This window comes from Halomonas sp. MCCC 1A13316 (assembly GCF_014931605.1).
Lineage (GTDB): Bacteria > Pseudomonadota > Gammaproteobacteria > Pseudomonadales > Halomonadaceae > Halomonas.
In genome coordinates this window covers 3,235,414-3,463,627 of sequence record NZ_CP053382.1, presented here as the reverse complement: position 1 = coordinate 3,463,627, position 228,214 = coordinate 3,235,414, and the positions used below count along the sequence as shown (strand labels likewise).

The window sequence follows — 228,214 nt, the reverse complement described above, 5'->3', positions numbered from 1 at the left end:
TATTGCCATAACCGCAGGCGCCATCGTACTCGACCTGTGGCATTGGTTGTTGCCACTGGTGGCGGGGTTCATGTTCCTGGGGCCGCTGGTGGCGGTCGGCTCCTACGGTATCAGTCGCGCACTCGAGGAAGGCCGCGCACCGAATCTGGGTGATGCCTTCGGTGCCTGGCGCCTGCACGCAGGGCAGTTGGCGATGATGGGCGTAATGATGATGATCTTCTTTCTCGCCTGGATTCGTCTGGCCACGCTGCTCTTTGCGCTTTTCTTCGGTTTCGAGGCGCCTGGGGCGGTTGAGCTCTATGCGTCGCTCTTGACGACTCCGGACGGACTCGGCTTGATCGCGGTAGGCACCGCTGTTGGTGCCGTACTGGCATTCGGTGCCTTTGCCATCAGTGTGGTCGCCATTCCGACCTTGATGGACCAGGACCTGACCTTCATGGAAGGCATCGAGGCCAGTTTGCGCACCGTTTCACGCAATTTCCGGCCTATGCTGCTGTGGGCCGTCATCTTGACCGCTTGCGTGCTGGTTGGTGTGCTGACCTTCTATATCGGTCTGGCGCTGATCCTGCCGGTGCTGGGGCATGCCAGTTGGCACGCCTACGAGGACCTGGTGCGCTGTGAACAGAAGGACATGAATGTGTAATGTGCGAGGAGTGGTAGCACAGCAGGGGGCTTCCCCTGCTGTTCGGTATCTCGATCCCACTAACTGAACTTTGCTCGAGATTCGCGTAGGCTTGGGCTTTGCAACGAACACGGAAGCCTCTCGATGCCTTCATTGTGGCCATGCCGCGCCGTCCTTACCTTCAGTCTGCTTCTCATTCTCAGCGCTGCGTTGCCCGTGATAGCCGAGCAGCTACCGCCTCCGGAAGGCGACGTGCTGCTCAAGGTGACGGGTGATATCGATCATCCCAACGTAGGCGATGAGCTGCATCTCGATCGGGAGATGCTGATGTCGCTCCCTCAGGGAGAGATCGAGACGAGCACTCCCTGGACCGAGGGAGTCGGTCGCTTCGAAGGGCCGCTACTGAGCGCCTTGCTGGAGGTGGCCGGGACACAGAGCGAGCATGTACGGATCCAGGCGCTGAACGATTACGAGTCCGAGGTTCCGGTTTCCGACTTTCATGACCATGGCGTCATCCTGGCCCTTGTACGCGATGGAGAACCCATTGCCGTGCGTGACCTGGGGCCAATGTTCGTCCTCTACCCCTTCGATGAGCGTCCCGAGCTGCTCAATGAAACCATTCGTCACCGTTCGGTGTGGCATGTGGGCAGCATACATGTTCCGTGACTTCTCACGAGCCCAGGCGCGAGGTATCGCAGCATGCTGCGCTATCCGCTACGACTGAAGCTTGGGGCGGCGGCGGCTCTGGTGTTCTTCACCGCCGCTCTGGTAGTGGTGGGGCTGGCCGCCTGGCGACAGGAGCAACTCCATCACAGCGTGGCCGGCAACGCCACTTGGCATGCCTACAAGCTCGATCGCGACATCACTCAGTTGCGTAGCGACTTGGCATTGCGCGCGGAGAGCGCGCACTCACTCGAATCACTGCGACTGCGCTTCGAAATGATCTACAGTCGCGTCAACCTGCTGCAGCGTGGCGACGTCAACCAATTGCTTGCCAAGATCCCCATGGCCGAGCGGCTCCTGCCCAACCTGGTCGTGTTCATGGATGACATCGATCGTCTGCTCGAGGAGATCGTGCAACTGGGGGAAGGTGAGAGGTGGGTGTTGTCCGACCGTCTGGAACGGGTGGCAGGGCTGACCGAACAATTCATCATCGCTCTCAACAGCCACCTTGCCGAATCGGCGAGGCGTGACCGGGAAGTGCTGCAGACCCTCTACGCCCTGCTGTTGGCACTAATCCTGGCCATGAGCCTGGCCGCCCTGATGGTGATCGTGTTCTTGGTACGTGAGGCGCGTGACAATGCCGAGGCGCGTCGATCACTCGAAGCACTGAGTCGTAAGCTTCAGTCCACCGCGCAACGGGCCGAGGCCGCCAGTCAGTCGAAATCGGAGTTCCTGGCCACGGTCAGCCACGAGATTCGGACACCACTCAACGGCGTCATCGGCATGAGCGATCTGCTGCTGGATCAGCCGATCGATGCTCAGTCGCGCGAATATGCCCGCACGCTGCACGTCAGCGCAGCGCGTCTGCTGGAGTTGATCAACGACATTCTCGACTTTTCCAAGATCGAGTCGGGCAAGCTGGAACTCGAGCGGCGCTCCTTCCGCCTGACCGCGTTAATCGAGGATGCCTGCGAGCTCTTTGCGCCTCGCGCCCGAGACAAGGGGCTGGAGCTGGTGATCCAAGTGTCGCCGGCCCTGCCCGAGCAGCTCTTGGGAGATCCGACCCGGCTGCGACAGGTACTGCTCAATCTTCTCTCCAATGCCATCAAGTTCACCGAACATGGTGAGGTACGCGTCGAGGCAACGCTGAATGCTCAGGGGCAACTGAACCTGGCTGTCTGCGATACCGGCCCGGGTATCGCCGAGGACAAGTTGGCCCGGCTCTTCGAGCCATTTCGCCAAGGTGACGCTTCGACGGCAAGACGCTATGGCGGTACCGGGCTCGGGCTTGCCATCAGCCGGCGGCTGGCGGAAGCCATGGATGGCTCCATTGGGGTGGATAGCCGACCCGGTCAGGGGAGTTGCTTCTGGATAGAGCTGCCGCTGGAGCCGGCGCATGACGACCATGAGGCGGAAGTGCCCGAGCCGACACGGATGGAACCTTCGGTAGGTGGTCGGGTGCTGCTGGTCGAAGACGACCCGGTGAACCAGCAGGTGGCGGTGGCCTTGCTCGGGCGCCTTGGCTGCGAGGTCGACGTGGTGGAGAGTGGAGGAAGAGCGCTGGCGCTGGCTGGCCGGGACGCTTTCGATATGATCTTCATGGACGTGCAAATGCCTGGCATGGACGGTTTGGAAACCACCCGCCGCTTGCGGGAGGCTGGCGGCTGGTGCGCCAGGGTGCCTATCGTGGCAATGACCGCAGGTGGACCGGGGGCCGAGCGCGAGCGCTGCCTGGCAGCCGGTATGACCGATTACCTGGTGAAACCGCTGCGCCGCACTGAACTGGCGACCTCGCTGAGACATGGCTTGCAGGGAAGGGCGCAGGCCGCCACCTCAGGCCTGCCGGCGAGGGAAAGTCCACTGCGCGGGATCGTGGAGGAGAGAGTGCTTGGCGAGTTGCGGGAGACGCTGGGAGCGGAAGCGCTCGCGACCCTGTTTGGCGTGCATCGCGAACAGTTGCAGCAGCATGCCGAAAACCTGCAGGCGGCACTGGAGCAGGGCGATATGGTGGCGTTGGCAGAAGGGGCACATCGCATCAAGGGCGAGTCGGGCAGCCTGGGTGGGCGCCGGCTGGCCGAGACTGCCGAGCGTCTGGAGCGACTTGCGCGCGGTGGGCATTGTGAGGAGGCAGCCATCCAACTCAGGATCCTGTTGGCCAGCATTCCCGCTACACTCAAGGCGCTGGAAAGCTGGCTCACTGAACGCCAGCACGAACGCTAAGCTTTGTGATGTCGTCCGGTGCCGCCCTAAACTGAAACTAAACTGCCGAGGGTTGTCATGGATCTGCTTTGTGCCACGCCTGCCGAGTGGGAAAGTCGACATGACGGGCCAGCCGTTCGAACCGCATTCAGCGAGCACTGTGATCCTGCGGCTGCGGCGTGCGAGCTGGCTGAGTCTCTCACCCCGTTCGATCTGGGCTTCGTGTTGTTCTTCTGCAGTGCAGAGTATCCGCTGGACGCGCTGGGCAGAGCGCTGAGCGAAGCTTTTCCCAGCGTGACGACGGCGGGATGTACCACAGCGGGGGAGATCACGCCGAAGGGCTACTGCCGGGGTGGCGTGGTAGCCCTCGGATTTGGTCACCGCAACTTTTCCGTGGCCTGTGAGCTTATCGACGATCTGGCAGGCTTCGACCTGATCCAGGCCCAGCGTCTGTCCGGCAGGCTGCTCGAGGAGTGTCGGCGATCGGCCCCGCCAGGCACTGGCAGACAGCATTTCGTCATGACCCTGCTGGATGGGCTATCCAGTAGCGAAGAGCAGGTGCTAGCCACCCTGGATACCGCCTTGGGCAGTATTCCCAGCTTCGGCGGTTCGGCCGGAGACGACAATCACCTGGCACACACCCATGTCTTCTGCGATGGTCGCTTCCACAGCGGGGACGCCGTTGTGGTGATGTTCCATACCTGCCTACCCTTCGAAGTGTTCACCACGCATCATCTGCGCTCCCAGGCGATGAAGCTGGTGGTGACTCGGGCCGACTGCGAGCGTCGACGTGTGCTTGAACTCAATGCCGCGCCTGCGGCCGAAGAGTACGCCCGGCTGGTCGCAACATCCCCGGCCGCCCTGACGCCCGAGATCTTCGCTCGACATCCGCTGGCCGTACGTATCGGTGAGCAGCACTACGTTCGCTCCATTCAGGGGGTCAACGAGGATGGCAGCCTGAGTTTCTACTGCGCCGTCGAGAATGGCATCGTGCTGACCGCCATGCGGCCCGCCCCGCTGTTGGAAGAGCTCGAGGATGTTCTGGCCGGGTTGCGCCAGCGTCTGGGTGAGCCGGCCTTGATACTTGGCTGTGATTGCTTTTTACGACGGCTCGAACTGGAGAGCTTGGACCAGGTCGAGGAGGCGTCGCAACTGCTGGGGCGTGCCGGTGTCATTGGCTTCAATACTTATGGGGAGCAGTATCATGGCATGCACCTCAACCAAACCTTCACTGGGGTCGCCATTGGATCTCTCTCACCCCCATGAGCCTTCGGGTACTCCTGCGGAAAGAGTTTCTGCTCTGCAGGAGGAGAACGAACGTCTGCGGCGCATCTGCGCTTCGCTTATTGATCGGGTTGAAGCCGGCGGTACCGTTGGCGGCGCGCCTTATGCCGCCTTCGAGCACACCGTCTTGCTGGCGGAACAGGTACGCGAGCGCACCGAGACCCTGCAGCAGACCCTGCTCGAACTGCACCAGGCCAAGGCCGAGGCCGAGGCGGCCAATCACTCCAAGACGCGCTTCTTGGCAGCGGTCAGCCATGATTTGTTGCAGCCGCTCAACGCGGCACGCCTTTTCACCTGTGCCCTCGAAGAGCACGACTTGCCTGGACCCACGCGTCGCCTGGTCGGCAACGTCGGCCGTTCGCTCAAGGACGTCGAGGCCCTGTTGGGAACGCTAGTGGATATTTCCCGCCTCGATGCGGGACTGCTCCGGCCCGACAGGGCGTCATTCCGGGCCAGTGAGCTGCTCGACGTGCTGGCGGAGGAGTACTGCCAGATGGCGGCAGCTCGTGGTCTCGAACTGCGTTATGTAGCCAGCCATACGGCGATCGAGTCGGATCTGGCGCTGTTGGCACGCGTCGTGCGCAATTTTCTCTCCAACGCGATTCGCTATACCCAACAGGGGCGCATTCTGCTGGGCTGTCGGCACCGGCGCGAAGGACTGGAGATCGTGGTGGGAGACACCGGCCCGGGCATCGAGCCGGCCCTGCAGCAGGCGATATTCCTCGAGTTTCGACGGCTCGGCAGCAGCCCGGACGAGCGCGACCGCGGCTTGGGGCTAGGGCTGGCCATTGTCGATCGCATCAGTGCCATGCTGGGGCATTCGATACGATTGGTATCGCGCCCAGGACAGGGCGCTCTGTTCTCGATACTGGTTCCCTATGCCGTACCGGCACGGCGCATGACGAATCGAACGGCGCTCGAACCTCGACAGGACACGACGGCACCGCTGTCAGGCGCTACGGTATGGGTGATCGATAACGACCGTGCGATACGCGAAGGCATGCAGGCGTTGTTGAGTGGCTGGGGATGTCGGGTGATCACGGCAGCGTCGTTGGGCGGGCTTGAAGCTAAGGTCGACGCCCGTCGACCCGATGCGCTGTTGATCGATTACCATCTGGGCGAAGATGCCGGCGCCGAGGATGGCATCGCAGTAGCGAGCCTTTTACGCAAGCGCCATGCGGAACTGCCGGTCGTCCTGATCACCGCCAACCACGACGCAGCCATCAAGGCCAGGGCCCGCCGCGAAGGTTTCGACTGCCTGCTCAAGCCCCTCAAGCCGCTGCGCTTGCGCATGATGTTGCAGCAACGCCTCGCGTCGGGTCCTGGCCAGGCTTCGGCCAACGACAGGGCTCAGCCGTGTTGAGGCTCCCAGGCGCCGGCCGCCACGATCGCTTGCACACGGCTGGCGACGCCGAGCTTGCGCAGGATGGCCGAGACGTGAGTCTTGACGGTGGTCTCGGCGATATCGAGTTCGCGGGCGATCTGCTTGTTGGAGTGTCCGCGCACAATCAGCCTCAGGACTTCCCGTTGCTTCTCGGTCAGCGAGCCGATGTGTGTGGCGAAGGCAGGTGCAGGCTGGCGCGGGGATGCCGCAGAAGGGGGGCGGCGCATGATATCGGGAGGAAGATAGACCTGCCCCTCAAGCATATGAGCCAGGGCATTGAGCAGCGCTGTGCGTGGAGTGGATTTGGGTATGTAACCCACCGCACCCAGGCCGATGGCGTCGAGCACGACCCGCCGATCCTGCTCGGCCGACACGATGGCTACCGGCAACTGGGGCAAGGTCTCGCGCAGCTGCGCCAGGCCTGAAAGACCCTCTGCATCGGGTAGGTCGAGGTCGAGCAGCAGCAAATCGATGTCGGGATGACATTTAGCTTCATGCAGTGCTCTTGCCAGGCTATCTGCCTCCAGCAATCGGCAACCCGGCAGCCCTGCCTCGATAACGGCAGCGATGGCTTCACGGAATAGTGGATGGTCGTCAGCAACCATCATGGTATGTGTCGGGGGCATTGCGGCCCTCCCTCTTCTTTCGCTCTCTCCTCCCAAGGGATGAGACCGTCTCCTGCCACGGCAGTATGTCGTAATTTGCATTTCTGACCAACACTGGAGGAGCACCTATCCATAACGATAATTTAAGGAGCTTCGCCATGATCTATTCCAATCCGGGCACCCCCGATTCCGTCGTTACCTTCGAATCGCGCTATGGTAACTACATCGGCGGGGAGTTCGTGCCCCCGGTACAGGGTCAATACTTCGACAATGTCAGCCCGGTCAACGGGGAAGTCTTCTGCGAAATTCCTCGCTCCACCGCCGAGGACATCGACAAGGCGCTGGATGCCGCTCATGCCGCTGCTCCCGCCTGGGGCAGGACCTCCGCCGCCGAGCGTAGCAACATCCTGCTCAAGATCGCCGACCGCATCGAACAGAACCTGGAAATGCTGGCGGTGGCCGAAACCTGGGACAACGGCAAGGCGGTGCGGGAAACCATCAACGCCGACCTTCCGCTGGCCGTCGACCACTTCCGCTATTTCGCCGGTTGCATCCGCGCCCAGGAGGGGACTGCCGCCGATATCGACGCCAATACCGTCTCCTATCACTTCCACGAGCCGCTGGGCGTGGTGGGACAGATCATTCCGTGGAACTTCCCGCTGCTGATGGCGGTATGGAAGCTGGCCCCGGCGCTGGCTGCCGGCAACTGCGTGGTGCTCAAGCCCGCCGAGCAGACCCCGGCCTCGATCCTCGAACTGATGAAGCTGGTCGGCGACCTGCTGCCGCCTGGTGTGGTCAACGTGGTCAACGGCTATGGCGCCGAGGCCGGCCAGGCGCTGGCCACCAGCAAGCGCATCGCCAAGATCGCCTTTACCGGCTCGACTCCGGTGGGTTCGCACATTCTCAAGTGCGCCGCCGAGAACATCATTCCCTCAACCGTGGAACTGGGTGGCAAGTCGCCCAACATCTACTTCGCCGACATCATGAGCGCCGAGCCGGCCTTCATCGAGAAGGCCGCCGAGGGGCTGGTGCTGGCCTTCTTCAACCAAGGCGAGGTGTGCACCTGCCCGTCGCGGGCGCTGATCCAGGAGAGCATCTACGACGCCTTCATGGCCAAGGTGATGGAGAAGGTGGGGCAGATCAAGCGCGGCAACCCGCTGGACACCGACGTCCAGGTCGGCGCACAGGCCTCGCAGGAGCAGTTCGACAAGATCATGTCCTACATGGACATCGCCCGCGAGGAGGGCGCCGAGTTCCTCACCGGTGGCAACAAGGAGAGCTTCGATCCGTCCTACGACAAGGGCTACTACATCCAGCCGACGCTGCTCAAGGGCAACAACAGCATGCGCGTGTTCCAGGAGGAGATCTTCGGCCCGGTAGTGGCAGTGACCACCTTCAAGGATGAGGAAGAGGCGCTGGCCATCGCCAACGACACCGAGTTCGGCCTCGGCGCCGGCGTGTGGAGTCGCGATATCAACGTTGCCTTCCGCATGGGACGCGGCATCCAGGCCGGTCGCGTATGGACCAACTGCTACCACCAGTACCCGGCCCATGCCGCCTTCGGCGGCTACAAGAAGTCCGGCGTCGGCCGCGAAACCCACAAGGTGGCGCTCGAGCACTACCAGCAGACCAAGAACCTGCTGGTCAGCTACGACATCAACCCGCTCGGCTTCTTCTGAGCATTTGCACAGCCCGGCCATTGCCGGGCTGTGCAACCCTCCCCAATTCGTGAGCGCCAACGCTCCATGGGCGGCTGGGAGACCCTGTGCGAATCGCAGCAGAACACCGGCTATTCGGTCAACGGCGGCTTCGCCGACTACACCCTGGCGGTAGCCGACTATGCCGGCCATCTGCCGAGCAATGTGGGCTTCGTCGAAATCGCCCCGGTGCTGTGCGCCGGCGTCACCGTCTACAAGGGGCTCAAGGTGACCGACACCCGCCCCGGCCAGTGGGTGGTGATCTCCGGCCGGCAAGATCGAGGGGCGCGTGGTGCTGGACATGGCGAGCTGAGGGTTGCTCTCTCGTCGTCAGCGATGGCGACTTCAAGCGCGGCGATTGCCGCGCTTTTTTTATACGCATTTCTGCATGGCTCATTGCTCGCCTGGTTTCCTGTCCGTCAGTCCGAGCACTCTGGCCTCGTGCCGTCGACGCTCGCGGATATCCCAGGCCACGGCGCCAGCCAGTAGTACGAAGCCGCCCAGTTCCACCAGCACGGAATAGTCGACGAAGAGTGCATACAGCACGAGAAACGTGCCGGCCAGGCCGACAAGCACGGGCCAGGGGCGACGATGCATACGCAGGCCGCTTGCCAGCACCACCAGGGTGAGCAATACAAAGGTCGCGATGGCGCCGGCCCAGAGGCCTTCGTCGAGCGCCAGGTGTACGCCCAGCAGTGGCATCAGGACGGCCAGGACCAGGGTGCCGTAACAGCTCAGCAGGGCCAGCGCGAAGGCCAGCAGGCCGAGCAGGCCGCGGCGATACCACCGCCGCAACCAGCGCCGTGGATCGAGGCGTCGCCCCCAGCGCTGCAACCCACTGGGAGTGCTGCCGCCGCGGCGCATGCCGATCTCGACCGAGTGGGCACCGAAGCCGGCAGCAACCTCTCGGGTCTGGTCGCTGGGGCTCAGAGCGAAATAGTCGTGGCTGCCCAAGACGCTGACATCCTCGAAGCCGGCCTCCTCGAACAGCGCTATCAGCTCCTCCTTCACCGTGGCCCCTACCACACACTCGACCCACAGGCGCGGGTCTTCGTGACAGTCTACCGATACCGGACGATGGATCACCACGTCGGCCAGCTGCACGCGCCCATGGGGCTTGAGCACACGAAACATTTCGGCCACTGCGCGGCGCTTGTCGGGCACTAGGTTGAGGGCACCGTTGCTGGTGATGCTATCGATACTGGCGTCGGGTAGCGGCAGTTGTTCGGCGGAGCCCTGGACTACGCCGAGCCGGTCGATGGCATGGCGTTCGCTGGCCTGTTGGAGCCGACGCGTCATGGCTGCCGTCAGATCCAGCGCGATGACACGCCCCTGCGGGCCAACCAACTGACATGCGATCAGGGCGTCGTTGCCAGCCCCGGCGCCGATGTCGAGCACCCGGTCGCCGCGGCGGACGGCTTCTGCACGAAAGGGATAGCCGACACCGGCGAAGGCATCGCGCACCTCGGGCGGCAGTTGGGCTAGCTGCTCGGGCGGGTAACCCAGGCGGCGGCTGGCCTCGTCACCGACGGGAAAGTGAAAGGGGGAGGCAGGGGAATCCGCCACGGCTGTGTACATCTGCTGCACCGCCGCCAGTATCTGCGGGCGGGAGTAACCGAGAATGGCCACCATGAGGTATTCTCACGGGTTAGCGGGTGGAGTCGGACTCGTCGTAGCGGTCGAGCAGGGTCCGAATGCGCTGGTGCAGCTGTGGCGGCGCCTTGGCCGTGCCGGTGGCCGCCACCTTTGCCCGTAGTCGTCGTTCGAATTCGGCGCGTGTAAAGCAATCCCGGCAGCGGTGCAGGTGCCATTCGACGTCGCTCGCTTCCTGCGGGTCGAGTTCCCTGTCGAGGTAGTCGAAGAGACGCTCGATGACCTCCTCGCAGCTCAGTGGCTTCGGGTTCATTCCTGCGCTCCTCCCGTTCCTCTACCGGACACCATGCCCGCTTCCCTAGCCTGCTCCCAGAGCATTTTCTGCAGCTGTGAGCGCGCCCGGCTCAATCGCGAGCGCACGGTGCCTAGCGGGACGCCGAGCAGACTCGCAACCTCTTCATACGTATAGCCCTGCACTTCGATCAGCACAATCGTCACCCGGTAGGCATCGGGCAGAGCATCCAGCGCTCGCTCCAGATCCTCCTGCAGCAGGCCGTTGAAGAATTGATCCTCCAGGCTGCCCCACCACAGCAAGAAGGGTTGATGCAGTTGCTGGAACAGTGTGAAGCGGGCGCTATCCAGCTCTGCAGGTTCGGTGGCATCACAATCGGCTCCCTGCGGGCGGCAGCGCTGCCGGCGCCACTCGCTGACGAAAGTATTGGTGAGAATGTGGAACAACCAGCCTTCGAAACGCTCGGGATCTCGCAGCCGGCCGAGCTGCGTCCAGGCCTTGGTCACCGCCTCGGCCACGATGTCTTCGGCGTCGGCGGGATTGCGGGTGAGCCGCAGCGCCGTGCCGTAGAGCCTGTCCATCAGCGGTGCCAGGCGCTGCTCGAACCACTCCCGCCGGCGGGCGGTTTCGTCGAAACGCATGCTGGCCCCCGTGGCGTCCCGGTACCGGGCGCGTGGCTGTAACCGAGGATGGTAAAGAAGTGAATTTGCCAGCGTCATGGCGACACCTCTTCGAGCATGGTCCGCTCGCCCTCGCTGGGCAAGTGGCTAGGCATGGCAGGGACGCGGCGATGCCCTTTTCGGTTCCCGGCGGGAACACTCGACGCCATCGCTGCGTCCTGGCACACACGGCATCGTTCGGTGTCGTCATGAGCAGCCAAGAGGAGAGCGACAATGACAATCACGGCAAAGCCTGCCATCGCTGGTGTCGATAAGCAGGAGCTCGAAGCGCGCGTCAAGGCGATGTATCGCGAGGTGGCCGAGTCGCCGCAGGAGGAGTTTCATTTCGAGATGGGCCGCGCGTTAGCCGAGCGTCTAGGTTACGGCCCCCGCGCCCTGGATCGCATACCGGCCGCGGCCATTGATTCCTTCGCCGGCGTCGGCCATTTCCTTGACCTGGCCGCCATCCAACCCGGCGAAACGGTACTCGACCTGGGCAGCGGCTCCGGCATGGACAGCCTGCTGGCGGCCCTGGCGACAGGCCCCAATGGCCAGGTGCTGGGGCTCGACATGACCGCGGCTCAGCGCGAGAAGGCCGAGCGGCTGGCGCGTGAGGCGAACTTCGGCCAGGTCACTTTCCATGCCGGCTTCATCGAGGCGCCGCCTTTCGCCGATGAACGCGTCGACGTGGTGATCAGCAACGGGGTGATCAACCTATCGGCCGACAAGCCGAAAGTCTTCGCCGAGGCGGCGCGGGTGCTTAAACCCGGTGGGCGCCTGGCGCTGGCTGATATCGTCACCGAGAAGCCATTGCCGGAGCGCGTCTCCTGCAACGCCACCCTGTGGGCCGCCTGCATCGGTGGCGCCCTGCAGCAGGATGTCTACCGTGCGGCCATCGAGGCGGCAGGCCTCACCATCGAGACCTGGCGCGAGCACCCCGAGTACCGCTTCCTGACCGACTCGGCCCAAGGCGCCAGCGCGACCTATGGCGTCAAGAGCATTTCTCTGCTGGCCGTCAAGCTCTGAGCGCTGCGTGGTCAGCTCCACCACAATCACAATGAAGGAGAGCCAACATGCAATGCCAAACTGCCACCCTGAACGCTACCCTACTGGCCCTGGCGGTGACCGTCGCTTCTGGTGGGCTATGGGCTGAGCCCTATCATGGCGATGGCCATCTGCTCGGCACGCCGGATGAGCTCGACTGGGGGCCGGTCGGTTCCATGGGCGAAGGCGCTGAGATCGCCGTCATCGAGGGGGATCTCTCGGCCGAGACGCCGTTCACCTTCCGCCTGCGGATGGAAGATGGCTATGAGATCAAGCCTCACGTACATCCCGCCTACGAACGGGTGACGGTGTTGGAGGGCACTTTGCACTTCGCCCATGGCGAGAGATTCGACCGCGAGGCTACCCAGGCCTTGCCGGTGGGTGGCTACGCTATCATGTCGCCGAGTGATGCCATGTTCGGCTATGCCGAAGGGGACACCACCATTCAGCTGCATGGTACCGGCCCGTGGGGTATCGAGTATCTTGATCCTGCGGACGATCCACGCCAGTGAGCTCCGAGCCGTGCGGCGGCAAGCCGCGCGGCTCAGCACTACAAGAAGGCTGAGTATTGCTTCATCATCACTCTCGTAACGGGGAGAGGTGATATGGAGCTGGAAGAGTATGATCTTCACCAACAGCGATGGCTGCGAGTCGCATCCATGCTGAAGGGGAGCGGCGCGCGCCGGGTGGTGGATCTCGGCTGTGGCTCCGGGGGGCTGCTGCAGTACCTGCTGCGCGAACCTCAGTTCGAGCAGGTGGCGGGTCTTGAGCTGTCGGGAGAGTTACTGGCGCAGGCCAAGATGCGCCTGGAGCGACTGCCTGCGGCGTGCCGCCAGCGGCTCACGCTGATCTGCGGTTCCTACGCCGAACCTCACGCTGCGCTGAGCGGCTTCGATGCCGCCGCGATGGTCGAGACCATCGAACACGTTCCTCCGAGTCACCTATCCCTGGTGGAGCGGTCCGTCTTTGCTGGGCTGCGCTCCCGCCTGCTTGTGCTGACCACCCCCAATCACGACTACAATCCTCTTTTCGGGCTCGCCCGCGGCGAGTACCGCGATCCTGACCACCGCTTCGAATGGACGCGGGATCGCTTTCGCGACTGGGCTCGTGGCGTCGCCTCTCGCAACGGCTACCGTGCCTCGCTCTCGGGTCTCGGGGAGTGGCACCCCGATCTCGGCCAACCGACGCATCTGGCTCTGTTCGAACGCCAGGATTGAACCATCGAGGAGGGCACATTATGTGGCACCAGCAGGAACTGCGCCTGGCCCCGCGCTCGCGCGGTTTTCACCTGATCACCGATGAGGTGACCTCGGCGCTGACGGAGTTGCGTGAGGTAAAGGTGGGGCTGCTGCACCTGCAGCTGCAGCACACCTCGGCTTCGCTGACCCTCAACGAGAACGCCGACCCGGACGTGCGCCACGACCTCGACGCCTTCCTGCGCGAGCGTATCCCGGGCGACCTGCCCTACTTCCTCCATACCCTGGAAGGGCCCGACGACATGCCGGCTCACGTCTGTGCCAGCCTGCTCGGCACCCAGCTCACCCTGGCGGTGCGCGACGGCAAGCTGGCACTGGGTACCTGGCAGGGCATCTGGCTAGGCGAACACCGCGAGCATGGCGGTGCGCGGCGGCTGGTCGCCACCCTGCAGGGAGAATAGACCGCAGTTCAGGCGGTCGGCACGGCCAGCCAGCGCTCGGCCAACTGCCTGGCTCGGGCCGGCTTACTAACGACGGCCAACTGGCCCACCAGTCGTCTGACACCGGCGCGCTTGAGCTTGAGCACCATGCGCGCCGGCATGCCGATGAAGATCAGCCCTACCTGGCGCGAGCGCAGCTCCTCGACCAGCGACTGCAGAGCGACGATCGCCGTAGCATCCAGGCTCGGCACGTCGCGCATGTCGAGCATCACCACACGCACCTCGGGGTCCACCACCCGCAGCGACGACACGGCCTTCTCGGCGGCGCCGAAGAACAGCGGCCCGTTGACGTCGTAGAGCGCCACCTGGCGGGGCATGTTGCGGCTTTCGTCGTCGTTGTCGGGTTCGAGGCGGCGGGCGTGGGTCAGGTCTGCCATGCGGCGGATGAACAGCGCCGCAGCAAGACCGATGCCCACCGCTACCGCCAGCACCATGTCGAACACCACCGTGAGCAGGAAGCAGATCACCAGTATCGCCACGTCGCTGCCCGGCGCGCTTTTCAGAACATGAACGAAGTGGCGCGCCTCGCTCATGTTCCAGGCAATGATGAACAGCAGGGCGGCAAGCGCGGCCATCGGCACCAGGGCAAGTACGCCGGCCAGCGCCACAACGGCCAGCAGTACCACCAGTGCATGGACTACCGCAGCCACCGGCGAGAAGGCGGCGCTGCGGATATTGGTGGCAGTACGTGCCAGCGCCGCGGTGGCGGTAATGCCGCCGAAGAAGGGCGCGGCGATATTGCCGAGGCCTTGGCCGATCAGCTCGGCGTTGGGGTCATGGCGGGTGCGGGTCAGGCCATCGGCCACCACCGCGCAGAGTAGTGATTCGATGGCCGCCAGCATGGCGATGGCCAGCGCCGGGCCGAGCAGCTCGCGAATCAGGGCGAAGTCCACCGTGAGCGGAGTCCCGTCCGCACCCGGCAGGCGCCAGGGCAACAGCAGCTCGGGAGCGAAGGGCGGAATGCCGCTGCCGGCCTGGCCCTGGTATTCCCAGCTGAAACGCGAGGCGATGGTCTCGATCTCCACACCCAGCGGGGCGACGGCGAGTGCCGCCAGCGTTCCCACTGCCAGGCCGACCAGCGGCGCCGGTACCGGCAGCTTCAAGCGCGGCCACAGGATCAGCGCGGCCAGCGTGAGCAGCCCGATGCCCAGCTCGGCCGGGGCCAGCGTGGGCACGGCGCGGACGATCTCCGCCAGGTTGTGCAGCGTGCTGTCGCCGAGTGCGACGCCCTCGAGACCGAGGAAATCAGGTAGCTGCAGCAAGGCGATCACCACGGCGATGCCCGCCGTGAAACCGAGCACCACCGGGTAGGGTACGAACTGGATCAGATTGCCCAGCCGCGCCAGCCCCAGCGCCACCAGAATCAGGCCCGCCATCAGCGTGGCGAGCAACAACCCGCCGAGTCCATGGCTGGCGACGATGGGAAACAGGATCACCACGAAGGCGGCGGTGGGGCCTGAAATGTTGAAACGCGAGCCGCCGGTCAGCGCGATGATGGCCCCTGCCACGATGGCGGTGTACAGCCCGTGCTGGGGCGGCACACCGGTGGCGATGGCCAGCGCCATGGAGAGCGGCACCGCGACGATGCCGATGGTCAGGCCGGCGAGCAGGTCACGCTTGAGTTCGGCCAGGCCGTAGCCCTGACGCCAGGCGGCCAGCAGGGCGCTGCCGGGCAAGGGTGGCCGGTAGCGAGAACGGTGACGTGGGCGGGACATGGCGATACCCGAACGAGGCGCAAGGTAACGAGAACGTTACTCCTGCATATTGCGTTGCCACAAGTCGGCCAAGGTCGATAAACAAAAAACGGCGACACCCGAAGGGTGCCGCCGTGAGTGGAGCAAGAGAATCGATCAGGCCGGGCTGGCATCCGCCGGTGGTTCGCCCACCGCACCCGGCATGGCCTGTACGTTGCCGCCCTGATCGGCCAGGGCCAGGAAGTGCAGGTGACGCTCGTACTCCGAGAGTACGTCGGCAATCACCTGACCGCGGGTGAAGCCGTTGAGGTCCTTCTCCTGGCCGCCTTCGGCCAGGTAGACATCGAGCCGCACATAGTAGTCGTCGTCCGCCGGCAGGAAGCTCGGCGTGCGCATGCGGTGCGGGCATACTTGGTAGACGAAGCTTGCCGCATTCTCCAGGTCGACCTGCAGCGTCAGGCAGGGAAGGGATTCACCCTCCCTCTGCTCCTCGGTCACGCTGGCCTCCTGGCCACGACTCTCCAGTTCCTGGGCGAACTGGGTCAGCGCCGGGCGAATGGAATGCTCGATGGTTGCCGCGGCACCCGCACGGTTGGAGATGTCCAGGGCACGGTCGAGGCGCTCGCGCCAGTCACCGCCCGGTGCAGTGCCGGCGATGCGACGGCGCGCCTCGGCCTTGCTACCCTCCAGCTTGAGTGCCTTGTACATGCCCAGCATGATGGCAAATATCACCACCGAGAAGGGCAGGGCGGTGATCACCACTGCGCTTTGCAGCGCCGCCAGGCCTCCCGCCATCAGCAGCGCTACGGTGACCAGCCCGATCACTGCGGACCAGAAGATGCGCAGCTTAATCGGCGCGTCGTGGTTCACGTCCGACAGGATCGAGGTGAAGTTCGCCAATACCAGCGCACCGGAGTCCGCCGAGGTGATGAAGAACACGATGCCCAGTACGGTGACGACGGCCGCGGTGACGCCGACCCAGGGATAGTATTCGAGCAGCGTGTACATGGTGGTCTGCGGCGTATTCAGCGCCTGTTCACCGAGCTCGGCGATGCCCTGGTTGGCCACCAGTTCGATACCGCTGTTACCGAATACCGACATCCATACCATCATGAAGGCCAGCGGAATGCCCAGCGCCCCGGCGACGAACTGGCGTATGGTGCGTCCACGCGAGATGCGGGCCAGGAACAGGCCGACGAATGGCGTCCAGGCAATCCACCAGCCCCAGAAGAAGATCGTCCACCACATCTTCCACTGGTTGGCCTCGTCGCCGGCGAAGGCGTAGGTATCGAAGCTCCTGGCGACGAAGCTGGAAAAGTAGTCGCCAGCGTTGTTCACCACCATGTCGAGCAGTTGCAGGGTGTGGCCCTGGAACAGCACGAACAGCAGCAAGGCCAGCGCCAGCAGCATGTTGAACTCCGACAGCCGGCGAATGCCCTTCTCCACGCCGCTGACCACCGAGATGGTGGCGAGCACCACCACCAGCACGATCAGGATGACCTGCACCGAGAGGCTCTCGGGCACGTCGAACATGTAGGCTAGACCGTAGTTGAGCTGCATCACGCCGATACCGAGGCTGGTGGCGATGCCGAACACGGTGGAAATCACGGCGGTGATGTCGACCGCGTTGCCGATGGGGCCGTGGATGCGCTTGCCGAGCAGCGGGTAGAGCGCGCTGCGGATGGCCAGCGGCAGGCGGTGGCGGTAGCTGAAGTAGGCCAGTGCCATGCCCATCAGCACGTAGAGCCCCCAGCCGGAGAGCCCCCAGTGCATGAAGGTCTGCACCACGGCGTTGCGCATCGCCTCCTGGCTTTCGGGCGTCAGGTCCGGCGGCGCCAGGTAGTGGGCCACCGGCTCGGCGACGCTGAAGAACAGCAGGTCGATGCCGATGCCGGCGGCGAACAGCATCGCCGCCCAAGACAGCGTCGAGAACTCCGGCCGTGAATGGTCGGGGCCGAGACGGATGCTGCCGTAGCGTGACAGGCCGATGGCAATCACGAAGACGAGATAGGCTACTACGGCGAGCATGTAGTACCAGCCGAAGGTTGTGCTGACCCAGGCCAGGCCGGCATCGAAGAAGGCGCCGGCCTCCTCGGTGAAGGTCATGGTGAGAACGAGAAACACCAGGATACCGGCTACTGAGCCGTGGAATACCACGGGGTTGAGCCGGTCGCGTCGCTCGGTAAGGGGTAGGTTACGCGCCATGCAGGCGTACTCCTTTCAGAGGTGAATGACCCTTCCCGCCTATTCCTTGCCGAGACGCGCTGAGGATTGTTCCTCACAATCGAAAGCACGCCTGAAGATTACCCAATGTTTCAGACCTGACGCAGCCATTCACGGCCAGGGGGCTCGCAGTGGAATGTGCAACGGGAGAGTCAGGGCTGACGACTCCGGCGGGAAGCCGTTCCTTGTTTTGTTGAATGAACGTTCAAATAAAATACGCACTTTACCCCGGCCCTTCAACCCTGCGTTAACAGATTTGCAAGCGATGCTTGCGCCTGCGGTTACCCCAGCTATGCCTGATATAAGCGACGGCACCCTAAGGGAAGGGAACACGCTGAGCCAGTACTGGCAGGGAGGCATCGGTATGACTTCGAGATCGGCCGGTGCCGGTCGGGGCTGCCAGAAGTACAACGACAATATTTTCTGGAGAATCCGACGGTTCAAGACAAGAACACGGCCAAGGGCGAAGGGCAGGCCGCCAGCGACAGCAAGTCCACCGATACCTCGCGCCGCCGTTTTCCTACCAGTTCGGCGGCCGCCGTGGGGGCGGGTGTTGTGGCGGCGGTGGACTTTCCCAGCATTGCCGTAGCTCAGACCACCACGCTGATCTTCCAGAGCACCTGGCCCAACCAGGACATCTTCCACGAGTTCGCCGCCGACTACGTGCGCATCGTCAACGAGATGTCGGGCGGGCGGCTGCGCCTGAACCTGCTGCCTGCGGGCTGAAGTACCGTACCGCGGGACTGGCAGCCGATGTGATGCGTGAATTCGGTGAGGCCGTGACCATCATGGGCGGTGGTGACATCGTGCCGGCCATGGACCGCGGTCTGCTCGACGGCGCCGAGTTCAACAACCCCTCCTCGGACTGTCTGCTCGGCTTCCCCGACGTCAGCAAGACCTGGATGCTGCGCAGCTATCATCAGGACTGTGAAGCCTTCGAGATCATCTTCAACAAGACCAAGCACGACAGCCTGCCGGAGGAGTTCCAGGCGATCCTGGATAGAGTTGGCGCTTTACCTGCTGTTCTTCTATCACGGCATCCTGGCGCTGGTGTGGAGCGGCTGGGACTTCTTCACCGTTTCATTCCGCCAGGACGAGCACAGCCCTTTCACTCCCGGGGGGCCGCTCATCTGGCCCTACAAGCTCGTGATACCTGCTTGCGCTTCCTTCCTAGCGATCCAGGGGACAACTGAGGCGTGAGGCAAGGTGGCGACGAAACGCATCGGGCCCGGCGCAATGCCGGGCCCGATGCCGTTACGAGGTGTTGCGGATCAACCGCGATGAGGTGCGCTGTGATGCCCGCCGTGCCCCTTGGCGTGACGGGGCTGCATGAAGGCCTCGAGGACGGCGAGCTGCTCGTCGGTCAATACCTCGCCGAGGGCCTCCCGATGCTCGTCGTGCAGCGACTGCCACGCCTCGCGGCGCTCCTCTCGGGAGTCGAACTGATGGTCGCGCAGTTCCTGCATGTCGGCGTACAGGGATTCACGCAGCTCGGTGAGCCGCTCGCGTTCCTCGTCGGAGAGCCCCCAACTGTCGACCAAGGTGGTCAGACGCTCCTGCATGTCCTGGCGGCGTTCATCGCGGCGTTCACCGTGCATTTCCTGACGCATTTCGCGCTTGGCCTCGCGTAGGGCTTCACGCTGCTCTTCGTCGAGGATCTCATCCATGCGCTCGCGGTGCTGCTCGTGCAGTTCGCGCATGGCCTGGTAATGCTCGTCGTGGGCTTCTTCCAGGGCGCTGCGGGTCTCCTCGTCGAGGCCGGCGCGCTCGAACATGGCTTGGCGGCGCTCTTCGAAGCGCTCCTGGTGCTGTTCATGCCAGCTTCCGTCGCTCTTGCCGGGAAACGCGACGGCCGTCAGCGCCATGGGTGCGATGGCAGCGGCGAGCAGGGCGGGAATCAGCAGATTGCGGGTAGTGTTACGACGCATGGGGGCACTCCTTGGCTTGGGTTGATGCTTGCAGTGTCGTACTCCCCTGTGCAACCAACTTGCAGCAATCGTGAAAGAAGCAAGGTTCACTCTTCGGGCTGGTACTTGTAGCCGACGCCGTAAACCGAGCGGATGATTTCGCGCTCGGGCCAGACGTCACTGATCTTGCGCCTGAGCTTCTTGACGTGGCTATCGACGGTACGCTCGGAGACGATGCGGTGGTCGCGGTACATGCGATCCATCAACTGGTCGCGGGTGAATATCCGCCCAGGCGACTGCATCATCACCTTGAGAAGCTGGTATTCCACAGCGGTGAGTCCCAGATCCTGGCCATCGGCCAGCGCCCGCCAGCCCTCATCGTCGAGTGCGAGCTGGCTGCCGTTGACCGAAGCGGGGTCACGCAGCGCCTGGCTGCGCCGCAATACCGCCTTGACCCGGGCAACGACCTCACGCGGGCTGAACGGCTTGCAGATGTAGTCGTCGGCACCAAGCTCCAGGCCCAGCAGGCGGTCCACTTCCTCGACCCGTGCGGTGAGCATGATGATCGCTACGTCGGGCCAGCGCTGGCGAATCTCCCGGCACAGAGTGAGCCCGTCGATGCCGGGCAGCATCAGGTCGAGCAGTACCAGCGCCGGCAACTGCTCGTCGACGTGCTGCTTCTGCAGCCAGGGCAGAACCTGATCGCCGTGGTCGATATGCTGGGTGGCGAAGCCGCTGCCCTCCAGATAGTCGGCGACCAGGCGCGCGATCTTGGGTTCGTCCTCGACGATCAGCAGGGTGTCACGTGGGGTGTCGGAATCTTGCATGGGCGCCTTTCCTCATGGGGTCCGTTCTTCGGCATCCAGAGCTGGAAACTCGAGAGTCCAGCATAACCCACCCAGGGGGGAGGGGGAGGCCCGCATGGTACCGCCGTGGCTCTTGACCAAGGCACTGACAATGGAGAGACCCAGGCCGCTGCCGCCGCTGGCACGGCTGCGCGAGCCCTCGACCCGGTAGAGCCGCTCGGTGAGACGGCCGAGTGCGGTTTCAGGCACCCCCGGCGGGCTGTCTTGCCAGACCACGCGCACTCGGTTCGACTCCTGCACCAGGCGGACCTCGAGCAGCCCAGGTGAGGAAGAGTAGGCGCAGCTGTTGTCGAGCAGGTTGGTCCATAACTGGCGCAGACGCGGGGCATAGCCACGGATCCAGGCCGGCCCGTCGATCGAGGTGGACAGGGCCATGCCGCAATCGTCGAGCCAGCCCCGGGCTTCCTCGAGACGTGAGGTGAGGCTCGCCGCCAGGTCGAGCGGCGCCAGTTGGACTTCGAGCGCCCCGTCATCGCTCTGCGAAAGCAGGCGCAGGTCGGCCACCAGCCGCTCGAGCTGGCCCACTTCCTGCGACAACGAACGCAGGTTGTCTTCGTCGAGCGGACGGATGCCGTCCTGCATGGCTTCGATCTCGCCACGCAGCACCGCCAGCGGTGTGCGTAGCTCGTGAGCAATGTCGGAAACCCAGCGGCTGCGCGCCTCACGGCTGGCTTCCAGGGTGGCCGCCAGGATGTTGAAGTCGCGCGCCAGGCGCGACAGCTCATCGCGGCCGCGCTCCGGCAGCCTGGCGCTGTAGTCGCCTTCGATCAGGCTGCGCGTGGCGAGTGCCATGCTGCGCGTGCGTCGTCCTAGCCACCAGGCCAGGCCTCCGGCCAGCAGCAGCGAGGCCAGGCCCAGGGCGGCGACGATGATGCCCAGGTTGCGCTGCTGGCGAGACAGAAAGATGCGATCCATGCGCGCCATCAACTGCTGTGGCGGACGATAGCCGAGGGTGCCGACCCGCTGACCCTGGTACTCGATGGGCAGCCAGTGCAGTTCCGCGGCCCTTTCGCCATCGTCCGGGGGCAGGCCGATTACCGGCAGGCCTTCGGCATCGTGCAGCACGAAGTCACGGGCATCGCCCAGGCGGCGCTCGATGCCGTGGGGCGGCCGTTCGCCGGGCCACAGCTGCTGGCGCACCAGGCGCTCCCAGGCCGGCGGCGAATCGCGCAACCACTGCCAGCCGTCGCGGCGCGCCCACTCCTGCCCCAGGCCTTCGGCCAACGTCTCGGCGCGGTTGGCCTGGGTTGTCTCGAGATATTCGAGGAAGCCACGATCGAGGCTTCGCGACACTGCCAAAAACACCAGCCCGGCGATCAACACATTGACCGACAGAATGATGACGAACAGCTTGATGCCCAAGTGGGAGAAAGGCGGGCGGGGGAAGCGAAACCTCATCGAGTCGGCTCCTGTGGTGGACCCGCACAGCATCGCGCAAGGCGATGCAGTCAATGGTCACGAAGCGTGCAAGCAATGTGCAAGCATCGACTCAGGGGCAGGTTTCGCCGGGAATCAACTGGGTATCCAGCAGGCGAGAATGAGCGGGCTCCAGACCCAGGATCATGCGCGCCGCCAGGCGGCCCTTCTCGCCGCTCTCCTGGCGCACCGTGGTCAGGCGCGGTGCCCGGAACTGCCCCTCGGCGATGCCGTCGAAGCCGATCAGACTGATATCCTCGGGGATGCGCAGGCCGCGTCTCTCGGCCAGGGTCAGGGCGGTCAGGGCGGTGCGGTCGGACATGCACAGCAGCAGGTCGGGGCGTTCACCGTCGGGCTGGTCGAGGATTTCCTCGATCACCGGAGCGCACACCTCGAAGGTATTCTCCTCCACGTTCCACATCGGCACCCGCTCGGCGGCAAAGCCATGCTTGGCCAGAGCGCGATGGTAGCCGGAAAGGCGTGAACGGGTGATGGTGCGCTCGGGCGGAAGCAGGGCGTAGTCGGGGTCGATGCGACCGTTGCAGGGCTCGCGCGTGAGACGCAGGTTGATGATGGCCGGGCGCTGGCGAGGCGAGATCGTCAATGCGCGATCGGCGATCTCGAAGCAGGCCGGTTCATTGTTGACGTGCACCGAAGGGTGGCCCGACACGTTGAAGTCGACCGCCACCAACGAGGCGTTGAGCGGAAGTGAGTCGAACAACTCGTCGGAGGGCATCAGACCGTAGACGATGAAACCGTCGGCCATGCTCGCCGAGTCGACTATCTGACACTTGGCCTGGCGTGCGGAGAGCAGCAGTAGGGTATGTCCCTGGGTATCTAGCACCTCGGCAACGCCCGAGAGGAACTCGCTGGAGACGGCGTCGTTGAGGCTGTAGGTGAGGCTTTCGGCCAGAATCACCGCAATGATGCGCGAGCGTCCGGTACGCAGGCTGCGGGCCTTGGCGTCGGGGCCACGATAGCCCAGTCGCTTGGCCTCGGCGAGGATGCGTTCGCGCAGTTTGGGCGAGAGCTGGTCCGGCCGATTGAAGGCGTTGGACACGGTGGCAGTGGAGACGCCGAGCTCGCGAGCCAGATCCTTGAGGGTGATGCGGCGGGCCGGTGGCGACACTTTTATTTTCCTGCTAATGAGTACGCTCTCAAGGATACCGTCCCGGACGTGGCCGGGACAGTCCCGCCGCCTGTTTTTACGACGCTGACGTGGCTTCAGGCCGCGGCACGTGTCGCCTTGGCCGGCAGCGCGCGGTCGTTGCCATCGAACAGATGGACGTGCTCGGGGTCGGGATCCAGCGCCACACGCTGTCCGATCGACCACTGGGAGGGAGCTTCGCTGCGCTGGATCAACAGGGTGTCGCCCTGCTTGGGTTCGAGATAGACGTATACCTCGTTGCCCAGGTACTCGACGTTGACGATCTCGAAGCCCTCGTTGCCCTGGGCTTCGGTCAAGCGCAGGTGCTCGGGGCGAATACCCAGCGTCAGGTCATCTCCCTGGGCATGGCCCGAGGCGTCCTGGGGCAGGACCAGTTCGGCCAGCCCCGCGGCATCGACACGACAGCCGCTGGCATCGGAGCCGAGCAGCCGGGCGGGCAGGAAGTTCATCGTCGGTGAGCCGATGAAGCCGGCAACGAACTTGGTCGCGGGGCGCTGGTAGAGCTCCTGGGGGCTGCCGACCTGTTCCACGCGACCGCCATTGAGCACCACGATCTTGTCCGCCAGCGTCATTGCCTCGACCTGGTCGTGAGTGACGTAGACCATGGTCGAGCCGAGCCGCTTGTGCAGGCGGGCGATCTCGTTGCGCATCTGCACCCGCAACGAGGCATCGAGGTTGGAGAGCGGCTCGTCGAACAGCAGGATGCGCGGCTCGCGGGCCATGGCACGGCCCATGGCGACGCGCTGCCGCTGGCCCCCGGAGAGCGCCTTGGGCTTGCGCTCAAGCAGTTCTTCGAGCTGCAGGATGCGAGCCGTCGCCATGACGCGCTCGTGCACGGTCTCCTTGGCGGTCTTGGCCAGCTTGAGGCCGAAGGCCACGTTCTCGTACACCGTCATGTGGGGGTAGAGGGCGTAGGACTGGAACACCATGCCCACGCCGCGCTCCCTCGGCGGCAGCTCATTGACCACCTGTTCGCCGATGGAGAGTTCGCCGTCGCTGATCGACTCCAGCCCGGCAATCAGGCGCAGCAGGGTGGACTTGCCGCAGCCCGAGGGACCGACGAAGACCACGAACTCGCCTGCGCCGATCGCCAGGTCCACGTCCTTGATGATATGGGTGCTGCCGAAGACCTTGTTGATTCTGTCGAGGGTGACGCTTGCCATTTGACCCATCCTCGGCCGTTCGCGGCCGGTCGTTGTTGTACGGAACTACCCTAGAGACGAAAAAAGGCCGCTTGATAGGGTGGCAAATGCAGCGTGCCGCCGCTGACCTCGTATTGGAAACCGTGTTGCTGCAGCGCTTCGCGCGCTTCGGGCAATACGGCGGTCTGGGGTTGTCCGGTGAGGTTGAAGACGCACAGCAGTTTGTCGCTGCCCCGCTGACGGGTGAAGGCGACCAGCGCTTCGCCCAGCTCGATCAGGGTCATGTCGCCATCGAACAGTGCCGGGTGCTGGTTGCGGAAGCGCAGTAGGCGGCGGGTGGCATTGAGCATCGACTCGGAGTCGTCCTGCTGGCGATCCACCGACAGCCGCAGATGCGGTTCGGCCACCGGCAGCCAGGGCTCGATGGACGAGAAGCCGGCCAGCGGCGTATCGTCCCAGGGCATCGGCGTGCGGCAGCCGTCGCGGCCCTTGAAGTCGGGCCACAGCGGCAGGCCGTAGGGGTCCTGGATGCGCTCGAAGGGAACGTCGGCCTCGGGCAGGCCGAGTTCCTCGCCCTGATAGAGGCAGACGCTGCCGCGCAGCGAGAACAGCAGGGCCAGCGCCACCCGAGGATAGGCGAAGGCGCACTCCTCGCTGCCCCAGCGAGTGGCGCTGCGCACCACGTCGTGGTTGGACAGCGCCCAGCACGGCCAGGCATCGCCGGCGAACTGCTGGAAACGCTGCAGCACGCCACGAATGTACTCAGGCGAGCGCGGTGAGTTGAGCAGGTCGAAGGTATAGGCCATGTGCAGCTTGTCGCCACCGGACGTGTATTCGGCCATGCGCTCGAGGGGGGTGTCGTCGCCGATCTCCCCCACCGTGGTGGTACCGGGGTACTCATCCATCAGTCTGCGCAGTTCGCGCAGGAACTCGACGTTCTCGGGCCGGCTGATATCGTACACATGACGCTGCCAGGTGTAGGGGTTCTCCTTGGGTGCACCCAGGGTGCGCGTAGCGTCGATGGTCAGTGCCGGATTACTGCGCAGGTGCTGGTCGTGGAAATAGAAGTTGACCGTGTCGAGGCGGAAGCCGTCGACCCCCAGCTCCAGCCAGAAGCGCATGTTGTCGAGCTGGGCGGTGCGCACCTCGGGGTTGTGAAAGTTGAGGTCCGGCTGGCTCGACAGGAAGTTGTGCAGGTAGTACTGCTGGCGCCGGCTGTCGAAGGTCCAGGCCGGCCCACCGAAGATCGACAGCCAGTTGTTGGGTGGCGTGCCGTCCGGGTTGGGGTCGGCCCACACGTACCAATCGGCCCGCGGGTTGCCGCGGTTCATGCGGCTCTCCTGAAACCAGGGGTGCTGGTCCGAGGTGTGGCTGATCACCTGGTCGATGATTACCTTGAGGCCGAGTGCGTGGGCACGACCCAGCAGCGTCTTGAAATCATCGAGAGTGCCGAACAGCGGGTCGACGTCGCGGTAATCGCTGATGTCATAGCCGAAGTCGCGCATCGGTGAGGTAAAGAAAGGCGACAGCCAGATACCGTCCACGCCCAGCGAAGCGACGTAGTCGAGGCGCTCGGTAACGCCCAGCAGGTCGCCGACGCCGTCCCCGCTGCTGTCCATGAAGCTGCGCGGGTAGATCTGGTAGATGACGCCGCCGCGCCACCAGAAAGTGTTGTCTTGCATGAGAATCCCTTGTTCAAACTGCGATCGAAGCGTTTCAGCGAGTGCGAGGCCGCAGCCGCGTTCGCATCGGGTTCAACCCTTCACTGCACCGGCCGTCAGCCCTGAGACAATGCGGCGCTGGAAGATGATCACCAGCACCACGAGCGGCACCGTGACCACCACCGAGGCGGCCATGATCGGCCCCCAGGGCAGCTCGTAGGCGCTACCACCGGAGAGCAGGGCGATGGCCACCGGCACCGTGCGCTGGCTGTCGGTCAGGGTGAAAGTCAGGGCGAAGAGGAATTCGTTCCAGGCGGCGATGAAGGCGAGCAGTCCGGTTGTCGCCATTGCCGGCCACATCAGCGGCAGGAATACCTTGGTGATGGTGACCCACGGCGTGGCGCCATCCATGATTGCGGCCTCCTCGAGTTCCATCGGCAGCTGGCGCATGAAAGTGGTCAGCACCCATACGGTGAAGGGCAGGGTGAAGATGGTATAGCTCAGGATCAGCCCACCGGGGTTGTTGTAGAGATTGAGTGCGCGGATCACCTCGAACAGCCCCGACAGCACCGCCACCTGCGGGAACATGGAGACGCCGAGGATCACCAGCAGCACCATGGTGCGGCCACGAAAGCGCACCCGGCCCAGGGCGTAGGAGGCGGTAATGCCAAGCAGCAGGGCGATGAACACCACGCTGGTGGCGACCACGACCGAGTTGAAGATCGCCTGCAGAAAGCTGCGCTGTGAGAAGATCTGCAGGTAGTTGGCAAGCGTTGCCTGCGTCGGCCACAGCTCGACCCGGAACAGCTCGCTCGACGGGGTAAAAGAGGTCTTGATGGCGTAGTAGAACGGGAACACCGCGACGACCACGACGAATGCCACCAATAGCCAGAAGCCGAGGCGAGCGGTGAGCTTGGAGAGTTGGCGGGAATTCATCACTCACCTCCCAGTTGCAGTTGCTTGCGGCCCAGATAGAGGTAGGCAACGGTCGCCAGGGCGATGATCAGGAACAGCAAGGTCGAGGCGGCGCTGCCGTAGCCTACGTCCTGGAACTCCACCAGTTGCTGACGGGCGTAGACCGACATCGACATGGTGCTGGTGGAATTTGAGGTCAATACGTAGATGACGTCGAACACGCGCAGTGCATCGAGCAGGCGGAAGATCACCGCGACCATTAGTGCCGGGGTAATCAACGGCAGGGTGACCTTGAAGAACACCCTGACGGGATGAATGCCGTCGACCTCGGCGGCTTCATAGCAGTCCTTGGGCAGCATCTGCAGCGCGGCCAGCACCAGCAGGGCGACGAACGGTGTGGTCTTCCACACGTCGACCATGATCACAGCCCACATGGAGTAGCTGGCATCGGCGGTCCAGGCGATGGGACTCGCGATGATGCCGAACGTCATCAGCAGATGGTTGATGATGCCGAACTGGTCGTTGAGCATCCACGCCCACATCTGAGCCGAGACGATGGTGGGAATCGCCCAGGGAATCAGTACCGCGGCGCGTACCAGGGTACGGCCCTTGAACTCGGCGTTGAGGATCAGAGCCACGATGACGCCGAACACCACCTCCAGCGACACCGAGACCACCGAGAAGTAGGCGGTATTCCACACAGCCTGCCACCATGTGGGGTCGGCCAGTACGCCGAACCAACGGCCATTGTCATAGACCAGGTAGTTCTCCAGGCCGATGAACAGCGGGTCGCCCATGTCCGACAGCGAGGCGTCGGTGAAGCTGAAGTAGAGTGTGCGCAGCAGCGGCCAGCCGGCCACCATGCTCAGCGTCACCAGCATTGGTGTCAGAAAGTACCAGGCGGCACGCACCCGCTGGCGACGCACCTTGGTGCTGCGGTAATGGGCTGGCAGGGGGCGCGCCGGAATCGGCGCGCTTTCGGTCACGGGGGTCGACATCTCGGGCTCCGGGGTTACCAGTTGCGGCGCTTGATGCGAGCCAGTTCGCGGTCGAGGTCGCTGACCGCCTGTTCACCGCTCCGGTTGCCCGAGAGCACGTCGTGGGTGGCGCTGAAGAAGGCGTTGCTGACCCGGCCGTAGGCGTCGCCGGTGGGGGCCGATGGGCGTGCCACGGCGTTGACGAAGGTCTCGTAGAGTTCGCCGAAGAAGGGCACGGCCTCGAGTACCTCGTCGTCCTGGTAGAGCGACTCGAGGGTCGGGTTGTAGGCGCCTTCGATGGCGCGTCGCTTCTGCTCGTCCTCGCTGGTGAGGAAGGCCACCAGCTCGGCGGCGAGCTCGGCGTTCTCGCTGTAGCGCGATACCGCCAGGTTCCAACCGCCCAGCGTGGCGGCGCTGCTGCTCTCGCCGCTGTAGGGCAGTTGCGTCACGCCCACCTTGCCGCGTACTTCGCTGCCTTCGCTCTGGGCCAGCGCCCAGGCGTAAGGCCAGTTGCGCATGAACACGGCGTTACCGCCCTGAAACACGCCGCGTGCCTCTTCTTCGGTGTAGTTGAGCACTCCATCGGGGGCGATCTCGCCAATCCAGGAGGCGGCCCGGTCGAGTGCCGCGGCCGCCTGCGGGTTGTCGATGGTGATCTCGCCTTCGCTATCGACGATGGTGCCGCCACCGTGGCTCGCCACCCACTCCAGGGCGTTGCAGGTCAGCCCCTCGTAGGCACGACCCTGGAACACGAAGCCGTGCATGCGGTCGTTGCCCGCCTCGCGTTCGGCATCCTGAATCTCGCGGGCGATCTCGGTGAGCTCTTCCCAGGTCTCGGGTACCTCGTGGCCATACTGCTCGAGCAGGTCGGCACGGTAGTAGAGCACCCCGGCATCGGTGAACCAGGGTATGGCCACCAGGCGATCGTCGATGGTGTTGTTCTCGACGATGGCCGGGAAGTGGCCTGCGCCGGCATCGTCACCCAATACTTCGCGCAGATCGAGCAGATGATTGGCGAGCAGGCCCGGCCACACCACGTCGATCTGCATGACGTCGATGTCAGTGGAGTTGGCGGAGAGGATCTGCTGATAGAGCGACAATCGTTCGGTGGAGGAGTTGGGCGTCGAGACGACGTCGACGCTGTGGCCGGTCTTCTCCTCCCACGCCTGAACGCCTTGTTGGCAGAGCTGGAGCTCGGCGCCCACCGCGCCGCAGGAGATGGTCAGGTCGGCTGCCTGGGCATGTCCGAGGCTGGCGGCTCCGGCGACGACGAGAGTCGGGATCAACGACTTCTTGAACATTGGGAAATCCTTGTCGGCTTGTTGTTATCGAGACCTGAAGAGAACGAGTAGCAACTTAAACGATTAAGTCGGTACGGCGCTCAGTTAGCCGTTTCTTCGTTTCGAGATCAACCTAGACTTTTGGCTAAGGCGTGCAAGGCCGAACATGTCGTGCGCATAGCCGAGGCATTGGCTGGGTCTTACAGCGATAGGAAGAACAGGATCAGCGGCGGCGACAACAGCGAAAGAATGAAACCGCTGACCACGGCGATGGGTACGCAGGCCACGCCGCCGTGCTGCTGGATCACCGGCAGGGTGAAGTCCATCGAGGTGGCGCCGCCGTAGCCGATAGCCAGCGGGGCATGGCGGTAGATGGTCAGGGGAATCAGGATGAAGGCCAGCAGTTCGCGGGTGAGGTCGTTGAAGAAGGCCACGCCGCCGAACAGCGGGCCGAGCTGATCGCCGATCAGGATTGCCGAGAGCGAATACCAGCCGAAACCGGATGCCAGAGCCAGGCCCTCGTTCCAGCGTAGCGTGAGCAGGGGGGCGGCGAGCAATCCGCCGATCAGCGAGCTGACCGCCAGTACCGTGGCAATGGCCAGGCCGTGTCGGTTGAGCAGTATCTGGCGCAGCGGCATGCCCGAGTTGCGCAGCTGGCAGCCGATCAGCGCCAGCAGCAGGTAGAGTACCCATTCGGCCCACTGCTCGGCATGCCGGAAGACGACGTCACCACCCAACCAGGCAAGCGCTAGGCCAAGCAGCACGCCGCCCGCTACCACAGCCACCAGCGACAGCGAGCCGAGCAGTGCGGCGAGCTTGGTCGTGGGGGCATTCGCCACCACCGGTGAAGGCCCCATGCGCAGGCTCAGCCGGCGCGACAGCCACCATAGCGCGAGCAGGTTGCAGGCGGAGATCACCGCGAACAGCTTGAGGGCCTGGACGCCCATGCGCGACAGCTCGCGGCCGAGTTCATCGAGGCCTGCCAAGCCAATGCCCATCAGCAGCAGGATGACGTAGACCGAGGCGTTGACGCCGTGGTTGATGCCGGCCATGGCGCCCGAATGGCGTACCGGCACCAGATAGCCCAGCACCAGCGGCAGCAGCACGATCAAAAGCCCCGACAGCATTGTGATTCCCTTCACCGAAGCCGCCCATGGCGGCGAAAGCCGCCAACTCTACCAGGCTTTGGCTCGGTGCGCCCGGGAGGTGTCTCTGGAAGAGTTCAAGGCGCCTCGGTTGTCAGCGAGGTGAGCGTGAGACGACTCCTGCGTTCGCCGTCGCGGCGGTAGTCCACCGCCAGCAGCAAGCCGGGGTAGCGGGGATGAAAATGGAACAGCATTGTCTTCTCGGGTGTTTCCGGGTCGTTCACCTCGACTCTGACCGCCTCGAACTCACCGGCGGGCAGGCTAAGCGTCTCCACTCCCAGCAGCCGATAGTCGAGGACCTCCTCGCGGCCGCGATGATCCTGATAGACCAGACGGCAGGCGTCATTCTCGCAGCCGCCATTCAGCGCACGTCGCGAGAGTTCGACCAGGGCCGCCTGACGGTCGGGCAGGCTGGCCAGCTCGTTGCCGCCCAGTCGGTAGTTATCGCCCACCCCCAGCAGTGAATAGGCGCTCGAATAGTTCACCGAGCGCACGCCTTCCGGCGTGACGATGAAGCGGCTGCGCTCGTTGCCGCGGGCCACGGAGATGGCGGCCTGCATGCGGCTCTGCCAGTGGCCGCTCTCCCGGGTCAACCGATGCTCGATGGTGGCGTTGGGCCAGCCCTTCACCTCTAGACGATAACTGGCGCTGAAAGGCTGCATGAGGGCTTCAGACCCCGGCACGGCTGCCACGGTCGTGCCGGGGATCCCAGCCAGCAGCATGAGGAAGAGGGGGAGGCGGGCAAGCGCTCGCAGGGATCGGTTCATGTCGGGCACCGCTTGGCTGAAAGGCGACAGTAGCTGTGAACCCGGCGGACCCGGTGGGTTCCACGCTGCACGATTATTCCTCGGTTGCGGCAGGCTGAATCAACAGATTGCCGCAGTCACGGCAACGCTATCGCGGGTCGAGGGGGGCGTAACGGACGAAAGCGTGACATCGATCAAAGATAGGGCAGAAGCCGAAGGGGCGAGCTCAAGCTTTGCCGCGCGTGGTCGTAAAAGGAGAAGCGCGATACAACACATTCGCCTCAAGGCCGACGGATATCACAACAACAACGGCACAGCCACGCCAGCCATGTCACGACACTCCGATATCACCTGAGCTCGGCAGGAAAAATGAACATGAAAAACTTTCTCCACCGTATTCCAGTGTCACGCAAGTTCATGCTGGCACTGGCATTTCCCCTCTGCATCATCGTCTGGCTGGCCGGCAGCGGCATCATGGAGCGTCAGCGGCTGGCCAGCGACATGCAACAGGTCGACCGCTTCACCGGGCTGTCGGCGGAGCTGGGCGGTCTGATGCACGAACTGCAGGTCGAGCGTGGACTCTCGGTTGGCTTCCTCGGTAGCCGTGGTGAGAACTTCGGCAATCGCCTTACAGCTCAGCGCGAGCGGGTCGATGAGCAACTCATCGTCTATCGTGACGTTCGGGTCGGGCTCGATGCCAGTCGCGACGACAGCATCGGGCAGCGTCAGCAGGAGATCAGGGCGCTGCTGGACGAGATCGCCGGCATGCGTCGCAAGGTCGATGCGCTGGAGATTAACGGCTTGGAGGCGCTCGACTACTACACCGAGATCAATTCGCGCCTGGCCGCGGTGGTGGGTAGGTTGAGTACCCTTGGCAGCGCTGGGGAGCTGTCCCGCAGCCTGGGTGCCTACTACGCTCTGCTGGAAATCAAGGAGAGCGCCGGCATCGAGCGGGCGCTGCTGGCCAGCGCCTTCGCCGCCAACCGCATGTCGCCGGACGTCTATTATCGCTTCCTGCGCCTGTTGGGTGAGGAGCAGGCGTTCGAGGAGAGCTTCACCGTCCTGGCGAGTCCGGACATCGTGACGAACTACCGTACCGCTACCACGGAGCACGAGGCGAACAGCGGCCTGTACATGATGCGCCAGATCGCCATGCACCAGGGGATCGACGGTGGCTACGGCATCCGACCTGAGCGCTGGTTCGAAGCCCAGACCGGCAAGATCGAACGTTTGCGCGGCGTCGAGCTCGCCATGGCCGGTGACGTGCAGGAGCGTGCCGCTGCGCTGGCGGCTGAGGCTCGCCTGGGACTGGCGACCTTTGCCGGGCTGGCGGCATTAGCCATACTGGCGGCCGTTGTGCTCTCCATTGCGTTGGTGCGCAGCATGGTGAGGCCGTTGCGTCTCGCGCTAGCCCAGATCGAGGCGCGGGGCGGTGACCTTACCCAGCGCCTGGTGGAGCCCGGCAGCGATGAGCTCTCCCAGCTCTACCGCGCCTTCAATGCTTCCACCGCCAGCATGGAGGCGCTGGTGGCCTCGATACAGCAGGGCGCGCGCGGCGTCGGTTCGGCCAGTGGCGAGATCGCCCAGGGCAACGAGGACCTGGCGAGCCGCACCGAGGAGCAGTCCGCCTCGCTGGTGGAAACCGCCACCAGCATGGAGCAGATGACCTCCACCGTACGCCAATCGGCCGATCATGCACGCCAGGCCAGTACCATGAGCGAGCAAGCCGTGGCACAGGCGGAGCAGGCCAGTCGGGTCGCCGAGGAGGCGCGTCAGGCCATGCAGCAGATCTTCGAGGCCAACCGTCAGGTCACGGATATTGTCGAGGCCATCGACGGCATCGCCTTCCAGACCAACCTGCTGGCGCTCAATGCCTCGGTGGAGGCGGCGCGAGCCGGTGAACACGGGCGCGGCTTCGCCGTGGTGGCCGGTGAAGTACGCAAGCTGGCCAGCCGTAGCGCCGAAGAGGCCGAGCGCATTCGTCGGCTGATCGGTGACACCACCCAGCGCGTGGAAGCAGGTAACGGGCTGGTGGGCCAGACCTTCGAGGCGCTGACGGCGATCTCCCAAGGCGTGCGGCGGGTCGCTGACCTGGTGGCGGAGATCTCCTCTGCCAGCGGAGAGCAGTCGACGGGCATCGAGCAGATCAACCAGGCCGTGGCCCAGCTGGAAGCTACCACGCAGCAGAACGCGGCGCTGGTCGAGCAGGTGGCGACAGCCAGCCGCTCGCTGGACGACCAGGCTGGCGAGATGGCCAGGTTGATTGCGCGCTTCCGCGTGAGCGACAGCCACGGGCAGCACGACCTGATCGAACTCACGGCCGTGCCCGTGTTCGGTGGTCGGGAGGTCAGGCGACTGCCGCAGCCGGCGTGACGTACGACGAGGGCATGACGATGACGCGGCGGACCCTGGCTCGCCGCATTCTTTCGTGCTATCGAGTCGGCCTCACCTGGCGCAGGGGGACAAGGCGACCTCTGAGAGCGATCATTGCACGATTCGTGAAGGACGCCATACTTCACGTCAGGACTTGGAAGTGACAAGCCTTGGAAGGCTTCGACAGGTCCCGTTTGTTCACGCAGGCCATCTGACAAGGAGAGTTGCATGACCCAACGCGACGGCGCTCTTTTCCAGTCCTATACACTCGGCGATTTGACCCTGCCCAATCGGGTGGTGATGGCGCCCTTGACGCGATCGCGGGCGAGCCAGCCCGGCGATGTGCCCAATGACATTAATGCTGAGTACTACCGACAGCGGGCTGGTGCCGGGCTGATCATTGCCGAAGCCACGCAGGTATCGCCACAGGGCAAGGGTTATGCCTTTACGCCCGGTATCCATTCCGAGGCTCAGGTCGAGGGCTGGGGGAAAGTCACGGACGCGGTGCACGATGCCGGCGGACGTATCTTCCTGCAACTGTGGCATGTCGGCCGGATCTCTCACCCTGAACTGCAGCCCAACGGCCAATTGCCGGTGGCCCCCTCGGCGTTGCGCCCTAAGGGAGCCAAGACCTATATCAGCACCGACTCGGGCATGGTGGACATCCCCACGCCAAGAGCGCTGGAAACCGAGGAGCTGCCCGATGTCATCGAACAGTATCGTCAGGGGGCCGAAAACGCCAAGCGTGCCGGCTTTGACGGTGTCGAAGTGCATGCCGCCAACGGCTATCTGCTCGACCAGTTTCTCAAGAGCGGGAGCAATCAGCGTACCGATGCCTATGGTGGCTCGCTGGAGAACCGCATGCGTCTCCCCTTGGAGGTCGTCGAGGCGGTCGCCGAGGTTTGGGGCACTGAGCGCGTCGGGGTGAGGGTGAGCCCTACTGGAAGCTTCAATGCCATGCAAGATGACAACCCTCGAGAAACCTTCGGCGCCTTCGCAAGGGCGCTCGATGAGCGCGGAATCGCCTTTCTCGAAGTGGTGGAAGATTCCTTTCAGGGCAATCACGAGTCGGGCCGCCCTGAATCGGTGATAGACGCGATCCGTACCGGCTTTTCACGTACCTATATCGGCAACGGTGCCTATAACGCTGACGAGGCAGGCCAACGCATCGATAACGGCCAAGCCGACCTGGTCAGTTTCGGACGACCCTTTATTGCCAATCCGGACCTTCCTGAGCGCTTCCGCCGCCAGGCGGCCCTCAACGAATGGGACGACACCACCTTCTATGGAGGTGACGAGCGCGGTTATACAGACTACCCGACGTTGGCCGAGCATCAGCCGACCTGATCCCCATTGCCACCGGCAATGGCCCAGTGTCGACATACTTTTCCAGTGGAGAACTCGATGTCCAATATCCAAGAGAAAGTCGTCATCATTACCGGAGCCAGCAGCGGCCTTGGCGAAGCCACCGCCCATCGTTTGGCCAAGGCAGGTGCGAAACTGGTTCTCGGCGCCCGTCGCGAACAGCGGCTTAAGGCCCTGTGCGATGCCATCGTGGAGCAGGGCGGCGAAGCCATCTACCGAATCACCGACGTGACCGACCGGGCCCAAGTTGATGGGTTGGCCGATGCGGCGAAGCGGGAATATGGCCGTATCGATGTGCTTGTCAATAATGCCGGTCTAATGCCTTTATCGCCGCTCGATCAACTCAAGGTAGATGAATGGGAGCAGATGATAGACGTCAATATCAAGGGGGTGCTGTACGGCATTGCCGCGGTCTGGCCAACGATGCGTGAGCAGCACGCGGGCCATATCATCAACCTTTCCTCCGTAGCCGGCCATGTGGTCTTTCCTTCGGCGGCCGTCTACTGCGCCACCAAGTATGCGGTCAAGGCGCTCAGTGAGGGTGTTCGTCAGGAAGGCGGCGATGAAATTCGCTCTACCAACATCTCGCCAGGAGCGGTGGCTACCGAATTGACCACCACCATAACTGACGTCGAAACCGCTCAGGGGGTGAACGAACTCTATGAGCTGGCGATCGATGCTGACGCTGTCGCTCGCGCCATTGCCTTTGCGATCGAGCAGCCGGCCGACGTGGACGTGAATGAGATAATTATTCGTCCTACCAAGCAGCCCCTCTGATGGCTCTCGCAGAGAATTTCCCCGTTCACGTTAGATCAATGACCATGCCTCCTCCAAGGAGGGGGCATGGCGTCGGATTCATTAGTCATTCACCAGGCTTTGACGATGCTATTCAATAGCCCGCCTCGGGGTCGACGGTCTCGAGTTCGTCACCTGCTTCGAAGGCGTGGATCGCCTCGACTACCTGTTCGACGGCTTCTGTCAGCGGCGTAGGGCCGGCCATGTGCGGGGTCACCCAGATGCGCGGATGCGCCCAAAGTGGACTCGATTCGGGCAGCGGCTCGTCGGGGAAGGCGTCGAGCAGAGCGCCACGCAGGCGGCCTTCCTGCTCGTCGTCACCCAGCGCCTCGAGCAGTGCCGACTCGTCGATCAGGCTGCCGCGGCCGGGGTTGATCAGACTGGCGCCCTCGGGCAGCTTGGCGAGCGCCTCGGCATCGATGATATGACGGGTCGCGCTGGTGCCCGGCAGCAGCAGTACCAGAGTGCGCACCCGGCCGAGCAGCTCGGCAAGGCCGGCGTCGCCATGGTGGCAGGTGATGTCGTCGAGCGACTTGGGTGAGCGGCTCCAACCGTGCACGGGGAAGCCGTCGGCGGCGACCATGGCGGCCACCTTGGCGCCGATGGCACCGAGGCCCAGCACGCCCACCGGCCAGTCACGCTTGTCCACGAGGGTGTGCTCGCGCCATTCGTGACGAGCCTGCTGATGCCGATAGCGGTCGAAATCACGCTGGAAATGCAGTACGCCGTAGCGCACGTAGTCGCCGATCAGTTCGCTCATGCCGGCATCGCGCAGCTTGACGATGGGCACGCCCTCGGGGCGAGCGGGGTTGTTCAGCAGGGCGTCGACGCCGGCGCCCAGATTGATGATGCCGCGGGCGCGGCTCTGCTCGCGCAACAGTGCCGCGGGCGGCTTCCACACCGCCAGGTAATCGGCGTCGCGGCGCTGCTCGGCGGGATCGTCGGCAGTGACGATCTCGGCGTCGGGCAGGCGCTCGGTCAGCGCGTCGCGCCAAGCCTCGATGTCATCGTTGTGCAGCAGTATGCGCATAGCCGTTTTCTCCCGTTGGCTGTATTCAATGTTAAGCGTATCAGTAGACGATCTGCATCATCGGCGGCGGTGCTTCGTCGAGTAGCAAGCCCAGGCGCTTGAGCCCCTCCTCGAGGCGGGCGATATCCTGTTCGGCACCGAGACTAACGCGAATGCGCCGCGGCGGCGGCGTCTGCTCCACCATGAACGGCACCGCGGTGGTGATGGCCAGTCCCTCCTGCTCAGCCTGCTGCTGCAGTTCTTCGGCGCGCCAAGCGTCGGGCAACGTGATCCACACGTGCAGGCTGGTGGGGCGGGACTCCAGGGCGTGGTGCCCCAGCAGCCTCTGGGTGAGCAACTGACGTTCGCCGAGCAGGGTGCGCTGTTCGGCGGCCATGGCCTCGACGGTGCCGTCGGCCAACCAGCGGTCGGCGATCTCGAACATCAGCCGGCATCGCGCAGCTTGACGATGGGCACGCCCTCGGGGCGAGCGGGGTTGTTCAGCAGGGCGTCGACGCCGGCGCCCAGATTGATGATGCCGCGGGCGCGGCTCTGCTCGCGCAACAGTGCCGCGGGCGGCTTCCACACCGCCAGGTAATCGGCGTCGCGGCGCTGCTCGGCGGGATCGTCGGCAGTGACGATCTCGGCGTCGGGCAGGCGCTCGGTCAGCGCGTCGCGCCAAGCCTCGATGTCATCGTTGTGCAGCAGTATGCGCATAGCCGTTTTCTCCCGTTGGCTGTATTCAATGTTAAGCGTATCAGTAGACGATCTGCATCATCGGCGGCGGTGCTTCGTCGAGTAGCAAGCCCAGGCGCTTGAGCCCCTCCTCGAGGCGGGCGATATCCTGTTCGGCACCGAGACTAACGCGAATGCGCCGCGGCGGCGGCGTCTGCTCCACCATGAACGGCACCGCGGTGGTGATGGCCAGTCCCTCCTGCTCAGCCTGCTGCTGCAGTTCTTCGGCGCGCCAAGCGTCGGGCAACGTGATCCACACGTGCAGGCTGGTGGGGCGGGACTCCAGGGCGTGGTGCCCCAGCAGCCTCTGGGTGAGCAACTGACGTTCGCCGAGCAGGGTGCGCTGTTCGGCGGCCATGGCCTCGACGGTGCCGTCGGCCAACCAGCGGTCGGCGATCTCGAACATCAGCGAGGTGGCCATCCAGGTGGTGGCGCGCATGCGCGGTAGGACATGATGCAACTGACCGCGTGGTACGGTGAGGTAGCCGGCGCGCAGGCCCGGCACGGTCACCTTGGTCAGACTGGTAACGTGAAAGCTCTGTTGCGGGATGCGCGCCGCCACCGGCGTGAAGCCCGGCGCTTCCAGCAAGGCGTGCACGTCGTCCTCGATCAACCACACCCGATGGCGTGCCAGCACCTCGGCTACCGCATCGCGACGTGCCTCGCTCATCGTCGCTCCGGTAGGGTTGAGTTGGGTCGGTGTCAGGTAGAGCGCCCGTGGCTTGAAGCGATGGCAAGCCAGCTCCAGGGCTTCGGGCACGATGCCTTCGTGATCGATGGCAATACCGCGCAGCTGGAAGCCCAGCGTGCGGGACAGCGCGATCAGGCCGTGATCGGTCAATGCCTCGGTCAACACCAGGTCGCCATGCTGGACCACGCTCGAAATCGCCAGCATCAGGCCGTGGGCGGCACCGTTGCAGAGGATCCGGTCATCCAACTCGCCGGGTACGTGCAGGCGTGACTGTAGCCAGGCGCTGGCGCGTTCACGCTGATGAACGAGTCCGGCAATCGGCCGGCAGGCAGTGATCACCTCGGGGCTGGCCTGCTCGGCCAGCTCCGCGAGGGCCTGGCGAAAGCGCAGGTGATGGCCCGGGGGACATACGGGGTGGGCGATCGACAGGTCGATGAGTGGACTTTCCTGACGCGCTTCGTGGCCACGCAGGTAGGCCGATTCGCGAGCATCGTCCAGCGCGTTGATCCAGGTACCGCTGCCGACTCGGGCCTGCACTAGCCCCATTTTCTCGGCTTGGGCGTAGGCCCGCGACACGGTCTGCACACTGACGCCGAGACTTTCGGCGAGCTGTCGGTGTGGCGGTAGTCGCGTACCGGGCGAAAGCTCGCCCTGACGCACCGCTTCCGAAAGGGCGCGAGCGATAGCCAGGTACTTGGGCCCCGTATCCGTCAGGTACGGGGTTAGATCAATTGTCATGATTCAATAAAGCCTTTGACCGCCTGCCAAGGGTGGGTGCTACTATCAGCTTAGCGGTATTGGCTTGGTATTGTCATGCTTTTGACTTGCATGAATCATGACAATTTCTGGCGAAGATCCCTTTCCAGACCCAACGGCCGACTACCCTTTGGCCCGGCCCTCTCCTGGGGAGGTGGCTGGCTCTTGGTGATGCGATGGCGAGTGGCCCAATGACTCAGGTATCCCTGCCCTTCACTCGTGAAGAATACGCAAGCCGGCTCTGGAAGGTACGTGCCGAAATGGCCAGCCGCGGGATCGACGTGCTGGTCATCAGCGATCCTTCCAATATGGCCTGGCTGACCGGCTACGATGGCTGGTCCTTCTATGTGCATCAGTGCGTGCTGGTGGGCCTGGAAGGCGAGCCGGTCTGGTATGGACGTCGCATGGATGCCAACGGGGCGCTGCGCACCTGCTGGATCGATCCCGACAACATCACGTACTACCCCGACTACTACGTCCAGAATCCGGACATGCACCCCATGGACTACCTGGCCCAGTCGATCATGCCCGACCGCGGCTGGCACGAGGGGGTGGTGGGGCTGGAAATGGACAACTACTATTTTTCGGCCAAGGCCTACCAGAGTTTGCTGCGAGAGCTGCCCCATGCGCGTTTCATGGATGCCAACTCGCTGGTCAACTGGTGCCGGTCGATCAAGTCTCCCCAGGAGATCGCCTACATGCGCGTCGCCGGCAAGATCGTCGAGGGAATGCACTCGCGCATTCTCGAGGTGATCGAGCCCGGCCTGCCCAAGAGCAAGCTGGTCTCCGAGATCTATCGGGTGGGAATCGAAGGTTGGGTCGACGAACACGGCAAGGTCCATGGTGGCGACTATCCCGCCATCGTGCCCATGCTGCCCACCGGCAAGGATGCCGCCGCACCACACCTGACTTGGGACGATACCCCCTTCCGCAAGGGCGAGGGCACCTTCTTCGAGATCGCCGGGGTGTTCAAGCGCTATCACGCGCCCATGTCGCGCACCGTGTTCCTGGGCCGCCCCCCGCAGGAGTTCGTGCGCGCCGAATCGGCACTGCTTGAAGGCATCGAGAACGGACTGGCGGTGGCCAAGCCCGGCAACCGTACCGCCGACATCGCCATGGCGCTGGGCGCGGCCATGGACAAGTACGGCTTCGACCGCGGCGGTGCGCGCTGCGGCTATCCCATCGGCATCAGCTACCCGCCGGACTGGGGCGAACGCACCATGAGCCTGCGTCCCTCCGACGAGACCATTCTCGAACCCGGCATGACCTTCCACTTCATGCCGGGCATGTGGCAGGACGAGTGGGGACTCGAAATTACCGAGAGCATCCTGATCACGGAAACCGGCTGCGAATCGTTGGCCAGCTTCCCGCGCCAGCTATTCGTGAAATGAGGAGAGAGCCAAGATGAGCAAGCGACCCAGCCCGATCAGCGCCACCGTGGACTTCGACGCAGACGGCGTCCAGCATGGCTTCCTCAAGCTGCCGATCTCCACCGACGAGTCGGCCTGGGGGGCGGTGATGATCCCGGTCACCGTGATCAAGAACGGTGAGGGGCCTACGGCGCTGTTGGCCGGCGGCAACCACGGCGATGAGTACGAAGGCATCACCGCGTTGATCAAGCTCACCAGCGAACTGCGTGCCGAGGACGTGCGCGGGCGGGTGATCATCGTGCCGATGATGAATCTGCCGGCAGCCATGGCCGGCAGACGTACCTCGCCGATGGATGGCGGCAACCTCAACCGCAGTTTTCCCGGCGACCCCGATGGTACGGTGACGCAGAAGATCGCCGACTACTTCACCCGTGTGCTGGTGCCGATGTGCGACGTGGTGCTCGACCTGCACTCCGGTGGGCGCACCCTGGATATCATTCCCTTCGGCGCTTCCCACGTGCTCGACAATCCCGAGCAGCAGCGTCAGGCGCTGGAGGGGGCCAAGGCGTTCGGCGCCCCCTACGCCATGATGATGTTCGAGCTCGATGCCGCGGCGCTGTTCGACACCGCAGTGGAGAGCCAGGGCAAGGTATTCGTTGCCACTGAGCTGGGCGGCGGCGGCACCTCGACGCCCGAGAGCCTGGCCATCACCGAACGCGGCGTGAGCAACTTCCTGATTCATTTCGGCCTGGTCGAGGGCGAGGTGAAGATGCCCGCCGAGCCCCAGGTCTATCTCGACATGCCCGATGCCAGCTGCTACGTGCAGAGCGAACATACCGGCCTGCTCGAGTTGACGCTGGCGCTGGGCCACAAGGTCGAGAAGGGGCAGGTCATTGCCCGGATCTACGACATGACCCGCAGCGGCAGCGCGCCGGTGGAATACCGCGCAGGCCGCGACGGTATCCTGGCCGCGCGGCGCTTTCCGGCACTGGTCAACATGGGCGACACCATCGCGGTGATCGCCGAGGTGGTGGATTCGCTGGGCTGAAGGCGATGTTCCGGCCGCGCCCGATTGAATAAAAGAGAGAACGATGAAGCTTGATCGCTATGACCTGAAGATACTCGAGATCCTGTCCCGCGACGGGCGCATCACCAAGTCGAAGCTGGCCGAGGCGATCAACCTCTCGGTCAGCCCATGTTGGGAGCGGGTCCGGCGGCTGGAAAAGGCCGGCATCATCGAGGGCTACAGTGCCCGTATCAATTCCCATGCGCTGGTCAAGCGTACCCCGGTGTGGGTACAGATCGAACTCAAGCAGCACAATGCCGAGAGCTTCGCCTGCTTCGAAGCCTTGGTTCACGACACGCCCGAGGTCACCGAGTGCGTGGCCGTGGGCGGCGGTGTGGACTACCTGCTGAGAGTCGAGGCCGACTCCGTGGATGCCTACCAGCGTCTGATCGACGAATGGCTGACCTCCGACGCCGGTATCGAGCGTTACTTCACCTATATCGTGACCAAGGCGGTCAAGCGCCCCGCCCCAGGCCTGGAGCAGGGCGATTTCCTTCCCTCCTGATGCTCCGCGAGGCTTGCCCAGCGCGGCGGCCAACGAGGACTCAACGTTGATACCCGAGCGGCAACATGGCATAAGCTAAAGGCGAGGGTGAGCAAGAGCTCACTTGGCCGGGCGATCCCTCCGGCACGATGCAGCGGTGCCGGACGAGATGAAGCGCCCTGAAACGAGATCGCCTGACGCAGAGAGATGCCCATGTCCTACTTCACCATCGCTGGTGTGCAGATGCAGGCCCTGCATCACGGTGACAACACCGAGGCCATGCGCCACCGGGTCGATGTGCTGATGAGCCGCTTCCCACAGGTGCAGATGGTCCTGTTCAGCGAGCTGATGCCGTTGGGTTCCTCACCACACCATGCCCACCTGCTGCCGAGCCACGTCGAGCAATTCTTCTGCCAGCTGGCCGAGCAGTACCGTATCTGGCTGATCCCGGGCTCGATGTTCGAGCAGACCGAGCTTGGCATCTACAACACCCTGTCGGTGATCGACCCCCACGGCCAGGTAGTGGCGCGCTACCGCAAGATGTTCCCCTTCCGGCCCTACGAGGCCGGGGTGGAGAGCGGCAGCGAATTCGTGCTCTTCGACGTTCCCAACGTCGGCCGCTTCGGCGTGTCGATCTGCTACGACATGTGGTTTCCCGAGACCACCCGAACCCTTGCCGCCATGGGCGCCGAGGTGATCCTCCACCCGACCATGACCGATACCATCGACCGCGACATCGAACTCTCCATTGCTCGCACCAATGCCGCGGTCAACCAGTGCTACTTCTTCGACATCAACGGCGCGGGGGCTCTCGGCAATGGCCGTTCCATCGTCGTCGGGCCCTCGGGTGACGTCATTCACCAGGCCGGCACCGGTGAGGAGATCATGCCCATCGAAGTGGATTTCAACCGCGTGCGGCGCGAGCGCGAGACCGGCCTGCGTGGCCTGGGCCAGCCGCTCAAGAGTTTCCGTGACCGCCAGGTGGATTTTACCGTCTACCGCGCCGAACGAGACGCCTTGCCCTTTCTCTCGAGCCTGGGGCCGCTGGCCAAGCCTCAGCGCACGGATATCGAGGAGTACTGATCACCACCCATACCGCCTGCCATCGATGGAGCGAACACAATGAACAAGATCAACAACATTGCCGATGTGCGTCGCCACTTTCGCAACAACAAGGAGCCCGTCTACTTCATCTCCGCCACCAACTTCAATCTGCTCGGCATCGGCGACTGGGTGGGCGGCTTTCGCCATATCAACTACATCGACTGCTTCGACGGCCAGCAGCGCAACGTCTTCGTGCCCAAGGAGAAGTTCCCGCGCGACTTCGAGAGCATCGAGGACATCAACAACTACCTGCTCGAACACAAGGAGGTGATCGATTTTATCCAGTCCAGGGCCTCCGGCGACAGCGCCGGTGTGGCGGCGTTCCTGATGTTCGACGAGTACACCGAGGAAATCTGCCATCAACTGGGGCTGCGGGTCGCCTTTCCGCCGGCGGCGCTGCGCAGCCGGATGGACAACAAGATCGAGACGGTGCGTATCGGCAACAAGGCCGGCGTGCCCAGCGTGCCCAACGTGCTGGCGAAGGTCGGCAGCTATCAGGAACTGCTCGAGGTGAGTCGTGAGCTGGGCGACGATCTGGTGGTACAGACCGCCTACGGCGACTCCGGGCATACCACCTTCTTCATCGCCAGCGAGGACGACTACTACAAGCATGCCGAGGAGATCGAGGCCGAACCCGAGGTCAAGATCATGAAGCGCATCAACTGCCGCGGTTCGGCGATCGAGGCCTGTGCCACCCGCTGCGGCACTGTGGTCGGCCCGCTGATGACCGAACTGGTCGGGTTCAAGTCGTTGACGCCTTACAAGGGCGGCTGGTGCGGCAACGAGATGTTTGCCGGCGCCTTCAGCCAGGAAGTCCGCGACAAGGCGCGCGAGTACACCTTCAAGTTCGGCGAGGCGCTGCGCGAGGAGGGCTATCGCGGCTACTTCGAGCTCGACTTCCTGATCGACATGGACAACGGCGAGGTCTTCCTGGGCGAGCTCAACCCGCGCGTCACCGGCGCCAGTTCGCTGACCAACGTGGCGGCCTTCGCCCACTCCGACATTCCGCTGTTCCTCTTCCATCTGCTGGAGTTCTCCGAGGTCGACTTCGAGCTGGACATCGAGGAGATCAACGAGCGCTGGTCGCATCCGGACAGCGTCGATAGCTGGAGCCAATTGGTGATCAAGCACACCGACGAGAGCGTCGACCTGTTGACTCAGGCACCGCGCACCGGGGTCTGGACCATGGCCGAGGACGGCAAGATCGGCTACGACCACTACAGCTATCATCCCCATTCCGCCGAGAACGATCGCGAAGCCTTCTTCCTGCGCATCAGCGGGGCGGGTGATTTCCGCTACGAGGGAGCCGACCTGGGTATCCTGATCACCCGCGGACGCCTGATGGACGACGACTTCCAGCTCACCGAGAGGGCCCGCGCCTGGATCGAGGGCATTCGCGGCGAATACGCCGGCCAGCCGCTGCAGGACCCGGCGGTGGAGGAGGTTGCCGTGACCCACGCCATCGGCGGCAGCAACTTCAAGATACTGTGAACGTCGAGGTCGAAGGGCAGCACGAGGCGCGGCAGGTGAAAATGGAGAAATCGCTGGTGTTCCGCTCCCTGCACGAGGAAGTGCCGGGGCCCAAGTGGCAGTCGCTGTTCGACTACCACTGGCCGGCCTATGAGGCGTGGTACCTGGCCGAGGGCGAACGGGAGCGGCCGGCGTACCTGAGCTGCTACAACGCCCTGCGCCGGCACATGCCGGAACTGCTCGAGACCTACGGTGCACTCTGCGCGCTGGCCGGCGGCGGTGACCTGGCGGCGCGTTTCCTCAGCCTCTACCAGCCGCCACCCTACATCACCGGCTGCTCCCAGGCGGTACTGGCCCGGCATAGCTCCAGCCTGCTGGCGCGCAACTACGACTACCCGCCGGAACTGTGCGAGGGCACCGTCCTGCATACCCGCTGGAACGGGCGCGCAGTGATCGCCATGACCGACTGCCTGTGGGGGGTGTTGGACGGCATGAACGACCGCGGGCTCGCCGTATCGCTGTCCTTCGGCGGGCGCAAGGCGGTGGGAGAGGGCTTCGGCGCCCCCATCATTCTGCGCTACCTGCTGGAGTTCTGCGACAGCGTCCCCGAGGCTGCCGAGGTGCTGGCCCGGGTCCCCACCCACATGGCTTACAACATCACCCTGACCGATGCTGCCGGCCGCTACGTCACGGCCATGATCGGCCCCGATCGTCGCGCCAGCATCCGGCGGGTGCCGGTGGCCACCAACCACCAGAAAAAGATCGAGTGGTACGCCCATGCGCTGGCCTCGGAAACCCTCATCCGCGAACGCCAGCTGTCGATCCTGGTGGATGACCCGGCCACTACCGAAAGGCGCCTGCTCGAAGCCTTTGCCGCACCGCCGCTGTTTCGCCGCGACTACGGGCGCGGGCTCGGTACCATCTATACCGCGGCCTACTGGCCCACGACGGGGCAGGTGAGCTACCGCTGGCCGGGCGAATCCCTCGATCTGGCTTTCGACCACTTCCCCGAAACGGAAATACGGGTCCGCTACGGCCCCAGGTAGCCGGTACTGCGGCTGTGAGTCGTCGCCGGCGGAAAGACGATAACAAACAACGATGGAAAGGGTGCCGCCATGCACGAGAGCAGCCATACCGAAACGCCCTATACTGCGCTGGGCTTCTATCACAAGATTTCCCAACTGCGTGCCGATACCTGGAACGCGCTCAAGCGCGACCTAGGCCAGCTGGTGCGGCTTGGCGACGAGAGCCGGGCGCGTAATCTGGTCAAGGCGATCGACGTCAAGCTGACGCGGCTCGAAATCATCGAGGACTACCACGCTTTCCCCTCCAAGGAGGACTTCCGCCATTTGTGGTCATTGTTCGACCGCGAGGAGTACATCCTGCTGGAGAAGGTGGTCAAGCGCCTGGTGCGGGCGTTGATCAGCGAATCCTATCGGCGTCGTCACGTGGATCTCTCCGAGACCGATGCCAACGCCGAGGATCTCGAGGCCCTCGACGCCCTGGCCCAGCTGCGGCGCGGACATCCCGCCTCCAACAGCTCGGCGCAGCCCTACTTCGAGCTGTTGATCGTCGACAACCTGTCGCCCCAGGAGGAGGAGGTCGTCCGCGAGGCTTTTCACAACATGCGGCGGCCGGAGGATCGCTTCGTCTACGACGTAGTGACGGTGCGCAGTTTCGAAGACGCCCTGATCGCGGTGCTGGTCAACCCCAACATCCAGGCCTGCCTGATCCGCTACGAGTTCCCCTACAAGTCGAAGTACAACCTGAGCGCCCTGCGCAACTACCTCGAGGGCCTGTCGGAGAAGGAACTGGAACACCAGACCGAGGCCGAGCGCAGCATCCTGTTGAGCTCGATGATCCACGAGCTGCGCCCCGAGATCGATCAATTCCTGGTCACCAGCGGTGATGTCGAGGCCACGGCGAGCCGCGACATTCGCTACTTCAACCGCATCTTCTATCGCGAAACCGACTACATCGAGCAGCACCACACCATCCTGCGTGCCATCGACAGCCGCTACCGCACCCCGTTCTTCGACGCCCTGCGCGAGTACAGCCGGAAGCCCACCGGGGTCTTCCATGCCATGCCGATCTCGCGCGGCAAGTCGGTGACCCGCTCGCACTGGGCGGGTCACATGATCGACTTCTACGGCATCAACATCTTCCTTGCCGAGACTTCGGCCACCTCCGGCGGGCTCGATTCGCTGCTGCAGCCCTACGGGCCGATCAAGAAGGCCCAGGAGTATGCCGCGCGGGCCTTCGGCGCGCGCCAGAGCTTCTTCGTCACCAACGGCACCTCGACCGCCAACAAGATCGTGGTGCAGGCGCTGGTCAAGCCGCGCGACATCGTACTGATCGACCGCGACTGCCATAAGTCGCACCATTACGGCATGGTGCTCGCCGGTGCCCACGTCAGCTATCTCGACTCCTATCCGCTCAACGACTACTCGATGTACGGTGCGGTGCCGCTGCACGAGATCAAGAAGACCCTACTCGAGTACAAGCGAGCCGGTGAACTCGACCGGGTCAAGATGCTGCTGCTGACCAACTGCACCTTCGACGGTGTGGTCTACAACGTGCGCCGGGTAATGGAGGAGTGCCTGGCGATCAAGCCCGACCTGGTGTTCCTGTGGGACGAGGCGTGGTTCGCCTTCGCCACCTTCAACCCCACCTATCGGCCGCGCACGGCCATGCACGCTGCGCGTACGCTGCGCGACCGCTATCGCAGCGAGGCCTACCGCGAGGAGTACGCGGCGTGGAAGGCGGAGTTCGACAAGCTCGATCCCGACGACGACGCCACCTGGCTGGAGCGGCGGCTGATGCCCGACCCGGATGCGGTGCGTATCCGTACCTATGCCACCCACTCCACCCACAAGACCCTGACCTCGCTGCGCCAGGGTTCGATGATCCACGTCTACGATCAGGACTTCCGTCAGAAGGTCGAGGCTCCCTTCCACGAAGCCTACATGACGCATACTTCCACCTCGCCCAACTACCAGATCGTCGCTTCGCTGGACGTAGGTCGCATGCAGGCCGAGATGGAGGGCTTCGAGCTGGTTCACGCCCAGGTGGAAACGGCTCTGTCGCTGCGTGAGCAGCTCTATACTCACCCGCTGCTGCAGAAGTACTTTCGCGTGCTGAAGAACAGCGACATGGTGCCCGCCGAGTATCGCGAATCCGGCGTGGAGTCCTACTTCGACCCGGTGACCGGCTGGAACCAGATGGAGGAGGCCTGGGCGCGGGACCAGTTCGTCGTCGACCCCACCCGGGTGACCATTGCCATCGGCACTACCGGGGTCGACGGCGATGCCTTCAAGAACGAGTACCTGATGAACAAGTACGGCATCCAGATCAACAAGACCTCGCGCAACACCGTGCTATTCATGACCAACATCGGCACTACCCGCGGCTCCATTGCCTACCTGCTCGACGTGCTGATCAAGCTGGCCAAGGAGTTCGAGTACCGCTGGGAGGAGAGCAGCCGGCCGGAACGCAAGATCATCGAGCGCCGGGTGCACTCGCTGACCCAGGAGCTGCCGCCGCTGCCCGATTTTAGCCGCTTCCACGACGCCTTCCGCCAGTGCAGCGAGACGCCCCAGGGCGACATCCGCCGCGCCTATTTCCTCAGCTATGACGAGGAGAACACCGAGTACCTGCGCTTCGATAACGGCGAACTCCAGGTCGAGATGCGCGCCGGTCGCGATGTGGTCTCGGCGAGCTTCGTGATTCCCTACCCGCCGGGCTTTCCGGTGCTGGTGCCGGGACAGGTGGTCAGCGAGGAGATCCTCGCCTTCCTGCAGGCGCTGGATGTCACCGAGATCCACGGCTACCGGCCCGAACTCGGCCTGCTGGTATTCACCGAGGCGGCACTGGCCGCCCCGCCGGAGACATGAGCGGCGCGCACAGAAAAAAACGCAACTTCCCCTTGGAGGACAAAAAAAAGCGCACTTGTTCTGTGGGCTAACGAAAAGTCCCGCCCAAGCTTTGCCCTTACCCTGTACCCATCGAGCAGCCGCCGGCTGCTCTCTCGTTTTTGCCAAAGTCGGCCCTGCAAGTGAGCCGATGTCAGGGGAGGTGCCGCATGAACATGAAGCTGACCAATACACTGTCCACCATGCTCGACGATCCGCGCCTGTTTCGTCAGCACGCCTACGTGAATGGCCAGTGGACCCACGGCGACGGCGGCCGTGAGGAGACGGTCTTCGACCCCGCCACCGGCGAGGTCATCGGCTACATCCCCTGGCTCGAGGCGCACCAGATCCGTGAGGCGGTGGATGCCGCCGATGCGGCTTTCGGCCACTGGCGCGCACTGCGTGCCGACGAGCGCTGCGAGCGCCTGCTGGCCTGGCACGACCTGCTGCAGGCCCACCGCGAGGATCTGGCCACCATCATGACCTTGGAGCAGGGCAAGCCGCTGCCCGACGCCCGGGGTGAAGTGGAGTACGGTGCCAGCTTCGTACGTTGGTTCGCCGAGGAGGGCAAGCGTACCTTCGGCGAGACCATTCCTAGCCACATCCCCAACGCCGCGCTGGGCACGATCAAGGAGCCGGTGGGCATCGCCGCGCTGATCACGCCGTGGAACTTCCCGCTGGCGATGATCACCCGCAAGGCCGCCGCCGCCATGGCCGCCGGTTGTCCGGTGATCGTCAAGCCGGCCGGCGAGACGCCGTTCTCGGCGCTGGCACTGGCCGAGCTGGCCGAGCGTGCCGGCGTCCCCGCCGGGGTGTTCAATGTGGTGCTGGGCGAGCCGGCCGAAGTATCGAAGATTCTGTGTGCCGAAGAGCGCGTCAAGGCGCTATCCTTCACCGGTTCCACTCGCGTCGGCCGGCTGCTGTTGGAGCAGAGCGCGAGCACCGTGAAACGTGTGTCGCTGGAGCTGGGTGGCAATGCGCCGTTCATCGTCGGCCCGGACATGGACCCCAAGGAGGCGGCCTTCGCCGCGGTGGCGGCCAAGTTCCAGACCGCCGGCCAGGACTGCCTGGCGGCCAACCGGATCCTGGTGCACGAGTCGATCCATGATGAGTTCGTGGCGCACTTCGCCGAGCGCATGGCGGCATTGACCGTGGGCAACGGCATGGAGAGCGAGATCGACCTGGGACCGCTGATCCATCGCCAGGCGGTGGACAAGGCTGCATCCATCGTCGACGACGCCATCTCGCGTGGCGCCACGCTTGTGGCCGGCGACCAGACCCAGGCGCCGGGCGAGAACTTCTTCATGCCCGTGCTGCTGACGGGTGTGACGCCGCAGATGGAGGTGTGGCGCGAGGAGAACTTCGCTCCGGTAGCGGGGGTGACAGCCTACCGCGACGACGATGAAGTCATTGCCATGGCCAACGACACCGAGTACGGCCTGGCGGCCTACGTCTATACCCACGACATTCGCCGCATCTGGAAGCTGCTGCGCGCACTGGAGTACGGCATGGTCAGCGTCAACTCGGTGAAGATGACCGGACCGCCCGTGCCCTTCGGCGGCGTCAAGCAGTCGGGGCTGGGCCGCGAAGGTGGCATCACCGGGATAGATGAATACCTGGAGACGAAATATTACTGTCTGGGAGCTCTAGGTTCAGTTTCCGGGAGCTAGCCGAGCAAGCGGCCGGGATGGACCATCGAGCGATATTTACCCAAGGGCGCTGGGTCAAGCGCAGCGGCGCGCGGCGATCGACAGGGAGGTCGATCGAGGACGTGCGCGTTTGCGACCGGCAAGAGGGACCTTGTTCCGGTCCGACGCGCAAGCCGCAAGCGTAGCCCCAGGGTTTCGTCCTTGGGCATCGCGAGAGGGCGCATGCCGGCCCCAACTGCGACATACGAATTTGAACATCTCCCCGCTGCGGCGGGAACCTGAAGAGAAGAGAGAACATAATGAGCCAGCAGCACCGCGATCTGATCGAGCGCGACCGCAAGGTCACCTTCCACGCCTCCACCCACCTGCGTGACTTCGCCCATGGCGACGCGCCGGGCCGGGTGATCACCGGCGGCAAGGGCATCCACATCGTCGACAAGGAAGGCCGAGAATTCATCGACGGCTTCGCCGGGCTGTACTGCGTCAACATCGGCTACGGCCGTACCGAGGTGGCCGAGGCGATCTATCAGCAGGCGCTGGAGCTCTCCTACTACCACACCTACGTGGGCCACTCCAACGAGCCGCAGATTGCGCTCTCCGAGAAGATCATCGAGCTCGCCGGCCCCGGCATGTCCAAGGTCTACTACGGCCTCGGCGGCTCCGACGCCAACGAGACCCAGCTCAAGATCGTGCGCTACTACAACAACGTGCTGGGGCGCCCGCAAAAGAAGAAGGTGATCTCGCGCCAGCGCGGCTACCACGGCTCGGGCCTGGCCACCGGCTCGCTGACCGGACTCAAGGCGTTCCACGACCAGTTCGACCTGCCGCTGGCCGGTATCCTGCACACCGAGGCACCGTACTACTACCGCCGTGCCGCCGAGCAGGAAGGCATGAGCGAGCGTGAGTTCTCGCAGTACTGCGCCCGGAAGCTCGAGGAGATGATCCTGGCCGAAGGCCCCGACACCGTGGCCGCCTTCATCGGCGAGCCGGTGCTCGGCACCGGCGGCATCGTGCCGCCGCCGGAAGGCTACTGGGAAGCGATCCAGGCGGTGCTGGCCAAGTACGACGTGCTGCTGATCGCCGACGAAGTGGTCTGCGGCTTCGGCCGTGTCGGTGCCGACTTCGGCAGCCATTTCTACGGCATCAAGCCCGACCTGATCACCGTCGCCAAGGGCCTGACCAGCGCCTATCAGCCGCTCTCCGGCGTGATCGTCGGCGACCGCGTGTGGAGCGTACTGGAGCAGGGCACCGCCAAGTATGGCCCCATCGGCCACGGCTGGACCTACTCCGGCCACGCCCTGGGCTGCGCCGCGGCGCTGGCCAACCTGGCGATCATCGAGCGCGAGGGGCTGACCCGGAACGCCGCCGAAACCGGTGCCTACCTGCAGCAGCAGATGCAGGCCGCCTTCGGCGACCATCCCATTGTCGGCAACGTGCGCGGCGTGGGCATGCTGGCGGCGCTGGAGTTCTCCGTCGACCCGGCCAAGCGCCAGCACTTCGATGCTGCGCACAAGGTCGGTGCGCGCATGTCCGCAGCGGCGCTGGACGAGAACCTGATCGCCCGCGCCATGCCGCAGGGCGACATCCTCGGCTTCGCGCCGCCGCTGGTGGCCACCCGCGCCGAGGTCGACGAGATCGTCGCCCGCGCCGAGCGCGCGGTCAACAAGGTCACTGACCAACTGGTCCGCGAAGGTGTCGTCAAGGCCAGCATGTCGGTCGGCTAATCCGTCCAAGCGGAGTCCTAAGGCCGCGGGGATCGAACCCGCGGCCTTTTTCTTGGCCCTTGTCGGCAACCTTTTCTAGTCTGGAATAACCTCTCTCCTTTGCCACGAGCCGCTGAGACAGCATCGCATGTCGCAACCCCAGCACGGTGTTTCCCTCGCTTCCGTGTATCAAGCGCGTCGCCGCATCGCCGGCCAGGTGGTACGTACGCCGCTGATCCGTTCTCATGCGCTTTCCGAGCGTTTCGATGCCGAGATTCTGCTCAAGCTGGAAACCCAGCAGCCGACCGGCGCCTTCAAGCTGCGCGGCGCTGTCAACATGATCGCTGCGCTGATCGAGCGCCATGGCCGTGAGGCCCTGGCTGCCGGCGTGACCACGGCATCCACCGGCAACCACGGCCGTGCGGTGGCCTACGCCGCGGCCCGGCTCGGCGTGCCGGCGACGATCTGCCTGTCGCGTCTGGTGCCGGGCAACAAGGTGGCCGCCATCGAGGCACTGGGCGCCGAGGTGCGGCGCGTGGGTGAGAGCCAGGACGAGGCCTTCGACGAGGTCGAGCGGCTGGTGGCCGAGCGCGGCATGACCCTGATCCCGCCCTTCGATGACCCGCTGATTGCGGCCGGTCAGGGCACCATCGGCCTGGAACTGATGGAGGACGCGCCGGACCTCGACCGAGTCATTGTCGGGCTATCCGGCGGCGGGCTGCTCGGCGGAATCGGCGCGGCGGTAAAGGCGATCTGCCCCGAGACATGCATGACCGGCGTGAGCCTGTCACGCGGTGCGGCGATGTGGGAGAGCCTGCAGGCGGGCCGGCCCGTGGCAGTGGAAGAGGTCGAGAGCCTGGCCGACTCGCTGGGCGGCGGCATCGGCCTCGACAATCGTTGTACCTTTTCCTTGGTACGCGACGTGATGAACGACCATTTTAAGGTCTCGGAGACGGCCATCGCTCACGCCATGGTCGACATTCTCGAGCATGAGAAACTGTTGGTGGAAGGCGCCGCCGCGGTGGGGCTGGCCGCGCTCGCCGAGCATGGCCTGGACGTGAGCGGCCAGCGGGTGGTGCTGATCCTTTCCGGCAACGGCGTGGCCCTGGGGACGCTGGATCGGGCGCGGGCCATGAGCGGCAGGTAGACGAAAAAGGAGTCGAGGATGAAGTTCTTTCAGCGCGACGAAATCGAGGCAGTAGTCGGTATCGACGAGCAGGCGCTGCGCCAGGTCGAGGCGGGTTTCGCTGCCCTGGGTCGCGACGAGGCCATACAGCCGCCAATCCTGTCGATGTCGATGGAGGAGTTTAATAGCGAGGTCGACGTCAAGACGGCGCACATCAAGGGCTGGGAGCGCTTCGCCATCAAGGTCAGTACCGGCTCCTTCGACAATCCCAAGCGCGGCCTGCCGAGCCTCAGCGGCTTGATGCTGCTGTTTTCTGCCGAGACGGGGCGGGTCGAGGCGGTGCTGTTCGAGGATGGCTACCTGACCATGGTGCGTACCGCCGTTGCTGGAGCCATCGCCGCCAAGCATCTCTCCCGCGAAGACAGTCGTCGGGTGGCGGTGATCGGTGCCGGTGAGCAGGCCCAGCGCCAAGTCGAGGCACTGCGCCTGGTGCGCAACATCGATACCCTGGACGTCTGGGCGCGCCGTCCTGAGGGTGCCGAGGCCTACGCCGACCGCATGCGCAGCCGGGGACTCACCGTCAGCATGCACGACAGCGTTCACGCCGCCTGCGCGCAGGCCGACATCATCGTCACCGCCACGCCTTCCCGGGAGCCGCTGCTGCAGGCCAGCGACCTGCCCGACGGCGTCCACGTCACCGCCATGGGCTCGGACAGCCCCGACAAGCGTGAGCTCGACGAGTCGGTACTGACTCGTGCCGATGCCTTCGTCTGCGATACCCGCGCCCAGAGCGAGCACAACGGTGAACTCAAGGTTTTCGCCAATGAGGGGCGTGAGCCCCCGTTCAAGGTCCATGAGCTGGGGCGGGTGATCGTGCGCGGCGAACGACTGCGGGTTTCGGACACTGCCATCACGGTGTGCGACCTGACCGGCACCGGGGTGCAGGACACCGCCATTGCCAGCTTCGCGCTGTCGCGGTTGGCAAGCGAGTGAAGCCGATAATGCTGCCGCGTTGCTTGAGCCCGGGAGCGGCAGTGCCCATGCTGAGGACTGGCCAAGTGAAACGAGGAGCACAGCAGATGGCAACGGTACTTGCCTTCGATGTCTACGGTACCCTGATCGATACCCACGGCGTGGTCACCGAACTGGAGGAGCGGCTCGGCAGGAGCGGCAAGGACTCGCTCGCCGTGGAGTTTTCGCGGCGCTGGCGCGACAAGCAGTTGGAGTACAGTTTTCGCCGCGGTCTGATGGGGGCCTACGTCCCCTTCGGACAGTGCACGCGTGAAGCGCTGGACTTCACCGATCGTGCGCTGCAGTCCCAGCTGTCGGACGTCGACAAGGATCACCTGATGGCGGTTTATGCCCGCCTGCCGGCCTTTCCCGATGCCGCCGACGCTCTGGAGCGGCTGGCCGCGTCCGGCATGCGCTGCGTCGCCTTCTCCAACGGTACCTCCGATGCGGTCAACGGCCTGCTCGAGCAGGCCGGTATCCTCGAACGCTTCGAGGCGGTGATAAGCGTCGACGAGGTCAAGCGCTTCAAGCCCGACCCCGCCGTATACGCTCACCTGCGTTACCGGCTGGAAGTCGCCCCCGGCGATACCTGGCTGATCTCGAGCAATCCCTTCGACGTGATCGGCGCCCGCCATGCCGGGCTGCACGCTGCCTGGGTGCGCCGCAGCCTCGACGCGCCCTTCGACCCCTGGGGCGTCGAACCGGACCTGACCGTCACAGACCTGGGCGTTCTCGCAGAGCGGCTGGGCTAGGGGGGTTGACTCAAGCCGGCTCGGCAGGGCGGAGCACCACCACCCCTAGTGGCGGTAGCGTCATCGCCAGGCTGGCGGTCTGGCCATGAAGTGGCGAATCTTCGGATTCCAACTGGCCCAGATTGCCCAGGTTCGAGCCACCGTAGCACTCGGCATCGCTGTTGAGGATTTCCTCCCAGCGTCCTGGCCGTGGCACGCCCAGACGATAGCCCTCGCGGGGAACCGGCGTCAGGTTGGCGACGATCAGCAGCGGCTCTCCCTTAGCGCTCCACCGCAGCCAGGCGAAGACGCTATTGGTGTCGTCGTTGCTCACCACCCAAGTGAATCCGTGAGGATCGAAGTCGCATTCGTGCAGGGACGAGTGCTCCACGTAAAGCTGGTTGAGGTCGGTGAGCAGTTGGCGTACGCCGCTATGGCGCGGCTCGTTGAGCAGGAACCAATCGAGTTCGCGGTCATGGCTCCATTCTCGCCACTGGCCGTATTCACAGCCCATGAACAGCAGCTTCTTGCCGGGCTGTGTCCACATGGTGGCGAGATAGGCGCGCAGGTTGGCGAACTGCTGCCATTCGTCGCCGGGCATCTTGCCGATCAGCGACCCTTTGCCATGCACCACCTCGTCGTGGGAAATCGGCAGCACATAGCGCTCCGAGAAGGCATAGACCATGGGAAAGGTCATGTTGTGGTGATGGTACCTGCGATGGATGGGGTCCTCGCCGATGTAGTTCAGGGTGTCGTGCATCCAGCCCATGTTCCACTTGTAGGCGAAACCCAGGCCGCCCTCGGCGGTGGGCTGGGTGACCCCGGGCCAGGCCGTGGACTCTTCGGCAATTACCACCGCACCGGGGGCCTCTTCGCTGACGACGTCATTGAGGTGGCACAGGAAGTCGATTGCCTCCAGGTTTTCATGCCCGCCGTGCTTGTTGGGGATCCACTCCCCCTCGTTGCGCGAATAGTTGCGGTAGAGCATCGAGGCGACGGCATCGACGCGCAGCGCGTCGACATGGAAATGGCGCAGCCAGTGCACCGCCGAGGCCAGCAGGAAGCCGTGCACCTCGCGCCGCCCCCAGTTGTAGATGAAGGTATCCCAATCCTGATGGAAGCCCTCGAAAGGGTGCTCGTATTCGTATAGCGCGGTGCCGTCGAAGCGCGCCAGGCCATGGGGGTCGGTGGGGAAGTGAGCCGGTACCCAGTCGAGTATCACGCCGAGTCCCGCCCGATGGCACTCATCGACGAAATAGGCGAAGTCGTTGGGTGTGCCGAAGCGACCGCTTGGGGCGAACTGGCTCAAGGGCTGGTAGCCCCAGGAACCGCCGAACGGATGCTCCATGATGGGCAGCAGTTCGACATGGGTGAAGCCCATTTCCAGGACGTAGGGAATCATATGCTCGGCCAGCTCGCGCCAGCTGTAGAGCTCGCCGTTGTCGCCGCCGTGCTTGCGCCATGAAGCAGCGTGTACTTCATAGATGCTGATCGGTCGGTTCGGTGCGTGCCTTTCGCCTCGATGGGCGAGCCATTCGTCGTCATGCCAGGGGAAAGGCCGGGTGTCGGCCACTACCGAGGCGGTGTTCGGCGGGGTCTCGGTGGCGAGCGCCACGGGATCGGCGCGCAGGCCGAGGGCGCCTTGCGCATCGAGAATCTCGAACTTGTACGATTCGCCGGGTCCGAGGCGCGGCACGAACAGCTCCCACACGCCTGCGGGATGGCGCAGGCGCATCACGTGGCGGCGCCCATCCCAACTGTTGAAGTTGCCCACTACCGAGACCCGCCGGGCATTGGGCGCCCAGACGGCGAAGCGCACGCCCTCCACGCCATCCACTTCCATGGGCTGGGCTCCCAGACACTGGCCCAAGTGGCGGTGAGTTCCCTCGCCGATCAGGTAGAGATCCATTTCACCGAGCAGCAGGCCAAAGCTGTAGGGGTCCTCGGTCAACTGTTCCCCGCTGGGCCAGCGAATGCGCAGGGAGTAGGGCGCCGCATGCGGCAGGCGGCCGGCAAAGAGGCCGGGAATCTGCACACCCGTCAGGCAGCAGCGAAAGCTGCCGTCCTGGCGATCGAGCACGTCGACGCCAAGAGCGCCGGGAAGGAAAGCTCTCAGGAAAGGGCCATCATCGCTCTCGTGAACGCCGAGTACCGAAAACGGATTGCCATGGCTGCCGCACGCCAGTGCCTCCGCTTCTTCCTCGGGGAGCCACAGGCTCGGGTCCGGCATTGGCCTGGCGGTAAAGTCATTCATCTGGCTCTCCTTTGTCCCATTGCTCGACCAGCGCTGCCAGACCACGCAGCGGCACGCCAAGCCAGGCAGGACGATTGGAAATTTCGTAGGCGATTTCGTAGGCGGTCTTCTCGAGGACGAACAGGTCGACCGCCGCGGCGGCGCCGGCCGGATGCTTCCACTCGTGCGGCAGGTCCTGCGTGGCGTACCAGTAGGCGTTGAGGAAGGCCTGACGAGCGTTAAGCAGGCAGCGCTCCGCCACTTCATGGCCACTGCCGTCCTGCCACTCTTCGCTTTCGCTGCCGGGGTGTATCTCCTCCACTCGGGCGAAGGCGTAATCGAAGGAGCGCAGCATTCCCGCCACGTCCCGCAGCGGGCTGTCTTTGGCGCGGCGCTCCTCCAGCGGACGGTCGGGCTCACCTTCAAAATCGATGATGTAAGCGTCGTCATGCGCTACCAGCACCTGGCCCAGATGCAGGTCGCCGTGAATACGTGTCAGAAGGCTGCCCTCGGCCAGCTCGGCGATGGAGTCTATGGCGGCCGAGAGCGAGTCACGGCTGGCCAGGATCCGTTCGATCAGCTGCCGCTCGGCCTCGCCGTATTGCTTCGCATGGCGCTCGAGAAGCGCCAAGGCTTCCTCGACGCGCTCGCGCACCCGGCGTGTCCACTTCTCGACATGGATGTCTGAAGCGATTTGAGGGCGAAAGGTCGGTTCGTCGCTGGGCGAGGCCAGCACGGCATGCATCTCGCCCAAACGCTTGCCCAGCGTGGAAGAGAAAGTCTCCAGCTCCTCGCAGGCGCCATAGCCCGTCTCTTCGTAAACGCCGCCATGTCTCTTATCCTGCTCGGTCATTGCCTCGCGGACTGCACGTCCCAGCGTGGCACGGAACCATGCCCAGGCATCGCCCTGGTTGTCGATGAAGCTCTGCAGAATCATCAACGTCTGGGGCGTTCCCTGTTCGTCGAAACGGGTCACCTCGCCCAGCAGTGCCGCGCAATGGCTGAAGCCGCGCTCGGTGAGATAGCGGCCGACCTCCGCCTCGGGGTGGGATCCAGGCTCCACCTTGCGGAATAGCTTGAGCACCAGTTGACGGCTGATGATGACTGAGCTGTTGGACTGCTCCGCGCTCTGCTGCTCCACGTCGAGAGTATCGGGCAGTTCCAGTTCGGTGAGCACGGCCGTGGGCACGAAGCGGATCTCACCCTCACCGCTGCCGCAAGGCAATTTGACGCTTTGGCGTATGGCATTGAGAACCGCCAGGGCAAAGGCATCCAGCGCCAGCGCATCGGTCAGCAGCCCTACCTCGTGGAAGCGGCGAACGCGGGCCATGGCGAGTTGCTGGGGCAGGGCGCTGGTGTGTTCCTCCTCGCCCAGAAACGCCAGCGGCAACTGGTAGCATTCGATGCCCTCGGCGTGTTGCACCTCCAGTTCCGTGAGTAGCATGGCGTGCTGGCTGTGCTCGAGCCGGGCCATGTAGAGCATGCGCACCTGATCGATATGGGCCTGCTTGGTGGCGAACCAGCGCCGCTTGGGCAGGTAGCTGGGCAGGGTTTCACGTTCGAGCAGATGCCGCGCCGGGGCCTGGAAAATCTCCTCGAGTTGTCGCTTGATGATCAGCGTGACGTATTCCGGCATGGGCTCGGGTGCCGGCACATGCCATTCCGGCATGGCGGACTCCGGCGCCAGCAGGAACCAGAAGAAGCCGTAGGGCGGCAGGGTGAGAAGATATGGGGTCCGTCCAATCGGCGGAAAGGCACTGCCGCCGACCATCTCCACCGGCACCTGGCCGGCGAAGGCTGAGAGGTCGAGCTCCACTGCCTGGGCGGTGCGTGCCATGTTGGCCACGCACAGCAGCGTCTCAGTGTCACCACTGTCGAGCGTCATCTCACGCAGGTAGGCGAGGATATGCCGATTGGCCGGGTAGAGTGGCCGCATCGTGCCGCGGCTGAAGGCCCGGTGTTGGTCGCGCACGGCGAGCAGGCGCCGCATGGTGTTCAGCAGCGAGTGCGGGTCGCGCAGCTGAGCTTCGACGTTCACGGCCTGGTAACCGTAGAGGGGGTCCATGATAGCCGGCAGCACAAGGCTTGCCGGGTCGGCACGGGAGAAGCCGCCGTTGCGGTCCACTGACCACTGCATGGGCGTGCGCACCCCGTCGCGGTCGCCGAGGTAGATGTTGTCGCCCATGCCGATCTCGTCGCCGTAGTAGAGCACCGGTGTGCCCGGCATCGATAGCAGCAGGCTGTTGAGCAGTTCGACTCGCCTGCGGTCGCGCTCGAGCAGCGGCGCCAGGCGACGGCGTATCCCCAGGTTGATGCGCGCGCGGCGATCGGCAGCGTAGTGATTCCAGAGGTAGTCGCGCTCCTTGTCGGTGACCATTTCCAGCGTCAGCTCGTCGTGGTTGCGCAGGAAGATGGCCCATTGGCATCTGGGGGGTATTTCCGGTGTCTGGCGCAGGATGTCGGTGATCGGGAAGCGATCCTCCTGAGCCAGGGCCATATACATGCGCGGCATCAGCGGGAAGTGGAAGGCCATGTGGCATTCGTCACCGTCGCCGAAATAGGGGCGGGTATCCTCCGGCCACTGGTTGGCCTCGGCGAGCAGCATGCGGTCCGGATAACGCTCGTCGATTACCGCGCGAATCTTCTTGAGTACTTCGTGGGTCTCGGGCAGGTTCTCGTTGTTGGTGCCTTCACGCTCGACCAGGTACGGAATGGCGTCCAGGCGCAGGCCGTCGACGCCCAGGTCGAGCCAGTACTCCATCACCTTGAGGACCTCATCCAGCACCTGGGGGTTGTCGAAATTGAGATCGGGTTGATGTGAATAGAAGCGATGCCAGTAGTAGGCGCCGGCCACCGGGTCCCAAGTCCAGTTGGACGCTTCGGTATCAAGAAAGATGATGCGCGTGCCGGGATACTTCAGGTCCGTGTCCGACCATACATAGAAATCCCGCTCCGGTGAGCCGGGCGGCGCCCGCCGGGCGCGCTGGAACCATTCATGCTGGTCTGAGGTGTGGTTGATGACTAGCTCCGTCAGCACCCGCAGCCCACGACGGTGCGCTTCATCGATGAAGTGCCGTGCATCTTCCAGGCTGCCATAGTCCGGGCTGACGCCGGTGTATTCGGCAATGTCGTAGCCATCGTCGCGCCTCGGCGAGGGGTAGAACGGCAGAACCCAGACTGTATTCACGCCGAGGCTGACGATATAGTCGAGCTTCTGGATCAGTCCCTTGAAATCGCCGATACCGTCGTCGTTGGCATCGAAGAACGACTTGACGTGCACCTGATAGATCACGGCGTCCTTGTACCAGAGGGGATCGTCGAGGAAATCGAGGGTCTCGACGGCGTGCGATTCGCTGCTGGCATCCATCATGGCCTTGCTCTCCCTGCTTGTGTCGGTACGAAACCCAGTGGCTAATGAATCGGGCGGATGCGCCAGATGGCGAAGGGCTGATGCCAGGGTTCGAGTCGTAGCGATTGCCACTTGCCGTGCCAGGTCCAGCGAAGCCCACTCATAAGGTCTTCTCCCTGCAGGCCGGCGTCATCGGGCAGACCGAATTCCCACAGCGGTAATTCGAAAATTCCCTCCTGAGCCTCGAACGGGTCGAGGCTGATGGCAGCGAGAATGAAGTTATCTCGCGTTTCAGTGCGCTTGCCGAAGAGCAGGATCCTATCGTTGTATATCGTGTAGAAGGCCAGCCCCAGATGGGTCTGCAGCGCCGGGTTTTCCCGTCGGATGCGGTTGAGCTGAGCGATCTCGTAGGTGATGTTGCCGGTCGCAGTGTAATCACGCGGCCGGATCTCGTACTTCTCCGAATCGAGGTACTCCTCCTTGCCCGGCACCGGCTCTCCCTCACACAGCTCGAAACCGGAATACACGCCCCAGGAGCCTGCCCCCAAGGCAGCGAGAGCTGCTCGCAGCAGGAAGCCGGGCCGCCCCGAGGACTGCAGAAAGTAGGGGTTGATGTCCGGTGTGTTGACGAAGAAATTGGGCCGGTAGCCCTCGCGCAGCGGCGATTCGTGCAACTGGGTGAAGTACTCGGTCAGCTCCTGCTTGGTATGGCGCCAGGTGAAGTAGGTATAGCTCTGGTTGAAGCCCAGCTTGCCGAGTCGCAGCATCATCGCGGGCCGCGTGAAGGCCTCGGCCAGAAAGATCACCGACGGATCGCGGCGGCGAACATCGCCGATCAGCCACTCCCAGAAGGGCAGTGGCTTGGTATGGGGGTTGTCGACGCGAAATATCTTTACGCCTTCACCGATCCAGCCCTGGACGACGTCGCGAAGTTCGATCCACAGCGAAGGGATCGCTTCCTCGGCATAGAAATCGACGTTGACGATGTCCTGATATTTCTTGGGCGGGTTCTCCGCGTAACGGATAGACCCATCGGGACGCCATGAGAACCAACCGGGGTGTTCCTCGAGCCAGGGATGGTCGGGCGAGCACTGGATGGCGAAGTCCAACGCGATTTCCAGGCCATGATCGTCTGCAGCGCGTACCAGATCACGGAAATCGTCTCGCGTGCCAAGTTCCGGATGTATCGATTCATGACCTCCCTCCTTGCTTCCGATGGCGTAGGGGCTGCCGGGATCGTCCGGCCCTGCTTCAAGTGAATTGTTGGGTCCCTTCCGGTGCGTGCGCCCGACGGGGTGAATGGGCGGAAAATAGAGGACGTCGAAGCCCATGTCGCGAATCATGGGAAGGCGCGCTTGCACGTCGCGAAAGGTACCGTGACGGTGCGGGCTGTCCGTTTCCGAGCGGGGGAACAGCTCGTACCAGCTCGAGAAACGTGCCCGAAGACGCTCCACGTCGACGGCGTAGACCACGTCGCTGCGGACCAGATGCGGACGTGCATCCGCCGCCTCCATCAGCTTCGCCGTATCGCCGTCGAGTAGCAGGGCAACCCGTTCGGCATCGGACTCGAGCCGTTGGAAGCGCTCATGGGTGGCCTCGAGCGCCGCTCTGAGATCGCCTTCGCTGCGCTCCGTCGCTTTGACGACCAACCGGCGGCCCTCCTCGAGTTCGAGTCCGACCGCCACGCCTGCCCGGTATTTCGTGGCAAGTTCGTGGCGGTAGGTGGCGTAGATGTCCCACCAGGCTTCGATGAGAAAACGGTGTGTGCCAATATGACGGGGTGTGAAGCGTCCTTCGAAGTTATCCAGGCCCAGCGGCAGAACCTGATGCATGGACTCGCGGTGCTGGTGGCCTTCGGTGTCGAACCAGCAGATCGCGGCGGCCAGAGTGTCATGGCCGTCGGCGAAGATCTTCGCCCTGACGGTGATCGGCTCGTCGACGATGGATTTTGTGGCGAAGCGACCGTGATCCAGTGACGGCTGCACCGATTCGATGGCGATGCGAGGCGCATGGATGGCCGCCATGACATGACCCTGTTCCGGCTCCTGCGTCGGGTCGGCGACCGGCGCCGAGTACGGAGTTGAACTCATCGCATGCTCCTTTCTGTTTTGTTCCTTGGCCAGTCACCTGGCCTTCAGGCCGCCCCTCATGCCTGAATATCCAGGGGGCCGGTTTCCTGCAGCAGCTCGAACAGGACCAGCGAACGCTCCTCCATCTCCAGTTCGTCGCCAAAGGCGCAGTAAAGGGGGGCTTCGTCGAGGGGGCGGCTGGTATCGAGCCGACACACCCAGCCGACGCCGCGCGGCACCTCGGGCAAACGGAACGTGATCTTGTCGGGGCTGGCGTTGAACAGGATCAGCAGCGAGCGGTCGTCGCCGCTGCGTCGAATGCCCGAAAGGCGGGCACGGCCGTCCAGCAGCACGCCGAGGCTGCGCGCTTCGGGATCCTCCCAGCGCGCCACGTCCATCTCGCTGCCGTCGGGGGTGAGCCAGGTCACTTCCTTGAGTCCCATCTCCTCGTTGTATTCGCCGGACAGGAAACGGCCGCGACGCAGGATGGGGAAGCGCATGCGCAGCTCGACGAGCCGGCGCAGGTACTCGATCATGTCATGGGCGTCGCCCTCCAGGTTCCAGTCGAGCCAACTGGTCTCGTTGTCCTGGCAGTAGGCGTTGTTGTTACCGCCTTGGGTACGCAGCAGCTCGTCGCCGGCGAGCAGCATCGGCGTGCCCTGGGAGACCAGCAGGGTGGCCAGCAGGTTGCGGATCTGGCGCAGACGCAGCGAGTGGATGGCCGGGTCGTCGGTGGGGCCCTCCTCGCCGTGGTTCCACGACAGGTTATGGTCGTGGCCGTCCTGGTTGTCTTCGCCGTTGGCCTCGTTGTGCTTGTCGTCGTAGGCCACCAGGTCGTGCAGCGTGAAGCCGTCATGGGCGGTGACGAAGTTGACCGAGGCGAAGGGACGCCGGCCGCGTCGATCGAACAGATCCGCCGAGCCCATCAGACGCGAGGCAAGTTCGGCCAGTTGGCCTTCGTCGCCACGCCAGAAGGCCCGAACGGTATCGCGAAAGCGGTCGTTCCACTCCGCCCAGCCCGGCGGAAAACCGCCCACCTGGTAGCCGCCTGGACCGCAGTCCCACGGCTCGGCGATCAGCTTGACCTGGCTGAGCACCGGGTCCTGGCGGCAGGAGTCGAGGAAGCCCCCGCCCTCGTCGAAGCCGTGGGGCTCGCGGCCGAGGATCGTCGCCAAGTCGAAGCGAAAGCCGTCGACGCGCATCTCGGTGGCCCAGTAGCGCAGCGAGTCGGTGACCATCTGCAACACCCTGGGGTGGCTCAAGTTCAGTGTGTTGCCGGTGCCGGTATCGTCGATGTAGTAGCGCGGTTCGTCCGGCAACAGCCGGTAGTAGGAGGCATTGTCGATACCCCTTAACGACAGGGTCGGGCCGAGTTCGTTGCCTTCGGCGGTATGGTTGTAGACCACGTCGAGGATCACCTCGAGGCCAGCGGCGTGATAGCAGGCCACCAACTGCTTGAATTCGCTGATGCTGTCGCCCGAGAGATAGCCCGAATGAGGGGCGAAGAAGCCCAGGGTGTTGTAGCCCCAGTAGTTGCGCAGCCCTCGCTCGAGCAGGTGTTGATCGTCGACGAAGGCGTGGATCGGTAGCAGCTCGATTGACGACACGCCCAGCGAGCGGATGTAGTCGACCACCTCGTTGACCATCAGCCCCGAGAAGGTCCCGCGCAGCGCTTCCGGCACCGCCGGATGGCGCATGGTGTAGCCGCGCACATGGGTCTCGTAGATCAGCGTTCGGTTCCAGGGCAACTGGACGCCGTGCGCACGGCCCCAGGTGAAGGCGGGGTCTATGATTCGGCAGCGTGGCATGAACGGGGCGCTATCGCGCTCATCGAAGCTGAGGTCGCCGTCGGGATGGCCTATGGTGTAACCGAACAGGGCCTCGTCCCAGGTCAGCTCGCCGACGATCTGCTTGGCATAAGGGTCGAGCAGCAACTTGTTGGGGTTGAAGCGATGCCCTTTCTCTGGATCGTAGGGGCCATGCACCCGGTAACCGTAGAGCTGGCCGGGACGCGCATCGGGCAGGTAGCCGTGCCACACCTCGTCGGTGAACTCGGGGAGCTCGATGCGCTCCACTTCCTGAGTGCCGGTATCGTCGAACAGGCACAGCTCGACTTTGGTGGCGTGGGCCGAAAACAGCGCGAAATTGACACCCAGCCCATCCCAGGTCGCGCCCAATGGGAACGGCCAGCCCTCACGAACCCGCGAGCGGCGGATGACGCTGGGCGGCTCGGCTGTCGTGGCGGGTTCGGTCTGTTGCGGCTCCTGCCTCATATCGTTCATCAGCTCGTCCTTGAATGGTGTGGGTCTCCTGTTCCATGCCGATCACGTCTCGCGTTATTTGCGCGTCTTCGTGCGGCTGCTGCTTGCTGTGCTGTTGTCACTCTTGGTGGTGGAGGGGGGCGTCTTCGACGTTGCGCCACGGCTGCGCTTGGTGCCGCTTGCTGCGGTCTTGCCCGGCACCTGTGACGTATCGGCGGCATCGGGTTGTGTCAGGCCATCGTCGGCGCGCCGAGGCTTGCGGGCGCGCTTGGCCGTGGCCGATTCCGGCGGCAGCGGCTCCAGCGGCCCCGGACCGGGCTCGGGTGAAATGGCCGGGGCATCCGGCCCGCCACGGTTGGCGGTATCCTGCTGCTGAGCCCCGGTGCCGGTGGCCTGTTCGGCCGGCAGCGGGCGGGTCGAAGCCGCCGTGGGCTCGGGCTCGTCCGGGGCCGGCCCCGGGCTGGCGCGATCCTGTACCGGCTCGTCCTGGGCCACGTCGCGGTCGTCGCGATAGGGCAGTTCGTCGAAGTCGGGTTCACCGTCGGGGGAATCCAGCGGCAGTCGATTCTCCTGGATGCCGGTCTCGTCGTCCTCCAGCGGCAGGTCGTCCTCGAGAATGGGCGGTTCATCCACCGGTTCGCCGACCTCGTCGAGCTCGGTGTCGATGCCTTCTTCCTCTTCGGCGATGACGATCCGCAGTGCCATGTCCCAGTGACGCTGCTGCTGTCCCTCGGGGCGTCCTTCCGATTCCCAGATCTTGTAGGCCAGGTTCCGTACACGCTCTTCGTTAGCCATCCTAGCTCTCCCTATGCCTGCGCATGTTTCGTATATGGATACCGACGGGAAATGCCGACAGCAGTTCCTCGGCGGCAAGGCTTTCATCCGTTACTCTCAGGGTGGTACCGGTCAGCGCACTTTGCCAAGCGGCGCACGACTCTTCGCTAACTCGCAACCGGGTATTGCCCCAACGCGATGAAGGGACATGGAGCCGTTCGGTGCCTTCGAGTAGTGCCGTGCACAGGCGTGGCACCGTCACCAGCAGCTGCTGGTCGCCATGTTGGCGGAGAAAGGAGACGAGCATGTCGCCGTGTTCGCCCTCCACCGTCACGGGGTGGTAGTCGCCATGGGTGAATAGGTCGCGATGGGCATGGCGCAGTGCCAGCAGGCGGGCAATCATGGCCTGCTTGACGCTGCCGTCCCGCCAATGTCCCAGCGCCTCAGCGGGCTCGTGGTCTTGCTCCAGAGCGGCTTGGCGCGCGACATGGTCGACCGGGCGGCGGTTGTCGGGGTCGACCAGGCTGTAATCCCAGAATTCACAGCCCTGGTAGAGGTCGGGCACGCCGGGCACGGTCAGACGAAGCGCCGTCTGCGCCAAGCCGTTGAGCGCTCCCGGTAGGTCCAGCTCGCGGGCTGCCTGTTCCAGTTCACGGCACAGTTCGGGCGTGGCCAGCACGCCATGAAGGTATGCGCGACAGGCAGTCTCGTAGGCATCGTCGGGCCACAGCCAATGCGTGCGCAGCTTGGCTTCACGTAGCGCCTTCTGCTGCCACTGGGCCAGTCGTTCGGTAAAGCGCTGCATGGCATCGGTGTCGTCGCGCTGAAGCGTGGGCGGCCAGGCGCCGAGCAGAACCTGAAAGAGGATCAGCTCATCGCCCGGCGCGGGGGCGGGCCCTTCGGCGAGCGCCTGGCGCAGCGGGGCGGCCAGGCCGCGCCAGCGCTCGACCCGTGTGGCAAAGCCGCTGGCACGCTCGCTCAGTGCGGCCAGACGGGCACGTACGTCTTCACCGCGCTTGTGGTCGTGGGTGGCCGTCGCGACCAGCCCATGGGGAAAATGTCGCGCCCGCCAGGCGTTGGCAGCGTGAAACTGACGAGGCGAGTGGCTGAAGTGCTCGCCGTCGAAGCCCACGTCGTTGCGCGAGATCAGCACCGCGCTTCGATAGCCGGCGGTATCTTCCACGGCCTTTGCCGCCACCGGCGAGGTGAGCTGCTGGAAGCGTACGATGGCGCGCTGGCGCAACCAGCGCTCTTCGGCATCCGCGGCACCGGCGGGCGCCTCGCCGCCCAGCCAGTGTTCCAGCCATTCCAGCACGCTGGCATCGGGCGGGCTCAGCTCGCCGCGGGCACCGGCCATGGCCTGATCGAAGAAGGGCGCATCGAGCTCGGGGCGGCCGCCGTCGTCGGCGTAGGTGCGGTAGACCGGAAAATGCACGATCAGCGCCGTCAACGCCCGGCGCACCGCGGCCAGGGTAATGTCACGGCTCGCGAGCGAATGGCGGGCCACCGCATGCAGGGCGCGGGCGCAGGCCTCGAATTCGCTGCTCAGCAGCGACGAGAGCACCTCGCGCCGCGCCCGGTGCACCTCGGCGGGAAAGTCCGGTTCACGGCCGCTGACGTCGCGCCATAGATCGCCTAACGGCTCGGCGCCGGCCGGGTCGTGCTGCACGGCGGATATTGCGTTCATCAGCTCGTAGCCGGTGGTGCCGTCGACCCCCCAGTCGCGATGCAAGGTTTCGTCGCCGGCCAGGATCTTCTCGACGAAGATTGCCACGTGGCGCACCGCGTCCTGCGGCCGGCGTTTCTGGATTTCGCCCAGCCGGGCTCGCAGTCGGCGGCAGTAGCCGCGCGGGTCGGCCAGGCCGTCGACGTGATCGACGCGCAGGCCGTCGATCCAGCCTTGCTCCACCAGGCGCAGCGGCAAGGCGTGAACCGCCTCGAACACCTCCGGCTGCTCGATGCGCAGCCCGCCAAGTTCGGTAATGTCGAAGAAGCGCCGCCAGTTGATCTCGTCGGCACCGCTACGCCACCACGCCAGGCGGTAGTGCTGGCGCTCGAGCAGGTCATGCAGGCGGATGGCGCCGCCCCGGGTGGTGCCGTCGAACAGCGCCAAGGCCTGCATGAGCGCCTGCCGAGCCGACGGCTCCGTGAGCGCCTGGCGCAATTCTCGGCGGCACTCGGCGACAGCGGTGTAGGCGTCGTCGCGTTGCTGCAGGGCGTCGAAGCGTGGCGCCAGGTACCACAATGTCGCGTGCTCGGCAAGACGCAGCACATCGCCGTAGCGACATGGGTCGAGCGGAAAGCGGTGCTCGTGATAGGCGACGTGGAAGCTCGTCGTATCAGGGTCGTGGCGCAGCACTAGGTCGGCCGAATGCAGCGCCTCGGCATAGGGTTCTCCGAGGAAGGGCAGCAGCAGCTTGCCGGCCAGCCGTGGGTCGGCCGAGTGCCAATCGATATCGAAGTATTCGGCGTAGGGGCTCGCCTGGCCCCAGGCAAGCACGTCCTGCCACCACGGATTCTGCGAGCCGCCCACCGCCACATGGTTGGGCACGATATCCAGGATCAGGCCCATGTCGTGTTCCCGCAGCCGTGCGACCAGACGTTCCAGCGCTGCCTCGCCGCCGAGTTCGGGGTCGATGCGGGTAGGATCGATGCCGTCATAGCCGTGCGGTGAGCCGGCCCGCGACATCTGTAAAGGCGAGGCGTAGACATGGCTGATGCCGAGCCGGGCGTAGTAGCCCACCCACTCCGCGGCATCGTCGAGGGTAAAGCCGCGGTGGAATTGCAGGCGAACGGTGGCGCGAATCTCACTCATCGTTTGCCCCTCCCTGGGCGTCTTGGCGAGCTTGCCGGCGAGCCTTGGCGAGAGCAGTCAGGCGACCTGCCACTTCGGGCGAGGCGAGCAGACGTTCGGCGTCGTCCGGCAGGCGCCGCCGCCAGTTGGGATGCTCGTCGAGCGTGCCTGGCAGGTTGGCCTGCTCTTCCAGCCCCAGGGCATCCTCCAAAGGTAGCAGCGTGAGCGGTGCCGGCGTGAGCCCTAGCTGGCGCACGCAGGCATCGAGCACCTGCGAGGCGGGCAGGGCGGCAGCGTCGAGCGGCGACTCCGGCACGTGGTCATCGACCAGATGCAGCGCACGAACCAGTCGCGACCGCTCGACACGGCGCTCGGCATGCTCGTCGTCGGCATCCCGGTCGTCGGCCAGCAGGCCGAAGCGGCTGCGCCATTCGATGTCGCCCCCTGCCCACCAGCCGGCCAGGGTGGGCAGGTCGTGGGTCGAACTGGTGGCGATGGCGTCGTGCGACCACTTGCCCGGTGGCAGAAAGTCGCCTTCCTCGTCGCGCTCGAACCACAGCACACGCATGCCGAGGATGCCGTGGCGTGCCAACTGTTGGCGAAAGCCCGGGGCGACGGTGCCCAGGTCTTCGCCGATGACGATGGCGCGGTGACGCCAGGACTCCAACGCCACCAGCCGCAGCAGATCGGCCAGCGGGTAGCGCACGTAGCCTCCCTCGGTGGGCGCAGCGCCATGAGGCACCAGCCACAGGCGCATGAGTCCCAGCACATGGTCGATACGAAGCCCTCCGGCATGGGCGAAACCGGCGCGCAACATGTCGATGAAGCTGCGAAAGCCCGAACGTACCAACCCTTGAGGCGAGAAGGGGGCGAGCCCCCAATCCTGGCCATGCACGTTGAAGGTGTCCGGTGGGGCGCCGATCGACAGGCCCTCGAGCATCTCATCCTGGCGGCTCCAGGCCTGGCTTCCGGCGGCATCGGCCCCCACGGCCAGGTCGGCGATCAGCCCGATCGACATGCCGGCCTCGCGGGCCGAGGTCTGGGCGCGGGCGAGTCCTTCGCTGGCCAGCCACTGCAGAAAGACGTGAAAGACGATTTCATGCGCATGTTCCTCGGCGAAGCGGGCCACATCGGGATTTGCCGGGTCGCGCAACACCGCCGGCCAGCGGTGCCAGTCGCGCTCGCTCAGGTGCTGCATCAGCGCCTCGAAGCGACAGTGATTCTCGAGCATGGCCCCGCCCGCCTCACGGAAAGCCGAGAGTGCCTGGCGGGTTCGCCGTGCGTCGCTGTCTTCGCGCTGCATCAGCTCGTCGAAGAGGGCGCGCAGCCAGGCGAGCTTGGTCTCTGCCGCACGGGGCCAATCGATCAGTTCCTGCGCTTCCAGCTGTGCCTTGACCTCGCCCAGGCCGCAGCGATCGACGGCCGCTGCGACCGCGGCCTCGCCGAGCAGTGCCTCGGGGGCGGCGTGCAGTGCGTGGTAGAGCAACCGGCTCGATGGCGAATAGGGGCTGTAGTGCGTGACGTCGGCGCTGAACATGGCGTGCATCGGGCTCACGGCCAGCGACGCGGCGCCGGCCTGGGCGGCGTGCCGCACCAGTTGCTCCAATGCCAGGACATCGCCAAGACCGCCGTCGCCGGGGCGGCGCAGGGCGTAGAGCTGTACCGCCAGGCCCCACAGGCGCGGCGCTTCGCTACCCTCGGCATCGGCCGGGGTATAGCAGCGCGGCGGGGCCACGGCCAGGGTCACCTCGCGATTGGCGACCTGTAGGCGATGGTAGCCGGCTACCCCGATCGGAGGGAGGCGGCCGCGCTTGTCGAGTCGATCGTGCAACAGGTCGCCCTGTTCGAGATGCAGGGTAAACTCGGTGCCGGCAGCAAGCGCAGACGGCAGCTCGGTGGCGGTGCCGCGCTCGGCGGTGATCAACGGCGGCCACTGCTCGGGTGACGCGGGAACCCGCAGTCGTTCCAGGCTCGCCGCGAGCTCGTCCGGGCTGTCGGCAGGATAGCCGAGCCGGGCGAGCAGCTTGCGTTGGGTGGTGGCGTCGAGCCGCTTACGACGTCCCTCGCTGTCTTCCCATTCGAGGATCAGGCCGGCGGCATCGGCCAATTGCGCCAAGCGTTTCTCGCTCATGCACTGATCTCCTCGTCCCCGGGACCCGACCTCAGCCAGGCCACAGCACAGCGCGCCGGCAAACTGCCGCTCTCGGTGGCGATAGCCGCGCCCTCGCGGGTCTCGTACAGGTGTCGTCCGACGCCGAAAGCGCTGGTGGCGGCGGGCCGCTCGCTCAGGTTCATGGCGATGACCAGTTGAGTATCGTCGCTCATCTGCCAGCGGGCCACGACGGCGCCGTCGTCGAGAACTTCTGCGCCCAGGGCGCGGGCGCCATCCAGGCGCGGCACGATTTCGGCGTGGCGGATCGCCAGCAGGTGGCGGACGAAGGCCAGCCAGTCGGCATGAAGGGCGTTATCACGTGCCTCGACATCGGGCCGAGAGGCCTCGAATGTGGCAGCGTCGTTGGGGTCGGGAATGGTGGCGCGCAGGTCAGGGTCCTGAAAGGCGCCGAACGCGGCGAATTCCGCCCGGCGGCCTTCGCGCACGGCCGCAGCCAATTCGTCGCGGTGATCGGTGAAGAAAAGAAAGGGACGCTCGCTGGCCCACTCCTCGCCCATGAACAGCAGCGGCACCATGGGCGAGAGCAGCAGCGTCAGCGTGGCGGCTGCCAATGTCTCCCTTTCGGCGAGCAGGGTCAGACGCTCACCCATGGCGCGGTTGCCAATCTGGTCGTGGTTCTGCAGAAAGGCGACGAAGGCCGTCGGCGGTAGGTGAGCGCTCGGGCTGCCGCGGGGCGTGCCCTGGCGGGTTGCGTCTCCCTGAAAGATGAAACCCTCTCCCAGGCAGCGTGCCAGCTTCTGCGTCGCGGCCTCGGCGAAGTCGCCGTAGTAGCCTTCGCTCTCGCCGGTGAGCAGCACGTGCATTACGTTGTGCCAGTCGTCGTTCCACTGCGCCGTGAAGCGCCCTGGCCCGAGCAGTTCGGCGTCGTTGTGCTCGTTTTCCAGCACCAGATGCACGTGGCGTCGCGGATCGATGTGGCTGCGCAGGGCCTCGGCCATCTCGAGCAGGAAGTCGCGTTCGACGATGGCATGCACCGCATCGAAGCGCAGGCCATCGAGGCGGTATTCATCGAGCCACATCAGGGCGTTCTCGATGAAGAAGCGGCGCACCATGGGCTGGCGGAAATCGATTGCCGGCCCCCAGGGGGTCTGGCGATCGCCGCGAAAGAAGGCGCCGGCATAGCGCGGCAGATAGTTGCCGTCCGGACCGAAGTGGTTGTAGACCACGTCGAGAAAAACCATCAGACCGAGGCCATGGGCGTCGTCGACGAAAGCCTTGAGTGCTTCGGGGGCGCCGTAGGTCTCGTCCACGGCGTAGGGCAGCACGCCGTCGTAGCCCCAGTTGCGCGCGCCGGGGAAGACCGCCACTGGCATCAGCTCGACTGCCGTGATGCCGAGCTCGGCCAGATAGGGCAGCCACTGGCGCGCCTGCGCCAGGCCGCCCAGCGTGCCCAGGTGCAGCTCGTAGAGCACCGTCTCTTGCCAGGGGCTACCCCGCCAGTCGGCATGGCGCCAGGCATGGCGATAGGGATCGACCACCACGCTCATCCCTTCGATACCGCCAGCCTGGGCGCGGGAAGCGGGGTCGGGTATGGCGAGGCCTTGCACCGCATCGTCGAGATAAACGCGATAGCGGTAGCGGGCGCCATGATCGCAGGGCGCCTCGCCGACGAAGCGCCCTTCGCCAGCGTGGGTCATGGCAATGGCATCGAGACCCTCGACTTCGAGCTCGACCCGGCTGGCACTGGGCGCCCACAGTGCGAACTGGGTCCACTCCGGCCCCATCACCTGGGCGCCAAGCGTGTACTGGAATCGCTCTGCTTCGTTCATCCCGACGCTGGCACCTCCACACCGGCTTCTTCGCTGATCTTTTGATAGAGTCGCGTATAGGGGGCGATCGACTGGCGCCAGTGATAGCGTCCGGTCATGGCTGCCCGACGCATGGCGTAGAACAACTCCGTGGAGTGATAGACGGAGAAGGCCTGCTGAATCGCCTGCATGAAACTGGCCTGACTGACCTCGTCGAAAAGGAACCCGGTCACGCCATCCTCGATGGTATCGGCCAGACCGCCGGTACGGTGAGCGATGGGCAAGGAGCCGAATCGCTGCGCGTACATCTGGCTGAGACCGCAGGGCTCGAAGCGCGACGGCATGAGAAGAAAGTCGCTGCCCGCATAGATGCAGCGTGCTTTCTCCTCGTCGAAGCCGATGTAGGCCCCCACGGCGCCCGGGTAGCGCTCCGCCAGCCGATCCAACTGGGCCTCCACGCGGTGTTCTCCACTGCCGATGAAGACCAACTGGCCACCAGCCTGGACGATGCTGGGAGCCGCCTCGATGACCAGGTCGACGCCTTTCTGGTGCACCATGCGCGACACCATGGCGAACAGCGGACCGGAACTGGGCGCCAGCCCGAAGCGATGGCGCACGTAGTCGGCATTGGCTCGCTTGCCGCGCCAGTCGTTGGCCGAGAAGGCCTGGACCAGGTGGGCGTCGGTGCGTGGATCCCAGGAGTCATCGATGCCGTTGGGGATTCCGCTCAGTCGGCCCTGCTCTGCCTTGCAGAGCAATAGTCCTTCCAGGCCACAGCCGAACTCGGGGGTAGTGATCTCCTGGGCATAGGTCGCGCTCACGGTGGTCACGTGTGACGCGAAGACGATGCCCGCCTTCATGAAAGAGAGCTTGCCGTAGTATTCGACCCCATCGATATGAAATGCCGATTCGGGAATCCCCAGTGCCGCGCAGCGTGTCTTGTCATACAGGCCCTGATACGCCAGATTGTGGATCGTGAACACGCTGGGTACTTTGATCCCCAGCCAGGCGAGGTAGGCCGGCGCCAGGCCACAAGCCCAATCATTGAGGTGCAGCAACTGGGGCAGCCAGTCGAGCCCAGCGTTACCGGCTGCGATTTCGGCGGCAGCCAGCGACAAGCGGGCGAAGCGGATGTCGTTGTCGTCCCAGCCTCCGCTGCCGTAGCCTCCCGGCCCGGTTCCGTAGGGCCCTCCCTCGCGTTCATAAAGCTCGGGACAGAGCAGTACGTAGATCACCAATCCGTCGGCGCAAGTCATTTCGCCCACATCGCAGGCCGGGAGGTCTGCCCGGGCCGGCAAGTGGCCGACGCGTCGGATGTCCAGTGGCGAGTTGCACACCTCTCGGTACGCCGGAAGAAGGATGCGAATGTCGTGATGGGCTGCTAGCGCCCGTGGCAGCGCCGAAGAGACATCGCCGAGCCCCCCGACCTTGACGAAATCGGCGATTTCGGGAGTCACGAACAGGATGCGTTGCGATGGATGGCTCGAGGTGCCCGTTCCTGGCGGCTTGCGATGGGCGTGGCCCCGCCTCGCAATTTCGGGATCCTCCAGCGTCAAAACGCTGGCAATTGCATGACTATGACCGGATCTGTCACTTTCTGTAGCTGAATCGAAACCCTTCAGTGCTACATTGCCCATAGTTTTTGACCTCCCTGTATCGGCAATGATGTCGCTGCCCTTCTGACACCTTCGACTGCTTGATTCGCCTACTTTCGGGCTTTCCTAGCCGCGAGGGGAGTCGTAAGCAAAAGGTGATGTTGCCTAGGTATAGTCGATGAAGCCTACTTCGGCGAAGGAAAGTAATCACATAACTTGGGTAAAGTATCGAAGGCGAAACGGTGCTCGATAAAGAGTTCTCTATCAGAGTTAAATCTTTATATATGGCTTATAGATAGAAAACTTAATTAACACATCGTCACGAATAAGCGGTATAAAGGCTTCGTATGGAATAGGTAAGGGGCGGGGCGTTCTCATACCGATACAATGAAAAAATTGGTGAAATCGGGAAACTTGCCATATATTTCAGCCGCCCGGCTCAGGGCGGCAACGAGACAAGGATCGAGCCTTCGAGAAGGGGACACCTCACCAGGCGGTTATCGGGAGCGTTTGCCGTCGCGTTCAGGGTCGAAGCGAAAAGCGGCACGGTGAAGCAGCTCGAATTGTCGGCTGCACTGGCTGCAAGCGCCGCACATGGCGAGATGAAAGCGCAGAGAGGCTCGCTCCGGCCATGACAGTCGCCGATCGAGGCGCTGCGACATCAGCTCCGTGGCGCGTCGACACATGATCATGGATGGCCTCCCGTTATCCATCCCTGTTCGATGCAGGCCCGCAGCCGCAAGCGGGCGCGGTGCAGGATGATCCAGCAGTTGTTCTCCTTGATCCCCAGCTCATGACAGATCTGCTCGGTCGTGAGCCCCATCAGCTCGCGTAGCGAGAAGATCCGGGACTGATTATCCGGCAGTACGATCATGCAGGCATCGAAGACCTGCCAGAAACGCTCATTCTCGAATACCGCTTCAGGTTCCCCCCAGCTGCTGGGGCGGGCTTCCTTCTGCCATCTGCCGCTCTGCTGGAACTGGCGGTCGATGGCGTCGTCATCGCTTTCGTCCTCGAGCGGCTGCCATTGGCCATGGCGCTTCTGGGCACGCATGAGGTCGAGGATCTTGTGCTTGAGAATGCCGAAGACCCAGGTTTCGTAGCCGGAGCGGCCCGAGAAACTGGCATCCTTTTCGATGGCGGCTTCCAGCGCATCCTGAACGGCGTCTTCCGCAGCGGCGTTGTTGCGCAGATGCAGGCGCGCGAAGGAGACCAGCCGCGGACGGACGGCGGCCAGGCGCTGCATTCGGTCCTGCTGATCGCTTGCGAGCGATGCGTCCGCCGAAGGAACGCCGCGCCCCTGCGCTATCTCGCCCTCGCCGGAAGCTTCCGCCGGCTCACTGTTATTCATGGTTCACCCCCTGTGTTGCTCTCAGCACAGCGAGGCGCCGGCTATTTCTGCCCCGGTATTCCTGATACCAGGGCAGAAATTACCCGAGCGCCTCAACCCTGCCAGGCATGGCCAGCAAAGGCTTCGTCAAGCTCGGGATGGTTCAAGTGATTCGAATAGTTGCTGAGCGTCTTCACCGCGAGCGCCAGCACGATCTGAAGCACTTGGCTCTCATCGTAGCCGGCCTCGAGGAAGGCTTGCACGTCCTTCTTGTTCGGCTTGCCACGGGTATCGAACATCGCACGGGTGAAGGTGCTCAGCGCCGCCAGATGCGGATCGGGGATTGCCTGGTCGTTGCGGATGGCATCGATCACGTCGGCGGGCACCTGAGAGGCCTTCTCGGCCAGCATGCTGTGGGCCGACATGCAGTAGCCGCAGCCGTTGAGACGGCTGATGGTCAGGAAGACGACCTCCTGCTCGGGGGGTGTAAACCCTGAATCCTGACGGAATAGCTCGTAACCATGCAGATAGGTATCAAGTACACCGGGCGCCTTGGCCATGTGGGTGTACATGTTGGGTACGAAGCCCAGCTTTGCATTGGCCTTGTCGAGCAGCGGCCGTGCTTTTGCGTCGGCATTGTCGAGGGTTTGGGGCTCGAGCTGGATCTGGTAGTCGGCTGTCATGAAACCTCCTGTCGTTCATCGGTCTAGCGTTTGGCGTATATATGGAACTAATGGTCCATATATGGCGAAGCGATCCGTCGCGGGCGCGCTGTGTTAGCGTAGCGCGCGAATGATCAGTGCGGTCGCGGCATCGATCTGGTGGCGCTCTCCCCCCGACTTGAGCAAGGTCCGCAACCCCGCCATGCTCATGGTCAGGTAGGTGGCAAGTACCTCCGGGTCCTGATTTGCAGAGATGCTGCCCTCGGCCTGGCCACGTTCTACTGCCGACTGGAATAGCTCGGTAATGGCCGCCACGCTGCGCCTTGCCTCGGCGGCTGCAAGTTCATTGCGCTGTCCCAGCTCGGTAGCCGAATTGAAAATCAGGCAGCCCAGCGCGGCGCGCTCGCTGCCGGCATCCTCCGCGGTGTCACGAAAAAGCTCCTCGAAGAAGGCGTGGGCCGTCGGGGCGCGTGACTGACGCTGGCGCAGGCGGCCGAGCAGCGATTCGCGATAGCGTCTCAAGGCGTCGACGAACAGCTGTTCCTTGTTGCCGAAGGCCTGGTAGAGGCTACTGCGCGACAAACCCATGGCGGCCAGCAGGTCGCGGGTGGAAGCGCTGTCGTAGCCGCGCGACCAGAACACCTGCATGGCGGCTTGCACGGCCTGGTCGGGGTTGAATGTCAGGGGGCGTCCTCGTGTCATGCGTCAAATTTAGTACCACCCGTTCCATAAAACAAGCCCTGTTTCTCCCGCCATGCCTCGATGCCGTCGTACAGGCGTCACAACTCGGCACACCTCATTCGAGTAGTTCGCCCACCGTCAGGACGCCGCGGTCGGCCAGATGCACGGGGCGGGAATCGTCGCGGGTCCAGGCGGCCATGGAGCCGTCGTACATGGTGGCGTTCGCGAAGCCGCCCACTTCGCTGAGCTGGAACCAGCCGCTTGAGGCCCAATGCCCGGTATTGCAGAAGGCGACGGTAGGGGCCTCTCTATCCAGCTCCAAGGCATCGATGGCAGCCGTCAGCCGCTCGGGCTCCAGATACCAGGCGCCGTCGCGTTCGACCAGTGCATCGTGATGGGGCAGGTTTGCTGCGCCGGGGATCGTGCCCGGCACGCGAGCGGCGGGTGACTGCTCCTCGCCCCGGTAGAAGCCAACGGGGCGGGCATCCACCAGTTGCTCACCGGCCTGACGTGACGCATCGACCTCCTCGGTGGTGGCCAGCAGCTCTTCGCGCAGCGATGCCGAGAAGTCGGTCGCCTCGGAGTCGCTCGCAGGACCCTCTGCGACCTCGAAGCCTTGCTGCTCCCAACCGGCAAAGCCGCCGTTGAGGATCGCCACCTCGTCATGGCCCAGTGCCTTGAAGGTCCAGTAGATTCGGGTAGCGCTGGCGAAGTCGGTAGGGCCGGTGCCGGCGGGCACAACGATTACGGTGTCGTCGTTGCCGATACCCAGGCCACCGATCAGTTCCGCCAGGTCGTCGACGTCCGGCATCAGCCCGGCCACGCCATCGCGCTCCTCGCGCCAGCCATCCTCGGCGTAGTTGCTGTAACGACTGTCAGGAATGCGGCCGGCCTCGAAGTCGGCGCGGTCGCCGCCGTCATCGATGGTGGAGCGCACGTCCAGTACCACTAGGTTCTTGCTGTCCAACTGGCCATCGAGCCACTCGGCGTCGACCAGGGGAGAGGGGTGCATCGCCTGGGCGGAGCCGGCAATCGCCAAGGCGCCGGCCGCCACGATTAGAGGGATTCGCATGAGTCTGTCCTCCACGCTGGGATGCCCTGAGCCTAGGTCGGCCACAGGGGGGAGGCAACATATCACCAAGAATGCTTTCCTTCCGATACATTCCCCGCGGTAATAAGACGTCGCATGCCCATACCGTCATCAGAAGCAAACGGAGCGGAGCTCGACGACAGAACGGTAATCGGCTGCTATCGGTGTAAGGAGCCGGCGGGCGATACGACACAGTTGGCAGTCGAGCCCTACCGCCGGGTCCAACAACAAGAAAGAAATGACAAGACACAGGAGATCGCGAGCATGACGGAACAGCAGCCGCCCCCACGGCGATTCTGGTTGGCAGGCAAGCGAGCCGCCGAGCAGGACAGGTTCTTTCGCGAGGCCCTCGAATCACGAGGCTGGGAGGAGGGCGACGAGCGGCACTGGGACGCCGCCTGGGTCACCGGCATGCCCGAGCACGGGCAGTTTCGCCGGGTCTCGCCAAGATGTCGGATCAACCACTTTCCCGGCAATGCCGCACTGACCGTCAAGAGCCGGCTGTACGAAAGCCTGGCCGGCCTCATGGCACGCATGGTCGACGGCTTCGGGGCGCAGCATCCCTTGACGTCGCGGCTGGATTTCTTCCCCCGCGCCTATGTCATGCCGCACGACTACCATGCCCTGCAGCAGGCCGCACGGGACAACCCGGCGCAGCGCTGGATCCTCAAGCCCACCAATGCCTCCAAGGGCAAGGGCGTGCGGGTATTGCAGGACGTCGGCGAGGCGCCGCTGGCCGCCGACTGGCTGGTTCAGGAGTACCTCGATCATCCGCATACCATTCGCGGGCACAAGTACGTGCTGCGGCTCTACGTGCTGATCGCTTCGCTCGCGCCGCTGCGGGTCTATCTGTATCGCCAAGGCTTCGCCAAGCTCGCCTCCGAGCCCTGGGACCCGGACGATGCCGACAATCCCTACAGCCAATTGACCAATCCCGACATCAACGCCCTCAACACCAGCGCCGAGGTACCGGTGGAGTTCATCGATTTCGACCGCTACCGCGCCTGGCTGCGCGAGCAGGGGCACGACGACACGGCGCTGTTCGCACGCATCGAGGACCTCATCAGTCTCACGGCCATTGCCGCTGTCGACGCGATGCGAAGCCGCACCGCCGCCGTGGGCGCCGACCCGCGCGGCTGCTACGAGCTGCTGGGTCTCGACTGCCTGATCGACGATACCCTCAAGCCGTGGATTCTCGAATGCAACCTGAGCCCGTCGCTTGGAACCTGCGCCGCGCCCGAAAGCGGCGGGCTGATCGAGGAGCAGATCAAGGGCGACCTGGTGCGCGACCTGATCGCCCTGACCGGCCTGGCTGATGATGAGGCTGACGAATCATCCGATCCGCTGGCCGAAGCCGAGGCGGAACGGGCCCGGGCAGGCGGCTTCCGCCGCCTGCTGCCCGCCGCCGATCCGCTGCGCTACTTGCCCTACTTCTCGTTGCCCAGTGAGCAGGATCTGGCCTTGGCCGATGGCCTGGCCGGCCAACCCATGCCACGTCCCAGGTTGATGCGTCGCCGCGTCAGTGAGGTCTACGACGACCAGCAACTGGCCCTTTACGAGGCTGCCACCGGTCGCCTCTATCGCCCCAACGACACCGCAGCTTTGATCTGGCTGCTGGCCACCGAGGGGCTCGAACCCGAGGCAATCATCGAGGCGCTGGGGGCGGCAACCGCGGAGACGGGCGACGTCGACACCAATGCGCTGGGCCGTGAGGTCTGGTCCGCCCTCGCCGAGTGGTGCCGCCTGGGCCTGCTGTGTCAGCGCGGCAACGAAGGCTCGGTGCTTCCCGAAGTCGACTCGGTTGCTGGCGAGCCTGGAGCAAATCACGAGGCACAGACGGTGCTGCTGGAACACGAAGAGCGGCGCTGGGCGCTGGAAGTGGCCGATAGCGCGTCCTTCGCTCGCTTGCAGGCGGGATTGTGGAAGCGGCTTTCACCGCTTTCCCGCGAAGTTGCGAACGCATTGCCGCGGCTGGCATTGCTGAAGGCATCGGCGGGCTATGCCCTGGCCTCCGACGAGGCGCTCATCGCCTCTCGCCTGACATTGCCCGCTATCGCACCGGCTCTGACGGAGTTCCTGCTGCGCCAGGCCGCGGAGCCCGGGCAACCGGTAATCGATGCCCATCTCGTGGTGACGCCGGTGGGCAACACCGCGCTTTGTATCGCCAGCGATGCCCACGCGAGGGAGGCGTTTGACGCCCTGTCCTCGAATCTCGACGGCACGCTCTCCCGAGGTGTCAGGCTGGTGCCGGAGGGTGAAGCGGTATGCCTGGAGCCGCTCGGACTGCCTGCACGAGGGGCTGGCTCACCCGCGGCGGAAACGCTTCCGGTACTACTACGCAAGCTGCCGGTCTGGATCATCACCAGTGCCGAGACCACTTCCGCGACCCCAACACCGCTGTCCCGGCTCGATGCCCTGGCGGCATTGCTGCCGGAGTGTCGCACGGCCGGCGGTGAGCCGCCCTCTGCCGATGAGGTCCAGGTGTTGGATCGCTGGCTGGAAGGGACCGCTTGCTGGACGATTGGTATCGAGCTCACCGCCACGCAACTGGACACTTGGCTCGATAGGTCGTCGGAGGACGCCTCACAACCGACAATCCCGGCCGACTCCATGACGGCCGGGAACTGAGCAGCGGTGGCCCTTGCAGGTGGGCCACCGACCGGAGCGGGCATCACCGGCCCGTTTCGCAACCAGGCGGTTTGCGAATGCATCGTCGCATGCCGTTGAACGACAACGACCCAGATGGAGTACATGACATGACAGAGCACGAGGAGAAGCGCCGCACGCTACTGAGCCGGCTCAGCCGGCGACTTGGCTACGCGGCTCCCGCCATGGCGTTGGTCGCCAGCGGTATGGCAATGCAGGCCGTTGCCGACGAAACCGACACCCAACCGGGCTATACCAGCGGGCAGGAAGCGCCGCTGATGCTGGCCGAGGCTCATGAAGAGAAGAAGCCCGAGGCGGAAGTGGAAGCCGAAGGAGAGGCCGAAGGCGAAGCTGAGGGAGAGGCCGAAGGCGAAGCTGAAGACGAGGCAGAAGCAGAAGGGACCTAAGTGTTCTCAGTAACGATCCTGTTCCGTGCCGGGCACTAGCGTGTCCCGGTACGGAGCCGGCAATACGAGGCACGTCCACTCAAGAAGGGGAAAGGCGCATGAGCGAACAACAAGACACTGCCTGCCTCGACAGCCTCATCGAGGAGAACCGGCTGGCCCTGCACCAGTTGCAGGCGTTACTGGAAAGGCTGACTCCGTCCGCCTATCGGCACGCCTTCGGCCCGACAGAGCGCCAGAGCCTGGGCAAGCACGTGCGTCATATTCTCGATCATTACGACGCCCTGCTGGACGGTGCGGGAGTTGGCAACATCGACTACGAGAATCGCCAGCGGGACGAGCGGCTCGAAGTCGAACCGGCAGAGGCCGTGGCGCGGGTTGTCGAGATCAGCGGCGCGCTGCCATGCCTGCATGCGCATCGCTCGCTACCATTACAAGTTCGATACCCCGTCGAGGGTGCCAGCGTCAGCCTGGCGCTATCGACCAGCATGGCGCGCGAGTTGGCTTTTCTGACCAGCCATACCGTGCATCACATGGCCCTGCTGGGCTTCATGGCGGAGCAACTCGGCGTGGCCCTGCCCGACGATTTCGGGGTGCACCCCTCGACGCTTCGCTTTTGGCACAAGCAGACAGTCGAAGAGAACCTGACAAGGAGGGAAACGGCATGAAGCTGATTCACAAGATGGCGATGGCAGGGTTGGCCTTGATACTGGCCGCCCCCCTCGCCGCTGATGTTGACTGGCCCCAGGAAGGGTGGGAGGTCAGGTCCACCGAGATAGATTATGACGAACTGCTCTCGGCACTCAAGGAGGCCGTCGAGGCGGAAGAGATGGCCGTCGTGACCGAAGCCGGCCCCACGGAGGCCGCGGCCAATCGCGGCGTCACCATTCCCGGCAACCGTGTGGTGGGAGTGTTTCGTAACGACTACGCGGTAAAGATTCTGAAGTTGAGCGTCCCGGCGATGATCGAAGCACCGATACGTTTCTACGTCACCGAAAACGAGAATGACAGCGCCACGCTCTCGTGGAAAACACCGAGTCATGTCTTCGCCCCCTATGCCGAACAGGCGGGTCCCGAGCTCGAGTCGGTGGCGGAGGAGCTAGACGCCATCTTCAACGCTATCGCTGATCGGGTGGAGGCTGCTGCAGCTCAGTGACCGAGCTCGATGATCCGCCCGCCGGCTGCTGCCGCATCCTCGTGGTCGTGTGTCACCAGCAGGCTGGGCAGCCCCGCTTCGCTTAGCCGGCCGAATACCAGCCGGCGCATCTCCTGACGTAGATGCGTGTCGAGGTTGGAGAAAGGCTCGTCCAGCAACACGGCCCGGGGCGATGACAGCAGCAGGCGCATCAATGCCACCCGCGACTGCTGTCCACCGGAGAGGGTGGCCGGGTCGCGCTCGCCGAAGCCAGTCAGGCCGATCGCCGCCAGTGCCGCCTCGACCCTGGCAGCCTTGCCGGGCACGGCGCGAGGCAGGCCGAAGCGCAGGTTGCCTGCGACGGAAAGGTGCGGGAAGAGCAGCGGGTCCTGAAACAGCAGACCGATGCCGCGTTGCGCCGCCGGCAGCGCCGTGATGTCGTTCCCTCCCAACAGGATACGTCCCGAGGCCACGAACTCCGGCGCCAGAAAACCGGCGGCGAAGGCCAGCAGAGTCGACTTCCCCGAGCCGGAGGGGCCCATGATCGTGAGCACCTCGCCGGGGCCGATGCGCAGATCGAGATCCAGCAGTTTCCTGCCGTGCAGGGCGATGTGGACCTTGTCGAACTCGAGGCAATCGTCGGTCATGGGGCTCCTCGCATTCCGCGGCGGTTGGACCAGAGCAGGCGGGGAACGCCCACGGCGATGATGAAGCCCACCAGTGGCAGGCTGGCTTGAATCAGTGCCCAGACACCGATCAGTCGACGGTTACCGCCGCCGGCCAGGGCCACCGCCTCGGTGGTCACGGTGGGGACCCGCCCAGCCCCGAGTAGCAGGGTAGGCAGATATTGCCCGATGCTGACGGCCAGGCCTACCGCCATGGCGGTGAGCAGCGGTGCCAGCAGCATCGGCAGGCGCACGCGCCAGAAGGCGCCGTTGGGCGTGGCTCCCAGTGTCTGTGCCACTCTCGACCAGCGCGGGTCGAAGCGCCGGTAGGCCTCCGAGAGCGAAAGGAACACGTAAGGCAGCACGAACAGCAGGTGCCCGAAGATCACCAACCAGAGAGTGGGGCGGGTACCCACCGCTTCCATCACCACCACCAGGCCGAACAGGAAGGCAATCTGCGGCACGATCAGCGGTAGATAAAGCAGCGTCAGCGCTGAGAGCAGCCTTCCCTGAGCCGGGTGGCGTCCGCTGCGCTGCTCGTTTTCCAGGGCGGCCAGGGCCAGCCCCAGGGCGAGCAGCGTTGCCAGTGTGGCAATCACCAGCGTGGTGACAACCGGCCCGGCCAGCGAGGGCAGGGCTCGCTGCCAGTGCTGCAGCGTGAAGGTGTCGGGCAAGCTGTCGGGAAAGCGCCAGAAGCCGGCCAGGGAGTTGATGGCCAGGCCGACGATACCCACCAGCGCCGTCACGGCGGCCAACAGGATCAGCGCCTTGCCGGCCACGTGCAACGCCTGCTCGCCAACGCGCCGCTGGCCACCCTCCACCCAGCACCGGCCCAGGCGTCGGGCCAGGCACTCCAGCCCCCACCACAAGAGCAGCGCCGTCAGCGTCACGCCCAACTGCAGCAGGACACCGGCCGAGGCCATGAAGCGGCGTGACAGGTCCGGGTCGTTGAACCAGGTGAGGATCGACACCGCCAGTGTGGGCGGTAGGGTCGGGCCGAGAATCATCGCCACGTCCACCACCGAGGAGGCGAAGGCGATGACCGCGAAGACCGGTAGTCGTACCAACGGGTATAGCGATGGCGCGACTACTTTCAGCCAGGCGATGGCCGGGCGATAGCCCAGCGAGCGGGCCATGGCCACACGCCGCTCGACGTCGAGCTGGTGCAGCGCCGCCAGGCTCATCAGCAGCAGGAAGGGAATCTCCTTGAGGATGAGGCCCGCCATCAGCGAAAGCCCCCACGGGTCCTGGACGATCAGCGCATCCGGGGGGCGCTCCCAGCCGGTCAGCCCGGGAGAAGCCAGCCGTGCCAACAGCCCCGAGGGAGCAATGAGGAAGGCCAGCCCGAAAGCGGCGGCCGCATGCGGAATCGACAGCAGCGGCGAGACCAGGCGGTGAATCCAGTGATGCACGCGACTGCCGGAGGTACCGGCCAGAAACAGCAGCACCACCGCCAGCGACACTGCGGTGGTCACCAGGCCGCTGGCGAGGCTGACTCCCACCGAGCGAGCGAGGCCCGGCTGGGCGAACAACTCCCGCCAGGGGGTCAGGCTCAGTGTCTCCCCGCCCAGTGCCGGTAGATAGCCGAAGGCGGGCAGGACGGCCATGACCAGGCCGGCCAGAATCGGGCCGACCAGCAGGGTGACGATCACCACCGGAGCAAGGCGCAGCATCAGGGCCGGTCACCTCTCTCCACAAGGAACCATTGGAAATTGCAGGGCATCTCTCGAGCTTCCCTAGCGGCCGACGTAGCGCGCCTGCCACGCCTCTTGCAGCGCCGTCATCCAGCTCGGGTGCGGCTCCGGCAGGGTCTCGGCCAACGCCTGCGGCTCCAGCAGGGCAGGGTTGTCGGATGTCTGTTCGAAGAGGGCGCGGCTCTCTTCGCCGAGGCGTGCTACGTCGAGCACGGTGGGGTCGCCCCAGACTGCCAGGTCCTGCTTGTGCGCCTGGGCTTCGGGCGATAGTAGAAAGTTCGCTACCACCATGGCCCCTGCCTTGTGGGGCGAATTGTAAGGAATGGCCACGAAGTGCACGTTGCCCAGCGTGCCTCCGTCGAGAATATAGCTGCGGGTCGATTCGGGCAGCTCGAAATCGGCTACGGCGGCGGCCGGCTCTGCCGGGTTGAAGGTGAAGGCCAGCGTCAGTTCTCCATCACTCATCAGGCGGCGCATTTCGGGGCCGCTGGCGGGAAACTGACGACCGCTGCGCCACAGGTGGGGGTGCAAGGTGTCGAGATACTCCCACAGCGGCACGGTAACGGCCTCGAAGTCGCTCTGTTCCACCGGCTCATAGAGCGCCTCGGCCTCTTCGGCCAGTGCGATCAGCGCCTGCTTGAGGAAGGTACTGCCGAGGAAGTCGGGAATGCGCGGGTAGGTGAAGCGCCCCGGGTTGGTCTCGGCCCAGGCGAGCAACTGCGCCATGCTGCGTGGCGGCTGTTCCTCGAGCAGTGCGGCATCGTAGTAGAAAGTGATCTGCGCCTTGCCCCAAGGCGACTCGAGTCCTTCGGTAGGTAGTGTGAAATCGGTGACCACTTCGGGGTTGTGCTCGGGATGGGTCAGCGCAAAGTTCGGCAGGCGCTCGGCAAAGGGGCCGTAGAGCAGGTCGTTCTCCTTCATGGCGGCGAAATTTTCGCCGTTGAGCCAGACCAGGTCGACGCTGCCGTCGTCATGATTGCCCGCGCTGCGCTCTGCCAGTACGCGGGAGACGGCGGAGCCGGTGTCCTCGATCTTGACGTGCACCAGTTCGACCTCGTGCTCCTCCCTGACTCGCCGCTTTACCCAATCGATGTAGTCGTTGATACGCGTGTCACCGGCCCAAGCGTGCCAGTAGACGGTCTGGCCACGGGCTTCGTCTGGCACGTCCTGCCACTTTTGCGTCGATGGGGTCGCATGGAGAGGGAGGGCAAGCATGGCAGCCAGTGGCAAGACACGAAGTAAACGCAGCGGCATCGACTCATTCCTCAATGGGGGTGGATTCGAACATGGCCCAGTGCAATGAGTCGCGGCCTGTCGTCGGCAGGCGCGATGACTATCGCTCGGGATCGTACGCTCATGACGTACCCACATGGTCGCGAAGCTACTGCCATCCTTACACATTTTCTCTTATTCCCGCCAAGTACTGTAAGGAGAGGCTGGGACTCGCGACGAAGTCTTGTCGCTGGCACTCAGCGGCAAGAGGCGAGAAGTCCCGACATGTCATTCACGGAGGCAATCACCATGCCTTACAACAAAGACGACAAGAGACGGCAGCTGCTGGGTTGCCTCAGCCGTCGGTTGGCCTATACGGCACCGGCACTGGTTCTGGCGGTGGGCGGGGTTGTCGCCCTGCAGGCCAGCGCCGGCGATGCCGTCAGCCAGGCGGGCCAACTGGCGATGGCCGAGCTGAGCGAGGAGACCTTCCTGCTGGCCAGCAATCACGCCGAAGGCGGCGCTGAAGCCGAAGGGGAGGCAGAAGCCGAAGCCGAAGCAGAAGCAGAAGCAGAAGCCGAAGCAGAGGGCGAAGCGGAGGGCGAGGCGGAGGGCGAGGCGGAAGGAGAAGCTGAAGGAGAAGCTGAAGGAGAAGCTGAAGGAGAAGCAGAGGGCGACGTTAGCGATGTCCAGCGCCCCGAAGGGTACTCGCCGGCCTATAGCGAGGAGGGAGACAACGAGGCGGAGCTGCTGGCTCGTGGCGAGGAACTCTATTACGACACCTCGCTGAGCAGTAACGGCCTCTCATGCGCCAGCTGTCACGGCAGCGAAGGTAACGATCAGGGCTATGCCGCGACCTTCGAGCAGCCCTTCCCGCATCAGGTGACCATGGCCGAGAACCAGTTCGGCATGGCCCAGGTTCACGCTGACGAGATGGTACAGATCTGCATGGTCGCGCCGATGGCCGCCGAGCCGCTGGAGTGGGGTGGCGATAAGCTGACGTCGCTGGCCGCCTACATGGTCGAGGTGCAGCGTCGCTTCGCGGGAGAACCGCACGACCTCTGAACGCGCAAGCACGGAGCGGGCAGGGCGCTTGTTACAGCCAATCCGCAGAAGTCGGCACGGCGTCGTATGGTGAGGCCTGCTAACCTGAATTCAGAAGTTGCTGAATCAGCAGCAGGCTCTCCAAGCATACCCTCATCGACTCGAGGCCAGGTCACCATGAGCGTACGCCGTGTCGCCTTCTTTCATCGCTTTGTGCTATGGACGAGCCTGCTTTTGTGCCTGGTGGCGGGGGGCATGCTGGCGTGGCAGAGCCAAGCCCAGGAGGGCGAGCGCATCGCCCTGGTCGTCACGGTGGAGGGGGCCATCGGGCCTGCCACCGGCGACTACTTCGAGCGCGGCCTGCGGCTTGCCGCCGAACGCGATGCCGAAATCGTGATCGTGCAGATGGATACCCCGGGTGGGCTCGACGCCGCCATGCGCGGCATGATCCGCGCCATGCTGACATCCGAGGTACCCGTTGCCATCTACGTCTCCCCCAGCGGGGCGCGCGCCGCCAGCGCCGGCACCTACCTGCTCTACGGCAGCCACGTGGCGGCCATGGCGCCAGCGACCCATTTGGGCTCTGCCACTCCCGTGCAGTTGGGTGGCGGCGGACTGCCCGGCATGGACCCTCCCGAGGAAGAAGCGCCCGGCGATGACGAGGCCAGCGGTGATGAGGCGAGTAATGACCCCGAGGAGGCGGCGGATGCCGAGGATGAGCCGGCCGATACACGCCGTCGCGGCGAGACCACCATGGAGCGCAAGGTGCTCGAGGATGCCGTCTACTACATCCGTAGCCTGGCCGAGCGCCACGGTCGCAATGCCGATTGGGCCGAGGAGGCGGTGCGCGAGGCGGTCAACCTGACCTCACGCGAGGCGCTCGAACAGAATGTGATCGATGTCGTGGCAAGCGATATCGAGGATCTGCTCGCGCAGATCGACGGCCGCGTTGTGGTGATGGAAAACGGAGAGCGGACCCTGGACACGGCCGAGCTTGCCATCGAGCGCTTCGATCCCGACTGGCGCACCGAGTTGCTGCAGGTGATCACCAACCCCAACGTCGCCTACTTCCTGATGATCATCGGTTTCTACGGACTGATCTTCGAACTCGCCAACCCCGGCGCCCTGGTACCGGGCACCATCGGTATCATCTCGCTGCTGCTGGCGCTTTTCGCCTTCCAGCTATTGCCGATCAACTACGCCGGCCTGGCGCTTATCCTGGTCGGCCTCGGGCTGATCGTCGGCGAGGCGCTGATGCCGAGTTTCGGCATTCTCGGCATGGGGGGCATCGTCGCCTTCGTGATCGGCTCGGTGATGCTGATGGATTCCGACCAACTGGCCGTGTCGCTGCCTTTGATCGGCGGCATCGCCCTGCTGGCGGCGGGGATCATGCTTTGGGTCGTGGTGCGCTTCGTCGGCCTGCGCCGACGGCCGGCCCGGACCGGCCAGGAACAGCTCGTCGGTAGCCAGGCGATAGCACTGGAGGACTTTCAGCACGAAGGCCACGTGCGTCTGCGTGGCGAGCGCTGGAACGCGCGCAGTAGCGCCGCCTTGAAGCGCGGCCAGGAGGTCCGGGTGGTGGCGGTCGAGGGGCTGACGCTCGAGGTCGAACCTGCTGAAGGAAGCGCAGTAAACGTGACGGATTCGTGACAAATGCCAACCAGCCGATGACACATCGTAGCCCGACATATCGAGGAGAGTGCCCATGATGATTTCCTATCTCGTGCCGGTCGTCCTGCTGTTCATGCTGATCGCCGCGTCGATCCGCATCCTGCCGGAGTACAAGCGCGGCGTGATCTTCTTTCTCGGTCGCTTCCAGGCGGTGAAGGGGCCCGGGCTGCTCATCGTGGTTCCTGGCATCCAGAAGATGGAGGTCGTCGACCTGCGGGTGGTGACGATGGACGTGCCGGAGCAGGACGTGATTTCCCAGGACAACGTCACGGTCAAGGTCAACGCCGTACTCTACTTTCGCGTGGTCGACCCCGAGAAGGCCATCATCCAGGTCGAGAACTTCACCATCGCCACCAGCCAGTTGGCCCAGACCACGCTGCGCTCGGTGCTGGGCAAGCACGATCTCGACGAGATGCTCTCCGAGCGCGACAAGCTCAACGACGACATCCAGGAGATCATCGATACCCAGACCGAGGAGTGGGGCATCAAGGTGGCCAACGTCGAGATCAAGCACGTCGACCTGGACGAGAGCATGATCCGCGCCATCGCCCGCCAGGCCGAGGCCGAGCGCGAGCGGCGGGCCAAGGTGATCCACGCCGAAGGCGAACTGCAGGCGTCGAAGAAGCTGGTCGAAGCGGCTAACGTGATGGCCGAGAACTCCGCCGCGCTCCAGCTGCGCTATCTGCAGACCATGAGCGACATGAGCAACAAGAACGCTTCGACCATCGTCTTTCCGCTGCCGATGGACATCATGGAGGCGTTCCGGCACATGAAGGCCTCGCCGGCCGCCCAGGCCAGAAACGCGGGCACGAGCAGGCCGGAGGATCTGGGCGAGGGCTAAGTTCGACGTGCCACAACTGTTCGAGCATGGCATCCTGAGGCGACCCCACGGACTCAGAGGTCGCCTTGTTCCACTCCCTTTCGCACCGTCAGCAGGGGCTACTGTTGACCGGCGGCGGTGCGCTGATCATTTCTCCCGATGCCCTGCTGATCAAGCTGATCGGTCTGCCCGACAGCGAGATCCTGGTCTGGCGCGGGCTGCTCACCGCGCTGGGTTTCGTCATCATCATGCTGGCTCGTCATGGGGCCGGTACCTTCGCTGCCTACCGCCGCTGTGGTTGGACCGGCATCAGCGTGGCGCTGCTGTTCAGCTTCTCCACCTTCGGCTTCGTGCTCGGCAACCAGTACACCAAGGGCGGTAACGTGCTGATGATCCTGGCCGGGGCGCCGCTGATAGCCGCGTTGCTCTCGCGGCTGTTCCTCGGTGAACGGCTGCCGCAGCGCACCTGGCTCGCCATCTGGCTGTGCCTGCTCGGTACCTCGCTGATCGTGCTCGACGATGCCGGGGCGGGCTCGTGGATCGGCAACGGCTTCGCGCTGCTGGCGGCGACGGCGCTGGCGGCCAACTTCACTCTCTGCCGTACCCGGCCTGGGGTCGATATGAGCCCCATGCTCACGCTTTCGGGGCTGATCGTCGCGGCCACTGCGGCGCTGTTCGGCCTGGCTGGCGGCGGCATTGCGCTGCCGCCGGCCGATAGCCTGCTGTTGCTGGTACTGCTGTGCCTGGTGCTGCTGCCGCTGGGTTTCACCCTGATCCAGCGCGGGCCGCTATACCTGCCGGCCGCCGAGGTAGGATTGCTGATGTTGCTCGAGGTGGTGGTGGGCACGCTGTGGGTCTGGTGGGTTCTTGACGAGCGTCCGGCGCCGGTGGCGCTGGCTGGCGGTGCCCTGGTGCTCGGCACACTGCTGGCCAAGGGGCTTTACGAGCGTCGACTGGAGCGGCGCCTGCGCCGCCGGGGTGCAGCAAAACGCGAACTCTGTTAGTATTCGGCCTCCTATCGGGTTCTAGCGCTAGACGAAAGTCTATGCTGCCCGCGTTCTGGCCATGGATCGACGCAACGTGCTGACTCCTCTTACCGGGCTGGCTACGCCGCCCTAGCGCTCCCTTCCTCGGACGCTGCCGTTATCGGCACGTCACCGCTCGGCATCATGCTGATGTTCCGGGCTGCCTGACTGAATCCGAAATTTCGAATGCGCCGCTCTCACTACTGCGCCGTCCTCGTCGCGTGGCCGGGAGAGCGCTTGAATGACCCCTTGGCGCCATCTGGCATAACAACCCTCACCACTGGACCGAAGAATGTTCCGATCCATCAAGCAAGACTGGTTCTCCAATATCAAGGGCGACTCCCTCGCCGGCATCGTGGTCGCGCTGGCCTTGATTCCCGAGGCCATTGCCTTCTCCATCATCGCCGGGGTCGACCCCAAGGTCGGCCTCTACGCTTCCTTCTGTATCGCGGTGATCATCGCCTTCACCGGCGGACGCCCCGGTATGATTTCGGCCGCGACCGGCGCGATGGCGCTGCTGATGGTTACGCTGGTGCGGGAACACGGCCTCGAGTACCTGCTTGCGGCCACTCTGCTCACCGGGGTGCTGCAGATCGTGGCCGGCTACCTCAAGCTGGCGGATCTGATGCGCTTCGTCTCGCGCTCGGTGGTCACCGGCTTCGTCAACGCCTTGGCGATCCTCATCTTCATGGCCCAGCTACCCGAACTTACCGGCGTGACCTGGCACGTCTATGCCATGACGGCTGCCGGGCTCGGCATCATCTATCTCTTCCCCTACATACCGGCGATCGGCCGCTCGATTCCCTCGCCGCTGGTGTGCATCGTGGTGCTGACCGCCGTTTACATGATCAGCGGCATGGACATTCGCAGCGTGGGCGATATGGGCGAGCTTCCTGATACCCTACCGGTCTTCCTGTGGCCCGACGTGCCACTGTCCCTCGATACGCTGTGGATCATCTTGCCCTACTCGGTAATGCTCGCCGTGGTGGGCCTGCTGGAATCGATGATGACGGCCACTATCGTCGACGACCTGACCGACACCCCGAGCGACAAGAACCGCGAGTGCAAGGGCCAGGGCATCGCCAACATAGGCGCCGGCCTGCTGGGCGGCATGGCCGGCTGCGCGATGATCGGACAGTCGGTGATCAACGTGAAGTCGGGTGGCCGTGGGCGGCTCTCCACGTTCGTCGCCGGTGTGGTGCTGCTGATCATGGTGGTGTTCCTTGCCGACTGGGTGTCTCAGATCCCCATGGCCGCGCTGGTTGCGGTAATGATCATGGTCTCCATCGGTACCTTCAGTTGGGCGTCCATTCGCGACCTCAAGAAACACCCCTTCAGTACCAACATCGTGATGCTAGCCACCGTGGCGGTGACCGTAGGCACGCACAACCTGGCGATCGGCGTATTCGTGGGTGTACTGCTGGCGGCGATGTTCTTCGCCAACAAGGTCGGCAACATTCTCTACATCGGCTCCGAAGAGGCCGACGACGGCAGCTGCCGTATCTATCGGGTGGTGGGGCAGGTGTTCTTCGCCTCTTCCGAGCGCTTCGGCAGTGCCTTCGATTTCAAGGAGACCGTGGGGAAGGTCACCATCGACCTGTCGCGTGCGCATTTCTGGGATATTACCGCCGTACAGACGCTGGATCGGGTAGTGATCAAGTTCCGCCGTGAGGGCACCGAGGTGGAGCTTATCGGACTCAACGAAGCCAGCGCGACCATCGTCGACCGCTATGCCATTCACGACGACCCCGCCGCCGTCGAGAAGCTGATGGGCGGCCACTGAACGGATACGGGAGCGAACGAGACATGACAGAACAGGTAATGGCCGCCATCGACGGCTCACAGTTCTCTACCGGGGTGTGTGACTACGCCGCCTGGGCCAGCCTGGCGCTGGCGGCGCCGCTGACCTTCCTGCACGTGGTGGACAATCACCCCCAGACCGCCGAGCCGGATCTCTCCGGCAACATCGGGCTGGGCTCCCGCGAGCACCTGCTGGAGGAGCTCGCGCAGCTCGACGAGCAGCGTGCCAAGGTGGCCCAGGAGCAGGGCCGGCTGATGCTCACGGCGGCCTGCGAGCGTGCCGTCGCCGTTGGCGTGAATGCTCCTGGCACGCGCCAGCGCAACGGTACGCTGGTGGAGACACTCGACGAGCTGCAGGGCGAGATTCGTCTGCTGGTGCTGGGCAAGCGCGGCGAGACCGCTCACCAGGCCAGCGAGCACCTGGGCTCCAATCTGGAAAGGGTGGTGCGTACCCTGCACCGGCCGATCCTGATGGTGCCGGAGACCTTCAAGCGGCCTGAGCGGGTGATGCTCGCCTTCGACGGCAGCAAGACTACCCGCAAGGGTGTCGAGATGCTGGCAAAGAGCCCGCTGTTCAACGGCATTCCGGTGCATGTGGTGATTGTCGGTGCCGGGACCGGCGACAACCGCTCACAGCTCGACTGGGCGCTGGCCGCGCTGCATGAGGCCGGCCATGAGGCCGAGGGGGCGATCCGTGCCGGCGAGGTGGAGGAGACTCTGCGTGTCTATCAGGAGGAGAACGACATCGACCTGCTGGTGATGGGGGCCTATGGCCACTCGCGCATTCGCCACCTGCTGGTGGGCAGCACCACTACCGCCATGCTGCGACGGACCAACGTGCCGGTGCTATTGCTGCGCTGACGCTTACCCCAGCCGGCCCTTCCTGCGGGAAGTGCGCCGGCTTTTTTATAACCTGCTCGAAAGCTCGCGCCGCCGAGTCAGGAGACAGAGCCAATACCGAACAGGCAGGAGCCAATCCATGTCCAGCAAGATCTACTGCATCGCCAACTTCAAGCCCAAGCCTGGCAGGGAAGATGCCCTGTTCAAGGCGCTTCAAGCCCTGGAACCCAATGCTCACCGCGAGGATGGCTGCCTGCAATACACAGTAACCCGGCATATCGATCATCCGAATGCTCAGGGGGCCAGCTATCCGATCGTCTTTCATGAAATCTGGGCCAATCGTGAGGCCTTCGAGGCTCACTGCAACCGGCGTGAGATCAAGGAGTTCTTCGCCACTCATGTCGAGTCGCCCGAGGGAGACGTGCAGCATGCCAACGTCTGCGTCTATACCGACGAACCCCACGACTACGACGTACCCCGGAGCGATGCGACTGGAGCGCGAGGAGTTCGGTGAATGCCTGGCATACGGTGAGTGGATTGCCGTGAAGCGCCTGGAATGGGATCCGACCGTGCTGAAATGCATCGATTGCGCAGATTAGGCGCTTCGCGTTGACCTGGCGCCTGGCCAAGCCCCTGGACGATGAGGTAGAAACGGAAGGGCATATAACGACATACGCCAGCCAGGAAACGAAACGATGACCGAACAGGTGATGGCCGCCATCGACGGCTCGCAGTTCTCTACCGGGGTGTGCGACTACGCCGCCTGGGCCAGCCTGGCGCTGGATGCACCGCTGACCTTCCTGCACGTGGTGGACAATCACCCCCAGACCGCCGAGCCGGATCTCTCCGGCAACATCGGGCTGGGCTCCCGCGAGCACCTGCTGGGGGAGCTCTCGCAGCTCGACGAGCAGCGCGCCAAGGTGGCCCAGGAGCAGGGCCGGCTGATGCTTCAGGCGGCCAAGGAGCGAGCCATCGAGGATGGCGTGGCGGAACCCGCCATGCGCCAGCGCAACGGTACCCTGGTCGAAACCCTGGAAGAGCTGCAAGACGAGATCCGCCTGCTGTTGGTTGGCAAGCGCGGCGAGACCGCTCACCAGGCCAGCGAACACCTGGGCTCCAATCTGGAAAGGGTGGTGCGTACCCTGCACCGGCCGATCCTGATGGTGCCGGAGACCTTCAAGCGGCCTGAGCGGGTGATGCTCGCCTTCGACGGCAGCAAGACTACCCGCAAGGGTGTCGAGATGCTGGCGAGAAGTCCGTTGTTCAACGGCATTCCGGTGCACGTGGTGATCGTCGGTGCCGAGACCGGCGACAACCGCTCGCAGCTCGACTGGGCACTGGCCGTATTGCGCGATGCCGGCCATGAGGCCGAAGGCGCGATCCGTGCCGGCGAGGTGGAGGAGACTCTGCGCACCTACAAGGAGGAGAACGACATCGACCTGCTGGTGATGGGGGCCTACGGTCACTCGCGCATTCGCCACCTGCTGGTGGGCAGCACGACCACGGCCATGCTGCGGCGGGCCAGCGTGCCGGTGCTGCTGCTGCGTTGAGATGCTCTTTCGCCAGCGCTGAATGTCAGGCGCCGGCGAGGAGTGGTAGCATCCAGCGGATGTTGTCCAAAGGAGGCCATCGTGGCAGCCCCGTATCAGTCGACTCCTCGCCTGCGTATTCAACTGGGGCATGCCATCGCCATAGGCCCGGGCAAGGCGCAGCTGCTCGAGACCATTGCCGAAACCGGCTCGATCTCCGCGGCGGCCCGCCAACTAGGCATGAGCTATCGGCGTGCCTGGCTGCTGGTTGACACCATGAACCAGTGCTTCCGGGAGCCACTCGTGACTACCGCGACCGGCGGCAAGGGGGGCGGAGGCGCACAGATCACCGCTCTCGGCGAGGAGGTGCTCGAGCGCTACCGCAGGATGCAGCGTATCGCCAGTGAGGCGGTGGCCGAGGAGATGGATACCTTCGCCTCGCTGTTTGCCGAGTCACCCCCCACTCCCGACCGAGAACACTAGGCTTGAGAGAGCATCAGGACAGGGCCTTCCCACGCAACTGGGCATAGACGTGCTTGCCTGGGGTCAATGCCAGGCGCTTTGAGGCCTCGCGGGGAATGCGCGCAAGCAGCATCTGGTCGTCGACCGCCAAGCGCACCAGCAGGTGGCCGGGGTGGGGGTCGTCGCTGGTCTCGACAACCCGCGCCGGAAGGCAGTTGAGGGTGCTGGAATCAGGCGGCGGCGCCAGGCTGATCACCACGTCCCGGGCCTGGACACTGACGCGCAGCTTTTCGCCCACCGCCGCCGGGCCTCGTGAAACCCACAGCCGTCCGGCGCCGCACTCCAGCTCGACGAACTGCTGTTCGGCATCGTGTCTCACGACCCTTGCCACCAGTACTGCGGCGGCATTATCGGCATGAGACAGCGGCAGGTCGCTGCGGACCAGCAGCTCGTGCAAGGGGCCGGCGGCCAGCACGCTTCCCGCCTCCAGCAGCACCATGTGATCCGCCAGGCGGGCCACCTCCTCGAGGGCGTGGCTGACGTAGACCATCGGCACCTCCAGATACGCGTGCAGCCGCTCCAGGTAGGGCAGGATTTCCGCCTTGCTCGCCGCGTCGAGCGACGCCATGGGCTCATCCATCAACAGCAGGCGAGGGCTGGCGAGCAAGGCTCTGGCGATGGCCACGCGCTGGCGCTGTCCGCCTGAGAGTGCCTGCGGGTAGCGTTCTAACAGCGCCTCGACGCCGAGCAGTTGTACCGTCTCGTCGAAGTCGACGCGGCGGCGACTGGCTTCGACCCGCCGGTAGCCGTAGCGCAGGTTGTCGCGTACCCGCAGATGGGGGAATAGGCTCGACTCCTGGAAGACATAGCCCAACGGGCGTCGATGCACCGGCAGGAAGTAATCCCGCTCCTGCCAGCGACAGCCATTGACCGACAGCCAGCCGTCGCTACGCTCCAGGCCGGCCAGGCAGCGTAGCAGCGTGGTCTTGCCCGAACCGGAGCGGCCGAACAGGGCGATGACGCCACGCTCGGGCAGTTCCAGTTCGGCATCCAGTACGAAGTCGCCGCGACGCAACCGCAGGGCGCCCGATACGCTCATGGCATGATCCCCGCTACCCTGAAGCGCTTGTTGAGTGCGTAGACGCAGACCAGCAGGGCGAAGGCCGTCAACAGCAGAAACAGCGACAGGCGATGTGCCGATGCATGGTCGAAGGCCTCCACATGGCTGTAGATGGCGATGGAAGCCACCTGGGTCTGGCCCGGTATGCCGCCACCGATCATCAGCAGCACGCCGAATTCGCCCAGGGTGTGGGCGAAAGAGAGCACGGCCGCGGTAAGCAGCCCCTGGCGTGACAGGGGCAGCACCACCGAAACCAGCCGGTCGAGAGGCCCGGCCCGCAGAGTGGCGGCCACTTCCAGGGGGCGACGGCCCATGGCCTGGAAGGCGTTCTGTAGCGGCTGCACGACGAAGGGCAGCGAATAGATCATCGAGCCGATCACCAGCCCGGTGAAGGTGAAGGCCAGGTGGCTCGCCCCCAGCCGCTCCAGCGTGCCGCCCACCGCGCCGCGTGGCCCGAGCAGAATCAGCAGATAAAACCCGATCACCGTGGGCGGTAGCACCAGCGGCAGGGCTACCAGGGCTTCCACCACTACCTTGATGCGCCGCTGGGTATGGGCCAGCCACCAGGCCAGCGGCAGGCAGAGCACCAGCAGCAGGGCGGTACTGATCAGGGCCAGCCTGAGGGTCAGCTGCAGGGCGGCCCAGTCCGCCTCGCTGATGCCGAAGTAGGTCATGGCGTCCTACTCGCCCGGCAATACGAAGCCGTAGGCGCGCATGATGTCTCGTGCCTCCGGACTCTGCATGGCTTCGGCGAACAGCTTCGCGGTGGGATGGTCGCCACCGTGCCGGGTAATGATGAAGCCCTGCTCGAGCGGCACGTGTAGCGCATCGTCGATCAAGTGATAGCCCCCTCGTTCAAGCACAGCCGGGTTGCGGGCCAGCGCCAGGGCGATGATGCCTACCTCGGCGGCCCCGCTCTGTACCAGTTGCATGGTGTGGGCAATGTTTTCGCCGAAGACCAACCGAGGCTCCAGCGCCTCCCAGAGACCGCTGGCAATCAGTGCCTCCCGGGCCCGGGCGCCATAGGGGGCGTGGCGAGGGTTGGCGATGGCGATGCGTCGGAAGCGTTCATCGCTGAGGGATTCCAGGGTCAGCTCGGAGGCATCCATGCCATCGCTCCAGAGCACGATCCGCCCTTCGGCGTAGGGGATCACCTCGCTGGCTGCTTGGCCGGCCTCTTCCAGCGCTCGAGGGTAGGCGATATCCGCCGAGAAGTAGAGGTCGAAGGGGGCGCCGTTCTCGATCTGGCTGCGAAAACGCCCCGATGAGCCATAGACGACCTCCACCGGATGCTCGGGATGGTCGACGGCGAAAATCTCCAGGATCTCCTCCAGGGCGAAGCGCAGGTCAGAGGCCGCGGCAATGCGCATCGGCGCCTCGCTGGCCTGGGCCGCGGTCAATGCCAGGCTCAGGGCGAAGGCGGCCATGCCCGCCAGCAGGCGTCTGAAAGGATGGGACACTTGCGTTCTCCACTCTTGTGCCTTGGGACTCGTTCGGTGCAGGCAAGGTATCGTCATATATTTTCAGATATAACGATTCGTCGTATCTTGCCATACGCTACGTTGGGCATGCCATACCGCGCGAGAGGTATCTCCCTGCTAACGGTCCTGACTGCTAGCAACCGTTAGGCTATGTCTGAAAGTCGGCGAGAGCAGGTCAGACAAGACGAAAATCAGCGACAAATCGGCAGGGAAGCCGATTTGGGCAGCTCCGCTGCTCGAAGAGCGAGCGACAGGGATGTCGCGAGTCAAAAGACGGAGTTTGCTGGGTGTAAATGAGGACTTTGAGCTGTTTTTTAACGCCGTATGACCAAGCGCAGACAGTTTTCAGACATAGCCTTGTGTCGTGGCGGTCAGTCGGTATGCTCGCTCGCCTGATGACGCAGTAGATCCTGGGCCAGCCACCAGCCGAAGGCGAGAAACGCCAGCATGCCGGCGAGTATCAGCGTGAAGTGTGCACCGAGATCGAGCGCGATGCCCAGTAGCGCCGGGGCCAGCCCGGTGGCGAAGACCATGCTGGCGCTCAAGGTGGCGCGCACCGTGCCGAGATGCTCGGCGCCCCAGATGCGTACCAGCAGACTGGTGGCGATCGACTCTTGCGAGCCCATGGCGAGCCCGCCCCCCACCATCAGGGCCCATACACCGAGATGGCCGCCGAAGGCGATGGCGACCAGCAGGGCCAGCGCGTAGGGCAGCAGGTAGAGGCGTGCCAGGCGAACCGGCCCCAGGCGATCGACCCAGCGTCCGCCGAGCAGCGCGCCGGGCAGCTTGGCCAGGCCCATGCCTGTCAGGGCCAGGGCGTAAACGGTCAGTGTGCTGCCTAGGTCGCGAGTCATCGCCGCCTGGTAGATGAACAGCCCGGTCATGGTGATCGGTAGCGTCATCAGCAGCGGCAACAGGCGCCAGAAGCGCGGGTCGAGAAAGGGGCGCGGGCCGCTGGGTCGCTGGCCGCGAGCCGGCCGCTGTCCCGGCGCCGACGGCCAGGGGCCGCGCAGCAGCAGCGGCAGCCAACAGGCGGCCAGCACCAGGCCGAACAGCCACCACAGCTCGCGCCAGCCGAGCCACACCAGCAGGGCTGCGATCACGGGCGGCAGCAGCGTCTCGCCGAGCATGATGCCCATGCTGACGAGGCCTAGGGCCCGCCCGCGCATGGCGACGAACTCGCGACCCGCCAGGGTATTGCCCAGGTGGGTCATCATGCCCTGGCCACAGAAGCGCACCAGTCCCAGGCCGAGCAGCCCCAGCCACCACCAGGGCGAGAGCGTCAGCAGTATGACGCCGGCCACGAGTGTCGCCAGGACCAGCAGGGCGAAACGGCGCGGTGCTATCCAGTCGATGCTGGGCCCCAGACGCAGCACGGCGAAGCCGGAGATCAGCGTGACCAGCGCATAGGCGCTGCCGAACTGGCCGGGAGTGAGCCCGAGGCGCTCGCTGATGGGCGCCTGGAACAGGCCGATGAAGAAACTCTGACCCAGGCTCGAGGTGAACATGGCCCAAAAACAGATGCTCAACAGCCCTCGGTGATCCCTCAGCAGCGTGCGATAGCCCATGACGCCCTCCCTGAGCGATGGCAATATGATTGGCTGGATCGAAAGCCGGCATGATAGCAGCTCAAGGAGAGAAGAAATGACCATCGTTCGTCACGACACCAAGGCGCGCATGAGCCGCGCCGTAATTCACAACGGAATCGCCTACCTGTGCGGCCAGGTGGCCAGCCCCGAGGCGCGCCACGGCGACATCACCGAGCAGACCGAGAGCATGCTGGCGCGGGTGGATGCGCTGCTCGCCGAGGTGGGTTCCGACCGCGAGCATCTGCTCACCGCGACCATCTACCTCAAGGATGGCCACGACTTCGCTGCCATGAACGCGGTGTGGGACGCCTGGGTACCCACCGGCCACGCCCCGGCGCGTACCTGCGTCTGTGCACCGATGCCCGCCGACGAACTCAAGGTCGAGATTACCGTGACGGCTGCCGTCGTGGCCGGTGGCGATTACCCCTACTGAGGAAGCCGTCGAGGTTCTTGGCGAGCGAAGATAGGCGGGTTGCCGCCAGAACACTCATGGTTGCCTAACGAACGCAGGGATCGTCGAGCGGAACCTCTCGCGGCCTCAGCCGTCGCGAGAGGGCGTCCACGGCGATGTTCAGTGCGGCGGTGACCAGCAGCAAGAAGAAGGCCACATCGAACATCAGGTAGTCGAAGCCCTCCTCGATGTAGAAGCCCAGGGTGGCGACGCCCAGCATGCCGAGTATCGCCGTTTCGCGCAGGATCACCTCGGCGCGGTAGTAGAGCAACGCCAGCAGACCGGGATACACGCGCGGCAATAGCTCGTAGGCCAGCCTTCCGCTAGCGGGCAACCCCGGCATGCCGGGCGTTATGGCGTCGGCATGGCGTGCCACCAGGAAGGCGATCAAGGCACCGTTGTGCAGTGCCAGGGCCAGCCACGCGGGCAGCAACGACGGACCCAGCAACAGCAGAAAGACGAACGCCAGCATCAGCTCCGGCGTCGAGCGCAGGAAGATCAGCACGCCATGCCCGGCCAGGCGTGTGCCCCGGTTGCCGAAGTGGCGGCTGGCCAGCGGCCATAGCGCCAGCGCCACCGCCAGCGCCCCCACCGTACCGAGAAGCCCCAGCAGCAGTGTATTGCCGATGGCCGCACCCAGTGCGGGGATCCGAGTCAGCCACTCGGCGAGCCCCGCCCAGTCGCCGGCAAGCAGCGCCGCCGGCCAGATATCCTCCGACACGAAGCGCCACAGCAGCGCGCCGTCGACGCTCGGCCAAGGGCCGAGCAGCCAGGCGCCGCCCACCAGCAGAAGCGGAATCAAGCGTTTGTGGCCCCACCAGGGCAGGCTGGCGATCAGCAGGTAGAACAGCCACAGCAGGGCGCCGGCCTCGTGGTAACGGCCCTCGCGAAAGGTGGTTTCGAGATGAAAGCCCAAGGTCGGCAGGCCGATGAAGCCGAGCAGCACGCTGGCGCGCAGGCCGCACTCGAAGCGGTAGCGGGTGTAGGCGGCAAGCTGGGTCCAGGCCAGCGGCAGCTCGGCGTAGACGAAGCGCGCCAGCCGCCCGCTGCCGGGTGGCAGGGCATCGCGCGGTGCGCGTGGGGTCTGCTCGAGAATCTCGGCGTAGACCTTGGCGAAGATGCCGGCGTAGGGAATCGCCAGCGCCGCGAGGGCAGTGAGCGCCGAGAATCCGAAGACCTGCAGGAACAGCAGTGCCCAGAACAGCTCGTGAATGGCGCGCACGAAGGCGCAGCCGGCGCGCACCAGGCGCGAGCGAGCGAACAGCAGCGCCAAGGGAAAACCCAGTATCACGCCGGCCAGAGTGCCCCACAGCGCTACCGCCACGGTGAGCCCCAGCGCCGACAAGGGCGACTCCAGCGCCCCCCAGGCGGGCCAGGCCAGGCCGGCAACCATGCGTCCGAGTTCACCCCAAGGGTCGCGGGTGTGGATGGCAAGGTCGGCAAAGGGCAGCAGCAGCACGGCCAGGGCCACCAGGCCCAGGGTATGGCGGGCGAGGCGCAAGCCGGGCGAGGTTCCTCTCCACCACTCCGTCAGCGACGAGCCGCGGCGCTGCGTCAGGCCGTCCCTCACGGGCGCCCCCGGGCACAGGGCAGCGCGTCGACGTCCGGCAGGGCCGCGGCATCATCGTCTGGCGGCGGGCGGTGGTCAGGCTGGTCGGCATCGGGGTAGAGCGCGTCCAGCTCGGCCAGCGTGAGCTCGTCGGCGGGTGCATCGATCACCAGGCAGCCGTCACGCAAGCCCCATACCCGGTCGAAGTGGGTCAGTGCCAGCTCACGCTGATGGAGCGCAATCACTGAAGTGGCATGACGACTTTCGATCAGCTCCAGCAGACGCAGGGCCTGGTGGGGGTCGACGCTGGCGACCGGCTCGTCGCCGAGGAACAGCGGGCGCGCCTGGTAGAGCGCGCGGGCAATGGCAACCCGCTGACGCTGGCCGCCGGAGAGTTCGCCCACCGGTCGGCGCAGTAGGCCGGTCAGCACCAGCTCGTCGCACAGGGCGGCCACTTCATACCAAGAGCGGCGCAAGGGGCGCACCAGGTTCCACAGGTTGGCCAGCGCCGAGTGCTCCTGCAGCCGGCCCATGAAGACGTTGTGATAAACGGCAAGCTGCGGTACCAGGCCGTGGTGCTGCGGGCACCAGGCGACCTGGCGACCGAGCCGGGTACGCAGCTCGCCGAGCAGCGTCGACTTGCCGGCACCGCTCTGGCCGAGCAGGGCAACCCGCTCGCCTGCGTAGAGGGCGAGAGACAAGCGTGGCAGGACGATGTGTTCGCCATGCCCCAAGTCTTCGCCATCGAAGCGAACCAGGAGCCGACGTTGCTCTCCCTCCATCAGCGCAGCAGGCCGAGCGCTTCGGCCACCTCCTCGACGGGGGCGTAGAGGTCGTTGCCGGCAGGGATGAACGCCTCTCGGGGGAAGGTGTCGAGCAGTTCCGGGTCGTCCATCTCCAGGAACGCCGCCTGTACCTTGTCGCTGAAACCTTCGCCGAAGCGCTCATCGGCGTCGCCACGCAGGGTCCAGTTGTAATCGGGGTAGGGCGGTGTGGCCCAGATCACGTCCACCTTGTCGGTATCCACACGGCCATCCTCCACGGCAGCTTCCCACACCGTGTAGTTGACCGCCCCGATGTCGTAGGTGCCAGCTTCCACCAGGGCGATGGTGCGCGAGTGATCGCCGGAGTAGCCCACCCGCGAGAAGAAGTCCTCGGGGTTGGCGTCGTCGAAGCGCTGGCGCAGGAAGTGTTCCGGCATCAGCCGGCCGGAGGTGGAGGTGCGCGAGCCGAAGGTCAGGCTCATGCCTTCGATGTCGTCGGGTAACTCGTCGGTGCGCTCAAGTCCGGTCGACTCATGGGCGATGAAGTAGCTGACGAAGGCGTTGTCCTCGCTGCCCTGGGCCAGTGCCTGGGAACCCGGCACCAGTCGGCGCGCCTGAACGCCAGAGAGCCCGCCGAACCAGGCCAGCTGCACCTGGTCATTGCGAAAGGCGGTGACCGCAGCGCTGTAGGACTTCACCGGTACGTACTCCACCTCGACGCCGAGGCGCTCATCCAGATAATCGGCCACCTTGGAGAAGCGCTCCACCAGGCGCGCCTGGTCCTCGTCGGGAATGGCAGTGAAGCGGAAGGTCTCGGCGGCCGCCCCCTGAGCGAACAGCGAGAGTAAGCCGGCTAAGGGGAGGGCGGAGAGGGCGATCCGGCGCATGTGGGCTCCTTGCAGGCGTAAGAAGTAGAGGCGCTATTGTTGTAGGCCGACGCGGTGCTGGCAAGTCGAGCGCTGTGTCGCCCCTGCGGTAATAAGACAGCCTGAAAGATATTTTTAGTAATATTTCAAAAATAATGGTCGTTTTTTCGACTAAAGGCGCATGTATCAAGCGCTGCGTTTGCCTAAAATGTGGTTAATTCATCAATGTCAGACATTTTACTGACCATCGGATTGCTCGCTGTCCGCAAGGGAGTGTACCTGCATGCATGCCTTGACCCTGTTGTCGTTCCTGTTCTTTACCGGCCTGGTGGCCTTCATCACCTGGCGCCTGACCCGGCGCGACGATCATGAGAGCACCAGCGGCTATTTCCTCGCCGGCCGTTCGTTGACCTTTCCTCTGATCGCCGGCTCGCTGCTGATGACCAACCTCTCCACCGAGCAGATGGTAGGGCTCAACGGGGCGGCCTTCAGCGATGGCCTGAGCGTGATGGCCTGGGAGGTGGTGGCGGTCATCGCCCTGGTCGCTCTGGCGCTGTTCTTCCTGCCGCGCTTCTTGCGCAGCGGTATCGCGACCCTGCCGCAGATGCTGCTGATCCGCTTCGACGCCGGCACCCAGTTGATCTGTAACGTGATCTTTCTCATCGCCTATGCGGTGATCCTGCTGCCGATCATTCTCTACTGCGGCGCCATGGGGCTGCAGGGCATGCTCGATCTCTCCGGCCTGACCGGGATCGAGTCGCAGACGCTGCTGCTGTGGCTGACGGTCTGGGTGGTGGGAATCATCGGCTCCATTTATGCCCTGTTCGGCGGGCTGCGCACCGTGGCCGTGTCGGACTCGCTGAACGGCGTCGGGCTATTGGTCGGCGGCTTCGTCATCGTCTACTTCGGCCTGCAGGCGGTCAGCGGCGACGGCGGCCTGCTCGAGGGCTGGAATATCCTCAAGGAGAGCGATCCGCAAAAGCTCAACTCGATCGGTGGTTCCGGCCAGCAGGTACCCTTCTCCACTCTTTTTACCGGCGTGTTCCTGATCAACCTCTTCTACTGGACCACCAACCAGCAGATCATCCAGCGTACCTTTGCCGCCAAGAACCTCGCCGAGGGCCAGAAAGGCGTCCTGCTGACCGGCTTCTTCAAGCTGCTCGGCCCGCTTTACCTGGTACTACCCGGCATCATTGCCTACCACCTCTATGCCGACCAGGGCGTACAGGCCGACGAGGCCTACGGCCACCTGGTGTTCAACGTGCTGCCGCCCTATCTCACCGGCTTCTTCGCCGCTGTGATGGTGGGTGCCATCCTGTCGTCGTTCAACTCGGCGCTCAACAGCACCACCACCATCTTCAGCCTGGGCCTCTATAAAGGCGTGCTAAAAAAGGAGGCGAGCGAAGAGCAGGTGGTCAGGTCGGGCAAGGTGTTCGGCTGGATCATGGCCATTGTCACCATGACCATCGCGCCGCTTCTGTCCGGTCAGGAGAGTCTGTTCGGCTACCTGCAGAAGATGAACGCCATTTATTTCATTCCCATCCTCGCGGTAGTGATCGTCGGTCTGCTCACCAAGCGGGTGCCGCCGATGGCGGCCAAGATTGCCCTGGTTGGTGGCTGCCTGCTGATTGCCGCGGGCTATTTCGTGCCGCCGTTCGATCGGCTTCCGCTGGTCATGCATGAGTTCCACTTCGTCGCCGGCGTGTTCGTGCTGCTGGTGGCCCTGATGCTTGTGATCGGCAAGCTGCGTCCGCGTGAGACGGACTGGGTACACGAGGACAGCGGCGCCGTCGATCTCACGCCCTGGCGCGGTGCGGTGCCCGTGGGGCTCTTGCTGGTAGTGCTTGTGGTCATCATCTACGCAGCCTTCGCCGGCGGTTGAGGCTGCGCGACAGAGGCGGGTCGTCAGGCTCGCCTCTTTTTTCTGCGAGGTGAAATGTCTGACATTTTATGCGGCGTTGTTTTATAGTCGCTGCACTACTCTTCCAAGGTCTGCTCGGAGGGCTGCAATGACACTGGCTTCGCTGCCACGTCACCAGGGTGGGGCCGACGGCCTGGCCAGACTGCTGGGCCAGGCGCTGTTGGCGGGACACTGGCATCCTGGCGAAACGTTTCCCCGCGAACGCGACCTGTGCGAGCATTTCGAGGTCAGCCGCAACCAGGTGCGCAATGCCTTGGCGATCCTGGTGGCTCTCGGCCTGATCGAGCGCACTGCAGGGCGCGGCAGCCTGGTTCGTGAAATTGGCGAATGGCATCTGCTCGATCCGCTGGTGAGCGCCTGGATGGCCGATATCGAAGCGCCCGATCCCCAACTGCTGCGCGAGATCTTTGCCTTTCGTTATTCGGCGGAGCCGGCCGTTGCCCGCCTGGCTGCCCGCGCTGCCGAAGCGGATGACCTCGAAAGCCTGGAAGCGGCCTTCCTGAGTATGCAGCGTACCGCCGGCAAGCCGGAGGCCAGCGCGCAGCATGCGGAGTGCGACGTGGCCTTCCACGACGCCATCTACCGTGCCAGCCACAATTTGGTGTGGCGTCAGATGGGCCATCTGCTGAGACCCTCGATCGTTGCCCTGATCCAGCGCTCCCAGGCCCATCTGCCACCTCAGCGAGACGGCCTGGAGGACAGCCTGGCGCGCCATGGTCGGCTGCTCGAGGCCATCCGCCACCGCGACGCGGATGCAGCCGAGGCGGCCGCCACCGACGTGCTGCAGCGTACCGCCATCGACCTGGGCATTGTCGCCGACGGACAAGGTGGACCCGCCCAGGCGACGCTAGCCGAATTCCCTGTTCATGCCAAGGAGCGCTCCCAATGAAGATCACTCGACTCAAGACCTGGCAGGTGCCGCCGCGCTGGCTGTTCCTCAAGATCGAGACCGACGAGGGCTGCTACGGTTGGGGCGAGCCGGTCATCGAAGGCCGCGCCGCCACCGTGGAGGCGGCGGTACACGAGCTTGCCGACTACCTGGTCGGCCAGGATCCGCACCGCATCGAGCACCTATGGAACACCCTTTACCGTGCCGGCTTCTATCGCGGCGGCCCCATCCTGATGAGCGCCATCGCCGGCATCGACCAGGCGCTGTGGGACCTCAAGGGGCGCGACCTGGGCGTGCCGGTGCACCAGCTGCTGGGCGGCGCCGTGCGCGAGCGCATGCGCATGTATGCCTGGACCGGCGGCGATCGTCCCGGCGACGTGGGGGCCGGCGCTCGCGCCTTGGTCGAACGCGGCTTCACCGCCTTCAAGATGAACGGTACCGCCGAGATGCAGATCGTCGACTCGCACCGCAAGGTCGACGAGGCGGTGGCGCGGGTGGCCGAGGCGCGCGAAGCAGTGGGTCCTGAGGTGGGTATCGCCATCGATTTCCACGGCCGCGTTCATCGCCCCATGGCCAAGGCGCTGCTGCGCGAACTGGAGCCGTTTCATCCGATGTTCGTCGAGGAGCCGGTGGCCCCCGAGCATCTGCCTGCGCTCAAGCACATTGCCGGCGGCCTCGGCTATCCGCTGGCCACCGGCGAGCGGCTGCACACCCGCTTCGAGTTCCGCGACCTGCTCGCCGACGGCATGGTCGACATCATCCAGCCCGACCTCTCCCACTGCGGCGGCATCAGCGAGGGTTTCAAGATCGCCACGCTGGCTTCGGCTCACGACGTGGCCCTGGCGCCGCACTGTCCGCTCGGCCCGTTGACCCTGGCGGCGTCGCTGCAGCTGGATGCGGTGAGTCATAACGCCTTCATCCAGGAGCAGAGCATGGGCATTCATTACAACCAGGACAATGACGTGCTCGACTATCTGGTCGACAAGTCGGCGCTGGCCATCGAGGAGGGCTTTTGTGCCATTCCTCAGGGGCCGGGGCTCGGTGTGGAGATCGACGAGGCGTTCGTCGAGGAGCGGGCCAAAGTGGGGCATCGCTGGCGTAACCCGGTATGGAGCCATGAAGACGGCTCCATCGCCGAATGGTGAGGAGGATGACCATGAGCGACGAGGTGCGCAATCGTCTGGCGTGGATCGCGGTGGACTGGGGCTCGAGCAACCTGCGCGCCTGGGCCATGGACGAGCGCGATGAGGTACTGTCACGGGCCAGCAGCGACAAGGGCATGCTGGCCCTGACGGCCGGGGGTTATGAACCTGCGCTGCTCGAGACGATTGGCGACTGGTTGCCCGCTACCGGGCGTGTCCCGGTGTGGGTCTGCGGCATGGCCGGTGCCCGTCAGGGTTGGCAGGAGGCGGCCTACCTGCCGGTGCCGGCGCGCCTGGGCGAGCTGGCGAAGGCCGCCGTGGCGCCTGCGGTTAACGAGCCGCGACTGGACGTTCGCCTGCTACCCGGGCTCTGCCAGCATGCCGACCCCGCAGGACGTACCTTCGACGTGATGCGCGGCGAGGAGACTCAGTTGGCTGGCCTGGTAGCACGGGAACCCGGTTTCACGGGCCTGGTCTGCCTGCCCGGAACTCACGCCAAGTGGGCCTGGCTGGAGGAGGGCTCGGTCACACGCTTCGCTACCCACTTGACCGGCGAACTCTATCGCCTGTTGGCGAGCCAGTCGGTGCTCAAGCATTCGGTGGCCGACGCCGAGCTCGATGCGCCTGGCTGTCGCGAAGCGTTCGTCGCTGCGGTGCGCGAGGCCAGTGCCGAGCCTGGGCGCTTCGGTCAGCAGCTGTTCGGCCTGCGTGCCGCCGACCTGCTAGATGACACGCTGCCCAGCGGCGCGGCGCGGCATGCTCGTCTGGGGGCTCGCCTCTCGGGGCTTGCCATCGGCCTGGAACTCGCCGGCATGCGCCACGACCTGTCCGACGCAGCTGTCACCTTGATCGGCAGCGAGGCACTGTGTACCCGCTATACGCTGGCCCTGGAGGCGCTGGGGCACGACAGCCGCCGTCTCGATGGCGAAGCGGCAGTGCTGGCCGGGCTGGGGCTGGCGCAGGCCGGCCTACGTCAGCAAGGAGATGACTCATGACCCAACCCTTGATCGGCATTATGCGCGGTATCACCCCCGACGACGCGGTCGGGGTGGGCGAGGCGGTACTCGCTGCAGGCATTACCGTGCTCGAAGTGCCGCTCAACTCGCCCGAGCCGCTGGAAAGTATCCGGCGTCTGGTCGAAGCCTTGGGCGATCGCGCGCTGGTGGGCGCCGGTACCGTGCTCAACACCGGCCAGGTACGGCAGGTGCATGCCGCCGGCGGGCGGCTGGTGGTGTCGCCCAACTGCCGTCCGGCCGTGATCGAGGAGACCCGGCGTCTCGACATGCAGAGCTGGCCCGGCGTGTTGACGCCGTCGGAGGCTTTCGACGCCATTGAGGCCGGCGCCAGCGGCCTTAAGCTGTTTCCCGCCGTGCAGGTGGGCATCGAGGGAATGAAGGCGCTGCGTGCCGTTCTGCCGGGCGATACCCGGCTATATGCCGTGGGAGGGATCGGAGCGGACGACTTTGCCGCCTGGCGTATCGCCGGCGTGGACGGTGCCGGTCTGGGGAGTGCACTCTACCGCCCGGGGCAGACCCCCGAGCAGGTAGGTCGGCAGGCGCGGGCGCTGGTGGCGGCCTGGCAGGCCGCAGACAGCGAGGCCGGGATTTGATGCATTTGCGTCACGCGGCGTTCATCCGCGGGGCGGGTAGCGGGTGTCGCGCAGGCTATCCTTGATCTTCTTCAGGTGGGGCAGGAAGTCCTCGCCGCGGCGCAGGGTGACACCGGTGGCCAGCACGTCGATCAGGGTGAGCTGGATCATGCGTGAGGTCATCGGCATGTAGACGTCGGTGTCCTCCGGCGTCGGGACCTCGAGCGTCTCGGTGCACTCCGCAGCCAGCGGCGATGCCGGGGCGGTGATGCCCAGTACCACGGCACCGCTCTCGCGCGCCAGTTGGGCGATGTCGACCAGTTCCCGGGTGCGGCCGGTCCAGGAGATGACAACCACCACGTCGCCGGTATGGCAGGCGGAGGCGACCATGCGCTGCATCAGCACGTCGACGTAGGACGTGACCGGCAGGTTGAAGCGGAAGAACTTGTGCTGGGCATCCTGGGCCACGGCGCCGGAAGCTCCCAGGCCGAAGAAGTGGATCTGCTTGGCCTGGATCAGGTAGTCCACCATCCGCTCGATGCGGGCCGGGTCGAGCGTGCGGCTGGCCTCGTCCAGGGCGGCGATGGTGGCGCCGAAGATCTTGCTTGTGTAATCCGCCGCCGCATCGCCGGGCTCTACCGACTGGCTGACATAGGGCGTGCCGCCGGCCAGGCTCTGGGCTAGCTTGATCTTGAAATCGGGATAGCCCTTGGCATGGAAATTACGGCAGAAGCGATTGACCGTGGGTTCACTGACCGACGCCGCCTGGGCCAGACTGGCGATGCTCAGGCCGGTGGCCCGGGCCGGGTCGGCGAGGATGACGTCTGCTACCTTGCGCTCGGAGCGGTTGAGCTCCTCGAGGCGTTGACGAATCCGTTGCAGCAGGTCGTGGGCCATGGCGGTTGAGACTCTCCTGAAATGATGATGTAGTGATTTAACAACATGAACGTCGGCTATCCTAGCGCGGAGTGTCGGCCGGGCGCGAATCCAACAATAGGAAGAATCGATTTTGAGTGTAATATTACAAAAAACGGTTGATAGGAAGCCGTTTTTTACGTATTTTTTGTGTAAATTAACCAGATGGGGGCGGACATGAATGCAGCCAAGCGGACAGAGGAAGAGAGTCGGCCGGTCATCGATCTCGCGCTGTTTGGTGCCTTGGGCGACCTGTCGCTGCGCAAGCTCTGTCCGGCGCTCTATCACCTCGACCGCGAGGGCCTGCTACATGACGATACGCGTATCCTGGGGCTGGCCCGCCAGGACCTGAAGCCCGATGCCTTTCGTCGGCAAATTGCCGATACCCTGCAGACCTATGTCAAACCCGCGGAACTCGACCGCGAGGCCGTCAAGCGCTTCATCGCGCGTCTCGATTACCTGCAGCTCGATTTCGCCACCGCCGAGGGCTATCGCGGCATTACCGAGTGGCGTGAAGCCGTGCGCCACGACACCGTCGTCTGCCCCCTGGTCGTCTACCTGGCGGTGCCGGCGAGCCTGTACGGCGACATCTGTCGCCATCTTCAGGCCGGTGAGTGTCTCGACGAGCTCTCCCGCGTGGTGGTCGAGAAGCCGATCGGCTACGATTTCGAATCCTCCTGCGAAATCAACGACGCCATTGGCGAGGTTTTCCCTGAGTCCCAGGTCTATCGCATCGATCATTACCTGGGCAAGGAGACCGTCCAGAATCTGATTGCGCTGCGCTTCGCCAATCCCCTGTTCGGCACCCAGTGGAACCAGAACCATATCTCCCATGTCGAGATCACCGTCGCCGAGCAGGTCGGCATCGAAGGGCGCTGGGGCTATTTCGATCGTGCCGGCCAGCTGCGCGACATGGTGCAGAACCATTTGCTGCAGCTGGTTTGCCTGATCGCCATGGATCCGCCGGCCAACCTGGATGCCGACGCCATCCGCGACGAGAAGGTCAAGGTGCTCAAGGCGCTGCAGCCTTTCAGCGAAACCAAGCTCAACCGTGACGTGGTGCGCGGCCAGTACATCGCCGGTACCATCAAGGGCAAGGGCGTGCCGGGCTACCTGGAGGAAGAGGGCGCCAACCGCGACAGCGAGACCGAAACCTTTGTGGCCATGAAGACCGGCGTGTCGAACTGGCGCTGGGCGGGAGTGCCGTTCTATCTGCGCACGGGCAAACGCATGCCGGAGAAGCTGTCGCAGATCGTCATTCATTTCCGCCAGCAGCCGCACTACATCTTCGACCCCGATCAGCGCAATCTGGCGGCCAACAAGCTGGTCATCCGTCTGCAGCCCGACGAGGGCATCGCCCTCGAGGTGCTGACCAAGGACAGTGGCCTGGACCGGGGCATGCGTCTGCGCCGCGGCCCGCTGCACCTGGATTTCGGCAACGCCTTCCCCCAGACGCGGATACCCGATGCCTACGAGCGACTGCTGCTTGAGGTGATGAAAGGGCAGCAGTACCTGTTCGTGCGCCGCGACGAGGTGGAGCATGCCTGGCACTGGTGCGATAGCCTGATCGCCGCCTGGAAGGAAATGGGTGAGCCGCCGCGGCGCTACCCGGCCGGTTCCTGGGGGCCGGTAGCTTCCATCGCCATGATCACCCAGGATGGGCGCAGCTGGTACGAGGACTACTGATATGACGCAAGCGAATGCCAGGCCGCGCGAGCAGCTCGCCGAGCAGCTCGCCGAGGCCACCAGTGAAGCGCTGCGCCAGGACCTGGCGCAGCAGGAGCGGGCCCTGCTGGTGCTTTCCGGCGGCTCGACGCCGGTACCTTACTTTCAGGCCCTTTCCCGGCAGGAACTGCCCTGGGAGCGGGTCGACGTGACCCTGGCCGACGAGCGCTGGGTTAGCGAGTCGGACGAGGCCAGCAATGCGCGGCTGGTACGCCAACACCTGTTGCAGGGCAAGGCGGCGGCGGCCAGCTTCGTCTCCCTGACTACCACCGATGAGACCCCGGAGCAGGGCGTCGAGGCGGTCACCCGGCGCATCGAGACGTTGGCTTGGCCCGCCAGCCTGGTAGTGCTGGGCATGGGCGGCGACGGCCACACCGCCTCGCTGTTTCCCGATAGCCGTGAGCTGGAGCTGGGCCTGACCACCGACGCCCCGGTGCTGGCCGCGCGCACGCCCAGCCAGCCCCAGGCGCGCATCACCCTGAGCGCCGACCGACTGCACCAGGCGCGACGTCACGTGCTGCACATTACCGGCGACGACAAGCGCAGCGTACTGGCCCGGGCCATGTCCGGCGACGACTCGCGAGAGCTGCCGATACGCGCCTTCCTTTCCTGCCCGTTGGCCGTTTACTGGGCCCCCTGAACTGGAGTCTGCACATGACCATCGACAAACAGCTGCCGTCCACGCGCACCACCGAACTCGACAGCATCTGCCTCAAGGCCGAGGTCATCCCGGTGCTGGCCATCGAGCGGGTGGAAGACGCCGTGCCGCTGGGCCGCGCCCTGGTCGAGGGTGGGCTCACGGTACTGGAAGTCACCCTGCGCACCGACTGTGCCCTCGAGGCGATACGTCGCCTGAAGGAGGCGCTGCCCCAGGCCAGCATCGGCGTGGGCACCGTACTGACTCCATCCCAATATCGCCAGAGCGAGCAGGTGGGCGCCGATTTCGTGGTGACCCCCGGCACCACCGAGGCGCTCTATCGCTACGGCGTGAGCAGCCCGGTGCCGATGCTGCCCGGTGTCGCCACGGTGTCCGAGCTGATGACCGGCTGGCAATATGGTTATCGCCGCTTCAAGTTCTTTCCCGCTGAAGCCAGCGGTGGCGTCAAGGCGTTGAAGGCCTTCGCCGGCCCGATACCCGAGGCGCGCTTCTGCCCCACCGGCGGCATCACTCTCGACAATGCCGAGGACTACCTGGCGCTGAAGAACGTGATGTGCGTGGGCGGCTCCTGGCTGACGCCGAAGTCGCTGGTCGACGCCGAGGACTGGACCGGCATTCGCCAGCTCGCCAAGGAAGCCGCTCAGCGCTTCCATCACTGAGCCCGGCTTTGTAACGAATCTCGTTGTGCTCTCTCGACAGCCCGTTGCTGTCTTTGTGCCCGGCCTTATGGCCGGGTTTTTTTCGTCATTCGTCGGATGCTGCTTACACGACGGATCAGTAGGCCTCCCACGCCTCGTCTTTTCGTACCTTGTTTGCCCCTCGTCTGGAGCTGCCAGCTATCAGTGCGCCAGCCTCAGGATACGGCTTGGTGGGATCTGGGCGTGTATCGCTGCCACTGAAAGCCCCGGCGCTGTGGCCCAGTGCACGTACCTCATTATCCAAGGAAGCCGTAGCTGCACGATATCGCTGCATGCTGTCTGCGCTGGTTTGGGTCGCCTGGTCGATTTCACCAATGGCTTGGCTGATCTGACCAATGCCCTGGCTTTGTTCTGCCGTGGCAGCGCTGATCTCCTGCATCAAGCCATTGACTTTGTGGCTGGCTGACCTAATGGCTGACATGGCGTCCTCGGCTTCGCGGGCATGTGACCGGCCGGCCTCAATTTCGCTGCGTGCCGTGTTGATCAAGGCTTGCACACGGTGGGCGGCGCTTGCCGACTCGCTGGCCAACTTGCGCACTTCCTGTGCCACCACCGCAAAGCCGCGACCATGCTCTCCGGCACGGGCCGCCTCGACCGATGCGTTAAGGGCCAGAATATTGGTCTGGAAGGCGATGCTGTCTATAGTCCCGACGATGCCGGCCATGTTGTCGGCCTGGCGTGTAATCTCCTGCATCGAGGTGGCGAGCGTCTGCATGACTTGGGCAGCGTGATTGACTGCCTCCACATTGCCCAGCGTCGCCATGCTGGCCTGTTTCGCATGCTCCGCGCTCTGGCTGACCGTGGCACTGATCTGCTCGGAGCTGGCAGCGGTTTGCTGTACCGATGAGGATTGCTGCTCGAGTCGACTGGCCATCGAGCCGTTGTTATTCACCAGTTCCGTCACCGCTGGCTCGACGATACCGATGCGTCGCTCAACCTCGCCTATCAAAGCTTCCAGTGACTGACGCATGAACGCTAGGGCGTTCAGCATGTTTCCCAGTTCATCCCCTCGTTGAGGAGGGAGGGCAGCCTTGAGGTTGCCGGCCGCGACCTGCAACGCGAAATCATGGGCTTGATGCAAGGAGCGTCGCAGGCGTGCGGCTCCACGCCAATTCAGCCATGCCAGTAGTGCACCGCCGGGAATGCCGGCGGCAGCGAGGCCTTCGTTCCATAGCGAGGCTGAGTCCGGCAATGTGCTCCAAGCCATTAGACTCACCCCCGCTGGCAGCGCAGCGATGGCAACACTGCCTATGAGGCTGCGGGTCGCCAGGTTGTGCCAGCCGATACGCCTCAAGGCGTGCAGGACGCCGCGCCGGTAGGGGCGGCCATGACTGACGGAGTAACGTCTGCCTTTTTCACGAATATCGCGATACACCTGCTCGGCGTGGGCGGTCTCTTCGGCACTTGGTTTAACGCGTATGGAGGCATAACCCTTGAGCACGCCGTTTTCTCGGAGAGGCACCACATTGGCTCGAACCCAGTAGTGATCCCCGTTCTTGCGTCGGTTCTTTACCAGACCGGACCAGAACTCGCCTTGTTGCAAATCATGCCACATGTCGCCGAAGACGCTAGGGGGCATATCCGGATGACGCACCAGGTTGTGTGGAGATCCAATCAGTTCCGTGTAGTCATAGCCACTAACGTCGATAAAGCGCTGGTTGGCATAGGTGATGATGCTGCGTGTATCCGTCTTGGAGATGAGAACGTCATCCTCGTGCAGCTGATACTCTCTTTGTGTTATGGGACCGTTGTGGCGCATGAACGACCTCGAAGGTAAAAGTTATACACAACCTTCACCGTCGAGGCCGTGTAGCAAACTTATACCGCCTTTGTATCATTTTTGTATAGTAAAATGCTCCTGTCTCAACGATTGTTAATGCCAGCCGACTGGTAGCCCGGTGAGCGAAGTTTCTGACTAGTGCAGCCCAAGGAAGCCTGTCCGGCTCCCATCGGGCTGCGCTGATAGCCGTTATGCATCATTTTCTTTCAGGCGTTGGCGGCAATGGCCACCGATGCCGCGCCGCGCTTGATTGCAGCGTAGCCCAGGCCGGTGATCAGAGAGCCGATGACGATGGCGCCCAAGTAGAGCAGTACCGGCGTGATGGCGTTGGGTATCAGCAGCACGAAGATGCCGCCATGGGGTGCCATCAACTGGGCACCGACCAGCATGGAGAGTGCGCCGGTGATGGCACCTCCTACCATGCAGGCCGGAATCACCCGCAGCGGATCCTTGGCGGCGAAGGGTATGGCGCCCTCGCTGATGAAGCACAGCCCCAGCACGAACGACGCCTTGCCCGCCTCACGCTCCGGTTCGGAGAACTTCTGGCGCGCGACGAAGCTGGCGATGCCCATGCCGATGGCCGGCACCATGCCGGCGGCCATGATCGCCGCCATCGGCGCGTAGGTCTGGGTTGAGAGCAGGCCGACGCCGAAAGTATAGGCCGCCTTGTTGACTGGCCCGCCCAGGTCGAAGCACATCATGGCGCCGAGCAGGATACCGAGCAGCACGGCATTGGCCGAACTCATGGCGGCTAGGAATTCGGTCAGGCCGGCGAGAATGGCCGCCACCGGCTCGCCGATGACGTAGATCATGGTCAGCCCGGTGACCAGGCTTGCGAGCAGCGGGATGATCAGGATCGGCTTGAGCGACTCGACGCTCTTCGGCAACTTGACGTGCCGGGTCACGGCCAGCGCCACGTAGCCGGCGAGGAAGCCGGCGAGAATGCCACCGATGAAGCCGGCGCCGATCTCCGCCGCCAGCATGCCGCCGATCATGCCCGGGGCGATCCCGGGGCGGTCGGCGATGGAGTAGGCAATGTAGCCGGCCAGCACGGGAATCATCAGGGCAAAGGCGGTGCCACCGCCGATCTGCATCAGCGCCGCAGCCAGCGTACCTTCCTGTTCGAAGGCCTCGATACCGAACACGAAGGAGAGCGCAATCAGCAGGCCCCCGGCCACCACCATGGGCAGCATGAACGAGACGCCGGTGAGCAGGTGCTTGTAGACCCCCTTCTCCTTGAGGCTCTTGCCGGCCTCGCGCTTGTCGGTAGCGCTACCGACCTCTTCCACCTCGGCCTCGGCCAGCGCCGTCTCGATGGTGGGGCGCGGTTTCTTGAGCGCATTGCCGCTGGAGGTGCGGTAGATCCGCTTGCCGGCGAAGCGGGTCGGGTCGACTTCGATGTCGCAGGCCAGTATCACCACGTCGGCCGCGGCGATCTCCTCGTCGGTCAGCTTGTCCTGGGCGCCTACCGAACCCTGGGTCTCGACGCGGATCGCATAACCCAGTGATTTTCCCGCCTCGCTCAGTGCTTCGGCGGCCATGAAGGTGTGGGCCACGCCGGTCGGGCAGGCCGTCACGGCGACGATCTTGTTGCCACCGGCCTCCGGCGTGGGGGCCGCGCTGGTGGCGGGTGGGGTATATTCGCCGGCTTGCTGCTGGGCACGAGCGAGAAAGGCCTCTGGGTCGGGCAGTGCCTCGTCGATAGGGGCCTGGAACAGGCGCTTGCCGCGGAAACGCTCGGCCGCAGGGACCTGCTCGGCGGCGACCACGATCAAGTCGGCGGCGGCAATGGCCTGGGTCGAGACAGGCTCGGCGGCCTCGAGCTGACTGTGCATCTCGACGCTGGGCTGCCAGCCAAGGCGACGAGCGGCCTGCTCGAGGCGGCGGGCGGCGAGGAAAGTGGTGGCCATGCCGCTGGGGCAGGCGGTGATGATGATGACGTTCATGCGAGGGCTCCCCCGGCGTCGACGTCGTTGAGGCGACGTACGCGGGTCTGTTGTTGGAGTTGCGGGAAGTCGTCGGCGTGGGCGTTGCCCACGCCCATGTGACGAACCGACTCGGCGGAGAGGGCGGTGGCCAGGCGCAGTGCCTGTTCGGGAGGGTGGCCCGACAGCACACCGTGCAGCAGGGCGGCGAGCAGGGTATCGCCGGCCCCCACGGTACTGGCCACCGCCAGGTGTGGCGGTATGGCCTGCCAGGCGCCGCGGCGGCTGACCCACAGCACGCCGGCGGGGCCGGCGGAGACCACGGCCTCCTCTATGCCGGCCGCGTAGAGTCGCAGCGCGGCTTTCAGCCGAGCCTCGCCGGTGTCGAGGCTTTCGCCGGCCCAGGCGGCGAGCTCCTGCTCGTTGGGTTTGACCGCGGTGGGGCGGGCATCGATGGCCAGGGCGAGGGCTTCCCCGCTGGTATCGACCCATACCGGTAATCCGGCGTCACGCAGCCTGGCGGTCAGCGCGGCCAGATTGTCCGGCGCTATGCCCGGCGGCAGGCTGCCGGCGATCACCACCGCATCGGGACGGCGCCGGGAGTCGCCGATGCGCGTATCGAGCCCGTCGAGCAGACGCTGCCAGTCCGTGGCGTCGATCGCCGTGCCGGGGCCGTTGATGTCGGTGACGCGGCCGTCGGCTTCGGCGAGCTTGGCGTTGATGCGCGTCTCGCCGGGCACGCGAAGGAAGGCGTCCTCCACCTTCATTGACTCGAAGGCGCGCAGGAAAGGACCGTCGTTGTCGGCGCCGAGAAAGCCCGACACCGTCACGTCGTGGCCGAGATCGGCCAGTACACGGGCGACGTTGACGCCCTTGCCGGCCGCCGTCAGGTGGGTCTCGCGGGTGCGGTTGACCTTGCCCGGCACCAGCCGCTCCAGGCCCACGGAAAGATCCAGCGCCGGGTTGAGCGTGAGGGTCAGTACGCGGGCCATCAGCGTGCCTCCAGGGCGTCGCGAACCGACTCGCTGGTGGCCTGGCCCAGCGCCAGCTCGGCTTGGGCGCGGGCTTCGTTCAGGTCGAACTCGCGCAACCTGGCCTTGACCAGCGGTACCTGTCGCGCGCTGACCGAGAGCTCGTCGACGCCGAGGCCGACCAGCACCGGCACGGCCAGGGCATCGCTGGCGAGTTCACCGCAAACCCCGACCCACTTGCCGTGGGCGTGGGCTGCCGCCACGGTCATCTCGATCAGGCGCAGCACCGCCGGGTGCAGGCCGTCGGCGTGGGCCGAAAGCACGGGGTGGTCGCGATCGATGGCCAGCGTGTACTGGGTCAGGTCGTTGGTGCCCACCGAGAAGAAGTCGCCCTCGGCGGCCAGCGTCGGTGCCAGCAGCGCCGCCGAAGGTACCTCGATCATCACGCCGAGCTGCACGTCCGTGGCACGCTCGGCCGCGGGGATCTCGTCGAGCAAGCGGTCGAAGATGGCGCGAGCGGCACGGAACTCGCCCACGTCCTTGACCATCGGCAGCATGATGCGCAGCGGCCTTGACGTTCCCTCGGCGTCGGGGGCGGCGGCCATCAGCAGTGCGCGCAGCTGGGTCTCGAGCACTTCGGGGCGGGTCAGCGTCAAGCGGATGCCGCGCAGACCGAGGAAGGGGTTGTCCTCCTTGGGTACCGGCCAGTAGGGCAGTGGCTTGTCGCCGCCCACGTCGAGAGTGCGGGCGACCAGCGGGCGTCCTTTCAGGGCGTCGAGCGCCTCGCGATACTCGCCGATCTGGGTGTCGAGGTCCGGTTCCTGGGCATGGGCCATGAACAGGAATTCGGTGCGCAGCAGGCCGACGGCCTCGGCACCGCGCTCCACGGCGTCGGCCGCGTGCGTCGTGTTGCCCAGGTTGGCGGCCACCTCGACGCGATGGCCATCGCGACAGCGTGCCTCCTCGAAGCGTGTCTCCCAGGCTTCGGCCTCGCGCTGCTGACGCTCGACCAGGCGCTGCTCGGCGGCGGCGCGACGCTCTGTGGAAGGCGCCGGGGTCACGCGGCCGCGCTCGCCGTCGAGGATCAGCTCGCTGCCGTCCGCCAGGGTCAGCACCCGTTCGCCGGCCCCCACCACGGCGGGAATGCCCAGCGCCCGGGCCAGTATCGCACTGTGTGCGGTGGCGCCGCCGCGGGCGGTGAGCAGTCCGCGTACCCGGCGCGTATCGAGCCGTGCCACGTCGGAAGGGCCGATATCGTCGGTCACCAGGATGTAGGGCGTTTCCGGCGGTTCCGGCAGGCTCACGTGGCACAGGATCCCGAGCACGCGGCGGCCGACGTCGCGCAGGTCGGCGGCGCGCTCGGCAAGCAGGCGGTCGGCGAGCATCTCCTGGGCGTGGGCGGCGGTCTCGATGGCCTCCCACCAGGCGGCTTCGGCAGAGCGCCCATCATGGATGCCTTCAAGGGCCGCCTCGAACAGCTCGGGATCTTGCAGCATCTCCTCGTGCATGGAGAGAATCTGTGCCACCTCGCCGCCGCGGGCTTCGCGCTCGAGCGCCTCGAGCTGGGCCACACCCTCGACGATGGCGCTCTGCAGCCGGCGCTGCTGCTCTGCCGGGTCGGCGGCGCGTTGGGGATAGTCGAAGCGTGGCGTCTGCAATACGAAGACCGGCGCAATGGCGAGCCCCGGCGAGGCAGCCACACCAGGATGCGGCGTATCGACGGGCAGTGGCTCGGCGGGCGCGGCGTCGGCCTGCGGCGTGATGCGCTCGCGGCTCTCGTCGAAGGGCATGACCTGTTCGCCGAGACCATCGGCCACGGCTCGGCACACGGCGTCGAGCGCCTCGGCGGCGTGCTCGCCCTCGGCGGAGAAGGCCAACTGCTGGCCGCGTCGGGCGCCGAGATTGATCACCTTGGTCAGGCTGGTGGTCGGTACCGCGGCACCGCCGCCTTCGGCCAGGCGTACATGTATGGGGATACCCTGTTGACGGGCCATCTGTACCAGTTGCTTGGCCGGGCGGGCATGCAGGCCGTGGGCATTGAGAACGCGGGCGAGCCGAGTGTGGGCAGTGGCCGACTCACCGGCCAATCGCGCCAGTACGGTGGCGGCGTCGGCGCTGGACAGCTCGGCGGCGGCGCCGCTGTCGAGCAGGGCCAGGATCCGCTCCAGCAGGCCGCGGTGGGCATCGCCTTTGGCGGCCAGGCAGAAGACGCCTTTCACCGTTTCGCCACCGCTCACAAGCTTCGCTTCGGGAGTGGCCAGAGCCAGCGCCGGGACTTCCACACCCTGCCCACTCGTAGCCAGCCATAGCCCTTGGCCGAGCCGGGTCGGCTCGCGCTCGGCCACCGCGGCGACGAAGCCGTTGCCGACACAGCCGAGCTGACGCAGCCGGGCGGCACCGGCCAGGGCCAGCTCGCGAGCGTCGCGAGCGGGAAAGCCGAGGCACAGGGTCTCGGCGTCCAGGCGTGCCTCCACTACCGCTTTGGATAGCAGAGCGGCCACCTCGGTGGCCGAGCGGGCCTCGGCCAGGCGCTGGCCGACGCTGTCGTCATCGAGCACGTGGGTGAGCTGGCGCAAGATGTCGAGATGCTCATCACTCTGGGCAGCGATGCTCACCAGCACGTGGACACGCTGGCCGTCGTGCCATTCGACACCGGTCGGAAACTGCAGCACGCGCACGCCCGTGGTGTGAACATGCTCGCGACTCTCGGGCGTGCCGTGGGGAATGGCGATGGCATTGCCGAGATAGGTGGAGGACTGGGTCTCGCGCTGAAACAGGCCTTCACGGTAGGCGGGGGCAGTCAGCCCCGCCTGCTGCAGCGACTCGGCGGCCTGCTCCAGTGCGGCGCGCCAGTCGGCTGCCTGGCAGTCGAGGCGGATGTCCTCGGGGCGAAGCGTGAGCATCGGTAAATCTCCTGATCAAAGAGGTGACATGCCTGCCGTCGAATGCGTCTTGACGTTGTGAAAAGCTATGCTGAATCGTGTCACCTTTCATGTTTACCATGCTGGATCGATTCATTTGGTTTCGCAAGCCGCTATTTCTTAGACTTTCGCAGGGGGCGGGGTGGGCCGTGTGTGGCGTAGAATCGGCCTTGGCATATTGAGGGATACCATGACACTAGCCGAAATCGCCCGACTGGCCGGGGTCTCGCGCACTACCGCCAGCTACGTCATCAATGGCAAGGCCGCCGAGCGGCGAATCAGCCAGGACACCGTCGACAAGGTGATGGCAGTGGTGCGGGAGCATCGCTACCGGGTCGATGCCCAGGCTGCGGGGCTGCGGCGCGGCTCGAGCCGTACGCTGGGGCTGATCGTTCCCGACCTGGAGAACGTCAGCTATGCGCGTCTGGCCAAGCGGCTGGAGCGCGGTGCTCGCGAACAGGGGTATCAGTTGTTGATCGTCGGTTCCGACGACCAGCCGGATACCGAGCGTGACTTGGCGCTATCGCTGCGCGCGCAGCGCTGCGAGGTACTGATTACCGCCAGTTGCCTGCCGATGGATGATCCCTTCTACAAGGAGTTGCTGCAGGGTGGCCTGCCGGTAGTGGCGGTCGACCGCGGCTTCGATCCGCAGCGCTTCGCCAGCGTGGTGAGCAACGACCGCGAAGCCGCCGAACAGCTGACCCGCTCGATGCTCGACGACTCGGTGAAGCGTATCGCCTGGCTGGATGCCGTGCCGGCGCTTTCCATCAGCCGTGAGCGGCGGGCCGGCTTCCAGCAGGCGCTGGCACGACATGACGCCGAAGCGCTGGTCTATGGCGCCGAGCGCTACGATCGAGCCGATGGTGCGCAACTGATGCGCCAACTGCTCGATCGCCACGGCTTGCCGGATGCCGTGGTCACGGCCTCCTATACCCTGCTCGACGGTGTCTTCGACATGCTGCTGGAAGAGGGTGGCCTGCCGCAGACGCTGCGCATGGCGACCTTCGGCGACAGCCGGCTGCTGGATTTTCTGCCCCTGCCAGTCAATTCGGCGGTGCAGGACCACGACCGCATGGCGTCGATGGCGCTGGCCTGTGCTCTGGCGGCGTCGCAGGGCGACTATCGCGTGGGGCAGCAGGTCGTGCCGCGGACCCTGAGGCGCCGGCTGCCGGTCAGGCTCGCATCATGATTGCCTAGCCCCGCAGTCGGGCCAGATCCTCTCGATCGGGCAGGGCGGCATAGGCGCCGGGGCGGGTCACTGCGTGGGCGCCGCAATTGGCTGCGGTACCCAGGGCGCGCTTGAGGAAGCTCTCGTCCTGGTGCCAAACCCCTTCCGGATCCTCAAGGCGGCCGGCGAGCTCGGCCAGTAATCCTCCGATGAAGGCGTCGCCGCCGGCGGTGGTATCCACCGCTTCGACCTTCGGCGGGGTATGGTGCAGCTCCTTGCCCACACCCACGGCGCGTACCTCGCCCGGGCCATCGGTAATCACCAGCAGCCTGACGCCGGCGGCGAGCCGCTCGGCCAGCCAGGCGTCGGTCGGGTGGTCGGCGCGCAGGTAGTCAAGCTCATCGGTCGACAGCTTGACCAGCCCGGCGCGGTCGATCAGTTGAGTGACCAGGGCGATGTCGGCATAACCGCTGGGCCAGAGGTTGTGACGCAAGTTGGCATCGACGCTGACCAGGCAGCCGGCTCGGTCCGCCATATCGGCCATGGCAAGGGTGGTGTCGGCGATCTCGGGCTCGGTGAGGCTGTTGCTGCAGAAGTGAACGATGGCGGGCTCTGCGAATACGCCGGCTGGCAGGTGCTCGAGGCGATAGAGCAGGTCGGCGGCGGGCGGGCGGTAGAAGTCGAAGGTACGCTCGCCGTCGGCATCGCGTGAAACGAAGGCCAGTGCCGTGCGCGCCTCGTGGGTGCGGACCACGCCGGAGAGGTCGACGCCGTGGGCGGCAAGTTCCGCGGCGAGGAAGTCGCCGAAGTGGTCCTCGCCGAGCATGCCGAGAAAGCGACTGTGCACGCCCAGCCGCGCACAGGCCACCGCCACGTTGGCCGGCGCGCCGCCGGCATAGGGCGTAAAGGTCTCGGGGGCGTCGCTGCTCTGGTCGCCGAGCCTGCTTGAGAGCATGTCGACCAGGGCTTCACCGAATGCGATCACGGATGTCATGTGGACTCCTCAGTTGTCAGTATCGGCCCGATCAGGCGACTTCGTGGCCACGGGCGGCCTCGAGCAGGGCGTACCAGGTGGGGCGATCCAGCTCTTCCCGGGCATCGGCGTGCAGCGCGGCGATGCGCTCGGCGCGCAGGCTGCCGATTACGGGGCGCGGCCGGCCTGGGAGGGCACGCAGCCAAGCCAGCGCCAGCCCGGCCGGGGTCATGTCGCGCTCCTCGGCGAGCTCGGCCAGCAGTCGCTCGGCTGGCCTCTCGAAGACCCGCCCGCCACCCAGGGGTGACCATGCGAGCGGCACCAGGCCGTCGCCGACCAGGGCATCGAAAGTACCGTCGAAAAGCGGCTGGGTGTGGTCCAGCGAAAGTTGCAGCTGATGCGCTGACAGACGGTGCTGCATGACTGCCTGCAAGCGACGCCATTGGGCTGGCAGAAAATTGGAGACCCCGGCGGCGGCGATCTTGCCGGCGGCGATGGCAGCGTCCAGCGCCCGGCCGGTGGCTTCGGCGTCCATCAGCGGGCTGGGGCGGTGCAGCAGGAAGTGGTCGAGACGCTCGACGCCTAGGCGAGTCAGAGAGGCATCGATGCTCTGGGTGAGATATTCCGGTGAGCTGTCGTAATGTTTGACGCCGAACGGTGAGGCGTCTCGCACGGACGCGACGATGCTGGCCTTGGTGACTACCCGGATCCGTTCAGCGAGCGCGGGGCGGGCGCGCAGGGCAGCGCCGAATAGCGCTTCGCCTTGGTTGTCGCCGTAGATATCGGCGTGATCGAACCAGATGAGCCCCTCGTCGAGGCGTGCCTCGATCCAGTCGGCCATCCGCAAGGGTGAGTGCAGTTCGACCACTTCATGCAGGCGCATCATGCCCAGCAGGAAAGGCGCTTCGATCGATGTGGCGGCGCTCACAGTGTGTCTGCCTCGCACGACAGGGTGGTCCCCAGCAGGTGCTGTGCGCCGGGTACCAGCCATACCGGGTCGAGGCGGGTATTGGCCGACTCCACACAGAGGAAGCCGCGAGCGGCCTGGGCCGAGGTATCGTCGGGCGGAGCATCGCCCGGGTGCCACACTACCGCCGAATCGCTGCCCTGGCGGGCGATGCGCAGGCGGCGTTGGCCGTCGTCGAGAATCACCTCGGCATTGCTGTGGTAGATGCGGTCGAGCCCGCCGCGCACGGCCAGTTCGCCCTGCTGGTCACGCTCGGCGAAGCCGGCCAACTTGTCCAGATAGCGCGCACCGCTCAGCCCTTCGACGCGGCAGGCGAAGCTGTCGGCCACGGCCAGATAGCTGTGCAGTGCGCCGCTGAGCTTGATCGGCGTCTCGCCTACATGCTCGGTGATCAGCTCCACGTGCAGGCGCCTGGCGTTGGCCTGGATTACGGCGCGAGGAATCAGCTGGCTGTGCAGGCGTTCGCTGGGCGAGAGATGCAGCTCGACACCCCCCTCATGCTCATCGACTGCTTCCAGACGCCACTGCGCCTTGCGCGCCGGGCCGTGCATGGGGCCGGAGCGATCCGGGCTCTCGTCGGCGCCGCGTTCGTCGGCGAACCAGGGCCAGCACAGCGGAATGCCGCCGCGAACGGCGCCGGGCAGCGCCTGCGGGGTCGGCGTGACCCATAGCCAGCCGCCTGGAACCAGCACCTCTTCGCCTTCGCCCGGGCTGGGAGTGGCGCCACTGTCGCGCGCGGCGTCGACTGCGCTACGCGCGGCTTCGGGCGCGTTGGGGAGCGAGCCATCGGCTTTCGCGGGGCCGGACACAGGTAAAAAGTGAAGTACCTGAGCGCCCTGTAGACAGACGGCCAGCTCTCCCCAGGGTTCGCGTGCCAGCCATACACGGCGGCCGGCCCATTCGCACTCGCGCTGGCCGTCGGTTTCGTCGAGCAGGGCTCGCAGGCTTTGCGGAATCATTCGTTCTCCTTCGTCATTCCACTTCTTCGTTGCGCAGGGCCTCGGCGGCGCCCAGCAATCCCGGCCACGGAGCAGTCACCACTTGTACCGGGATGGCGCGGGTGTAATCGCTCATGCGGCCCTTGGCGGTGAATGCTTCGACGAAGCGACTCTGCGGCAGCCACTCCAGCAGCCGCGGCAGGATGCCACCGCACAGATAGACCCCGCCGCGCGCGCCCATGGTCAGCGCCGCATCGCCGCAGACGTCGCCGAGAATCTTGAGAAACCGCAGCAGGGTATCACGGGCGATGATATCGCCGCCCGCGGCGGCGGTGACCTCGGCCGGCGTCTGATAGGCAGGGTTGGCGCCCTTCAACGAGCAGTGCGCCAGGTAGAGGTCGAGCAGGCCCTGGCCACAAAGGATGCGCTCCACCGAAACCCGTCCATAGCGATTGCGGAAATGGCGCAGCAGGTTCTGCTCGCGCTCGTCGGTGGGGGCGAAGGTGACGTGGCCGCCCTCGGTGGACAGCGGAATCCAGGCTCGAAGACCAGGAAAGATCCCCCCCACGCCGAGCCCGGTGCCTGGGCCGATCACCAGGCAGGCGGCGTGTTCGCGCGCCACGCCCGGCTTGATCTCGACCAGCTCGTCGGGTGCCAGGTGCGGTACGCCCAAGGCCTGGGCGGTAAAGTCGTTGATGACCTTTAAGCGCTCGAGGCTGAGCGCTGCCTGTGCTTCGCGGCGGGAAAACGACCAGTGGTTGTTGGTCATCGTTACCCGGTCGTCGCCGATGGGGCAGGCGAAGGCCAGGCACGCCTCGCGCGGCGATGCATCGGCATCCAGCCCGACCCGTGCCAGGTAGTCGCCTACCGCCTCGACCAGGCCGGGATAGTCGGCGCAGGGCAGCGTCAGAATGTCGTGGGGCTCGAACTCGCCGGGAGTGACCAGGGCGAAACGGGCGTTGGTGCCACCGATGTCACCGATCAGGGCCGGTCGCGTCATTGGTCCTCCTGCTCGATCTTCTCCAGCTCTCGCGACAGGACCTCGGCCTCGAAGCCGCCGAACACGCCGGCGCCCAGCTCGGCGCCAGCCGCCAGATGACGGAAGCTGCCGAACAGCTCACGGCCCAGGCCGAAGTGATAGCGCTCCAGGTTGGGCTCGATGACGCTGCGGCCGGCGAGCTCACCGGCGTCGACCACGGCGGTCAGCTCGCCGCGCTCGGCGTCCAGACGCACCACGTCGCCGTCGCGCAGTCGCGCCAGCGGACCGCGGTCGATGGCTTCCGGCGTGACGTGGATGGCGGCGGGTACCTTGCCCGAGGCGCCCGACATGCGCCCGTCGGTGACCAGCGCCACCTTGTAGCCGCGGTCCTGCAGCACGCCGAGGAACGGCGTGAGCTTGTGCAGCTCGGGCATGCCGTTGGCCTTGGGCCCCTGGAAGCGCACCACTACCACCACGTCGCGGTCGAGCTCGCCGGATTCGAAGGCGGCCTTGACCTGGTTCTGGTCGTCGAAGATACGCACCGGCGCTTCGACGATCCGATTGGCCTGCTTGACGGCCGACACCTTGATCACGCCGCGGCCGAGGTTGCCATCGAGCACCACCAGTCCGCCCGTGGGAGCGAAAGGATCGGAGACCGGGCGCAGCACGTCGCGATCGAGGCTCTCCGTCGGCCCTTCGCGCCAGACCAGCTTGTCGTCCTCCAGGAACGGCTCCTGGGTATAGGCGGTGAGGTCGGTGCCGAATACGGTGGGGATATCGCCATGCAGCAGCCCGGCATCGAGCAGCTCGCGGATCAGCAGGCTCATGCCGCCGGCGGCCTGGAAGTGGTTCACGTCGGCGCTACCGTTGGGGTAGATTCGCGTCATGCTCGGCACTACCGCCGAGAGCGCGGTGAAGTCGTCCCAATCGATGGTAACGCCGGCCGCGGCGGCCATCGCCACCAGGTGCAGGGTGTGATTGGTCGAGCCGCCCGAGGCCAGCAGGCCGATCATGGCGTTGACGATCGCGCGCTCGTCGATCTGCTTGTAAAAGGGGCGGTAGTTGCCGCTCTGTTCGGTATTGCGTACCGCCTGCTCCGCGGCGTAGCGGGTCAGCGCCTCGCGCAGCGGCGTACCCGGGTTGACGAAAGAGGCGCCGGGCAGATGCAGGCCCATCATCTCCATCATCAGTTGGTTGGAATTGGCGGTGCCATAGAAGGTGCAGGTGCCGGGACTGTGATAGGAGCGCGACTCGGCTTCGAGCAGTTCATCACGCCCCGCCTTGCCCTCGGCGTAGAGCTGACGCACGCGGGCTTTTTCGTCGTTGGGCAGGCCGCTGGGCATGGGGCCGCCGGGAACGAACATCGCCGGCAGGTGGCCGAAGCGCGCCGCGCCGATGAACAGCCCCGGCACGATCTTGTCGCAGATACCCAGGTAGAGGGCCGCGTCGAACATGTTGTGGGAGAGCGCCACGGCGGTGGCCATGGCGATCACGTCGCGCGAGAACAGCGACAATTCCATGCCCGGCATACCCTGGGTGACGCCGTCGCACATGGCCGGCACGCCACCGGCGAACTGAGCGGTGCTGCCCATGCCACGGGCGGCCTGCTTGATGATCTCGGGGTAGCTCTCGAACGGTCGGTGGGCCGAGAGCATGTCGTTATAAGACGAAACGATCCCCAGGTTGGCGCTGTTGGTCAGCTTGAGGCGGTCCTTGTCGCCGGCATGATCGCAGCCGGCAAAGCCGTGGGCCAGGTTGCCGCAGGAAAGCTCGCCGCGATGCACGCCCTGCTGGTGCTGTGCGGCCATGTGCGCCTCGTAGAGCTTGCGACGCCCGCGCGAACGTTCGCGAATACGGTCGGTCACCTGCTCGACGGTGGGGTTTAGTGCGGTGGGGCGAGCCATGAGAGCACCTCGCGTCGTTGGGTGATGGATGTAAATTTACACAATTGTCTCCCATCGCATGGCAAATTTGAAGGCGCCTGGCCGAAAGTAAGTAGTTTTATTACGGCGATGGAAAAGAGTTGGTGGGTCTGGGCACAATGTAGGCGGCCGTCGGCGAGTTGTCAGCCGACGCTTCGGTTACCTTCCTGACAGGAACGCCATGTCCGAGCTGATTCTCAAGCGGCTGCCTGCCATCGAAGCGGTGGCGGCTACGCCATGGAATGCGCTGATCGGCGATGACCATCCCTTCCTGCGTCATGAATTCCTGCATGCACTGGAAGCGAGCGGGGCGGTAGGCCGTTCGACCGGCTGGGTGCCGAATCATCTGACGCTGTGGCGTGGCGACGCCCTGGTGGGTGTCATGCCGCACTATCACAAGTACCACTCCTACGGCGAATACGTGTTCGACTGGAGCTGGGCCGATGCCTGGGAAGGCGCCGGTGGGCGTTACTATCCCAAGGGGCTCACGGCGATCCCGTTCTCCCCGGTGCCGGGGCCACGGCTGGCGCTGGCAGTCGATGTCGACCCGCTGGCCGCGCGGGAGGTGCTGGCCGAGGCATGGGAGGACAGTACGCTGTCGGGTTGGCATCTGCTGTTCGCCGCGGATGACGAGGTCGACGCCTGGCTCGCGGCTCGGCCTGCGCTGTTGGTGCGTCACGGCGTGCAGTTTCAGTGGCAGGACACTGGCTACGGCGACTTCGAGGGCTTTCTGTCCGGCCTGACGGCAAAGCGGCGCAAGACGATCCGTCGCGAGCGCCGGCGGGTAGCCGAGCAGGGCCTGAGCCTGCACCGTCTGGCAGGCGAGGAGATCGGCGAGCGCGACCTCGAGCACTTTTTCCGCTGCTACGAGATCACTTATCTCGAACGCGGTCGTCACGGCTATCTCAGCCTCGATTTCTTCCGTCGTCTGCACCACGCCATGCCGGAAACGCTGCTGTTGATACAGGCACGCCTCGACGACCAGCCGGTGGCCGCTGCGCTCTGCCTGCAGGGCAGCCGTACCCTCTACGGGCGCTACTGGGGCAGCGAGGTGCTGGCCGACTGCCTGCACTTCGAGGCGTGTTACTACCAGGGCATCGAGCACTGCCTGGCCCACGGGCTGACCTGCTTCGATCCCGGCACGCAGGGTGAACACAAGCTCACGCGGGGCTTCGCTCCCAGGCGGCTGCGCTCGCTGCACCATGTCGCCGATCCAAGGCTGCGCGATGCCCTGGCACGCTTTTGTGACGAGGAGCGTGACCACGTCGACGCTTACTGTCGGGCAGCCGAGCGCGCCCTGCCGTTCAAGGCGTGAGACGGGCTGGGGAAGATGGCATAATGCCGGCCATTCAGAATCATGAGGACGTCAGCCGATGCTCAAGTGGCTTGCCATCGCACTGCTCCTGCTGCTGGCGCTGCTGCAGTATCGCCTGTGGCTGGGCGACGGCGGCATGCATGAGCTGCGCGTGATAAGCGAACGCGTAGAGCTGCTCGACAATGACAACAAGCCACTGCGCGACCGCAACGCACGACTCGCGGCCGAAGTCGTCGACCTCAAGACGGGGCTCGATGCCATTGAAGAGCGAGCGCGCAGCGACATCGGCATGGTGCGAACCGACGAACAGTTCTACTGGGTGCCTGGCGTGGTGACAGAGCAGGGCGGGGACGGTGCGACATCCCCGGTCCGCGCTCGAACGGGAGCGCCGAATGAGTGAGTACAGCGCTGAGCGCCTGTGGCTGGTAGTGCCCGCGGCGGGCCGTGGGCGACGCATGGGGGCTGGGCTGCCCAAGCAATACCTGGGCTTGGCCGGGCGACCGGTGCTGGCGCATACGCTGGCGCGGCTGCATCTTGCCTTTCCCGCAGCGCGGCTGTGCCTGTGCCTCGACCCCGACGATGCTCACTTTGATTCGGCCTGGGTGCCCTTCGCCGAGTGGCGGCGGAGCCCGGGCGGGGCCGAGCGGGCAGAATCGGTACGACTGGCGCTGGCCTCCATCGCCGACGAGGCGGACGACGACGACTGGGTGCTGGTCCACGATGTGGCGCGGCCCTGCGTGAGGGTCGCCGATCTGACGCGCCTTCATGCTGCCCTGAGGCAGGACCCGGTGGGTGGGCTGCTGGCAACTCCCGTAGCCGACACCATGAAGCGCGACGATGGCCAGGATTGCGTGGCCCACACCGAGCCGCGCGTCGGGCTGTGGCAGGCGCAGACGCCTCAGGGCTTTCGCTATGGCCTGCTGTGCCGGGCGCTGGACGAGGCGCGCATGCACGGCGCGGAGATCACTGACGAGGCCTCGGCAGTAGAGGCGCTGGGCCTGTCGCCACGGCTGGTGCCTGGCCGGCGCGACAATATCAAGATCACTCACCCGGAGGATCTGGCACTGGCGGGCCATATCCTGGCCGCTCAGCGGGAAGAGCCCTTGTCGAGACCCGGACACATGCACGAGGAGACTCCCTGAATGCTGCGCATTGGCCATGGCTTCGACGTCCATCGTTTCGGCGCTGGCGACCACCTCATGATCGGTGGCGTTGCCATTCCCTTCGATCACGGTTTCGTTGCCCACTCCGATGGCGACGTCCTGTTGCATGCCATCAGCGACGCACTGCTCGGCGCTTGTGCCCTGGGTGACATCGGGTGTCACTTTCCCGATACCGACCCGGCCTGGGCTGGCGCCGACAGCCGTGCCCTGCTGCGTCATGTGCTGACGCTGGTGCGCGAGGCGGGCTATCGGGTCGGCAACGTCGATGCCACGGTGATTGCCCAGGCACCCAGGCTGGCACCCCACGTTGCCGCCATGTGCGGGCACATCGCCGAGGACCTCGAACTTGCCCTGAACGCCGTCAACGTCAAGGCCACCACCAGCGAGCGGCTGGGCTTCACCGGCCGCGGCGAGGGCATCGCCGCCGAGGCCGTGGTGCTGCTGACGCGCGAAGGGGCTACCACTTGAGCGAATCTTGCCGGCCGGACGGCTGGCCACTTGCCAGCGTCTCCGAATTCGGCCCCCCGCGCGCAGGCGAGTTCCGCGCCACGCCCGAGGACTTCGTGGTCGAGGAAATCCTCGGCTTCGCCCCCGAAGGGCACGGCGAGCATCTCTGGCTGTGGATCGAGAAACGCGGGCTTACCACTCTCGAGGTGGTGCGCCACCTGGCGCGGGCCTGCGGGGTGCCGACCCGGGCCGTCGGTTACTCGGGGATGAAGGATCGCGTTGCCGTGACCCGCCAGTGGCTCTCGGTGCACCTGCCGGGGCAGCAGGCGCCGGAGGATCTGGCCGAGCAGTTGACCGGTTGCGGGGTGCGGGTTCACGAGCAGGTGCGCCATCCGCGCAAGCTCAAACGCGGCGTGCACCGGGCCAATCGCTTCTCGCTGCGTATCTCGGGAGAGGCGATCAGCGACGACCTCGAGGCGCGCTGGGTCTGGCTGTGTCGCCATGGCGTGCCCAATCTGTTCGGCCCGCAGCGTTTCGGACCCGGCGGGCGCAACCTGGCGCGTGCACGTGCCGTGCTGGCGCGCGGCTGGCGCAAGCGCGACGATCGCGAGGGCATGCTGCTTTCCACCGCTCGCAGCTATCTTTTCAACGAACTCGCTGCCATGCGCCTGGCGGAAGGCAATTGGTGCCGGCTGGTACCAGGTGACGTGGCGATGCTCGACGGCACCGCGAGCCAATTTGCCGTGGAGGTCGTCGATGCCGAGCTGAGCGAGCGGGCCGACAGACTCGACCTGCACCCTTCCGGCATGCTGTGGGGGGTAGGCGACTCACTAGTCGCAGGCGAAGCCGAAGGTTATGAGCGTGCCGTCGCCGAGCGCCATGAAACGCTCTGTCTTGGCCTGGAGCAGGCCGGCGTGAAAATGGCGCGGCGGGCCTTGCGCATGCGCCTGGACCAGCCACGGCTCGAGATAGAGGAAAGCGTGGCGCGGCTCGATTTTCATTTGCCGCGCGGCAGCTTCGCCACGGCGGTGCTGCGCGAACTCATCGAACATCCAACCTTGACGCTACCGGCAGAGGGCTAATCGAATGCGCAGACTCCTGCTTTCCAACGATGACGGTGTGCATGCGCCGGGCCTGCGCGCCCTGTACGAGGCCTTGGAGCCCCATGCCCGGCTGCGCGTGGTGGCACCCGACCGAGACCGCAGCGGCGCCAGCAATTCGCTGACCCTGAACCGGCCGCTGGCGTTGACCTCGCTGGACAACGGCTTCCACTGTGTCGACGGCACGCCGGCCGACTGCGTCTACCTGGGCGTGAACGGGGTGTGGGACGAGCGCCCGGACCTGGTGATCTCGGGAATCAATCACGGCGGCAACCTGGGCGACGACGTGCTCTACTCCGGGACCGTGGCGGCTGCCATGGAGGGCCGCAACCTGGGCATGCCGGCCATCGCCATGTCGCTGGTCGGTTCGCGCCATTTCGACACTGCGGGCCGCGTGGCGGCCAGCCTGGTAGGGGCGGCCGACCAGCTTTCGCTCCCCCCGCGCAGCCTGCTCAATGTCAACGTGCCCGACCTTCCGTGGGAGAAGATCCAGGGCTTCCGTGTGACCCGCATGGGCTATCGCGGCCCTGCGGAGCGGCCCATGGAGGTGCGTGACCCGCGCGGCCGTTTACGCTACTGGATTGCGGCCGTGGGAGAGAATGCCGATGATGGGGCCGATACCGACTTTGCCGCCATCGAGGCAGGCTACGTTTCGATCACGCCGCTGCAGACCGATCTGACGCAGCGTGCGGCCATAGCGGATGTGCAGGGCTGGCTGGATGCATTCACCTGAGCGACTACCCGAACTATTGCGCGGCGTCGGCATGACATCGCAGCGTACTCGCGACCGCATGGTGGCGCGTTTGGCCAGGCAGGGCATCGTTGATGAGCGGGTGCTCCGGGTGATGGCCGCCGAGCCGCGTCATTTCTTTCTCGACGAGGCTCTGGCCCATCGCGCCTATGAGGATACCTCGCTGCCCATCGGTCACGGGCAGACCCTGTCCCAGCCGTGGATGGTGGCGCGCATGACCGAACTGGTGATGAAGGAGGCGCCCAGGCGCGTGCTGGAGATCGGCACCGGCTCCGGCTACCAGACGCTGATTCTGTCGCGTCTGGTGCCGGAACTCTGGTCGGTCGAACGAATCAATGCCTTGCATCACCGGGCAGCCAAGCGGCTGCGTTTGTTGCAGGCGCACAATGCACGCCTGCGTCTGGCGGACGGCGGTCACGGCTGGCAGGAAGCGGCTCCGTTCGACGTCGTGCTGCTCACCGCCTGCGCTCACGAGCTGCCCGAGGTCCTGATCTCGCAGCTTACCGAAGAGGGCGTGATGATCCTGCCGTTGGCCGACCCAAGCGGCGAACAGTGGCTGACCCGGGTGCAACGTGCTGGCTCTCAACATGATGTTCAGCGGCTCGAACGTGTGCGCTTCGTGCCGCTGCTGCAAGGAGTGATTCGTTGAAGCGACAATTAAGTGTCTTCCTCAAGGGCGCCGGCATGGGGGCGGCCGATGCCGTGCCCGGGGTGTCCGGCGGTACCATTGCCTTCGTCACCGGCATCTACGAGGAACTCATCAATACCATCAAGCAGTTTGGCCCCAGTGCTTTCACGGCCTGGCGCCGCGGCGGGCTGGCGGGGCTCGCCACCCACCTCAACCTGACCTTCGTCATTCCGCTGTTATTCGGAATCGGGGTAAGCCTGGTCAGCGTGGCGCATCTGGTCGTCTGGCTCATGGGTGGCTACCCGTTGCTGCTCAACGGCTTCTTCTTCGGCCTGGTGGCGGCCTCGGCCATCGTGGTGAGCCGCCATCCAGCCGACTGGAAACTATGGCATCTGATCCCGTTGGTAATGGGCCTGTTGCTGGCACATGGCTTACCGTCGCTGATGCCGCTGGTCACCCAGTTGGGCAGCCCCTCTCTGGTGTTGGTCGTCGGCGGCGCAATTGCCATCAGTGCTTTGCTGCTGCCGGGCGTGTCAGGTAGTTTCCTGCTGTTGAGCATGGGGCTCTACGGCACCGTGATGCAGGGGATTCGCAGCTTCGACCTGGCGTTGCTTGCGACCTTCGCCGTGGGATGCCTGATCGGCCTGTTCGGTTTTTCACGGCTGCTCTCCTGGTTGCTGCGCCATTATCACACCGCGACCCTGCAACTCTTGATTGGCTTTATCGTCGGCTCACTGCCGGTGCTGTGGCCCTGGCGCGAGCTGGTACGCTATCAGCTCGGGCCCGATGACCAGGTAATTCCTCTCGATTACCGCTACCTGATGCCTGGCGACTACGCCAACCTGACCGGGGAGCCCGGCTTGCTGGTGCCCGTCGTGGTCGCCATGGTGGTCGGGGCAGCCCTGGTGCTGGCGTTGGGTCGTCATTCGGGAGGGAGTAGGCCCGGCCAGGCAGGGAACGGCTCTCATAAATCATCTGACAAGGAGGAGGGCTCCAATGCGTAAGGTATTTCTCGTCTCGGCCGTTGCCATGGCCATGACCGGCTGCGTCGCCCAGCAGGAGTATTCCACCCCTCAGGTTCGCGACCTTTCGGTGAGCCGCGAGCGGTCGCCAGCCAGCCAGTACACGGTCGAGGCCGGCGATACTCTGTATGGCATCGCCTGGCGCCATGACATGGACTATCGCGACCTGGCCAGGCTCAACCAGATCAGTCCGCCTTACCGCATCCAGCCCGGCCAGCAGTTGCGCCTGGGCGAGGGCGAGGCTGCACCTGGCGGTGAGGCCAGCTCTGCTGAGCTGGGAGGCGGCCAGGTAGCGACGGCTACAGCGCTCGGTGGCGGTAGCGCGACCCAATCGAGCGATGACGACTGGCTGCTGCCTGACGAGGAAGCCATCGAACGCAACCGCAGACTGACTGCCGAGCCTCTCGCGGGGGATACGAGCGTTCCCAGCGATACTGCGGTAGCGGGCGCGCAGACGATTGCCGATGTGCCGGCCCAGCCGGAGCCACCGACGCAGCCTGAGCCGAGCGTCGAGCCCGAAGCGGCCGCTGCCGTGCAGCCCGACTCCGAGCCCCAGACGCCGCCCGAGCAGGAGCAGGAGCCGGAAGCCCAGCCCGAGGTGGACGCCGGCACCCAAGTGGCAGGTGAGCCGGAACGTCAGCCCGAGAGCAGTGGTCGTACCTATACACCGGTCGGTGAAGTCGCCTGGCAGTGGCCCACCGACGGTGAACTGGTGGGTCGTTTCGGTGAAGGAGGAAGCATCACCGCCGGCATTGATATCGCCGGGCAAAAGGGGCAACCTGTCAGAGCAGCAGGACCCGGTATCGTTGTCTATGCCGGTAGTGGGGTGAGGGGCTACGGCAACCTCATCCTGCTCAAGCACAACGACCAGTATCTGAGCGCCTATGCCCACAACGACAGCCTCCAAGTGACGGAGAACGATGTGGTCGAGGCCGGTCAGGTGATCGCCAATATGGGCGATAGCGATGCCGAAAGCGCCAGGCTGCACTTCGAGGTGCGCAAGGATGGCCAGCCTCAAGACCCCCTGAAATACCTGCCGGAACGCTAGCAGTACCGTGTTGCCGTCGGGACGTCACAGGTGGGCATTGGTACCGATGGGTATCACGAGGAGTCATAACAAATAGAACTCTGCGTGCTGTAAGCCATGCCAGAGAACAGGCATTTCAGGACGAAACCACGGGGTAGCAACCGATGAGCATGCTTGAACGGGACCTTCAGGATGTTGATCTCGATGACGTCACCGAGGCCGAACAGGACCTCGAGACGGATTCGGACAATTCGGCCAGTGACGATGAGGCCGCCTTCGAAAAGGCGCTGAGTCGCGAGGACAAGCACTACCACCACAGCCTAGACGCCACTCAGATCTATCTCAACGAGATCGGATTCTCGCCCCTGCTGACGCCCGAGGAGGAGGTGTACTACGGCCGCCTGGCTCAGAAGGGCGACCCCGCAGGCCGGGCGAGGATGATCGAATCGAACCTGCGCCTGGTGGTCAAGATCGCTCGGCGCTATCTCAACCGCGGACTGACACTGCTCGATTTGATCGAGGAGGGAAACCTCGGTCTGATTCGTGCAGTGGAGAAGTTCGACCCCGAGCGGGGCTTCCGCTTCTCCACTTACGCCACCTGGTGGATCCGTCAAACCATCGAGCGGGCGCTGATGAACCAGACCCGCACCATCCGGCTGCCGATCCACGTCGTCAAGGAGCTCAACATCTATCTACGGGCGGCACGTGAGCTGACCCAAAAGCTGGATCACGAGGCCACGCCGGAAGAGATTGCCGATCATCTCGACAAACCGGTCGAGGCGGTGAAGAAGATGATGGGGCTCAACGAGCGCGTCTCCTCGGTGGACTATCCCATGGGCGGCGACAGCGACAAGCCGCTGATCGAGACCCTGGCCGACGACAACGAGCAGGGCCCCGAGTCGTCGCTGGTCGACGTCGATGTCAAGCAGCACGTTGACGAGTGGCTGGCGGAGTTGACCGAGAAGCAGATGGAAGTGGTCGTGCGGCGCTTCGGATTACGCGGCCACGAGGCTGCGACCCTGGAGGAGGTCGGCGATGAGATCGGCCTGACCCGCGAGCGGGTGCGCCAGATACAGGTAGAGGCGCTCAAGAAGCTGCGCCGCGTACTCGAGAAGCAAGGCCTCTCGATGGACAACATCTTCAACGAGTAATCATTGCGTTTGGTAAAAAGGCAGCCGACCCTCAGGTCGGCTGCATATTTTCTGCATGCTGATGGGATATCATTAGCCTCCTTATCATGCAGGGACGAATAGGGGACAAGAACACATGCTTCGCCCACCTTTCGCACGACGCCTTCCACGTCACGGACTGGCCGCTCTGATGGGTTGCCTCATGATTGGCAATGCCCAGGCCGCCGATCTCTGGACCATTGCTCAGGATGCGCTGGCCAACGACGCCGAACTGTCATCCACTCAGGCCAGCTTCCAGGCCACGGAGGCTGCGCGGGACGTACAGCGCGGCGCCCTTTTGCCCCAGATATCCGTGGGAGGGAGTGCGAGTCACTCTCGTATCTACTCCAGTGCCAACGAGGGAACCCAGTTTCCCGGCGTGCCGGCCGAAGCCTTCGAGACCGAAGATACCGTCAACAGCGCTAGCCTGAGTCTTGACGCCGAGCAAGCGCTCTACGACCCGACCCGTCGAGCCCAACTGGAGCGGGCCGAGCGTGAAATCGACCGGGATGCCCTGGGTGTCGATGCGGCCGCTCAGCAGTTGCTCTTCAGCGTGGCCAACGCCTACTTCGAGATTCTTCGGGCCCACGATGTGCTCAGCGCGCGTCGCGCCCAGGAAACCGCCATCAGCCGACAACTTGAACAGGCGCAGGAGCGTTTCGAGGTGGGGCTGATCGCGATTACCGACGTCCACGAGGCCCAGGCCTCCTATGACCTGGCCCGGGCCCAACGCCTCGCCGCCGAAGGGGCCATGCAGGTCAGCTTCGAGGCACTGGAGCGCCTGACAGGGCATCGCTATGACAGCATCGAGGCACTGGATGACGAGGTGCCGATTGACCGTCCCGTGCCGGCGGATCGTGAGGAGTGGGTGGAGCTGGCCATGGACAACAGCCCCTTGGTGCTGGCAGCCGAGGCCGGCGTCGAGGTGGCGCGCAGCAGTGTCGATGTCGCTCGGGCCGGTCAGCTCCCGGTAGTGTCGGCCTTCGCCAACTATGGCTGGTCGGATACCGACCGCAACGGGACCAACCACCAGTCTGAGAGCCAGGTCGGTCTTCGCGCCAGCCTGCCACTCTACACCGGTGGTTCGACCCAGGCGCAGATTCGTCAGAGCGGCTTTTTGCTCGAGGCCAGTCAATACGACTTCGAGGCCCAGCGGCGCGATACCATCCAGCAGGTGCGCTCATTGTTTACGCAAGTGAACAACGATGTGGAAACGGTCGAGGCACGACGTCAGGCGATTGTTTCCAACCAGAGCGCCCTTGAGGCAACGCGATCGGGCTACGAGGTGGGTACACGCAATATCGTCGATGTGCTCAATGCCGAACAGAACCTGTTCAATGCCATCGCAGAGCATGCCGAGGCGCGCTACGACTATGTTCTCGGTCTGCTGCAGTTGCAGCAAGAGGCAGGGCTGCTCGGGCCGGAATCGATACAGGCCGTCAACGCCTGGCTCTCCGAGAAGGAGCGAGTGTTGCTGGGATTGCCCGATGAGGCCAACGACGATTCTGTCATGAATATCGGCGAGCGCCCGCAGGTGCCCTTCCGATGAACTACTGATAATTTGAGATATTAAAGTACTTAATGCTACAAGCCACCGATAAGTCGGTGGTTTTTTTCGTGAAATGACTTGGAATATAAAAGATAATCTTGCGCTGTTTTGCTCTGTGTAGGAGGTTGCCATGGCCAGGCCGCTGGTTGCCGATATCGATCTTGATGCCCTGTGTCACAATTATGCGCTGGCCCGTGAATTGGCGAGCCATAGCCGGGCCCTGGCCGTGATCAAGGCCGATGCCTACGGCCATGGTGCAGTGGAGAGCGCCAGCGCTCTGGAGTCTTTGCCCGAAGGCCAGCGCCCGCCAGCTTTCGCCGTGGCTTGCCTGGAAGAAGCCGAAGCCCTTCGCAAGGGGGGCATTGAAACGCCGATCGTGCTGCTCGAGGGCATCTTCGAGGCGCAGGAATTGAGTCGCGTCGAGGCACTGGGCTTATGGATGGCGGTGCATAGCGAATGGCAAGTCGATGCCCTTTTGTCCTACCGGCCGTCCCGGCCGATTCCGGTATGGCTCAAGGTCGATTCCGGCATGCATCGGCTGGGTTTTCCTCCCGAACAGGTACCGGCAGTGTGGGCTCGCCTGGTCTCTGCATCGCAATACGCCACCGACCTGCAACTGATGAGCCACTTCGCCACCGCCGATGCGCTCGACTCGGTTTATTTCGACCAACAACTTGAATGCATGCGGGCACTGTCCGAGCGTCTCGGCGCCCCGCTGTGCCTGGCCAATTCGCCGGCTACCCTGGTAAGTCCTCAGGCCCATGGTAGCTGGGTTCGCCCCGGCGTGATGCTGTATGGCAGCGATCCGCTGGAGCAGCCCAGCGCAGCCAGCCGCCGGCTCGAGCCGGTCATGACGCTGCGCTCCGAGATCATCGCCCTGCGCGATTTGTCCGCAGGTGAACCGGTGGGTTATGCCGGCCGCTGGCGAGCGCCGCGAGCGTCGCGCATTGCGGTGGTGGCCTGCGGTTATGGTGACGGTTATGATCGGCATGCCGTCGATGGCACCCCGGTGCTGGTGGCCGGGCAACGCACGGCGCTGGCCGGCAAGGTCTCGATGGACATGTTGACGGTGGACGTTACCGATATTCCCGAGGCCGACATCGGCACCGAGGTAGTGCTGTGGGGAAGGTCGCGGCATGGTGCAATACTCTCGGTCGACGAGGTGGCCCGGTATTGCGATACCATCAGCTATACGCTGCTGACCGGCATCCTCCCTCGGGTGCCCAGACGCTATCGGCGGCGCGCTTGAGCGCCGGTTGCCTTCGCCCCAACCCGAGCTGAACGGAATCCTGTATGTCCAAGCGTAACTGGCCCGCTTCCTACGCTCATCCTCGCTACTGGCCTGCCTGGCTGGCCATTGGTTGCATGTGGTTGGCGGCCTGGCTGCCATGGCGGCTGAAGCTGGCCATCGGGCGGGGGCTCGGGCTGCTGGCCTGGTGGGCGGTGCCGCGTCGCAGGCATATCGTCGCTACCAATTTGCGTCTCTGTTTTCCCGAACTCAGCGATACACAGCGCGACCGGCTGGCTCGCGATACCTTCAAGGCCAACGGCATCGGTCTTCTCGAGACCGCTACGGGATGGTGTCGCGACCCCAGGCATCTTCGGCACCGGGTGACCTTCAAGGGGCGGCATCACATGGAGCAGGCTCGTGCCAGGGGCAAGGGCGTGCTTATCGTTGGCATACACTTCTCGACGCTGGATCTGGGCGGTGCGCTGCACTCGCTCTACTTCACTAGCGATGCCGTCTACCGACCGCACAACAACCCGCTGTTCGACCGCTTCATGACCCGGGGGCGCAGCCGCATCTTCGGCGAGACGATCGATCGTCACGACTTGCGCGGCGTGGTGCGCCGGCTCAATGAGGGGCATTCGGTCTGGTACTCGCCGGATCAGGATTTCGGCCGCAGCGTCAGTGTCTTCGCCCCATTGTTCGGCGTAGAGGCGGCGACGATACGCCTGACGGCCAAGATCGCGCGGATGACGGGGGCTGCCGTGGTCCCGCTGATGTTTCATCGCAATCCTGACGACAGTACCTATACCATCGAGTGCCAGCCGGCCCTCGAAGGCTTTCCCGGCAACGATGAAGTGAGTGACGCGACGCGGGTCAATGCCTTCATCGAGCAGGCGATAAGCAAGCATCCGGAACAGTACATGTGGCTACATCGGCGCTTCAAGACCCGGCCGAAGGGGGAGCCGGGTTTGTACTGATGCGCTGTCACCGAGAGGTGAATGTTTTCTCTCTGGAACCGTATCGGATACAAGGCGTAACCTGCAGTAACTTGACGATTCGGTCAGCTCACGCAAGTCTGAAAGACACCTGATTGGGTAACTGCGCCTGGGATGGCGCCAAGACAGTCAAGGAGGTCTGTTATGCTCGGCAATGCAATGCTGTTCCTGATCATCGCCATCATTGCGGGGGTGCTCGGTTTCACCGGTATCGCCGGTGCGGCCACCACCATCGCTCAAATCCTGTTCTTCCTGTTCATCGTGCTGTTCATCGTCTCGCTGATCACCGGGCGGCGACCGTGACGAGGATGCCACTCAGCGATTAGTTCTCTCTCCAGGAGAAGCAAGTGAAAAGAACGAGGCCTCGCTGATGCGAGGCCTCGTTCTTAGCCGAATGGCGCGTGAATCAAGCGTCGATGCGCTTGTACTTCATGCGATGCGGCGTATCGTTGCCGACCCGCTTACGATGCTCCGCCTCGTAGTCGGTGTAGTTGCCCTCGAAGAATTCCACATGTGATTCGCCTTCGAACGCCAGGATGTGAGTGGCGATGCGGTCCAGGAACCAGCGGTCGTGGGAGATCACCAGGGCGCAGCCGGGGAAGGCGAGCAGGGCTTCTTCCAAGGCGCGCAGGGTCTCGATGTCGAGATCATTGGAGGGCTCGTCGAGCAGCAGCACGTTGGCACCCTGCTTGAGGGTCTGGGCCAGCTGCAGGCGGCCGCGTTCACCGCCGGAGAGGTCCTTGAGGAACTTCTGCTGGTCGTTGCCCTTGAAGTTGAAGCGGCCGACGTAGGCGCGTGAGGAGACCTCGTAGCCATTGATGTTGAGCATGTCCTGCCCATCGGAGACCGCTTCCCACACCGTCTGCTTGTCGTCTAAGGCATCGCGCAGCTGCTCGACGTAAGCGATGTCGACGGTATCGCCGACGACCACTTCGCCGCTGTCGGGCTGCTCCTTGCCTGTGATCAGCTTGAACAGGGTCGACTTGCCGGCACCGTTGCCGCCGATGATGCCGATGATGGCACCCTTGGGCACGCTGAAGGAGAGGTCCTCGTAGAGCAGCTTGTCCTCGAAGCGCTTGGACACCCCGTGGAACTCGATCACCTTGTCACCCAGGCGCGGGCCGGGCGGAATGTAGATCTCGTTGGTCTCGTTGCGCTTCTGGAAATCGCCGGACTGCATCTCCTCGAAGCGGTTGAGGCGTGCCTTGCTCTTGGCCTGGCGGCCCTTGGCGTTGCTGCGCACCCACTCCAGCTCGTGCTTGATCGCCTTCTGGCGCGAGGCCTCCTGCTTGGCCTCCTGCTCGAGACGCTTCTCCTTCGATTCCAGCCACTGCGAGTAGTTGCCCTCGAAGGGAATGCCGTGGCCGCGGTCGAGTTCGAGAATCCAGCCGGCCACGTTGTCGAGGAAGTAGCGGTCGTGGGTAATGGCCACCACGGTGCCGCTGTAGTCGTGCAGGAAGCGTTCGAGCCAGGCCACCGATTCGGCATCCAGGTGGTTCGTCGGCTCGTCGAGCAACAGCATGTCGGGATTGGAGAGCAACAACCGGCACAGCGCCACGCGACGCCGCTCGCCGCCCGAGAGATTGCCCACTCGGGCTTCCCACGGCGGCAGGCGCAACGCCTCGGCGGCCACTTCCAGCTTGCGCTCCAGATTGTGGGCATCGGCGGCTTCGATGATGTTTTCCAGGCGCGCCTGCTCGGAAGCGAGGGCATCGAAGTCGGCGTCCGGTTCGGCGTAGGCGGCATAGACGGCGTCGAGCTTGGTCTGGGCCTGCTTGATTTCACCCAGCGCCTCTTCCACGGTCTCGCGTACGTTCTTTTCGTCGTCGAGCTCCGGCTCCTGGGGCAGGTAGCCTATATTGATGCCGGGCATGGGACGTGCCTCGCCTTCATGCTCCTTGTCGACTCCGGCCATGATGCGCAGCAGGGTCGACTTGCCTGAGCCGTTGAGGCCCAGCACGCCGATCTTGGCGCCCGGGAAGAAGGAGAGTGAGATGTCCTTGAGGATCTGTTTCTTGGGCGGAACGACCTTGCCCACCCGATTCATGGTGAAGACGTATTGCGCCATGGAATTCCACTGGGGTTGAGGGTTTCAGTGGCCACGATGATAGTGGCCGTACCGGGCAAAGGCCAGCGCTGTGGTGCTTGGCGCCACGTGGGCAGGCATTTTGGCGTGGTTCGAAGACAGCCTTGCTTGACGAGGCATCCGTGGATGCCTCGTAGCGAGAGGATATTGCCTATTCCTCTTCTTCCTCCTCTTCACCGAGCAGCATCCAATCGTCTTCGATGGCGCGCTGCAGGCGTCGCTCTTCCAGCAGGGCCTCGACGCGTCGTCGGGCACGCAGGGTGTCGGCGCGGCTGGAGGCGCGGGGGCGAACGTACTCATCGTCGTTCACCGCTTCGAGGAAGTCTTGCTCGTCGTCGTGAGTGTCGCTGACAAGGGGTTCATGGCTCATGCGAAATCCTCCCATGGCCCGGTGTCGACCGCTCGGCGATCGACGTATAGCACATTCGCTTCGCGTCCGAAGCGACGGACCTGAAGCGCCATCGGCACCAAACGCTGGCACCTGACGGCTATATATATCCGGGAGAGGTCGAGAGCAAGCTCTGGAGGAAATTTTTTTACAACACCGCGGCGTATCAGCCGAGGCCGTGTTCGGCCTTGAGCCGTTCCAGCTCCATCTGGGCCTCGATGCGCTCCGTGACGTCCTTCTGCACGCCGATGAAATAGGTCAGGTTGTCGTCGGCATCGAAAACCGGGGTGATCGACAGCTCGTTCCAGAACATGGTGCCGTCCTTGCGGTAGTTGCGCAGGACTTCGCGACAAGAGCGCCCCTCGCCCAGGGCCTTGCGTATATTGGCCAGCGCCGGCTGATCGCGATCTTTGCCCTGCAGGAAGCGGCAGTCCTGGTAGAGAATCTCGTCGGTACTGTAGCCGGTGAGCCGCTCGAAGCCTTGGTTGACGTAGATGAGAATGTTCTCGTCACCTTCCTGCTCGGCGACCACGATGCCATCCTCCGAGGCATTGACGATGCGCTCGAGGAGTTCCGGGCTGATCAATGGGGCGCGTTTCATTCAAGGCATTCCTGGCTGAGACGTGGCGGTAACACAACGTGACTATGCTACATCATGGCCAGCCTTTGCCACGTTGACAACGCCGGGAGTTATTCGACCTCCGGCAGGCGTGCGGCCGAGGCGGCAGCGGCCAGGGCCATGGCGGCCAGCGCCACCAGCAGCCAATCGGTGCCCAGCCACTGGGCCAGCAGCCCCGTTGCGCCGCCCACGACCAGCATCATTACTCCCGTGAGGGTGTTCGACAGGGCTACGTAGAGCGCACGCCGGTCCTGGCCCGCCATATCGACCAGGTAGGTCTTGCGACCCAGGCGCACGCCGGCATGGACGATCACCAGCAGGGCGTAGACCAGGGCGTAAGGCCATACCGTGGCCGTCCATTCATCTGGCAGCCAGGTGATGGTGGCACCGAGCAGGCAGCAGGCCGCGGCACCCAGGCCGGCATCGCGCAGTACGCTGCGGCTGGAGGCATCGGAGCGCTTACCCCATATCGGGCTTGCTACCATTCCGGCGAGGCCAGACACCACGATCAGGACGCCCAGGCCGCCCAGCTCGGTGCCGCTCTGCTGCTGGCCGAGCAGGGCCACGTAGGGCAGGGCCAGGGCGCTGGCCAGCAGCAGCGAGCGCGACAGGTTGAAGTGCAGGAAAGCTCGGTCGTCGCGCAGCAGGCGCAGCCCCAGCTTGATGCTGCTCCAGGCGTTCTCGCCGCCCTCGACGGCACCCGGTGCCTCTCTGATGCGCGCCGCGCACAGCGCATTGAGCGCCCAGCCCAGCGCGGCGACGCCGAGCAGGCTCGCCAATGCCAGCTCGCCGGGGCGCTCATCGAACAGCATGAGTATGCCGCCGGCGCCCAGGGTGACGGCACCGGCTACGCTGCCGCTCCAGCCCATCAGGTTGCCGCGGCGCTGCTTGGCGATGGTCTTGCCCAGTACGTCCTTGGTGGCGATGGAAGAGAGTCCACGGGCCAGCGATAGCGCCACCAGCGTGGCCAGCACCAGGGCGCCACCGAGGCTGCCATGGCCGAACAGCGCGAGCAGAGCGAGGATTGCTGCCGCCATGGCTTGCAGCATGCCGCCCAACACCCAAACCCACTTGCGCTGCGGCTTGAGACGGATGAAGCCGGCGACGAACAGCTGCGGCAGCAGGGCGCCCGACTCACGGATCGGCACCAGCAGCCCGACCATCCCCAGCGGAGCGCCGATCACCCCGAGCAGCCAGGGCAGTACCAGGCGGGCACTGGAAAGCTCGTCGGCGAGCTTGTTGCCCAGCGCGGCGAATAGATGCAGAAAGAAGTTGCGCGGCTGCTCCCGGCAGGCTTCGTCGGCGATGTCCTGACACATGCGGCTGTCTTCGTCGCCGGTCAACCGCTCGTACAGGCGCGACTGGCTGATCTCGCGCTCGGCCATTTCGGTTCCTTGGCTGCTATCATCTTGATTCATTGTTGCGACAGGGTGTCCGCATGTCACGTATCCGCATTCATTACTGTACCCAGTGCCAGTGGCTCCTGCGCAGCGCCTGGCTGGCCCAGGAGCTGCTCTCGACCTTCGGTGAGGAGCTGGAGGAGGTGGCCTTGGTGCCCTCCCATGGGGGGTACTTCGAGATCTTCTACGACGACGAGTCGCTGTGGGAACGCAAGCGTGACGGTGGCTTTCCCGACGGCAAGCAGCTCAAGCAGCGGGTGCGCGACCGCCTGGCGCCTGGGCGAGACCTGGGGCATATCGATCGATGAGGGCCGAAGCAACGAACGCAGCCGCGCCGAGCCAGGATCGCCAGGCGATCCTGTTCGGCCTGGGAGCGGTAGCGCTGTGGTCCACCGTGGCCACCGCCTTCAAGGTGGCGCTGACCTACATGTCGCCGCTGGAACTGATGTGGTTGGCGTCGCTGGTGTCGTGGCTGCTGATGAGCGCGCTGGTGGTTCGCCAGGGCCTGCTGGGCGAGGCTGTGCGTCGAGGTTGGCGCACTGCCGCCTGGGCCGGCCTGATGAACCCGGTCGCCTACTATCTGGTGCTGTTCGGTGCCTACGATCGGCTGCCCGGCCAGGAGGCCATGGCGCTCAACTACACCTGGGCGCTGGCCATGGCGTTTCTCGCGGTACCCATCCTGGGCCAGCGTCTCACCCGTATCGACGTGCTGGCGGGGCTTGTCGCTTACTCGGGCGTGTGGGTGATCGCCACCCGCGGTCGGGTCTTCGACGTGGCCTTCGCCGATCCGCTGGGCGTGGGGCTGGCGCTGGCCTCGACCCTGCTGTGGGCGCTCTACTGGCTGCTCAACGTGCGCGACCGGCGCCCGCCGCTGGTGGCGCAGTGGCAGAACTTCAGCGTCGGCCTGCCGGTACTCACGCTACTCATGCTGCTTGGCCCCGGTTTCGCCTGGCACGGTTGGTCAGCTCTGGGAGCCGGAGTCTACGTCGGTCTGTTCGAGATGGGCATCGCCTTCGTGCTGTGGCAGCTGGCCATGCACCGGGTGTCGCGCACGGCCCGAGTGTCCAACCTGATCTTCCTGTCACCGCCGGTATCTCTGCTGCTGCTGTACCTGGTGGTAGGCGAGCCGATCCTGGCGTCGACCCTGATCGGGTTGGTACTGATCCTGGGTGGGCTCGGGCTGCAGCAGTGGCAGAAGAGCCCGGCTGCCGATCACTCGTGAGCGGTTTCGGCCAGCTCCGCACCGCTATCCTCCAACAGCGGAGCAAGTTCCGACCAGACGTTGTCGAGGATGATCGGCTGGGCGTCGCTGGTGGGGTGGATGCCGTCGTCCTGCATCATGCCCTCCTCGAGCGCCACATCCTCGAGCAGGAAGGGCACCAGCGGCGTATCGTAGGTATCGGCCAGGCGGGAGAAGACGTTGGTGAAGGCGCGACGGTAGGCCTGCCCATAGTTGGGGGGGATGTCGATACCGAGTAGCAGCACCTCGGCACCGGCGGCCTGGCTGGCCTCGATCATGCCGGCCAGATTGACCTCGAGCTGAGTGGGCGGCAGGCCGCGCAGGCCGTCGTTGCCGCCCAGCTCTAGTAGAACGATGTCGGGGTCATGCTGTCCGATTAGCTCGGGGAACCGGCTGGCACCGCCGCTGCTGGTTTCGCCACTCATGCTGGCGTTGACCACCTGAGCGCTGCCGTCCAAGCGCTCTTCGAGCAGGCTGACCCAGCCCGCTTCCCGCTCGATGCCATAGGCGGTGCTCAGGCTGTCGCCCATCACCAGCAGGACCGGTCGCGTGTCGGCCAGGGCGGCGGTAGTCGCCAGCCACAGGGCAAGCAGCAAGCAGGCCAGACTGCCGGGGCGGGGACGCCACCGGACCAGGCGGGTGTGATTCTCTCTTACCAGACCACTGGGGAAACCTTTCACCATGACCGACTCCTCGACTTCCGATGCTGTTACGCCTGCCGCCGCTCCCGGGCGCGATATCCAACCGATTCTACACGCTCGGCAACTGAGCAAGCAGGTCGTGAGCGGCGAGCGGCGACTCACCATTCTGAGTGGCCTGGAGCTCGAAGTGTTCCCCGGAGAGAGCGTGGCGATCCTGGGGCAGAGCGGGGCAGGCAAATCGACCCTGCTTGGTCTGCTGGCCGGCCTCGACCAGCCCAGTGGCGGCGAGCTCGCCCTGTTCGGCAAGACACTCGGCCAGCTCGATGAGGACGGGCGTGCACGGCTGCGGGCAGGCCGGGTCGGCTTCGTGTTTCAGAACTTCCAGTTGCTGCCGACCCTGACGGCGCTGGAGAACGTGCTGCTGCCGCTGGAACTGTCACCGCTGCCCGATGCCTCGGCCCGGGCCCGCGACTGGCTGACCCGGGTTGGGCTCGGCGAACGCCTGGAGCATCTGCCCAAGCAGCTCTCCGGCGGCGAGCAGCAACGCGTGGCATTGGCCCGCGCTTTCGTCACCGGGGCCGAACTGGTCTTCGCCGACGAGCCCACCGGCAACCTGGATCAGGCCACCGGGGGACGTATCATCGAATTGCTGTTCCAGCTCAACCGCGAAGCCGGTACTACCCTGGTGCTGGTGACCCACGATCACGCCCTGGCGGCGCGCTGCGATCGCTGCCTGCGGCTGGAGGAGGGGCGGTTGGTCGAGCTGGTGCATGAGGAGGTGGATGCATGAACCGGCCGCCGTCCCGTTCAGCCGGCGCCAACCTGTTGCGTCTTTCCGGGCGCGGGTTGCTGCGTGACCTGCGTGCCAGCGACGTGCGTGCGCTGTTCGTCGCCCTGGCGCTGGCGGTGGCCGCCTCGACCATGATCGGCTTCTTCCTCGACCGCCTGGATCGGGGCCTGACCCGGCAGGCCGGGCAACTGCTGGGCGGCGACCTGGTGCTCGAGCAGGGGCGTCCCTTCGACGACGAACTGCGTCGTACCCTGGAGGAGGCCGGCCTGAGCCTGAGCGATCAGGTCGACATGGTCACCATGGTCAGCCTCGACGAGGCCTTTCAGCCGGCGAGCCTGAAGGCGGTCGACCGCGCTTATCCCCACTATGGCAGTATGCAGGTCGACCGCGGCGAGGGCATCGAGAGCGTGGCCCACGGGCCCGCCCCCGGTGAGGCCTGGCTGGCGCCGCGCCTGGCACTGCTGATCGAAGCCGAACTGGGCGATCGCATCCAGGTCGGCGAAGGCGAACTCACGGTCACCGGCCTGATCGAGCGCGAGCCGGACCAATCCGCCGGTTTTGGCAACTTCAATCCGCGTCTGATGCTGCATGTCGACGATCTCGAAGCCACCGGCCTGGTGCAGCCGGGCGCACGGGTGGAGTACGAGCTGCTCGCCGCCGGCCCGCCCCAGGCGCTGGACTCATTGGGGCCGCTGCTCGAGCGACTGCGCCGCGAGGGGGTCGAGGTGCGTGACGTCAGGCGCGACCGGCCGGGGCTCGGCAACGCCCTGGAGCGCGCCGAGAAGTACTTGAGTCTGGCCGGGCTTGCCGCCGTGCTGCTGGCCGGGGTGGCGGTAGCCATGGCCACACGTCGCTACGTCGAGCGCCACCTCGATACCGCGGCATTGCTGCGCTGTTTCGGTGCCACTCAGCGCGACCTGACCTGGCTCTTCTCGTTGCAGCTCATGTGGCTGGCGCTGGCGGCCTCGCTGCTGGGGGCACTGCTGGGGTTGGCCGGTCAGGCTGTGCTGTTGGCTCTGCTGACAACCTTTCTGCCGCTCAGCTTGCCGCCGCCGGGCTGGCTGCCGCTGTGGCTCGGCGTGTTGACGGCGCTGGCGGTACTGGTCGGCTTCGCCGGCCCGACCCTGCTGCGCCTCAAGCGGGTCAGTGCGCTGAAGGTACTGCGCCGTGAACTCGACCCGCTGCCCGCCTCGGCCTGGCTGGTGGTGCTGGTGGCCAGCCTGGTCTTCGGCGGCCTGTTGTGGCTCTATTCCGGCGACTTCGCGCTGGCGGCGTCGCTACTTGTTGGCGGGCTGGTCATGCTGGTGGTGCTGTGGGGTGTGGGGTCGCTGCTGCTCGGCCTGGTGCTGCGGCTTGCGGCTCGCCTGCCCCAGGGCGGCGGCGACAGGGGTGAGCTGTCCCAGGCCGTACGTCTGGGCGGACGCCAGTTGGCCCGGCGCCGTAGCGCCAGTCTCGGGCAGTTGCTCGCCTTTGCGGTGACCTTCTTCGCCATGGCCATGATCGCCCTGGTGCGCGGGGATCTGCTTTCGACCTGGCAGGAGCAGCTGCCCGAGGACACGCCCAACTATTTCGCCATCAACATTCAGCCCGGCGAGCGCGACGCCTTCGTCGAAGCCCTCGAGGCCAATGCCGAGGACCGAACGGCGCTCTATCCCATGGTGCGCGGGCGTCTCACCACCATCAACGGCGAGCCGGCCCGTGAGGCCGTGCCGACGGAGTCGCGCAGCGACGGCTCGCTGCGTCGCGAGCTCAACCTCACCTGGCAGGCCGAACTACCGGAGGGTAATCGGATAGTGGCCGGCCAGTGGTTCGATGAGTTGCAGAGTGGCAATGGGCAACCCGGCTGGCTCGGTGCCGTGGACGCCGATCCCCAGGACAGCGATGTGCCGATATCGCTGGAGGATGGCCTGGCCGAGCGGCTGGGGCTGACCCTCGGCGACCGGTTGGCCTTTACCATCGGCAGCGAGGAGATCCTCGGTGAGGTGGCCAGCCTGCGCAACCTGGACTGGGACAGCTTCCGGCCCAACTTCTTCGTCATCTTCCCGCCCGGGGTGCTGGAGCGCTTCGGCCACAGTTTCATCACCGCCTTTCATCTCGATGCCAGTGAGGGCGAGACGCTGCGCTACCTGGTACGGAATTTCCCCGCCGTCTCGCTGCTCAATATCGAAGCGATCCTGGCGCAGGTTCGCGACGTGGTCACCCAGGTGACCCGGGCAGTGGAGCTGGTGCTGGCCTTCGTGCTGCTGGCTGGCGTAAGCGTGCTCTACGCGGCGCTGACCGCGAGCCGCCCGGCCCGGGCGCACGAGAGCGGCCTGCTGCGGGTTTTCGGCGCCGGCGGAAGTCTCATCTCCCGCGTCCAAGGGGCCGAGTTCGCCATCCTGGGGTTGGCCAGCGGGCTGATGGGCGCGCTGCTGGCCGAGCTGGCCACTGCTGGTATCTACGTCGCCTGGCTCGACCTGGCGCCGCGGCCGCATCCTTGGCTGTGGCTGTTGCTGCCGCTTGGCGGTGCGCTGCTGATCGGCGCGATTGGTCACGCCCTTTCGCGTGGTCTGCGAAGACAGGCGCCGGCAGCGAGCCTGGGTCTGCTGGGAGAGGCGTGACCCGATACCACTGTGCTGGCCAATGCGTTGAAGCGACATTGGTCAGCGCCGACACGTGGACCGTAGCCTCAGCGCAATAACGGTTACACTGCGTAATCGTGGCGCTGACATCGCCACTTTTCCTACCCGGAGTCATTCACAGGAGGTGATGCCGATGCACTCACTTCGTCCCCAGGCGATACGCCTGGGCCAGATACTGACCTTCGCTACGCTAGTGGGCGCTTGCGGTGTCGCAGCCGCCGATGCCGAACGACTCGAAGCCGACCTACGGGCCCTGTTCGGCGAAGGCGGCACTCTCTCGCTGGGCGAGGTCTCGAGTGGCATGCTGCGCTCGCGCGTCACCGCCGAGGATATCGTCTTCGAGGCCGAGGAGGGCGAGCGCCTGCTGATCGAGCGCTACATCGTCAGCGGCGATTACGATGCTCCCGACGAGGTGACGCTGGAGGGCATTCGCATTGAGGACAGCCTTACCGAGCTGGCCTTGGTGAATATCGAGCGTCTTGTGCTGGGCGAGCCCTCGCGGGCAGTGTTCCCGCTTCACGAAGGTCTGGCTCCCGAGGAGGTGAACGTCGGCAGCCTGGCCATCGATGGCATCGTGTTGGAACTGGCCTCGGAACTGGCCGAGGAGCTCCTCTTCGACACGCCCTTGCAGAGCGGCGAGGGCCGCATGACCATCGAGCAGGTGCGCGGCGAATCGCTGACCCACGATGCCATCGGCATGCTCGAGATTACCGGCGTAGACGGGGTGGCAGAAAATCTGGATGAGTTCGGCTCGGGCTCCTTCACGCTGGGCTCACTGCGTCTCGATGAGCTGACCGGTATCGATACCGAAGGTGAGGAAAAGCTGGCCTCGCTGGTGCTGCGCGATTTTGTCGTGGAGGGCCGCGATCTGGTAGGGAGTCTGGCCATGCTCGAGGTCGATGGCGACTTCGATGACGGCAAGGGGGGGGTGCGCCTCGAGGAGCTGCAGGTCGATCTGGCACGCATGATCGAACTGGCTCCAGAAGAGGAGCGTACCCAGATGCGTATGGCCAGCAATGTGTTGACTAACGGCAGCGGCGAGCTGCGACTGGATGCCGCCTTCCTTGGCAATTGGAAGGATAAGGGCGACCACAGCGTGCTGGTCAGCGACATCCAGGTCGATATTGTTGATGCGCTGCGCCTGGCTTTCGATATCAGCCTGCCAGTGCAGCTACCGCAAGGGGTATCGGCGGCCGAAGCCTTCGCCGACACGGAGTGGCTGGAAGTCGCGACACTGCTGGGAGGTGATATGTACCTGAGCCTGTCCGACCAGGGGCTCTTCGCTCGCCTGGCGACTCTTGGCGCGGCGACTGAGGGCATCACCGAGGCGGAGTTCGTCGAGCGGGCACGCACCCAGGCTCAGGGCCTCGGCATGATGCTGGGACCTGAAGCGCAGGCGGTCCTGCTGGGACTGGTGAAACTGCTGGAGGGCACCGCCGAACGGGTCGAAGTTCGAGGCACCCTGCCCGCGGAGAGCAGCGTAGCCTCGTACAAGTCCGACCCGCTGGGGGCGGCGGGCAAGCTCAACATCAAGGTCGAGACGCACTGAGCCGGCTAAACCCGGCATGAGAAAAACTGCTTCCATTCATGACGGCCTTTCATGTGAAAGCCGTCATGGGCTGGGGTATCATGGCGCATCCCGATTCTCCCCGTGATGCGAGGTTTCCTGCCGATGTTCCGCCGTGACATGACGATTTCCGGTTTCGATGATGCCCTGTTCGATGCGATGCAGAAAGAGGTTGCTCGCCAGGAAGCTCACATCGAGCTGATTGCCTCCGAAAACTATGCCAGCCCTCGGGTGCTCGAGGCCCAGGGCAGCCAATTGACCAACAAGTACGCGGAAGGCTACCCCGGCAAGCGTTACTACGGCGGCTGTGAATACGTCGACATCGTCGAGCAACTGGCCATCGACTACGCCAAGCAGCTGTTCGACGCGAGCTACGCCAATGTCCAGCCGCACTCCGGCTCCCAAGCCAATGGCGCCGTGTTCCAGGCGCTGGTCAAGCCGGGCGACACCGTGCTGGGCATGAGCCTCGACGCGGGCGGCCACCTGACTCACGGCGCCAAGCCGAACTTCTCCGGCAAGCACTACAATGCCGTGCAGTACGGCATCGACGACACGGGGCGTATCGACTACGAGGAAGTGGCACGGCTTGCCCGCGAGCACCAGCCGAAAATGATCATCGCCGGCTTCTCCGCCTACTCCCAGATCATCGACTGGGCCAGGTTCCGCGAAATCGCTGACGAAATCGGCGCCTATCTGCTGGTCGACATGGCGCATATCGCCGGCCTGGTGGCCGCCGGGATCTATCCGACCCCGCTACCTCATGCCCACGTGGTGACCACGACCACTCACAAGACGCTGCGCGGCCCGCGCGGTGGCCTGATTCTTTCCGCCGAAGGCGACGCCGAGATCGAGAAGAAGCTGCAGTCCGCCGTCTTCCCGGGTAGCCAGGGCGGACCGCTCGAGCACGTCATCGCCGCCAAGGCGGTGTGCTTCAAGGAGGCCATGGAGCCCCAGTTCAAGGCCTATCAGCAGCAGGTGGTCACCAACGCCCAGACCATGGCCGGCGTGTTCATCGAGCGCGGTTATGACGTGGTCTCCGGCGGCACCGAGGACCACCTGTTCCTGCTCTCGCTGATCAAGCAGGGCCTGACCGGCAAGGATGCGGATGCCGCCCTGGGGCGCGCCCACATCACCGTCAACAAGAATGCCGTGCCCGGCGACCCCCAGAGCCCATTCGTCACCTCCGGTCTGCGCATCGGTACCCCGGCGGTGACCACTCGTGGCTTCGGCGAGAATGAGTGTCGCGAGCTGGCCGGTTGGATCTGCGACATCCTCGATACCATGGCCAAGGGCGAGGACAGCGCCGCTGTCGAAGCCGAGGTGAAGGGTAAGGTAGAGGGCGTCTGCGCCAGTTTCCCGGTCTATCGCTGAGCGTTTCTCCTAACCTTCCGCCACCGCCCTTCACGCCCCGCACCACTCCCTAGTGCGGGGCGTTTCGCGTATGACATTTTTCAGCCCTGAGGCTCTTTCGGGCCGTGCTAAAGTGAATAGCGTCAACATGTAACATTGCGTAATCACCCTCCGAACCCGAGCCCACGGCTTGTCACGGTGAATGTCGATGGCCATGAAACGGGATGCCACGGACCTGCAGCGCGCACTGCGTGCCTGCCGGGGGGCTTTCGCCTCGGTGGGATTCTTCAGCCTGTTCGTCAACCTGCTGATGCTGGTGCCGGCCCTATACATGCTGCAGGTCTACGATCGGGTGCTCTCGACCCAGAGCACCGAGACGCTGCTGATGCTCACCCTGGTGGTGATCTTCATGTTTGCCATCATGGGGATGCTCGAACTGGTGCGCTCGCGGATGCTGGTGCGCATCGGCAATCGCCTCGACATGCTGCTCAATGCGCGTATCTACCGGTCGATGTTCCGTCGCAGCCTGTTCAGCGAGGGAAGCCCGTCGTCCCAGCCGATCGATGATCTCTCCACCCTGCGCCAGTTCCTGGCCGGCAGCGGCCTGTTGGCCTTCTTCGATGCCCCCTGGGTACCGGTCTATCTGGCGGTGCTGTTCCTCTTTCATCCCTGGCTGGGGCTCTTCGCCACCGCGGCCGGCCTAATCTTGCTGGTGCTGGCAGTGGTCAGCGAGAAGGTCACCCAGCCCCTGCTGTCCTCAGCCCAGCACGAACAGATCAAGGCCCGTGAACTGGCGGCGTCCAACCTGCGCAACGCCGAGGTGCTGCATGCGATGGGCATGTTGCCGGGCATCATGGGGCGCTGGTCGCGTCGGCGTCACCACTTCCTGGCGGAGCAGTCCCGGGCCAACGATCGTGGCGAGGCCCTGAGCAGTGTGTCCCGGGTGCTGCGCCTGCTGGCCCAGTCCCTGATCCTGGGGCTGGGAGCCTGGCTGGTGCTGCGTGCCGAGCTGACGCCGGGCATGTTGATCGCCGGGGCCATCATCATGGGCCGTGCGCTGGCCCCCATCGACCGCCTGATCGGGACCTGGAAGGGCTTCGTCTCCGCCCGTGGGGCCTATGGAAGGCTCGATGAGCTGTTGACGCGGATCCCCACGGAGGAAAACGGCATGTCACTGCCGCCCCCTCAGGGAGAGGTTCGGGTCGAGGACGTGGCCGCCGCTCCACCCGGAGGGAAGGTACCGACCCTGCGCGGTATCCAACTGGCGGTGCCGGCAGGCCAGCATGTCGGCATCATCGGGCCCAGCGCCGCGGGAAAATCGACGCTGGCCCGGGTCCTGCTGGGCATCTGGCCGCCCCTGACCGGCACCACACGCCTGGACGGGGCCGATATCACCCGCTGGAATCGCGAGGAGGTCGGTCCCTACCTCGGCTACCTGCCCCAGGACATCGAACTGTTCGAGGGCACCATCGCCGAGAATATCGCCCGCTTCGGCGAGGTGGACTCCGACAAGGTGGTGGCGGCGGCACGCAAGGCCGGCGTGCACGAAATGGTGCTGGCGATGCCGGGGGGCTATGACACGCATATCGGCGCCAGTGGAGGCGGACTCTCCGGCGGCCAGCGCCAGCGCATCGCCCTGGCGAGGGCGCTCTACGGCGACCCGGTGCTGGTGGTGCTCGACGAGCCCAATGCCAGTCTCGACGACCGCGGCGAGCATGCCCTGCGGGCCGCCATGGTCGCCCTTAAGCATGAAGGCGTGACCCTGTTCGTGATCAGCCATCGGGTCAGCGTGCTGAAAGGAATGGACAAGTTGCTGGTCATGCGCGAGGGACAGGTCCAGCTGTTCGGTCCTCGTGAGGAGGTGATGGCCCATCTCGCCCCGAAGCCCGCCTCGCCACCACCGGCCGGCCAGCCGACAAGGGGGAAGGTTGTCGCGGTGGCGGGTGGTCGCCCGGACATCGGTGGTGATGCCAGCGGCAGGAGGAGCGACGATGAAGACGCTAGCTGAAGCGGGGGATCGGCCCTGCGAGCCCGGCAAGGGGCCGGCGCTCAAGTCGCCGGCACTGGAGGGCGAATATACCGTGCTGGTGCCGACCAATGATCGCGGCTACTGGCGGGTCGGCATGCTGGTGCTGCTGCTGGGGTTGGGTGGCTTCGGCGGCTGGGCCTTCACCGCGAACCTGGCGGTGGCGGTCGTGGCGCCGGGACATGTGGCCGTGGAAACCTTCCGACGCACGGTGCAGCACCTGGAGGGTGGCATCGTGCGCGAGATCCTGGTCGCGGATGGCGACCGGATCGAGGCGGGGCAGCCACTGGTGGTGATCGACGATACCCGAGCCCGTACCCAGTTGCGTGTCGCCCGTACCCAGTACCTGGTGGGGCGGGCCACCGAACTGCGACTGCTGGCCGAGCAGCGCGGGGATGACGAACTGCGGATACCCGACGAGCTGACCGACAGCGACCTGCCCAGGGTACAGGAGGTGCTGGCCGTGCAGCGGGCGCTGTTCGTCGCCCGGCGCCAGTCCCTGCGGGGCACCCTGGAGGCGCTGGATGAGCAGGCCATCCAGTTGCAGCGCCAGATCGAGGGGCTTGAGGAGATGGTGCGGATCAACGAGCGGCATGCGGCCTCGTTGCGTGAGGAGGCGGCCGACCTGCGCAACCTGTTCAGCAAGGGCATGGTGAACAACCAGCGCCTGCGCGAGGTGGAGCGTGACCTGCTGGAGCTCTCGAGCGAGATCGCCAGCCGCCGTGCTGAAATTGCCCGGCTGGGCTCGCAGGTCAGCGAGAGCCGCATGCAGCGCGAGATCAGGGTGCAGGAGTTCCAGAAGGAGGTTGGCGAACAGCTCCGCGAGACCCAGGCCATCGTCACCGAGGCCGAGGAGCGGATCACCGCACTCGATGACCAGATGAGCCGCGCCACGGTCAAGGCCCCGGTGGCGGGAATCGTCGTCGAACGCCGGGTGCATTCGGTGGGCGATGTGCTGCGTGCCGGCGACCCCCTGCTGGATATCGTGCCGGTCGATGACCGCTTCGTGGTCGAGGCCCGAGTGCCCGACCGTGACGTCAACCAGCTCTATCTCGGCCAGCCGGCGGAGATCCGCTTCTCCGCCTTCAACCAGCGCATGACCAACGTCATCGCGGCCCGGGTGGTCTTCGTCAGTGCCGACAGCCAGGTGGACGAGGCCACTGGCGTCCGGTTCTATCGCGTGCGCCTCAGGGTGACCGACGATGGTCGCCAGGAGATGACCGAGCAGATGCAACTCCTGGCCGGCATGCCCGCGGAGGTGATGATCCACACCGGCGATCGCACCTTCGCCAGCTATATCACCAAGCCGATCACCGACATGCTGGCTCGGGCCATCAGGGAGGAATGAAGGGGGGGCTTCACGGCGGGCCAGGACCCGCCCTGAACAGCCCCGCAAGTAGGGTTATGGCCTGAGGTACCAGGCGGGCTCTTGGTCATTGCCACGATGCGACGAGCTGATGGTGCAGGAGTGCTTCCGATGACCCAGTTGCTGTTTCTTTATTCCTGCCAGCCCCTGCATGCCTTGCCCATGACGTCGTAACACGGAGTTGCCGCCAACAGATGATGGCCCACCCGGCTGAAAGGGGGCCTGGGCTTATGGCCTTGGTCTGAATGCCGACGTCACCACGATTCATTCAGCAGGTAAGGCGATTACAGCGGTGATCGACGGCCTCGGCTGCTCCGCCACTCGCCATTGATGCTTACAAGGTATGAATAGGCGAGCCGCGAGTGGAGCAGGAAATGGTCTGGTGGGCTATCCATCGGCTTGATGATGCTCAATCGATTCGGTACTGAAAACCTCCCAGTTGGATATCCTTGTTTGGCACCTTTATGAATGAGGCGGGCTTATGTTGTGGCGATTTTTTTAATGGGTTTTTCTCGTGCTTTTAATGGCAGATAATTGGTTCTGATTTCCGGTTTAATTGATCAAATAAAAGCGACAGATCGGCTAAGTTATTTATTAGCCGTCGGCTCCTGAAGTATGGCTTGGCGGTGTTTCTTGATCGTCACCCTAGGGGGCATGGGGTGAAGATGCCATCCAGCTGCAGTGTCATGTTGAGAAGCTAATGAAGGTGGTGCAGCTTGTAGGACGGCAGGCCACGACATCGAAGTGTGTGGCCGTCCGCTTGCGAAATTAAACAACCAGGCAACCAGTGCCTGTGGCCTGCAGAGTTGATGGTCCTAACCGGCAAGGTGGCTGATAGAGCTATTCCGCCAGGGCGATCTCCGACTCGCTGGCCCGGAGCATCAGGGACGAACGTGGGTCTATCCAGAGTGGGGTAAGTTCCCCCTTCGGAAGATTCAGGTCCAGGGAATGGGTTATAAACCTTTCGCTAACCCGAGCGGTTAGGGAGACCTACCATGTCAGAAGATACTCTGGTGATCAGCGCAGACCCGGTTGCGGTCGACGAAACTCCGGGGGTACAGGGCGATAAGGACGAAATCCTTGTTGCAGATGGGGCGACACTGTTTTCCGAACTCTACCTTGAGTATGGCACGCCCGCAAACCTCGCCCTAGAGACGGGCATGATCAGCACGCCGGACGGGTTCACCACCCTTGCCTGGGCGGACGAGAATGGCGCTCCGCTCTCTTCAGCCACCAGCAACCTGACGGCGCTCGACCCCGGTTCCGGTCTCTACGAAGCGGTGACCCTTAGCACCGACCTGAACGATGGCAAGGTGCTGATCGGCACCACGGAGTCGGGCAATGTCGCCTTTATCGCGGTGATGGTGCCGAACGAAGGTGGTACCTCGTCCGATATCTACCTCCTCGACTATCTTCCGAAGGAGCACACTGACGGGGCGAATCCCGATGATGTCCTTACTCTGACGAATCTCTACGTCCATGTCAGCGTCGAGGAGTATATCCAGTTCAACTTCGATGGTGCCCCCGCGGGGCAAAACGCCTTCATGGCATTCGGTGACCCTACTGATGGGGTCGCGATCGTGGTTACCGGGCGCACCGTAGACGATACCGTCAACAGCAGCCAGGCCAACGTTACATCGCTCGGCAACAACAACCAGAATATCGACCCCGGCGACGCCCTGGTCGTCACCTATGTCCAGGGGATGAACAGCGACTACCTGGTGCCCGACCTGAGTTCCACCGAAGCGAGCGACCCCAGCAACATCGATTTCGAAGGGCTACAGGCAGCACAGGAGGCGACGGTGACACTGGTCAAGTTCACCCCTCCCAATGCAGAATCGATCGTGCGTATTACCGCGCTGCTCACGGATTTTGAAGAGGGCAATGACTTCATTCCGGGTATCACCAACGATAGTGACCCTGAAGTCGAGATCACCGCCGTCTTCGTTAATGGTGTGACCAGGGAGTTCACTCTCGACGGTAACACCGCGGTGATTGAGGGCATCAAAAACAACGACACCATCACCTTCCAGACCGATGGCGACCACAACCGCTTCATAGTCGAGAACGGGCAGCCCTTGAGCGGCTCTGGCTCGAACGTCAGCTGGAATATCGGTGGCGTTGCACTCTCCGATGTCAATGTGGAGACGGACACGGACCCCATCATGCTCCAATTCCATGATGATGGTCCGACGATCGACCTGACGCTCGGCACGGGCGTGCTGCAGACCGACGACGGCGACCTGGCGGGTGGCAACACCGGCGACGGCACGGGCACCGACAGTGACACCCAAGGCCTGGGTAGCCTGTTCACGGTGAGCTCCTCGACCGGGGCGGACAACGTCAACGACACCGACGACATCGCCTACACGCTTGAGCTGGGCACCAACACCACCACCGGGCTGGTCGATACCGCGACCGGCGAGACGGTGGTGCTAAGCCTGAATGGCAACGTGGTGGAGGGCCGCACCCAGACCAGCGACGAGCTGGTGTTCACGCTGAGCGCGGCCGCCAACGGTGACGTGACGCTGACCCAGGAACGCGCGGTCGAGCATGCCAGCGCCGACACCTCGGGCTATCCCAGTGACACCACCGGTCTGGGGGTGAGCGATGCGGTCTGGCTGCGCGGCACGATCAGCGATGACGAGACCGCGGCCGACACCGCTACCGACGCCGTCGACATCTCCGCCAACATCGCCTTCACCGACGATGGTCCGACGATCGACCTGACGCTCGGCACGGGCGTGCTGCAGACCGACGACGGCGACCTGGCGGGCGGCAACACCGGCGACGGCACGGGCACCGACAGTGACACCCAGGGCCTGGGTAGCCTGTTCACGGTGAGCTCCTCGACCGGGGCGGACAACGTCAACGACACCGACGACATCGCCTACACGCTTGAGCTGGGCACCAACACCACCACCGGGCTGGTCGATACCGCGACCGGCGAGACGGTGGTGCTGAGCCTGAATGGCAACGTGGTGGAGGGCCGCACCCAGACCAGCGACGAGCTGGTGTTCACGCTGAGCGCGGCCGCCAACGGTGACGTGACGCTGACCCAGGAACGCGCGGTCGAGCATGCCAGCGCCGACACCTCGGGCTATCCCAGTGACACCACCGGTCTGGGGGTGAGCGATGCGGTCTGGCTGCGCGGCACGATCAGCGATGACGAGACCGCGGCCGATACCGCTACCGACGCCGTCGACATCTCCGCCAACATCGCCTTCACCGACGATGGTCCGACGATCGACCTGACGCTCGGCACGGGCGTGCTGCAGACCGACGACGGCGACCTGGCGGGCGGCAACACCGGCGACGGCACGGGCACCGACAGTGACACCCAGGGCCTGGGCAGCCTGTTCACGGTGAGCTCCTCGACCGGGGCGGACAACGTCAACGACACCGACGACATCGCCTACACGCTTGAGCTGGGCACCAACACCACCACCGGGCTGGTCGATACCGCGACCGGCGAGACGGTGGTGCTAAGCCTGAATGGCAACGTGGTGGAGGGCCGCACCCAGACCAGCGACGAGCTGGTGTTCACGCTGAGCGCGGCCGCCAACGGTGACGTGACGCTGACCCAGGAACGCGCGGTCGAGCATGCCAGCGCCGACACCTCGGGCTATCCCAGTGACACCACCGGTCTGGGGGTGAGCGATGCGGTCTGGCTGCGCGGCACGATCAGCGATGACGAGACCGCGGCCGACACCGCTACCGACGCCGTCGACATCTCCGCCAACATCGCCTTCACCGACGATGGTCCGACGATCGACCTGACGCTCGGCACGGGCGTGCTGCAGACCGACGACGGCGACCTGGCGGGCGGCAACACCGGCGACGGCACGGGCACCGACAGTGACACCCAGGGCCTGGGCAGCCTGTTCACGGTGAGCTCCTCGACCGGGGCGGACAACGTCAACGACACCGACGACATCGCCTACACGCTTGAGCTGGGCACCAACACCACCACCGGGCTGGTCGATACCGCGACCGGCGAGACGGTGGTGCTGAGCCTGAATGGCAACGTGGTGGAGGGCCGCACCCAGACCAGCGACGAGCTGGTGTTCACGCTGAGCGCAGCCGCCAACGGTGACGTGACGCTGACCCAGGAACGCGCGGTCGAGCATGCCAGCGCCGACACCTCGGGCTATCCCAGTGACACCACCGGTCTGGGGGTGAGCGATGCGGTCTGGCTGCGCGGCACGATCAGCGATGACGAGACCGCGGCCGACACCGCTACCGACGCCGTCGACATCTCCGCCAACATCGCCTTCACCGACGATGGTCCGACGATCGACCTGACGCTCGGCACGGGCGTGCTGCAGACCGACGACGGCGACCTGGCGGGCGGCAACACCGGCGACGGCACGGGCACCGACAGTGACACCCAGGGCCTGGGCAGCCTGTTCACGGTGAGCTCCTCGACCGGGGCGGACAACGTCAACGACACCGACGACATCGCCTACACGCTTGAGCTGGGCACCAACACCACCACCGGGCTGGTCGATACCGCGACCGGCGAGACGGTGGTGCTGAGCCTGAATGGCAACGTGGTGGAGGGCCGCACCCAGACCAGCGACGAGCTGGTGTTCACGCTGAGCGCAGCCGCCAACGGTGACGTGACGCTGACCCAGGAACGCGCGGTCGAGCATGCCAGCGCCGACACCTCGGGCTATCCCAGTGACACCACCGGTCTGGGGGTGAGCGATGCGGTCTGGCTGCGCGGCACGATCAGCGATGACGAGACCGCGGCCGACACCGCTACCGACGCCGTCGACATCTCCGCCAACATCGCCTTCACCGACGACGGGCCGGAGATTGCCGTCGGCAATGCCAGCGGAACCTATGCGGATCCAGCCGAGGCGACAAGCACCTTTGTCGACGGACCCGGAGCCGACGGGGTCGGCGACCTGGCGATCACCTTCGATTCGTATGAGATCGACGCTAACGGTCTCATTCCGACCTCGAATAACGCCAACGTCACCTTCGAAGAGACGGGGACCGATACCCTCTGGACGGGGACCATCTTCGATGACTTTGACGGAGACGGCGAGTCCGAAACGTTCCAGTTCACCCTGGATGTCGATCTCGCCAACGACGCCTACACCGTCACCGTCGATACTCCGCCGGCCCAACGCATCGAGCTGTCGTCGGCGGACGGTTCGCTGGATGCCGGCGGACCGGACGCGGTTCGCACGCTGACCCTGCCGGATTCCAGCGAGGTCGTGTTCTCCGCCGTGGATCCCACGACCGCACCGGGAGTGATCGCGAGCTTCCTCAACGCGTCGGAGGCCTTCATCGAAGATAATGCTCTCCACCTGAGCGATGACGAGATGAACGTCAGCACCGCCGGCATCGGGAACGGCAACAACAACTTCGACGGCAACGCGCTCTCGGGCATCGACGGGGAAACGACGAGCGGCGGTAAGGTCGACGAGAGCTTCGTCATCGATCCGACCGGCTTCGACGTGAGTAGCGTCAAGGTCTACATCGACAACGCGGTGGGTGGCTACGACAATCCTCCAGAAGAGCTCTACTACCTCGCCTACGATGCGGACGGCAACGCGGTGGGTGAGCCGACACTGGTCACGGAAGACATGCTTTCACCGGAAGCGGGTGGTCAGGTCAGCTTCGTTATCGGCGATCCCGAAGGCCCGAACAACATCGACGCGGTGCAACTGTTCATGGGCAGTGGGACCATCAAGATCCCGGTGATCGAGTTCACCACCTCCGAAGCGTTCGATCCGGACACCCTCGCGCTGAACTTTACCGCCACGCTCAAGGACGGCGACCAGGACACCGCAACGGACGATTTCTCCGTGGACTTCGGCCCCGCAGTGGAGGAGGTCCCGTTAGTGTAGTGGGCTGCTCCCTCGACCGTTGAATAACGGCACAGGATCGGGCCGACCCGCCTCGCGCGGGCCGGCCCGCTTTTTTTCCGAACGCGGTCGTGACGTTCCACTATGTAGCGATGTCACGCTCGCTTCGGGGGTGGCGGCCGGGTCGTGAGCCGTATTCGGCGCTTATTTCCACGTGCCGGGTGCTTTCGCCGCGCCTTGGCACGCGCCCTGCCTGGGCATGGCGAGTCCACGACCCGGAGCCTGAGACGCCAGCCCCTCGATACCCGCCTTGCGTCCTAATCCCGCCCGGGGCCCGCGCTGACGGCGTATTTTCGTTATGATGAACGTCTTATATCCCAGCCATACAATGAATGGCGAGTGAATATCCCGTCGCTCTCGGGTTATCTCTGCTTCTCTGCAGGCGTCGCATCAGGGCAAGTCGACGACCCGACTGGTGCCGGATGACCCTCGTCAAGGGTGTAGTGTGGATGGCGCTGGCTTGGCGGGAATCCGGTATGCTGAGGTAAAGGGGTAGGCCGGGAAGGGCCTCGCCCCGTTCCTCCGCTACCAGCAGTTCCTCGGCTACAAGGAGCGAGACCATGTCGACACTCACCTTCCAAGGCGCGGTCAAGGAGGTCACCGGCTCGCGCTATCTGATCGAAGTGGAGGGGGACGACCGCACTTATCGCATCCTGTTGGAGTGCGGCCTGCATCAGGGCGGCAGACAAGCGGATACCGACAATGCCGTGCCGTTCGGCGCCTTGGCGAAGCAGCTCGATGCGGTGGTGATCTCCCACGGTCACCTGGATCATGCCGGGCTGTTACCCAAGCTGGTTCGGGAGGGGTACGACGGGCCGATACACTGCACTCGCGGCACACGCGACCTCCTCGATATCATGCTTGAGGACGCCGCCTTCATCATGGCCAAGGACGTCGAGTGGGAGAACAAATGGCGCAAGCGCCACGGCAGGCCCCTGGTCGAGCCGCTCTATGAGCTGGAGGATGTCGAGCGCACGCTGAAGCTGTGCAGCTCCCACGGCTACGGTCAGCCCATCACCCTGCCCGGTGGCGTGTCCCTGACCTATCACGATGCGGGCCATATTCTGGGCTCGGGGATCGTCGAACTGTCGGTGCCCTCCGGAGGACAAACGAAACGCCTCGTCTTCTCCGGGGACCTGGGCAACCCCAGTTCGGTACTTATGAAGGAGCCGGCCAAGCTATATGACGCCGATCTGGTGCTGATGGAGAGTACCTACGGCGACCGAGACCATCGGCCGCTCGATGAGACACTCGAGGAGTTCGCCCAGGTACTGGAAGAGGCCCACGCCAGCGGTGGCAACGTGCTCATCCCCGCTTTTGCCGTGGGTCGCACCCAGGAGATCCTCTATCACCTGAGCGTGCTCTATCACGAGGGGCGGCTGCGCCAGCAGATGGTGTTCCTCGATAGCCCAATGGCGATCAAGGTCACCGAGCTCTACCATCGTGCGCGCAAGTCGTTAGACGCCGATGACCTCAAGGTGCTCAACATCGCTGCCAGTGGCGACACCAGCCGCTACCTGCCGATTCTGCGCATGACGCGCACGGTAGAAGAGTCCATGGCGATCAATCGTATCCACGGTGGGGCCATTATCATCGCCGGGGCCGGCATGTGTACCGGTGGTCGCATCGTTCACCATTTCCGCTACAACCTCGAGAAGTCCAACACCCGGTTGGTTATCGTCGGCTTCCAGGCTGCCGGCACCCTGGGGCGCCAGCTCGTCGACGGTGCCGAGCGGGTGCGCGTGCTGGGGCAGGACCTGGCGGTAAAGGCCAAGGTGCACACGATCGGTGGTTTCTCCGCCCATGCCGGGCAGAGCCAGCTGATCGGCTGGGCCGGTGCCTTCCGAGACAAACCTCGCTTTTATCTGGTGCACGGCGAACCCGGAGCCCAAGAGGTGCTGCAGTCCGCCCTGGCCGAGAGCGGCATCGAGGCCGAAATCCCTGCCTTCGACGATCGCATCGAGCTATAGACAAGTGCTGGCGCGACAGGCTGCCGCCACGCCAGCGGTGGCCAGCAAGCACACCCTGCCATAAGGCAAGAAGGTGAAGAGGCGTCGCTGCTGATTGCCCAGCTCTTCATCGTCCAGATGCAGTCGGCGGTGTTGTGTGCGCCTCACCATCAGGCTGTTCGGACCACCTGCCGAAGAGGCCGGCTGAGAGGCGCTGCTGCCCCAGCCAGCGGCCGCATCGAGTTGGTTCAGCCCCTTCCCTTAACGACACCATCTCATCGAGATTTTCAGCCTCGTCGCCAAGAGCTGAAGTGGCAAGTCGAGCGAGCAGATCCGAATGGATTCACATGCCGTTTATTTTCTTGATCCGAATCAAGATGCGGCCACATGACACATGCCAATGCTTACCTGATGCTCTATTTTTAAATTAAGTTATTTACTTAGAGGATTAGGTTATGAGGGGGGGAGGTTGCTAACTATCGGTCTGCTGTCCGGAATGATCTCTGCAGGACATGCCGTAGCCCAGGAAGCTGAGGCCTATCGGGAGACTCAGCTTGGGCTTTATGTCACCGCAGCGGAGGCTTACGAGCTTCTCGAGGCGAACGAGCGGGCGCTACTGATAGACGTTCGCGACCCGATCGAGATCAAGTTTACCGGCTTCGCTGAGTCAACAGACATTCATGTGCCCTGGGTGCTGGCGGACCGCGACAATTTCGATGAAGAAGCAAAGACATGGCCGATGGTCAAGAACGCTGCTTTCAACAACCAAGTGCAGGCGCAGCTGGATGCCCTGGGCGTAGCCGAGGACGATCCCATTATCGTCATGTGCCGCTCGGGCTCGACCCGCAGCGCACCAGCGGCTGATGCCATCGCCGGGATGGGCTTCAGCGAAGTCTACTCGGTCACCGATGGCTTCGAGGGCGGCAAGCTCGGCGAGGGCGATTCGAAGGGAGTCCGCGCCGTCAACGGATGGAGGAACTCCGGACTGCCGTGGAGCTACGACATCGATCCCGACGTGGCCTGGCGGCCGGCACAGTGACTCGTGCCCGCCTGGTCGATAATCGTTAATGGTAAACGGCAACTCAATCAATGACTGCATAGTGAAGAGGAGGCTAACCAATGACGTTCAAGTCGAGCCTGGTGGCAGCGGTTGCGGCAGGTGCCATTGTATGGGGGGTATGGCGGTGGCCGATAGCCACGGTGGTGGGGCGATGCATGACAAAGTGCTTGTGATTCTCACCAGCGATTCGCTGCAGACCCAGGGCATGGCGATGATCCTGTCGAATGCCATGCAGGAGCAGGGCACCGATCTGTCGATCCTGCTGTGCGATGCAGCCGGTGATCTCGCCGTCGAAGGGTATTCCAGCGCAGAAGCCATTGCGACTCCACCGAGCAATCCTGCGGGGCAGGTCAAGCCGGAAGGCATTTTGCAGAAGCTGATGGACAACGGAGCCAGCGTGGATGTGTGTGCCATCTACCTACCCAACAGCGAGCACGAGCAGGAGGACCTGCGCGAAGGTGTCGGTGTGGCTTCCCCGGGTCCTGTGGCTGAGATGATGCGTGACCCAAATATGCCCGTTTTCAGTTTCTGATCTGACCCGGAGGTGCACTTTTATGAAAAGCAATGTAGGCGGTATCGACAAGATCCTGCGGATCGTGGTCGGGGCCGTTCTGATCGGTCTGGTTTTGACCGGCGCGATCGGCGCCTGGGGCTGGATCGGCATATTGCCGCTGGCGACGGGGCTGTTCAACTTCTGCCCGGCCTACCAGCTGTTGGGTATCAACACCTGTAAGCTTTCAAAGAAGTAACCACGCGGGCGAAGCTCAGTAGGTTCCAAGGCGCTATCGCTTCCGGCGGCGGCGCCTTTTCGTAGCAAGCAACTGGACACGCAGCATCAAGGAGAATTTCGGCGTCGAGATTCCCTTCCCGATCATCGAGGACCTGCAGATGAAGGTAGCCAATGCCTACGGCATGGTGCAGCCGGGGGCCAGCGACACCTCCGCGGTGCGCGCCACCTTCATCATCGATCCCGAGGGTGTCCTGCGCGCCATGATCTACTACCCGATGAGCAACGGCCGCTCCATCGACGAGGTATTGCGCCTGGTCAAGGCGCTGCAGACCAGCGACGAGCATGGCGTGGCCACGCCCGAGGCCTGGCAGCCGGGCGAGCCGGTCATCGTACCGCCGCCGCACACCGTAGCGGATGCCGCGGCACGCAAGGAGCAGGGTTACGAATACACCGACTGGTACTTCTGCAAGAAGGCACTGTAAGACCGTTCCTCAGGCCCCGGCATTGCCGGGGCCGACTGGCCACAGTCGACGCTCCAGTGTGAGCCCGAGACCAACGGCAAACGCTACTTGAAAACCCTCTCGATGCCCTGGAAGAGGCTGCCTGGGATTGAGTGGCCGGGTTGGGATAGACCTCGGGAGGAGGCATCGAAAATGGCCTGAATATATCGAAACGATATATCTATAAAACTAAATTTCTTTTACACTGTCTCAGCAGTAGCGCATGACGGTAACGGAGGTATCGCAATGACTCAGCCATTAGAAGCGTCGTATCCCGCGGGAAACCCCATCGTGACACACTTCTTCGACGAACCGACCAACACCTTCAGCTATGTGGTGCGAGATCCTCAGAGCAATGCCTGTGCGATTCTCGACTCGGTTCTTGACTTTGACTACGCCGCCGGCAGGACCGACGTGCGCTCTGCCGACGCGATCATCGACTTCATTCAGCGCGAGGGGTTGCAGGTCGAGTGGATCCTCGAAACCCACGTACACGCCGACCATCTCTCCGCCGCGCCCTACCTGCACGAGAAGCTGGGCGGCAAGACCGGCATTGGTGCCAACATTACTGTGGTGCAGGACGTCTTCGGCAAGGCATTCAATGCGGGAACCGAATTCGCCCGCGACGGCAGCCAGTTCGATCGTCTCTTCGAGGAGGGCGATACCTTCACCATCGGCAATCTGGAAGGACGGGTATTGCATACGCCGGGGCATACGCCGGCCTGCCTGACCTACGTCATCGGCGATGCCGCCTTCGTCGGCGACACCTTGTTCATGCCCGACTACGGTACGGCCCGCTGCGATTTCCCCGGTGGCGATGCCCGCACCCTGTTTCAATCCATTCAGAAGGTGCTGGCGCTACCGGGCGAGACGCGACTCTTCCTGTGTCATGACTACAAGGCGCCGGAACGCGAGGAGTACCAGCACGAGACCACCGTGGCCGAGCAGCGTGCCCATAACGTTCACGTGCACGAAGGCATCAGCGAGGAGGAGTTCGTCAGGATGCGCACCGAGCGTGACGCCACCCTCGATATGCCGCGTCTGATCCTGCCGTCGGTACAGGTCAACATGCGCGCCGGCCACATGCCCCCGCCCGAGGACAACGGCCAGGTTTATCTCAAGGTGCCGATCAACAAGTTTTGAGGACAACCGGGTGAATCCCAAGCGTTACCTGCCGATCCTTCAGTGGCTGCCGGGTTACGGGCGTGCCACCTTGTCCAACGACCTGCTGGCAGCGGTCATCGTGACCATCATGCTGATCCCGCAGTCGCTGGCCTATGCCATGCTGGCCGGTCTGCCACCCGAAGTTGGGCTCTACGCCAGTATTGCGCCATTGGTGGTCTATGCCGTGTTCGGCACCAGCCGAACCTTGGCGGTGGGGCCGGTGGCGGTGGTGTCGCTGATGACCGCGGCGGCGGTTGGGCAGATAGCTCCCCAGGGCTCGTCGGAGTACCTTGGTGCGGCACTGGTGCTGGCGCTGATGTCGGGGCTGATTCTCACCCTGATGGGAATCGCACGGCTGGGGTTTCTGGCCAACTTTCTCAGTCATCCGGTCATCTCGGGGTTCATTACCGCTTCGGGGCTCATCATTGCCGCCAGTCAGTTCAAGCATGTGCTGGGGGTGGAGGCCAGCGGCCATAACCTTCTGGAGCTGCTGGCCAGCTTGAGCGGCAGCTTGGGAGCTGTTAACGGGACTACGCTTGTCATTGGCCTCGCCGTTCTGGCGTTTCTCCATGTTGCGCGCCGCTGGCTCAAGCCCGGTCTGAGCAAGCTGGGCGTGCCCGAACGTCCGGCGGACATGCTGACCAAGGCTGCGCCGATACTTGCCGTTGCCGTCACCACCCTGGTCACCTGGGGGCTGGGCCTGGATGCACGGGGCGTGGCCGTGGTGGGTGAAGTGCCCGCTGGCCTGCCGCCACTGGCGCTGCCGAGTCTTGAACTGGCGCTGTGGCGCGAACTCTTCATGGCGGCGCTTTTAATCAGTGTGATCGGCTTCGTCGAGTCGGTCTCGGTGGGGCAAACCCTCGCCGCCAAGCGGCGCCAGCGCATTGATCCTGACCAGGAACTGGTAGGCCTGGGCACATCGAATATCGCTGCGTCCCTGACTGGCGGTATGCCGGTCACCGGAGGCTTCGCCCGTTCGGTAGTCAACTTCGATGCGGGGGCCGAGACGCCGGCCGCTGGCGCTTTCACCGCGGTGGGCATAGCCGTCGCCGCGCTGCTGTTGACTCCACTGATTGCCTACCTGCCGATCGCCACTCTGGCAGCGACCATCATCGTGGCCGTGCTTTCGCTGGTGGACTTCAAGGCCATTCGCCACACCTGGAATTACTCACGCTCCGATGCCCTGGCCATGCTCGCCACCATCGGCGTGACTCTCGGCCACGGGGTGGAGAGCGGCATCCTCGCCGGGGTGGGGCTGTCACTGGCGCTGCATCTCTACAACACTAGCCGTCCCCACAGTGCGGTGGTGGGCCGGGTGCCGGGTACCGAGCACTTTCGTAACGTCAAGCGGCATCATGTCGAAACAGACCCGCACCTTGCCATATTGCGGGTCGACGAGAGTCTTTACTTCGCCAACTCACGCTACTTGGAAGACCTGGTGATGTCGCTGGCGGCGCGAGAGCCTGGGCTTGAGCACATCGTGTTGGCCTGCCAGGCAGTCAACAGGATCGATGCCTCGGCATTGGAGAGCCTGGAGGCGATCAATACCCGCTTGCGGGACGCTGGGGTCAAGCTGCACCTGGCGGAGGTCAAGGGGCCGGTGATGGATCGGCTGAAGCACACCGACTTCTGTCATGACATGACGGGCATGGTGTTTTTAAGCACCTTCGATGCCTGGCGTTACCTGCGCGGCGAAACGCAATACCCCGGAACGTCTTGCGGTGGGGGGGAGTCCGCACCGCTGGCAATTCGGGCTGAATGAATCTGAGAGAAACGGGAGGAACGACGTGGATTGGAGCGCAAGTCTGCAAGGGCTGGCCGGTGGCGTACTCATTGGACTGTCCGCCGTCTGGCTGATGGCGACGCTGGGGCGTATCGCCGGTATCAGTGGCATCGTCGGTAGCCTGGTGACGACCTTGCCCAAGGGGGACAGCTCCTGGCGCGTGGCCTTCGTGCTGGGCCTGGTCAGCGGCCCGCTGCTGCTCATGGCGCTCGGCGGTGGCCTGGGCAATGTAGCCGGGGTGCCGGGAGCGGTGGTCGGCGAGCCCGCTGGTGGCGTGGGGCTCATGCTCGTGGCTGGCCTGTTGGTCGGGGTCGGAACCGGCCTGGGTAGCGGCTGCACCAGCGGCCACGGTGTCTGTGGCCTGGCGCGGCTGTCGCCCCGCTCGATGGTGGCAACCGCAACCTTCCTGGTATGCGCCATCGTCACCGTCTTTGTGGTGCGGCACGTCATTGGAGGTGGGGCATGAAGACGTTCATGGGCTATATCGCCGGACTGCTGTTCGGCCTTGGCCTGGCGCTTGCCGGCATGACCGACCCGGCTCGCGTGCTGGGCTTTCTCGATCTCTTCGGCGCGTGGGATCCGACCCTGATGTTCGTGCTCGGCGGGGCCGTGGTGACGACCTTCATTGGTTACCGACTAGTGTTTCGTCGCGAGCGCCCCTTGATCGGCGAAACCTTTCAACTGCCCACTCGGCGGGATCTGGATGGCCGGCTGATCGGCGGAGCTGCCCTGTTCGGCATCGGATGGGGGCTTTCGGGCTACTGCCCCGGGCCGGCCATTGCTTCCATCGCCGGTCTTACCGCGCCGCTGTTTGCCATGCTCGCGGCGATGGTGGCGGGCTGGTTCCTGGCACGCGCGATTCCCTCTCGAGGCTGAGATTATGTTCATGTTTCCTTTCAGGCTGGGAAACAGAACGAGCCCACTGCGACCAATGGATAGCCAGCCTGGGCGCAGCGCCTCCGTCCGCTTAACGCCGCGTTAATGAATACGTGGCAAGGTGTCGCACAACGCTTGAGGTTCCATTATGCATGTGTTGCTCGTCGAGGATGATGACCTGGTGGCATCGGGGATTCGCGCCGGCCTGGGTCTGTATGGGTTCGTGGTGGACCACGTGCCGACGCTGGCCTTGGCACGTTCGGCCTTGGAGGCCGTGTCGAGCGATGCGGTGATACTCGATCGCGGAATGCCAGACGGTGATGGCCTGGCACTGCTAGAAGAGTGGCGAGCGTCCGGAGTCGACCTGCCGGTTCTGGTATTGACTGCTCGCGATGCCGTCAACGATCGCGTACAGGGGCTGCAGGACGGCGCGGATGACTACATGATCAAGCCATTCGATCTGGATGAGCTGGTCGCCCGCTTGCAGGCCTTGCTGCGACGCGTCGCCGGGCGAGCCCGGGCCTGCGTTGAGCATGGCTCCTTGTGCCTCGACCCGACGACCCGTGAGGTCACTCTGAATGGCCGGGCAGTGGAGCTGTCTCGGCGAGAGCTGGTATTGCTGGAAACCTTCTTGCAGTCGCCGCGCAGTGTGCTGTCCGCCGGTCAGCTCAAGGACAGCCTCTATGGCATGAACGAGGAAGTGGAGAGCAACGCTCTCAACGTGCACATCCACCATCTGCGGCGCAAGTTCGGTAGCGGCGTGATCGAGACCGTGCGTGGCGTAGGGTTCCGTCTGGGCAAGCCCGAGCGTGTCGGGCAGCTGGGCGAGCGGAAAGCGGTGCCATGAGCCTGCGGGCCAGGTTGTTGCTCACCTTGGGGCTCACTCTGGTGTTGCTTTGGGGGTTGGCCGCGGCCTGGCTGCTGCGTGATCTGCATGACCAGTTCGTGGCCACGCTCGACCAGCGACTCGCCCAGTCGGCGCGCATGGTCGCGGCGCTGGCGGCTCAGCTTCCGCAGGAGGTCTGGTTAGCGGCAGATCGCCAAGCATTGACGATCCCGCCCATCGAAGGACTCGCCTGCCAGGTGCATTCGCCCAGTGGCGAGATCATGGCGCGTACCCATGCCGACATGGAGGACATTCTGTCAGCCGGCGGGCAGGGACACAGCTACCGCGAGTCGGACGGGGTGACCTGGCGGGTATTCACCTATGAGCGAGACGGCCTGACCATCACCACGGCGGATCGAATGGATGAACGAAACCTGCTGCTGGGCAACGTGATCAAGGTGGCTGTGGTGCCCTTCGTCGTGGCGTTGCTGGGTAGTCTGGTCGCGATATGGTTCGGCGTCATTCGCGGCCTGGCACCGCTCGAGCGTCTTCGTGGAGCCCTGTCGCAGCGCCATCCCGACGATTTGGAGTCAGTTTCCAAAGCAGGCATGCCGGCCGAGATTCGTCCCCTGATCGATGCGCTCAATGCCTTGCTTGCCAGGGTTCATGCGGCCTTTATTCGAGAGCAACGCTTCACCAGCGATGCGGCGCATGAGCTGCGCACGCCGCTGACCGCGGCAAAAACGCACCTCCAAGTGGCACGTCGGTTGGAAGGCCCAGCCTCACACAAGGCCCTGGAGCATGCCGAGCAGGGAATGGTCCGTCTGGCTCGGACCATCGACCAACTACTGACGCTTTCACGAGTCGAGGGCCGGCTGGTTTTTGACGATGGCGAGCCGAGCTGGATTGAAGCGGTGGTGAAACTGGCACGGTGGGATGCCGACCCGACCGGGGCTGCCAATATCGAGTTGACCGGCACTTGGCCGGCCTGGGAGCTGGCCATGCCGCGTGAGCTGGCCGTTACCGCATTACGTAATCTGATCGACAATGCACTTCGCCATGGCCGTGCCGGCTCACCCGTCACGCTGAGCGTCGAATCCGAGCCGTCTGGATGCGATGCGCCGAACCAAGTGACGTTTTGCGTACATAATGAAGTAGCAGGTATCGACCCCGATACACTGCCGCAGCTCACTCGCCGCTTCTGGCGAAATGGCACGCAGCAGGGTAGTGGCCTTGGCTTGTCCATCGTGGCAGCCATTGCAGCGCGATTCGGTGGCGCCGTGAGCTTCCGTTGCCCCACGGAGGGAGGTTTCGAGGCTCAACTGACGCTGCCGCTTGTGCAGCAACAAGAGGGTCCGGAAACCCCGGACCAGATGACCCGCAAGGGACCCATAACAACGACGAGAGAGTGATGCGAGATGACGACCGTGAATAGCGCAGTCAGCCTCGGCTTGGTGCTTGGCCTCGCGGCCGGTCCGGCTTTGGCACAGGAGGGAGATCCGCAGCGCGGTGAGACTGCCGCTGCCACTTGTGTGGCCTGCCATCAGGCGGATGGTAGCGGAAAGCATATAGACGGGGGAGAGTCCTGGCCGCGGCTGGCCGGCCAGAATGCCGACTATATCGCGAAACAGCTGAAGGATTTCAAGGCTGGCCGGCGGCAAAACGCCACCATGCAGCCCTTCGCCAATATGCTCGACGACCAGCAGATCGCCGATGTGGCCGCGTACTACAGCCAACTGCCCGCTACCGAGGCGGAGGGCGGCGGGAATGCCGACGAGGCTCTGCTCGCGCGAGGTGAGCAGTTGGCGCTACGGGGCGACTGGAACGACTATATCGTTTCCTGCAAGAGCTGCCATGGTCCCGGAAACGAGGGGGCGGGTAGCACGTTCCCCGGCATCGCCAGCCAGCACGCCGGCTATATAGAGAATCAGCTGCGCGCCTGGCAGGCCGATGAACGTGGCAACGATCCGCAGAACTTGATGGGATCCATCGCCAAGCGCATGAGTGACGAAGACATCCGCGCCGTGGCGGCCTGGCTCTCGCGCCAGACCGTGGCATCTGAATAAGGGGACAGAGCATGAATAGCAGAACGATTGGCCTGGCTCTGACCGGCATTACCTTGGCCGGAGGCGTGAGCGCAGCGGTCTGGGCAGAATACGAGACCCTGGTTGAGATGGGCTACCCCGCACCCAAGGAAGGCGAGCTGGTGCATGTACCACCGACCATGGAGGACCTCGAGGAAGCGGATCTGAACCCCGAGCTGAAGAAGGTGATCCGTCGAGGTTACGACCTGTTCACCAATACGCAGCAGTTGCGCGGCGTAAATGTCTTCAATGACATGAACTGCTCGAGCTGTCACCTGGGAGAGGGGCGCCAGCCGTTCAGCGGTCCGGTGTGGCCCGCAGCCGTCACGCTGCCCGACTTCCGCGGCAAGAACCAGCACGTTAACAGCTTGGAAGAGCGCATCGCGGGCTGCTTCGCCTACTCAATGAACGGTTCTCCACCCATCTATGGCAGCGACGACATGGTGGCGCTTTCGGCTTACCACCAATGGCTGGCAACCGGCGTGCCCATGTACCCTGAACAGCCGATTTACGGCCGGGGCTTCCCGCGCCTCGAAGAGCCTGAACAGGCGCCGGATTATGCCCGTGGTGAACAGATCTACCAGGAGCAGTGCGCGGTCTGTCACAGCGAGGACGGCTCTGGACTCTACCAGGAGGGTGAGTACATCTTCCCGGCTCCTTGGGGAGACGGTTCCAACAACTGGGGCGCAGGAATTTCGCGCACCTATACCATGGCCGGTTTCGTCAAGCATAACATGCCGCTGGGTCAACCGATGAGCCTGTCCGATCAGGAAGCCTGGGATGTCGCCCTTTACATCACCAGCCAGGAGCGGCCGCAGGATCCTCGTTACACCGGTGACGTCAGGGAGACGCGGGAACGCTTCGAAGCGACCTTCCACAAGCATACGCAATATGGCACCGAGCGTGAGCACGATGGAGCCCTGTTGGGAGATCATGACAACACAGGGGAAAAAGGAGAGGTTCGTCCCTGGAATGTCGGAGTGCCGCGTTTCGAGTACCTCGAAGATTAAAGCGACATGAAGAAGGCCCCGCTCGGCTCGCGCCCTGCGGGGCTTGCCCTAAGCTGGCTCAGGGAGCTTCGCTGCCCATCATCTCAACCAGGCGCGCTTCGCTGGGCATCCCGTCCACGCGCTCGAGACGGCCATCCTGCCGGTACAGAGTGGACGGGGTAGCATATAAGCCAAGCTCCTCGAACAGCTGGTTGTTGCGGTAGACCTGATCCTCGATTTCACGGGGCTGGGCGGAAGGGGCAATGCCATCGCCATTGTTATGGCGATGTAGAGTGTTTTCCGGATCTTCGGCACCCAGCAGGGCTGCCGCCTTTGCCGGGCTGTCGGGTTCCAATATACCCACCATGACATGGCGTAGCTGGACTTTGCCAGCTTCCACCCAGGGCCGCGCGGCTTCCCAGAACCGGTGGCAGTAGGGGCAATTGGGGTCGGTAAAGGTGTAAAGCACGCGGGGAGCATCAGCGGAGCCATCGGCGATCCAGTGGCTCTGCTGAAGCCGTTGCCAGAGTTCGTTTTCCTGAGGTATACGCACCAGCTCATCCAACGAGGCCTCGGAAAGGTCGTTGCCTTCGGCGTCGATCATGGTGCCGACGATGGCCTGCTTGTCGTCCGAAGTGACGTAGACGGTCATCTCTCGGCCCTGATGGGTGGCGGCATAGCCGTTGAGGCCTCCCGGGGCCTCGAATTCCCCATGAACCTTCAAGCCCTCTTCAATCAAGGCCTGAATAGGCGCGGGCCAGGCGTTAGCGAGCACCATCGGGGCGCTAATGATGGCGGTCAGGCCGATTGCAAAAACACTGTATCGAAAAACCATTGGGGTTCCCTTGGTGCTCATGCGCCGCGAAAGGCCACAAGATTTCCGTTGGATGGGGAGGGCTGATGTCAGCGCAGTTTCTCAATGCCGCTCAGCAGAGTCGCACGAGAGAGTTCGCCGAAGTGCGTGTTGTTCAATTGGCCGTCTGCATCGTAGAACAGTGTCGTCGGCATGGCCATCGAGCCGGTGACCTCACCGAGTGTGTTGCGAGCATCTAGCAGGACATTTTCGAGCTCAAGGGAATGTTCGGCGAGAAAACGCTCCACTTGCCGTGTATCTTCCCCCTGGTTGACGAAAACGAAAGTGATGTCTTCCGCTTCCTCCTGCATCTGTTCGAACACCGGCATCTCACGAATACAGGGAGGACACCAGCTGGCCCAGAGGTTGACCACCAAAGGCTTGCCCTCCTTTGCTGCCAGTGAGGGCAGGTTGGTCTGGGCGCCATCCAGGCTGGCTAGTGGTGTATCCGGTAGGGGGCGCGCGGTGGTTTCCATCAGCATCAATGGGCCGGCAAGCACCCCCCAGGTGAGTGTCCCCGCGAACAGCGCGCCGGCCAAGGGCACCCGCTGTAACGGGTGGCGCCACATTATCCAGAGGGCATAGGCCAGGCCAACCATCAGGCCTGCCAAGGGATCGAATCCACCATCGCGGATATCGACTATTGAGGCTATACCGTCGTAGCTACTCCAATGACGTACTACGAACAGCAGGCGGGCACCGGCCAGAGCGAGGAGCAATAGTGTAAGGAGGGTGTCAACGACCGGTATGCGGTGACGCCGACCGAGCAGTGCCCCGACCACTAGAGCGATGCAGAAGGCTGCCACTATCAGCAATTGGCCAATCGAGAATCCCAAAGGGCCAAGGGCGATGCTTTGTTGCATGGAATTCATCCGCTACCGTCCTTCTTGAAGCCAGTCTAGTTGCAAGGGGGAGGGGCCATGCTGTCAGAAGCGGATTAAGTGCCGGTTAATCAAATGCGTGTCGTGATGCCGCAGCTTGCCCTGTTTGTGGCAAGGCATAGTATTCTCTGCGTTGCTTTTTCTCCTGGCATTACAACCCTAAGATGAGGAGCTTGCCCATGACACTGCCCCGTTTACTTCTGCTTGCTGCTGGCCTTGCGCTGGCATCGTTCGCGGCTCATGCCGAACCCTTGACCATAGAGGGCGCGCAGGTGCGTGCCGTGCCGCCTGGCTCGAATACCTCGGCCGCCTTCATGACGCTACGCAATCCGAGTGAACGAGATATGATTCTGTTGGCGGCAAAATCGCCGGCAGCGGAAGTGGTGGAGTTGCACGATCACCAGAACGTGGACGGCGTGATGCAGATGCGCCAGGTGGCGCAGATCGTCGTCCCGGCCGGGGGCAGTGCAGAGCTGGCGCCTGGTGGGCTGCACATGATGTTGATCGGATTGACCGCGCCGCTGGTAGAGGGCGAACCCGTCGAGATCGAACTTCAGTTCGAATCGGGCGATACCCAGCGACTCGAAGCACCGGTCAAGCGAATCGTCATGGAGAACGAAGGAAGCCTGGGGCATGGGCAAGACCAATGAAGCCGTCCTGAAGGCGTAGCAAACGCCTGTGCTGGGCGGCCAGCGGGGGAGCGAGTACACTATCGGGTCAACGAGCTAACACTGATGACCATGCGCGGCCATCCGGTCGCCCCGCTTCACGTTTGGATCGATACCATGCATTGCCCCTTCTGTGGCGCCCATGACACCCGCGTGACCGACTCCCGCCTGGTGGCGGAAGGCGATCAGGTGCGCCGCCGCCGCCAGTGCACCGATTGCGGCGAGCGCTTCACCACTTACGAGACCGCCGAACTGGTGATGCCCAGGGTGGTGAAGTCCGATGGCTCACGGGAAACCTTCGACGAGCACAAGTTGCGCGCCGGTATGCTGCGCGCGCTGGAGAAGCGCCCGGTGAGCGCCGAGGCCATCGAAGCGGCGGTGGAGCGGATTCGCCATCGCCTGCGAGCCACCGGCGAGCGCGAGATCCAGGCGCGCGATATCGGCGAGGCCGTAATGCAGGCGCTCAAGCGACTGGACCAAGTGGCCTACATTCGTTTCGCGTCGGTCTATCGGCGCTTTCAGGACATCGACGAGTTCCGTGCCGAGATCGACCGGCTCTCACAGGAACCCGGATTCCCGCCCGGCACCGCCGACGACTAGTGCAGCAGGAGTGATATGGCCAAGCCGACCGATATCACCTGGATGGCCCGGGCGCTACAGCTCGCCCGTCGTGGCCTCTATACCACTCACCCCAATCCACGTGTCGGCTGCGTGCTGGTCAAGAACCAGCGCCTGATCGGCGAAGGCTGGCACGTGCGCGCCGGCGAGCCGCATGCCGAGGTGCATGCGCTGCGCATGGCTGGCGAAGCCGCTCGTGGTGCCACTGCCTATGTGACCCTGGAGCCCTGTTCCCACCAGGGGCGCACGGGCCCCTGCGCGGCGGCGCTGACCGAGGCCGGCGTCGTTCGCGTCGTAGTGGCCATGCAGGATCCCAATCCCGATGTGTCCGGTCGTGGCATCGCCAAGCTGCGTCAGGCAGGCATCGCGGTGGAGGTCGGGCTGCTGGAGGAGGAAGCGAGGTCGCTCAACCTTGGTTTCATCTCGCGCATGACTCGCCTGCGCCCCTACCTGCGCCTGAAGATGGCCATGAGTCTGGATGGCCGCACCGCCATGCAGTCAGGGGAATCGCAGTGGATCACGGGGCCGCATGCCCGGGCCGAGGTGCAGCGGCTGCGGGCCAGCGCCAGTGCGGTCATGACCGGTGTCGACTCGATCATCTTCGATAATTCGAGGCTGACGATCAGGGCGGCAGAGCTGGGTCTCGAGGATGGCGAGTCAATCGTCGAGCGCCAGCCGCTGCGCGTCGTGGTCGATACCCAGTTGCGCCTGCCCCAGGCCGCGGCCTGCCTGCGCGAGCCGGGGCGCACCCTGGTAGCTACCGTTTCTGGCCACGATCCGCAGCGTCGAGTGCGCCTCGAGGCGGCCGGTGCCGAAGTGGTGGTGCTACGTGCAGGTGGCGATGGGCGTGTCGATCTTTCTGCGCTGATGCGCTACCTGGCCGAGCAGGAACTGGTCAACGACGTATTGCTCGAGACCGGCGCTACCCTGGCCGGGGCGATGCTGGACGCGGGCCTGGTCGACGAGATGCAGCTGTTCGTGGCCCCGACCCTGCTGGGTGGCGAGGCGCGCCCGCTGTTCGCCTTGCCGGGGCTGACGCGCATGGCTCAGCAGCGCCCGCTGGAGATACTCGATATACGCGCCATCGGCCGCGACTGGCGTATCACTGCGCGGCCGGAGCGCAGGCAGGAGTGAGGGGGCGGGTGCTCACTACTGGCGCCCGAGGCCGCGCCAATGTGCTCACTACTGGCGCCCGAGGCCGCGCCAATGTGCTCACTACTGGCGCACGAAGCCGCGCCAATGTGCTCACTACTGGCGCACGAAGCCGCGCCAATGTACTCTGACGCCCATTCAGCGTGGTGCGATACCGGCGGCAACGTTCTGTTGCGGTGCACTGTCGCCCATGACGTCGTTCGAACATTCGGAGATTCCAGCGTGCAATCTTCCCCCGGGGGCCTGGCTCCCATCGAAGACCTGATCGAGGACATCCGTCAGGGCAAGATGGTGATCCTCATGGACGATGAGGATCGCGAGAACGAAGGCGATATCATCATGGCCGCCGAGAGGGTCGAGGCCGAGCATATCAATTTCATGGCGCGCCATGCGCGCGGCCTGATCTGCATGCCGATGACCCGCGAGCGCTGCGAGCGACTCAAGCTACCACTGATGGTGAGTGACAATGGTTCCGGCTTCGGCACCAAGTTCACGCTTTCCATCGAGGCTGCGGAGGGTGTGACCACCGGGATCTCGGCCGCCGACCGGGCGCGTACCGTGCAGGTGGCCGCGGCGCGTAACGCGCGCGCCGAGGACATCGTCCAGCCCGGGCATATTTTTCCGCTGATGGCGGAGCCGGGCGGTGTGCTGCGCCGCGCCGGGCATACCGAAGCGGCCTGTGACCTGGCCGCCCTGGCCGGCTTCGACCCCAGCGGGGTTATCTGCGAAGTCATGAACGACGACGGCAGCATGGCCCGGCGCCCCGAGCTCGAGCGCTTCGCCGCCGAGCACGGCCTGAAGATGGGCACCATCGCCGACTTGATCCACTATCGTATCCATAACGAGCAGACGATCGAGTCGGTCGAGTCCACGCTGGTTGATACGGCAGTCGGCAAGCTGACCCTGCACGTCTTTCACGACCGTATCCAGAACGCACACCACGTGGCACTGGTGAAGGGGGAGCCGAGCCCCGAGACCCTGACCACGGTGCGCGTGCATCTGGCCGATACCATGCGCGACCTGCTGGGCCTGCACAAGAGCGAGAGCCACAACTGGACGACCCACAGTGCGCTGGAAGAGATCGCCCGGGTCGAGCACGGTGTTTTCGTGCTGCTCGACGATGGCCGCCCGCACCAGGACTTCCGCGACCAGCTGGAGGTGTTCCTGGAGCGCCGCCGGCTGCCGCGCACCAGTGACTCCGACGGCGCCGGCAATTACCTGACCATAGGCACCGGCTCGCAGATTCTGCGGCACCTCGGGGTCGGACGCATGCGGCTGCTCAGTTCCCCGTGGAAGTTCTCGGCGCTGTCCGGCTTCGACCTCGAGGTGGTCGAGCTGATTGCGCCGGGTGAAGAGGGGGCGGCCGCCGAGGGCTGAGCCGACACTCTTCCAATTTGCCAGGGGCCGGCACCAGCTGCCGGCCCGCTCGACTTCAGCAGAATTCATATCGTTTTCAGCAAGATCATTTTCTTCAGGAATCAGCGATGCATACCCTGTCTCAACTGGAAGGCAACTTCGTCGACGTCGATGGTCGCTACGTAATCGTGGTGGGGCGCTTCAATCACCACGTAGTCGACAGTTTGGTCGAGGGCGCCGTGGATAGCTTGGTGCGTCACGGTGTAGAGGCCGAGAATATCGATATCGTTCACGTGCCGGGTGCCTGGGAACTGCCGCTGGCGGTGAAACGCGCCCTGCAGGTGGCACGCCCCGATGCGGTGATCGCGCTGGGCGCGGTGATCCGTGGCGGCACGCCGCACTTCGAATACGTGGCAGGCGGCTGTAACGCGGCTCTCGGCAATCTACAGCTGGAGTTCGACACGCCCATCGCCAACGGCGTATTGACGGTCAACACGATTGAGCAGGCCATCGAACGCTCCGGTACCAAGGCCGGCAACAAGGGCGCCGAAGCGGCCATGGCCGCCATGGAAATGGTCTCCCTGCTGCGCGGTTTCGGTGACAGCGACAGTCAGAACGGAGAAACCTCATGAGTGCATCGCGCGCTCAACGTCCCCCTTCAGCGGGCCAGCAAGCGCGGCGTGCGGCCCGGGAACTGGCGGTACAAGGCCTCTACCAGTGGCACATGACCGGCAAGTCGGCCACCGCCATCGAGGCGGAGTTCCGTACTCAGCTACCCGACGACGATCTCGAGGATCATGAGAACTGGGCCAAGGTGATGCAGATCGCCGATCTGGCCCTGTTCCACGAGCTGCTGCACAACGTGGTGCGCTATCGTGACGACCTGGATGCCTCCATCGCACCTCTGCTCGACCGTCGCCTGGTAGAGCTGGACCCCATCGAACTGGCCATCCTGCGTCTGGGTGCCTATGAACTCAGCCGCCGGCTGGAGGTGCCCTATCGCGTCGCGATCAACGAAGGCGTCGAACTGGCCAAATCGTTTGGCGCCACCGACGGGCACAAGTACGTCAACGGCATTCTCGACAAGCTGGCCGCCCGGTTGCGTAGCGCCGAGGTCAGGGCTCGTCGCGGCTGAAGGTGCCACCGGTGGCCAGTGAATTCGAACTGATCGCCCGCTATTTCACTCCCGCTGCACCCGGCCCGGATGCCGGCGTGCCGCTTGGCGTGGGAGACGACTGTGCGTTGCTCGCCCCTCGTCCCGGGCGGCAACTGGCGGTCAGCGTCGATACCTCCGTCGCCAACGTGCACTTCCCTGCCGACGCGCCTGCTGAGGCGATCGGCTATCGGGCACTGGCGGTGAGCCTGAGCGATCTGGCGGCGATGGGAGCCGAGCCGCGCTGGTGCCTCATGGCGCTGGCGCTCGAGAACGATGACGAAGCATGGCTGGCGGCTTTTGCTGGTGGTTTCCACTCGCTGTGCCACAGCAGTGGCACGGCGCTGGTGGGGGGCGACGTGACCCGGGGTGAACTCTCCGTCGGCGTCACGGTGATGGGTGAAGTTCCTGCAGGCGAGGAGCTGACTCGCCGCAGTGCTCGTCCCGGCGACGTGCTGGCGGTGACCGGCGCTCTCGGTGGCGGCGCGGGTGGCCTGGCTCTATGGCAGCGTGGCGAACGCGACCTCAATCACCCCTTGCTGGCGCGCTACCTCAAGCCCACGCCAAGGCTTGCGGCTGGCTTGGCACTGCGCGACCTGGCTCATGCCGCCATCGATATCTCCGATGGATTGCTGGCCGACCTGGAGCATATCCTGGCCGCTTCGGGCGTAGGGGCGCGGCTCGAACCCGAGACACTGCCGCTGGCAGCGGGCCTGAGTGAAACACTGGGCGAGCCGGCGGCCTACCGCGCCGCGCTGTGCGGTGGCGACGACTATGAATTGTTGTTGAGCCTGCCTGGCAGCGTCTTGAAAGAGGCCCAGCGACGCCTGGCGGGGCAGGGCCTGGCACTCACGCCGATCGGTACGGTGTGTGTCGAAGCCGGTGTTGCGGGGGTTGAGCTCGGCGGTGCCCATGGCTGGCAGCACTTCCGCGGAGGTAAGCCATGAATCGCTGCCCTCAAAGCGTCTGGCGTCGCCCCGTCCACTTCTTTGCCTTCGGCCTTGGGAGCGGCGGTGTGCCCTGGGCGCCGGGCACTTTCGGCACCCTGGCGGCGATTCCTTTCTATTGGCTGCTGTCCGAGCTGCCACTGGGCTGGTATCTGTCACTGGTGACCGTCTCCTTCGTCGTGGGAGTCTGGCTGTGCGACAAGACATCGCGCGATCTCGGGGTCCACGATCACTCCGGTATCGTATGGGACGAGTTCGTCGGCTACTGGATCACCATGGCCGCCGTGCCGTTCTCCTGGGAGGCGGCGCTATGGGGGTTCGTGCTGTTCCGTATCTTCGACGTCTTCAAGCCCTGGCCGATCCGCTGGGCCGATCGACGCGTGGCGGGTGGGTTCGGCATCATGATCGATGACGTTCTCGCCGCCATTTACGCCTGGAGCACGATGCACCTCTGGCTCTGGTTGCATTAAATGACAAATTGACATAAACGGGCTGGCGCAAGGAAACGGACAGGGGAGGCGAAAGCTATGCGCAAGGAACGGCTCATCGTCCCGCTGCTGGTCGTACTGCTGCTCGCCTGGCTGACCGGACAGGCGATCTCTAGCTGGCTGTTCGAGCGTGAGATGCAGCGAACGCTCACTGACCTGGAAGCGCGTGGGGAACTCGACATCGAGCGCGTGGACGTGGAGCAGGGCTGGTTGTCTTCCACTGGACGCATCCACCTGGCGCCGCTGTTCGGCCAGCAATGGCAGTTGGAGCTGACCTATCGTGCCCGTCATGGGGTGCTCAGCACCCATCTCAACGGCGAGGCGATGCTGCACCGTGGCCCCGACGGCACGCAGCCGTTCGGTGGTTCACTGGTATCTTCTCCCCCCCAATGGGAAGCCAGCTACCACACCCTGAACGGTACACTAGAGGGCAGGATCCGGCTCTCTCCCTTGCGTATCACCCAGCAGGAGCGTGAACTCACCTTCGAAGGCGGGCGCTTGCGCTTCAGTGGCGAGCAGGGTAACTGGCGGCTGCGTGCGCAGCTCGACTCATGGACGCTCAGTGACGGTGCCGCTCGGCTGGAAATCGGCCCCGCCACGCTCAATAGCCAGTATGCCTATACCGAAGGTGCGCACGCTTTCACCCAAGAAGACCGCCTGCAGATCGAGTCGCTCTCCTGGCAACAGCCACAGCTCAAGCTCGATGCCCATGGCATACGGCTGGCGAATCGTATCGCTCTGGATGACGAGGAGCTTCGCATGAAGCTAGAACTCGATCTGGGCGAAATTCGCACGGCAGAGCAAATATTGTTGGTCGGGCAGATGGAAGCCGAGTTGTCGCGCCTCAATGCCGATGCGATACGCAACACCATGTCGCGGCTGCGCGAGCTGGCCGCCGGCAGTCGGCACGGCAACGGACACGATGCGTTGCTGGCCGATCTAGAACCCTTCCTGCTGGCGACACTGCAGGACTCGCCGCGCCTCGATCTGCAGCGCCTCGAACTGGACAGCCCGATGCTGGGGCTCTCCGCCCGGGTCGATGGCTCGCTGTTCTTCGATGGTCGCCGGCTGGAAGAGCTCAGCCTGGTCGATCTCGAAAAGCCCGCGGTCAAGGAACGCTGGCGGCAGCGCCTCGATGGCGACTTCACCTGGCATGAGTTGCCCACTGTGGTTGCACTCTGGCTCGGCTTGCCATTGGATACCCGCACGCTGGAGATCGACATCGGACGAGGCCAGGTCCGCGTCAACGGCCGCCCACTGCCTCCCCTGTGGCGCTAGCCCGTCGCTTGGCACCTTTCAGCCATGAAGTGACGCATCCGACTTGAAGTTCATCGCCGTCGCCCGCATTGCTCAGCTCAGTGCATATCCGGCTTTCATAGCTTCAGGACGAGGTTTCCATGAGCGAGCATGATCAGGACGAACAGAACTGGCAGCAGGCGAGGAGGGATTCCGACGAGATGCTGGGTTCCGATGGTGAGGTGGACGAGGTCGCCAATGCCGTCATTCCGGCCAGCGACTACCTGCCAGAGCGCATCTATCTGCTGCCGATCCACAACCGCCCCTTCTTTCCCGCCCAGGTCCAGCCGCTGGTCATCAACCGTGAACGCTGGGAAGAAACCATGCGCCGGGTCGGCAACACGCCTCACCAGACGCTGGGCGTGGCCTTCGTCGGCGACAAGGCGGTGGACGAGCTCGGTCATGATCACTTTCCCGAGATCGGTACGGCGGTCAAGGTACACAAGTTGCACGGCGAGGAGGGGCAGTTGCAATTCATTGCCCAAGGCCTGCGCCGCTTCCGTGTACAGCGCTGGCTGTCGAAGGAGCCCCCCTTTCTGGTCGAGGTCAGCTACCCGCGTGAGCCGGTCAAGGCCGACGAGGACGAGACCCGTGCCTATGCCATGGCGATCATCAATGGCATCAAGGAGCTGCTGCCGATCAACCCGCTCTATGGCGAGGAACTCAAGCACTATCTCAATCGCTTCAGCCCACACGAGCCGGGGCCGCTGACCGACTTCGCCGCTGCCATTACCTCGGCCAAGGGGCGCGAGCTGCAGGCCGTGCTCGAGACCCTGCCGGTACAGGCGCGCATGGAGAAGGTGTTGCCGCTGCTGCGCAAGGAGATCGACGTCGCCCAGCTGCAGACCGAGATCAGCGAGCAGGTCAACGCTCAGATGCAGGAGCGCCAGCGCGAGTTCTTCCTGCGTGAGCAGCTCAAGGTCATCCAGCGCGAGCTGGGCATCTCCAAGGACGACCGCGAGAACGACGTCGATACCTTCCGCGACCGTCTCGAAGGCCTGACCGTGCCGCCCAAGGTACTGACCCGCATCGAGGAGGAGCTCGACAAGCTCTCGGTCCTGGAAACCGGTTCGCCGGAATACGGCACCACCCGCAACTACCTCGACTGGCTCACCGCGATGCCATGGGGCGTGCGCAGCCAGGATCAGCTCGACCTGGGGCATGCCCGGACGGTGCTCGACCGCGACCACGACGGCCTCAAGGACGTCAAGGAGCGCATCATCGAGTTCCTCGCCGAAGGCACCTTCAAGGGCGACGTGGGCGGCTCGATCCTGCTGCTGGTGGGCCCGCCCGGGGTGGGCAAGACCTCGGTCGGTCGCTCCATCGCCGAGGCGCTGGGGCGGGAGTTCTACCGCTTCTCGGTAGGTGGCATGCGTGACGAGGCCGAGATCAAGGGCCACCGTCGAACCTACATCGGTGCCATGCCGGGCAAGCTGGTACAGGCGCTCAAGGAGGTCGAGGTCGAGAACCCGGTGATCATGCTCGACGAAATCGACAAGCTGGGGAAGTCGTTCCAGGGCGACCCGGCCTCGGCACTGCTCGAGGTGCTCGACCCCGAGCAGAACGTCGATTTTCTCGATCACTATCTCGACGTGCGCCTGGACCTCTCCAAGGTACTGTTCGTGTGTACCGCCAACACCCTCGACTCGATTCCCGGGCCGCTGCTCGACCGCATGGAGCAGATCCGTCTGTCCGGCTATATCGCCGAGGAGAAGGTGGCGATTGCCAAGCACCACCTGTGGCCCAAGCTGCTCGAGCGCGACAATATCCCGAAGCGGCGTATCAACCTCACCGATGCGGCGCTGCGCCAGGTAATCGAGGGCTACGCCCGAGAGGCCGGCGTACGTCAGCTCGAGAAACAGCTGCACAGCATCGTGCGCAAGTCGGCCGTCAAGCTTCTCGAAGGCGATCAGGAGTCGGTGCGCATTTCGGTCAAGAACCTGGAGGAGTTTCTCGGAGCCCCGTTGTTCCGCCAGGAGCAGGTACTCAAGGGCGAAGGGGTGGTCACTGGCCTGGCCTGGACCTCGATGGGAGGAGCCACCTTGCCTATCGAGGCGGGCAAGGTGCACTCGCTGACCCGAGGCTTCAAGCTCACCGGCAAGCTCGGTGAAGTGATGCAGGAGTCGGCCAACATCGCCTACAGCTACACGCTCGGCCATCTCGCCGAGTATGGCGTCGACGCTGATTTCTTCGACTCCGCCTTTGTCCACCTGCACGTACCGGAGGGTGCCACGCCCAAGGATGGCCCCTCGGCAGGCGTGACCATGACCACGGCGCTGCTGTCGCTGGGGCGGCACCAGGGCATCGACCGACCGCTGGCGATGACCGGCGAGCTGACGCTGACCGGCCAGGTACTACCGGTGGGCGGCATCCGCGAGAAGATCATCGCCGCCCGGCGCAGCAGGATCTTCGAGGTTATCCTGCCCGAGGCCAACCGGCGAGACTACGATGAGCTGCCCGATTTCCTCAAGGAGGGCATGACGGTGCACTTCGCTAAGCGTTATCGCGACGTGGCGAAGGTGACGTTCGGCATTTGATGCCGGCAGTTTCGAGGGCGGTGCTACATGGCGACGTTGGCGCCGCCGTCTACCATCAAGGTGTCGCCCGTGATGAAGGTGTTCTCGGCGGAAGCGAGAAAAACCACCGCCCGAGCCACTTCATCAGCTTCGGCGACCCGACCCAGCGGCGTCGCTGCCTGCCAGCGGCGGCGCGATTGCGATTCGGTATCCTGCATGCCGGTGCTGACCGGCCCGGGCGCCACGGCATTGACCAGGATGCCATGGGAGGCGAGCTCCACCGCCAGCGCCCGGCCAAGCGCCAGCATGGCGCCCTTGCACATGGCATAGGCAGAGCGCTCGGCCGTGGTACGCAGGCCATGGGCCGATGAGACGATAACGATATGACCGCCACCGGTGGCAATCATCAACCGTGCGGCGGCCTGCAACGCCAGATAGGTGCCGCTTACGTTGACCGCCAATATCTCGCCGAGCGCCGTCGGTGAAACCTCGACAAAGCGCTCCCTTTGGATCACGCCGGCGGCGTTGATGCAGACGTCCAGCCCGGCGCCATGCGCCTCGATGCGGGCGAAAGCCGTCGCGATGTCGTCGGGGCTGTGCAGGTCGCAAGCAATGAAGGCGCAGCTCTCTGGCCAGCGGGCCACGAGGGTAGCGGCCTTGTCTTGTGTCGGCTCGCGATCCAGCAGGTAAACAAAATCCCCTCCTGCGAGCAGCGCTTCGGCAATACTGCTACCGATTCCCCCCGCGCCGCCCAATATGGCTGCAATTCGCATGGTCACACCCTAGGTATTCTTCGTGCCAAAAAATCGGCATTATAGACGGATGCATGACATTTCTTTATAACGAATTCATCCATTCCGACAAATCAAAACAATGCCATCGTGCCTAGACGCGATGCTGGACACCAATAACGGAGAGACACATGTCACACCGTAAGCCCGCTTTTCCTCGTGCCCTGCTGGTATCGGCAACCGCAGTAGTGCTGGGGGCAAGTGCACTTTTCGCTCAGGCCGAGACCCGTGTCACCTACAAGTCCGCCTCTGCAGGGACCGCCTATTACCAGATGGGAGTCGAGCTATCCGAGGCTATCCGTCGGGGAACCGACGGCGAGGTGGTATTGACGCTGGAGGAGAGCCAAGGCTCGGTTCAAAACGTCATGGAGGTGATGGCACGCCAGGGCAACTATGTATTCACCACACCTCCGGGTCTGGTCGAGCTGGCAATGGCCGGCAAAGGTCCCTTCGCTGAGCGCCAAAGCCCGCGCTTCGAGGAGATTCGCGGCTTGTTCCCGATTCCTGCCATCACCATGCACTTCGTGGTGGCTGGCGACGAGGGCGTGATCGATTTCGAGGATCTCGAGGGCAAGCACATCCTGATCGGCCGCGGCACCTTCGGTGCTCGCGAGGCCGAACGCTATCTTGAGCTGTTCGACTTGCTGGACAAGGTGGAGGTGGCCGATGCCGAGATCGGCAGCGGTCCCGATGCGCTGAAGAACGGCCAGATCGATGCCTTCGTCACGGCAAGCTCGTTTCCCACGCCCAACGTGATCGAGACTGCCGCCAGCATGCCGATCAGCCTGGTCAGCCTCACCGACGAGCAGATCGAACAGTCCGGCGCAGCGCGCCAGACCATTCCCGCCGGCACTTATTCCGGTGTTGACGAAGATGTGGAAACCACTTCTTTACCAGTGATCGCTTACACCACCTCCGGCATGGATGAGGAGACCGCCTACACCCTGACCAAGACGTTCTGGGAGCGTCGCGAGGCCATGGCCGAGGAATCTCCCTGGTGGGGCAGTATCACCCACGACATGATCGGCAACATCGCCGGTAGCCTGCATCCGGGTGCCTTGCGCTACTACGACGAAGCCGATATCGAGATTCCCGACGACTTGCGTTAACCCTGCCTGGCCGGCCTGACAAGTTCCTCGCCAGCCACATTCAAGGCTTCCTTATGCCATCGACATTCTCTTCTCCGGCGGCCGATTCGGCCGCCGGAAACGGTCTATCGCGCACACATTCCGTCTGGGTACTTCTGGGCGCGGTCACGGTCGTCTTCCATCTTGGGTTGATTTTCTATGGGCTGGCACCGGCACTGGTGAGTCGGCCGATCCACATGGCGCTGGCATTGCCGTGGATACTGATACACGCCGCGAAAACGCCCTTTGAGCGCTGGAGCGGCTGGCTGTTGACCTTGCTGGGCATTGCCGCCTGCGGTTACATCGCTTTCAACGAGGAGGCGCTGGCAGGCCAGTACGGTTTCATCGATACGCACTTCCAGATGCTCGTCGGTGCGTTCCTGATCGTGCTGGCGCTGGAAACGGCACGTCGTGCTATCGGTTGGCCTTTGCCGCTGGTGACACTGGCGGCATTGCTCTATGGGCTATTCGGCAATCTTATGCCCGGCCAGTTCGGCCACCCCGGGCTGCCGGTTCAGAGCTTCGTGGGAACCCTGACCATCGCCGAAGGTGGCCTGTGGGGCAAGCTGACCGGAGTCAGCGTCGGGGTGGTGGCGATCTTCGTCATCTTTGGTGCAGTGCTCAACGCCGGTGAGGCGGGGCGCGGCTTCATGAACATGGCCAGCGCTGTCGCCGGGCGCCTGACCGGCGGTGCAGCCAAGGTGGCGGTGATCTCCTCGGCCCTGATGGGCTCGATCTCGGGTTCGGCTTCCGCCAACGTAGCCTCTACCGGCGCCATCACCATTCCTTCCATGGTGAGGCTGGGTTATCCGCGCGCGCTGGCCGGAGGCGTCGAAGCGGTGGCTTCTTCGGGCGGTCAGATCATGCCACCGCTGATGGGAGCCGGGGCGTTCGTCATGGTCGAACTGACCGGTACGCCTTACACGCAGATCATGGCCGCCGCACTGCTGCCGGCGATACTCTACTTCGTCACCGTATGGATGGGCATCAATGCCTATGCCACTCGCCACGACCTGCGTCCGATGGCGGCAAGCGATCAGCCGGGCGGCAAGGAGGTGGCGATAACCTCGCTATTTTTCGCCGTACCTTTTGTGCTACTGCTGGAACGCATCTTTCTCGGCGGCTATACCCCGCAGTATGCAGCCAGTATTGCCATCTTCGCCGGCATGCTGCTGCTGTTCTTTGACGTAACCCTTACCTTCTCCCTGCGTGGCTTCGCCTCTCGCTTGGCTGAGGCAGTGGTCACTGCAGGGCGCCAAGTGGCGGTGATCGGTGCCATCATCATTTGTGCCTCTCTGGTGATCGGCGTGCTCTCGCTGACCGGGCTCGGCGTCAAGATCACCTCGGGTATCCTGTCGCTGTCGAACGAGATGCTGTGGCCGGCACTGCTGCTCACCGCGCTCGCCTGTCTGGTACTGGGCATGGAGGTGCCTACCACCGCCGCCTATGTGATCTGTGTCTCGGTGGCCGGACCCGCGCTCACCGAGCTCGGCCTCGAACCGCTGCTGGCTCACCTGTTCGTGTTCTGGTACGCCTTGCTTTCGACCATAACGCCGCCCGTTTGTGGCGGCGTGTTTATCGCCGCCGGCATGGTGGGCGAGAGCTGGCTCAAGGTGGCGTTCAAGGCCATGGCGCTGGGCATCGGACTCTACCTCATTCCATTGGCGATGGTTGCCAACCCGGACGTGATCCGTCTGGCCTTCGATCCGGTCTGGGCAGTCTTCGATGGGCTCAAGATTGCGCTGGGCCTGGTTGCCATCTCCTACGGTGTCATCGCCAAGCGCTCGGTACTGCTGCGAGTGGGGTTGGTTGTGGTGGGTGCGCTGGTGATCTTCGCCATCTAGCATGAGCGCATGAGGGGGCAGACAGCATGATCATTGCCACATTGGGCCCCGAAGCCAGCAATCATGTGCTGGTGCTGCGCCGCTATCTCGAGGCGCGCGGGCTTGCCGATGCGCAGGTGAAGCTTTTCGATGATTTCCCGGCGGCCTTTGCGGCGCTGGTGGCGGGGGAGGTGGATCGGGTGCTGCAGTGCACGGCCCACTTCAGCCATGCCGACTGTGTAGGGCGCCATATGCATCGTGCCTTTCCGGTGGATGCCTTCGTCGCCGGTAGTCATCCTTTGGCGTTGTTGGCGCGACGAGAGATCGCCGAGCCGCGCCAGGTGGCACGTCAGCCGGCCACCCGCTTCTATACCGATCTCTCCTCCTTCGAGGAGGAGATCGATGCGCCGACCACCGTGGCCGTGGCCGAGGGGCTGGTGGCGGGGCGCTTCGAGGCGGGTATCTGCGCGAGACAGGTATTCGAAGACCGCCCAGACGAGCTGCGCCTGATCGAAGACCTGGGGCCGGCACTGGACGTCTGGGTGCTCTATGGTACCGAGCCGCTGAGCGACGATAGCGCTCTCTTAATCTAATCTAGCCGCCTCGGCTCGTGCGTGACAGAATCATGCCAGACCCCATACCTGGCTCGCCTAGACCGTCGCCGCCCATGGGTGGCAAAGACGGCGTGAACCGAATAGCGCAACGCGCACGAAGAGGACACCATGCCCGAATATCGCTCTCGTACCACCACTGCCGGCCGCAACATGGCCGGAGCCCGCGCACTGTGGCGCGCCACCGGCATGAAGGACGACGATTTCCACAAGCCGATCATCGCCGTGGCCAATTCCTTTACTCAGTTCGTGCCCGGGCACGTGCACCTCAAGGACATGGGCCAACTGGTGGCGCGGGAGATCGAGAAGGCCGGCGGGGTAGCCAAGGAGTTCAATACCATCGCCGTGGACGATGGCATCGCCATGGGCCATGACGGCATGCTCTATTCGTTGCCGAGCCGCGACATCATCGCCGACAGCGTCGAGTATATGGTCAACGCCCACTGCGCCGACGCCCTGGTATGCATCTCCAACTGCGACAAGATCACCCCGGGGATGCTGATGGCCGCCATGCGCCTCAACGTCCCGGTGATCTTCGTCTCCGGCGGACCGATGGAAGCTGGCAAGACCAAGCTGCTCGACCATGGCCTCGACCTGGTCGATGCCATGGTCATGGCCGCCGACGACTCGGTTGACGACGAGACCCTGGCCGAAGTGGAGCGCAGTGCTTGCCCCACCTGCGGTAGCTGCTCGGGCATGTTTACCGCCAACTCGATGAACTGTCTGACCGAGGCGTTGGGCCTGGCGCTGCCGGGCAATGGCACCGTGCTTGCCACTCACGCCGATCGTCGTCGCCTGTTCGAGACCGCCGGCCATCGCATCGTCGAGCTGGCCAAGCGCTACTACGAAGGCGACGAGGCGCACCTGCTGCCCCGCGCCATCGGCTCCAAGGCGGCGTTCAAGAACGCCATGACCCTGGACATCGCCATGGGCGGCTCCACCAATACCATCCTACACCTACTGGCCGCCGCCCAGGAGGCGGAGATCGATTTCACTCTGGCCGACATCGACCGACTGTCGCGTGAAGTGCCGCAGCTGTGCAAGGTGGCACCCAACACCCAGAAGTACCATATCGAGGACGTGCATCGCGCCGGCGGGATCATGGCGATCCTCGGCGAGCTCGACCGCGCCGGCGTGCTGGATACCCGTGTGCCCACCGTCTACGGTGACAGTCTCAAGGCCGCGCTGGACGAGTGGGACATCATGCGCAGCCCCTCGCCCGACGTGGTGGAGTTCTTCAAGGCCGGCCCTGGCGGGGTACCGACCCAGGTGGCGTTTTCCCAGAGCGCGCGCTGGCCGAGCCTCGACGGTGATCGCGCGAGCGGCTGCATCCGCGACCTCGAGCACGCCTTCTCGAAGGAGGGTGGCCTGGCGGTGCTCTATGGCAACATCGCCGTGGACGGCTGCGTGGTGAAGACCGCCGGGGTCGACGAATCCATCCTGGTCTTCGAGGGGCCGGCCCATGTGGTCGAATCGCAGGATCAGGCAGTAGAGCACGTCCTCGCCGGCCAGGTGAAGGAGGGCGAGGTCGTCGTCATTCGCTATGAAGGGCCGAAGGGCGGGCCGGGCATGCAGGAGATGCTCTATCCCACCTCATATCTCAAGTCGAAGGGGCTGGGCAAGGCCTGCGCGCTGCTCACCGACGGCCGCTTCTCCGGCGGGACTTCGGGGCTTTCCATCGGCCATGTCTCGCCAGAGGCGGCAGCGGGCGGGGCCATTGGCCTGGTGCGGTCGGGTGATATCATTCGCATCGACATTCCCAACCGGCGCATCGACGTCAAGCTCTCCGACAGTGAGCTGGCGGCGCGCCGCGAAGCCGAAGAAGCGCGCGGCAGTCAGGCCTGGAAACCCAGCATTCAGCGCGTGCGCAAGGTCTCGGCGGCGCTCAAAGCCTATGCACTGCTGGCCACTTCCGCCGACAAGGGAGCGGTGCGCGACCTCTCCAAACTCGACTGACACGAGTGACGAATCGGGCCCTGGCCCGGTTCGTCATCGCGAGCTTTTTCATGCAGCAGTAAGGAACGATGACATGCGCAAGCAGACCTTCGGTGTCGGCCTGATCGGTTTTGGCACTGCCGGCCGGATCTTTCACACCCCGCTGATCCAGGCCACGCCCGGGCTGGAATTGCTGGCCGTGGTCAGCAGCTCGGCCGAGCGAGTGCATGAAACGCTGCCCGAAGTCGAGGTGATGCCCAAGGCGGCGGCGCTGTTCGCCCGCTCGGATATCGACCTGGTGGTCATCGCCAGCCCCAACGAGACCCACTATCCGCTGGCCAAGGCGGCGCTTGCCGCCGGCAAGCATCTGGTGATCGACAAGCCATTCACCGTCTCGCTCTCCGAGGCCCGGCTGCTCAAGGCAGAGGCCGACAAGGCCGAGTGCATGATCAGCGTCTTTCACAACCGTCGCTGGGACAGCGATTTTCGTACTCTGCAAGCATTGGTCGAGGAGGGCGTCGTAGGCCGCCCGGTCTCGCTCGAGCTACGCTTCGACCGCTTCCGGCCGGCGGTGGCCGACCGCTGGCGCGAACAGCACAAGCCGGGCAGCGGTATCTGGTACGACCTGGGTTCGCACCTGCTCGACCAGGCCCGTACATTGTTCGGCATGCCGCGGGCGATTCTGCTCGACTTGATGGCGGCACGAGACGGCGCCGAGGTGGACGACGAGTTTCATGCCCTGCTGGATTACGACACGCTCCGGGTCACCCTGCGGGCCAGTTCGCTGGTGGCAGAGCCGACGCCGCAGCAGGCACTGCACGGCACCAGGGGCAGTTTCGTCAAGTATGGTCGCGACCCTCAGGAGAACTGGCTGAAGGAGGGGCGTACGCCTGCACGCGACTGGGGCGTTGACCCTCGCCCTGGGCAGCTGACCTTGGCCGAGGGCGCCGACGGAAAACTGGTAACGCGTGAACACCCGGGGCTCCCCGGCGACTACCTGGCCTACTACGCCGGCATCGTCGAGGCTCTGACGAACGGTGCGCCGGTACCGGTCAGCGTGGAGGAGGGGATCGGGGTCATGACCCTGCTGGAGGCGGGGCTCGACAGTTATCGCCAGAACCGCTGGATCCGCCTCAAGGAAGGTAACGGCAACCTGCGCCTGCTTCACCGTCACGGCTGAACTTGCAGCCGGCACGGCTACCAGCTTAGCGGTGTCTCTATACCACGCCGTTCGCGCAGTGTGTCGCGGGCGATGAACAGCGCGGCGATGGCCCGCGCCTCGTGGAAGTCTTCGCGCAGCAACAGGGCCGGCAGTTCCTCGAGGGCATGGGTCTCGACCACCAGCGGTTCCGGCTCGTCCCCGGGCAGGCGTTTGGGGTAGAGATCGGTGGCGAGCAGGACCTGCATGCGGTGGCGCATGTAGTTGGGCGCCAGCGACAGCTCCACCAGTGGCTCGATGTGTCGGGCGCCGAAGCCGCACTCCTCCATCAGTTCCCGGTTGGCCGCGGTGACGATATCCTCGCCCGGATCCACCAGCCCCTTGGGCAGGGTCAGCACGTAGTCCTCGAAGCCCGCCGCGTATTCGCGTATCAGCAGCACGTGGTCCGGGTCGGGCATGGCGATGATCATCACCGCGCCTTGATCGCTGCCGGTCAGGCGTTCGAAGGTGCGTTCGGCGCCATTGGCGAAACGCAGCTCCAGTGATTCGATATGAAACAGGCGACTTCTGGCCACGGACTTTCGTGCCAGCACCTGGGGTTTCTGCAATATCTTCTTCTCGGACATGAAGGCTCCGTTTCGTACGTGCGAGCGCGGCACCTGCCGGGAATGCGCCGATGGTATCCATTGAGTACAATATCACGCCTTCCACCGCTCAGATGCCACCGGGAGTCGCCATGATCGACTGGCGCGCCATCGATACCGTTCTGCTGGACATGGACGGCACACTGCTCGACCTGCATTTCGACAGCCATTTCTGGCTGGAGCACCTGCCGCGACGCTACGTCGAACTGCACCGCCTCGACGAGGCCAGCCAGGAGCAGATCCGCGCGCGCATCCTGCGCGAGCGGGGCACCCTCAACTGGTACAGCCTGGCCTACTGGAGTCGTGAACTGGGGGTGGACATCGTCGCCCTCAAGCGCGAGATTCAGCACCTGATCGGCCTGCGCAGCGATGCGCTGGATTTCCTCAAGTGGCTCAGAAAGGCGCACCCCAGAGTGGTGCTGGCGACCAATGCCGACCGCGAGAGCCTGGAGCTCAAGTTGCCGCTTACCGGGCTCGAGGGCTACCTGGATGCCATCGTCTCCTCGGCCGATCTCGGCGTGCCCAAGGAGGCCCAGGAGTTCTGGTTTGCTCTGCAGGAGGTCGAGCCCTTCGACCCGACGCGGACGTTGTTCATCGATGACAACTCCGATGTGCTGGAGAGTGCGCGGGAATACGGCATCCGCCATCTGCTCGGCATCAAGCAACCCGACAGCACGCGGCCGGAAAAAGAGCTGGAGGAGTTCATTGCCCTGGACCGCTTCGCCACGATCCTGCCCGAGGAGCTACCCTCGGAAGTACGCGGCGACACAGGACCACACGGCGAGAAGGGAGGCGAGATTGGATAGCGTACGACTCGACAAGTGGCTGTGGGCCGCCCGCTTCTTCAAGACTCGCGCCCTGGCCAAGAAGGCCATCGAAGGCGGCAAGGTTCACTACAACGGCGGGCGCGCCAAGACCAGCAAGAACGTCGAAGTGGGTGCCCTGATTCGCGTGCCCCAGGGCTGGGACGTGTGGGAGGTGGAAGTGGTGGCACTCTCCGACCAGCGTCGCGGCGCCCCTGAGGCCCGTGAACTCTATCGCGAGACGGCCGAGAGCGCCGAGCGTCGTGAGCGGGAGTCCGAAGGCCGGCGTCTGACTAACCAGGCCATGCAACATCCGCTCAAGCGGCCAGACAAGAAGCAGCGCCGCGAGATCCAGCGCTTCCAGCGTCAGCAGGACGAGTGAACCCACTGCCTGTTGGCCACCGTGAACGACCTCTTTCGGAATCGATCATGACCGACCAGATCCAGCGTTTCCTGTTTGAACGTACCAACGTCCGTGGTGAGATCGTCACCCTGGAGCGCGCCTACGGCGATGTGCTAGAGCGGCATGGCTACCCACCTGCCGTCAACCGCCTGCTGGGCGAGCTGCTGGCCGCCGTGGCGCTGCTCACCGATACCGTAAAGCTCGACGGTATCCTCAGCATCGAGGTGCGCGGTCAGGGGGCTCTGTCGCTGCTGATGGCTGAATCCAATCCCGGTGGCGAGCTGCGGGCCATTGCTCGTGTGGCGGAAGATGCCACACTGCCCGAAGGGGAAGCGAAATTCCGCGATCTTGTCGGCGATGGCCATATCGTGATTACCCTCGACCCGCGCGAGGGCAATCGCTACCAGGGCATCGTGGCACTCGACCAGGACAGCCTGGCCGGCTGTCTCGAGGCCTATTTCTCGCAGTCTGAACAGCTGCCCACCCAGCTGTGGCTGCGCGCCGACGACCTTCGGGCGGGCGGGCTGTTGCTGCAGCGGCTGCCGGACGAGTCGCAGAATCAGGACGACGACGCCTGGGAGCGTACCGTTCAGCTGGCCCGCACCCTGACCACCGACGAATTGCTGGGGCTCGACCAGCGCGAGCTGCTGCACCGGCTCTATCACGAGGAGACAGTGCGGGTCTTCGAACCGAAGTCGCTGCGCTTCGGTTGCACCTGTTCGCGGGAGCGCATCAGCGATGCCTTGCTGACCCTGGGGGCCGATGAACTACGTGACGTGCTGGCCGAACAGGGTGAGATCGAGACCCAGTGTCATTTCTGCCATACCCACTACCGCTTCACGGAGAGTGAAGTCGAAGCACTGCTGCGCACCCAGCATGGGCCGCCTCCCACCCTGCATTGAGGCCAAGATTTGCCGGAGCGTACGAGACGTCGAGGAGGCGTCTCGTGCATTCGTGCGGGATTGCTGCAACGCACAAGTATGGTTGTAGTCAACCTGCGGCGAAATGCCCCGATGTAGTAGTAAAACTACAAGAACTTCGGTCAAAGTTAGCGTTTCCTGACGGCCCCCTTTTTGCCATAATGTCGCCGCCTCAAGGCCGATCGCCAGAATACAAGACGGCATGCATCCGCACACGGACGATCGGAAACGCAACGCGATGGCGTATGACGCCTGGCACACGAGAGAGAACCGGCCGCAAGGCCCAGGAAACGACATGACCACATCCCAAGCCGCTCCTCAAGCACACGTCAATCTCAGCAGCGCCGAACTCATCGAGCGTGCCGTGGCACGCGGAGAAGGCCAACTGGCCGCGAATGGCGCCCTGGTGGTGAATACCGGTCAGCGTACCGGCCGCTCGCCCAAGGATCGCTTCATCGTCGACGAGCCCTCCACCAGCGGTGAGATCGACTGGGGCAGCGTCAACCGCCCCTTCGATGCCGGCAAGTTCGATGCTCTCTGGGCCCGTGTCGAAGATTATCTGGGTAGCGGCGAGCGTTTCGTTTCCGAACTCCACGTGGGCAGCGACCCGACTCACTACCTGCCGGTGCGGGTAACGACCGAGACGGCCTGGCACAACCTGTTCGGCCGCACCATGTTCGTGCGCCCCGAGGGCTACAATCCTTCGGCCAAGCAGGAGTGGACCATTCTCAACGCGCCGCATTTCGAATGCGACCCGGATCGTGACGGCACCAACTCCGACGGTTGTGTGATCCTCAATTTCGCACAGCAGAAGGTGCTGATCGCCGGTATGCGGTATGCCGGTGAAATGAAGAAGGCGATGTTCTCGGTGCAGAACTTCCTGCTGCCGGCCTCCGACGTTCTGCCCATGCACTGCAGCGCCAATGTCGGCGAGGATGGTGAGACCGCGCTGTTCTTCGGCCTTTCCGGCACCGGCAAGACCACCCTCTCCGCCGACCAGGCGCGCTACCTGATTGGCGACGACGAGCACGGATGGGGCCCTGGCACCGTGTTCAACATCGAGGGCGGATGCTATGCCAAGTGCATTGACCTCTCCGAGAAGAACGAACCGGTCATCTGGAACGCCATCAAGTTCGGCACCGTGCTGGAGAACGTGGTGCTCGACGACCGCCGCGAACCCGACTACACCGACGACAGCCTGACCCAGAACTCGCGTGCCGCCTACCCGCTGGAGCACGTCGGCAAACGCGTTCCGGAGAATCGCGCCGGTGAGCCCAACGCCATCATCTTCCTGACCTGCGACATGTCCGGCGTGTTGCCGCCGGTGTCGGTGCTGTCCAAGGAAGCGGCGGCCTACCACTTCCTCTCCGGTTATACCGCCAAGGTGGGGTCCACCGAGATGGGGTCCTCCTCAGGCCTGGAAGCGACTTTCTCCACCTGCTTCGGCGCGCCGTTCTTTCCGCGTCCGGCACGCGTCTACGCCGACCTGCTGATCAAGCGTGTCGAGGCCAAGGACGCCCAGGTCTACCTGGTCAACACCGGCTGGACCGGCGGTGCCTACGGCGAGGGTGGCTCGCGCTTCTCGATTCCTACCACCCGCGCCATCATCAGCGCCATTCAGTCCGGCGTGCTGCGCGAGGTCGAGACTAAGCGCATCGAGGGGCTCAATCTGGATGTGCCGGTTTCCGTGCCGGGCGTCGACTCCAGCTTGCTCGACCCGCGTGAGACCTGGGAAGACAAGGCCGCTTACGATCGCAACCTGCGCGACCTGGCGGCCAAGTTCGTCGACAACTTCAAGAAGTTCGAAGGCGTCAACGAAGCCATCACCAAGGCCGGGCCCAGCCTGACCTGAGGTGAACCCGCGGTTTTCGTAGTGGTCTGAACGGGGAAGGGGCATTTGCCTCTTCCCCGTTCGTTTATAGACCTGGCAAGTCGGCTGGCTGACCAGGGGGAGGGTCCAATGAAACGACGTCTTTTCCTGGGGCTATTGGGTATAGGCGGTGCGGCGGGGCTCGTGCCTGGGGTCGGCTGGGGGTATCCACGCCTGTCTCTGGAAGCGGCACCCGACCTGGAGCGTCTCGAACTCTCAAGCGACGAATGGCGCGAGCGCCTCACGCCAGAACAGTTCGAGATCCTGCGCGATCATGGCACCGAGCCGCCGTTCTCGAGCCCCCTCGACAAGGAGTGGGGCGAAGGGGAATACCGCTGCGCCGGCTGTGACCTGCTGCTGTTCCAGAGCGCCATGAAGTACGACTCCGGCACCGGTTGGCCGAGCTTCTTCGAACACGTCGAAGGGCATATGCTCAGCCAACTCGACTTCAGCCTGGTATGGCCGCGGCTCGAGTATCATTGCGCCCGATGCGGCGGCCACCAGGGCCATGTCTTCAGCGACGGTCCCGAGCCCACCGGTCTGCGCTGGTGCAACAACGGGCTGGCGCTGCATTTCGTACCAGCGGCTACTTGAACCCCTCGATAATGTGCTGCGCCAGTCCGTCCACCGCCGGGGATGTGGTGTCGGGCGAGCGCAGCAGCACGATCGAGCCGTCGGGCAGCGGGGGGAAGCCATCTGCCTCGCCGAGCACACGCATGCCCGGCGTGACCAGGCTCTTCATCAGGGCGGAGACGGCAAGCCCGGCACCGACCACCGCCTGCAGGGTGGCCAGGCTGGGGCTCGAGTAGGCGATGCGGTACTGGCGGCCGGCGCGGGTCAGGCTGTGGCAGGCATGCTGACGGCACAGGCAGGGAGCCTCGAACAGTGCCAGCGGCAGTGGCGTTTGGCGATGCACAGCGTGACTTTCCGCCACCACCCATACCGTTTCCTCGCGGCGCAGGATGGTGCCGATCTCCTGGCCGACTCCTCGGGTCACGATGCTCAGGTCGAGGCTGCCGTGTGGACGATTGAGCAGATCGGAAGAGGGGGCGCACTGCACCTCGACGTCGACCAGCGGCCAGGTCTGCGAGAACGACTTGAGGATTCCGGGCAGGAAGCGCATGACGAAGTCGTCGGGCACGCCGATCCGCACCCGCCCCACCATGTCCGGCTCGCGCAGAATGTTGAGCGCCTCACCCTGCAGGTCGAGTATGCGACGGGCATAGCCGAGCAGCGTGGTGCCTTCGCTGGTGAGGTGCATCTGACGCCCTTGACGCTCGAACAGCGGGCGCTGGATAACGTCCTCCTCGAGCCGCTTGATCTGCATGCTCACTGCAGACTGCGTGCGGTTGACCGCCTGGGCCGCGCGAGTGAAGCCGCCATGGTCGACGATGGCGACGAAGGTGCGCAGCAGTTCGTGATCGATGGTGGCACTCACGGTGGCATCACTTTGTTTGATGTAAGGCATAAAATCTATTCGTTGGATTGATTTTATGCCAGGAGCGAGACTTTTTCCATCGCCCGACATGACTGGAGGAAGTCCGATATGAGCAGCCCAGCTACTTGCTACGATTCGTCATTCTGTGCCGCATCTGCCAGCGTCAAGCGAGACTGGCCGATCGTTTCGCGACTGTGGCACTGGAGAAGTTTCGTGATGCACCAGGCGCAGCTGCGCCGCGAACGCATCCAGCTGCAGGAGCTCAGCGACCATCAACTGCGCGACATCGGCCTGACTCGCGAGCAGGCGCGAAGCGAAGGTCGCCGCCGCTACTGGGACGACCTCGGCTGGTGGCGTTGAACCTGGCGGCGACACGGTGGCGTTTGTGGTAACTTGGCGCGATCTTTCGTAGTCGCAATACCAAGGAAGTCATGGACGCCACGACCCGGATCATTTCGCGCCTCGCCGAGGAGCTCGCCGTTCGCCCGCAGCAGGTGACAGCCACCGTGGAACTGCTCGACGGCGGCGCCACCGTGCCCTTCATCTCCCGTTACCGCAAGGAGGTCACCGGTGGCCTCGACGATACCCAGTTGCGCAATCTCGACGAGCGCCTGCGCTATCTGCGCGAGCTCGAGGAGCGCCGGGCAGCGGTGCTCGCCGCCATCGACGAGCAGGGCAAGCTGACGCCGGAACTCGACAGGCAGATCCAGACGGCCGATACCAAGCAGCGTCTGGAAGACCTCTATCTGCCCTTCAAGAAAAAGCGCCGCACCAAGGCGCAGATCGCCCGCGAAGCGGGGCTCGAGCCGCTTGCCGATGCGCTGCTGGCCGATCCGACCCTGAAGCCTGAAGCCGAGGCAGCCAAATACATTCGCCCCGCCGAGGGGGACGTACCGGCCGTGGAGGATGCCAAGGCGGCGCTGGACGGCGCGCGACAGATACTGATGGAGCGCTTCGCCGAGGATCCCGAGCTGGTGGGTAGGCTGCGCGAGCGACTCTGGCAGGAGGGCGAGCTCAGCGCCCGGGTGCTGCCGGGCAAGGAGCGTGAAGGGGCCAAGTTCTCCGACTACTTCGAGCACGACGAAGCGCTGGCCAAGGCGCCGTCCCACCGCGCACTGGCCATGTTCCGCGGCCGTAACGAGGGCGTATTGACCCTGGCCATCCGTCTGCCCGGCGAGGAGGAGGCGCCGATTCACCCGGCTCAGGTTGCCATTGCTCGCCACTTCGATATCCGCGACGAAGGCCGCGCCGCCGACAAATGGCTGGCCGACGTGGTGCGCTGGACCTGGCGGGTCAAGCTCTACACGCATCTCGAAACCGAGCTGATGGGACGGCTGCGCGAGCGCGCCGAGCTGGAAGCCATCGAGGTCTTCGCCGCCAATCTCAAGGATCTGCTGCTCGCGGCACCGGCGGGGCAGAAGGCCACGCTTGCCATCGACCCCGGCCTGCGCACCGGCTGCAAGGTGGCGGTAGTGGACGCCACCGGCCAGTTCCTCGAGCATGCCACTATCTATCCTCATGCGCCGCGCAACGCCTGGGACGCCTCGCTGGCCGAATTGGCCAGGTTGGCGGAGAAACACGACGTGGCACTGGTCGCCGTGGGCAACGGCACCGCGAGCCGAGAGACCGACAGGCTGGCCGGAGATCTGGTCAAGCTCCTCGCCAGCAAGAGAGTGCTGTCGAAGGTGATGGTCAGCGAGGCCGGCGCCTCGGTCTACTCCGCCTCGGAATATGCCTCGAAGGAGCTGCCCGATCTCGATGTCACCATCCGTGGCGCGGTTTCTATTGCCCGGCGGCTTCAGGATCCGTTGGCCGAGCTGGTCAAGATCGAACCCAAGTCCATCGGCGTGGGTCAGTACCAGCATGATGTCTCCCAACTGCAGCTGTCGAGGAGCCTCGAGGCGGTGATCGAGGACTGCGTCAACGCCGTGGGCGTCGACCTCAATACCGCATCGAGCGCGCTGCTGTCGCGGGTGGCCGGCCTCAACCCGGCACTGGCCGAGGCCATTGTCGCCCGTCGCAACGCGGAAGGGGCTTTCGCCAGCCGTAAGCAACTGCTCGACGTCAGTCGCCTGGGGCCCAAGACTTTCGAACAGTGCGCTGGCTTTCTGCGCATCATGAACGGTTCCAATCCGCTGGACGCCAGCGCCGTGCACCCCGAGGCCTATCCGGTGGTGGAGCGTATCGCCAGCCGCAGCGGGCGCCCGGTGGCCAGCCTGATCGGCGACAGCGCCACGCTCAAGGCGGTCAAGCCGGCCGAGTTCGCCGACGAGCGCTTCGGCGTGCCCACCATCAGCGATATCTTGAAGGAGTTGGACAAGCCGGGCCGCGATCCGCGCCCCGAGTTCAAGGCCGCCGAGTTCCGCGAAGGCGTGGAGACGCTCAAGGACCTGGAGCCGGGCATGATACTCGAGGGCAGCGTGACCAACGTGACCCACTTCGGCGCCTTCGTCGATATCGGCGTGCACCAGGATGGCCTGGTTCACATCTCGGCGCTATCCGACAAGTTCGTCGAGGACCCGCGTTCGGTGGTCAAGGCCGGCGACATCGTCAAGGTCAAGGTGATGAGCGTGGATATCGAACGCGCCCGCATCGGGCTCTCCATGCGTCTCGACGACCAGCCGAGTGAGGCCGAGGGTGGCAAATCGTCGCGCGGTAGCCAAGGAGAGCGGCGTGGCGGGCAGGCCAAGGCGCAGCGCAAGGGCGCGCCTAGCGAGCAAGCCCAGCCCAATCAGATGGGCGCCCTCGGGGCCGCGCTGCTAGCGGCGAAGAAGGGCAAATCTTGATCCCGGCATGCCTCTGGCCATACTCTCGACAAAAACCGCATGACTGGCCGCCCCGGGTGGCCTACATGCTTCGACCGGGAGGCCCGTTGAAGGCCTCCGAGACACGGGGTCCATGCCTTGTCTGATTCCTATACCGACACCGTTTCATATCTCGCCGGGCTGGCGACAAAGGGGCGCTTCGGGCGCTTGCGACGCGGCCTGGAGAAGGAGGGGCTGCGCGTCGATCACCAGGGACGTATCGCTTCCTCGCCGCACCCGCATGCGCTGGGCTCGAAGCTGACCCATCCGCACATCACCACCGACTACTCCGAAGCGCTGCTGGAGTACATCACGCCGGTCTACTGTCGCCCCGGCGATGCCATCGACTTCCTCGCCGACCTGCATCGCTTCAGCTATCGTCACCTGGGTGACGAGCTGGTGTGGCCGGCCAGCATGCCGGCCAGACTCGACGGCAACGACAGCGTGACCATTGCCGACTACGGTAGCTCCAACGTCGGCACCATGAAGCATGTCTATCGCAAAGGGCTGGACGTGCGCTATGGCCGCATCATGCAGGCCATCGCCGGCATCCACTACAACGTCTCGCTACCCGACGAGCTGTGGGAGCTGCTGCGCGAGCGCGACGGCGCCACGCAGATGTCGCTAGACGACTACCGCTCGAGCCGGTACTTCGGCCTGATCCGCAACTTCCGGCGCCACAGCTGGCTGCTGCTCTACCTGTTCGGTGCCTCGCCGGCGCTGGACCGCAGTTTCCTGCCCGAGGGCAACATTCCCGACAAGCTGCGTGCGCATGGTCGCGAGACCCTGATCTCGCCCTACGCCACCAGCCTGAGAATGTCGGACCTGGGCTACCAGAACAAGGTGCAGGAGCAGCTCAAGATCTGCTTCAACTCGCTCTCCAACTACGTGGGCACCCTGCGTCACGCGATCTCCACGCCATGGCCCGCCTACGAGGCGCTGGGCGTCAGGGATGACCTCGACTGGCAGCAGCTCAATGCCAACATCCTGCAGATCGAGAACGAGTACTACAGCGACATCCGGCCCAAGCGCGTCACGCGGCACAACGAAACGCCGAGCCAGGCGCTGGAGTCGCGCGGCGTCGAGTACATCGAGGTGCGCTGTCTCGATCTCGATCCCTTCCTGCCGCTGGGCATCGACGAGCCGCGCCTGCGCTTCATCGATACCTTCCTGATGTGGTGCCTGCTCTCCGAAAGCCCTTGGATTCCCGACGAGGAGTGCGATCGGCTGGACGACAACCGCCGGTTGGTCGTCGAGCGCGGGCGCGACCCCGAGCTGCGCCTGCTGCAGGACGGCCAACTGCGCTCCGTGGCCGAATGGGGCGGCGAGATCTTCGCCGAGCTGGCCAAGGCCGCCGAACTGCTCGACGCCCTGGAGGAGGGCGCGCCTCATGCCGAGGCCGTCGCGTCGCTCGCGCCCTGGATCGAGGACCCTGAGTTGACGCCTTCCGGGCGGCTGCTGGCGCGGCTGGAATCGACCGGCGAGGAGTTCATTGATGCGACTCTTGCTCTCGCCGAGGAGCACGCCGAACGGATGCGGCATGAAGCCGTGAGCCCGGCGCGCAAGTCCACCTTCGAGCAGATGGTCGAGACGTCGCACCAGCAGCAGCGCGATATCGAGGCAGCCGATACCCTTCGCTTCGATGAATTTCTCGAGGAGTATTTTGCCAGTGCCCGCGAGCCCCGTGTGGCGATGACCAGCCAGGGAAATGCCTGATGATCGAGCGACTCCGACGTCTCTCCGTACGCCAATGGAGCCTGGCCGGGCTGGCCTTCTGTATCCTGATGATGCTCGTTGCCCTGGGCCTGGAGCACATCGGTGGGCTCGAACCCTGCCCGCTGTGCATCTTCCAACGGGTGGCAGTGCTGGCTGCGGCGACGGTGTTCATCGTCGCGGCGATCCACAACCCGCAGGGCCGGCTCGGCCCGGTGGTCTACGGCGGGTTGTCGCTGACGGCAGTGCTCGGCGGCATCGTGGTCGCTGCTCGCCACCTGTGGCTGCAGTCGCTGCCGCCGGATCAGGTACCGAGCTGCGGTCCGGGGCTCGACTACATGATGGACATCCTGCCCATGCGCGACGTCATCGCAACGGTGCTCTCCGGCTCCGGCGAGTGCGCCGATATCGATTTCCTGCTGTTGGGTATTTCGTTGCCGGGCTGGACGCTGATCGGCTTCATCGTGCTGGCGTTGGCCCCGCTGGGGATCCTGTACCGTGCCGTCCGCGGTCTGCGGCCCTGACGCAGGAGGACGACGCCATGCTCTATCGTGACTTCGCCACCCAGGAGGCCATCGACCGCGAATACGACCCCATGCGCGGCCGCGACCCGGCCGCACTGCTTGCGGGTTGGCGAGCACGCAGTGCGGCCGTACGCGAGCAGTGTCGCGTCTCGTTGGATGTCGCCTATGGCCCGACGCTTGCCGAGTGCATGGACGTCTACCACGCCGAGCGTGACGATGCGCCGCTCCACCTGTTCTTCCATGGCGGTTACTGGCGTTCGCTGAGCCATCGAGAGTTCGGCTTCGCCGCCGAGGGGCTGGTGCAGGCGGGCATTAGTGTGGCGGTGGTCAACTACGCGTTATGCCCCACGGTGGCCTTCGGTGAGCTGGTACGTCAGGCGCGTGCCGCGGTGGCATGGGTGCAGCGCAACGGTTCGGTGCTGGGCGTCGCCCCGGCACGCCTGAGCGTCTCCGGCCACTCCGCCGGTGGCCATCTCGCCGCCATGCTGCTGGCCACCGACTGGCAAGGGAGCTATGGGTTGCCCGACGATAAGATCGCAGGGGCGCTGTGCGTGAGCGGGCTCTATGACCTGCGCCCCTTCCCCTGGTCGTGGTTGCAACCCAAGCTGCAGCTCACCGGGCGCGACGTGACCGACTACAGCCCGCTGTTCCTGCCGTGCCGGGTGCCCGCGTCGGTGCATCTGGTCGCGGGCAGTGAGGAGTCTTCGGAGTTCGCGCGTCAGATGCAGGCCCATGCCGAGCACCTCGAGGCCCTGGGTATGGCGGTAGGCGCCGAGCTATTGCCCGGCGACGATCACTTCTCGATCCTCGATCACTACGCGCCGGGTGGGCTTTTCACCCAGCGCATCGCCAGCTTCCACCAGACCTGATCAGGCCTCGGGTATGACTGCGGTGGCCTCGATTTCGACCTTCGCCCGGTCCTCGATCAGATCCGCCACCTGCACCATGGTCATGGCCGGAAAATGCTTGCCCATCACCTCGCGATAGGCAGCGCCCACTTCCTTGAGCCGCGCCAGATACTCCTGTTTATCGGTGACGTACCAGGTCAGGCGCACCACGTGCTGCGGGCCGGCGTCGGCCTGGTTCAGCACCTCGACGATATTGGCCAGCGCCTGGTGCACCTGAGCGACGAAGTCGTCACTCTCGAAGACCTGATCGCGATTCCAGCCGATCTGGCCGCCGACGAAGATCGTGGGGCCGGTGGCGAGCACGCCGTTGGCGTAGCCCACGGCGGCCTTCCAGTGCGAAGGATGAAGCAGCTCGTGCAGAGTGGCGTTACTCATCTGGATATCCTTGTTGGCAGTCCTTGGCGAAGTGTCGACGCATGGCTTCGGGCCAGGGCAGGGGTCGGCCGCTGTCCAGGTCGACGAAGACCAGGGTGGAGTCGCAGGTCAGACGCGGCTCTCCGTTGCAGTAGGCAACGGTGCGCAGGGTCAGGCTGGTGCGGCCGACGTCACGGATCGTGAGCTCGAAGGCGAGCGTCTCCCCCAGTCGGCTGGGGGCATGGAAGTCGGTCTCGATGTGGGCCGTGGGCACACCGGTGCGCGAAGTGACATGCAGGCGATTGAAGTCGTGGCCCACCGACTCGGCGAAATAGTCCTCGACCACCGAGTTGAGCATCTCGAAGTAGCGGGGGTAGAAGACGATCCCCGCCGGGTCGCAGTGTTGGAAGCGCACCGTGCGCTGGGTCGTGAAGGGCATGGCGATTTCTCCTATACCCCGAGATAGCGATCGCGGATGGTGTCGTCGAGTGCGCCGGGTTCCCCGGTCCACGCCGTGCGCCCCTTCTCGAGAATGGTGCAGCGGTCGGCCACCGGCAGCAGCTCGGCAAGCGACTTGTCGACGATCAAAGTGGACTGGCCCTCTGCCTTGAGCGCGCGAATCGCCGCCCAGATCTCCTGGCGTATTACCGGAGCCAGGCCTTCGGTGGCCTCGTCGAGGACCAGCAGGCTGGGGTTGGTCATCAGTGCGCGTCCGATAGCGAGCATCTGCTGTTCACCGCCGGAGAGGGTGTTGGCCATCTGCTGGCGTCGCTCGGCCAGCCGAGGAAAGAGGCCTTCCACACGTGCCAGGTTCCAGCGGCCGGAGCGCGCCGTGACCATCAGGTTCTCGCGGACCGAGAGGTTGGCGAAGCAGCGCCGCCCTTCGGGAACGAGCCCGAGCCCGGCCTGGGCGATACGGTATGATGGCAGGCGGTGCAGCTCCTGCGACTCGAAGGTGATGCTGCCGCTGCGCGGCGGGGTGAGGCCGAAGATGGAGCGGATGGTAGTGGTCTTGCCCATGCCGTTGCGCCCCATCAGTGCCACCATCTCGCCGGCCTGCACGCTGAGGTCGACGCCGAACAGCGCCTGGGAGGGGCCGTAGAAGGTCTCGATCGCGGTGACGTTGAGCATCTCAATCCCCCAGGTAGGCTTCACGAACTTGTGGATTGCCGCGGATCTCGGCGCCGTCGCCATGGGCAATCACGGCCCCGGCCACCAGTACCGAAATTCGGTCGGCCAGGCGGAACACGGCGTCCATGTCATGCTCGATCAGCAGGATCGGCACCTCGTGCTTGAGCGTCTCGAGCAGCTCGGTCAAGCGGGCCGATCCTTCGGGTCCGAGCCCGGCCATGGGCTCGTCGAGCAGTAGCACCTGCGGCTTGAGCGCCAGGGCGCAGGCCACCTCGACCTGGCGACGCTCGCCGTGGGAGAGTTCCGATACCGGTGTTTCGGCACGATGCGTGAGCGCCATGCGCTCCAGCGCCTCCATGGCCGGCGTAAGCAGGTTTGCGTCGCGATCCACCGGCTTCCAGAAGCGGAAGCTGTGCCCCTGCAGCGCCTGCACGGCGATCATGACGTTGCGCTTCACCGACAGCGGCTCGGCCAGCGACGAGACCTGGAAGCTGCGGCCCAGCCCCAGCCGGGCACGCTGGGCCACGCTGAGTGGGGTGATCTCCCGGCCGGCCAGCGCGATGCTGCCGGAATCGGGCTTGAGTCCGCCGGCGATCTGGCCGATCAGCGTCGACTTGCCGGCGCCGTTGGGGCCGATCAAGGCATGGATCTCGCCCGGCCTCAGGTCGAGCGACACGTCGCAGGTGGCCTGCAGCGCGCCGAAGCGCTTGTTGAGGTTCGAGAGTGTCAGTACGGCATCACTCATGGCGCTCCCTCCCGGCCAACCAGCCCATCACGCCGTACTTGGCGAACAGAACCACCAGCAGCAGTACCAGGCCGAGGAACAGCTTCCAGTACTCGGTCATGCCGCCCAGCAGGGTCTCCATCATCACGTAGAGGATGGCCCCGGCCAGCGGGCCATAGAGTCGGCCCACGCCGCCGAGGATGACGATTACCATCAACTCACCCGACATATGCCAGCTGAGCATGGTGGGGCTGACGAAACCGTTGAGATCGGCGTACAGCGCCCCTGCCAGGCCGGTGATCATCGCCGAGATGACGAAAGCCACCAGGCGGATGGGGTAGGGGGCGATACCGGCGGTGGCCAGGCGGTTCTCGTTGAGCCGGGCCATGGTCAGCGCTGCGCCGAAGCGCGACTTCATGATGCGTGAAGTGATGGCAAGCGACAGCATCAGCCCGCCGAAGCAGACCAGGAAAAAGGTCAAGGCGTTGCTGGTGTCGACCCACGGCAGTGAGTTGCGCAGGTAGATCGGCAGGCCGTCCTCGCCGCCGTAGGTGGGCCAGGAGTTGGCGAAATAGTAGACCATCTGGGCAAAGGCCAGGGTGATCATGATGAAGTAGACCCCGGTGGTGCGCAGCGAAATGGCGCCGATGAACAGCGCCAGCAGGCCGCACAGCACGATCGCCGCTAGCCAGATCACGAGCATGCTGTCGCTGCCGGGGAGGTCGATAGGCCAGCCGATCACCGGGGTGAGGTCGAAGGCGTGATAGGCGCTGATACCGGCCACGTAGCCGCCCAGGCCAAAGTAGGCGGCGTGGCCGAAGCTCACCATGCCGCCGTAGCCGATGGCCAGGTTGAGACCCACCGCCGCCATGGCGATCAGGGTCATACGCGAGGCCAGGTTGACGTAGTAGACGTGGCCCAGGAAGTAGGCCGCCAGCGAGGCCAGCAGCAGCAGGGCCAGCAAGCCGATCTGCACCAGCCCCTTGCGGTCGTGCCAGTTGGCGGCCGGCGCCGGCAGCCCCGGCCGGGCGGCGAGGGTTTGAGTCTCGGGCTTAGTCATGGGCGGCAAATAGTCCCTTGGGTTTGAAGGCGAGAATCACGGCCATCAGGATGTAGATCAGCATCGCGGCGAGCGCGGAGCCGACACCGGCGGCCTCCGAAGGGCTCATGAACTGACCGAAGAAAGACGGCAGGAACACCCGCCCCAGGGTATCGACGACCCCGACCAGGATGGCGCCGTAGAGCGCACCCTTGATCGAGCCGATGCCGCCGATCACGATCACCACGAAGGCGAGTATCAGCACCGGCTCGCCCATCCCCACCTGTACCGACTGCATGGCGCCGACCATGGCTCCGGCGAGGCCGGCAAGCGCGGCACCCATGGCGAAGACCAGGGTGTAGAGGCGGGCAATGTTCACGCCCAGCGCGCCGATCATTTCGCGGTCGCTCTCGCCGGCGCGGATGCGCATGCCGAGCCGAGTGCGCGAGATCAGCAAGTACAGGCCTACCGCCACCGCGATCCCCACGGCAATGATCACCAGCCGATAGATGGGATAGCGCAGGTCGCCCGGCAGGGTAACCGAGCCCGATAGTGACGCCGGCGGATTGAGCCACAGCGGCGAGGAGCCGAACAGCCAGCGGGTGCCCTCCGAGAAGATCAGGATCAGGGCGAAGGTGGCCAACACCTGATCGAGGTGGGGGCGGTGATAGAGCCGGCGGATCACGATCAGTTCGACCAGGGCGCCGACTGCAGCGGCCACGGCGATGCCGGCCGCCAGGCCAACGAGGAAGGAGCCGGTGGTGGCGCTGACCAGTGCCGTGGCGTAGGCGCCGACCATGTAGAAGGAGCCGTGGGCCAGGTTGATCAGCCCCATCACGCCGAAAATCAAGGTCAGGCCGCTGGCCATCAGGAACAGCATGGTGCCGAGCTGCAGACCGTTGATGAGCTGTTCGATAAATAGTGTCATGGGATCAGGCAGTCATTGGAGTGGGTGGCGGCCGGCCCGGGAGGGCCGGCCTGGCCGGGTCACATCTCGCACTGGGTGTGGTAGACGTCCTGAATGTCCTCGATGGCAATACCCACCAGGCGATTGGTCGGCTGGCCATCGTCGCCCTCTACCACCTCACGCACATAAATGTCCTGGATGGGGTGATGGTTGGGGCCGAAACGGAATTCGCCGCGCACCGAGTCGAAATCGGCCTCGCGCAGCGCCTCGCGGAAGGCGTCCTGATCGTCCGGATGGGCCTTCTCCAGTGCGCTCAAGATCAGGTTGGCGGTATCGTAGCCTTGGGCTGCATAGAGGGTCGGCATACGGTCGTAGGTTTCGCGAAAGCCCTCGACGAAGGCGTGGTTGGCCTCGTTGTCGAGATCGTAGGCCCACAGCGAGGTGTTCATGGCGCCGATGGCCGCGCTGCCCACCGCCTTGATGATGATCTCGTCGAAGGAGAAGGCGGCACCGAACACCGGCATGTCGACGCCCGAGTTCTCCCACTGCTTCATGAACGAGATGCCCATGCCGCCGGGCAGGAAGAAGAACAGGCTGTCGGCATCGCTGGCGCGGATCTGAGCGATCTCGGCGGCGTAGTCGGTCTGACCCATCTGCGTATAGATCTCGTCGACCACTTCGCCTTCGTAAAGGTGCTTGAAGCCGGCCAGGGCGTCGGTGCCGGCGGGGTAGTTGGGCGCCATGATGACGGGGCGCTCATAACCCTGCTCGCGCATGTAGGCACCCATGGCGCCGTGCAGGTTATCGTTCTGGTAGGCAGCGTTGAAGTAGTTTTCGTGGCACATGCGACCGGCAAGATCGGAAGGGCCGGCATTGGGCGATATGTAGAAGGTGCCCTGGCGTACTGCCGCCGGTACCACCGCCATGGCCAGGTTGGAGAAGATGATGCCGGTGAGTATATCGACCTCGTCGCGCTGCATGAACTCGTTGGACAGGCTGCGCGCCAGGTCGGGCCGGTTGCCGTCGTCCTGCACCAGCACCTCGATGTCGTCGCGGCCGGAGCGTTCGATGGCCAGCATGAAGCCATCGCGTACGTCCACGCCCAGGTGCGAGCCGCCGCCGGACAGGGTGGTGATCATGCCGATCTTGACCTCTTCGGCCTGAGCCGCCGCCATGGCGGTGGTCATCAACAGGCCAAGGCCAACGCTGGCTAGTCTCTTCATGGATTTACCCTCTTCGTTCTCGATTGTTTTGTTCATCAGCGCTTCGCTCAGCGCTGTCGCTACGGTTGCCCGCCTGGTCGTGCCGCCGGGCCGTTTCCCCACTGTCAGTCAGGGTAATGCTCCTGGCGTAACCGGAAGCGCTGCACTTTACCGGTGGCCGTTTTCGGCAGCGTCTCGACGAAGCGAATCGAGCGCGGATACTTGTAGGGCGCGATACGCTGCTTGACGAACGCCTGCAGCCGCTCGACGCAGTCCGTGTCCGGCTCGACACCGGGAGACAGTACCACGAAGGCCTCGACGATCTGCCCACGCTCTCCATTCGGTGCAGCGATCACGGCACACTCGGCCACCGCCTCGTGGGCCAGCAGCGCCGCTTCCACCTCGGGCCCGGCGATGTTGTAGCCGGACGAGACGATCATGTCGTCGTTGCGTGCGGCGAAATGGAAGTAGCCCTCCTCGTCCTGGGTGAAGGCGTCGCCGGTGAGGTTCCAGCCCTGCTGTACGTAGGCCCGCTGGCGGCTGTCGGCTAGGTAGCGGCAGCCGGTGGGCCCACGTACCGCCAGGCGGCCGATCTCGCCGCGTGGCAGTTCATTCATGTCGGGATCGACGATCTTCGCCTCGTAGCCTGCCACCGGCCTGCCGGTGCAGGCGGGGCGGTGGTCGTCGAGGCGATTGGAGATGAAGATATGCAGCATCTCGGTGGCACCGATACCGTCGAGGATCGGTGTGCCGGTCTTCTCGATCCAGTCGTGATAGATCGGCGCCGGCAGTGTCTCGCCGGCCGATACCGCCACGCGCAGGCTGGCCAGCGCCTCGCGGTTGTCCAGCGAGGCGAGCATGGTGCGGTAGGCGGTGGGCGCGGTGAACACGATGGTGGCGCGATGCTCGCGAATGATGTCGAGCATGTTGGGTGGGGTGGCCTTCTCCAGCAGTACGGCGCTGGCACCGAAACGCAGCGGGAAAATCGCCAATCCGCCGAGGCCGAAGGTGAAGGCCAGCGGCGGCGAACCGACGAAGACGTCGTCCGGCGTTACTTGCAGCACCTCGCGGGCGTAGCCGTCGGCGATGATCAGCAGGTCGCGGTGAAAGTGCATGGTCGCCTTGGGCTTGCCGGTGGTGCCCGAGGTGAAGCCGAGCAGGGCGACATCCTCGGCGGCGGTGGCCACCGCTTCGAAGTCGGTCGGCTTGTCCAGCGCCAGGCGGTCGAGCTCGGCGTCGTGGTTCGCCGTGCCGTCGAAGCCCACCACGCGCTTCAGGAAGGGGCTGTCCGCGGCGCAGGCCTCGAGTTCCTCGAGCAGGCGGGTATCGCACAGGGCCAGGGCGATCTCGGCCTTGTCGACGACCTGGGCCAGCTCGCCGGCACGCAGCATCGGCATGGTGTTGACCACCACGGCGCCGGCCTTGGTGGCGGCGAGCCAGCAGGCGACCATGGCGGGGTTGTTGGCCGAGCGGATCAGCACTCGATTGCCGGGGCGAACGCCGAGGTCTTCCACCAGAGCGTGAGCCAGGCGGTTGGTCCACTCGGCGAGCTCGCGGTAGCTGCGTCGGCGGCCGTTGCCGATCAGCGCCACGCGCTCGCCGTGTCCGCGCTCGATCCAGCGGTCGCAGAGCTCCACCGCGGCGTTGAGGCGCTCGGGGTAGTCGAATTCATCGAGCCTGAGCTCGGGCCATTCATGCACGGGAGGAAGGTTTTCCCGGGTGAAGGTATCGGCATGGGCCGACGGTGTGTTCATGACCATTCTCCGTACATCTTTGTTGTTGTGCGGCGCCGAGGCGTCGACAGGGGGATACGGTGTTTGGCGTACGTCTGTCGTTCTACTGGGTTAGACAGCTCCGGGCGATCACTACCTTCTGTACGTCCGAGGCGCCCTCGTAGATGCGCAGCGCGCGGATCTCGCGATACAGGCTCTCGACGATGTGACCCTTGCGCACGCCGTCACCGCCGTGCAGCTGCACCGCCTTGTCGATCACGTCCTGGGCGCGGTCGGTAGCGTAGAGCTTGGCCATAGCCGCTTCGCGAGTGACACGCTCGGCGCCCATGTCTTTGGTCCAGGCGGCGCGATAGACCAGTAGCGCGGCGGCATCGACGTCGAGGGCCATCTCGGCCAGGTGACCCTGCACCATCTGCAGGTCGGCCAGGCTGGCGCCGAACAGCTCGCGGCTGCGCGCCCGCTCCAGCGACTCGTCCAGCGCACGGCGGGCGAAGCCCAGGGCGGCGGCACCCACGGTGGAGCGGAACACGTCGAGTACCGCCATGGCGATACGAAAGCCCTGACCGGGCTGGCCGATCATGGCGCTCGCCGGCAAATGCATGTCGTTGAAGCCGAGCCGCGCCAGCGGGTGTGGTGAAATGGTTTCGAGCCGCTCGCGGATCTTGAATCCCGGCGTATCGGCTGGCACCAGGAAGCAGGAGAGCCCCTTGGCCCCGGGCCCCTCGCCGGTGCGGGCAAACACGGTGTAGAGGTCGGCGATGCCGCCGTTGGAGATCCAGGTCTTCTCGCCGTTGAGGCGGTAGCCGTCACCGTCGCGCTCGGCGGTGGTGTCGAGCTGGGCCACGTCGGAGCCCGAGCGCGGTTCGCTCAGCGCGAAGGCAGCGAGCGCCTCGCCACGGCGGGTGCGGTCGAGCCACTGCTTCTGTTCGTCGCTGCCGTACAGGCTGATCGCGCCGGTGCCCAGGCCCTGCATGGCGAAGGCGAAGTCGGCCAGTCCGTCGTGACGGGCCAGGGTCTCGCGAATCAGGCACAGGCTGCGCACATCGATGGCGTCGCCCGCGGTGCCCTCCAGGAATCCCGCCCGGCCCAGGTCGCGCACCAGCTGGATGCAGGTAGCGTCGACGTCGCCGTGATCGCGGGGCAGCTCGCGCTGGCACCACGCCTCCAGGCGCTTGGCCAGGTCGCGGTGGCGGGCTTCGAAAAACGGCCAGTCGAGAAAGCTCTTGTCGCTCATCAGTCCCCCTCGAAGACCGGCTTCTGTTTGGCGGCGAAGGCGCGGTAGGCGCGCTCGAAGTCGCGGGTCTGCATGCAGATCGCCTGGGCCTGTGCCTCGGCCTCGATGGCCTGCTCCAGGCTCATCGACCACTCCTGGTTGAGCTGGGTCTTGGTGATGCCGTGGGCGAAGGTGGGCCCCTGGGCCAGGCGAGTGGCGTAGGCGATGGCTTCTTCCTCGAGGTTCACGGCTTCGACCAGGCGGTTATAGAAGCCCCACTGCTGGCCTTCTTCCGCGCTCATGCTGCGCCCGCTGTAGAGCAGGTCGGCGGCGCGGCCCTGGCCGATGATGCGGGGCAGCATGGCGCAGGCGCCCATGTCGCAGCCTGCCAGGCCCACCCGGGTGAAGAGGAAAGCGGTGCTGGCCTGGGGCGTGGCGAAGCGGATGTCCGAGGCCATGGCGATGATGGCGCCGGCGCCGACGCAAACGCCGTCTACCGCGCTGATGATGGGCCTCCCGCAGTGGATCATCGCCTTGACCAGGTCGCCGGTCATGCGTGTGAACTCGAGCAGGCCCTTCATATCGCGCCCGACCAGCGGGGCGATGATCTCGTGCACGTCGCCGCCGGAGCAGAAGTTGCCGCCGTTGGAGGTGAACACCACCGCCTTGACGTCCTCGGCGTAAGCCAGGTCGCGGAAGGTGTCGCGCAGCTCGGCGTAGCTGTCGAAGGTGAGCGGATTCTTGCGCTCGGGACGGTCCAAGCGGATCACCGCGACGTCGCCCTCCATGCGCCACTGGAAATGGCGCGGTGTCAGGTCGGCCAGTTTCATTGGCGTTGTTCTCCCGTGTCGGCCGGCAAGCGATGCAGCAGCTCGCCGATATGATGGGCGTCTTCTGCGCTGACGCCGTCGAGCAAGGCATCGACCCAGTCCTCGTGGGCTGCCGCCATGGTGGTGAAGGCGTCGCGTCCGTCGGCGGTCAGGCGTACCAGGGTGGCGCGGCGATCCCCCTCGATGGCGATGCGTTCGACCAGACCGTCTTCGGCCAGGCGGTCGATGATGCCGGTCACGTTGCCGTTGGAGACGCGCAGCCGCTTGGAGAGTTCGTTCATCTTGAGCCCTTCCCGCTCGCGGAAAAGCGCCGCCATGACGTCGAAGCGCGGCAGGGTGGAGTCGAACTCCAGGCGCAGCTTCTCGCGTAGCGCCGCCTCCACCTGGCGCGTCACCCGCAGCATGCGCAGCCACAGGCGCAGGCGCTCCTTGCTCAGGCTTTCCGGTTTCGGCAGCGAAGCTGTCATATTTCGCCTCCCGAGATGGAGATCGCCTGGCCGTTGATGGCGCCGCTGTGCGGACCGCACAGCCACAGCGCCGTAGCGGTGACCTCGGCGGGCTGAATTAAACGCCCCGTGGGGTTGGTCGATTGGAAGTGGGCGCGGGCCTGTTCCGCTGACTGGCCGGTCTTGGCCATGATGGTGGCAACACTTTCCTCGAGCAGCGGGGTCTCGGTGAAGCCGGGGCATAGCGCGTTGACGGTGATGTCACGGCCTGCCACCTCCTGGGCCAGGGCGCGCACAAGGCCTACCACACCGTGCTTGGCGGCGCAGTAGGGCGCCACGTAGGCGTAGCCCTTGAGCCCTGCGGTGGAAGCCACGGCAATCAGCCGGCCGTTGTCGCGCAGGTGCTTCAGCCCCTCGCGAAGGGTGAGGAAGGTGCCGGTCAGGTTGACCTCCAGCATGCGCTGCCACTGGTCCAGCTCGGTGCGCGAGAGCGGGGCGCTTTCGGCCGCCCCGGCGTTGGCGATGACGATATCGACCTCGCCCAGGTGGTTGAAGAGCGATGCCATGTCGTCTTCCTGGGTGACATCGGCGACAGCGTAAGTGATCGCCGAGTGGCGGGCGGCCACCTTTTCGAGCGGCGCGCTACGACGCCCGGTAATGACGACATCGGCGCCCGCTTCGGCGAAGGTCAGCGCCATGTCGGCGCCGATACCGCTGCCACCGCCGGTGACCACTACGCGCTTGCCCAGCATCGTGGTGCTCCCGTTCATGCTCATGTCCAGCCCTCGCCGCGCTCGGCCAGACGCTGCAGTTGGTCGCGGCCGGCGCGGTAGGGCGCCGGCCAGTCGCACTCGCCGTCGCCGATGCCGGCTGCAGCGTGCAGCGTCCAGTAGGGGTCGGCCAGGTGTGGGCGGGCCAGGCACACCAGGTCGGCGCGGCCGGCCATCAGGATCGAATTGACGTGGTCGGCCTGGTAGATGTTGCCCACCGCCATGGTCGCCATGCCGGTCTCGTTGCGAATACGATCGGAGAAGGGGGTCTGAAACATGCGCCCGTACATCGGCCGGGCGCGGGTCGAGGTCTGCCCGGCGGAGACGTCGACGATATCGACCTCGGCGGTCTTGAGCAGACGCGCTATACCGACGGCCTCGTCCGGCGTCACGCCTTCGTCACCGACCCAGTCGTTGGCCGAGATGCGCACCGACAGCGGCTTGTGGGCCGGCCACGCCTGGCGCACCGCGCGGATCACCTCCAGCGGGTAGCGCATGCGGTTCTCGAGCGAGCCGCCGTACTCGTCGTCGCGGCGGTTGGTCAGCGGCGTAATGAACGAAGACAGCAGATAACCATGGGCGGCGTGGACCTCGAGCATGTCGAAGCCGGCGCGATCCGCCATTTGCGCAGCGGCGACGAACTCGTCGCGCACGCGGTCCATGTCGCTGCGGTCCATCGCCTTGGGCACCTGGTTGCGCTCCGACCAGGGCTTGGCGGAAGCCGCCAGGATCGGCCAATTGCCCTCGGTCAGCGGCGCGTCCATCTCCTGCCAGCCCAGCTGTGTCGAGCCCTTGGGGCCGGAGTGACCGATCTGGGCGCACAACTTGGCCGGCGTCTCGGCATGCACGAAATCGCACAGTCGCTTCCACGCCGCCTCGTGCTCGGGGGCATAGAGCCCCGGGCAGCCCGGCGTGATGCGCCCCTCGGGCGAGACGCAGGTCATCTCGATGTAGACCAGGCCGGCGCCGCCCTTGGCGCGCTCGGCGTAGTGCACGAAGTGCCAGTCGGTGGGCCTTCCGTCCACCGCCTTGTACTGGGCCATGGGTGAAACCACCACCCGGTTGGCCAGGGTCATCTCGCGCAATCGGAAGGGCGCGAACATCGGTGCCCGTGCGCTTCCTTCGTTATTGGCCTGGGTCTGGAACCAGCGTTCGGCGCTCGTGAGCCACTGCGGGTCGCGCAGGCGCAGATTCTCGTGGCTGATGCGCTGGGAGCGGGTCAGCAGCGAGTAGTTGAACTGCACCGGGTCGAGATCGAGATAGCGCTCGACCTGCTCGAACCATTCGGTGGAGTTGCGCGCCGCCGACTGCAGGCGCAGCACCTCGGTGCGGCGCTCCTCCTCGTAGCGAGCGAAGGCGCTGGTCATGTCGGGCTCGCTGTGCAGGTATCCCGCCAGGGCGATGGCGCTCTCCAGCGCCAGCTTAGTGCCGGAGCCGATGGAGAAATGCGCGGTGGCCGCAGCGTCGCCCATCAGCACCACGTTGTCGAAGCTCCAGCGCTCGCACAGTACGCGAGGGAAGTTGATCCACGCCGAGCCGCGGATGTGGTGGGCATTGGTCATCAACGCGTGACCACCGAGGTGGCGGGCGAAGATTCGCTCGCATACGGCAATGGATTCCTGCTGGCTCATCTCGCCGAAGCCGAAAGCCTGCCAGGTGGCTTCGCTGCACTCGACGATGAAGGTCGCGGTGTCGGCGTCGAACTGGTAGGCGTGGGCCCACACCCAGCCGTGCTCGGTCTTCTCGAAGATGAAGGTGAAGGCGTCGTTGAAGGTCTGGTGAGTGCCGAGCCAGACGAACTTGCAGGCGCGCACGTCGATGTCGGGCCGGAAGTGCTCGGCGTAGCGCTGACGAGTGCGTGAATTGAGCCCGTCGGCGGCCAGCACCAGGTCGAACTCGCGGCGCAGGTCGTCGATGCGCTCCTCCGGCACGTCGTTCTCGAAGCGCAACTCGATGCCGAGTTCGCGGGCACGCTCCTGCAACAGGATCAACAGCCGCTGACGGCCGATGCCGCAGAAGCCATGGCCGGTGGAGACCGTCTTGACGCCGTCATGGATCACGGCGATGTCATCCCAATAGGCGAAGTGCTCGCGAATGCGCGCCGCGCTCACGGCATCGTTGGCGGCCAGATTGTCGAGCGTTTCGTCAGAGAGTACTACCCCCCAGCCGAAGGTATCGTCGGGGCGATTGCGCTCGATCACCACAATGTCGTGACCGGGATCGTGCAGCTTCATGCTGATGGCGAAGTAGAGGCCGGCGGGGCCACCGCCGAGGCAGGCGATTCTCATGGCGTAAAACCGTAATGTTGTTGTACTTGATTGCAGGCTAGACCCGAAGGGCAAATAGTTCAAGCTTAAAATTTCATGCTTGAACATTCGTGGCTTGAAGTGAAATTTTTCGCTCTCCGAAGGATTGACAGGCCGGTTGGCAACGGCGAGTCTGGGTCTTCAAGCTCGAAGCTCGGTGGGTCCGACGAGCTGCAACAGGCTTCATAAGGGGAAGGAGGCTCACGATGCTGGAAGAGTGCAAGACAGCCAGGGAGCGCTGGGGCGGCGTGCATCAGCTGATCGACCGATGGCTCGATGAACGCCGTGAATTGCTGGTCAGTTTCCTTGAGCTCAAGGAGGCCTGCGATACCGAGCTGGAGGCTGTGAGCAAGCCGCAGATCGATCGTTTCAGCGAGCTGCTGATGGATTACATCAGCGCCGGCCATTTCGAGATCTACCCCCAGTTGCGCGAAGAGGCCAATGCCTTCGGCGATCACGATGCGCTGGAAATTGCCGGTAAGCTGCTGGAGCGGTTGGAGCTTTCCACCGAACTCGTGCTGGCATTCGATGCCGACTATTCGACCCCTGTGCGCTGCCAGCACTTCCTGCCACGCCTGCCCGCCTGGCTCGATCGCCTGGCCAAGGGCCTGACCGAACGCTTCGCCCTGGAAGACCAATTGATTGCCCGCCTGCATGCGGCACATACACCGCAGAAGGAAGTCCAGGCCGAATAGAGCCGTCTGGCATTCAGGCCGATTTACTCAGCGCCGCCCCGAGCCAAGGCCCGGGGCGGCGTCATCGTATCGGGGCTTCGCCCCGGGTTCGTGGGCTCACGCTTCGGCGGGCTTGGCCGCTTTACGTGCCGGGCGGCGCTGCCATAGCACCAGCATGCAGGGGGTCAGCAGCAAGGTCAGCCCGGTGGCGAATATCAGCCCGCCGGCGATGGCGCTGGAGAGCTGGGTCCACCACTGGGTCGAGGGTGCGCCCAAGCCGAGACTTGGCGCGAACAGGTTGACGTTGATTTCCAGCACCATTGGCATCAGGCCGAGCACGGTGGTAACGGCGGTCAGCAGTACCGGGCGCAGGCGAAGGCCGCCTGCGCCCAGCGCCGCGTCATACGGAGCCAGGCCCGCCTGGCGCAGCTCGTTGTAGGTATCGATCAGCACGATATTGTTATTCACCACGATACCCGCCAGGGCGATGATGCCCATGCCGACCATGACGATGCCGAACGGCTGGCCATTGATCAGCAGGCCCATCAGCACGCCGGCGGTGGAAAACACGATCGCCGAAAGCACCAGCAAGGCTTGGTAGAGGCTGTTGAACTGAGTGACCAGGATCAGCAGCATCATGCCGATGGCCATCAGGAAAGCGGTGATCAGGAAGCGACTGGCCTGCTCCTGGTCCTCCTGCTCGCCAGCGACGTTGACCCGAACGCCCTCGGGCGGCGGCCCCAGTTCTGCCAGCAGCGCACTCAACCGTTCGTCGGGCTGGTAGCCCGCGGTCACGTCCGCTTCCAGGGTGATGGCCCGCCGGCCATCGATGCGGTGCAGCGTGCCCACCCTGGGAGCCGGCTCCAGGCTGGCGAAATGGGACACCGGCACCTGGCCGCGCGGCGTGTTGAGGGTCAGGCGGTCTAGTTGGCCGATATGGCGGGAGGCTTCGGGGAAGCGCACGCGTATATCGACCTCGTCGGTCGCGTGGGCGGGGCGATAGGTGGCCACTTGCAGGCCGTTGGTAACCAGTTGAACGGCGCTGCCCACGGCGGCGACGTCGGCACCCATGCGGGCGGCGGCGGCGCGATCGACGTTGAGCCGCCACTCGATGCCGGGCAGGCTGCGGTTGTCCTCGATGTCGCGGAAGCCCCCAAGCCGCTCCATCGCGCCGCGAATGGCTTCCACTGCCGCCGCGCTGTCCGCTTCCTGCTGGGCGCTGACTTCGAGCACGATGGGCTTGCCGCCCCCCGGGCCCTGCTCCTGCTCGCGGAATTCCAGTACAACTCCTGGCAGGTCGGCGGTACGCTCGGCCATCTCGCTCATGATCACCCGAGCCGGTCGGCGCTCCTGCCAGTCGATCAACTGAAACTGCACCACGCCGATCACATCGCTGCCGACCTGCTGATTGGGCACGCCATAGGAGCGGGCATAAAGCGCCTTCACCTCGCTCATGCCGGCGAGTCGTGCCTCGACCCGGCGCACGATGGCGTCTTTCTCCACTGCCGAGAAATCGCCCCGGGAGCGCACCACCACCTGGGCGTTCTCCGGTTCGACCTCGGGAAAGAACTCCACCCCATGGTTGAAGCGACCGTAACCGACGAAGATCAGTGCCATCAGCAGCAGCGCGATGAGCAGCGTCATGCCGGGACGGGCCAGCAGCCGGGCGAGGGTGGCACGATACAGGCGCCCGCCGGCAGTGACCATTTCCTCGCTGCGATGAATCTTGCCGGTGCGCGCGCTGAAAACGCCCCCCAGGGTTGGCAGAAAGATCAGCGCCATGGCCAGCGACGCTAGCAGGCAGAGGATCACCGTGGCCGGCAGGTACTTCATGAATTCGCCCACCACCCCCGGCCAGAACAGCAGCGGGAAGAATACCGCCAGGGTGGTGGCGGTGGCGGCGATGACCGGCCAGCTCATGCGGGTCGCGGCGTGAATCCAGGCCGTACGGGGAGGCTGGCCTTCGCGTAGATTGCGGTCGGCGAGCTCACTGACCACGATGGCGCCATCCACCAGCATGCCGGCTACTAAAATGAGGGCGAACAGCACCACGATATTGAGCGTGTAGCCGACCGCCCAGATCAGCAGGATGCCGGTGAGGAACGCACCGGGAATGGTCAGGCCCACCATCAGCGCCGAGCGCAGGCCCATCGCCGCCAGGATCACGATCAGTACCAATACCACGGCGGTGACGACGTTATTGAGCAGCTCCGACAGCATCTGCTTGACGGTCACCGACTGATCCATGATGGTCGTGACGGAGAGTTCATCGGGCAGCAGCGGTGCAGCCTCGGCAAGAATGCTGCGTACGCCCTCGATGGTGGCGATCAGGTTGGCGCCGGCGCGCTTGGAGATTTCCAGCACCAGGGCCGGCTCGCCGTCGATGCGGGCGAAACCTTCGGGATCCTTGAAGGTGGGGCGTATCCAGGCCACGTCGGCGAAGGTCACCACGCGATCGCCGTCGACCTTCACCGGCATGTTCATGACGTCCTCTAGGGACTCGATCACGCCGGGAACCTTCACCGGGGTGCGTCCGGCGCCGGTATCGAGACCGCCGGCCGCCACCAGGCGGTTGTTGCGCGTGACCAGGTTGAACAGGGTATCGAAGTCCACGCCGTAGCTGTCGAGTACCAGCGGGTCGACGACGATCTCCAGCAGCTCCTCGCGCTCGCCGCCGATTTCGACCTCGAGCACCTCGGGTACCCCTTCGAAGGCGTCCTGCAGCTGGCGGGCGATGGCCAGTCGGCGAGTCTCTTCGATCGGCCCCGAGAGGCCCACCGACAGCACCGGGAAGAGGCCGACGTTGACCTCGAAGACACGCGGTTCCTCGGCTTCATCAGGCAGCGAGGCATTGGCGATGTCGACCCGCTCGCGCACGTCGGCGAGCGCCTGGCGCGGGTCGAAGCCGGCATCGAACTCCAGCGTGACCGCGGCGTGACCTTCGCTGGACTGGGCGGTCATCTTGCGCACGCCCTCGATGGTGCGAAGCTCCTGCTCCATGGGGCGCACCAGCAGCCGCTCGCCGTCTTCGGGGCTCACGCCTTCGAGCGCCAGCGAGACGTAGATAATGGGGATCGGTACGTCCGGATTGGCCTCTTTGGGTACCGCCTGCCAGGCGGCGATGCCGGCCACCAGCAGGGCGAACAGTAACAGCAGGGTCGTGCGCGATCGGTCCAGGGCGGCCTCGATCAAGGTGCGCATTTCAGAGCGCCTCCCGTTCCGCAGCACTCTCCTCGGAATCTCCGGCAATCTCCTCGGTAGCGCCCGCGGCCGGTACGGCGACCACGGCATCGCCGGGTGCGACGAAGCCGCCGCCCAGGGTGATCAGGCGTATCGTGTCGGGCAGCCCGGCCACGCGGGCTTCACTGGAATCGGCGGCGACCAGATCGACGGGCGTACTGACCACGCGGTCATCGTCAGCCAGATGCTTGACCCGCAGCCGGCCTTCGGCGTCCAGTTCGAGCAGGGCGGGAGAAAAGCGATGCACTGTGCGCTCGGGCAGGGTGATCGCCAAGGTGGCACTGGCGCCGGCCAGGCGGCGACGCTCCGGATTGTCGAATTCGGCTTCGACGTAGAAAGATCGCGTGGCTTCGTCGGCGCTGCTGGCGACATGAGTCAACTCACCCCTCAGCCGGCTGCCGTCGAGCAGCCTGGCTTCGGCGGGAAGACCAGGGCGAAGGGCGTCGACATCGCGCTGGGCCACCCAGGCGCTGGCGATCAGGCGCCGGTCGTCGACCAGGCGGGCGAAAGTCTCACCGACCTGAAGCAGTTCGCCCAGCTCTACGTCCAGGCGGTCGAGTACGCCATCGAAAGGGGCGGTGGGGCGTGTCTCGTCCAGCGCCTGGCGCAGCTCGGCCACTTCGGCCGTCGCCACGCTGACGCTGCTTTGCAAGCGCAGCAGCTCGGGCTGTGAGATCAGGTTGCGTTGGCGCAGGTCGCCGGCCCCGCTGAGTTCGGCCCGGGCCAGCTCGAGCTGGGCCTCGGCGCGCTCCAGTTGGGCTTCCAGGGCATCGCGAGAGAGGGCCAGCAGCGTCGTTCCGGCCTCCACCGTCGCGCCTTGGGCCACCGGCAATTCGGTCACGCGGCCGCTATGGCGGCTGCGCAGTTCGACTTCGCGTAACGCCTCCAACTGACCCTGGGCTATCTGACGCGGCATGTAGGGCGAAGCCTCGCTGACGCGATACTCGACCCGTGGCAGGCTCTCTTCCTCGGGGGCGTCGGTGGGGGGAGCCTCTTGTCGAAAGCGCTGCAAGTCACCGAGTGCCAGCCACAGCAGAAGCGCCAACAGCACCAGGGCGGCCAGCAGCGCGGAGATGGGGGGACGTCGAAACATGCAGCCTTCCCTGGTTGAATTCGGCATCAGCTTATTCGGCACAGCATGATAGCGCATGTGCCGGCAGGTAGCAGTCGCAGCGATGCGTATCTCAAACCACACTGCCGCTTTCCTGAAGAGCGTCTACAAACGTAGCCAGCGAAGGTCAGGGCTAGGCCCGTTCCCTACGGGCCCACGCATTTCCCCATCCTTGTGGGTCACAAGGCAAAATCAGTCGCAAAAGCGCAGTTTACGGGCTGTAAATGAGCTTTTTTAAGACTGATTTCAACACAGCCTGGCCGAGCGCAGTAGGTTGTAGGCGCTCTCATAGTCAGAGGTCGGATTGAGTTTCGTGCGGTGCAGGCATAACATCTTGGCGGTCCGGATTTCGGCCGGGGTGGATATGCATCCTCCAGGCTTATCTTCAGGGGATGTTGGACAAATTGGCGAGCGAGATGAAGCGCAACGCAGCGATTCGCTCGTGCAGACATTTGTGCGACGTTTCCCTCATGGCGGCTCAACCGAAGGAGCAACAATGAAAGATCCCGTACGTATTGCCATTACCGGCGGTGCTGGCCAGATCAGCTACTCCCTTATCTTCCGTATCGCGGCAGGCGACATGCTGGGCCCGGACCAGCCGGTCATTCTCCAGCTGCTCGAGATTCCCCAGGCGATGGACGCGCTGAACGGCGTGGTGATGGAAGTCAACGATTGCGCCTTCCCGCTGGTGCAGGACATCGTGGCCTCCGACGACCCCAACGTCGCCTTCAAGGATGCCGACTTCGCCCTGCTGGTCGGTGCGCGTCCGCGCGGCCCGGGCATGGAGCGCAAGGATCTGCTGGAGGCCAACGCGGCGATCTTCTCCGTACAGGGCAAGGCGCTCAACGAGTACGCCAGCCGCGACGTGCGCGTACTGGTAGTGGGCAACCCGGCCAATACCAATGCTCTGATCGCTTCCTGCAACGCGCCGGATCTCAGCCCGCGTCAATTCACCGCGATGACCCGCCTGGATCACAACCGCGCCCTGACCCAGCTGGCGCAGAAAACCGGCAAGCGCGTCACCGACGTCGACAGCATGATCATCTGGGGCAACCACAGCGCCACCCAGTATCCCGACCTGGCCCACACCAAGGTGGACGGCAAGCCGGCCTTCGATCTGGTCGAACGCGACTGGTACGAAAACGACTTCATACCCACCGTGCAGCAGCGCGGTGCCGCCATCATCAAGGCGCGCGGTGCCTCATCCGCCGCTTCGGCTGCTTCTTCCGCCATCGATCACATGCGTGACTGGGCGCTGGGCACCGATGGCGTCGTGAGCATGGCGATTCCCTCTGACGGCAGCTATGGCATCGCCGAGGGCATCATCTACTCCTACCCGGTACGCTGCCAGAACGGCGACTACGAGATCGTCCAGGGTCTCGAGATCGACGAGTTCAGCCGTGCCAAGATGCAGGCCACGGAAGACGAGCTGCGCCAGGAGCGCGCTGCCGTCGAGCACCTGCTTGGGTAACCTGCGCTTCATCTCGCTCGGCTATTTGCTCAGCGCTTAGTCAGCAAACGAAAAAAACCCTAAGGCATCCGCCTTAGGGTTTTTTCCTTTCTGGGACAGGGCTGGCTCAGTTCCTCAGGCTCATGATACGCCAGCCGCGCCGCTCGGCTTCCTCGCGCAGGGTAGGGTCGGGGTCCACCGCCACGGGGTGCTCCACCAGCTGCAGTAGCGCCAGATCGTTGTGCGAGTCGCTGTAGAACCAGGCGTCTTCCAGGGTCAGATCTCTGTCCACCAGCCACTCCTCCAGGCGTTTTACCTTGCCTTCGCGATAGCTCGGCGTGCCGCTGACCTGGCCGGTATAGCGGCCGTCGCGAACCTCGGGCTCCACGGCGATCAGGTAATCCACCCCCAGTCGCTCGGCGATGGGCCCGGTAATGAAGCGGTTGGTGGCGGTGATGATCAGCAAGGTGTCGCCGCGGCTGCGATGGCGCGCCAGTAGCTCCTCCCCCTTGGGCAGAATGCTGGGCTCGATCTTGCTGGCCATGAACTGCTGGTGCCACGCCGCGAGCTGCTCGGGGCTGTTGTCGGCCAGCGGCCTGAGGACCACCTCCAGAAAAGCGTGAATATCCAGCGTGCCCGCCTCGTAATCGGCCATGAAACGGTCGTTGGCCTCACGGTAGGCCTCGGCATCCACTGCCCCCTGCTCGAGTAGGAACTCGCCCCAGGCATGGTCGCTGTCGATGGAGAGCAGGGTGTTGTCCAGATCGAAGATGGCCAGACTCACGGCTTACCCCTTGCGATGTGGTGAGCTTTAGTAACGTCATGCTGCATTGCGTGAAAGCTGGCGATTATGTCAGACAACGCCGCATGCTGCTAAGCCTCGTCGTGCTTTTTCTCGTGCCAGGCGGCGACTGACGCGAACCTTCTCCCTGATCGTTGTATTGATGCGCTTCGCGCCATTGTGGAAGAATGCAGGCAATGACGAATTTCACAAGGTGACGTCCGTGATCGACGCTGACGGCTTTCGCCCCAACGTTGGCATCATCATCGCCAACGCCAGAGGGCAACTGCTTTGGGCGCGTCGGGTTGGACAGAATGCGTGGCAGTTTCCCCAGGGAGGCATCAAGTCAACCGAAACACCGCAACAGGCGCTCTATCGTGAGCTGGAAGAGGAAATCGGCCTGACCGCCGATGACGTCGAGCTACTGGCCTGTACCCGGGGATGGCTGCGCTATCGCCTGCCGCGACGCATGGTGCGCATGAACTCCAGGCCGGTGTGTATCGGCCAGAAGCAGAAGTGGTTCCTGCTGCGGATTCGCTGCCAGGAGAACCGCATCTGTATGGATGGCTCGGAAAAGCCCGAGTTCGATAACTGGCGCTGGGTCAGCTACTGGTATCCGCTGGGCCAAGTGGTGCCATTCAAGCGCGAGGTGTATCGCCGCGCGCTGAGCGAACTGTCCCCGCGTGCACAACGGCTGGCGCTCGAAGGCCGCTGATCGAACGCAGCAATAGTGGGGGCGTACATGAGGGGCTGCGCAGGGCCCCGCCACGTAGCCCGTTCTCCCCGGATGACGGTGCTTGCGTCTCGATTCCTCAGCCAGGCGAGGTAATACAACAATGGAAAGCAAGACGCCGATGCTGGAGGTACTGCGCCGGGTCATACAGGAGGTCAACGGTGCCCGCAATCTCGATGCGGCACTGGCGACCATGGTCCGGCGCATTCGCAAGGCCATGCACACCGACGTGTGCTCCTTCTATCTCTATGATGGCGATACTCAGGAACTCGTCCTGATGGAGACCATCGGCCTGCACAGCCAGGCGGTGGGGCACGTGAGCCTGCGGGTGGGAGAGGGGCTGGTCGGCCTGGTGGCCGAGCGCGAAGAACCGCTCAACCTCGAGGACGCTCCCGCACATCCACGCTTCCGCTATTTCGAAGCGACCGGAGAGGAGCGCTACTCCAGCTTTCTCGGCGTGCCGATCATCCACCAGCGCCGCATGCTTGGCGTTCTCGTCGTACAGCAGGCGGAAAAACGCCGCTACGATGAGGAAGACGAAGCCTTCCTCATCACCATGGGGGCTCAGCTTGCCGGCGTATTGGCCCATGCCCTGGCCACCGGTAGCCTCAGCCGGCCCGCCTTGCCGGGGGGGCAGGCGCTGTTCACCGGCGTTGCCGCTTCGCCCGGCATGGCCATCGGCGAAGTGGTGGTGGTGGCACCGCTGTCCGACCTGGACAGCGTTCCCGACCTGATCCCGACCGATGTCGAATACGAGATCGTGCGCCTCAAGGAGGCCATCGAGCGGGTGCGTGAGGAGATCCGCGCGGCGGGCGAGCGCCTGGCCAGCCGCATCTCGGCACAGGAGCTGGCGCTGTTCGAGGTCTACCAGCAGATGCTCAGCGAGGCGGCGCTTTCGCAGGAAGTGGAGAAGCGCATCCGCGAGGGGCAGTGGGCACCCGGCGCCTTGGCCGACGTGGTGCGGCGCCACGTGCAGTACCTCGAACGGGTCGACGACGACTACCTGCGCGAGCGGGCCGCCGACGTGCGCGACCTGGGCCGGCGAGTGCTGGCTCACCTTCAGGAGGAGACACCGCAAATCCCCCATGTCTTCCCCGAGAGCAGCATATTGGTGGGCGACGAGATCAGCGTCGCCACGCTGGGTGAGGTACCCAGGGAGCGGCTTGCCGGGCTGGTGTCGGTGCGCGGATCGAGCACCTCCCACGTGGCGATCGTCGCGCGTGCGATGGGCGTGCCTACCGTGCTGGGCATGGTCGACCTCCCGTTGCCGCGTCTCTCCGGCGCCGAGGTGGTACTCGACGGGCATCGCGGCCGGCTGTTCGTGCGGCCCTCGGACGAGCTCAAGACGCGCTATCAAAGCCTGATAGCCGAAGAGGCGGCGTTGGTCGAAGTACTCGAGCACGAGCAGGATCTGCCCAGCGAGACCCCGGATGGCCACGTCATGCCGCTGATGGTCAATACCGGCCTTGCCATCGATACCTCGGTATCGCTCAAGAAGCGGATCAGCGGCGTGGGGCTGTACCGCACCGAAGTGCCTTTCATGATCGCCGAGCGGTTCCCCGGCGAGCAGGAGCAGGCGCGCCTCTACCGCGACCAGTTGGAAAGCTTCGCGCCGCTGCCGGTGGTGATGCGCACGCTCGATATCGGCGGCGACAAGGATCTGCCCTATTTTCCCATCGACGAGGCCAATCCCTTCCTCGGCTGGCGTGGCATTCGTGTCACCCTCGACCATCCCGAAGTGCTGATGGTGCAGCTGCGTGCCATGCTGCGCGCCTCCCAGGGTCTCGACAACCTGCAGATTCTGCTGCCCATGGTGACGAACGTCGATGAGGTCGACGATGCCCTGCGCATGCTCGACCGCGCCATTCGCGAGCTGGGCGAGGAGGGCATCGTGACGCCGCGGCCCAGGGTGGGGGTAATGCTGGAGGTGCCGGCCACGCTCTACCAACTGGACGCACTGGCCGAGCGTGTCGATTTCTTCTCCGTGGGCAGCAACGACCTGACCCAGTACTTGCTAGCGGTCGACCGCAACAACCCTCGCGTGGCAAGCCTGTACGATGCTTGCCATCCGGCTGTGCTGTGCGCCATGGCAAGGCTGGCCGAAGACTCCAAGCGGCTCAAGAAACCGATTTGCGTGTGCGGCGAAATGGCCGGGGATCCGGCCGGGGCGCTGCTGCTGATGGGCATGGGCTTCGATTCGCTCTCCATGAACGCCCCCAGCCTGCCGCGGGTCAGAGCGGCGATTCGCCGGGTCTCCCTCGATGCCGCCAAGACGCTGGTGCACGAGACCCTGGCCCTCAATACACCTGGCGCAGTGCGAAGCCATCTGTTCGCTCGGTTGAGCGAATGGCAGTTGGCGCACCTGCTGCCCCCCCGGGACTGAGCGCTACCTCATGTGCCTCATCGCCTTCAATTACAGTCCGGGAGCGTCCGTGCCGCTTCGGCTGGTGGCCAATCGCGACGAGTTTCATCAGCGACCGACGGCGCCTCTGCAGGCCTGGGAGGGAGCACAGGACATCGTCGGCGGACGCGACCTCGAGGCTGGCGGTAGTTGGCTGGCGGTGCATCGTCGTGGCCGCGTGGCCGCGATCACCAATGTGCGCGACCCGGCGCTGCGAGTATCGGCCGAGGCGCCGAGCAGGGGCCATCTCGTGCGCGAGGCGCTCGAGTGCTCCGACCTGTCTGAATGGCTGGCCAAGCTGGCAGGGGGGGATGGCTGGCGCTATGCCGGCTTCAACCTGTTGGCTGGCGACGGTCAACGCTTGTGGCATCTTCACCGCAGCCGGGAGCGGCTATTGCTTGCCGATGTGGCGCCCGGCATCCATGGCCTCTCCAACGCCAGCCTCGACACCCCCTGGCCCAAGCTGATCGCCGCCCGGCAAGGTCTGGCAACGGCGCTGCGCCGTCGCTGGCCGGAGGATGCTCTGGGCGCGCTGGCCGACGGCTGTCCGGCCGATGACGAACGGCTACCGGATACCGGCGTCGGCCTGGAGCTGGAGCGCCGCCTGTCGTCACCGTTCATCGTCGGCGAGCAGTACGGCACCCGTGCCACGACCTGGCTGGAGTGGAACCTCGACGCAGGCGTGATCGTGCTGGAGGAGCATCGTTTCGGTCCGGGAGGGGTGTCGCTAGGCATGACTCGGGAAAGAGTTTCTCTACAAGACGTGCACTTACGCGCTTCCGGCTGCCATGATAGCTGAGGCCCGTCGGCGTAAACTCACTGCCACATAGCCTGGCACAGGGATGCGAATGCCCGTGGGAACTCGCAAGGACCGCTTCTGGTCATACCTGATCTGGCCGCTACTCTGGCCGCTGCTGCTGGCTCAGGCAGCCCTGGTGGTGCTGTGCCTGCTGGTGGGGCTGGTGCTGTGGGTGGCCACGCCCGATCCCAGTTCCTGGGCCGAGTCCGCCTGGCTGCTGATGGCCCTGCTGGTTGGCACTGCACTGACCGTATCGGCCTTCCTGCTGCAGTTGCGTCACAGCATGCGCGAATGCGAGAGCCAGATCGAGAGTCGCCTGGGGCGCATCGAGCGGCTATTGCAGGAGACCGAGCAGTGTCTGCCGCGCTGGCTGGGTGGTCCCCGGCGACAGTCGGACTACGAGGGCACGGTCACGGGGCGGCTGGAAAAGCTGCATGACGGCATGGTCGAGCTGCAATCCAGGCTGGGGCTGCTGCCGAATCTGGATGGCCTGCTGATGGCCAGCCAGCGCCCGGTTCTGCTGCTCTACCGCGGGCGAATCGTGAGCGCCAACCTGGCCATGGAACAGCTGTTGGGAGAAAGCCAGGAGACCCTGACGGGGCAGGACCCCGCCACCCACCTGATCGCTACCGAGGCGGCGGGAAGCAAACCGGCCGAGGTGCAGGTGCTGGATGGTGAAGGTCGCTGGCGCTCCTTTCAGGTGGAATGGCTGGATGCATCCCCCTACCAACTGCTGTTCTTCGAGCGTGCCGGCTCGCATGATCTCGGTGGGCTGCTGGCGGCTCGGGAGCGCGCTCGTGAG

General features: G+C 64.7%; 199 protein-coding genes (2 of these 199 running past the window's edge). 118 read left to right on the top strand and 81 right to left on the bottom strand.

The features are described 5' to 3' along the window. The 5 genes from HNO52_RS15980 to HNO52_RS15960 all read left to right on the top strand — a co-directional run. A protein-coding gene (locus tag HNO52_RS15980) for a DUF2189 domain-containing protein (protein WP_197566229.1) crosses the window boundary here: on the top strand, nucleotides 1-643 show its 3' portion. 170 nt of this gene lie to the left of the window's left edge; the window shows 643 of its 813 coding nt (coding positions 171-813); its start codon lies beyond the left edge, outside the window; the stop codon is at nucleotides 641-643. A gap of 123 nt (nucleotides 644-766) precedes the next feature. Then, the gene (locus tag HNO52_RS15975; RefSeq protein WP_197566228.1) at nucleotides 767-1,288 is read left to right on the top strand and encodes a putative pterin-binding protein; all 522 of its coding nucleotides are present in this window, start codon (nucleotides 767-769) and stop codon (nucleotides 1,286-1,288) included. A gap of 33 nt (nucleotides 1,289-1,321) precedes the next feature. Further along, entirely contained in the window at nucleotides 1,322-3,505 is a 2,184-nt protein-coding gene (locus HNO52_RS15970) for an ATP-binding protein (protein ID WP_197566227.1), read from the top strand. 57 nt (nucleotides 3,506-3,562) lie between these two features. After that, a complete protein-coding gene (gene nosP / locus HNO52_RS15965) occupies nucleotides 3,563-4,750 on the top strand; it encodes a nitric oxide-sensing protein NosP (protein WP_197566226.1) in 1,188 nt (395 codons plus the stop codon). Continuing rightward, a complete protein-coding gene (locus HNO52_RS15960) occupies nucleotides 4,689-6,131 on the top strand; it encodes a hybrid sensor histidine kinase/response regulator (RefSeq protein WP_197566225.1) in 1,443 nt (480 codons plus the stop codon). The genes nosP and HNO52_RS15960 overlap by 62 nt, the downstream gene beginning before the upstream one ends. On the opposite strand, the gene HNO52_RS15955 is transcribed toward HNO52_RS15960, so the two are convergent. Continuing rightward, the gene (locus HNO52_RS15955) at nucleotides 6,119-6,778 is read right to left on the bottom strand and encodes a LuxR C-terminal-related transcriptional regulator (protein ID WP_197566224.1); all 660 of its coding nucleotides are present in this window, start codon (nucleotides 6,776-6,778) and stop codon (nucleotides 6,119-6,121) included. The genes HNO52_RS15960 and HNO52_RS15955 overlap by 13 nt on opposite strands. A 137-nt stretch (nucleotides 6,779-6,915) precedes the next feature. Between HNO52_RS15955 and exaC the strand changes: the two genes are divergently transcribed. Both exaC and HNO52_RS21500 read left to right on the top strand, forming a co-directional pair. Further along, nucleotides 6,916-8,436: an acetaldehyde dehydrogenase ExaC gene (exaC, locus tag HNO52_RS15950; RefSeq protein ID WP_197566223.1), complete on the top strand. Its 1,521-nt coding sequence runs from the start codon at nucleotides 6,916-6,918 to the stop codon at nucleotides 8,434-8,436. Nucleotides 8,437-8,502: 66 nt separating this feature from the next. Next, nucleotides 8,503-8,943 carry an MDR/zinc-dependent alcohol dehydrogenase-like family protein gene (locus HNO52_RS21500; protein WP_442907062.1) on the top strand — a complete coding sequence of 147 codons (441 nt, stop codon included), beginning with the start codon at nucleotides 8,503-8,505 and terminating at the stop codon, nucleotides 8,941-8,943. On the opposite strand, the gene HNO52_RS15940 is transcribed toward HNO52_RS21500, so the two are convergent. Genes HNO52_RS15940 through HNO52_RS15930 form a run of 3 tightly spaced genes read right to left on the bottom strand, consistent with a single transcriptional unit; the run spans nucleotide 8,848 to nucleotide 10,980 of the window. Continuing rightward, entirely contained in the window at nucleotides 8,848-10,086 is a 1,239-nt protein-coding gene (locus HNO52_RS15940; RefSeq protein ID WP_197566222.1) for a MerC family mercury resistance protein, read from the bottom strand. The genes HNO52_RS21500 and HNO52_RS15940 overlap by 96 nt on opposite strands. Nucleotides 10,087-10,102: 16 nt before the next feature. Then, nucleotides 10,103-10,360 (bottom strand): anti-sigma factor family protein, encoded by a 258-nt coding sequence (locus tag HNO52_RS15935; protein ID WP_197566221.1) that lies wholly within the window; start codon nucleotides 10,358-10,360, stop codon nucleotides 10,103-10,105. After that, nucleotides 10,357-10,980 carry a sigma-70 family RNA polymerase sigma factor gene (locus HNO52_RS15930; protein ID WP_197566220.1) on the bottom strand — a complete coding sequence of 208 codons (624 nt, stop codon included), beginning with the start codon at nucleotides 10,978-10,980 and terminating at the stop codon, nucleotides 10,357-10,359. Before HNO52_RS15930 ends, HNO52_RS15935 begins: the two co-directional genes overlap by 4 nt. 252 nt (nucleotides 10,981-11,232) lie before the next feature. On the opposite strand from HNO52_RS15930, the gene HNO52_RS15925 reads away from it, so the two are divergent. From HNO52_RS15925 to HNO52_RS15910, 4 genes are all read left to right on the top strand, one after another. Next, on the top strand, nucleotides 11,233-12,024 hold the full coding sequence (locus HNO52_RS15925; protein ID WP_197566219.1) for a methyltransferase domain-containing protein: 792 nt from the start codon (nucleotides 11,233-11,235) through the stop codon (nucleotides 12,022-12,024). A 47-nt stretch (nucleotides 12,025-12,071) separates the two neighbouring features. After that, entirely contained in the window at nucleotides 12,072-12,554 is a 483-nt protein-coding gene (locus HNO52_RS15920; RefSeq protein WP_197566218.1) for a cupin domain-containing protein, read from the top strand. 93 nt (nucleotides 12,555-12,647) lie between these two features. After that, nucleotides 12,648-13,259, top strand: coding sequence for a methyltransferase domain-containing protein (locus HNO52_RS15915; protein WP_197566217.1), 612 nt, complete (start codon nucleotides 12,648-12,650; stop codon nucleotides 13,257-13,259). A gap of 20 nt (nucleotides 13,260-13,279) precedes the next feature. Further along, nucleotides 13,280-13,699 (top strand): secondary thiamine-phosphate synthase enzyme YjbQ, encoded by a 420-nt coding sequence (locus HNO52_RS15910; RefSeq protein ID WP_197566216.1) that lies wholly within the window; start codon nucleotides 13,280-13,282, stop codon nucleotides 13,697-13,699. An 8-nt stretch (nucleotides 13,700-13,707) separates the two neighbouring features. On the opposite strand, the gene dauA is transcribed toward HNO52_RS15910, so the two are convergent. Both dauA and betT read right to left on the bottom strand, forming a co-directional pair. Beyond that, nucleotides 13,708-15,453, bottom strand: a complete 1,746-nt coding sequence (dauA, locus tag HNO52_RS15905; protein ID WP_197566215.1) for a C4-dicarboxylic acid transporter DauA — start codon at nucleotides 15,451-15,453, stop codon at nucleotides 13,708-13,710. Between the two features lie 135 nt (nucleotides 15,454-15,588). Next, nucleotides 15,589-17,637, bottom strand: coding sequence for a choline BCCT transporter BetT (gene betT, locus HNO52_RS15900; protein ID WP_197566214.1), 2,049 nt, complete (start codon nucleotides 17,635-17,637; stop codon nucleotides 15,589-15,591). 558 nt (nucleotides 17,638-18,195) lie between these two features. Between betT and HNO52_RS15895 the strand changes: the two genes are divergently transcribed. Both HNO52_RS15895 and HNO52_RS15890 read left to right on the top strand, forming a co-directional pair. Continuing rightward, complete coding sequence (locus tag HNO52_RS15895; RefSeq protein ID WP_197566213.1) at nucleotides 18,196-18,381, top strand: hypothetical protein; 186 nt, start codon at nucleotides 18,196-18,198, stop codon at nucleotides 18,379-18,381. A 32-nt stretch (nucleotides 18,382-18,413) separates the two neighbouring features. Further along, on the top strand, nucleotides 18,414-18,848 hold the full coding sequence (locus HNO52_RS15890; protein WP_197566212.1) for a type 2 periplasmic-binding domain-containing protein: 435 nt from the start codon (nucleotides 18,414-18,416) through the stop codon (nucleotides 18,846-18,848). A 78-nt stretch (nucleotides 18,849-18,926) separates the two neighbouring features. Here HNO52_RS15890 and HNO52_RS15885 read toward each other — a convergent pair whose 3' ends face one another. The 11 genes from HNO52_RS15885 to HNO52_RS15835 all read right to left on the bottom strand — a co-directional run bounded on the left by HNO52_RS15885 (nucleotide 18,927) and on the right by HNO52_RS15835 (nucleotide 30,899). After that, nucleotides 18,927-19,583: a hypothetical protein gene (locus HNO52_RS15885; RefSeq protein WP_197566211.1), complete on the bottom strand. Its 657-nt coding sequence runs from the start codon at nucleotides 19,581-19,583 to the stop codon at nucleotides 18,927-18,929. Nucleotides 19,584-19,669: 86 nt separating this feature from the next. Continuing rightward, nucleotides 19,670-20,389: a response regulator gene (locus HNO52_RS15880; protein WP_197566210.1), complete on the bottom strand. Its 720-nt coding sequence runs from the start codon at nucleotides 20,387-20,389 to the stop codon at nucleotides 19,670-19,672. A 12-nt stretch (nucleotides 20,390-20,401) separates the two neighbouring features. After that, on the bottom strand, nucleotides 20,402-21,826 hold the full coding sequence (locus HNO52_RS15875; protein WP_197566209.1) for an ATP-binding protein: 1,425 nt from the start codon (nucleotides 21,824-21,826) through the stop codon (nucleotides 20,402-20,404). Nucleotides 21,827-21,917: 91 nt separating this feature from the next. Next, nucleotides 21,918-22,973 (bottom strand): LacI family DNA-binding transcriptional regulator, encoded by a 1,056-nt coding sequence (locus HNO52_RS15870; protein WP_197566208.1) that lies wholly within the window; start codon nucleotides 22,971-22,973, stop codon nucleotides 21,918-21,920. 95 nt (nucleotides 22,974-23,068) lie between these two features. Then, entirely contained in the window at nucleotides 23,069-24,175 is a 1,107-nt protein-coding gene (locus tag HNO52_RS15865) for an ABC transporter ATP-binding protein (RefSeq protein WP_197566207.1), read from the bottom strand. A gap of 50 nt (nucleotides 24,176-24,225) precedes the next feature. Then, a complete protein-coding gene (locus HNO52_RS15860; RefSeq protein ID WP_197566206.1) occupies nucleotides 24,226-25,836 on the bottom strand; it encodes an alpha-glucosidase in 1,611 nt (536 codons plus the stop codon). A 72-nt stretch (nucleotides 25,837-25,908) separates the two neighbouring features. Next, nucleotides 25,909-26,751 (bottom strand): carbohydrate ABC transporter permease, encoded by an 843-nt coding sequence (locus tag HNO52_RS15855; protein WP_197566205.1) that lies wholly within the window; start codon nucleotides 26,749-26,751, stop codon nucleotides 25,909-25,911. After that, complete coding sequence (locus HNO52_RS15850) at nucleotides 26,751-27,728, bottom strand: carbohydrate ABC transporter permease (RefSeq protein WP_197566204.1); 978 nt, start codon at nucleotides 27,726-27,728, stop codon at nucleotides 26,751-26,753. The genes HNO52_RS15855 and HNO52_RS15850 overlap by 1 nt, the downstream gene beginning before the upstream one ends. A 14-nt stretch (nucleotides 27,729-27,742) precedes the next feature. Beyond that, nucleotides 27,743-29,008: an ABC transporter substrate-binding protein gene (locus HNO52_RS15845; RefSeq protein WP_197566203.1), complete on the bottom strand. Its 1,266-nt coding sequence runs from the start codon at nucleotides 29,006-29,008 to the stop codon at nucleotides 27,743-27,745. A 179-nt stretch (nucleotides 29,009-29,187) separates the two neighbouring features. Then, complete coding sequence (locus HNO52_RS15840; protein WP_197569266.1) at nucleotides 29,188-30,114, bottom strand: LysO family transporter; 927 nt, start codon at nucleotides 30,112-30,114, stop codon at nucleotides 29,188-29,190. Nucleotides 30,115-30,209: 95 nt separating this feature from the next. After that, on the bottom strand, nucleotides 30,210-30,899 hold the full coding sequence (locus HNO52_RS15835) for a hypothetical protein (protein WP_197566202.1): 690 nt from the start codon (nucleotides 30,897-30,899) through the stop codon (nucleotides 30,210-30,212). Nucleotides 30,900-31,253: 354 nt separating this feature from the next. Here HNO52_RS15835 and HNO52_RS15830 point away from each other — a divergent pair, with 354 nt between their 5' ends. From HNO52_RS15830 to HNO52_RS15820, 3 genes are all read left to right on the top strand, one after another. Further along, on the top strand, nucleotides 31,254-33,251 hold the full coding sequence (locus tag HNO52_RS15830; RefSeq protein WP_232090339.1) for a methyl-accepting chemotaxis protein: 1,998 nt from the start codon (nucleotides 31,254-31,256) through the stop codon (nucleotides 33,249-33,251). Between the two features lie 228 nt (nucleotides 33,252-33,479). Then, the gene (locus HNO52_RS15825) at nucleotides 33,480-34,598 is read left to right on the top strand and encodes an alkene reductase (protein ID WP_197566201.1); all 1,119 of its coding nucleotides are present in this window, start codon (nucleotides 33,480-33,482) and stop codon (nucleotides 34,596-34,598) included. 57 nt (nucleotides 34,599-34,655) lie between these two features. Then, the gene (locus HNO52_RS15820) at nucleotides 34,656-35,393 is read left to right on the top strand and encodes an SDR family oxidoreductase (protein WP_197566200.1); all 738 of its coding nucleotides are present in this window, start codon (nucleotides 34,656-34,658) and stop codon (nucleotides 35,391-35,393) included. 112 nt (nucleotides 35,394-35,505) lie between these two features. Here HNO52_RS15820 and HNO52_RS15815 read toward each other — a convergent pair whose 3' ends face one another. The 4 genes from HNO52_RS15815 to ehuR are packed head-to-tail and all read right to left on the bottom strand — an operon-like array spanning nucleotide 35,506 to nucleotide 38,584. Continuing rightward, complete coding sequence (locus HNO52_RS15815) at nucleotides 35,506-36,441, bottom strand: 2-hydroxyacid dehydrogenase (protein ID WP_197566199.1); 936 nt, start codon at nucleotides 36,439-36,441, stop codon at nucleotides 35,506-35,508. A gap of 40 nt (nucleotides 36,442-36,481) precedes the next feature. Further along, complete coding sequence (locus tag HNO52_RS15810) at nucleotides 36,482-36,865, bottom strand: aminotransferase-like domain-containing protein (protein ID WP_232090337.1); 384 nt, start codon at nucleotides 36,863-36,865, stop codon at nucleotides 36,482-36,484. Further along, nucleotides 36,865-37,137, bottom strand: a complete 273-nt coding sequence (locus HNO52_RS15805) for a Rossmann-fold NAD(P)-binding domain-containing protein (RefSeq protein WP_332107640.1) — start codon at nucleotides 37,135-37,137, stop codon at nucleotides 36,865-36,867. Before HNO52_RS15805 ends, HNO52_RS15810 begins: the two co-directional genes overlap by 1 nt. Nucleotides 37,138-37,177: 40 nt before the next feature. Beyond that, nucleotides 37,178-38,584, bottom strand: a complete 1,407-nt coding sequence (ehuR, locus tag HNO52_RS15800) for a MocR-like ectoine utilization transcription factor EhuR (protein ID WP_197566198.1) — start codon at nucleotides 38,582-38,584, stop codon at nucleotides 37,178-37,180. A gap of 209 nt (nucleotides 38,585-38,793) precedes the next feature. Here ehuR and doeA point away from each other — a divergent pair, with 209 nt between their 5' ends. From doeA to HNO52_RS15740, 12 genes are all read left to right on the top strand, one after another. Further along, the gene (doeA, locus tag HNO52_RS15795) at nucleotides 38,794-39,993 is read left to right on the top strand and encodes an ectoine hydrolase DoeA (protein WP_197566197.1); all 1,200 of its coding nucleotides are present in this window, start codon (nucleotides 38,794-38,796) and stop codon (nucleotides 39,991-39,993) included. Between the two features lie 13 nt (nucleotides 39,994-40,006). Beyond that, nucleotides 40,007-41,020, top strand: a complete 1,014-nt coding sequence (gene doeB, locus HNO52_RS15790; protein ID WP_197566196.1) for a N(2)-acetyl-L-2,4-diaminobutanoate deacetylase DoeB — start codon at nucleotides 40,007-40,009, stop codon at nucleotides 41,018-41,020. 43 nt (nucleotides 41,021-41,063) lie between these two features. Next, complete coding sequence (locus HNO52_RS15785) at nucleotides 41,064-41,543, top strand: Lrp/AsnC family transcriptional regulator (protein ID WP_197566193.1); 480 nt, start codon at nucleotides 41,064-41,066, stop codon at nucleotides 41,541-41,543. A 192-nt stretch (nucleotides 41,544-41,735) separates the two neighbouring features. Next, a complete protein-coding gene (locus HNO52_RS15780) occupies nucleotides 41,736-42,605 on the top strand; it encodes a carbon-nitrogen hydrolase family protein (RefSeq protein ID WP_197566192.1) in 870 nt (289 codons plus the stop codon). A gap of 39 nt (nucleotides 42,606-42,644) precedes the next feature. Continuing rightward, entirely contained in the window at nucleotides 42,645-44,117 is a 1,473-nt protein-coding gene (locus tag HNO52_RS15775) for a biotin carboxylase (protein ID WP_197566191.1), read from the top strand. A gap of 41 nt (nucleotides 44,118-44,158) precedes the next feature. Continuing rightward, nucleotides 44,159-45,142, top strand: coding sequence for a C45 family autoproteolytic acyltransferase/hydrolase (locus HNO52_RS15770; RefSeq protein WP_197569264.1), 984 nt, complete (start codon nucleotides 44,159-44,161; stop codon nucleotides 45,140-45,142). Between the two features lie 69 nt (nucleotides 45,143-45,211). Then, the gene (locus HNO52_RS15765) at nucleotides 45,212-47,989 is read left to right on the top strand and encodes an aminotransferase class I/II-fold pyridoxal phosphate-dependent enzyme (RefSeq protein WP_197566190.1); all 2,778 of its coding nucleotides are present in this window, start codon (nucleotides 45,212-45,214) and stop codon (nucleotides 47,987-47,989) included. Between the two features lie 188 nt (nucleotides 47,990-48,177). Beyond that, nucleotides 48,178-49,677, top strand: a complete 1,500-nt coding sequence (locus HNO52_RS15760; RefSeq protein ID WP_197566189.1) for an NAD-dependent succinate-semialdehyde dehydrogenase — start codon at nucleotides 48,178-48,180, stop codon at nucleotides 49,675-49,677. Between the two features lie 278 nt (nucleotides 49,678-49,955). Next, a complete protein-coding gene (locus HNO52_RS15755; RefSeq protein WP_197566187.1) occupies nucleotides 49,956-51,380 on the top strand; it encodes an aminotransferase in 1,425 nt (474 codons plus the stop codon). A gap of 127 nt (nucleotides 51,381-51,507) precedes the next feature. After that, complete coding sequence (gene eutB / locus HNO52_RS15750; RefSeq protein WP_197566186.1) at nucleotides 51,508-52,506, top strand: hydroxyectoine utilization dehydratase EutB; 999 nt, start codon at nucleotides 51,508-51,510, stop codon at nucleotides 52,504-52,506. Between the two features lie 18 nt (nucleotides 52,507-52,524). Continuing rightward, nucleotides 52,525-53,478, top strand: coding sequence for a cyclodeaminase (locus tag HNO52_RS15745; RefSeq protein WP_197566185.1), 954 nt, complete (start codon nucleotides 52,525-52,527; stop codon nucleotides 53,476-53,478). Nucleotides 53,479-53,564: 86 nt separating this feature from the next. Further along, the gene (locus HNO52_RS15740) at nucleotides 53,565-54,248 is read left to right on the top strand and encodes a haloacid dehalogenase type II (RefSeq protein ID WP_197566184.1); all 684 of its coding nucleotides are present in this window, start codon (nucleotides 53,565-53,567) and stop codon (nucleotides 54,246-54,248) included. 10 nt (nucleotides 54,249-54,258) lie between these two features. Here HNO52_RS15740 and glgB read toward each other — a convergent pair whose 3' ends face one another. The 14 genes from glgB to HNO52_RS15670 form a co-directional block, all read right to left on the bottom strand. Continuing rightward, a complete protein-coding gene (gene glgB / locus HNO52_RS15735) occupies nucleotides 54,259-56,481 on the bottom strand; it encodes a 1,4-alpha-glucan branching protein GlgB (RefSeq protein WP_197566181.1) in 2,223 nt (740 codons plus the stop codon). Then, on the bottom strand, nucleotides 56,474-59,830 hold the full coding sequence (gene treS, locus HNO52_RS15730; RefSeq protein ID WP_197566180.1) for a maltose alpha-D-glucosyltransferase: 3,357 nt from the start codon (nucleotides 59,828-59,830) through the stop codon (nucleotides 56,474-56,476). Before treS ends, glgB begins: the two co-directional genes overlap by 8 nt. 41 nt (nucleotides 59,831-59,871) lie before the next feature. Then, nucleotides 59,872-61,899, bottom strand: coding sequence for an alpha-1,4-glucan--maltose-1-phosphate maltosyltransferase (locus HNO52_RS15725; RefSeq protein ID WP_197566179.1), 2,028 nt, complete (start codon nucleotides 61,897-61,899; stop codon nucleotides 59,872-59,874). 56 nt (nucleotides 61,900-61,955) lie between these two features. Further along, nucleotides 61,956-64,160, bottom strand: a complete 2,205-nt coding sequence (gene glgX / locus HNO52_RS15720) for a glycogen debranching protein GlgX (RefSeq protein ID WP_197566178.1) — start codon at nucleotides 64,158-64,160, stop codon at nucleotides 61,956-61,958. Nucleotides 64,161-64,214: 54 nt separating this feature from the next. After that, entirely contained in the window at nucleotides 64,215-64,934 is a 720-nt protein-coding gene (locus tag HNO52_RS15715; RefSeq protein ID WP_197566177.1) for a DUF2934 domain-containing protein, read from the bottom strand. Between the two features lies 1 nt (nucleotide 64,935). Then, nucleotides 64,936-67,728 (bottom strand): malto-oligosyltrehalose synthase, encoded by a 2,793-nt coding sequence (gene treY, locus HNO52_RS15710; RefSeq protein WP_197566176.1) that lies wholly within the window; start codon nucleotides 67,726-67,728, stop codon nucleotides 64,936-64,938. Next, nucleotides 67,721-69,838, bottom strand: a complete 2,118-nt coding sequence (gene malQ, locus HNO52_RS15705) for a 4-alpha-glucanotransferase (protein ID WP_197566175.1) — start codon at nucleotides 69,836-69,838, stop codon at nucleotides 67,721-67,723. Before malQ ends, treY begins: the two co-directional genes overlap by 8 nt. Further along, on the bottom strand, nucleotides 69,835-71,649 hold the full coding sequence (gene treZ / locus HNO52_RS15700; protein WP_197566174.1) for a malto-oligosyltrehalose trehalohydrolase: 1,815 nt from the start codon (nucleotides 71,647-71,649) through the stop codon (nucleotides 69,835-69,837). The genes malQ and treZ overlap by 4 nt, the downstream gene beginning before the upstream one ends. Further along, entirely contained in the window at nucleotides 71,646-73,265 is a 1,620-nt protein-coding gene (gene glgA / locus HNO52_RS15695) for a glycogen synthase GlgA (protein WP_197566173.1), read from the bottom strand. Before glgA ends, treZ begins: the two co-directional genes overlap by 4 nt. A gap of 455 nt (nucleotides 73,266-73,720) precedes the next feature. Continuing rightward, nucleotides 73,721-73,915: a zf-HC2 domain-containing protein gene (locus HNO52_RS15690; RefSeq protein ID WP_197566172.1), complete on the bottom strand. Its 195-nt coding sequence runs from the start codon at nucleotides 73,913-73,915 to the stop codon at nucleotides 73,721-73,723. Further along, nucleotides 73,912-74,574 (bottom strand): sigma-70 family RNA polymerase sigma factor, encoded by a 663-nt coding sequence (locus HNO52_RS15685; protein WP_232090329.1) that lies wholly within the window; start codon nucleotides 74,572-74,574, stop codon nucleotides 73,912-73,914. The genes HNO52_RS15690 and HNO52_RS15685 overlap by 4 nt, the downstream gene beginning before the upstream one ends. Before the next feature lie 92 nt (nucleotides 74,575-74,666). After that, nucleotides 74,667-75,236: a carboxymuconolactone decarboxylase family protein gene (locus HNO52_RS15680; RefSeq protein WP_197566171.1), complete on the bottom strand. Its 570-nt coding sequence runs from the start codon at nucleotides 75,234-75,236 to the stop codon at nucleotides 74,667-74,669. A gap of 93 nt (nucleotides 75,237-75,329) precedes the next feature. After that, nucleotides 75,330-75,917, bottom strand: coding sequence for a TetR/AcrR family transcriptional regulator (locus HNO52_RS15675; protein ID WP_197566170.1), 588 nt, complete (start codon nucleotides 75,915-75,917; stop codon nucleotides 75,330-75,332). A gap of 94 nt (nucleotides 75,918-76,011) precedes the next feature. After that, nucleotides 76,012-76,968, bottom strand: coding sequence for a sulfurtransferase (locus HNO52_RS15670; protein WP_197566169.1), 957 nt, complete (start codon nucleotides 76,966-76,968; stop codon nucleotides 76,012-76,014). A 282-nt stretch (nucleotides 76,969-77,250) separates the two neighbouring features. On the opposite strand from HNO52_RS15670, the gene HNO52_RS15665 reads away from it, so the two are divergent. The 4 genes from HNO52_RS15665 (at nucleotide 77,251) to HNO52_RS15650 (ending at nucleotide 81,192) form a co-directional block, all read left to right on the top strand. Then, nucleotides 77,251-79,614, top strand: coding sequence for a hypothetical protein (locus tag HNO52_RS15665; RefSeq protein WP_197566168.1), 2,364 nt, complete (start codon nucleotides 77,251-77,253; stop codon nucleotides 79,612-79,614). Nucleotides 79,615-79,742: 128 nt separating this feature from the next. Further along, nucleotides 79,743-80,039, top strand: coding sequence for a hypothetical protein (locus HNO52_RS15660; protein ID WP_197566167.1), 297 nt, complete (start codon nucleotides 79,743-79,745; stop codon nucleotides 80,037-80,039). A 98-nt stretch (nucleotides 80,040-80,137) separates the two neighbouring features. Further along, nucleotides 80,138-80,704: a hypothetical protein gene (locus HNO52_RS15655; RefSeq protein WP_197566166.1), complete on the top strand. Its 567-nt coding sequence runs from the start codon at nucleotides 80,138-80,140 to the stop codon at nucleotides 80,702-80,704. Beyond that, nucleotides 80,701-81,192 (top strand): DUF302 domain-containing protein, encoded by a 492-nt coding sequence (locus HNO52_RS15650; protein ID WP_197566165.1) that lies wholly within the window; start codon nucleotides 80,701-80,703, stop codon nucleotides 81,190-81,192. Before HNO52_RS15655 ends, HNO52_RS15650 begins: the two co-directional genes overlap by 4 nt. On the opposite strand, the gene HNO52_RS15645 is transcribed toward HNO52_RS15650, so the two are convergent. The 3 genes from HNO52_RS15645 to HNO52_RS15635 all read right to left on the bottom strand — a co-directional run bounded on the left by HNO52_RS15645 (nucleotide 81,186) and on the right by HNO52_RS15635 (nucleotide 84,784). After that, the gene (locus HNO52_RS15645; protein WP_197566164.1) at nucleotides 81,186-81,818 is read right to left on the bottom strand and encodes an ATP-binding cassette domain-containing protein; all 633 of its coding nucleotides are present in this window, start codon (nucleotides 81,816-81,818) and stop codon (nucleotides 81,186-81,188) included. The two genes, HNO52_RS15650 and HNO52_RS15645, sit on opposite strands and share 7 nt — an antisense overlap. Then, nucleotides 81,815-83,509, bottom strand: coding sequence for an ABC transporter permease (locus HNO52_RS15640; RefSeq protein WP_197566163.1), 1,695 nt, complete (start codon nucleotides 83,507-83,509; stop codon nucleotides 81,815-81,817). Before HNO52_RS15640 ends, HNO52_RS15645 begins: the two co-directional genes overlap by 4 nt. 63 nt (nucleotides 83,510-83,572) lie before the next feature. Beyond that, nucleotides 83,573-84,784, bottom strand: a complete 1,212-nt coding sequence (locus HNO52_RS15635) for an ABC transporter substrate-binding protein (RefSeq protein WP_197566162.1) — start codon at nucleotides 84,782-84,784, stop codon at nucleotides 83,573-83,575. 267 nt (nucleotides 84,785-85,051) lie between these two features. Here HNO52_RS15635 and HNO52_RS15630 point away from each other — a divergent pair, with 267 nt between their 5' ends. The 9 genes from HNO52_RS15630 (at nucleotide 85,052) to HNO52_RS15590 (ending at nucleotide 93,954) form a co-directional block, all read left to right on the top strand. After that, nucleotides 85,052-85,807: a hypothetical protein gene (locus HNO52_RS15630; RefSeq protein WP_197566161.1), complete on the top strand. Its 756-nt coding sequence runs from the start codon at nucleotides 85,052-85,054 to the stop codon at nucleotides 85,805-85,807. A 156-nt stretch (nucleotides 85,808-85,963) separates the two neighbouring features. Continuing rightward, entirely contained in the window at nucleotides 85,964-87,436 is a 1,473-nt protein-coding gene (locus tag HNO52_RS15625) for an NfeD family protein (RefSeq protein WP_197566160.1), read from the top strand. A gap of 55 nt (nucleotides 87,437-87,491) precedes the next feature. Then, on the top strand, nucleotides 87,492-88,298 hold the full coding sequence (locus HNO52_RS15620; RefSeq protein ID WP_197566159.1) for a slipin family protein: 807 nt from the start codon (nucleotides 87,492-87,494) through the stop codon (nucleotides 88,296-88,298). A 65-nt stretch (nucleotides 88,299-88,363) separates the two neighbouring features. After that, nucleotides 88,364-89,281 carry a DMT family transporter gene (locus HNO52_RS15615; protein WP_197566158.1) on the top strand — a complete coding sequence of 306 codons (918 nt, stop codon included), beginning with the start codon at nucleotides 88,364-88,366 and terminating at the stop codon, nucleotides 89,279-89,281. 313 nt (nucleotides 89,282-89,594) lie between these two features. After that, a complete protein-coding gene (locus HNO52_RS15610) occupies nucleotides 89,595-91,085 on the top strand; it encodes a SulP family inorganic anion transporter (protein WP_197566157.1) in 1,491 nt (496 codons plus the stop codon). 23 nt (nucleotides 91,086-91,108) lie between these two features. Next, on the top strand, nucleotides 91,109-91,963 hold the full coding sequence (locus HNO52_RS15605; RefSeq protein ID WP_197566156.1) for a universal stress protein: 855 nt from the start codon (nucleotides 91,109-91,111) through the stop codon (nucleotides 91,961-91,963). 118 nt (nucleotides 91,964-92,081) lie between these two features. Continuing rightward, complete coding sequence (locus HNO52_RS15600) at nucleotides 92,082-92,456, top strand: putative quinol monooxygenase (RefSeq protein WP_197566155.1); 375 nt, start codon at nucleotides 92,082-92,084, stop codon at nucleotides 92,454-92,456. A 181-nt stretch (nucleotides 92,457-92,637) separates the two neighbouring features. Beyond that, on the top strand, nucleotides 92,638-93,492 hold the full coding sequence (locus tag HNO52_RS15595; protein WP_197566154.1) for a universal stress protein: 855 nt from the start codon (nucleotides 92,638-92,640) through the stop codon (nucleotides 93,490-93,492). An 81-nt stretch (nucleotides 93,493-93,573) separates the two neighbouring features. Beyond that, nucleotides 93,574-93,954 carry a winged helix-turn-helix domain-containing protein gene (locus tag HNO52_RS15590; protein ID WP_197566153.1) on the top strand — a complete coding sequence of 127 codons (381 nt, stop codon included), beginning with the start codon at nucleotides 93,574-93,576 and terminating at the stop codon, nucleotides 93,952-93,954. Between the two features lie 13 nt (nucleotides 93,955-93,967). Here the strand turns inward: HNO52_RS15590 and modC are convergent, their stop codons facing one another. The 4 genes from modC to HNO52_RS15570 all read right to left on the bottom strand — a co-directional run bounded on the left by modC (nucleotide 93,968) and on the right by HNO52_RS15570 (nucleotide 98,102). Next, nucleotides 93,968-95,032: a molybdenum ABC transporter ATP-binding protein gene (modC, locus tag HNO52_RS15585; RefSeq protein WP_197566152.1), complete on the bottom strand. Its 1,065-nt coding sequence runs from the start codon at nucleotides 95,030-95,032 to the stop codon at nucleotides 93,968-93,970. After that, entirely contained in the window at nucleotides 95,029-95,727 is a 699-nt protein-coding gene (modB, locus tag HNO52_RS15580; protein WP_197566151.1) for a molybdate ABC transporter permease subunit, read from the bottom strand. The genes modC and modB overlap by 4 nt, the downstream gene beginning before the upstream one ends. Before the next feature lie 6 nt (nucleotides 95,728-95,733). Beyond that, a complete protein-coding gene (gene modA / locus HNO52_RS15575) occupies nucleotides 95,734-96,513 on the bottom strand; it encodes a molybdate ABC transporter substrate-binding protein (RefSeq protein ID WP_197566150.1) in 780 nt (259 codons plus the stop codon). Between the two features lie 392 nt (nucleotides 96,514-96,905). After that, entirely contained in the window at nucleotides 96,906-98,102 is a 1,197-nt protein-coding gene (locus HNO52_RS15570) for an MFS transporter (RefSeq protein ID WP_197566149.1), read from the bottom strand. Nucleotides 98,103-98,178: 76 nt separating this feature from the next. Here HNO52_RS15570 and HNO52_RS15565 point away from each other — a divergent pair, with 76 nt between their 5' ends. After that, a complete protein-coding gene (locus HNO52_RS15565) occupies nucleotides 98,179-98,556 on the top strand; it encodes a RidA family protein (protein ID WP_197566148.1) in 378 nt (125 codons plus the stop codon). A gap of 64 nt (nucleotides 98,557-98,620) precedes the next feature. Here HNO52_RS15565 and HNO52_RS15560 read toward each other — a convergent pair whose 3' ends face one another. Genes HNO52_RS15560 through HNO52_RS15550 form a run of 3 tightly spaced genes read right to left on the bottom strand, consistent with a single transcriptional unit; the run spans nucleotide 98,621 to nucleotide 101,774 of the window. Next, nucleotides 98,621-100,144, bottom strand: a complete 1,524-nt coding sequence (locus HNO52_RS15560; RefSeq protein ID WP_232090327.1) for a PhnE/PtxC family ABC transporter permease — start codon at nucleotides 100,142-100,144, stop codon at nucleotides 98,621-98,623. Beyond that, nucleotides 100,141-100,905 carry an ATP-binding cassette domain-containing protein gene (locus tag HNO52_RS15555; protein WP_197566147.1) on the bottom strand — a complete coding sequence of 255 codons (765 nt, stop codon included), beginning with the start codon at nucleotides 100,903-100,905 and terminating at the stop codon, nucleotides 100,141-100,143. Before HNO52_RS15555 ends, HNO52_RS15560 begins: the two co-directional genes overlap by 4 nt. Continuing rightward, nucleotides 100,905-101,774 (bottom strand): putative selenate ABC transporter substrate-binding protein, encoded by an 870-nt coding sequence (locus tag HNO52_RS15550; protein ID WP_197566146.1) that lies wholly within the window; start codon nucleotides 101,772-101,774, stop codon nucleotides 100,905-100,907. The genes HNO52_RS15555 and HNO52_RS15550 overlap by 1 nt, the downstream gene beginning before the upstream one ends. Nucleotides 101,775-102,036: 262 nt before the next feature. Here HNO52_RS15550 and HNO52_RS15545 point away from each other — a divergent pair, with 262 nt between their 5' ends. From HNO52_RS15545 to HNO52_RS15525, 5 genes are all read left to right on the top strand, one after another. After that, nucleotides 102,037-103,635, top strand: a complete 1,599-nt coding sequence (locus tag HNO52_RS15545) for a solute:sodium symporter family transporter (RefSeq protein ID WP_197566145.1) — start codon at nucleotides 102,037-102,039, stop codon at nucleotides 103,633-103,635. Between the two features lie 127 nt (nucleotides 103,636-103,762). Further along, the gene (locus HNO52_RS15540; RefSeq protein WP_197566144.1) at nucleotides 103,763-104,563 is read left to right on the top strand and encodes a FadR/GntR family transcriptional regulator; all 801 of its coding nucleotides are present in this window, start codon (nucleotides 103,763-103,765) and stop codon (nucleotides 104,561-104,563) included. After that, nucleotides 104,560-105,708, top strand: coding sequence for a galactonate dehydratase (dgoD, locus tag HNO52_RS15535; protein ID WP_197566143.1), 1,149 nt, complete (start codon nucleotides 104,560-104,562; stop codon nucleotides 105,706-105,708). The genes HNO52_RS15540 and dgoD overlap by 4 nt, the downstream gene beginning before the upstream one ends. An 11-nt stretch (nucleotides 105,709-105,719) precedes the next feature. Beyond that, entirely contained in the window at nucleotides 105,720-106,700 is a 981-nt protein-coding gene (locus HNO52_RS15530) for a 2-dehydro-3-deoxygalactonokinase (protein ID WP_197566142.1), read from the top strand. Further along, nucleotides 106,697-107,314: a 2-dehydro-3-deoxy-6-phosphogalactonate aldolase gene (locus HNO52_RS15525; RefSeq protein ID WP_197566141.1), complete on the top strand. Its 618-nt coding sequence runs from the start codon at nucleotides 106,697-106,699 to the stop codon at nucleotides 107,312-107,314. The genes HNO52_RS15530 and HNO52_RS15525 overlap by 4 nt, the downstream gene beginning before the upstream one ends. 21 nt (nucleotides 107,315-107,335) lie before the next feature. Here HNO52_RS15525 and HNO52_RS15520 read toward each other — a convergent pair whose 3' ends face one another. Next, nucleotides 107,336-108,190, bottom strand: coding sequence for a MurR/RpiR family transcriptional regulator (locus HNO52_RS15520; RefSeq protein ID WP_197566140.1), 855 nt, complete (start codon nucleotides 108,188-108,190; stop codon nucleotides 107,336-107,338). Nucleotides 108,191-108,385: 195 nt separating this feature from the next. Between HNO52_RS15520 and zwf the strand changes: the two genes are divergently transcribed. Genes zwf through HNO52_RS15505 form a run of 3 tightly spaced genes read left to right on the top strand, consistent with a single transcriptional unit; the run spans nucleotide 108,386 to nucleotide 111,250 of the window. After that, nucleotides 108,386-109,894 (top strand): glucose-6-phosphate dehydrogenase, encoded by a 1,509-nt coding sequence (gene zwf, locus HNO52_RS15515; RefSeq protein WP_197566139.1) that lies wholly within the window; start codon nucleotides 108,386-108,388, stop codon nucleotides 109,892-109,894. 1 nt (nucleotide 109,895) lies between these two features. Beyond that, nucleotides 109,896-110,573, top strand: coding sequence for a 6-phosphogluconolactonase (pgl, locus tag HNO52_RS15510; protein ID WP_197566138.1), 678 nt, complete (start codon nucleotides 109,896-109,898; stop codon nucleotides 110,571-110,573). Between the two features lie 14 nt (nucleotides 110,574-110,587). Beyond that, the gene (locus tag HNO52_RS15505) at nucleotides 110,588-111,250 is read left to right on the top strand and encodes a bifunctional 4-hydroxy-2-oxoglutarate aldolase/2-dehydro-3-deoxy-phosphogluconate aldolase (protein ID WP_197566137.1); all 663 of its coding nucleotides are present in this window, start codon (nucleotides 110,588-110,590) and stop codon (nucleotides 111,248-111,250) included. A 115-nt stretch (nucleotides 111,251-111,365) separates the two neighbouring features. Here the strand turns inward: HNO52_RS15505 and HNO52_RS15500 are convergent, their stop codons facing one another. The 4 genes from HNO52_RS15500 to ptsP (HNO52_RS15485) form a co-directional block, all read right to left on the bottom strand. Continuing rightward, nucleotides 111,366-113,048 (bottom strand): methyl-accepting chemotaxis protein, encoded by a 1,683-nt coding sequence (locus HNO52_RS15500; RefSeq protein ID WP_197566136.1) that lies wholly within the window; start codon nucleotides 113,046-113,048, stop codon nucleotides 111,366-111,368. 227 nt (nucleotides 113,049-113,275) lie between these two features. Then, complete coding sequence (locus tag HNO52_RS15495; RefSeq protein WP_197566135.1) at nucleotides 113,276-115,015, bottom strand: PTS fructose-like transporter subunit IIB; 1,740 nt, start codon at nucleotides 115,013-115,015, stop codon at nucleotides 113,276-113,278. Continuing rightward, nucleotides 115,012-115,986 carry a 1-phosphofructokinase gene (pfkB, locus tag HNO52_RS15490; protein WP_197566134.1) on the bottom strand — a complete coding sequence of 325 codons (975 nt, stop codon included), beginning with the start codon at nucleotides 115,984-115,986 and terminating at the stop codon, nucleotides 115,012-115,014. The genes HNO52_RS15495 and pfkB overlap by 4 nt, the downstream gene beginning before the upstream one ends. Next, on the bottom strand, nucleotides 115,986-118,868 hold the full coding sequence (gene ptsP / locus HNO52_RS15485) for a phosphoenolpyruvate--protein phosphotransferase (RefSeq protein WP_197566133.1): 2,883 nt from the start codon (nucleotides 118,866-118,868) through the stop codon (nucleotides 115,986-115,988). The genes pfkB and ptsP (HNO52_RS15485) overlap by 1 nt, the downstream gene beginning before the upstream one ends. A gap of 208 nt (nucleotides 118,869-119,076) precedes the next feature. Between ptsP (HNO52_RS15485) and cra the strand changes: the two genes are divergently transcribed. Beyond that, a complete protein-coding gene (gene cra / locus HNO52_RS15480) occupies nucleotides 119,077-120,075 on the top strand; it encodes a catabolite repressor/activator (RefSeq protein WP_197566132.1) in 999 nt (332 codons plus the stop codon). A gap of 4 nt (nucleotides 120,076-120,079) precedes the next feature. Here the strand turns inward: cra and HNO52_RS15475 are convergent, their stop codons facing one another. Genes HNO52_RS15475 through edd form a run of 5 tightly spaced genes read right to left on the bottom strand, consistent with a single transcriptional unit; the run spans nucleotide 120,080 to nucleotide 125,815 of the window. Further along, a complete protein-coding gene (locus HNO52_RS15475; RefSeq protein ID WP_197566131.1) occupies nucleotides 120,080-121,048 on the bottom strand; it encodes a carbohydrate kinase family protein in 969 nt (322 codons plus the stop codon). A gap of 31 nt (nucleotides 121,049-121,079) precedes the next feature. Beyond that, nucleotides 121,080-121,955 (bottom strand): aldo/keto reductase, encoded by an 876-nt coding sequence (locus HNO52_RS15470; RefSeq protein WP_442907059.1) that lies wholly within the window; start codon nucleotides 121,953-121,955, stop codon nucleotides 121,080-121,082. Beyond that, nucleotides 121,952-122,953 (bottom strand): aldose epimerase family protein, encoded by a 1,002-nt coding sequence (locus HNO52_RS15465; RefSeq protein WP_197566129.1) that lies wholly within the window; start codon nucleotides 122,951-122,953, stop codon nucleotides 121,952-121,954. Before HNO52_RS15465 ends, HNO52_RS15470 begins: the two co-directional genes overlap by 4 nt. A 13-nt stretch (nucleotides 122,954-122,966) precedes the next feature. Next, the gene (gene glk, locus HNO52_RS15460; RefSeq protein WP_197566128.1) at nucleotides 122,967-123,932 is read right to left on the bottom strand and encodes a glucokinase; all 966 of its coding nucleotides are present in this window, start codon (nucleotides 123,930-123,932) and stop codon (nucleotides 122,967-122,969) included. Beyond that, complete coding sequence (gene edd, locus HNO52_RS15455) at nucleotides 123,929-125,815, bottom strand: phosphogluconate dehydratase (protein ID WP_197566127.1); 1,887 nt, start codon at nucleotides 125,813-125,815, stop codon at nucleotides 123,929-123,931. The genes glk and edd overlap by 4 nt, the downstream gene beginning before the upstream one ends. Nucleotides 125,816-126,014: 199 nt before the next feature. Between edd and HNO52_RS15450 the strand changes: the two genes are divergently transcribed. The 14 genes from HNO52_RS15450 to HNO52_RS15385 all read left to right on the top strand — a co-directional run bounded on the left by HNO52_RS15450 (nucleotide 126,015) and on the right by HNO52_RS15385 (nucleotide 138,533). Beyond that, complete coding sequence (locus HNO52_RS15450) at nucleotides 126,015-127,148, top strand: GNAT family N-acetyltransferase (protein WP_197566126.1); 1,134 nt, start codon at nucleotides 126,015-126,017, stop codon at nucleotides 127,146-127,148. Between the two features lie 58 nt (nucleotides 127,149-127,206). Then, on the top strand, nucleotides 127,207-127,548 hold the full coding sequence (gene ftsB, locus HNO52_RS15445; RefSeq protein ID WP_197566125.1) for a cell division protein FtsB: 342 nt from the start codon (nucleotides 127,207-127,209) through the stop codon (nucleotides 127,546-127,548). Continuing rightward, complete coding sequence (gene ispD / locus HNO52_RS15440) at nucleotides 127,541-128,290, top strand: 2-C-methyl-D-erythritol 4-phosphate cytidylyltransferase (protein ID WP_197566124.1); 750 nt, start codon at nucleotides 127,541-127,543, stop codon at nucleotides 128,288-128,290. Before ftsB ends, ispD begins: the two co-directional genes overlap by 8 nt. Beyond that, nucleotides 128,291-128,779 carry a 2-C-methyl-D-erythritol 2,4-cyclodiphosphate synthase gene (ispF, locus tag HNO52_RS15435; protein ID WP_197566123.1) on the top strand — a complete coding sequence of 163 codons (489 nt, stop codon included), beginning with the start codon at nucleotides 128,291-128,293 and terminating at the stop codon, nucleotides 128,777-128,779. Next, the gene (gene truD, locus HNO52_RS15430) at nucleotides 128,776-129,840 is read left to right on the top strand and encodes a tRNA pseudouridine(13) synthase TruD (protein WP_197566122.1); all 1,065 of its coding nucleotides are present in this window, start codon (nucleotides 128,776-128,778) and stop codon (nucleotides 129,838-129,840) included. The genes ispF and truD overlap by 4 nt, the downstream gene beginning before the upstream one ends. A gap of 4 nt (nucleotides 129,841-129,844) precedes the next feature. Next, nucleotides 129,845-130,591 carry a 5'/3'-nucleotidase SurE gene (gene surE / locus HNO52_RS15425; RefSeq protein ID WP_197566121.1) on the top strand — a complete coding sequence of 249 codons (747 nt, stop codon included), beginning with the start codon at nucleotides 129,845-129,847 and terminating at the stop codon, nucleotides 130,589-130,591. Then, nucleotides 130,578-131,258 carry a protein-L-isoaspartate(D-aspartate) O-methyltransferase gene (locus tag HNO52_RS15420; RefSeq protein WP_197566120.1) on the top strand — a complete coding sequence of 227 codons (681 nt, stop codon included), beginning with the start codon at nucleotides 130,578-130,580 and terminating at the stop codon, nucleotides 131,256-131,258. The genes surE and HNO52_RS15420 overlap by 14 nt, the downstream gene beginning before the upstream one ends. Continuing rightward, entirely contained in the window at nucleotides 131,255-132,241 is a 987-nt protein-coding gene (locus HNO52_RS15415; RefSeq protein WP_197566119.1) for a DUF368 domain-containing protein, read from the top strand. The genes HNO52_RS15420 and HNO52_RS15415 overlap by 4 nt, the downstream gene beginning before the upstream one ends. Next, on the top strand, nucleotides 132,234-133,307 hold the full coding sequence (locus HNO52_RS15410) for a peptidoglycan DD-metalloendopeptidase family protein (RefSeq protein ID WP_197566118.1): 1,074 nt from the start codon (nucleotides 132,234-132,236) through the stop codon (nucleotides 133,305-133,307). The genes HNO52_RS15415 and HNO52_RS15410 overlap by 8 nt, the downstream gene beginning before the upstream one ends. A 143-nt stretch (nucleotides 133,308-133,450) precedes the next feature. Beyond that, on the top strand, nucleotides 133,451-134,437 hold the full coding sequence (gene rpoS, locus HNO52_RS15405) for an RNA polymerase sigma factor RpoS (protein WP_197566117.1): 987 nt from the start codon (nucleotides 133,451-133,453) through the stop codon (nucleotides 134,435-134,437). A gap of 115 nt (nucleotides 134,438-134,552) precedes the next feature. Continuing rightward, the gene (locus tag HNO52_RS15400; protein WP_197566116.1) at nucleotides 134,553-136,004 is read left to right on the top strand and encodes a TolC family outer membrane protein; all 1,452 of its coding nucleotides are present in this window, start codon (nucleotides 134,553-134,555) and stop codon (nucleotides 136,002-136,004) included. A gap of 130 nt (nucleotides 136,005-136,134) precedes the next feature. After that, nucleotides 136,135-137,253 carry an alanine racemase gene (gene alr, locus HNO52_RS15395; protein WP_197566115.1) on the top strand — a complete coding sequence of 373 codons (1,119 nt, stop codon included), beginning with the start codon at nucleotides 136,135-136,137 and terminating at the stop codon, nucleotides 137,251-137,253. Between the two features lie 44 nt (nucleotides 137,254-137,297). Then, complete coding sequence (gene lpxL / locus HNO52_RS15390) at nucleotides 137,298-138,212, top strand: LpxL/LpxP family Kdo(2)-lipid IV(A) lauroyl/palmitoleoyl acyltransferase (protein ID WP_197566114.1); 915 nt, start codon at nucleotides 137,298-137,300, stop codon at nucleotides 138,210-138,212. Between the two features lie 162 nt (nucleotides 138,213-138,374). Then, complete coding sequence (locus tag HNO52_RS15385; protein WP_159553797.1) at nucleotides 138,375-138,533, top strand: DUF1328 domain-containing protein; 159 nt, start codon at nucleotides 138,375-138,377, stop codon at nucleotides 138,531-138,533. Between the two features lie 103 nt (nucleotides 138,534-138,636). On the opposite strand, the gene ettA is transcribed toward HNO52_RS15385, so the two are convergent. The 4 genes from ettA to HNO52_RS15365 all read right to left on the bottom strand — a co-directional run bounded on the left by ettA (nucleotide 138,637) and on the right by HNO52_RS15365 (nucleotide 142,708). Next, a complete protein-coding gene (gene ettA / locus HNO52_RS15380; protein WP_197566113.1) occupies nucleotides 138,637-140,298 on the bottom strand; it encodes an energy-dependent translational throttle protein EttA in 1,662 nt (553 codons plus the stop codon). A 169-nt stretch (nucleotides 140,299-140,467) separates the two neighbouring features. Further along, the gene (locus HNO52_RS15375) at nucleotides 140,468-140,686 is read right to left on the bottom strand and encodes a PA3496 family putative envelope integrity protein (RefSeq protein ID WP_167116619.1); all 219 of its coding nucleotides are present in this window, start codon (nucleotides 140,684-140,686) and stop codon (nucleotides 140,468-140,470) included. Nucleotides 140,687-140,870: 184 nt separating this feature from the next. Then, nucleotides 140,871-141,305, bottom strand: coding sequence for a PAS domain-containing protein (locus tag HNO52_RS15370; protein ID WP_197566112.1), 435 nt, complete (start codon nucleotides 141,303-141,305; stop codon nucleotides 140,871-140,873). 89 nt (nucleotides 141,306-141,394) lie between these two features. Beyond that, nucleotides 141,395-142,708, bottom strand: coding sequence for an MFS transporter (locus HNO52_RS15365; protein ID WP_197566111.1), 1,314 nt, complete (start codon nucleotides 142,706-142,708; stop codon nucleotides 141,395-141,397). 53 nt (nucleotides 142,709-142,761) lie between these two features. Between HNO52_RS15365 and HNO52_RS15360 the strand changes: the two genes are divergently transcribed. Further along, a complete protein-coding gene (locus tag HNO52_RS15360; protein WP_197566110.1) occupies nucleotides 142,762-143,031 on the top strand; it encodes an Rdx family protein in 270 nt (89 codons plus the stop codon). Further along, nucleotides 143,028-143,945: a DMT family transporter gene (locus tag HNO52_RS15355; RefSeq protein ID WP_197566109.1), complete on the top strand. Its 918-nt coding sequence runs from the start codon at nucleotides 143,028-143,030 to the stop codon at nucleotides 143,943-143,945. The genes HNO52_RS15360 and HNO52_RS15355 overlap by 4 nt, the downstream gene beginning before the upstream one ends. Here the strand turns inward: HNO52_RS15355 and HNO52_RS15350 are convergent. Beyond that, a complete protein-coding gene (locus HNO52_RS15350; protein ID WP_197566108.1) occupies nucleotides 143,936-144,646 on the bottom strand; it encodes an arylesterase in 711 nt (236 codons plus the stop codon). The two genes, HNO52_RS15355 and HNO52_RS15350, sit on opposite strands and share 10 nt — an antisense overlap. Here HNO52_RS15350 and HNO52_RS15345 point away from each other — a divergent pair. The 20 genes from HNO52_RS15345 to HNO52_RS15250 all read left to right on the top strand — a co-directional run bounded on the left by HNO52_RS15345 (nucleotide 144,645) and on the right by HNO52_RS15250 (nucleotide 172,188). Then, complete coding sequence (locus HNO52_RS15345; RefSeq protein ID WP_197566107.1) at nucleotides 144,645-145,394, top strand: ABC transporter ATP-binding protein; 750 nt, start codon at nucleotides 144,645-144,647, stop codon at nucleotides 145,392-145,394. The genes HNO52_RS15350 and HNO52_RS15345 overlap by 2 nt on opposite strands. Beyond that, entirely contained in the window at nucleotides 145,391-147,994 is a 2,604-nt protein-coding gene (locus tag HNO52_RS15340) for an ABC transporter permease (protein WP_197566106.1), read from the top strand. Before HNO52_RS15345 ends, HNO52_RS15340 begins: the two co-directional genes overlap by 4 nt. Before the next feature lie 154 nt (nucleotides 147,995-148,148). Then, the gene (locus tag HNO52_RS15335; protein WP_197566105.1) at nucleotides 148,149-149,564 is read left to right on the top strand and encodes a hypothetical protein; all 1,416 of its coding nucleotides are present in this window, start codon (nucleotides 148,149-148,151) and stop codon (nucleotides 149,562-149,564) included. A gap of 123 nt (nucleotides 149,565-149,687) precedes the next feature. Then, the gene (gene glyA / locus HNO52_RS15330; RefSeq protein ID WP_197569261.1) at nucleotides 149,688-150,953 is read left to right on the top strand and encodes a serine hydroxymethyltransferase; all 1,266 of its coding nucleotides are present in this window, start codon (nucleotides 149,688-149,690) and stop codon (nucleotides 150,951-150,953) included. 187 nt (nucleotides 150,954-151,140) lie between these two features. Further along, nucleotides 151,141-152,940, top strand: coding sequence for a type I secretion system permease/ATPase (locus tag HNO52_RS15325; RefSeq protein WP_197566104.1), 1,800 nt, complete (start codon nucleotides 151,141-151,143; stop codon nucleotides 152,938-152,940). Further along, nucleotides 152,924-154,306: an HlyD family type I secretion periplasmic adaptor subunit gene (locus HNO52_RS15320; protein ID WP_197566103.1), complete on the top strand. Its 1,383-nt coding sequence runs from the start codon at nucleotides 152,924-152,926 to the stop codon at nucleotides 154,304-154,306. Before HNO52_RS15325 ends, HNO52_RS15320 begins: the two co-directional genes overlap by 17 nt. A 1,013-nt stretch (nucleotides 154,307-155,319) precedes the next feature. Continuing rightward, nucleotides 155,320-160,188, top strand: coding sequence for a DUF5801 repeats-in-toxin domain-containing protein (locus HNO52_RS15315; protein WP_197566102.1), 4,869 nt, complete (start codon nucleotides 155,320-155,322; stop codon nucleotides 160,186-160,188). Between the two features lie 578 nt (nucleotides 160,189-160,766). Beyond that, a complete protein-coding gene (locus HNO52_RS15310) occupies nucleotides 160,767-162,176 on the top strand; it encodes an MBL fold metallo-hydrolase RNA specificity domain-containing protein (RefSeq protein WP_197566101.1) in 1,410 nt (469 codons plus the stop codon). A gap of 448 nt (nucleotides 162,177-162,624) precedes the next feature. Next, the gene (locus tag HNO52_RS15305; protein ID WP_232090323.1) at nucleotides 162,625-163,194 is read left to right on the top strand and encodes a rhodanese-like domain-containing protein; all 570 of its coding nucleotides are present in this window, start codon (nucleotides 162,625-162,627) and stop codon (nucleotides 163,192-163,194) included. A gap of 139 nt (nucleotides 163,195-163,333) precedes the next feature. Next, entirely contained in the window at nucleotides 163,334-163,747 is a 414-nt protein-coding gene (locus tag HNO52_RS15300; RefSeq protein ID WP_232090321.1) for a DsrE family protein, read from the top strand. A 22-nt stretch (nucleotides 163,748-163,769) separates the two neighbouring features. Continuing rightward, complete coding sequence (locus HNO52_RS15295; RefSeq protein WP_197566099.1) at nucleotides 163,770-163,964, top strand: YgaP family membrane protein; 195 nt, start codon at nucleotides 163,770-163,772, stop codon at nucleotides 163,962-163,964. An 85-nt stretch (nucleotides 163,965-164,049) separates the two neighbouring features. Further along, the gene (locus HNO52_RS15290) at nucleotides 164,050-164,427 is read left to right on the top strand and encodes a redoxin domain-containing protein (protein ID WP_269476089.1); all 378 of its coding nucleotides are present in this window, start codon (nucleotides 164,050-164,052) and stop codon (nucleotides 164,425-164,427) included. Nucleotides 164,428-164,691: 264 nt separating this feature from the next. Continuing rightward, complete coding sequence (locus HNO52_RS15285; protein ID WP_197566098.1) at nucleotides 164,692-165,588, top strand: MBL fold metallo-hydrolase; 897 nt, start codon at nucleotides 164,692-164,694, stop codon at nucleotides 165,586-165,588. A gap of 10 nt (nucleotides 165,589-165,598) precedes the next feature. Then, nucleotides 165,599-167,371 carry a SulP family inorganic anion transporter gene (locus tag HNO52_RS15280; RefSeq protein ID WP_197566097.1) on the top strand — a complete coding sequence of 591 codons (1,773 nt, stop codon included), beginning with the start codon at nucleotides 165,599-165,601 and terminating at the stop codon, nucleotides 167,369-167,371. A gap of 25 nt (nucleotides 167,372-167,396) precedes the next feature. Beyond that, nucleotides 167,397-167,858, top strand: coding sequence for a YeeE/YedE family protein (locus HNO52_RS15275; RefSeq protein ID WP_197566096.1), 462 nt, complete (start codon nucleotides 167,397-167,399; stop codon nucleotides 167,856-167,858). Continuing rightward, entirely contained in the window at nucleotides 167,855-168,268 is a 414-nt protein-coding gene (locus HNO52_RS15270; protein WP_197566095.1) for a DUF6691 family protein, read from the top strand. The genes HNO52_RS15275 and HNO52_RS15270 overlap by 4 nt, the downstream gene beginning before the upstream one ends. A gap of 148 nt (nucleotides 168,269-168,416) precedes the next feature. Beyond that, nucleotides 168,417-169,115 carry a response regulator gene (locus HNO52_RS15265; protein ID WP_197566094.1) on the top strand — a complete coding sequence of 233 codons (699 nt, stop codon included), beginning with the start codon at nucleotides 168,417-168,419 and terminating at the stop codon, nucleotides 169,113-169,115. After that, nucleotides 169,112-170,506: an ATP-binding protein gene (locus HNO52_RS15260; RefSeq protein WP_197566093.1), complete on the top strand. Its 1,395-nt coding sequence runs from the start codon at nucleotides 169,112-169,114 to the stop codon at nucleotides 170,504-170,506. The genes HNO52_RS15265 and HNO52_RS15260 overlap by 4 nt, the downstream gene beginning before the upstream one ends. 6 nt (nucleotides 170,507-170,512) lie before the next feature. Next, a complete protein-coding gene (locus HNO52_RS15255) occupies nucleotides 170,513-171,160 on the top strand; it encodes a c-type cytochrome (protein WP_197566092.1) in 648 nt (215 codons plus the stop codon). Nucleotides 171,161-171,171: 11 nt separating this feature from the next. Next, complete coding sequence (locus HNO52_RS15250) at nucleotides 171,172-172,188, top strand: c-type cytochrome (protein WP_197566091.1); 1,017 nt, start codon at nucleotides 171,172-171,174, stop codon at nucleotides 172,186-172,188. A gap of 58 nt (nucleotides 172,189-172,246) precedes the next feature. Here HNO52_RS15250 and dsbG read toward each other — a convergent pair whose 3' ends face one another. Next, the gene (gene dsbG / locus HNO52_RS15245; protein ID WP_269476061.1) at nucleotides 172,247-173,023 is read right to left on the bottom strand and encodes a thiol:disulfide interchange protein DsbG; all 777 of its coding nucleotides are present in this window, start codon (nucleotides 173,021-173,023) and stop codon (nucleotides 172,247-172,249) included. A 47-nt stretch (nucleotides 173,024-173,070) separates the two neighbouring features. After that, nucleotides 173,071-173,883, bottom strand: a complete 813-nt coding sequence (locus tag HNO52_RS15240) for a TlpA family protein disulfide reductase (protein ID WP_332107639.1) — start codon at nucleotides 173,881-173,883, stop codon at nucleotides 173,071-173,073. Nucleotides 173,884-174,080: 197 nt separating this feature from the next. Here HNO52_RS15240 and HNO52_RS15235 point away from each other — a divergent pair, with 197 nt between their 5' ends. The 10 genes from HNO52_RS15235 to lon all read left to right on the top strand — a co-directional run bounded on the left by HNO52_RS15235 (nucleotide 174,081) and on the right by lon (nucleotide 184,116). Beyond that, nucleotides 174,081-174,551, top strand: a complete 471-nt coding sequence (locus tag HNO52_RS15235; RefSeq protein ID WP_197566089.1) for a copper chaperone PCu(A)C — start codon at nucleotides 174,081-174,083, stop codon at nucleotides 174,549-174,551. A gap of 135 nt (nucleotides 174,552-174,686) precedes the next feature. Continuing rightward, a complete protein-coding gene (gene nrdR, locus HNO52_RS15230) occupies nucleotides 174,687-175,169 on the top strand; it encodes a transcriptional regulator NrdR (RefSeq protein WP_167116950.1) in 483 nt (160 codons plus the stop codon). Nucleotides 175,170-175,184: 15 nt separating this feature from the next. Further along, a complete protein-coding gene (gene ribD / locus HNO52_RS15225; protein WP_197566088.1) occupies nucleotides 175,185-176,321 on the top strand; it encodes a bifunctional diaminohydroxyphosphoribosylaminopyrimidine deaminase/5-amino-6-(5-phosphoribosylamino)uracil reductase RibD in 1,137 nt (378 codons plus the stop codon). Between the two features lie 240 nt (nucleotides 176,322-176,561). Beyond that, complete coding sequence (gene ribBA / locus HNO52_RS15220) at nucleotides 176,562-177,716, top strand: bifunctional 3,4-dihydroxy-2-butanone-4-phosphate synthase/GTP cyclohydrolase II (RefSeq protein ID WP_197566087.1); 1,155 nt, start codon at nucleotides 176,562-176,564, stop codon at nucleotides 177,714-177,716. A 107-nt stretch (nucleotides 177,717-177,823) separates the two neighbouring features. Beyond that, the gene (gene ribH, locus HNO52_RS15215) at nucleotides 177,824-178,327 is read left to right on the top strand and encodes a 6,7-dimethyl-8-ribityllumazine synthase (protein WP_167116673.1); all 504 of its coding nucleotides are present in this window, start codon (nucleotides 177,824-177,826) and stop codon (nucleotides 178,325-178,327) included. Beyond that, complete coding sequence (gene nusB, locus HNO52_RS15210; RefSeq protein WP_167116676.1) at nucleotides 178,324-178,830, top strand: transcription antitermination factor NusB; 507 nt, start codon at nucleotides 178,324-178,326, stop codon at nucleotides 178,828-178,830. Before ribH ends, nusB begins: the two co-directional genes overlap by 4 nt. Nucleotides 178,831-178,841: 11 nt before the next feature. Further along, on the top strand, nucleotides 178,842-179,795 hold the full coding sequence (gene thiL / locus HNO52_RS15205) for a thiamine-phosphate kinase (RefSeq protein WP_197566086.1): 954 nt from the start codon (nucleotides 178,842-178,844) through the stop codon (nucleotides 179,793-179,795). Then, entirely contained in the window at nucleotides 179,792-180,265 is a 474-nt protein-coding gene (locus HNO52_RS15200; RefSeq protein WP_197566085.1) for a phosphatidylglycerophosphatase A family protein, read from the top strand. Before thiL ends, HNO52_RS15200 begins: the two co-directional genes overlap by 4 nt. 57 nt (nucleotides 180,266-180,322) lie before the next feature. Then, nucleotides 180,323-181,561, top strand: coding sequence for a DUF945 family protein (locus HNO52_RS15195; protein WP_197566084.1), 1,239 nt, complete (start codon nucleotides 180,323-180,325; stop codon nucleotides 181,559-181,561). Between the two features lie 119 nt (nucleotides 181,562-181,680). Then, on the top strand, nucleotides 181,681-184,116 hold the full coding sequence (gene lon, locus HNO52_RS15190) for an endopeptidase La (RefSeq protein WP_197566083.1): 2,436 nt from the start codon (nucleotides 181,681-181,683) through the stop codon (nucleotides 184,114-184,116). A 23-nt stretch (nucleotides 184,117-184,139) separates the two neighbouring features. Here the strand turns inward: lon and HNO52_RS15185 are convergent, their stop codons facing one another. After that, nucleotides 184,140-184,868 (bottom strand): SDR family NAD(P)-dependent oxidoreductase, encoded by a 729-nt coding sequence (locus tag HNO52_RS15185; RefSeq protein WP_197566082.1) that lies wholly within the window; start codon nucleotides 184,866-184,868, stop codon nucleotides 184,140-184,142. Nucleotides 184,869-185,017: 149 nt separating this feature from the next. Between HNO52_RS15185 and HNO52_RS15180 the strand changes: the two genes are divergently transcribed. The 5 genes from HNO52_RS15180 to HNO52_RS15160 all read left to right on the top strand — a co-directional run bounded on the left by HNO52_RS15180 (nucleotide 185,018) and on the right by HNO52_RS15160 (nucleotide 191,562). Continuing rightward, nucleotides 185,018-185,995, top strand: a complete 978-nt coding sequence (locus HNO52_RS15180; protein ID WP_197566081.1) for a TAXI family TRAP transporter solute-binding subunit — start codon at nucleotides 185,018-185,020, stop codon at nucleotides 185,993-185,995. A gap of 53 nt (nucleotides 185,996-186,048) precedes the next feature. Further along, nucleotides 186,049-187,857, top strand: a complete 1,809-nt coding sequence (locus HNO52_RS15175) for a TRAP transporter permease (protein ID WP_197566080.1) — start codon at nucleotides 186,049-186,051, stop codon at nucleotides 187,855-187,857. Nucleotides 187,858-187,883: 26 nt separating this feature from the next. Further along, complete coding sequence (locus HNO52_RS15170; RefSeq protein ID WP_197566079.1) at nucleotides 187,884-188,429, top strand: hypothetical protein; 546 nt, start codon at nucleotides 187,884-187,886, stop codon at nucleotides 188,427-188,429. 129 nt (nucleotides 188,430-188,558) lie between these two features. Further along, nucleotides 188,559-190,403: a dihydroxy-acid dehydratase gene (gene ilvD, locus HNO52_RS15165; RefSeq protein ID WP_197566078.1), complete on the top strand. Its 1,845-nt coding sequence runs from the start codon at nucleotides 188,559-188,561 to the stop codon at nucleotides 190,401-190,403. A 73-nt stretch (nucleotides 190,404-190,476) separates the two neighbouring features. Next, nucleotides 190,477-191,562 carry an oxidoreductase gene (locus HNO52_RS15160; protein ID WP_197566077.1) on the top strand — a complete coding sequence of 362 codons (1,086 nt, stop codon included), beginning with the start codon at nucleotides 190,477-190,479 and terminating at the stop codon, nucleotides 191,560-191,562. A gap of 17 nt (nucleotides 191,563-191,579) precedes the next feature. On the opposite strand, the gene nudE is transcribed toward HNO52_RS15160, so the two are convergent. Then, the gene (gene nudE, locus HNO52_RS15155) at nucleotides 191,580-192,167 is read right to left on the bottom strand and encodes an ADP compounds hydrolase NudE (RefSeq protein ID WP_197566076.1); all 588 of its coding nucleotides are present in this window, start codon (nucleotides 192,165-192,167) and stop codon (nucleotides 191,580-191,582) included. A 110-nt stretch (nucleotides 192,168-192,277) separates the two neighbouring features. Between nudE and yrfG the strand changes: the two genes are divergently transcribed. From yrfG to msrB, 5 genes are all read left to right on the top strand, one after another. Continuing rightward, the gene (gene yrfG / locus HNO52_RS15150) at nucleotides 192,278-192,991 is read left to right on the top strand and encodes a GMP/IMP nucleotidase (protein WP_197569258.1); all 714 of its coding nucleotides are present in this window, start codon (nucleotides 192,278-192,280) and stop codon (nucleotides 192,989-192,991) included. Further along, a complete protein-coding gene (gene hslR, locus HNO52_RS15145) occupies nucleotides 192,984-193,370 on the top strand; it encodes a ribosome-associated heat shock protein Hsp15 (protein ID WP_197566075.1) in 387 nt (128 codons plus the stop codon). The genes yrfG and hslR overlap by 8 nt, the downstream gene beginning before the upstream one ends. A 47-nt stretch (nucleotides 193,371-193,417) precedes the next feature. Further along, nucleotides 193,418-194,293, top strand: coding sequence for an Hsp33 family molecular chaperone HslO (gene hslO / locus HNO52_RS15140; protein ID WP_197566074.1), 876 nt, complete (start codon nucleotides 193,418-193,420; stop codon nucleotides 194,291-194,293). 313 nt (nucleotides 194,294-194,606) lie between these two features. Beyond that, the gene (locus HNO52_RS15135) at nucleotides 194,607-196,163 is read left to right on the top strand and encodes a phosphoenolpyruvate carboxykinase (protein ID WP_197566073.1); all 1,557 of its coding nucleotides are present in this window, start codon (nucleotides 194,607-194,609) and stop codon (nucleotides 196,161-196,163) included. Nucleotides 196,164-196,271: 108 nt separating this feature from the next. Then, on the top strand, nucleotides 196,272-196,775 hold the full coding sequence (gene msrB, locus HNO52_RS15130) for a peptide-methionine (R)-S-oxide reductase MsrB (RefSeq protein WP_197566072.1): 504 nt from the start codon (nucleotides 196,272-196,274) through the stop codon (nucleotides 196,773-196,775). On the opposite strand, the gene HNO52_RS15125 is transcribed toward msrB, so the two are convergent. After that, nucleotides 196,768-197,649, bottom strand: a complete 882-nt coding sequence (locus tag HNO52_RS15125; RefSeq protein ID WP_197566071.1) for a LysR substrate-binding domain-containing protein — start codon at nucleotides 197,647-197,649, stop codon at nucleotides 196,768-196,770. The genes msrB and HNO52_RS15125 overlap by 8 nt on opposite strands. A 78-nt stretch (nucleotides 197,650-197,727) precedes the next feature. Here HNO52_RS15125 and HNO52_RS21120 point away from each other — a divergent pair, with 78 nt between their 5' ends. From HNO52_RS21120 to HNO52_RS15100, 5 genes are all read left to right on the top strand, one after another. Then, on the top strand, nucleotides 197,728-197,979 hold the full coding sequence (locus HNO52_RS21120) for a DUF1127 domain-containing protein (RefSeq protein ID WP_232090319.1): 252 nt from the start codon (nucleotides 197,728-197,730) through the stop codon (nucleotides 197,977-197,979). Nucleotides 197,980-198,050: 71 nt separating this feature from the next. Then, the gene (locus HNO52_RS15115) at nucleotides 198,051-200,405 is read left to right on the top strand and encodes a Tex family protein (RefSeq protein ID WP_197566070.1); all 2,355 of its coding nucleotides are present in this window, start codon (nucleotides 198,051-198,053) and stop codon (nucleotides 200,403-200,405) included. A gap of 117 nt (nucleotides 200,406-200,522) precedes the next feature. Further along, complete coding sequence (gene gshA / locus HNO52_RS15110; protein ID WP_197566069.1) at nucleotides 200,523-202,139, top strand: glutamate--cysteine ligase; 1,617 nt, start codon at nucleotides 200,523-200,525, stop codon at nucleotides 202,137-202,139. Then, nucleotides 202,139-202,660 carry a disulfide bond formation protein B gene (locus HNO52_RS15105; protein ID WP_197566068.1) on the top strand — a complete coding sequence of 174 codons (522 nt, stop codon included), beginning with the start codon at nucleotides 202,139-202,141 and terminating at the stop codon, nucleotides 202,658-202,660. The genes gshA and HNO52_RS15105 overlap by 1 nt, the downstream gene beginning before the upstream one ends. A 17-nt stretch (nucleotides 202,661-202,677) precedes the next feature. Continuing rightward, nucleotides 202,678-203,529, top strand: a complete 852-nt coding sequence (locus HNO52_RS15100; protein WP_197566067.1) for an alpha/beta hydrolase — start codon at nucleotides 202,678-202,680, stop codon at nucleotides 203,527-203,529. Here the strand turns inward: HNO52_RS15100 and HNO52_RS15095 are convergent, their stop codons facing one another. The 13 genes from HNO52_RS15095 to HNO52_RS15035 form a co-directional block, all read right to left on the bottom strand. Further along, a complete protein-coding gene (locus tag HNO52_RS15095) occupies nucleotides 203,530-203,943 on the bottom strand; it encodes a RidA family protein (RefSeq protein WP_197566066.1) in 414 nt (137 codons plus the stop codon). Further along, nucleotides 203,936-204,361, bottom strand: coding sequence for an acyl-CoA thioesterase (locus HNO52_RS15090; RefSeq protein ID WP_197566065.1), 426 nt, complete (start codon nucleotides 204,359-204,361; stop codon nucleotides 203,936-203,938). Before HNO52_RS15090 ends, HNO52_RS15095 begins: the two co-directional genes overlap by 8 nt. Before the next feature lie 11 nt (nucleotides 204,362-204,372). Continuing rightward, complete coding sequence (locus tag HNO52_RS15085) at nucleotides 204,373-205,053, bottom strand: ABC transporter ATP-binding protein (RefSeq protein WP_197566064.1); 681 nt, start codon at nucleotides 205,051-205,053, stop codon at nucleotides 204,373-204,375. 1 nt (nucleotide 205,054) lies between these two features. Continuing rightward, a complete protein-coding gene (locus HNO52_RS15080) occupies nucleotides 205,055-205,798 on the bottom strand; it encodes an ABC transporter ATP-binding protein (protein WP_197566063.1) in 744 nt (247 codons plus the stop codon). Further along, nucleotides 205,791-206,837, bottom strand: a complete 1,047-nt coding sequence (locus tag HNO52_RS15075) for a branched-chain amino acid ABC transporter permease (RefSeq protein ID WP_197566062.1) — start codon at nucleotides 206,835-206,837, stop codon at nucleotides 205,791-205,793. The genes HNO52_RS15080 and HNO52_RS15075 overlap by 8 nt, the downstream gene beginning before the upstream one ends. Next, nucleotides 206,830-207,744 carry a branched-chain amino acid ABC transporter permease gene (locus HNO52_RS15070; protein ID WP_197566061.1) on the bottom strand — a complete coding sequence of 305 codons (915 nt, stop codon included), beginning with the start codon at nucleotides 207,742-207,744 and terminating at the stop codon, nucleotides 206,830-206,832. The genes HNO52_RS15075 and HNO52_RS15070 overlap by 8 nt, the downstream gene beginning before the upstream one ends. Before the next feature lie 59 nt (nucleotides 207,745-207,803). Continuing rightward, nucleotides 207,804-208,946, bottom strand: coding sequence for an ABC transporter substrate-binding protein (locus HNO52_RS15065; RefSeq protein ID WP_197566060.1), 1,143 nt, complete (start codon nucleotides 208,944-208,946; stop codon nucleotides 207,804-207,806). Nucleotides 208,947-209,050: 104 nt separating this feature from the next. Then, nucleotides 209,051-210,679, bottom strand: coding sequence for a benzoate-CoA ligase family protein (locus HNO52_RS15060; RefSeq protein ID WP_197566059.1), 1,629 nt, complete (start codon nucleotides 210,677-210,679; stop codon nucleotides 209,051-209,053). Nucleotides 210,680-210,761: 82 nt separating this feature from the next. Next, nucleotides 210,762-211,892 carry an acyl-CoA dehydrogenase family protein gene (locus HNO52_RS15055; RefSeq protein ID WP_197566058.1) on the bottom strand — a complete coding sequence of 377 codons (1,131 nt, stop codon included), beginning with the start codon at nucleotides 211,890-211,892 and terminating at the stop codon, nucleotides 210,762-210,764. Beyond that, nucleotides 211,892-212,701 (bottom strand): enoyl-CoA hydratase family protein, encoded by an 810-nt coding sequence (locus tag HNO52_RS15050; RefSeq protein WP_197566057.1) that lies wholly within the window; start codon nucleotides 212,699-212,701, stop codon nucleotides 211,892-211,894. The genes HNO52_RS15055 and HNO52_RS15050 overlap by 1 nt, the downstream gene beginning before the upstream one ends. Then, complete coding sequence (locus tag HNO52_RS15045) at nucleotides 212,698-213,168, bottom strand: MarR family winged helix-turn-helix transcriptional regulator (protein WP_197566056.1); 471 nt, start codon at nucleotides 213,166-213,168, stop codon at nucleotides 212,698-212,700. Before HNO52_RS15045 ends, HNO52_RS15050 begins: the two co-directional genes overlap by 4 nt. After that, nucleotides 213,165-213,917 carry an SDR family NAD(P)-dependent oxidoreductase gene (locus HNO52_RS15040; RefSeq protein WP_197566055.1) on the bottom strand — a complete coding sequence of 251 codons (753 nt, stop codon included), beginning with the start codon at nucleotides 213,915-213,917 and terminating at the stop codon, nucleotides 213,165-213,167. Before HNO52_RS15040 ends, HNO52_RS15045 begins: the two co-directional genes overlap by 4 nt. 2 nt (nucleotides 213,918-213,919) lie before the next feature. Next, a complete protein-coding gene (locus tag HNO52_RS15035) occupies nucleotides 213,920-216,205 on the bottom strand; it encodes a bifunctional salicylyl-CoA 5-hydroxylase/oxidoreductase (RefSeq protein ID WP_197566054.1) in 2,286 nt (761 codons plus the stop codon). 224 nt (nucleotides 216,206-216,429) lie between these two features. Between HNO52_RS15035 and rsd the strand changes: the two genes are divergently transcribed. Continuing rightward, complete coding sequence (gene rsd, locus HNO52_RS15030; RefSeq protein WP_197566053.1) at nucleotides 216,430-216,918, top strand: sigma D regulator; 489 nt, start codon at nucleotides 216,430-216,432, stop codon at nucleotides 216,916-216,918. A 96-nt stretch (nucleotides 216,919-217,014) separates the two neighbouring features. Here the strand turns inward: rsd and HNO52_RS15025 are convergent, their stop codons facing one another. Both HNO52_RS15025 and HNO52_RS15020 read right to left on the bottom strand, forming a co-directional pair. Continuing rightward, nucleotides 217,015-220,098, bottom strand: coding sequence for an efflux RND transporter permease subunit (locus HNO52_RS15025; protein ID WP_197566052.1), 3,084 nt, complete (start codon nucleotides 220,096-220,098; stop codon nucleotides 217,015-217,017). A 1-nt stretch (nucleotide 220,099) separates the two neighbouring features. Then, a complete protein-coding gene (locus tag HNO52_RS15020; protein WP_197566051.1) occupies nucleotides 220,100-221,230 on the bottom strand; it encodes an efflux RND transporter periplasmic adaptor subunit in 1,131 nt (376 codons plus the stop codon). Between the two features lie 514 nt (nucleotides 221,231-221,744). Between HNO52_RS15020 and HNO52_RS15015 the strand changes: the two genes are divergently transcribed. Beyond that, nucleotides 221,745-222,719, top strand: coding sequence for a malate dehydrogenase (locus tag HNO52_RS15015; RefSeq protein ID WP_197566050.1), 975 nt, complete (start codon nucleotides 221,745-221,747; stop codon nucleotides 222,717-222,719). Between the two features lie 106 nt (nucleotides 222,720-222,825). Here the strand turns inward: HNO52_RS15015 and HNO52_RS15010 are convergent, their stop codons facing one another. Beyond that, nucleotides 222,826-223,482 (bottom strand): histidinol-phosphatase, encoded by a 657-nt coding sequence (locus HNO52_RS15010; RefSeq protein WP_197566049.1) that lies wholly within the window; start codon nucleotides 223,480-223,482, stop codon nucleotides 222,826-222,828. Nucleotides 223,483-223,702: 220 nt separating this feature from the next. On the opposite strand from HNO52_RS15010, the gene HNO52_RS15005 reads away from it, so the two are divergent. The 4 genes from HNO52_RS15005 to HNO52_RS14990 form a co-directional block, all read left to right on the top strand. Beyond that, nucleotides 223,703-224,194 (top strand): RNA pyrophosphohydrolase, encoded by a 492-nt coding sequence (locus HNO52_RS15005; RefSeq protein WP_197566048.1) that lies wholly within the window; start codon nucleotides 223,703-223,705, stop codon nucleotides 224,192-224,194. A 139-nt stretch (nucleotides 224,195-224,333) separates the two neighbouring features. Further along, nucleotides 224,334-226,595, top strand: a complete 2,262-nt coding sequence (gene ptsP / locus HNO52_RS15000; protein WP_197569256.1) for a phosphoenolpyruvate--protein phosphotransferase — start codon at nucleotides 224,334-224,336, stop codon at nucleotides 226,593-226,595. Between the two features lie 10 nt (nucleotides 226,596-226,605). Continuing rightward, entirely contained in the window at nucleotides 226,606-227,412 is an 807-nt protein-coding gene (locus HNO52_RS14995; RefSeq protein ID WP_197566047.1) for an NRDE family protein, read from the top strand. A 55-nt stretch (nucleotides 227,413-227,467) separates the two neighbouring features. After that, on the top strand, nucleotides 227,468-228,214 hold the 5' portion of the coding sequence (locus tag HNO52_RS14990) for a response regulator (protein WP_197566046.1). 630 nt of this gene lie beyond the right edge of the window; 747 of the gene's 1,377 nt are visible here — the first part of the coding sequence; its start codon is at nucleotides 227,468-227,470; the stop codon falls past the right edge of the window.

What these genes read in the sequence shown, in the direction of transcription:
- HNO52_RS15175 (WP_197566080.1), top strand. Translation starts at nt 186,049, where the DNA reads ATGCCATCGACATTCTCTTCTCCGGCGGCCGATTCGGCCGCCGGAAAC.
- HNO52_RS15345 (WP_197566107.1), top strand. Translation starts at nt 144,645, where the DNA reads ATGACCGACTCCTCGACTTCCGATGCTGTTACGCCTGCCGCCGCTCCC.
- zwf (WP_197566139.1), top strand. Translation starts at nt 108,386, where the DNA reads ATGAATGCAGCCAAGCGGACAGAGGAAGAGAGTCGGCCGGTCATCGAT.
- cra (WP_197566132.1), top strand. Translation starts at nt 119,077, where the DNA reads ATGACACTAGCCGAAATCGCCCGACTGGCCGGGGTCTCGCGCACTACC.
- edd (WP_197566127.1), bottom strand. Translation starts at nt 125,815, where the DNA reads ATGGCTCGCCCCACCGCACTAAACCCCACCGTCGAGCAGGTGACCGAC.
- HNO52_RS15725 (WP_197566179.1), bottom strand. Translation starts at nt 61,899, where the DNA reads ATGAGTTCAACTCCGTACTCGGCGCCGGTCGCCGACCCGACGCAGGAG.
- HNO52_RS15095 (WP_197566066.1), bottom strand. Translation starts at nt 203,943, where the DNA reads ATGAGTAACGCCACTCTGCACGAGCTGCTTCATCCTTCGCACTGGAAG.
- HNO52_RS15830 (WP_232090339.1), top strand. Translation starts at nt 31,254, where the DNA reads ATGAAAAACTTTCTCCACCGTATTCCAGTGTCACGCAAGTTCATGCTG.
- HNO52_RS15605 (WP_197566156.1), top strand. Translation starts at nt 91,109, where the DNA reads ATGACAGAACAGGTAATGGCCGCCATCGACGGCTCACAGTTCTCTACC.
- nrdR (WP_167116950.1), top strand. Translation starts at nt 174,687, where the DNA reads ATGCATTGCCCCTTCTGTGGCGCCCATGACACCCGCGTGACCGACTCC.
- HNO52_RS15915 (WP_197566217.1), top strand. Translation starts at nt 12,648, where the DNA reads ATGGAGCTGGAAGAGTATGATCTTCACCAACAGCGATGGCTGCGAGTC.
- alr (WP_197566115.1), top strand. Translation starts at nt 136,135, where the DNA reads ATGGCCAGGCCGCTGGTTGCCGATATCGATCTTGATGCCCTGTGTCAC.
- HNO52_RS15545 (WP_197566145.1), top strand. Translation starts at nt 102,037, where the DNA reads ATGCATGCCTTGACCCTGTTGTCGTTCCTGTTCTTTACCGGCCTGGTG.
- HNO52_RS15255 (WP_197566092.1), top strand. Translation starts at nt 170,513, where the DNA reads ATGACGACCGTGAATAGCGCAGTCAGCCTCGGCTTGGTGCTTGGCCTC.
- HNO52_RS15540 (WP_197566144.1), top strand. Translation starts at nt 103,763, where the DNA reads ATGACACTGGCTTCGCTGCCACGTCACCAGGGTGGGGCCGACGGCCTG.
- HNO52_RS15050 (WP_197566057.1), bottom strand. Translation starts at nt 212,701, where the DNA reads ATGAAACTGGCCGACCTGACACCGCGCCATTTCCAGTGGCGCATGGAG.
- HNO52_RS15065 (WP_197566060.1), bottom strand. Translation starts at nt 208,946, where the DNA reads ATGAAGAGACTAGCCAGCGTTGGCCTTGGCCTGTTGATGACCACCGCC.
- nudE (WP_197566076.1), bottom strand. Translation starts at nt 192,167, where the DNA reads ATGTCCGAGAAGAAGATATTGCAGAAACCCCAGGTGCTGGCACGAAAG.
- HNO52_RS15885 (WP_197566211.1), bottom strand. Translation starts at nt 19,583, where the DNA reads ATGCGTCGTAACACTACCCGCAATCTGCTGATTCCCGCCCTGCTCGCC.
- doeA (WP_197566197.1), top strand. Translation starts at nt 38,794, where the DNA reads ATGACTCAGGTATCCCTGCCCTTCACTCGTGAAGAATACGCAAGCCGG.
- ribH (WP_167116673.1), top strand. Translation starts at nt 177,824, where the DNA reads ATGCATACCCTGTCTCAACTGGAAGGCAACTTCGTCGACGTCGATGGT.
- HNO52_RS15170 (WP_197566079.1), top strand. Translation starts at nt 187,884, where the DNA reads ATGATCATTGCCACATTGGGCCCCGAAGCCAGCAATCATGTGCTGGTG.
- glk (WP_197566128.1), bottom strand. Translation starts at nt 123,932, where the DNA reads ATGACGCGACCGGCCCTGATCGGTGACATCGGTGGCACCAACGCCCGT.
- HNO52_RS15820 (WP_197566200.1), top strand. Translation starts at nt 34,656, where the DNA reads ATGTCCAATATCCAAGAGAAAGTCGTCATCATTACCGGAGCCAGCAGC.
- HNO52_RS15855 (WP_197566205.1), bottom strand. Translation starts at nt 26,751, where the DNA reads ATGAATTCCCGCCAACTCTCCAAGCTCACCGCTCGCCTCGGCTTCTGG.
- HNO52_RS15760 (WP_197566189.1), top strand. Translation starts at nt 48,178, where the DNA reads ATGAACATGAAGCTGACCAATACACTGTCCACCATGCTCGACGATCCG.
- HNO52_RS15630 (WP_197566161.1), top strand. Translation starts at nt 85,052, where the DNA reads ATGCCTTACAACAAAGACGACAAGAGACGGCAGCTGCTGGGTTGCCTC.
- HNO52_RS15135 (WP_197566073.1), top strand. Translation starts at nt 194,607, where the DNA reads ATGACCACATCCCAAGCCGCTCCTCAAGCACACGTCAATCTCAGCAGC.
- modB (WP_197566151.1), bottom strand. Translation starts at nt 95,727, where the DNA reads ATGACCTACTTCGGCATCAGCGAGGCGGACTGGGCCGCCCTGCAGCTG.
- HNO52_RS15715 (WP_197566177.1), bottom strand. Translation starts at nt 64,934, where the DNA reads ATGGCTAACGAAGAGCGTGTACGGAACCTGGCCTACAAGATCTGGGAA.
- HNO52_RS15025 (WP_197566052.1), bottom strand. Translation starts at nt 220,098, where the DNA reads ATGCGCACCTTGATCGAGGCCGCCCTGGACCGATCGCGCACGACCCTG.
- lon (WP_197566083.1), top strand. Translation starts at nt 181,681, where the DNA reads ATGAGCGAGCATGATCAGGACGAACAGAACTGGCAGCAGGCGAGGAGG.
- ftsB (WP_197566125.1), top strand. Translation starts at nt 127,207, where the DNA reads ATGCTCAAGTGGCTTGCCATCGCACTGCTCCTGCTGCTGGCGCTGCTG.
- doeB (WP_197566196.1), top strand. Translation starts at nt 40,007, where the DNA reads ATGAGCAAGCGACCCAGCCCGATCAGCGCCACCGTGGACTTCGACGCA.
- ptsP (WP_197569256.1), top strand. Translation starts at nt 224,334, where the DNA reads ATGCTGGAGGTACTGCGCCGGGTCATACAGGAGGTCAACGGTGCCCGC.
- HNO52_RS15640 (WP_197566163.1), bottom strand. Translation starts at nt 83,509, where the DNA reads ATGCTGCGCCTTGCTCCGGTGGTGATCGTCACCCTGCTGGTCGGCCCG.
- HNO52_RS21120 (WP_232090319.1), top strand. Translation starts at nt 197,728, where the DNA reads ATGAGCAGCCCAGCTACTTGCTACGATTCGTCATTCTGTGCCGCATCT.
- HNO52_RS15865 (WP_197566207.1), bottom strand. Translation starts at nt 24,175, where the DNA reads ATGGCAAGCGTCACCCTCGACAGAATCAACAAGGTCTTCGGCAGCACC.
- HNO52_RS15600 (WP_197566155.1), top strand. Translation starts at nt 92,082, where the DNA reads ATGTCCAGCAAGATCTACTGCATCGCCAACTTCAAGCCCAAGCCTGGC.
- HNO52_RS15565 (WP_197566148.1), top strand. Translation starts at nt 98,179, where the DNA reads ATGACCATCGTTCGTCACGACACCAAGGCGCGCATGAGCCGCGCCGTA.
- HNO52_RS15920 (WP_197566218.1), top strand. Translation starts at nt 12,072, where the DNA reads ATGCAATGCCAAACTGCCACCCTGAACGCTACCCTACTGGCCCTGGCG.
- glgA (WP_197566173.1), bottom strand. Translation starts at nt 73,265, where the DNA reads ATGGGCAATGTAGCACTGAAGGGTTTCGATTCAGCTACAGAAAGTGAC.
- HNO52_RS15370 (WP_197566112.1), bottom strand. Translation starts at nt 141,305, where the DNA reads ATGAAACGCGCCCCATTGATCAGCCCGGAACTCCTCGAGCGCATCGTC.
- HNO52_RS15520 (WP_197566140.1), bottom strand. Translation starts at nt 108,190, where the DNA reads ATGGCCCACGACCTGCTGCAACGGATTCGTCAACGCCTCGAGGAGCTC.
- treZ (WP_197566174.1), bottom strand. Translation starts at nt 71,649, where the DNA reads ATGAACGAAGCAGAGCGATTCCAGTACACGCTTGGCGCCCAGGTGATG.
- HNO52_RS15765 (WP_197566190.1), top strand. Translation starts at nt 45,212, where the DNA reads ATGCACGAGAGCAGCCATACCGAAACGCCCTATACTGCGCTGGGCTTC.
- dgoD (WP_197566143.1), top strand. Translation starts at nt 104,560, where the DNA reads ATGAAGATCACTCGACTCAAGACCTGGCAGGTGCCGCCGCGCTGGCTG.
- HNO52_RS15570 (WP_197566149.1), bottom strand. Translation starts at nt 98,102, where the DNA reads ATGGGCTATCGCACGCTGCTGAGGGATCACCGAGGGCTGTTGAGCATC.
- HNO52_RS15670 (WP_197566169.1), bottom strand. Translation starts at nt 76,968, where the DNA reads ATGCGAATCCCTCTAATCGTGGCGGCCGGCGCCTTGGCGATTGCCGGC.
- HNO52_RS15860 (WP_197566206.1), bottom strand. Translation starts at nt 25,836, where the DNA reads ATGCAAGACAACACTTTCTGGTGGCGCGGCGGCGTCATCTACCAGATC.
- HNO52_RS15875 (WP_197566209.1), bottom strand. Translation starts at nt 21,826, where the DNA reads ATGAGGTTTCGCTTCCCCCGCCCGCCTTTCTCCCACTTGGGCATCAAG.
- HNO52_RS15090 (WP_197566065.1), bottom strand. Translation starts at nt 204,361, where the DNA reads ATGCCCTTCACGACCCAGCGCACGGTGCGCTTCCAACACTGCGACCCG.
- betT (WP_197566214.1), bottom strand. Translation starts at nt 17,637, where the DNA reads ATGGCGCGTAACCTACCCCTTACCGAGCGACGCGACCGGCTCAACCCC.
- ettA (WP_197566113.1), bottom strand. Translation starts at nt 140,298, where the DNA reads ATGGCGCAATACGTCTTCACCATGAATCGGGTGGGCAAGGTCGTTCCG.
- HNO52_RS15195 (WP_197566084.1), top strand. Translation starts at nt 180,323, where the DNA reads ATGCGCAAGGAACGGCTCATCGTCCCGCTGCTGGTCGTACTGCTGCTC.
- HNO52_RS15315 (WP_197566102.1), top strand. Translation starts at nt 155,320, where the DNA reads ATGTCAGAAGATACTCTGGTGATCAGCGCAGACCCGGTTGCGGTCGAC.
- HNO52_RS15295 (WP_197566099.1), top strand. Translation starts at nt 163,770, where the DNA reads ATGAAAAGCAATGTAGGCGGTATCGACAAGATCCTGCGGATCGTGGTC.
- pfkB (WP_197566134.1), bottom strand. Translation starts at nt 115,986, where the DNA reads ATGGCCCGCGTACTGACCCTCACGCTCAACCCGGCGCTGGATCTTTCC.
- ilvD (WP_197566078.1), top strand. Translation starts at nt 188,559, where the DNA reads ATGCCCGAATATCGCTCTCGTACCACCACTGCCGGCCGCAACATGGCC.
- yrfG (WP_197569258.1), top strand. Translation starts at nt 192,278, where the DNA reads ATGATCGACTGGCGCGCCATCGATACCGTTCTGCTGGACATGGACGGC.
- HNO52_RS15080 (WP_197566063.1), bottom strand. Translation starts at nt 205,798, where the DNA reads ATGAGTGATGCCGTACTGACACTCTCGAACCTCAACAAGCGCTTCGGC.
- treS (WP_197566180.1), bottom strand. Translation starts at nt 59,830, where the DNA reads ATGATGGATGCCAGCAGCGAATCGCACGCCGTCGAGACCCTCGATTTC.
- HNO52_RS15775 (WP_197566191.1), top strand. Translation starts at nt 42,645, where the DNA reads ATGAACAAGATCAACAACATTGCCGATGTGCGTCGCCACTTTCGCAAC.
- lpxL (WP_197566114.1), top strand. Translation starts at nt 137,298, where the DNA reads ATGTCCAAGCGTAACTGGCCCGCTTCCTACGCTCATCCTCGCTACTGG.
- eutB (WP_197566186.1), top strand. Translation starts at nt 51,508, where the DNA reads ATGTCGCAACCCCAGCACGGTGTTTCCCTCGCTTCCGTGTATCAAGCG.
- HNO52_RS15770 (WP_197569264.1), top strand. Translation starts at nt 44,159, where the DNA reads ATGGAGAAATCGCTGGTGTTCCGCTCCCTGCACGAGGAAGTGCCGGGG.
- HNO52_RS15075 (WP_197566062.1), bottom strand. Translation starts at nt 206,837, where the DNA reads ATGACTAAGCCCGAGACTCAAACCCTCGCCGCCCGGCCGGGGCTGCCG.
- HNO52_RS15045 (WP_197566056.1), bottom strand. Translation starts at nt 213,168, where the DNA reads ATGACAGCTTCGCTGCCGAAACCGGAAAGCCTGAGCAAGGAGCGCCTG.
- HNO52_RS15265 (WP_197566094.1), top strand. Translation starts at nt 168,417, where the DNA reads ATGCATGTGTTGCTCGTCGAGGATGATGACCTGGTGGCATCGGGGATT.
- HNO52_RS15635 (WP_197566162.1), bottom strand. Translation starts at nt 84,784, where the DNA reads ATGCCGCTGCGTTTACTTCGTGTCTTGCCACTGGCTGCCATGCTTGCC.
- HNO52_RS15620 (WP_197566159.1), top strand. Translation starts at nt 87,492, where the DNA reads ATGATGATTTCCTATCTCGTGCCGGTCGTCCTGCTGTTCATGCTGATC.
- HNO52_RS15285 (WP_197566098.1), top strand. Translation starts at nt 164,692, where the DNA reads ATGACTCAGCCATTAGAAGCGTCGTATCCCGCGGGAAACCCCATCGTG.
- HNO52_RS15675 (WP_197566170.1), bottom strand. Translation starts at nt 75,917, where the DNA reads ATGACACGAGGACGCCCCCTGACATTCAACCCCGACCAGGCCGTGCAA.
- HNO52_RS15475 (WP_197566131.1), bottom strand. Translation starts at nt 121,048, where the DNA reads ATGACATCCGTGATCGCATTCGGTGAAGCCCTGGTCGACATGCTCTCA.
- HNO52_RS15325 (WP_197566104.1), top strand. Translation starts at nt 151,141, where the DNA reads ATGGCCATGAAACGGGATGCCACGGACCTGCAGCGCGCACTGCGTGCC.
- HNO52_RS21500 (WP_442907062.1), top strand. Translation starts at nt 8,503, where the DNA reads ATGGGCGGCTGGGAGACCCTGTGCGAATCGCAGCAGAACACCGGCTAT.
- ispF (WP_197566123.1), top strand. Translation starts at nt 128,291, where the DNA reads ATGCTGCGCATTGGCCATGGCTTCGACGTCCATCGTTTCGGCGCTGGC.
- HNO52_RS15400 (WP_197566116.1), top strand. Translation starts at nt 134,553, where the DNA reads ATGCTTCGCCCACCTTTCGCACGACGCCTTCCACGTCACGGACTGGCC.
- ribD (WP_197566088.1), top strand. Translation starts at nt 175,185, where the DNA reads ATGGCCAAGCCGACCGATATCACCTGGATGGCCCGGGCGCTACAGCTC.
- exaC (WP_197566223.1), top strand. Translation starts at nt 6,916, where the DNA reads ATGATCTATTCCAATCCGGGCACCCCCGATTCCGTCGTTACCTTCGAA.
- HNO52_RS15350 (WP_197566108.1), bottom strand. Translation starts at nt 144,646, where the DNA reads ATGGTGAAAGGTTTCCCCAGTGGTCTGGTAAGAGAGAATCACACCCGC.
- HNO52_RS15685 (WP_232090329.1), bottom strand. Translation starts at nt 74,574, where the DNA reads ATGAATAACAGTGAGCCGGCGGAAGCTTCCGGCGAGGGCGAGATAGCG.
- HNO52_RS15680 (WP_197566171.1), bottom strand. Translation starts at nt 75,236, where the DNA reads ATGACAGCCGACTACCAGATCCAGCTCGAGCCCCAAACCCTCGACAAT.
- HNO52_RS15825 (WP_197566201.1), top strand. Translation starts at nt 33,480, where the DNA reads ATGACCCAACGCGACGGCGCTCTTTTCCAGTCCTATACACTCGGCGAT.
- HNO52_RS15320 (WP_197566103.1), top strand. Translation starts at nt 152,924, where the DNA reads ATGAAGACGCTAGCTGAAGCGGGGGATCGGCCCTGCGAGCCCGGCAAG.
- HNO52_RS15960 (WP_197566225.1), top strand. Translation starts at nt 4,689, where the DNA reads ATGGCATGCACCTCAACCAAACCTTCACTGGGGTCGCCATTGGATCTC.
- HNO52_RS15810 (WP_232090337.1), bottom strand. Translation starts at nt 36,865, where the DNA reads ATGTTCGAGATCGCCGACCGCTGGTTGGCCGACGGCACCGTCGAGGCC.
- HNO52_RS15200 (WP_197566085.1), top strand. Translation starts at nt 179,792, where the DNA reads ATGAATCGCTGCCCTCAAAGCGTCTGGCGTCGCCCCGTCCACTTCTTT.
- ptsP (WP_197566133.1), bottom strand. Translation starts at nt 118,868, where the DNA reads ATGCTCACGCTTCGCCCCGAGGACATCCGCCTCGACTGCCAGGCAGCC.
- HNO52_RS15840 (WP_197569266.1), bottom strand. Translation starts at nt 30,114, where the DNA reads ATGCTGTCGGGGCTTTTGATCGTGCTGCTGCCGCTGGTGCTGGGCTAT.
- HNO52_RS15055 (WP_197566058.1), bottom strand. Translation starts at nt 211,892, where the DNA reads ATGAGCGACAAGAGCTTTCTCGACTGGCCGTTTTTCGAAGCCCGCCAC.
- HNO52_RS15850 (WP_197566204.1), bottom strand. Translation starts at nt 27,728, where the DNA reads ATGTCGACCCCCGTGACCGAAAGCGCGCCGATTCCGGCGCGCCCCCTG.
- HNO52_RS15880 (WP_197566210.1), bottom strand. Translation starts at nt 20,389, where the DNA reads ATGCAAGATTCCGACACCCCACGTGACACCCTGCTGATCGTCGAGGAC.
- HNO52_RS15660 (WP_197566167.1), top strand. Translation starts at nt 79,743, where the DNA reads ATGACAGAGCACGAGGAGAAGCGCCGCACGCTACTGAGCCGGCTCAGC.
- msrB (WP_197566072.1), top strand. Translation starts at nt 196,272, where the DNA reads ATGAAACGACGTCTTTTCCTGGGGCTATTGGGTATAGGCGGTGCGGCG.
- HNO52_RS15335 (WP_197566105.1), top strand. Translation starts at nt 148,149, where the DNA reads ATGCACTCACTTCGTCCCCAGGCGATACGCCTGGGCCAGATACTGACC.
- HNO52_RS15420 (WP_197566120.1), top strand. Translation starts at nt 130,578, where the DNA reads ATGCATTCACCTGAGCGACTACCCGAACTATTGCGCGGCGTCGGCATG.
- surE (WP_197566121.1), top strand. Translation starts at nt 129,845, where the DNA reads ATGCGCAGACTCCTGCTTTCCAACGATGACGGTGTGCATGCGCCGGGC.
- HNO52_RS15355 (WP_197566109.1), top strand. Translation starts at nt 143,028, where the DNA reads ATGAGGGCCGAAGCAACGAACGCAGCCGCGCCGAGCCAGGATCGCCAG.
- dauA (WP_197566215.1), bottom strand. Translation starts at nt 15,453, where the DNA reads ATGTCCCGCCCACGTCACCGTTCTCGCTACCGGCCACCCTTGCCCGGC.
- HNO52_RS15845 (WP_197566203.1), bottom strand. Translation starts at nt 29,008, where the DNA reads ATGTTCAAGAAGTCGTTGATCCCGACTCTCGTCGTCGCCGGAGCCGCC.
- glyA (WP_197569261.1), top strand. Translation starts at nt 149,688, where the DNA reads ATGTTCCGCCGTGACATGACGATTTCCGGTTTCGATGATGCCCTGTTC.
- HNO52_RS15505 (WP_197566137.1), top strand. Translation starts at nt 110,588, where the DNA reads ATGACCATCGACAAACAGCTGCCGTCCACGCGCACCACCGAACTCGAC.
- HNO52_RS15365 (WP_197566111.1), bottom strand. Translation starts at nt 142,708, where the DNA reads ATGGCCGAGCGCGAGATCAGCCAGTCGCGCCTGTACGAGCGGTTGACC.
- HNO52_RS14995 (WP_197566047.1), top strand. Translation starts at nt 226,606, where the DNA reads ATGTGCCTCATCGCCTTCAATTACAGTCCGGGAGCGTCCGTGCCGCTT.
- ispD (WP_197566124.1), top strand. Translation starts at nt 127,541, where the DNA reads ATGAGTGAGTACAGCGCTGAGCGCCTGTGGCTGGTAGTGCCCGCGGCG.
- HNO52_RS15555 (WP_197566147.1), bottom strand. Translation starts at nt 100,905, where the DNA reads ATGGAGGGAGAGCAACGTCGGCTCCTGGTTCGCTTCGATGGCGAAGAC.
- HNO52_RS15970 (WP_197566227.1), top strand. Translation starts at nt 1,322, where the DNA reads ATGCTGCGCTATCCGCTACGACTGAAGCTTGGGGCGGCGGCGGCTCTG.
- HNO52_RS15595 (WP_197566154.1), top strand. Translation starts at nt 92,638, where the DNA reads ATGACCGAACAGGTGATGGCCGCCATCGACGGCTCGCAGTTCTCTACC.
- HNO52_RS15650 (WP_197566165.1), top strand. Translation starts at nt 80,701, where the DNA reads ATGAAGCTGATTCACAAGATGGCGATGGCAGGGTTGGCCTTGATACTG.
- HNO52_RS15780 (WP_197566192.1), top strand. Translation starts at nt 41,736, where the DNA reads ATGTCCTACTTCACCATCGCTGGTGTGCAGATGCAGGCCCTGCATCAC.
- HNO52_RS15755 (WP_197566187.1), top strand. Translation starts at nt 49,956, where the DNA reads ATGAGCCAGCAGCACCGCGATCTGATCGAGCGCGACCGCAAGGTCACC.
- HNO52_RS15115 (WP_197566070.1), top strand. Translation starts at nt 198,051, where the DNA reads ATGGACGCCACGACCCGGATCATTTCGCGCCTCGCCGAGGAGCTCGCC.
- HNO52_RS15785 (WP_197566193.1), top strand. Translation starts at nt 41,064, where the DNA reads ATGAAGCTTGATCGCTATGACCTGAAGATACTCGAGATCCTGTCCCGC.
- HNO52_RS15310 (WP_197566101.1), top strand. Translation starts at nt 160,767, where the DNA reads ATGTCGACACTCACCTTCCAAGGCGCGGTCAAGGAGGTCACCGGCTCG.
- HNO52_RS15625 (WP_197566160.1), top strand. Translation starts at nt 85,964, where the DNA reads ATGAGCGTACGCCGTGTCGCCTTCTTTCATCGCTTTGTGCTATGGACG.
- nusB (WP_167116676.1), top strand. Translation starts at nt 178,324, where the DNA reads ATGAGTGCATCGCGCGCTCAACGTCCCCCTTCAGCGGGCCAGCAAGCG.
- HNO52_RS15270 (WP_197566095.1), top strand. Translation starts at nt 167,855, where the DNA reads ATGAAGACGTTCATGGGCTATATCGCCGGACTGCTGTTCGGCCTTGGC.
- HNO52_RS15610 (WP_197566157.1), top strand. Translation starts at nt 89,595, where the DNA reads ATGTTCCGATCCATCAAGCAAGACTGGTTCTCCAATATCAAGGGCGAC.
- pgl (WP_197566138.1), top strand. Translation starts at nt 109,896, where the DNA reads ATGACGCAAGCGAATGCCAGGCCGCGCGAGCAGCTCGCCGAGCAGCTC.
- treY (WP_197566176.1), bottom strand. Translation starts at nt 67,728, where the DNA reads ATGAGTGAGATTCGCGCCACCGTTCGCCTGCAATTCCACCGCGGCTTT.
- rpoS (WP_197566117.1), top strand. Translation starts at nt 133,451, where the DNA reads ATGAGCATGCTTGAACGGGACCTTCAGGATGTTGATCTCGATGACGTC.
- HNO52_RS15500 (WP_197566136.1), bottom strand. Translation starts at nt 113,048, where the DNA reads ATGCGCCACAACGGTCCCATAACACAAAGAGAGTATCAGCTGCACGAG.
- HNO52_RS15105 (WP_197566068.1), top strand. Translation starts at nt 202,139, where the DNA reads ATGATCGAGCGACTCCGACGTCTCTCCGTACGCCAATGGAGCCTGGCC.
- HNO52_RS15240 (WP_332107639.1), bottom strand. Translation starts at nt 173,883, where the DNA reads ATGCAACAAAGCATCGCCCTTGGCCCTTTGGGATTCTCGATTGGCCAA.
- HNO52_RS15300 (WP_232090321.1), top strand. Translation starts at nt 163,334, where the DNA reads ATGGCGGTGGCCGATAGCCACGGTGGTGGGGCGATGCATGACAAAGTG.
- hslO (WP_197566074.1), top strand. Translation starts at nt 193,418, where the DNA reads ATGACCGACCAGATCCAGCGTTTCCTGTTTGAACGTACCAACGTCCGT.
- HNO52_RS15740 (WP_197566184.1), top strand. Translation starts at nt 53,565, where the DNA reads ATGGCAACGGTACTTGCCTTCGATGTCTACGGTACCCTGATCGATACC.
- HNO52_RS15495 (WP_197566135.1), bottom strand. Translation starts at nt 115,015, where the DNA reads ATGAACGTCATCATCATCACCGCCTGCCCCAGCGGCATGGCCACCACT.
- HNO52_RS15185 (WP_197566082.1), bottom strand. Translation starts at nt 184,868, where the DNA reads ATGCGAATTGCAGCCATATTGGGCGGCGCGGGGGGAATCGGTAGCAGT.
- HNO52_RS15235 (WP_197566089.1), top strand. Translation starts at nt 174,081, where the DNA reads ATGACACTGCCCCGTTTACTTCTGCTTGCTGCTGGCCTTGCGCTGGCA.
- malQ (WP_197566175.1), bottom strand. Translation starts at nt 69,838, where the DNA reads ATGAGCGAGAAACGCTTGGCGCAATTGGCCGATGCCGCCGGCCTGATC.
- HNO52_RS15665 (WP_197566168.1), top strand. Translation starts at nt 77,251, where the DNA reads ATGACGGAACAGCAGCCGCCCCCACGGCGATTCTGGTTGGCAGGCAAG.
- dsbG (WP_269476061.1), bottom strand. Translation starts at nt 173,023, where the DNA reads ATGAGCACCAAGGGAACCCCAATGGTTTTTCGATACAGTGTTTTTGCA.
- HNO52_RS15385 (WP_159553797.1), top strand. Translation starts at nt 138,375, where the DNA reads ATGCTCGGCAATGCAATGCTGTTCCTGATCATCGCCATCATTGCGGGG.
- HNO52_RS15040 (WP_197566055.1), bottom strand. Translation starts at nt 213,917, where the DNA reads ATGAACGGGAGCACCACGATGCTGGGCAAGCGCGTAGTGGTCACCGGC.
- HNO52_RS15060 (WP_197566059.1), bottom strand. Translation starts at nt 210,679, where the DNA reads ATGAACACACCGTCGGCCCATGCCGATACCTTCACCCGGGAAAACCTT.
- HNO52_RS15410 (WP_197566118.1), top strand. Translation starts at nt 132,234, where the DNA reads ATGCGTAAGGTATTTCTCGTCTCGGCCGTTGCCATGGCCATGACCGGC.
- HNO52_RS15465 (WP_197566129.1), bottom strand. Translation starts at nt 122,953, where the DNA reads ATGATTCCGCAAAGCCTGCGAGCCCTGCTCGACGAAACCGACGGCCAG.
- HNO52_RS15340 (WP_197566106.1), top strand. Translation starts at nt 145,391, where the DNA reads ATGAACCGGCCGCCGTCCCGTTCAGCCGGCGCCAACCTGTTGCGTCTT.
- HNO52_RS15160 (WP_197566077.1), top strand. Translation starts at nt 190,477, where the DNA reads ATGCGCAAGCAGACCTTCGGTGTCGGCCTGATCGGTTTTGGCACTGCC.
- HNO52_RS15975 (WP_197566228.1), top strand. Translation starts at nt 767, where the DNA reads ATGCCTTCATTGTGGCCATGCCGCGCCGTCCTTACCTTCAGTCTGCTT.
- rsd (WP_197566053.1), top strand. Translation starts at nt 216,430, where the DNA reads ATGCTGGAAGAGTGCAAGACAGCCAGGGAGCGCTGGGGCGGCGTGCAT.
- HNO52_RS15955 (WP_197566224.1), bottom strand. Translation starts at nt 6,778, where the DNA reads ATGCCCCCGACACATACCATGATGGTTGCTGACGACCATCCACTATTC.
- HNO52_RS15020 (WP_197566051.1), bottom strand. Translation starts at nt 221,230, where the DNA reads ATGTTTCGACGTCCCCCCATCTCCGCGCTGCTGGCCGCCCTGGTGCTG.
- HNO52_RS15805 (WP_332107640.1), bottom strand. Translation starts at nt 37,137, where the DNA reads ATGCGCATACTGCTGCACAACGATGACATCGAGGCTTGGCGCGACGCG.
- HNO52_RS15935 (WP_197566221.1), bottom strand. Translation starts at nt 10,360, where the DNA reads ATGAACCCGAAGCCACTGAGCTGCGAGGAGGTCATCGAGCGTCTCTTC.
- HNO52_RS15450 (WP_197566126.1), top strand. Translation starts at nt 126,015, where the DNA reads ATGTCCGAGCTGATTCTCAAGCGGCTGCCTGCCATCGAAGCGGTGGCG.
- HNO52_RS15085 (WP_197566064.1), bottom strand. Translation starts at nt 205,053, where the DNA reads ATGCTCAACGTCACCGCGATCGAGACCTTCTACGGCCCCTCCCAGGCG.
- nosP (WP_197566226.1), top strand. Translation starts at nt 3,563, where the DNA reads ATGGATCTGCTTTGTGCCACGCCTGCCGAGTGGGAAAGTCGACATGAC.
- HNO52_RS15125 (WP_197566071.1), bottom strand. Translation starts at nt 197,649, where the DNA reads ATGCCTTACATCAAACAAAGTGATGCCACCGTGAGTGCCACCATCGAT.
- HNO52_RS15835 (WP_197566202.1), bottom strand. Translation starts at nt 30,899, where the DNA reads ATGAACCGATCCCTGCGAGCGCTTGCCCGCCTCCCCCTCTTCCTCATG.
- HNO52_RS15015 (WP_197566050.1), top strand. Translation starts at nt 221,745, where the DNA reads ATGAAAGATCCCGTACGTATTGCCATTACCGGCGGTGCTGGCCAGATC.
- HNO52_RS15375 (WP_167116619.1), bottom strand. Translation starts at nt 140,686, where the DNA reads ATGAGCCATGAACCCCTTGTCAGCGACACTCACGACGACGAGCAAGAC.
- modC (WP_197566152.1), bottom strand. Translation starts at nt 95,032, where the DNA reads ATGAGCGTATCGGGCGCCCTGCGGTTGCGTCGCGGCGACTTCGTACTG.
- glgX (WP_197566178.1), bottom strand. Translation starts at nt 64,160, where the DNA reads ATGAACGATATGAGGCAGGAGCCGCAACAGACCGAACCCGCCACGACA.
- HNO52_RS15940 (WP_197566222.1), bottom strand. Translation starts at nt 10,086, where the DNA reads ATGGTGGCCATTCTCGGTTACTCCCGCCCGCAGATACTGGCGGCGGTG.
- HNO52_RS15070 (WP_197566061.1), bottom strand. Translation starts at nt 207,744, where the DNA reads ATGACACTATTTATCGAACAGCTCATCAACGGTCTGCAGCTCGGCACC.
- HNO52_RS15100 (WP_197566067.1), top strand. Translation starts at nt 202,678, where the DNA reads ATGCTCTATCGTGACTTCGCCACCCAGGAGGCCATCGACCGCGAATAC.
- glgB (WP_197566181.1), bottom strand. Translation starts at nt 56,481, where the DNA reads ATGAATGACTTTACCGCCAGGCCAATGCCGGACCCGAGCCTGTGGCTC.
- HNO52_RS15645 (WP_197566164.1), bottom strand. Translation starts at nt 81,818, where the DNA reads ATGACCGACGATTGCCTCGAGTTCGACAAGGTCCACATCGCCCTGCAC.
- HNO52_RS15525 (WP_197566141.1), top strand. Translation starts at nt 106,697, where the DNA reads ATGACCCAACCCTTGATCGGCATTATGCGCGGTATCACCCCCGACGAC.
- HNO52_RS15035 (WP_197566054.1), bottom strand. Translation starts at nt 216,205, where the DNA reads ATGAGAATCGCCTGCCTCGGCGGTGGCCCCGCCGGCCTCTACTTCGCC.
- HNO52_RS15180 (WP_197566081.1), top strand. Translation starts at nt 185,018, where the DNA reads ATGTCACACCGTAAGCCCGCTTTTCCTCGTGCCCTGCTGGTATCGGCA.
- HNO52_RS15910 (WP_197566216.1), top strand. Translation starts at nt 13,280, where the DNA reads ATGTGGCACCAGCAGGAACTGCGCCTGGCCCCGCGCTCGCGCGGTTTT.
- HNO52_RS15745 (WP_197566185.1), top strand. Translation starts at nt 52,525, where the DNA reads ATGAAGTTCTTTCAGCGCGACGAAATCGAGGCAGTAGTCGGTATCGAC.
- HNO52_RS15690 (WP_197566172.1), bottom strand. Translation starts at nt 73,915, where the DNA reads ATGATCATGTGTCGACGCGCCACGGAGCTGATGTCGCAGCGCCTCGAT.
- HNO52_RS15655 (WP_197566166.1), top strand. Translation starts at nt 80,138, where the DNA reads ATGAGCGAACAACAAGACACTGCCTGCCTCGACAGCCTCATCGAGGAG.
- HNO52_RS15550 (WP_197566146.1), bottom strand. Translation starts at nt 101,774, where the DNA reads ATGCGCCGGATCGCCCTCTCCGCCCTCCCCTTAGCCGGCTTACTCTCG.
- HNO52_RS15930 (WP_197566220.1), bottom strand. Translation starts at nt 10,980, where the DNA reads ATGCGTTTCGACGAAACCGCCCGCCGGCGGGAGTGGTTCGAGCAGCGC.
- HNO52_RS15815 (WP_197566199.1), bottom strand. Translation starts at nt 36,441, where the DNA reads ATGCGCATACTGCTGCACAACGATGACATCGAGGCTTGGCGCGACGCG.
- HNO52_RS15925 (WP_197566219.1), top strand. Translation starts at nt 11,233, where the DNA reads ATGACAATCACGGCAAAGCCTGCCATCGCTGGTGTCGATAAGCAGGAG.
- HNO52_RS15890 (WP_197566212.1), top strand. Translation starts at nt 18,414, where the DNA reads ATGCGTGAATTCGGTGAGGCCGTGACCATCATGGGCGGTGGTGACATC.
- HNO52_RS15530 (WP_197566142.1), top strand. Translation starts at nt 105,720, where the DNA reads ATGAGCGACGAGGTGCGCAATCGTCTGGCGTGGATCGCGGTGGACTGG.
- HNO52_RS15260 (WP_197566093.1), top strand. Translation starts at nt 169,112, where the DNA reads ATGAGCCTGCGGGCCAGGTTGTTGCTCACCTTGGGGCTCACTCTGGTG.
- HNO52_RS15360 (WP_197566110.1), top strand. Translation starts at nt 142,762, where the DNA reads ATGTCACGTATCCGCATTCATTACTGTACCCAGTGCCAGTGGCTCCTG.
- ehuR (WP_197566198.1), bottom strand. Translation starts at nt 38,584, where the DNA reads ATGACAATTGATCTAACCCCGTACCTGACGGATACGGGGCCCAAGTAC.
- HNO52_RS15250 (WP_197566091.1), top strand. Translation starts at nt 171,172, where the DNA reads ATGAATAGCAGAACGATTGGCCTGGCTCTGACCGGCATTACCTTGGCC.